Origin of the sequence: Micromonospora sp. WMMA1947, assembly GCF_027497355.1 — a bacterium.
Lineage (GTDB): Bacteria > Actinomycetota > Actinomycetes > Mycobacteriales > Micromonosporaceae > Micromonospora.
The window spans coordinates 5,354,770-5,577,740 of sequence record NZ_CP114909.1; the positions used below are offsets into that span (position 1 = coordinate 5,354,770).

At 74.0% G+C, this 222,971-nt stretch carries 221 protein-coding genes and 2 pseudogenes (2 of these 223 only partly in view); 109 read left to right on the plus strand and 114 right to left on the minus strand.

The features are described 5' to 3' along the window. Together O7604_RS25225 and O7604_RS25230 are read right to left on the minus strand one after the other, a co-directional pair. Window positions 1-737, minus strand: partial view of an undecaprenyl-diphosphate phosphatase gene (locus O7604_RS25225; RefSeq protein WP_281578009.1) — the 5' portion only. The gene continues 100 nt to the left of window position 1, outside the view; 737 of the gene's 837 nt are visible here — the first part of the coding sequence; the start codon lies at window positions 735-737; its stop codon lies off the left edge, out of view. Then, window positions 734-1,786, minus strand: coding sequence for an LLM class F420-dependent oxidoreductase (locus O7604_RS25230; RefSeq protein WP_269706473.1), 1,053 nt, complete (start codon window positions 1,784-1,786; stop codon window positions 734-736). The genes O7604_RS25225 and O7604_RS25230 overlap by 4 nt, the downstream gene beginning before the upstream one ends. A 164-nt stretch (window positions 1,787-1,950) precedes the next feature. Between O7604_RS25230 and O7604_RS25235 the strand changes: the two genes are divergently transcribed. Beyond that, window positions 1,951-2,919 carry an aldo/keto reductase gene (locus tag O7604_RS25235; RefSeq protein ID WP_013286071.1) on the plus strand — a complete coding sequence of 323 codons (969 nt, stop codon included), beginning with the start codon at window positions 1,951-1,953 and terminating at the stop codon, window positions 2,917-2,919. A 69-nt stretch (window positions 2,920-2,988) separates the two neighbouring features. After that, on the plus strand, window positions 2,989-3,180 hold the full coding sequence (locus tag O7604_RS25240; RefSeq protein WP_030274256.1) for a DUF5703 family protein: 192 nt from the start codon (window positions 2,989-2,991) through the stop codon (window positions 3,178-3,180). A 54-nt stretch (window positions 3,181-3,234) separates the two neighbouring features. Here O7604_RS25240 and O7604_RS25245 read toward each other — a convergent pair whose 3' ends face one another. Both O7604_RS25245 and O7604_RS25250 read right to left on the minus strand, forming a co-directional pair. Then, window positions 3,235-3,888, minus strand: coding sequence for a hypothetical protein (locus O7604_RS25245; protein WP_013286069.1), 654 nt, complete (start codon window positions 3,886-3,888; stop codon window positions 3,235-3,237). 61 nt (window positions 3,889-3,949) lie between these two features. After that, window positions 3,950-5,278, minus strand: coding sequence for a M20/M25/M40 family metallo-hydrolase (locus O7604_RS25250; RefSeq protein ID WP_281578010.1), 1,329 nt, complete (start codon window positions 5,276-5,278; stop codon window positions 3,950-3,952). A gap of 128 nt (window positions 5,279-5,406) precedes the next feature. Here O7604_RS25250 and O7604_RS25255 point away from each other — a divergent pair, with 128 nt between their 5' ends. From O7604_RS25255 to O7604_RS25265, 3 genes are read left to right on the plus strand one after another with little or no spacing between them, the layout of a single operon-like run. After that, window positions 5,407-6,024 carry a hemerythrin domain-containing protein gene (locus O7604_RS25255; RefSeq protein ID WP_281578011.1) on the plus strand — a complete coding sequence of 206 codons (618 nt, stop codon included), beginning with the start codon at window positions 5,407-5,409 and terminating at the stop codon, window positions 6,022-6,024. 47 nt (window positions 6,025-6,071) lie between these two features. After that, window positions 6,072-7,058: a LysR family transcriptional regulator gene (locus tag O7604_RS25260; RefSeq protein WP_281578012.1), complete on the plus strand. Its 987-nt coding sequence runs from the start codon at window positions 6,072-6,074 to the stop codon at window positions 7,056-7,058. Between the two features lie 20 nt (window positions 7,059-7,078). Beyond that, on the plus strand, window positions 7,079-7,315 hold the full coding sequence (locus tag O7604_RS25265; protein WP_269706478.1) for a hypothetical protein: 237 nt from the start codon (window positions 7,079-7,081) through the stop codon (window positions 7,313-7,315). Window positions 7,316-7,365: 50 nt separating this feature from the next. Here the strand turns inward: O7604_RS25265 and O7604_RS25270 are convergent, their stop codons facing one another. The 3 genes from O7604_RS25270 to O7604_RS25280 all read right to left on the minus strand — a co-directional run bounded on the left by O7604_RS25270 (window position 7,366) and on the right by O7604_RS25280 (window position 10,498). Then, the gene (locus tag O7604_RS25270) at window positions 7,366-7,716 is read right to left on the minus strand and encodes a DUF3140 domain-containing protein (RefSeq protein ID WP_269706479.1); all 351 of its coding nucleotides are present in this window, start codon (window positions 7,714-7,716) and stop codon (window positions 7,366-7,368) included. Then, on the minus strand, window positions 7,716-7,886 hold the full coding sequence (locus O7604_RS25275; RefSeq protein WP_269706480.1) for a hypothetical protein: 171 nt from the start codon (window positions 7,884-7,886) through the stop codon (window positions 7,716-7,718). The genes O7604_RS25270 and O7604_RS25275 overlap by 1 nt, the downstream gene beginning before the upstream one ends. Before the next feature lie 62 nt (window positions 7,887-7,948). Further along, on the minus strand, window positions 7,949-10,498 hold the full coding sequence (locus O7604_RS25280; RefSeq protein WP_269706481.1) for an ATP-dependent Clp protease ATP-binding subunit: 2,550 nt from the start codon (window positions 10,496-10,498) through the stop codon (window positions 7,949-7,951). 111 nt (window positions 10,499-10,609) lie between these two features. Here O7604_RS25280 and O7604_RS25285 point away from each other — a divergent pair, with 111 nt between their 5' ends. The 5 genes from O7604_RS25285 (at window position 10,610) to O7604_RS25305 (ending at window position 15,655) form a co-directional block, all read left to right on the plus strand. Next, window positions 10,610-10,987: a hypothetical protein gene (locus tag O7604_RS25285; RefSeq protein ID WP_281578013.1), complete on the plus strand. Its 378-nt coding sequence runs from the start codon at window positions 10,610-10,612 to the stop codon at window positions 10,985-10,987. A 186-nt stretch (window positions 10,988-11,173) separates the two neighbouring features. Further along, window positions 11,174-11,434 carry a hypothetical protein gene (locus O7604_RS25290; RefSeq protein WP_013286060.1) on the plus strand — a complete coding sequence of 87 codons (261 nt, stop codon included), beginning with the start codon at window positions 11,174-11,176 and terminating at the stop codon, window positions 11,432-11,434. Window positions 11,435-11,443: 9 nt separating this feature from the next. After that, window positions 11,444-12,322 carry a hypothetical protein gene (locus O7604_RS25295; protein WP_281578014.1) on the plus strand — a complete coding sequence of 293 codons (879 nt, stop codon included), beginning with the start codon at window positions 11,444-11,446 and terminating at the stop codon, window positions 12,320-12,322. Beyond that, window positions 12,315-14,987 carry an FtsK/SpoIIIE domain-containing protein gene (locus O7604_RS25300; RefSeq protein WP_281578015.1) on the plus strand — a complete coding sequence of 891 codons (2,673 nt, stop codon included), beginning with the start codon at window positions 12,315-12,317 and terminating at the stop codon, window positions 14,985-14,987. The genes O7604_RS25295 and O7604_RS25300 overlap by 8 nt, the downstream gene beginning before the upstream one ends. Then, window positions 14,984-15,655: a hypothetical protein gene (locus tag O7604_RS25305; RefSeq protein ID WP_269706485.1), complete on the plus strand. Its 672-nt coding sequence runs from the start codon at window positions 14,984-14,986 to the stop codon at window positions 15,653-15,655. Before O7604_RS25300 ends, O7604_RS25305 begins: the two co-directional genes overlap by 4 nt. Window positions 15,656-15,750: 95 nt before the next feature. Here O7604_RS25305 and O7604_RS25310 read toward each other — a convergent pair whose 3' ends face one another. Beyond that, a complete protein-coding gene (locus O7604_RS25310) occupies window positions 15,751-17,028 on the minus strand; it encodes a cupin domain-containing protein (protein WP_269706486.1) in 1,278 nt (425 codons plus the stop codon). 3 nt (window positions 17,029-17,031) lie between these two features. Then, window positions 17,032-17,334, minus strand: coding sequence for a hypothetical protein (locus O7604_RS25315; protein ID WP_026268594.1), 303 nt, complete (start codon window positions 17,332-17,334; stop codon window positions 17,032-17,034). A 185-nt stretch (window positions 17,335-17,519) separates the two neighbouring features. Between O7604_RS25315 and O7604_RS25320 the strand changes: the two genes are divergently transcribed. Together O7604_RS25320 and O7604_RS25325 are read left to right on the plus strand one after the other, a co-directional pair. Further along, window positions 17,520-18,263, plus strand: a complete 744-nt coding sequence (locus tag O7604_RS25320) for a PIG-L deacetylase family protein (RefSeq protein ID WP_281578016.1) — start codon at window positions 17,520-17,522, stop codon at window positions 18,261-18,263. Window positions 18,264-18,272: 9 nt separating this feature from the next. Further along, window positions 18,273-19,082: a DUF72 domain-containing protein gene (locus O7604_RS25325; RefSeq protein ID WP_281578017.1), complete on the plus strand. Its 810-nt coding sequence runs from the start codon at window positions 18,273-18,275 to the stop codon at window positions 19,080-19,082. On the opposite strand, the gene O7604_RS25330 is transcribed toward O7604_RS25325, so the two are convergent. The 9 genes from O7604_RS25330 to O7604_RS25370 all read right to left on the minus strand — a co-directional run bounded on the left by O7604_RS25330 (window position 19,067) and on the right by O7604_RS25370 (window position 25,001). Continuing rightward, entirely contained in the window at window positions 19,067-19,495 is a 429-nt protein-coding gene (locus O7604_RS25330) for a DUF2267 domain-containing protein (protein ID WP_269706489.1), read from the minus strand. The genes O7604_RS25325 and O7604_RS25330 overlap by 16 nt on opposite strands. 283 nt (window positions 19,496-19,778) lie before the next feature. Next, window positions 19,779-20,648, minus strand: a complete 870-nt coding sequence (locus O7604_RS25335) for a DUF72 domain-containing protein (RefSeq protein ID WP_281578018.1) — start codon at window positions 20,646-20,648, stop codon at window positions 19,779-19,781. 47 nt (window positions 20,649-20,695) lie between these two features. Next, window positions 20,696-21,094, minus strand: coding sequence for a TraR/DksA C4-type zinc finger protein (locus tag O7604_RS25340; RefSeq protein WP_269706492.1), 399 nt, complete (start codon window positions 21,092-21,094; stop codon window positions 20,696-20,698). A gap of 182 nt (window positions 21,095-21,276) precedes the next feature. After that, the gene (locus O7604_RS25345; RefSeq protein WP_281578019.1) at window positions 21,277-21,906 is read right to left on the minus strand and encodes a uridine kinase; all 630 of its coding nucleotides are present in this window, start codon (window positions 21,904-21,906) and stop codon (window positions 21,277-21,279) included. Between the two features lie 98 nt (window positions 21,907-22,004). Continuing rightward, complete coding sequence (locus tag O7604_RS25350) at window positions 22,005-22,613, minus strand: winged helix-turn-helix domain-containing protein (RefSeq protein WP_269706494.1); 609 nt, start codon at window positions 22,611-22,613, stop codon at window positions 22,005-22,007. A gap of 290 nt (window positions 22,614-22,903) precedes the next feature. Next, window positions 22,904-23,488, minus strand: coding sequence for a winged helix-turn-helix domain-containing protein (locus O7604_RS25355; RefSeq protein ID WP_281578020.1), 585 nt, complete (start codon window positions 23,486-23,488; stop codon window positions 22,904-22,906). Window positions 23,489-23,540: 52 nt separating this feature from the next. After that, window positions 23,541-24,035 (minus strand): rhodanese-like domain-containing protein, encoded by a 495-nt coding sequence (locus tag O7604_RS25360; RefSeq protein WP_281579999.1) that lies wholly within the window; start codon window positions 24,033-24,035, stop codon window positions 23,541-23,543. A 38-nt stretch (window positions 24,036-24,073) separates the two neighbouring features. Beyond that, complete coding sequence (locus O7604_RS25365; RefSeq protein ID WP_269706497.1) at window positions 24,074-24,526, minus strand: cysteine dioxygenase family protein; 453 nt, start codon at window positions 24,524-24,526, stop codon at window positions 24,074-24,076. Window positions 24,527-24,623: 97 nt separating this feature from the next. Beyond that, window positions 24,624-25,001 (minus strand): signal peptidase I, encoded by a 378-nt coding sequence (locus O7604_RS25370; protein WP_269706498.1) that lies wholly within the window; start codon window positions 24,999-25,001, stop codon window positions 24,624-24,626. A gap of 70 nt (window positions 25,002-25,071) precedes the next feature. Here O7604_RS25370 and O7604_RS25375 point away from each other — a divergent pair, with 70 nt between their 5' ends. Further along, complete coding sequence (locus O7604_RS25375; RefSeq protein WP_174536356.1) at window positions 25,072-25,464, plus strand: ankyrin repeat domain-containing protein; 393 nt, start codon at window positions 25,072-25,074, stop codon at window positions 25,462-25,464. A gap of 23 nt (window positions 25,465-25,487) precedes the next feature. Then, the gene (locus O7604_RS25380; protein WP_269706499.1) at window positions 25,488-26,468 is read left to right on the plus strand and encodes a DUF3500 domain-containing protein; all 981 of its coding nucleotides are present in this window, start codon (window positions 25,488-25,490) and stop codon (window positions 26,466-26,468) included. A gap of 30 nt (window positions 26,469-26,498) precedes the next feature. Here O7604_RS25380 and O7604_RS25385 read toward each other — a convergent pair whose 3' ends face one another. From O7604_RS25385 to O7604_RS25405, 5 genes are all read right to left on the minus strand, one after another. After that, entirely contained in the window at window positions 26,499-27,002 is a 504-nt protein-coding gene (locus O7604_RS25385) for a DUF2231 domain-containing protein (protein WP_269706500.1), read from the minus strand. A gap of 76 nt (window positions 27,003-27,078) precedes the next feature. Further along, entirely contained in the window at window positions 27,079-27,819 is a 741-nt protein-coding gene (locus O7604_RS25390) for a GAF and ANTAR domain-containing protein (protein ID WP_269706501.1), read from the minus strand. Between the two features lie 168 nt (window positions 27,820-27,987). Beyond that, window positions 27,988-30,282 (minus strand): accessory Sec system translocase SecA2, encoded by a 2,295-nt coding sequence (gene secA2, locus O7604_RS25395; RefSeq protein ID WP_281578021.1) that lies wholly within the window; start codon window positions 30,280-30,282, stop codon window positions 27,988-27,990. Window positions 30,283-30,441: 159 nt separating this feature from the next. After that, window positions 30,442-31,530: a zinc-binding dehydrogenase gene (locus tag O7604_RS25400; protein ID WP_281578022.1), complete on the minus strand. Its 1,089-nt coding sequence runs from the start codon at window positions 31,528-31,530 to the stop codon at window positions 30,442-30,444. Next, a complete protein-coding gene (locus O7604_RS25405) occupies window positions 31,523-32,545 on the minus strand; it encodes a Gfo/Idh/MocA family oxidoreductase (protein WP_269707099.1) in 1,023 nt (340 codons plus the stop codon). Before O7604_RS25405 ends, O7604_RS25400 begins: the two co-directional genes overlap by 8 nt. A gap of 244 nt (window positions 32,546-32,789) precedes the next feature. Here O7604_RS25405 and O7604_RS25410 point away from each other — a divergent pair, with 244 nt between their 5' ends. The 5 genes from O7604_RS25410 to ctaD all read left to right on the plus strand — a co-directional run bounded on the left by O7604_RS25410 (window position 32,790) and on the right by ctaD (window position 38,440). After that, entirely contained in the window at window positions 32,790-33,770 is a 981-nt protein-coding gene (locus tag O7604_RS25410) for a glucosyl-3-phosphoglycerate synthase (protein WP_269707100.1), read from the plus strand. Window positions 33,771-33,798: 28 nt separating this feature from the next. After that, entirely contained in the window at window positions 33,799-34,953 is a 1,155-nt protein-coding gene (locus tag O7604_RS25415) for a glycosyltransferase (protein ID WP_269706505.1), read from the plus strand. 118 nt (window positions 34,954-35,071) lie between these two features. Then, window positions 35,072-35,524, plus strand: coding sequence for a DUF4383 domain-containing protein (locus O7604_RS25420; protein WP_281580000.1), 453 nt, complete (start codon window positions 35,072-35,074; stop codon window positions 35,522-35,524). A gap of 93 nt (window positions 35,525-35,617) precedes the next feature. Beyond that, window positions 35,618-36,349, plus strand: a complete 732-nt coding sequence (locus O7604_RS25425; protein ID WP_269706507.1) for an ATP-binding protein — start codon at window positions 35,618-35,620, stop codon at window positions 36,347-36,349. 87 nt (window positions 36,350-36,436) lie between these two features. After that, window positions 36,437-38,440 carry a cytochrome c oxidase subunit I gene (gene ctaD / locus O7604_RS25430; RefSeq protein ID WP_281578023.1) on the plus strand — a complete coding sequence of 668 codons (2,004 nt, stop codon included), beginning with the start codon at window positions 36,437-36,439 and terminating at the stop codon, window positions 38,438-38,440. A gap of 99 nt (window positions 38,441-38,539) precedes the next feature. On the opposite strand, the gene O7604_RS25435 is transcribed toward ctaD, so the two are convergent. Further along, a complete protein-coding gene (locus O7604_RS25435; protein WP_194801648.1) occupies window positions 38,540-39,673 on the minus strand; it encodes a SigB/SigF/SigG family RNA polymerase sigma factor in 1,134 nt (377 codons plus the stop codon). A gap of 243 nt (window positions 39,674-39,916) precedes the next feature. Further along, entirely contained in the window at window positions 39,917-41,332 is a 1,416-nt protein-coding gene (locus O7604_RS25440; RefSeq protein WP_269706510.1) for a hypothetical protein, read from the minus strand. 188 nt (window positions 41,333-41,520) lie between these two features. Here O7604_RS25440 and O7604_RS25445 point away from each other — a divergent pair, with 188 nt between their 5' ends. Further along, window positions 41,521-41,745 carry a CDGSH iron-sulfur domain-containing protein gene (locus tag O7604_RS25445; protein ID WP_269706511.1) on the plus strand — a complete coding sequence of 75 codons (225 nt, stop codon included), beginning with the start codon at window positions 41,521-41,523 and terminating at the stop codon, window positions 41,743-41,745. Between the two features lie 107 nt (window positions 41,746-41,852). Here O7604_RS25445 and O7604_RS25450 read toward each other — a convergent pair whose 3' ends face one another. The 3 genes from O7604_RS25450 to O7604_RS25460 are packed head-to-tail and all read right to left on the minus strand — an operon-like array spanning window position 41,853 to window position 45,816. Further along, window positions 41,853-42,899 carry an iron-containing redox enzyme family protein gene (locus tag O7604_RS25450; protein WP_269706512.1) on the minus strand — a complete coding sequence of 349 codons (1,047 nt, stop codon included), beginning with the start codon at window positions 42,897-42,899 and terminating at the stop codon, window positions 41,853-41,855. A 51-nt stretch (window positions 42,900-42,950) separates the two neighbouring features. Further along, window positions 42,951-44,699, minus strand: coding sequence for a thiamine pyrophosphate-binding protein (locus O7604_RS25455; RefSeq protein WP_281578024.1), 1,749 nt, complete (start codon window positions 44,697-44,699; stop codon window positions 42,951-42,953). Next, window positions 44,692-45,816 (minus strand): Vms1/Ankzf1 family peptidyl-tRNA hydrolase, encoded by a 1,125-nt coding sequence (locus O7604_RS25460; protein WP_269706514.1) that lies wholly within the window; start codon window positions 45,814-45,816, stop codon window positions 44,692-44,694. The genes O7604_RS25455 and O7604_RS25460 overlap by 8 nt, the downstream gene beginning before the upstream one ends. A gap of 143 nt (window positions 45,817-45,959) precedes the next feature. On the opposite strand from O7604_RS25460, the gene O7604_RS25465 reads away from it, so the two are divergent. Next, window positions 45,960-46,508, plus strand: a complete 549-nt coding sequence (locus O7604_RS25465) for a hypothetical protein (RefSeq protein WP_269706515.1) — start codon at window positions 45,960-45,962, stop codon at window positions 46,506-46,508. A gap of 36 nt (window positions 46,509-46,544) precedes the next feature. Next, window positions 46,545-47,435 (plus strand): alpha/beta hydrolase, encoded by an 891-nt coding sequence (locus O7604_RS25470; RefSeq protein ID WP_281580001.1) that lies wholly within the window; start codon window positions 46,545-46,547, stop codon window positions 47,433-47,435. Here O7604_RS25470 and O7604_RS25475 read toward each other — a convergent pair. Beyond that, a complete protein-coding gene (locus O7604_RS25475) occupies window positions 47,416-47,760 on the minus strand; it encodes a DUF3817 domain-containing protein (protein ID WP_269706516.1) in 345 nt (114 codons plus the stop codon). The two genes, O7604_RS25470 and O7604_RS25475, sit on opposite strands and share 20 nt — an antisense overlap. A gap of 185 nt (window positions 47,761-47,945) precedes the next feature. On the opposite strand from O7604_RS25475, the gene O7604_RS25480 reads away from it, so the two are divergent. Beyond that, a complete protein-coding gene (locus O7604_RS25480; protein WP_281578025.1) occupies window positions 47,946-49,424 on the plus strand; it encodes a glutamate--cysteine ligase in 1,479 nt (492 codons plus the stop codon). Between the two features lie 13 nt (window positions 49,425-49,437). Here the strand turns inward: O7604_RS25480 and bla are convergent, their stop codons facing one another. The 3 genes from bla to O7604_RS25495 form a co-directional block, all read right to left on the minus strand. Beyond that, a complete protein-coding gene (bla, locus tag O7604_RS25485) occupies window positions 49,438-50,364 on the minus strand; it encodes a class A beta-lactamase (protein ID WP_269706518.1) in 927 nt (308 codons plus the stop codon). A 183-nt stretch (window positions 50,365-50,547) separates the two neighbouring features. After that, window positions 50,548-51,156, minus strand: a complete 609-nt coding sequence (locus O7604_RS25490) for a DUF6518 family protein (RefSeq protein ID WP_281578026.1) — start codon at window positions 51,154-51,156, stop codon at window positions 50,548-50,550. Window positions 51,157-51,204: 48 nt separating this feature from the next. Then, a complete protein-coding gene (locus O7604_RS25495) occupies window positions 51,205-51,495 on the minus strand; it encodes a helix-turn-helix transcriptional regulator (protein ID WP_269706520.1) in 291 nt (96 codons plus the stop codon). A gap of 69 nt (window positions 51,496-51,564) precedes the next feature. Between O7604_RS25495 and map the strand changes: the two genes are divergently transcribed. Beyond that, entirely contained in the window at window positions 51,565-52,338 is a 774-nt protein-coding gene (map, locus tag O7604_RS25500; protein WP_281578027.1) for a type I methionyl aminopeptidase, read from the plus strand. A 31-nt stretch (window positions 52,339-52,369) separates the two neighbouring features. Here the strand turns inward: map and O7604_RS25505 are convergent, their stop codons facing one another. Continuing rightward, window positions 52,370-53,017, minus strand: a complete 648-nt coding sequence (locus O7604_RS25505; protein WP_281578028.1) for a maleylpyruvate isomerase family mycothiol-dependent enzyme — start codon at window positions 53,015-53,017, stop codon at window positions 52,370-52,372. A gap of 235 nt (window positions 53,018-53,252) precedes the next feature. On the opposite strand from O7604_RS25505, the gene O7604_RS25510 reads away from it, so the two are divergent. Then, window positions 53,253-53,873: a hemolysin gene (locus O7604_RS25510; RefSeq protein WP_281578029.1), complete on the plus strand. Its 621-nt coding sequence runs from the start codon at window positions 53,253-53,255 to the stop codon at window positions 53,871-53,873. A 121-nt stretch (window positions 53,874-53,994) separates the two neighbouring features. Next, window positions 53,995-56,823, plus strand: coding sequence for a BTAD domain-containing putative transcriptional regulator (locus O7604_RS25515; RefSeq protein WP_281578030.1), 2,829 nt, complete (start codon window positions 53,995-53,997; stop codon window positions 56,821-56,823). 4 nt (window positions 56,824-56,827) lie between these two features. Here the strand turns inward: O7604_RS25515 and treZ are convergent, their stop codons facing one another. Genes treZ through glgX form a run of 3 tightly spaced genes read right to left on the minus strand, consistent with a single transcriptional unit; the run spans window position 56,828 to window position 62,982 of the window. After that, window positions 56,828-58,561, minus strand: coding sequence for a malto-oligosyltrehalose trehalohydrolase (gene treZ / locus O7604_RS25520; protein WP_281578031.1), 1,734 nt, complete (start codon window positions 58,559-58,561; stop codon window positions 56,828-56,830). Continuing rightward, on the minus strand, window positions 58,558-60,858 hold the full coding sequence (treY, locus tag O7604_RS25525) for a malto-oligosyltrehalose synthase (protein WP_281578032.1): 2,301 nt from the start codon (window positions 60,856-60,858) through the stop codon (window positions 58,558-58,560). Before treY ends, treZ begins: the two co-directional genes overlap by 4 nt. A 3-nt stretch (window positions 60,859-60,861) precedes the next feature. After that, window positions 60,862-62,982 (minus strand): glycogen debranching protein GlgX, encoded by a 2,121-nt coding sequence (glgX, locus tag O7604_RS25530; protein ID WP_281578033.1) that lies wholly within the window; start codon window positions 62,980-62,982, stop codon window positions 60,862-60,864. Between the two features lie 544 nt (window positions 62,983-63,526). Here glgX and O7604_RS25535 point away from each other — a divergent pair. From O7604_RS25535 to O7604_RS25580, 10 genes are all read left to right on the plus strand, one after another. Then, entirely contained in the window at window positions 63,527-63,745 is a 219-nt protein-coding gene (locus tag O7604_RS25535; protein ID WP_281578034.1) for a hypothetical protein, read from the plus strand. A 94-nt stretch (window positions 63,746-63,839) separates the two neighbouring features. After that, window positions 63,840-65,192 carry a glycosyltransferase gene (locus O7604_RS25540; protein ID WP_281578035.1) on the plus strand — a complete coding sequence of 451 codons (1,353 nt, stop codon included), beginning with the start codon at window positions 63,840-63,842 and terminating at the stop codon, window positions 65,190-65,192. A gap of 18 nt (window positions 65,193-65,210) precedes the next feature. Then, entirely contained in the window at window positions 65,211-66,218 is a 1,008-nt protein-coding gene (locus O7604_RS25545) for an ATP-binding cassette domain-containing protein (protein WP_269706532.1), read from the plus strand. Continuing rightward, the gene (locus O7604_RS25550) at window positions 66,215-67,009 is read left to right on the plus strand and encodes an ABC-2 family transporter protein (protein ID WP_269706534.1); all 795 of its coding nucleotides are present in this window, start codon (window positions 66,215-66,217) and stop codon (window positions 67,007-67,009) included. The genes O7604_RS25545 and O7604_RS25550 overlap by 4 nt, the downstream gene beginning before the upstream one ends. A gap of 7 nt (window positions 67,010-67,016) precedes the next feature. Further along, window positions 67,017-67,805, plus strand: a complete 789-nt coding sequence (locus tag O7604_RS25555) for an ABC-2 family transporter protein (RefSeq protein WP_269706536.1) — start codon at window positions 67,017-67,019, stop codon at window positions 67,803-67,805. Between the two features lies 1 nt (window position 67,806). Then, on the plus strand, window positions 67,807-69,348 hold the full coding sequence (locus tag O7604_RS25560; RefSeq protein ID WP_281578036.1) for a hypothetical protein: 1,542 nt from the start codon (window positions 67,807-67,809) through the stop codon (window positions 69,346-69,348). Beyond that, complete coding sequence (locus O7604_RS25565; RefSeq protein ID WP_269706539.1) at window positions 69,341-70,222, plus strand: TauD/TfdA family dioxygenase; 882 nt, start codon at window positions 69,341-69,343, stop codon at window positions 70,220-70,222. Before O7604_RS25560 ends, O7604_RS25565 begins: the two co-directional genes overlap by 8 nt. Further along, entirely contained in the window at window positions 70,219-72,129 is a 1,911-nt protein-coding gene (locus tag O7604_RS25570) for a hypothetical protein (RefSeq protein ID WP_269706540.1), read from the plus strand. The genes O7604_RS25565 and O7604_RS25570 overlap by 4 nt, the downstream gene beginning before the upstream one ends. Beyond that, window positions 72,126-74,075 carry a TOMM precursor leader peptide-binding protein gene (locus tag O7604_RS25575; protein WP_281578037.1) on the plus strand — a complete coding sequence of 650 codons (1,950 nt, stop codon included), beginning with the start codon at window positions 72,126-72,128 and terminating at the stop codon, window positions 74,073-74,075. Before O7604_RS25570 ends, O7604_RS25575 begins: the two co-directional genes overlap by 4 nt. A 269-nt stretch (window positions 74,076-74,344) precedes the next feature. Next, window positions 74,345-75,742, plus strand: a complete 1,398-nt coding sequence (locus tag O7604_RS25580; protein ID WP_281578038.1) for a glycosyltransferase family 4 protein — start codon at window positions 74,345-74,347, stop codon at window positions 75,740-75,742. Window positions 75,743-75,927: 185 nt separating this feature from the next. On the opposite strand, the gene O7604_RS25585 is transcribed toward O7604_RS25580, so the two are convergent. The 4 genes from O7604_RS25585 to O7604_RS25600 all read right to left on the minus strand — a co-directional run bounded on the left by O7604_RS25585 (window position 75,928) and on the right by O7604_RS25600 (window position 80,996). Beyond that, the gene (locus O7604_RS25585; RefSeq protein ID WP_269706544.1) at window positions 75,928-77,211 is read right to left on the minus strand and encodes a citrate synthase; all 1,284 of its coding nucleotides are present in this window, start codon (window positions 77,209-77,211) and stop codon (window positions 75,928-75,930) included. A 176-nt stretch (window positions 77,212-77,387) separates the two neighbouring features. Next, on the minus strand, window positions 77,388-79,433 hold the full coding sequence (locus O7604_RS25590; RefSeq protein WP_269706545.1) for a sulfatase-like hydrolase/transferase: 2,046 nt from the start codon (window positions 79,431-79,433) through the stop codon (window positions 77,388-77,390). After that, on the minus strand, window positions 79,426-80,841 hold the full coding sequence (locus O7604_RS25595; protein ID WP_281578039.1) for a methyltransferase domain-containing protein: 1,416 nt from the start codon (window positions 80,839-80,841) through the stop codon (window positions 79,426-79,428). The genes O7604_RS25590 and O7604_RS25595 overlap by 8 nt, the downstream gene beginning before the upstream one ends. After that, window positions 80,838-80,996, minus strand: coding sequence for a hypothetical protein (locus O7604_RS25600; RefSeq protein ID WP_018787270.1), 159 nt, complete (start codon window positions 80,994-80,996; stop codon window positions 80,838-80,840). The genes O7604_RS25595 and O7604_RS25600 overlap by 4 nt, the downstream gene beginning before the upstream one ends. A gap of 177 nt (window positions 80,997-81,173) precedes the next feature. Between O7604_RS25600 and O7604_RS25605 the strand changes: the two genes are divergently transcribed. After that, window positions 81,174-81,575, plus strand: coding sequence for a VOC family protein (locus O7604_RS25605; protein WP_281578040.1), 402 nt, complete (start codon window positions 81,174-81,176; stop codon window positions 81,573-81,575). Between the two features lie 42 nt (window positions 81,576-81,617). Here O7604_RS25605 and O7604_RS25610 read toward each other — a convergent pair whose 3' ends face one another. The 5 genes from O7604_RS25610 to O7604_RS25630 all read right to left on the minus strand — a co-directional run bounded on the left by O7604_RS25610 (window position 81,618) and on the right by O7604_RS25630 (window position 88,355). Next, complete coding sequence (locus O7604_RS25610; RefSeq protein ID WP_281578041.1) at window positions 81,618-82,343, minus strand: helix-turn-helix domain-containing protein; 726 nt, start codon at window positions 82,341-82,343, stop codon at window positions 81,618-81,620. A gap of 104 nt (window positions 82,344-82,447) precedes the next feature. Beyond that, window positions 82,448-83,671: a dolichyl-phosphate beta-glucosyltransferase gene (locus O7604_RS25615; protein WP_281578042.1), complete on the minus strand. Its 1,224-nt coding sequence runs from the start codon at window positions 83,669-83,671 to the stop codon at window positions 82,448-82,450. Between the two features lie 3 nt (window positions 83,672-83,674). Beyond that, entirely contained in the window at window positions 83,675-86,059 is a 2,385-nt protein-coding gene (locus O7604_RS25620) for a glycosyltransferase family 39 protein (protein ID WP_281578043.1), read from the minus strand. Window positions 86,060-86,104: 45 nt separating this feature from the next. After that, window positions 86,105-87,637, minus strand: a complete 1,533-nt coding sequence (locus O7604_RS25625; RefSeq protein ID WP_281578044.1) for a HAMP domain-containing sensor histidine kinase — start codon at window positions 87,635-87,637, stop codon at window positions 86,105-86,107. Further along, entirely contained in the window at window positions 87,615-88,355 is a 741-nt protein-coding gene (locus O7604_RS25630) for a response regulator transcription factor (protein ID WP_281580002.1), read from the minus strand. The genes O7604_RS25625 and O7604_RS25630 overlap by 23 nt, the downstream gene beginning before the upstream one ends. A 142-nt stretch (window positions 88,356-88,497) precedes the next feature. On the opposite strand from O7604_RS25630, the gene O7604_RS25635 reads away from it, so the two are divergent. After that, window positions 88,498-89,391, plus strand: coding sequence for an SDR family oxidoreductase (locus O7604_RS25635; protein ID WP_269706551.1), 894 nt, complete (start codon window positions 88,498-88,500; stop codon window positions 89,389-89,391). Then, a complete protein-coding gene (locus tag O7604_RS25640) occupies window positions 89,388-90,179 on the plus strand; it encodes an alpha/beta fold hydrolase (RefSeq protein ID WP_269706552.1) in 792 nt (263 codons plus the stop codon). Before O7604_RS25635 ends, O7604_RS25640 begins: the two co-directional genes overlap by 4 nt. 3 nt (window positions 90,180-90,182) lie before the next feature. Here the strand turns inward: O7604_RS25640 and O7604_RS25645 are convergent, their stop codons facing one another. Beyond that, window positions 90,183-90,407, minus strand: a complete 225-nt coding sequence (locus tag O7604_RS25645; protein WP_269706553.1) for a hypothetical protein — start codon at window positions 90,405-90,407, stop codon at window positions 90,183-90,185. A gap of 129 nt (window positions 90,408-90,536) precedes the next feature. Between O7604_RS25645 and O7604_RS25650 the strand changes: the two genes are divergently transcribed. Then, on the plus strand, window positions 90,537-91,487 hold the full coding sequence (locus O7604_RS25650) for a serine/threonine-protein kinase (RefSeq protein ID WP_281578045.1): 951 nt from the start codon (window positions 90,537-90,539) through the stop codon (window positions 91,485-91,487). An 80-nt stretch (window positions 91,488-91,567) separates the two neighbouring features. Then, window positions 91,568-91,996, plus strand: coding sequence for an OsmC family protein (locus O7604_RS25655; protein ID WP_013285994.1), 429 nt, complete (start codon window positions 91,568-91,570; stop codon window positions 91,994-91,996). A gap of 3 nt (window positions 91,997-91,999) precedes the next feature. Here the strand turns inward: O7604_RS25655 and O7604_RS25660 are convergent, their stop codons facing one another. Continuing rightward, on the minus strand, window positions 92,000-92,926 hold the full coding sequence (locus tag O7604_RS25660) for an endonuclease/exonuclease/phosphatase family protein (protein WP_281578046.1): 927 nt from the start codon (window positions 92,924-92,926) through the stop codon (window positions 92,000-92,002). Between the two features lie 450 nt (window positions 92,927-93,376). Between O7604_RS25660 and O7604_RS25665 the strand changes: the two genes are divergently transcribed. Further along, window positions 93,377-94,123 carry a hypothetical protein gene (locus O7604_RS25665; RefSeq protein ID WP_269706556.1) on the plus strand — a complete coding sequence of 249 codons (747 nt, stop codon included), beginning with the start codon at window positions 93,377-93,379 and terminating at the stop codon, window positions 94,121-94,123. A 10-nt stretch (window positions 94,124-94,133) separates the two neighbouring features. On the opposite strand, the gene O7604_RS25670 is transcribed toward O7604_RS25665, so the two are convergent. The 5 genes from O7604_RS25670 to O7604_RS25690 form a co-directional block, all read right to left on the minus strand. After that, entirely contained in the window at window positions 94,134-94,610 is a 477-nt protein-coding gene (locus tag O7604_RS25670; protein ID WP_269706557.1) for an ATPase, read from the minus strand. Window positions 94,611-94,728: 118 nt separating this feature from the next. Continuing rightward, complete coding sequence (locus tag O7604_RS25675) at window positions 94,729-95,175, minus strand: response regulator (RefSeq protein ID WP_269706558.1); 447 nt, start codon at window positions 95,173-95,175, stop codon at window positions 94,729-94,731. A 71-nt stretch (window positions 95,176-95,246) separates the two neighbouring features. Then, complete coding sequence (locus O7604_RS25680; protein WP_269706559.1) at window positions 95,247-95,594, minus strand: STAS domain-containing protein; 348 nt, start codon at window positions 95,592-95,594, stop codon at window positions 95,247-95,249. 76 nt (window positions 95,595-95,670) lie between these two features. Further along, the gene (locus O7604_RS25685) at window positions 95,671-96,717 is read right to left on the minus strand and encodes a cobalamin-dependent protein (protein WP_281578047.1); all 1,047 of its coding nucleotides are present in this window, start codon (window positions 96,715-96,717) and stop codon (window positions 95,671-95,673) included. Further along, window positions 96,714-98,468, minus strand: a complete 1,755-nt coding sequence (locus O7604_RS25690) for a PP2C family protein-serine/threonine phosphatase (protein ID WP_269706561.1) — start codon at window positions 98,466-98,468, stop codon at window positions 96,714-96,716. Before O7604_RS25690 ends, O7604_RS25685 begins: the two co-directional genes overlap by 4 nt. 253 nt (window positions 98,469-98,721) lie before the next feature. On the opposite strand from O7604_RS25690, the gene O7604_RS25695 reads away from it, so the two are divergent. After that, window positions 98,722-99,066: an STAS domain-containing protein gene (locus O7604_RS25695; RefSeq protein ID WP_269706563.1), complete on the plus strand. Its 345-nt coding sequence runs from the start codon at window positions 98,722-98,724 to the stop codon at window positions 99,064-99,066. 43 nt (window positions 99,067-99,109) lie between these two features. Then, on the plus strand, window positions 99,110-99,457 hold the full coding sequence (locus tag O7604_RS25700) for an STAS domain-containing protein (protein WP_281578048.1): 348 nt from the start codon (window positions 99,110-99,112) through the stop codon (window positions 99,455-99,457). A gap of 92 nt (window positions 99,458-99,549) precedes the next feature. On the opposite strand, the gene O7604_RS25705 is transcribed toward O7604_RS25700, so the two are convergent. Continuing rightward, window positions 99,550-99,864: a hypothetical protein gene (locus O7604_RS25705; protein WP_269706566.1), complete on the minus strand. Its 315-nt coding sequence runs from the start codon at window positions 99,862-99,864 to the stop codon at window positions 99,550-99,552. 183 nt (window positions 99,865-100,047) lie between these two features. On the opposite strand from O7604_RS25705, the gene O7604_RS25710 reads away from it, so the two are divergent. The 3 genes from O7604_RS25710 (at window position 100,048) to O7604_RS25720 (ending at window position 103,033) form a co-directional block, all read left to right on the plus strand. Further along, window positions 100,048-101,019 (plus strand): DUF2267 domain-containing protein, encoded by a 972-nt coding sequence (locus tag O7604_RS25710; RefSeq protein ID WP_269706567.1) that lies wholly within the window; start codon window positions 100,048-100,050, stop codon window positions 101,017-101,019. A gap of 71 nt (window positions 101,020-101,090) precedes the next feature. Then, the gene (locus O7604_RS25715; RefSeq protein WP_281578049.1) at window positions 101,091-101,879 is read left to right on the plus strand and encodes a fused MFS/spermidine synthase; all 789 of its coding nucleotides are present in this window, start codon (window positions 101,091-101,093) and stop codon (window positions 101,877-101,879) included. 38 nt (window positions 101,880-101,917) lie between these two features. Next, complete coding sequence (locus O7604_RS25720; protein ID WP_269706569.1) at window positions 101,918-103,033, plus strand: AI-2E family transporter; 1,116 nt, start codon at window positions 101,918-101,920, stop codon at window positions 103,031-103,033. A 27-nt stretch (window positions 103,034-103,060) separates the two neighbouring features. Here O7604_RS25720 and O7604_RS25725 read toward each other — a convergent pair whose 3' ends face one another. Next, window positions 103,061-104,359: an NAD(P)/FAD-dependent oxidoreductase gene (locus O7604_RS25725; RefSeq protein ID WP_269706570.1), complete on the minus strand. Its 1,299-nt coding sequence runs from the start codon at window positions 104,357-104,359 to the stop codon at window positions 103,061-103,063. Between the two features lie 100 nt (window positions 104,360-104,459). On the opposite strand from O7604_RS25725, the gene O7604_RS25730 reads away from it, so the two are divergent. Beyond that, a complete protein-coding gene (locus O7604_RS25730) occupies window positions 104,460-105,905 on the plus strand; it encodes a M20/M25/M40 family metallo-hydrolase (RefSeq protein ID WP_269706571.1) in 1,446 nt (481 codons plus the stop codon). Between the two features lie 10 nt (window positions 105,906-105,915). Here O7604_RS25730 and O7604_RS25735 read toward each other — a convergent pair whose 3' ends face one another. Next, window positions 105,916-106,461 (minus strand): GNAT family protein, encoded by a 546-nt coding sequence (locus O7604_RS25735; RefSeq protein WP_281578050.1) that lies wholly within the window; start codon window positions 106,459-106,461, stop codon window positions 105,916-105,918. 607 nt (window positions 106,462-107,068) lie between these two features. On the opposite strand from O7604_RS25735, the gene O7604_RS25740 reads away from it, so the two are divergent. From O7604_RS25740 to O7604_RS25750, 3 genes and pseudogenes are all read left to right on the plus strand, one after another. Beyond that, entirely contained in the window at window positions 107,069-108,193 is a 1,125-nt protein-coding gene (locus O7604_RS25740; protein ID WP_281578051.1) for an IS110 family transposase, read from the plus strand. A gap of 632 nt (window positions 108,194-108,825) precedes the next feature. Next, window positions 108,826-109,485 (plus strand): C39 family peptidase, encoded by a 660-nt coding sequence (locus tag O7604_RS25745; RefSeq protein WP_281578052.1) that lies wholly within the window; start codon window positions 108,826-108,828, stop codon window positions 109,483-109,485. Between the two features lie 213 nt (window positions 109,486-109,698). Then, window positions 109,699-111,231: pseudogene (locus tag O7604_RS25750) on the plus strand (glycosyltransferase family 2 protein); the annotation flags it as partial. A gap of 90 nt (window positions 111,232-111,321) precedes the next feature. On the opposite strand, the gene O7604_RS25755 reads toward O7604_RS25750, so the two are convergent. From O7604_RS25755 to O7604_RS25770, 4 genes are read right to left on the minus strand one after another with little or no spacing between them, the layout of a single operon-like run. Continuing rightward, window positions 111,322-111,615 carry a DUF6510 family protein gene (locus O7604_RS25755; protein ID WP_332367337.1) on the minus strand — a complete coding sequence of 98 codons (294 nt, stop codon included), beginning with the start codon at window positions 111,613-111,615 and terminating at the stop codon, window positions 111,322-111,324. Window positions 111,616-111,632: 17 nt separating this feature from the next. After that, on the minus strand, window positions 111,633-112,352 hold the full coding sequence (locus tag O7604_RS25760) for a ferredoxin reductase (protein ID WP_176739820.1): 720 nt from the start codon (window positions 112,350-112,352) through the stop codon (window positions 111,633-111,635). 40 nt (window positions 112,353-112,392) lie between these two features. After that, window positions 112,393-112,992, minus strand: a complete 600-nt coding sequence (locus O7604_RS25765; RefSeq protein ID WP_269706574.1) for a sulfite oxidase-like oxidoreductase — start codon at window positions 112,990-112,992, stop codon at window positions 112,393-112,395. Window positions 112,993-113,042: 50 nt separating this feature from the next. Continuing rightward, window positions 113,043-114,077, minus strand: coding sequence for a TerC/Alx family metal homeostasis membrane protein (locus tag O7604_RS25770; RefSeq protein ID WP_269706575.1), 1,035 nt, complete (start codon window positions 114,075-114,077; stop codon window positions 113,043-113,045). Between the two features lie 245 nt (window positions 114,078-114,322). Between O7604_RS25770 and O7604_RS25775 the strand changes: the two genes are divergently transcribed. Beyond that, the gene (locus O7604_RS25775; protein WP_269706577.1) at window positions 114,323-115,483 is read left to right on the plus strand and encodes a CaiB/BaiF CoA-transferase family protein; all 1,161 of its coding nucleotides are present in this window, start codon (window positions 114,323-114,325) and stop codon (window positions 115,481-115,483) included. A gap of 12 nt (window positions 115,484-115,495) precedes the next feature. Here the strand turns inward: O7604_RS25775 and O7604_RS25780 are convergent, their stop codons facing one another. Further along, window positions 115,496-115,903, minus strand: coding sequence for a DUF2267 domain-containing protein (locus tag O7604_RS25780; protein ID WP_269706579.1), 408 nt, complete (start codon window positions 115,901-115,903; stop codon window positions 115,496-115,498). 167 nt (window positions 115,904-116,070) lie between these two features. Here O7604_RS25780 and O7604_RS25785 point away from each other — a divergent pair, with 167 nt between their 5' ends. Next, window positions 116,071-116,340: a DUF2795 domain-containing protein gene (locus tag O7604_RS25785; RefSeq protein WP_269706580.1), complete on the plus strand. Its 270-nt coding sequence runs from the start codon at window positions 116,071-116,073 to the stop codon at window positions 116,338-116,340. Window positions 116,341-116,665: 325 nt separating this feature from the next. Here O7604_RS25785 and O7604_RS25790 read toward each other — a convergent pair whose 3' ends face one another. From O7604_RS25790 to O7604_RS25805, 4 genes are read right to left on the minus strand one after another with little or no spacing between them, the layout of a single operon-like run. Continuing rightward, complete coding sequence (locus O7604_RS25790) at window positions 116,666-117,334, minus strand: hypothetical protein (protein WP_281578053.1); 669 nt, start codon at window positions 117,332-117,334, stop codon at window positions 116,666-116,668. A gap of 55 nt (window positions 117,335-117,389) precedes the next feature. Further along, window positions 117,390-118,361 carry a pirin family protein gene (locus tag O7604_RS25795; protein WP_269706582.1) on the minus strand — a complete coding sequence of 324 codons (972 nt, stop codon included), beginning with the start codon at window positions 118,359-118,361 and terminating at the stop codon, window positions 117,390-117,392. Window positions 118,362-118,377: 16 nt separating this feature from the next. Continuing rightward, on the minus strand, window positions 118,378-119,208 hold the full coding sequence (locus tag O7604_RS25800) for a hypothetical protein (protein WP_281578054.1): 831 nt from the start codon (window positions 119,206-119,208) through the stop codon (window positions 118,378-118,380). 30 nt (window positions 119,209-119,238) lie between these two features. Then, window positions 119,239-119,580, minus strand: a complete 342-nt coding sequence (locus O7604_RS25805; protein WP_269706584.1) for a MazG-like family protein — start codon at window positions 119,578-119,580, stop codon at window positions 119,239-119,241. A gap of 92 nt (window positions 119,581-119,672) precedes the next feature. Here O7604_RS25805 and gdhA point away from each other — a divergent pair, with 92 nt between their 5' ends. Together gdhA and O7604_RS25815 are read left to right on the plus strand one after the other, a co-directional pair. Next, on the plus strand, window positions 119,673-121,004 hold the full coding sequence (gdhA, locus tag O7604_RS25810; RefSeq protein WP_269706585.1) for an NADP-specific glutamate dehydrogenase: 1,332 nt from the start codon (window positions 119,673-119,675) through the stop codon (window positions 121,002-121,004). Between the two features lie 152 nt (window positions 121,005-121,156). Beyond that, window positions 121,157-122,515: a hypothetical protein gene (locus O7604_RS25815; RefSeq protein ID WP_281578055.1), complete on the plus strand. Its 1,359-nt coding sequence runs from the start codon at window positions 121,157-121,159 to the stop codon at window positions 122,513-122,515. 6 nt (window positions 122,516-122,521) lie between these two features. On the opposite strand, the gene O7604_RS25820 is transcribed toward O7604_RS25815, so the two are convergent. Next, window positions 122,522-123,304, minus strand: coding sequence for a DedA family protein (locus O7604_RS25820; RefSeq protein WP_281578056.1), 783 nt, complete (start codon window positions 123,302-123,304; stop codon window positions 122,522-122,524). 66 nt (window positions 123,305-123,370) lie between these two features. Between O7604_RS25820 and O7604_RS25825 the strand changes: the two genes are divergently transcribed. Both O7604_RS25825 and O7604_RS25830 read left to right on the plus strand, forming a co-directional pair. Next, a complete protein-coding gene (locus O7604_RS25825) occupies window positions 123,371-124,063 on the plus strand; it encodes a carbon-nitrogen hydrolase family protein (RefSeq protein ID WP_281578057.1) in 693 nt (230 codons plus the stop codon). A 22-nt stretch (window positions 124,064-124,085) separates the two neighbouring features. Beyond that, on the plus strand, window positions 124,086-124,808 hold the full coding sequence (locus O7604_RS25830) for a phosphotransferase (protein WP_281578058.1): 723 nt from the start codon (window positions 124,086-124,088) through the stop codon (window positions 124,806-124,808). On the opposite strand, the gene O7604_RS25835 is transcribed toward O7604_RS25830, so the two are convergent. From O7604_RS25835 to O7604_RS25850, 4 genes are all read right to left on the minus strand, one after another. Further along, window positions 124,772-126,208, minus strand: coding sequence for a serine/threonine-protein kinase (locus tag O7604_RS25835; RefSeq protein WP_281578059.1), 1,437 nt, complete (start codon window positions 126,206-126,208; stop codon window positions 124,772-124,774). The genes O7604_RS25830 and O7604_RS25835 overlap by 37 nt on opposite strands. Before the next feature lie 62 nt (window positions 126,209-126,270). Further along, window positions 126,271-127,119: an SAM-dependent methyltransferase gene (locus O7604_RS25840; protein ID WP_269706590.1), complete on the minus strand. Its 849-nt coding sequence runs from the start codon at window positions 127,117-127,119 to the stop codon at window positions 126,271-126,273. A 76-nt stretch (window positions 127,120-127,195) separates the two neighbouring features. Continuing rightward, window positions 127,196-128,083 (minus strand): helix-turn-helix transcriptional regulator, encoded by an 888-nt coding sequence (locus tag O7604_RS25845; RefSeq protein ID WP_269706591.1) that lies wholly within the window; start codon window positions 128,081-128,083, stop codon window positions 127,196-127,198. A gap of 105 nt (window positions 128,084-128,188) precedes the next feature. Further along, window positions 128,189-128,446, minus strand: coding sequence for a DUF397 domain-containing protein (locus tag O7604_RS25850; RefSeq protein ID WP_269706592.1), 258 nt, complete (start codon window positions 128,444-128,446; stop codon window positions 128,189-128,191). A gap of 225 nt (window positions 128,447-128,671) precedes the next feature. Between O7604_RS25850 and O7604_RS25855 the strand changes: the two genes are divergently transcribed. Next, on the plus strand, window positions 128,672-129,307 hold the full coding sequence (locus tag O7604_RS25855) for a GGDEF domain-containing protein (RefSeq protein ID WP_269706593.1): 636 nt from the start codon (window positions 128,672-128,674) through the stop codon (window positions 129,305-129,307). Between the two features lie 22 nt (window positions 129,308-129,329). Here O7604_RS25855 and O7604_RS25860 read toward each other — a convergent pair whose 3' ends face one another. Then, on the minus strand, window positions 129,330-129,824 hold the full coding sequence (locus O7604_RS25860; RefSeq protein ID WP_281578060.1) for a type II toxin-antitoxin system PemK/MazF family toxin: 495 nt from the start codon (window positions 129,822-129,824) through the stop codon (window positions 129,330-129,332). Between the two features lie 79 nt (window positions 129,825-129,903). Here O7604_RS25860 and O7604_RS25865 point away from each other — a divergent pair, with 79 nt between their 5' ends. From O7604_RS25865 to O7604_RS25875, 3 genes are all read left to right on the plus strand, one after another. Then, complete coding sequence (locus tag O7604_RS25865) at window positions 129,904-130,500, plus strand: DUF4291 domain-containing protein (protein WP_281578061.1); 597 nt, start codon at window positions 129,904-129,906, stop codon at window positions 130,498-130,500. A gap of 125 nt (window positions 130,501-130,625) precedes the next feature. Continuing rightward, on the plus strand, window positions 130,626-131,138 hold the full coding sequence (locus O7604_RS25870) for an NUDIX domain-containing protein (protein ID WP_281578062.1): 513 nt from the start codon (window positions 130,626-130,628) through the stop codon (window positions 131,136-131,138). Between the two features lie 43 nt (window positions 131,139-131,181). Beyond that, window positions 131,182-132,390 (plus strand): hypothetical protein, encoded by a 1,209-nt coding sequence (locus O7604_RS25875; RefSeq protein ID WP_281578063.1) that lies wholly within the window; start codon window positions 131,182-131,184, stop codon window positions 132,388-132,390. On the opposite strand, the gene O7604_RS25880 is transcribed toward O7604_RS25875, so the two are convergent. The 11 genes from O7604_RS25880 to O7604_RS25930 form a co-directional block, all read right to left on the minus strand. After that, complete coding sequence (locus O7604_RS25880; protein WP_281578064.1) at window positions 132,336-133,982, minus strand: DUF885 domain-containing protein; 1,647 nt, start codon at window positions 133,980-133,982, stop codon at window positions 132,336-132,338. The two genes, O7604_RS25875 and O7604_RS25880, sit on opposite strands and share 55 nt — an antisense overlap. Before the next feature lie 95 nt (window positions 133,983-134,077). Continuing rightward, window positions 134,078-139,564: a non-ribosomal peptide synthetase/MFS transporter gene (locus O7604_RS25885; RefSeq protein WP_281578065.1), complete on the minus strand. Its 5,487-nt coding sequence runs from the start codon at window positions 139,562-139,564 to the stop codon at window positions 134,078-134,080. Continuing rightward, window positions 139,564-142,689 carry an amino acid adenylation domain-containing protein gene (locus tag O7604_RS25890; RefSeq protein WP_269706599.1) on the minus strand — a complete coding sequence of 1,042 codons (3,126 nt, stop codon included), beginning with the start codon at window positions 142,687-142,689 and terminating at the stop codon, window positions 139,564-139,566. Before O7604_RS25890 ends, O7604_RS25885 begins: the two co-directional genes overlap by 1 nt. After that, on the minus strand, window positions 142,686-142,874 hold the full coding sequence (locus O7604_RS25895; protein WP_269706600.1) for an MbtH family protein: 189 nt from the start codon (window positions 142,872-142,874) through the stop codon (window positions 142,686-142,688). The genes O7604_RS25890 and O7604_RS25895 overlap by 4 nt, the downstream gene beginning before the upstream one ends. Window position 142,875: 1 nt before the next feature. Continuing rightward, window positions 142,876-143,829 (minus strand): TauD/TfdA family dioxygenase, encoded by a 954-nt coding sequence (locus O7604_RS25900; RefSeq protein WP_269706601.1) that lies wholly within the window; start codon window positions 143,827-143,829, stop codon window positions 142,876-142,878. A 34-nt stretch (window positions 143,830-143,863) separates the two neighbouring features. Continuing rightward, on the minus strand, window positions 143,864-149,311 hold the full coding sequence (locus O7604_RS25905; RefSeq protein ID WP_281578066.1) for a type I polyketide synthase: 5,448 nt from the start codon (window positions 149,309-149,311) through the stop codon (window positions 143,864-143,866). Between the two features lie 30 nt (window positions 149,312-149,341). After that, window positions 149,342-152,845, minus strand: coding sequence for an amino acid adenylation domain-containing protein (locus O7604_RS25910; RefSeq protein ID WP_281578067.1), 3,504 nt, complete (start codon window positions 152,843-152,845; stop codon window positions 149,342-149,344). Beyond that, window positions 152,842-155,145, minus strand: a complete 2,304-nt coding sequence (locus O7604_RS25915) for a lantibiotic dehydratase (RefSeq protein ID WP_281578068.1) — start codon at window positions 155,143-155,145, stop codon at window positions 152,842-152,844. The genes O7604_RS25910 and O7604_RS25915 overlap by 4 nt, the downstream gene beginning before the upstream one ends. Continuing rightward, a complete protein-coding gene (locus O7604_RS25920; RefSeq protein ID WP_281578069.1) occupies window positions 155,142-158,252 on the minus strand; it encodes a thioesterase domain-containing protein in 3,111 nt (1,036 codons plus the stop codon). Before O7604_RS25920 ends, O7604_RS25915 begins: the two co-directional genes overlap by 4 nt. Continuing rightward, complete coding sequence (locus tag O7604_RS25925) at window positions 158,249-161,698, minus strand: AMP-binding protein (RefSeq protein WP_281578070.1); 3,450 nt, start codon at window positions 161,696-161,698, stop codon at window positions 158,249-158,251. Before O7604_RS25925 ends, O7604_RS25920 begins: the two co-directional genes overlap by 4 nt. 341 nt (window positions 161,699-162,039) lie before the next feature. Continuing rightward, window positions 162,040-162,432: a DUF2267 domain-containing protein gene (locus tag O7604_RS25930; protein ID WP_269706607.1), complete on the minus strand. Its 393-nt coding sequence runs from the start codon at window positions 162,430-162,432 to the stop codon at window positions 162,040-162,042. A gap of 137 nt (window positions 162,433-162,569) precedes the next feature. Between O7604_RS25930 and O7604_RS25935 the strand changes: the two genes are divergently transcribed. Continuing rightward, window positions 162,570-164,681: a molybdopterin-dependent oxidoreductase gene (locus O7604_RS25935; protein WP_281578071.1), complete on the plus strand. Its 2,112-nt coding sequence runs from the start codon at window positions 162,570-162,572 to the stop codon at window positions 164,679-164,681. A 95-nt stretch (window positions 164,682-164,776) separates the two neighbouring features. Then, the gene (locus O7604_RS25940; protein WP_269706609.1) at window positions 164,777-165,478 is read left to right on the plus strand and encodes a CBS domain-containing protein; all 702 of its coding nucleotides are present in this window, start codon (window positions 164,777-164,779) and stop codon (window positions 165,476-165,478) included. 45 nt (window positions 165,479-165,523) lie between these two features. Here O7604_RS25940 and O7604_RS25945 read toward each other — a convergent pair whose 3' ends face one another. Genes O7604_RS25945 through O7604_RS25955 form a run of 3 tightly spaced genes read right to left on the minus strand, consistent with a single transcriptional unit; the run spans window position 165,524 to window position 168,713 of the window. Then, complete coding sequence (locus O7604_RS25945; protein ID WP_269706610.1) at window positions 165,524-166,861, minus strand: hypothetical protein; 1,338 nt, start codon at window positions 166,859-166,861, stop codon at window positions 165,524-165,526. Beyond that, window positions 166,858-167,676 (minus strand): sugar phosphate isomerase/epimerase family protein, encoded by an 819-nt coding sequence (locus O7604_RS25950; protein ID WP_281578072.1) that lies wholly within the window; start codon window positions 167,674-167,676, stop codon window positions 166,858-166,860. The genes O7604_RS25945 and O7604_RS25950 overlap by 4 nt, the downstream gene beginning before the upstream one ends. Next, on the minus strand, window positions 167,676-168,713 hold the full coding sequence (locus O7604_RS25955; RefSeq protein WP_281578073.1) for a zinc-binding dehydrogenase: 1,038 nt from the start codon (window positions 168,711-168,713) through the stop codon (window positions 167,676-167,678). The genes O7604_RS25950 and O7604_RS25955 overlap by 1 nt, the downstream gene beginning before the upstream one ends. Before the next feature lie 253 nt (window positions 168,714-168,966). Between O7604_RS25955 and O7604_RS25960 the strand changes: the two genes are divergently transcribed. The 5 genes from O7604_RS25960 to O7604_RS25980 are packed head-to-tail and all read left to right on the plus strand — an operon-like array spanning window position 168,967 to window position 173,310. Continuing rightward, a complete protein-coding gene (locus O7604_RS25960; protein ID WP_269706614.1) occupies window positions 168,967-170,226 on the plus strand; it encodes an extracellular solute-binding protein in 1,260 nt (419 codons plus the stop codon). After that, window positions 170,223-171,182 carry a sugar ABC transporter permease gene (locus O7604_RS25965; protein WP_281578074.1) on the plus strand — a complete coding sequence of 320 codons (960 nt, stop codon included), beginning with the start codon at window positions 170,223-170,225 and terminating at the stop codon, window positions 171,180-171,182. The genes O7604_RS25960 and O7604_RS25965 overlap by 4 nt, the downstream gene beginning before the upstream one ends. Next, on the plus strand, window positions 171,182-172,048 hold the full coding sequence (locus tag O7604_RS25970) for a carbohydrate ABC transporter permease (protein WP_269706616.1): 867 nt from the start codon (window positions 171,182-171,184) through the stop codon (window positions 172,046-172,048). The genes O7604_RS25965 and O7604_RS25970 overlap by 1 nt, the downstream gene beginning before the upstream one ends. Window positions 172,049-172,070: 22 nt before the next feature. Then, window positions 172,071-172,673, plus strand: coding sequence for a phosphatase PAP2 family protein (locus tag O7604_RS25975; RefSeq protein ID WP_269706617.1), 603 nt, complete (start codon window positions 172,071-172,073; stop codon window positions 172,671-172,673). 31 nt (window positions 172,674-172,704) lie between these two features. Beyond that, a complete protein-coding gene (locus O7604_RS25980) occupies window positions 172,705-173,310 on the plus strand; it encodes a class I SAM-dependent methyltransferase (RefSeq protein ID WP_269706618.1) in 606 nt (201 codons plus the stop codon). Between the two features lie 100 nt (window positions 173,311-173,410). Here the strand turns inward: O7604_RS25980 and eccB are convergent, their stop codons facing one another. Next, window positions 173,411-174,799 (minus strand): type VII secretion protein EccB, encoded by a 1,389-nt coding sequence (eccB, locus tag O7604_RS25985; RefSeq protein WP_269706619.1) that lies wholly within the window; start codon window positions 174,797-174,799, stop codon window positions 173,411-173,413. Window positions 174,800-175,035: 236 nt separating this feature from the next. Here eccB and O7604_RS25990 point away from each other — a divergent pair, with 236 nt between their 5' ends. From O7604_RS25990 to O7604_RS26035, 10 genes are all read left to right on the plus strand, one after another. Next, window positions 175,036-175,305, plus strand: a complete 270-nt coding sequence (locus O7604_RS25990; RefSeq protein WP_013285930.1) for a metal-sensitive transcriptional regulator — start codon at window positions 175,036-175,038, stop codon at window positions 175,303-175,305. 171 nt (window positions 175,306-175,476) lie between these two features. Next, window positions 175,477-176,874, plus strand: a complete 1,398-nt coding sequence (locus O7604_RS25995; RefSeq protein ID WP_281578075.1) for an MBL fold metallo-hydrolase — start codon at window positions 175,477-175,479, stop codon at window positions 176,872-176,874. A gap of 86 nt (window positions 176,875-176,960) precedes the next feature. Beyond that, window positions 176,961-177,542 carry a rhodanese-like domain-containing protein gene (locus tag O7604_RS26000; protein ID WP_269706621.1) on the plus strand — a complete coding sequence of 194 codons (582 nt, stop codon included), beginning with the start codon at window positions 176,961-176,963 and terminating at the stop codon, window positions 177,540-177,542. Continuing rightward, window positions 177,539-178,435 carry a sulfite exporter TauE/SafE family protein gene (locus O7604_RS26005; RefSeq protein WP_281578076.1) on the plus strand — a complete coding sequence of 299 codons (897 nt, stop codon included), beginning with the start codon at window positions 177,539-177,541 and terminating at the stop codon, window positions 178,433-178,435. The genes O7604_RS26000 and O7604_RS26005 overlap by 4 nt, the downstream gene beginning before the upstream one ends. Continuing rightward, the gene (locus O7604_RS26010; protein WP_269706623.1) at window positions 178,374-178,982 is read left to right on the plus strand and encodes a class I SAM-dependent methyltransferase; all 609 of its coding nucleotides are present in this window, start codon (window positions 178,374-178,376) and stop codon (window positions 178,980-178,982) included. Before O7604_RS26005 ends, O7604_RS26010 begins: the two co-directional genes overlap by 62 nt. Before the next feature lie 86 nt (window positions 178,983-179,068). After that, entirely contained in the window at window positions 179,069-179,779 is a 711-nt protein-coding gene (locus O7604_RS26015; protein ID WP_194801741.1) for a spermidine synthase, read from the plus strand. Window positions 179,780-179,851: 72 nt separating this feature from the next. Beyond that, on the plus strand, window positions 179,852-180,031 hold the full coding sequence (locus O7604_RS26020) for a hypothetical protein (protein WP_018787202.1): 180 nt from the start codon (window positions 179,852-179,854) through the stop codon (window positions 180,029-180,031). Between the two features lie 102 nt (window positions 180,032-180,133). Further along, entirely contained in the window at window positions 180,134-181,813 is a 1,680-nt protein-coding gene (locus O7604_RS26025; protein WP_281578077.1) for a long-chain-fatty-acid--CoA ligase, read from the plus strand. A 48-nt stretch (window positions 181,814-181,861) separates the two neighbouring features. Further along, complete coding sequence (locus O7604_RS26030) at window positions 181,862-182,080, plus strand: hypothetical protein (protein WP_269706625.1); 219 nt, start codon at window positions 181,862-181,864, stop codon at window positions 182,078-182,080. A gap of 64 nt (window positions 182,081-182,144) precedes the next feature. After that, window positions 182,145-183,236: a winged helix DNA-binding domain-containing protein gene (locus O7604_RS26035; RefSeq protein ID WP_281578078.1), complete on the plus strand. Its 1,092-nt coding sequence runs from the start codon at window positions 182,145-182,147 to the stop codon at window positions 183,234-183,236. Between the two features lie 4 nt (window positions 183,237-183,240). Here O7604_RS26035 and O7604_RS26040 read toward each other — a convergent pair whose 3' ends face one another. Further along, on the minus strand, window positions 183,241-184,005 hold the full coding sequence (locus O7604_RS26040; protein WP_281578079.1) for a methyltransferase domain-containing protein: 765 nt from the start codon (window positions 184,003-184,005) through the stop codon (window positions 183,241-183,243). A gap of 37 nt (window positions 184,006-184,042) precedes the next feature. Here O7604_RS26040 and O7604_RS26045 point away from each other — a divergent pair, with 37 nt between their 5' ends. Together O7604_RS26045 and O7604_RS26050 are read left to right on the plus strand one after the other, a co-directional pair. Beyond that, a complete protein-coding gene (locus O7604_RS26045; RefSeq protein WP_281578080.1) occupies window positions 184,043-184,597 on the plus strand; it encodes an AAA family ATPase in 555 nt (184 codons plus the stop codon). Beyond that, the gene (locus O7604_RS26050) at window positions 184,594-185,364 is read left to right on the plus strand and encodes a maleylpyruvate isomerase N-terminal domain-containing protein (protein ID WP_281578081.1); all 771 of its coding nucleotides are present in this window, start codon (window positions 184,594-184,596) and stop codon (window positions 185,362-185,364) included. Before O7604_RS26045 ends, O7604_RS26050 begins: the two co-directional genes overlap by 4 nt. Window positions 185,365-185,370: 6 nt before the next feature. Here O7604_RS26050 and O7604_RS26055 read toward each other — a convergent pair whose 3' ends face one another. After that, window positions 185,371-186,009 (minus strand): class I SAM-dependent methyltransferase, encoded by a 639-nt coding sequence (locus tag O7604_RS26055; protein WP_281578082.1) that lies wholly within the window; start codon window positions 186,007-186,009, stop codon window positions 185,371-185,373. Between the two features lie 51 nt (window positions 186,010-186,060). On the opposite strand from O7604_RS26055, the gene O7604_RS26060 reads away from it, so the two are divergent. Continuing rightward, window positions 186,061-186,864, plus strand: coding sequence for a class I SAM-dependent methyltransferase (locus O7604_RS26060; protein ID WP_281578083.1), 804 nt, complete (start codon window positions 186,061-186,063; stop codon window positions 186,862-186,864). Here the strand turns inward: O7604_RS26060 and O7604_RS26065 are convergent. From O7604_RS26065 to O7604_RS26075, 3 genes are all read right to left on the minus strand, one after another. Then, on the minus strand, window positions 186,791-187,456 hold the full coding sequence (locus tag O7604_RS26065) for an alpha/beta hydrolase (RefSeq protein WP_281578084.1): 666 nt from the start codon (window positions 187,454-187,456) through the stop codon (window positions 186,791-186,793). The two genes, O7604_RS26060 and O7604_RS26065, sit on opposite strands and share 74 nt — an antisense overlap. Window positions 187,457-187,496: 40 nt before the next feature. Further along, complete coding sequence (locus O7604_RS26070; RefSeq protein WP_281578085.1) at window positions 187,497-188,471, minus strand: DUF1152 domain-containing protein; 975 nt, start codon at window positions 188,469-188,471, stop codon at window positions 187,497-187,499. A gap of 84 nt (window positions 188,472-188,555) precedes the next feature. Further along, entirely contained in the window at window positions 188,556-189,137 is a 582-nt protein-coding gene (locus O7604_RS26075) for a hypothetical protein (RefSeq protein WP_281578086.1), read from the minus strand. Between the two features lie 63 nt (window positions 189,138-189,200). On the opposite strand from O7604_RS26075, the gene O7604_RS26080 reads away from it, so the two are divergent. Continuing rightward, window positions 189,201-189,857 (plus strand): HAD family hydrolase, encoded by a 657-nt coding sequence (locus O7604_RS26080; protein WP_281578087.1) that lies wholly within the window; start codon window positions 189,201-189,203, stop codon window positions 189,855-189,857. Here O7604_RS26080 and O7604_RS26085 read toward each other — a convergent pair. After that, complete coding sequence (locus tag O7604_RS26085) at window positions 189,854-190,519, minus strand: NAD(P)H-binding protein (protein WP_281578088.1); 666 nt, start codon at window positions 190,517-190,519, stop codon at window positions 189,854-189,856. The genes O7604_RS26080 and O7604_RS26085 overlap by 4 nt on opposite strands. 118 nt (window positions 190,520-190,637) lie before the next feature. Between O7604_RS26085 and O7604_RS26090 the strand changes: the two are divergent. Beyond that, window positions 190,638-190,895 (plus strand): annotated as a pseudogene (locus O7604_RS26090) (helix-turn-helix domain-containing protein); the annotation flags it as partial. A gap of 84 nt (window positions 190,896-190,979) precedes the next feature. After that, the gene (locus O7604_RS26095) at window positions 190,980-191,585 is read left to right on the plus strand and encodes a YdeI/OmpD-associated family protein (protein WP_269706639.1); all 606 of its coding nucleotides are present in this window, start codon (window positions 190,980-190,982) and stop codon (window positions 191,583-191,585) included. Window positions 191,586-191,587: 2 nt separating this feature from the next. Here O7604_RS26095 and O7604_RS26100 read toward each other — a convergent pair whose 3' ends face one another. Together O7604_RS26100 and O7604_RS26105 are read right to left on the minus strand one after the other, a co-directional pair. Continuing rightward, entirely contained in the window at window positions 191,588-192,892 is a 1,305-nt protein-coding gene (locus tag O7604_RS26100; protein ID WP_281578089.1) for a low temperature requirement protein A, read from the minus strand. Continuing rightward, window positions 192,889-193,764 (minus strand): alpha/beta hydrolase, encoded by an 876-nt coding sequence (locus O7604_RS26105; RefSeq protein WP_281578090.1) that lies wholly within the window; start codon window positions 193,762-193,764, stop codon window positions 192,889-192,891. The genes O7604_RS26100 and O7604_RS26105 overlap by 4 nt, the downstream gene beginning before the upstream one ends. 115 nt (window positions 193,765-193,879) lie before the next feature. Between O7604_RS26105 and O7604_RS26110 the strand changes: the two genes are divergently transcribed. Beyond that, on the plus strand, window positions 193,880-194,104 hold the full coding sequence (locus O7604_RS26110; RefSeq protein WP_281578091.1) for a hypothetical protein: 225 nt from the start codon (window positions 193,880-193,882) through the stop codon (window positions 194,102-194,104). Window positions 194,105-194,144: 40 nt separating this feature from the next. Here O7604_RS26110 and O7604_RS26115 read toward each other — a convergent pair whose 3' ends face one another. Next, window positions 194,145-194,582, minus strand: a complete 438-nt coding sequence (locus O7604_RS26115; protein WP_281578092.1) for a MarR family transcriptional regulator — start codon at window positions 194,580-194,582, stop codon at window positions 194,145-194,147. A 112-nt stretch (window positions 194,583-194,694) separates the two neighbouring features. Between O7604_RS26115 and O7604_RS26120 the strand changes: the two genes are divergently transcribed. Genes O7604_RS26120 through O7604_RS26145 form a run of 6 tightly spaced genes read left to right on the plus strand, consistent with a single transcriptional unit; the run spans window position 194,695 to window position 198,262 of the window. Then, window positions 194,695-195,471 carry a hypothetical protein gene (locus O7604_RS26120; protein ID WP_269706645.1) on the plus strand — a complete coding sequence of 259 codons (777 nt, stop codon included), beginning with the start codon at window positions 194,695-194,697 and terminating at the stop codon, window positions 195,469-195,471. 41 nt (window positions 195,472-195,512) lie between these two features. Further along, the gene (locus tag O7604_RS26125) at window positions 195,513-196,256 is read left to right on the plus strand and encodes a class I SAM-dependent methyltransferase (protein ID WP_269706646.1); all 744 of its coding nucleotides are present in this window, start codon (window positions 195,513-195,515) and stop codon (window positions 196,254-196,256) included. Between the two features lie 53 nt (window positions 196,257-196,309). After that, window positions 196,310-196,807: a YcxB family protein gene (locus O7604_RS26130; protein WP_269706647.1), complete on the plus strand. Its 498-nt coding sequence runs from the start codon at window positions 196,310-196,312 to the stop codon at window positions 196,805-196,807. 41 nt (window positions 196,808-196,848) lie between these two features. Next, window positions 196,849-197,169, plus strand: a complete 321-nt coding sequence (locus tag O7604_RS26135) for a PadR family transcriptional regulator (RefSeq protein ID WP_269707106.1) — start codon at window positions 196,849-196,851, stop codon at window positions 197,167-197,169. 32 nt (window positions 197,170-197,201) lie between these two features. After that, entirely contained in the window at window positions 197,202-198,071 is an 870-nt protein-coding gene (locus O7604_RS26140) for a hypothetical protein (RefSeq protein ID WP_281578093.1), read from the plus strand. Beyond that, window positions 198,029-198,262 carry a hypothetical protein gene (locus O7604_RS26145; RefSeq protein WP_281578094.1) on the plus strand — a complete coding sequence of 78 codons (234 nt, stop codon included), beginning with the start codon at window positions 198,029-198,031 and terminating at the stop codon, window positions 198,260-198,262. The genes O7604_RS26140 and O7604_RS26145 overlap by 43 nt, the downstream gene beginning before the upstream one ends. A gap of 12 nt (window positions 198,263-198,274) precedes the next feature. Here the strand turns inward: O7604_RS26145 and O7604_RS26150 are convergent, their stop codons facing one another. Further along, window positions 198,275-199,678 carry an alpha/beta hydrolase gene (locus tag O7604_RS26150; RefSeq protein ID WP_269706649.1) on the minus strand — a complete coding sequence of 468 codons (1,404 nt, stop codon included), beginning with the start codon at window positions 199,676-199,678 and terminating at the stop codon, window positions 198,275-198,277. 201 nt (window positions 199,679-199,879) lie between these two features. On the opposite strand from O7604_RS26150, the gene O7604_RS26155 reads away from it, so the two are divergent. The 3 genes from O7604_RS26155 to O7604_RS26165 are packed head-to-tail and all read left to right on the plus strand — an operon-like array spanning window position 199,880 to window position 200,857. Further along, a complete protein-coding gene (locus O7604_RS26155) occupies window positions 199,880-200,074 on the plus strand; it encodes a DNA-binding protein (protein ID WP_269706650.1) in 195 nt (64 codons plus the stop codon). 13 nt (window positions 200,075-200,087) lie between these two features. Next, window positions 200,088-200,465 (plus strand): VOC family protein, encoded by a 378-nt coding sequence (locus O7604_RS26160; protein WP_269706651.1) that lies wholly within the window; start codon window positions 200,088-200,090, stop codon window positions 200,463-200,465. Further along, window positions 200,462-200,857 carry a hypothetical protein gene (locus O7604_RS26165; protein WP_269706652.1) on the plus strand — a complete coding sequence of 132 codons (396 nt, stop codon included), beginning with the start codon at window positions 200,462-200,464 and terminating at the stop codon, window positions 200,855-200,857. Before O7604_RS26160 ends, O7604_RS26165 begins: the two co-directional genes overlap by 4 nt. A 9-nt stretch (window positions 200,858-200,866) precedes the next feature. Here the strand turns inward: O7604_RS26165 and O7604_RS26170 are convergent, their stop codons facing one another. The 3 genes from O7604_RS26170 to O7604_RS26180 all read right to left on the minus strand — a co-directional run bounded on the left by O7604_RS26170 (window position 200,867) and on the right by O7604_RS26180 (window position 202,783). Next, window positions 200,867-201,265, minus strand: a complete 399-nt coding sequence (locus tag O7604_RS26170; protein ID WP_269706653.1) for a VOC family protein — start codon at window positions 201,263-201,265, stop codon at window positions 200,867-200,869. 9 nt (window positions 201,266-201,274) lie between these two features. Further along, on the minus strand, window positions 201,275-202,054 hold the full coding sequence (locus O7604_RS26175) for an alpha/beta hydrolase (RefSeq protein ID WP_269706654.1): 780 nt from the start codon (window positions 202,052-202,054) through the stop codon (window positions 201,275-201,277). Between the two features lie 195 nt (window positions 202,055-202,249). Continuing rightward, complete coding sequence (locus O7604_RS26180) at window positions 202,250-202,783, minus strand: TetR/AcrR family transcriptional regulator (RefSeq protein WP_281578095.1); 534 nt, start codon at window positions 202,781-202,783, stop codon at window positions 202,250-202,252. Window positions 202,784-202,853: 70 nt separating this feature from the next. Here O7604_RS26180 and O7604_RS26185 point away from each other — a divergent pair, with 70 nt between their 5' ends. Continuing rightward, on the plus strand, window positions 202,854-203,258 hold the full coding sequence (locus tag O7604_RS26185; protein WP_269706656.1) for a nuclear transport factor 2 family protein: 405 nt from the start codon (window positions 202,854-202,856) through the stop codon (window positions 203,256-203,258). A 20-nt stretch (window positions 203,259-203,278) separates the two neighbouring features. Here O7604_RS26185 and O7604_RS26190 read toward each other — a convergent pair whose 3' ends face one another. The 4 genes from O7604_RS26190 to O7604_RS26205 all read right to left on the minus strand — a co-directional run bounded on the left by O7604_RS26190 (window position 203,279) and on the right by O7604_RS26205 (window position 205,822). Further along, the gene (locus O7604_RS26190) at window positions 203,279-203,725 is read right to left on the minus strand and encodes a hypothetical protein (protein WP_281578096.1); all 447 of its coding nucleotides are present in this window, start codon (window positions 203,723-203,725) and stop codon (window positions 203,279-203,281) included. An 80-nt stretch (window positions 203,726-203,805) separates the two neighbouring features. Next, on the minus strand, window positions 203,806-204,174 hold the full coding sequence (locus O7604_RS26195; RefSeq protein ID WP_091427285.1) for a YciI family protein: 369 nt from the start codon (window positions 204,172-204,174) through the stop codon (window positions 203,806-203,808). Window positions 204,175-204,269: 95 nt separating this feature from the next. Next, window positions 204,270-204,968 (minus strand): methyltransferase domain-containing protein, encoded by a 699-nt coding sequence (locus O7604_RS26200; RefSeq protein ID WP_281578097.1) that lies wholly within the window; start codon window positions 204,966-204,968, stop codon window positions 204,270-204,272. Further along, window positions 204,965-205,822 carry a PhzF family phenazine biosynthesis isomerase gene (locus O7604_RS26205; protein WP_269706659.1) on the minus strand — a complete coding sequence of 286 codons (858 nt, stop codon included), beginning with the start codon at window positions 205,820-205,822 and terminating at the stop codon, window positions 204,965-204,967. The genes O7604_RS26200 and O7604_RS26205 overlap by 4 nt, the downstream gene beginning before the upstream one ends. A 100-nt stretch (window positions 205,823-205,922) precedes the next feature. On the opposite strand from O7604_RS26205, the gene O7604_RS26210 reads away from it, so the two are divergent. Beyond that, window positions 205,923-206,390: an SAM-dependent methyltransferase gene (locus O7604_RS26210; RefSeq protein WP_281578098.1), complete on the plus strand. Its 468-nt coding sequence runs from the start codon at window positions 205,923-205,925 to the stop codon at window positions 206,388-206,390. Window positions 206,391-206,405: 15 nt separating this feature from the next. On the opposite strand, the gene O7604_RS26215 is transcribed toward O7604_RS26210, so the two are convergent. Continuing rightward, entirely contained in the window at window positions 206,406-207,203 is a 798-nt protein-coding gene (locus tag O7604_RS26215) for an SDR family NAD(P)-dependent oxidoreductase (protein WP_281578099.1), read from the minus strand. Between the two features lie 99 nt (window positions 207,204-207,302). On the opposite strand from O7604_RS26215, the gene O7604_RS26220 reads away from it, so the two are divergent. Next, window positions 207,303-207,707 carry a helix-turn-helix domain-containing protein gene (locus O7604_RS26220; RefSeq protein WP_281578100.1) on the plus strand — a complete coding sequence of 135 codons (405 nt, stop codon included), beginning with the start codon at window positions 207,303-207,305 and terminating at the stop codon, window positions 207,705-207,707. A gap of 58 nt (window positions 207,708-207,765) precedes the next feature. After that, window positions 207,766-208,284: a DinB family protein gene (locus O7604_RS26225; protein WP_281578101.1), complete on the plus strand. Its 519-nt coding sequence runs from the start codon at window positions 207,766-207,768 to the stop codon at window positions 208,282-208,284. Between the two features lie 9 nt (window positions 208,285-208,293). Here the strand turns inward: O7604_RS26225 and O7604_RS26230 are convergent, their stop codons facing one another. Beyond that, entirely contained in the window at window positions 208,294-208,671 is a 378-nt protein-coding gene (locus O7604_RS26230) for a hypothetical protein (RefSeq protein ID WP_281580003.1), read from the minus strand. Window positions 208,672-208,782: 111 nt separating this feature from the next. Between O7604_RS26230 and O7604_RS26235 the strand changes: the two genes are divergently transcribed. Beyond that, window positions 208,783-209,484, plus strand: a complete 702-nt coding sequence (locus O7604_RS26235; RefSeq protein WP_281578102.1) for a hypothetical protein — start codon at window positions 208,783-208,785, stop codon at window positions 209,482-209,484. Here O7604_RS26235 and O7604_RS26240 read toward each other — a convergent pair whose 3' ends face one another. Both O7604_RS26240 and O7604_RS26245 read right to left on the minus strand, forming a co-directional pair. Continuing rightward, the gene (locus O7604_RS26240; protein ID WP_281578103.1) at window positions 209,485-210,000 is read right to left on the minus strand and encodes a hypothetical protein; all 516 of its coding nucleotides are present in this window, start codon (window positions 209,998-210,000) and stop codon (window positions 209,485-209,487) included. Window positions 210,001-210,117: 117 nt separating this feature from the next. Beyond that, window positions 210,118-210,432 carry a GNAT family N-acetyltransferase gene (locus O7604_RS26245; protein ID WP_281578104.1) on the minus strand — a complete coding sequence of 105 codons (315 nt, stop codon included), beginning with the start codon at window positions 210,430-210,432 and terminating at the stop codon, window positions 210,118-210,120. Window positions 210,433-211,147: 715 nt separating this feature from the next. Between O7604_RS26245 and O7604_RS26250 the strand changes: the two genes are divergently transcribed. After that, window positions 211,148-212,110: a hypothetical protein gene (locus O7604_RS26250; protein WP_281578105.1), complete on the plus strand. Its 963-nt coding sequence runs from the start codon at window positions 211,148-211,150 to the stop codon at window positions 212,108-212,110. Between the two features lie 44 nt (window positions 212,111-212,154). Continuing rightward, complete coding sequence (locus O7604_RS26255; RefSeq protein WP_281578106.1) at window positions 212,155-212,646, plus strand: DinB family protein; 492 nt, start codon at window positions 212,155-212,157, stop codon at window positions 212,644-212,646. Window positions 212,647-212,669: 23 nt separating this feature from the next. On the opposite strand, the gene O7604_RS26260 is transcribed toward O7604_RS26255, so the two are convergent. Then, complete coding sequence (locus O7604_RS26260) at window positions 212,670-213,251, minus strand: dihydrofolate reductase family protein (RefSeq protein WP_269706670.1); 582 nt, start codon at window positions 213,249-213,251, stop codon at window positions 212,670-212,672. Window positions 213,252-213,317: 66 nt separating this feature from the next. After that, window positions 213,318-214,157, minus strand: coding sequence for a helix-turn-helix domain-containing protein (locus O7604_RS26265; RefSeq protein WP_281578107.1), 840 nt, complete (start codon window positions 214,155-214,157; stop codon window positions 213,318-213,320). A gap of 125 nt (window positions 214,158-214,282) precedes the next feature. Between O7604_RS26265 and O7604_RS26270 the strand changes: the two genes are divergently transcribed. Continuing rightward, complete coding sequence (locus O7604_RS26270) at window positions 214,283-214,645, plus strand: nuclear transport factor 2 family protein (protein ID WP_281578108.1); 363 nt, start codon at window positions 214,283-214,285, stop codon at window positions 214,643-214,645. Window positions 214,646-214,724: 79 nt separating this feature from the next. Beyond that, window positions 214,725-215,384, plus strand: coding sequence for a Type 1 glutamine amidotransferase-like domain-containing protein (locus O7604_RS26275; RefSeq protein ID WP_281578109.1), 660 nt, complete (start codon window positions 214,725-214,727; stop codon window positions 215,382-215,384). Here O7604_RS26275 and O7604_RS26280 read toward each other — a convergent pair whose 3' ends face one another. Beyond that, window positions 215,385-216,308, minus strand: a complete 924-nt coding sequence (locus O7604_RS26280) for an AEC family transporter (RefSeq protein WP_281578110.1) — start codon at window positions 216,306-216,308, stop codon at window positions 215,385-215,387. An 81-nt stretch (window positions 216,309-216,389) separates the two neighbouring features. Here O7604_RS26280 and O7604_RS26285 point away from each other — a divergent pair, with 81 nt between their 5' ends. Beyond that, window positions 216,390-217,430 carry a hypothetical protein gene (locus tag O7604_RS26285; RefSeq protein WP_281578111.1) on the plus strand — a complete coding sequence of 347 codons (1,041 nt, stop codon included), beginning with the start codon at window positions 216,390-216,392 and terminating at the stop codon, window positions 217,428-217,430. Between the two features lie 102 nt (window positions 217,431-217,532). On the opposite strand, the gene O7604_RS26290 is transcribed toward O7604_RS26285, so the two are convergent. Both O7604_RS26290 and O7604_RS26295 read right to left on the minus strand, forming a co-directional pair. Beyond that, complete coding sequence (locus O7604_RS26290) at window positions 217,533-217,895, minus strand: antibiotic biosynthesis monooxygenase (RefSeq protein ID WP_281578112.1); 363 nt, start codon at window positions 217,893-217,895, stop codon at window positions 217,533-217,535. 63 nt (window positions 217,896-217,958) lie between these two features. Next, a complete protein-coding gene (locus tag O7604_RS26295) occupies window positions 217,959-218,402 on the minus strand; it encodes a hypothetical protein (protein WP_281578113.1) in 444 nt (147 codons plus the stop codon). 105 nt (window positions 218,403-218,507) lie between these two features. Here O7604_RS26295 and O7604_RS26300 point away from each other — a divergent pair, with 105 nt between their 5' ends. The 3 genes from O7604_RS26300 to O7604_RS26310 all read left to right on the plus strand — a co-directional run bounded on the left by O7604_RS26300 (window position 218,508) and on the right by O7604_RS26310 (window position 219,961). Continuing rightward, window positions 218,508-219,323, plus strand: a complete 816-nt coding sequence (locus tag O7604_RS26300) for a hypothetical protein (protein WP_281578114.1) — start codon at window positions 218,508-218,510, stop codon at window positions 219,321-219,323. Window positions 219,324-219,572: 249 nt separating this feature from the next. Next, window positions 219,573-219,836 (plus strand): pyridoxamine 5'-phosphate oxidase family protein, encoded by a 264-nt coding sequence (locus O7604_RS26305; protein ID WP_281580004.1) that lies wholly within the window; start codon window positions 219,573-219,575, stop codon window positions 219,834-219,836. Continuing rightward, window positions 219,770-219,961 carry a hypothetical protein gene (locus O7604_RS26310; protein ID WP_281580038.1) on the plus strand — a complete coding sequence of 64 codons (192 nt, stop codon included), beginning with the start codon at window positions 219,770-219,772 and terminating at the stop codon, window positions 219,959-219,961. The genes O7604_RS26305 and O7604_RS26310 overlap by 67 nt, the downstream gene beginning before the upstream one ends. Window positions 219,962-220,032: 71 nt before the next feature. On the opposite strand, the gene O7604_RS26315 is transcribed toward O7604_RS26310, so the two are convergent. Then, window positions 220,033-220,755: a DUF5984 family protein gene (locus O7604_RS26315; protein ID WP_281580005.1), complete on the minus strand. Its 723-nt coding sequence runs from the start codon at window positions 220,753-220,755 to the stop codon at window positions 220,033-220,035. Between the two features lie 64 nt (window positions 220,756-220,819). Between O7604_RS26315 and O7604_RS26320 the strand changes: the two genes are divergently transcribed. Continuing rightward, window positions 220,820-221,230: a VOC family protein gene (locus tag O7604_RS26320; RefSeq protein ID WP_281578115.1), complete on the plus strand. Its 411-nt coding sequence runs from the start codon at window positions 220,820-220,822 to the stop codon at window positions 221,228-221,230. An 87-nt stretch (window positions 221,231-221,317) separates the two neighbouring features. On the opposite strand, the gene O7604_RS26325 is transcribed toward O7604_RS26320, so the two are convergent. Continuing rightward, window positions 221,318-221,950 carry a hypothetical protein gene (locus O7604_RS26325; RefSeq protein WP_281578116.1) on the minus strand — a complete coding sequence of 211 codons (633 nt, stop codon included), beginning with the start codon at window positions 221,948-221,950 and terminating at the stop codon, window positions 221,318-221,320. Window positions 221,951-222,107: 157 nt separating this feature from the next. Between O7604_RS26325 and O7604_RS26330 the strand changes: the two genes are divergently transcribed. Then, window positions 222,108-222,257, plus strand: coding sequence for a hypothetical protein (locus tag O7604_RS26330; protein WP_281578117.1), 150 nt, complete (start codon window positions 222,108-222,110; stop codon window positions 222,255-222,257). Window positions 222,258-222,389: 132 nt separating this feature from the next. On the opposite strand, the gene O7604_RS26335 is transcribed toward O7604_RS26330, so the two are convergent. Further along, on the minus strand, window positions 222,390-222,971 hold the 3' portion of the coding sequence (locus tag O7604_RS26335) for a maleylpyruvate isomerase family mycothiol-dependent enzyme (protein ID WP_281578118.1). Its footprint extends 168 nt past the window's final position; only the last 582 of its 750 coding nucleotides appear in the window; its start codon lies off the right edge, out of view; its stop codon occupies window positions 222,390-222,392.

The following is a 222,971-nucleotide window of genomic DNA, read 5'->3' on the forward strand; positions in this document are numbered from 1 at the left end:
TAGCGCAGCAGCCACGCGATGGCCGCGTACCCGACGGCGAACGCGATGAGCGTCGCGATCACCATCTGCGCCACGCTCGGCGCGGCGGTGCCCGGCGCGGACGGCTCGAACACGTCCGGCAGGCTGAACAAGCCGGAGATCACCACGGCCGGGATGGCCAGCAGGAACGAGTAGCGGGCCGCGGTCTCCCGGGTGAGGTTGAGCAGCAGGCCCGCGGTCAGGGTGCCGCCGGACCGGGAGACGCCGGGCACCAGCGCCGCGGCCTGGGCGAAGCCCATCACCACGCCGTCGCGCATCCGGAAGTTCTCCAGCGTACGGGTCTGCCGGCCCCAGTACTCGGCGAAGGCCAGCAGCATCGCGCCGAGAATCAGCGTGCAGGAGATCAGCCAGAGGTTGCGGCCGGCGGTGCGGATCTGGTCCTTGAAGATCAGCCCGAAGATGCCGATCGGGATGGTGCCGACGATGACGTACCAGCCCATCCGGTAGTCGAGGCTGGACCGCACCGAGCGGTCGACCAGGCCCACGAACCAGGTGCGGACGATCCGCCCGATGTCCCTGGCGAAGTAGATCAGCACGGCGGCCTCGGTGCCGAGCTGGGTCACCGCGGTGAACGACGCGCCCGCGTCCCGGTCGAAGAACAGGGCCGAGGTGATCCGCAGGTGCCCCGACGAGGACACCGGAAGGAACTCGGTCAGCCCCTGGACCAGGCCCAGGACGATGGCCTCGATCCAGGTCACTCCCCGACTCCGGACAGCTCCAGGGCCTCGGCGACGGTACGCAGGGTCTGCACCCCGCTCTCCCGGTCGGCCACGAACAGCGACACCGACAGTGTGGTCACGCCCGCGGCGGCGTACTCCCGCATCCGCTCGGCGATGCGCTCCTTCGGGCCGAGCAGCGAGGTGCGGTCGATGAACTCCATCGGTACGGCGGCGGCCGCGTCGCGCTGCCGCTTGGCCAGGTAGAGGTCCTGGACCTCGCGGGCCGCGTCGCCGTAGCCCATCCGGGTGGCGAGCTGGTTGTAGAAGTTCTGCTTGCGGCTGCCCATGCCGCCCACGTACAGCGCGGCGTACCAGCGCACCAGCTCGGCGCAGGTGGCGACGTCGTCGCCGACCACGACCGGCACGGACGGCACCACGTCGAAGCCGGCCAGCTCCTTGCCCGCCGCCGCGCGCCCGGCGCGCACCGAGGCGAGGTGCTCCTCGGCGAACTCCGGGGAGTAGAAGACGGCCAGCCAGCCGTCGGCGATCTCGCCAGCCAGTTCCAGGTTCTTCGGGCCGACGGCGGCCAGGTAGATCGGGATGTGGTCGCGCGGCGGGTGGAAGCCCAGCCGCAGCGCCTTGCCCGGGCCGTCCGGCAGCGGCAGCGTGTAGTGCTCGCCGTCGTACGCGACCTCCTTGCGGGCCACCGCCAGCTTGACGATGTCGACGTACTCCCGGGTGCGGGCCAGCGGCTTGGCGAACCGCACGCCGTGCCAGCCCTCGGAGACCTGCGGGCCGGACACGCCCAGGCCGAGCCGGAACCGGCCGCCGGAGAGCGTGTCGATGGTCGCCGCGGTCATCGCGGTCATGGCGGGCGTCCGGGCCGGGATCTGCATGACCGCCGAGCCCACGTCGATGCGCTCCGTCTGACCGGCGATCCAGGCCAGCATGCTCGGCGAGTCCGAGCCGTACGCCTCCGCGGCCCACACGACCGAGTAGCCGAGCCGGTCCGCCTCCTGGGCCAACGCCAGGTGGTCGAACGGCGTGCTCCACGCCGTCTGGTATCCGAGGTTGAGCCCGAGTCGCACTGATCCTCCCACCGTCCGCACCACAGGTCGCATCAGGTTACGCAATGAGCGTGGCACCCTCGACGTCCGGCTCACCCCGAACATGTCACACCGGGCGGAGGTCGCGCGGGAACTTGACTGCGGCGAGGATATCCGTGACGCCAGGTTCGAAATAAGGTTCACGCATGCAACAGCGACCGCTCGGCCGAAGCGGGCTGGCGGTATCGCGGCTCGCGCTCGGCACCATGACCTGGGGACGGGACACCGACGCCGACGACGCGGCCGCCCAGCTGAAGAGTTACCTCGACGCGGGCGGCAACCTCGTCGACACCGCCGACGTGTACGCCGACGGCGACGCCGAGTCGGTGATCGGTTCGCTGCTGGGCAGCCTGGTGGACCGCGACGAGCTGCTGATCGCCACCAAGGCGGGCCTGCGGCCGGGCAGCCGCCGCCGGGACGGCTCGCGCGGGCACCTGCTGCGCACGCTCGACGCCTCGCTGCGCCGGCTCGGCACCGACCACGTCGACCTGTGGCAGGTCCACGGGTACGACCCGGACACCCCGCTGGAGGAGACGCTCTCGGCCCTGGACCACGCCGTGTCCAGCGGCAAGGCCCGCTACGTGGGTGTGTCGAACTTCTCCGGCTGGCAGACCGCCCGGGCCGCCGCCTGGCAGGCCGCCTGGCCCGGGCGCGCCCCGGTGGTCGCCGCCCAGGTGGAGTACTCGCTGCTGGAGCGCGGCGTGGAGCGGGAGGTGCTGCCCGCCTGCGCGGGGATGGGGCTGGGCGTGCTGCCCTGGTCGCCGCTGGGCCGGGGCGTGCTGACCGGCAAGTACCGCAACGGCCGCCCGGCCGACTCGCGGGCGGTGTCGCCGCACTTCGAGCGGTTCGTCGCGACGTACCTGGAGCCGCGCTGCTCCAGCATCGTGGAGGCGGTCGCCATCGCGGCCGGCGGGCTCGGCGTGTCGCCGCTGGAGGTGGCGCTGGCCTGGGTGCGGGACCGGCCGGGCGTGACCGCGCCGATCCTCGGCGCGCGCACCGTCGGGCAGCTGCTCGGCGCGTTGCAGGTGGAGCGGATGACGCTGCCGGAGGAGATCGTCACCGCGCTGGACGACGTGTCCGCGGTGCCGGTGGGCTACCCGGAGCGCGACGGCTGAGCCGCGCGGGGCGATCCGGGTCACCCGCAGGGGGTGGCGGAGGGCCCCCGACCTGGGCAGCATAGGGGCATGGACTACGAATACGCGCCGCTGCGGTTGCCCTCGAACGTCGATCGGCTGACCGCCGCGGCGCAGCTGGCGATCCAGGCCGAGTTCTCCGGCTGGGAGCTGGCCCGGGTGCGGCTCTACCGGGACGGCACGCGGCAGGTGGTGCTGCGGCGCCGCCTGGTCAACCAGTCGCAGCCGGGCCTGTCGTACTGACGGGCCCGTCCCCGGGGCCGCGCGACGCGGCGCCGCCCCGGGGACGCGCACGGCCTAGTGCGCGTGGTCGTGCTCCTCGTCGAGCTCCATGAACGGGTGCTCGTCGAGCCGGCCGACCAGCCGGTCGTCGGCGGCCGGCTGGAACGGGCCGACCGGGTCGTCGTCGTCGAACGACTCCAGGTCGACAGGGGTGCCGACCTCGCTGACCATCACCACACCGTCCAGCGGCTCCAGCTCCGGCACGTCGAGCGCGGACAGCGAACCGTCGCCGCTCTGCAGCAGCTCCAGCACCGCCTCGCCGACCCCCTCGACCGGCGCCGGCTCGTCCTCCTCCGGGGTGCCCTCCCGGCGGGCCGCCTCGGCCGCGCGCAGCAGCGCGGCGACGCTCGGCACCCGGTAGTCGCGCCGCTGCCGCACCGAGATCACCCGCGGGTGCGGGTCGGTGGGCTCGCCGCCCTCCACGGCGCCGAAGCGCTCGTCGGCCTCGTCCGGGTCGATCGACTCCACGTCCCAGGGCGTCACCTCGCCGAACGCGTCGAGCAGCTGCTCGTCGTAGGCGAACGAGGCGTTGTTCAACGCGACGTACGCCTGCCAGACGGCGTCGTCGTCGATCCGGCCCTGGGCGGCCCGGACGGCGGCCAGGTGGGCGCGGGCCGCGTCGATCACCCGCTCGAGGGCGGCGTCCAGCTCACCGTGCTGGTCGGTCATGTGTGGCAGTCCCTTCGCGATGGGGGGAGGTTCCGCGCCGGCGGCGCCGCGGCGGGCGCGGTCAGCAGGTACGGAGGAAGCGGTCCAGAACCCGCACGCCGAACTGTAGTCCGTCCAGCGGGACCCGCTCGTCGATGCCGTGGAACAGGCCGGAGAAATTGAGGTCGGCGGGCAGCCGCAGCGGCGCGAAACCGAAGCAGCGGATGCCGAGCTGGGAGAACGCCTTGGCGTCGGTGCCGCCGGAGAGCATGTACGGCACCGGATGCGCGCCCGGATCCTCGGCGCGCAGCGCCTCCGACATCCGCGCCACCAGGTCACCGTCGAACGTGGTCTCCAGGGCCGGCTGGCGCTGGACGTACTCGATGGCGATGTCCGGCCCGACCAGCTCGCGCAGCTGCCGCTCCAGTTCCTCGCTCTGCCCGGGCAGGCTGCGGCAGTCGATGGTGGCGGTGGCCCGGCCGGGGATGACGTTGTCCTTGTAGCCAGCGGCCAGCCGGGTCGGGTTGGCGGTGTTGCGGATGGTCGCGCCGATGATGTTCGCGATCGGGCCGAGCTTGGCGATCGCGGTCTCCGGGTCGTCCGGGTCGATCTCGATGCCGAGCACGTCGGACACCTCGGCCAGGAACGCCCGCACGGTGTCGGTCATCACCACCGGGAAACGGTGCCGGCCGATCCGGGCGACCGCCTCGGCGAGCGCGGTGACCGCGTTGTCGTCGTGCACCATCGAGCCGTGGCCGGGGCGGCCCTTGGCGTGCAGGCGCAGCCAGTCGATGCCCTTCTCGGCGGTCTCGATCAGGTAGAGGCGACGCTGCTCGTCGACCGAGTAGGAGAAGCCGCCGACCTCGCCGATCGCCTCGGTGCAGCCGTCGAACAGGTCGCGGTGCTGCCGGGTGAGGAAGTGCGCGCCGTAGTCGCTGCCGGCCTCCTCGTCGGCGGTGAACGCGAGGACGACGTCGCGCCGGGGGCGGACGCCGGTGCGCTGCCAGTCGCGGACCACGGCGAGCACCATCGCGTCGAAGTCCTTCATGTCGATCGCGCCGCGGCCCCACAGGTAGCCGTCGCGGATCTCGCCGGAGAACGGGTGCACCGACCACTCGTCCGGGTCGGCGGGCACCACGTCGAGGTGGCCGTGCACGAGCAGCGCGTCGCGGCCGGGTTCGGTGCCGGGGATCCGGGCCACCAGGTTGGCCCGGCCGGGCGCGGACTCGTGGATCTCGGCGTCGACGCCGACCTCGGCGAGCTTCTCCGCGACGTACTCGGCGGCGCGCCGCTCCCCCACGCTGGTGTCGTTGTCGCCGGTGTTCGTGGTGTCGATGCGCAGCAGGTCGCGGCAGAGGTCGACGACCTCGTCGGTGGCGTCGGATCGGGTAGGGGCGGCGTCGCTCGTCATCGCTTCCTTATACCAGCAGGTGAGGTGGGCGCGGGCCGCCAGTGCTCCGGCGGCGGTTTCGCGGATCGCCCGGCCGGGTACCGCCGGACCGCCCGGACATCGACTCCGGCCGTCACGAGGAGGGCACCATGACCGTCCCCCTGCCGCCGCTGCCGCCGGCCGCCGACGACGCCTACCGGCCGGGCGGGCGAAGCGTCGCCGACCTCGTGGACACCGAGCACCGGGCGCTGCTGGGGCTGGCCGACCGGGTCACCGACCCGGCGCTGGATGCCGCCGCCCGGCGCGAGGTGCTCGACGTCCTGACCGCCGCGGTGTCCCGGCACCTGTCCGCCGAGGAGCAGTACCTGTTCCCGGCGGCCCGCGCCGCGATGCCGGACGCCGCCGAGCTGGTGGAGCGGGAGATCGAGGCCGACGCCGGGCTGCTGACCGCGCTCAAGGAACTGTCCGGCGCCGACGATCCGGCGGTCGCCGACGTGGCCGAGCGGGTACGCCGGCACGTCAGCCGCGTCGCGGCGCTGGTCACGCCGCTGCGGGAGGTGGCCAGCGACGCCGAGCTGATCCGGCTGGGCAACCGGTGGGAGATCGCGGAGGAGGCGGCGCCGACCCGGCCGCACCCCGGTACGCCTGCCACCCCGCCCTGGAACAAGATCGTCGAACCGGCGGTCGGGGTGCTGGACAAGGTGCGCGACGCGGTCACCGGACGGCGTACCCGACTGAGTGACCTGGAACACCGCCGGCAGGGCTGAGCCGATCGACCCTTTCGCGTATCGATTAGTGGTCCTACCGTCACGGTATGGATCTGGAGCTGCGACACCTGCGTGTGGTCTGCGCGATCGCGGAGACGGGGAGCGTCACGAAGGCCGCCTCGGCGCTCGGCCTGGCCCAGCCGGCGTTGACAGCCCAGCTTCAGCGGATCGAACGGGCGCTGGGCGGTCCACTGTTCGAACGGGACCGCCGCGGCGCCCGTCCCACCGCGCTGGGCGAGCTGGTGCTGGACCGGGCCCGGGTCCTGCTGCCGGCGATGAAGGGCCTGCGGGACGAGGCGGCCCGGATGGCCGGCGCGGGCGATCCGCTGCGCCGGTACCGATTCGGCGGGGTGAACAGCCCCATCCTGGGCCGGCTGGTGCACCGGCTCGCCGCCGAGCGGCCGGACGCGCAGATCACCACGTACGGCTCCTGGTCGGTGGACGAGCTGGCGCAGATGGTCGCCGGTGGCCGCCTCGACTTCGCGCTGACCGGTGTGTGCGGCGACTCGACACCGTCGGCCGGGTTCGGGCTGAGCTGGCGGGAGGTGGCGGTCGAGCCGATCTGCGTGCTGCTGCCGCAGACCCACCCGCTCGCCGCCCAGGACGAGGTCGACCTGGTCGACCTGCGGCGCGAGCAGTGGGTGGCCGCGCCGGGCGACGGCTGCTTCGGCGACTGCTTCGCCGCCGCCTGCGCCCGCTCCGGCTTCACCCCGAAGAAGGTGTACGAGGCGGACGTGCGGGCCGCGCTGGACCTGGTGGACGCGGGTGAGGCGGTGGCGTTGTGCCAGGCCACGTTCCGTCCGGTGGCCGGGCTGGTGACCCGCCGGCTGGCCGGTACGCCGCTGCGCTGGCGGCTGCTGCTGGGCTGGCATCCGGACGTGCCGGCCGCGGCGGTGGCCGAGCCGGTGCTGGCGGCGGCGGTCGCGGCGTACACCGACGCGCTGGCGAACCACCCCGAGTACCTGGGCTGGCTGCTGGCGCACCCGGAGTTCGGTGTGCAGCCCAGCGGCTCGGGCGGGGTGCGAATCGCCTGAACCCGGGTAACACCGGCGACATGACTGATCTGTATCCGGCCGCCGACCAGCGGGAACTGCTGCGCCAGGCGGCCACCGCGCACACCACCGCCGCGGCCGAGGTGGAGGCGTTCCTGCGCCGGTTGCCGGAGGTGCCGGGCCCGGCCGACGTGACCGAGTACGCCAACCTGCTCAGCCGCGAGGAACGCGCCCGCGCCGACCGGCAGGCCGCGGCGGACGCGGCCGGGCTGCAACTGCCCAGCCTGGAGTCGGAGTAGCCGGCGGCGCCCGGGCGGGGTGATCCGCCCGGGCGCCGCCGGCTTTCGGCTCAGCGTTCGACGAGGACGTCGTGCCCGAGGTCGAGCAGGGCGTGGCGCCACTCGTCGTCGGCGTTGCCCCGGCGTGGCCGCTGCGCGGTCAGCTCCCGGATGCGGCTGATCGCCTCCCGCATCACCTCGATGTCCTCCGGCGTGAGGTCCACCTTGCGCTTGCGCAGCACGGCGAGGATCTGCCGGCCCGGCTCGGGCAGGTCGAGGTCCGGGTCCGGACCGAACGCCTCCTCCCCCGAGCCACGGGTGAGCAGCCACTGCCGCAGCGTCTCGGAGGACACGTTCACCTCGGCGTGGAAGTCGTCCCAGATCACCTCGACCTCGGGGTCGAGTCGCGCCTCGCGTACCATCACGCCTCCTCTCCCGGCGGCGGCCCGGATGCCGGCTCGCCCTCGTTCGGTGTGTGCTGATTCAGACCCTCCGCCGGCACCCGCACCCGGGACGGGTTCGCCGTCGGGGTCGCCTCGATCGGCTCGCCGGCAGCGATGTCGTCGTCCGGGGTCTCCTCGGGTTCGGTCATGTCCGCCCTCCGGTCCTTCGGTGGCGGCCCGTCCCGGCGCGGCCGGGACGGGCGCCGGCCGGTCATCGGGGATGGGACGTGGTGGCCGGTGTGTAGCCCCGCTCACCGGCGGTGACGTCGAAGACGAGCTGGTCGTCGCGGGTGTCGACGGTGACCTTCTGCCCCGGGGAGATCTCGTTCTCCAGCAGCATCCGGGACAGCCGGTTGTCGACCTCGCGCTGGATCACCCGGCGCAGCGGGCGGGCGCCGAACTCCGGCTGGTAGCCGTGCTCGGCGAGCCAGTCGACGCCGGCGGTGCTGAAGTCGACCTGGATGTCCTGGGCGTGCATGCGGCGGCGGGTCTCCTCCAGCAGCAGCCCGGTGATCTGGCGCAGCTGCTCGGCCTCCAGCCGCTGGAAGATGATCACCTCGTCGATGCGGTTGAGGAACTCCGGGCGGAAGTTCTCCTGGAGCCGGCGCATCAGCCGCTCCCGCAGCTCGTCGCTCTCCTGCGCGCCGGGCGCGCCGCTGGCGAAGCCGACGGTGCGCTGGGTGCCGGTGATCAGCTCCGAGCCGAGATTGCTGGTCATGATCAGGACGGTGTTCTTGAAGTTCACGGTGCGGCCCTGGCTGTCGGTGAGCCGCCCGTCGTCGAGCACCTGGAGCAGGATGTTGAACACGTCCGGGTGCGCCTTTTCGATCTCGTCCAGCAGCACCACCGCGTACGGGCGGCGCCGGACCGCCTCGGTGAGCTGACCGGCCTCCTCGTAGCCGACGTACCCGGGCGGGGCGCCGACCAGCCGGCTGACCGTGTGCCGCTCCTGGAACTCGCTCATGTCGACCCGGACCATCCGGTCCGCCTCGCCGAACAGCGCCTCGGCCAGCGCGCGGGCCAGCTCGGTCTTGCCGACGCCGGTCGGGCCGAGGAACAGGAAGCTGCCCATCGGGCGGTCCGGGTCGGCCAGCCCGGTACGGGACCGCCGTACCGCCTCGGCGACGGCGCTGACCGCGTCGTCCTGGCCGATGATCTTCTCGTGCAGGTGCCCCTCCAGGCGCAGCAGCCGGTCGCGTTCCTCCTCGGTGAGCTGGGTGACCGGGATGCCGGTGGCCCGGGAGACCACCTCGGCGATCTCGGTCGGCCCCACCTCGGGCACGTGGTTGGGTCCCTCGTCGCCGCGGGCGCGGCGGACCTGGTCCTCCAGTTCGGCGAGCCGGTCGCGCAGCGCGGAGGCCCGCTCGTACTGCTCGTCGGAGACCGCCTGCTCCTTGTCCCGGCGCGTCTCGTCGAGCTGCTGCTCCAGCTCGCGCACGTCCTCGGCGGGGGTACGGGTCCGCAGCCGCACCCGGGCGCCGGCCTGGTCGATCAGGTCGATCGCCTTGTCCGGCAGGAACCGGTCGGTGACGTACCGGTCGGACAGCTCACCGGCGGCGATCAGTGCCTCGTCGGTGAACCGGACCTGGTGGTGCGCCTCGTACCTGTCGCGCAGGCCGCGCAGGATGGCGATGGTGTCGTCGACGCTCGGCTCGGGCACGAGCACCGGCTGGAACCGGCGGGCCAGCGCGGCGTCCTTCTCGATGCTGCGCCGGTACTCGTCGAGCGTGGTCGCGCCGATCACCCGCAGCTCGCCGCGCGCCAGGGCCGGCTTGAGCATGTTCGACGCGTCCATCCCGCCCTCGCTGCCGGCACCGCCCGCGCCGACCAGCGTGTGGATCTCGTCCAGGAAGATGATCAGCTCCTCGCGGTGGGCGCGGATCTCGTCGATCACCTTCTTCAGCCGCTCCTCGAAGTCACCCCGGTAGCGGGTGCCGGCGACCAGGCCGGACAGGTCCAGCTGGATCACCCGCTTGCCGATCAGCGTCTGCGGCACGTCGCCGTCGCAGATCCGCTCGGCCAGGCCCTCGACGATCGCGGTCTTGCCGACACCGGCCTCACCGATGAGCACCGGGTTGTTCTTGGTCCGCCGGGACAGGATCTCCACCGCCTGCTCGATCTCGTCGGCCCGGCCGATCACCGGGTCGATCTGGTCCATCCGGGCCAGCTCGGTGAGGTCCTGGCCGTACTGGTCGAGCGTCGGGGTGCCCCGGTCCGGGCGCGGGGCGTTCGCCGCGCCGCGCTCGGCGCTGGCCGCCTGCAGCGACTCGGGCTGGATCCGGCCGGCGGCGAGCATCCGGCCGGCCGGGGACTCGGGGTTCAGCGGCAACGCCATCAGGATGTGCTCGGGACCGATGTAGTTGGCGCCCATCGCGCGGGAGAGCTGGTGGGCGTCGAGCAACGCCCGCTTCGCCGCCGGGGTCAGCGACAGGTTCGGGGGCACCTCGCCCCGCGGCGCACCCTCGCCGGGCCCGCCCAGCGCGCCCAGCAGCGACTCCGGGTCGGCGCCGGCCCGGCGTACCAGGTCGCGCAGCGGCTCGCGCTGCAACGCCGCCCAGAGCAGGTGGTCGGTGTCCAGGTCGTTGCTGTGCTTCTGGGCGGCGCGGCGGGCCGCGTCGGCGAGCATCTCCCGGGCGTCGGCGGTCATCAGCCGCGTGATGTCGACCCGGTGCGCCGGCCGGCGTCCCCCCTCGCCCCGGCCGAAGTATCGGGCCAGGAACTCGTCCCAGGGGTCGTTGCCGAAGTCACCCGGTCCCATCATCTCGTCCTCCGCAGTCAGTCGGCACGACCGGCACCCGGCACGCGCGGCACGGTCGGCGGTGGCTACCCGGCGGTCGGCGCGACAAACGCGACCGGATGGCAGGCTGGGGGCATGGAGAGCAGACCGCTACTGGTCGTCGACGGCGCGAACGTGGTGGGCTCGCGCCCGGACGGCTGGTGGCGGGACCGGGCCGGCGCGGCGGCCCGGCTGCGCGACGCGCTGGCGCCCCTCGGCGAGGCGGGCGTGCCGCCGGAGCTGCCGCCACCGGTGCAGGTGGTGCTGGTGGTGGAGGGCGCGGCCCGGCACGTGCCACCCGCACCCGGTGTGGAGGTGGTCTCCGCGCCCGGCTCCGGCGACGACACGGTGGTCGAGCTGGTCGCCGCCGCACCGGACCGGCGCCGGGTGGTGGTCACCGCCGACCGGGAGCTGCGCGAGCGGGTGACCGCGCTCGGCGCGGAGGTGCGCGGCCCGCGCTGGCTGGGCCGTTAGCGCGGCCGGTCCCGCGAACGGGACCACCGCGTCCGCCGGCGGGACCACCGGGGACCGGGTACCGGGGTCTTCGCGCACGTCAGGGCCGGAACCGGACACGCGGGCGGCAACCACGCCAGGGTGGATGTTCGTCCACTCGTTCCGATGGGTTGTAATGGAGATCTCTTTTGCCCCCAGGAGGTCCCCGTGGCGAGCGTCGCCGAGCTGAAGGCCGCCATCGATGTCGCTCTCCAGCAGATCGGTGACGGCCAGACAGCGGTGCAGGCCGCCGGCGAGAAACTGGCCGAGGCGCAGCAGACACTGGCCGGCGCGCTGGAGGGCAGCGGCCACGAGACGGTCGAGGCGGCCCAGGCCTCGCTGACACAGGCGGGCCAGGAGCTGGAGGAGTGTCTGGCCGCGACACTGGTCGCGGTGGAACAGGCACAGCTCTACGTCGCGACGCTCTGAGGCCCGGCCGTGTCCATCGTCGAGGACATCGGCGCGCAGGTGCGCGCCGCCGCCGAGGAACTGCCCCTCGCCCAGCTCGCCGCCGCGCTGGAGAAGCTCGGCCAGGCGCAGGAACGGCTGCGCTGGGTACGCCAGGAGTCGTCCGACCCGATGGGGGTGCCGGAGCTGTCCTCGGCCACCGAGCACGCGGAGACCGCCGGCTACGCGCTGCGCGTCGCGCAGGAGCAGCTCACCGCGTACCTGGCCGCGATCGGGCTGGCCCCCGACGGCGCGCGGCCGGCGGCACCCGGCGAGCGCCCGCCCCGGCACGACACACCCCGCGGCGAGGGCCCGCCCGCACCCGGCCCGGCCGCCGAGCCGGGCGAGCAGCCGGCGGTACGGCGCTGGTGGGCGGTGCGGGTGGCGGAGCTGACCGGCGGCCGGGAGGGCGCGCCGGACGATCCGGACGAACGCGTCGGGGACTCCCACGAGCTGCTGCGCCGGGTGGCCGCCGGGGTCCGCTCCGGCGACCGGGACCGGCTGCACCGCGAGCTGCGCCGGGCGCACGCCGACGTGGGGCTGGGGCTGGCCGCGATCACCCCGCCGCTGCTGCGCGAGCTGGCCGGTGAGCTGCTCGGCCATCCGCCCCGCGCGGACGACCTGCCCCGGCTGCGCGGCGCGCTGGACTCCCGGGTCCGTGACCTGCTGCCCGGACTGCCGCCGCCGGTGCTGGACACGCTGCTGACCCGGGTGTGCCGGATGCCCCCGCCGCGCCGCGACGACGACGCGGAGCAGCCGCACGCGGCCGACCCGGCGGTCACCGCGGGAGTGCTCACCGGCGTACTGCTCGACCGGCTCGGCCGGGACCTGCCCGAGGACACCGACGAACGGGAGCCGTCCCGTGGCTGACGTCCGCGCACAACTGGTGACGCGGGTCCGGGGGATGCTCTCCGAGGCCCTGGGCGCCACCCGTACCCGGCTCGCCGCCGCCGAGGCCGACCTGGTCGCGAGCCGGGAGCGGCTGGCGCGTACCCGCCGGGCCGCCGCGGCCGTGCCCGGCCGGGTGGGTGCCGCCCGCGACCGCCGCCTGGCCGAGATCGACGCCCGGCACACCGCCCGCCTCGCCGAGCTGGCCCGGCGGGCCGCCGCCGCGGCGCAGCGGGAGGCGCCCGGCGCGGCGTCCGCGCCCTGGGACCACTGGCAGGCCACGCCCGCCGGCCGGTCCGAGCCGCCGGGTGCCCTGCGGGTCGGCACGGTACGCCTCGACGGCGCCGAGCCGGTGCCGGCGCTGGTCCCGCTGCTCGACGCCGGGCACGCGCACCTGGCCGGCGGTGACCGTGCCGGGCTGGCCGCCGTGGTGCCCGCGCTGCTGCTGCGCTCGGTCGGCCGGGCCGACCCGGGCGCGGTGCGGCTGTACGGGTACGACCCGGAGCACCTGGGCGGCGGGCTGGCCGGGTTCGCGCCGCTGGGCACGGCCGGGCTGCTCACGTTCGTCGGGCCGGGCGGCCTGGGCCGGCTGCTGGACGACCTGGTGGAGCAGATCCGCCGGATCAACGCCACGGTGCTGGCCGGCGAGTACGGCTCGCTGCGCGAGCTGGCCGCCGCCACCGGACGCCGCCCCGAGCCGTGGCGGGTCGCGGTGCTGCTCGGCGGCGACGAGCTGTCCCGGCACGAACGCGGCCAGCTCGACCGGGTGGTGCGCACCGGGGCGGCCTGCGGCGTGCACCTGGTGGTCCGCGGCATCGAGCTACCAGACGACCCGACAGTCACGCGGATCACCGTGGAACCGGACGACGCCCGGGTGGCCGGGCTGCCGGTGGTGCTCGACGCGCCGCCGCCGCCCGCCCTGGTCACCGAGACCTGCCGCACCGTCGCGTCCCGGGTGGCCGCCGGCCCGCCGCCGACGCCGTTCACCGACCTGCTCCCGCCGCCGGAGGAGTACTGGCGGGAGGACTCGGCGCACGGGCTCAGCGCGCCCGTCGGCGAGGGCCCGCACGGGCGGCAGGTGCTGCTGACGCTCGGCGACTACCCGCCGCACGCGCTGATCGGCGGCCCGTCCGGCACCGGCAAGACCAACCTGATCTTCGCCTGGATCGGTGCGCTCGCGGCCCGCTACTCCCCCGCCGAGCTGGAGTTCTATCTGCTCGACTTCAAGGAGGGCGTGTCCTTCGCCCGGTTCGCGCAGGGCCGGCGCGACCCGAGCTGGCTGCCGCACATGCGGCTGGTCGGCATCAACGTCAACACCGACCGGGAGTTCGGCCTGGGCCTGCTGCGGTTCCTCGCCGAGGAGCTGCGCCGGCGCGCCGACGCGGCGAAGAAGCACGAGGTCACCAAGCTGGCCGAGCTGCGCGCGGTGGACCCGGACGGGCACTGGCCGCGCATCGTGGCGGTGGTCGACGAGTTCCAGGCGCTGCTGGCCGGCCGGGACGTGGTCGCCCGGGAGGCCGCCGACCTGCTGGAGGACCTCGCCCGGCGCGGCCGGTCGCAGGGCATCCACCTGGTGCTCGCCTCGCAGGACGTGCGCGGCATCGAGGCGCTGTGGGGGCGGCCCGCGCTCGTCGCCCAGTTCACGCTGCGGATCGCCCTGCCGAAGGCGCTGCGCATCCTGGCCGAGCGCAACGACGCGGCGCAGTCGCTGCCCCGCCACCACGCGGTCATCAACGCCGAGTCGGGCCTGGCCGAGGGGAACGAGGTGGCCCGCATCCCGTCGGCCAGCGACTGGGAGACGTGGAGCGAGCTTCAGCACCGGCTGTGGCGGATGCGCCCGCAGGACGCCGCGCCGGCCCGGCTGTTCGACGGCGACGCGATCCCGAAGCTGGCCGACGCGCCCGACTTCCGCGCGCTGACCGCACCGGAGCAGGGCGTGCCGCGCAGCCCGGTGGCGCTGCTCGGCGAGATCATCGACGTGCAGGCCCGCTCGGCGGCGCTGCGGCTGCCCCGCGCGCCGGGCCGCAACCTGGCGGTGCTGGGGACCCGGGTGGACGAGGCGTGCGCGGTGCTCGACGCCGCCGCCCGGTCACTGGCGCGGCAGTACCGGCCCGGCACCGCCCGGTTCTCCATCGCCTGCCTGGACCCGGACGCCGACCCGGCCGCCCGCGCCCTCTACGACGACCTGGAAGGCGACGCCTCCTGGTACGACGAGGAGACGGTGCCGGAGCTGATGGCCGAGGTGGGCGACGGACTCGGCGCGCCGGGTACGCCGCGTACCCCGCACTTCCTGCTGCTGTACGCGGTGGACGCGGCGGCAGCGGCGCTCGCCGGCAAGGCCGGTACGCGCACCGGGCTGGAGCAGCTGCGCCGGATCCTGCACGACGGGCCGGAACGGCGTACGCACGTGCTGGCGTGGTGGCGTGGCGTGGCCCGGATGCGCGTGGACCTGGGCGGCGCGGGTGCCCGCACCGATCAGATCGGCGCCTGGGTGGCGCTGGACGTGCAGGGCGGTGAGCTGGGTTCCTCGCTGTATCCGGGCAGCGGCGGGCCGGACTGGTATCCCCGGCCGTGGCGCGGTCTCTACTTCGACCGGGCGGTGCACCGCACCGGACAGGTGATCATCCCTTATGGTCCCTCCCGATGAACGAACCGGTTGCCAGTGAGACGTACAGCGCACAGATCCGCCGGCTCGCCGAGCTGACCGCCCGGGTGTCCGCCCAGCGGGCCGAGGCGCACACCTGGTACGACCAGCAGGTGACTGCCGCCGACCGGGCGGTGGCGGAGGCGGCCGAGGCGGTGCGGCAGGCCGAGGCGGAGGTGGCCGAGGCGTCCCGGCTGGTGGAGCGCGTCGACGGCGAGGTCACTCACCTGTGGACGCAGTTGCGGGCCCGGCTCGGCGTGAGCGCCCGGCGGCTGGGCGACCCGCCCGGCCCGGTTCGCGGCGCCGCCGGTGACCCGGTGCCGCTGCTGCGGGCGGTCCGGGAGCTGCTGGAGCGGACCGGGGCGCCGGGCGAGCTGCCCGGTTCGGTGAACCCGCTGCTCGTCGCGTGCGGGATCGGCGGGGCGCTGGTGGCGTACGCGCTGGGGGTGGCGGCGCGGGCGCTGGGCGCCGGTTCCAGCGGTGATCTGGCGGTGGGCCTGCCGGTGCTGGCGCTGGTGGTGACGCTGCTCGGCCCGGTGATCGGGCTGGCGCCGGCCCGGCTGCTGGCCGACCGCCGCCACGCGGTGCTGACCCCCCGCCCGATGATCCTGGTGGCCGCTTCCGGCCTGGTCACGACGCTGCTCCTGCTGACGGTGACCTACACCCGATGACCGCCGCCCTCCGCCGCCGGCTCCCCAGCCCGTCGATCATGAGGTTGGCGGCGCGACACGCCGTCACGCCGCCGGTCAACCTCATGATCGTGCCGTCAGGCGGGGGTCAGGACGGCCTCCTTCAGCAGGCGGCGGGTCAGGGTCAGGCGGTCGGCGTCGTCGTCCAGGCCGGGCAGGTCGCCGACCCTCGTCACTTCGCCGGTGAGCAGCGCGCGCAGCGCGGCCTCGCAGGTGCCGGGCAGCGTGAGCGTCCGGTCCGGCACGCGCAGCGTGACCCGTCCGTCGGCGGCCGGGGTGAGCTGCCAGCGCAGGCCGCCGCGCACCGCGACCTCGCTGTCCGCGCTCAGCCGGGCCAGCGCCTGCGCCTGGGCCAGTGGCCGGATCGGTGCCGGGCGGGCGGCCGGCCACACCCGGGCACGCAGCCGGCCGGCCACCGCCGCCGGGTCGGCGCGCAGCAGCCAGTCGCGCAGCGCCTCGACGGTCTCGGTCAGCTCCGGTTCGATCGCGTCCGGGTCGGCCAGGTCGAGCCCGAACGGCAGGCTCGCGCGCAGCCGCGCGTCCTCGGCGGCGAGCGCGAGCAGCTCCTCGACCACGGCGTACCGGGTCAGCGCCCGGATGCCCACTGTCAGGTGCAGCGAGCTGGACTCCTGCGCCTGGGCGCTGTGCAGCCAGCCGCGCGGCAGGTAGAGCGCGTCGCCCGGTTCCAGCACCACGTCCAGTTCGGGGCGGCCCTCGGCGGTCGCGGAGACCTCGTCGGCCCGGCCGCCCCAGGGCTGGCGCTCCAGCGGGTCGGTCAGCACCGGTGGGTGGATCCGCCAGTGCTTGCGTCCGTCCACCTGGAGCACGAACACGTCGTGGGTGTCGTAGTGGGTGGCGAACCCCTGGCTGCCGGCCGGGGTCAGGTAGGCGTTCACCTGAAGCGGCTGGGCCAGCGCGGTGCCCAGGTCGCGGGCGAAGTCGACGACCGCCGGCCAGGTGCGGTGCAGACCCTGCAACACCAGCGTCGCACCGTCGGCGTAGAGCGCCAGCACCTTCTCGTCGAGAACCTGGTCGCCGATCTCGGCGCCCGCGCCACCACCGCCGGTGTAGCGCGCCGCCGGCACCAGCTGGCCGTCCTTCGCGACCCGCAGGAACGGGGTACGCAGGCCGCGGCGGCTGAGCAGGTCGTCGGCGTCGGCCGGGCTGAGCAGGTCGGTGAAGCCGTCCGGGTTGGGTAGTTCGGCGGCGCGGGACAGCAGCGGGCTGCGCCCCCAGTGGTCGGCGGCGAACTTGGCCGGCTCCACTGCCACGCACCGGGCCAGCGCCTCGGTGGCGGAGAGCGGAACCGCCGGGCGGCCGTGGCCACCCGGCGGGTCGACGTGCGTGGTGCTCATGTGTCAGGCGCTGCCGTCGGCGCCGCCGTCGTGCTGGCCGGGGGTCGCGCCACCGTCGGCCGGACCCTCGGCGCTGCCGTCCGCGCCACCGTCGTGCTGACCCGGGGTCGCACCGCCGTCGGCGGGACCCTCGGCGCCGCCGTCCGCGCCACCGTCGTGCTGACCCGGGGTCGCACCGCCGTCGGCGGGACCCTCGGCGCCGCCGTCCGCGCCACCGTCGTGCTGACCCGGGGTCGCACCGCCGTCGGCCGGGCCCTCGAGGCCGCTGCCGCCGCTGCTCTGGATGTCGTCGTCGTTCAATGCCATGGGTGCTCCCTCGGTGTGCCGCCCCGCGTGGTGCCGGGGTCCGTGTGCAGCGGGTGGTACCCCACGCCTGATCTTCTCTAACCACACCGTAGACGCCCGGACGCCGTCGTACGGACGGTTCGCCGGGCAAGCGGCCGGACCGGGCGGATGCCAGGATGGCGGGAGGACGACGCGAGGAGACGCACGTGACGCAGCCGGAGCCGCTCACCCCGCTGACCGAGGACTGGCAGCGGACGCTCGCCGTGGTGGCCCACCCCGACGACCTGGAGTTCGGCGCCGCCGCCGCGGTGGCCCGGTGGACCGGGCAGGGCAAGGAGGTCGTGTACTGCCTGCTCACCAGCGGCGAGGCGGGCATCGACGGGATGACGCCGGAGCGCGCCCGCGTGGTGCGCGAAGAGGAGCAACGCGCCTCCGCCGCCGTGGTCGGGGTGTCGCGGGTCGAGTTCCTCGGCCTGCCCGACGGGCTGCTGGAGTACGGCGTGCCGCTGCGCCGCGCGATCGCCGCTGTGGTGCGCCGGCACCGGCCGGACGTGGTGCTGACGAACAACTTCCGGGAGACCTGGGACGGGGCGTACGCGCTGAACCAGGCCGACCACATCGCCTGCGGCCGGGCCACGCTGGACGCGGTCCGCGACGCCGGCAACCGGTGGATCTTCCCGGAGCAGCTCACCGACGGCACGCAGCCGTGGTCGCGGGTCCGCGAGGTGTGGGCGGCCGGGTCGCCGGTGGCCCGGCACGGGGTGGACGTGACGGACACGTTCGACAGGGGCGTCGCGTCGCTGCGGGCGCACGGGGCGTACCTGAGCGGCCTGGGCGACGGCAGCTTCGACGCCGAGGAGTTCCTGGAGGGCATGGCCCGGCCGGCGGGCAGCCGGCTCGGCGCGCGGTTCGGCGCCACGTTCGAGGTCTTCCCGATCAACCTTCAGTAGGGCACGGCGATGTTCCTGGTCGGCACGTCGGGCTGGCAGTACCGGGACTGGCGGGAACGGTTCTACCCGGCCGGGCTGCCGCAGCGGCGCTGGCTGGAGCACTTCGCCGCGCGGTTCGCCACGGTCGAGGTGAACAACGCGTTCTACCGGCTGCCGGAGCGGGACACGTTCGTCGCGTGGCGGGAGCGTACGCCCGGCGACTTCTGCGTGGCGGTGAAGATGAGCCGCTACCTGACGCACATCAAGCGGCTGCGCGACCCGGCCGAGCCGGTGGCTCGGTTCCTGGACCGCGCGTCCGGGCTCGGCGACCGGCTCGGGCCGGTACTGGTGCAGCTCCCGCCGACGCTGCGGGCCGACCCGGACGCGCTGGCCGGCGTGCTGCGCCGGTTCCCCGCCGACGTGCGGGTGGCCGTCGAGCCGCGACATCAGTCGTGGTGGACCGACGACACGAGGCGGGTGCTGGAGCGGCACCGGGCGGCGCTGGTCTGGGCGGACCGCCTCAGCCGGCCGATCACCCCGCTGTGGCGCACCACCGACTTCGGGTACCTGCGGCTGCACGAGGGGCGGGCCCGGCCGTGGCCGCGCTACGGGCGGGCCGCGCTGGCCGGCTGGGTGCGCCGGCTGGCCGGGGAGTTCGGTGACGGCGACCCGGCGTACGTCTACTTCAACAACGACCCGGGCGGCGCGGCGATCGTCGACGCGGTCGCGTTCGCCGGGCTGGCCCGGCGGGCCGGGCTGCCGGTGTCCCGGACGCCGGCGGCCCGCCCCGCCGAGGGGGCGGGACGGGCCGGTCCGGTGCCGGATCAGGGAATCATCTGACGCAGGTCACCCGGCATGGTGGCCTTCACGTCCTCCCACTCGCCCTGGGTGACGTGCCGGCGCAGCGTGTCCAGCACGACCTGCACCACCCGCTGCGCGCCTCCCTCCACGTCGTACGGGAAGCCCTGGCGCACCTCGTACAGGAAGTCGTCGCGGTTGAGCTTGATCGGCACGTTCTCCGGCTGCCAGCCGTCGAAGTAGATCCCGCGCACCAGCACCGGCAACTGCTGGGCGAACTCGGCGCTCTCCTGCACCGGCAGCCGGTCCCGCAGCAGGTGCAGGACGGTACGCAACGCGGCGTAGGACTGGTTGCGCCGTTCCTTCGGCCAGCCGTACGCGGACTCGATCTCCTTCAGGATCACGTTCGTCTTGTCCAGCGAGGACTCGAACGCGGACAACAGCTGTTCGGCCATCGGGCTCACCCCCGTGCTTCGGTCTCCCAGCGTCGGTCGTCGGCGCGGCGCGGCGGACCGCTGGGGCCCCGCCACAACCGGGTCGGGCTGAACCGGCCGGGCCGTTCACCCCGCCGTGCCGCCTCGGAGCTGCCGACCACGTGCAGTACGCCCCCGCGGCGTCGGTCCGCCACCACCCGTACCGTCATGACCCACCTCCTCGTCGCGGCGCCCGAGCCGGCGCCCACTGTCCATGCTGCGGCCCGGGCGGGTGAGCGGGCCTCACCCGGAGCGGGTGAGACGCTCAGGCGTCCAGCAGGCCGGCGAGTGTGGTGGCGTTGCGCTGCGCGTAGTCCTGGTAGCAGTTGTTCATCAGCACGTGTGTCTGCCCGGCCTCGCCGGCCAGCTCGCGCAGCTTCGGCGCCCAGTCGCGCAGCTCCCGCTCGGAGTAGTCGTAGCCGAACTTCTCGTGGATGTCCTTGCTGGTCCACTTGTCGCTGTGGCCGTGGAACCGGACCACCGCGAGGTCCGCGGTGGCGGCCAGCACCGGCGGTACGGACGACTTGTGTCCCTGCGGCATGTCCACGCAGACGAACGGCAGGTCGTGTTCGCGCAGGAAGCCCAGCGTCTCGTCGGCGTTGTCGCCGTCGAACCAGGAGGTGTGCCGGAACTCGAAGGCCGGGCGCAGCGGCGCGCACCGCCGCGCCACCTCCAGCAGGTACTGCTTGTTCGCGCGCTTGATGGTGAACCAGGGCGGGAACTGGAACAGCAGCGCGCCCAGCTTGCCGGCCTCGACGAGCGGGTCGAGGGCGGACAGGAACCGCGTCCAGACCTCCTCGTACGCCTGCGCGGGCAGGTCGTCGGGGTAGACGTTGCGCTTGTCCGTGTCCGGGCGCAGGTCCTTGTAGAGCGCGGAGACGCGGGTGGGGTGGCCGGTCAGCAGGCTGAACGCCTTGACGTTGAAGGTGAACCCGGCCGGCGTGCGTTCGGCCCACAGCCGGGCGGTCCGCTCGGCCGGCGGCGAGTAGTAGGTGGCGTCCACCTCGACCAGCGGGAACTGCCGGGCGTAGTAGGACAGCCGCTTCTCCGGCGTGTCGGCGCTCGCCGGGTACCAGCCGGAGTCGAGCAGGGTCCGGTCGGTCCACGAGGCGGTGCCCACCTTGATCTCACCCATGGTGGGAGTTCACCGCGTCGGGAACCGACCGGCAACCCGGACGGCGTTCAGGCCGCCCGCCGCTCCCGGGTCTGCTTGCAGGCCACACAGGAGGTCGCGGACGGGAAGATCTCCAGCCGCTCCACCGGGATGGGCGCCGTGCAGCCCTCGCAGAACCCGTAGGTGCCCTCGTCCAGGCGGGTCAGCGCGTGCTCGAACTGCGCCCGCCGGTCCAGGATGGTGCGCAGCAGCGACTGCGCGGTGTCGCGCTCGGCGGTCTTCGTGCCGCTGTCGGCCTGGTCGTCGCCGGCGGTGTCGCCGACCTCCACCAGCCGCAGCACCTGGCTCTGCGCCATGGTGTGCTCGTACTCGGCGGTCAGCTCGTCGTACCGCGACCGCAGGGACTGCCGGATCTGGTCGACCTCCGCCTGGGAGCGGCCGGTGGCTGTCGTGTCGTGGACGAGCATCGCTGCCTGCCTTTCCTACGTCCTCATACCGGTCCGGGGCGGCCAGCGCCCCGGACCTGGTCCGACTGTGAAAGCGCGGGCGACGAGATCACCCGTGCTCTGTGAGCCGGGCGATTACCCCCGGCTCCGGCGGGGCAAACCGCCTTTTTCCTGAGTGTTTCCGGTGAGTCCGCAGCCGCTGGTCAGGCGGCCTCGACGAGCGCCGGGTGGCGCGGGTCGTCGGCACGGACCACCACGTCGGCGAAGGACGCGGGGACGACCTCGTCGGCGTAGCGGGCGAAGGCGGGCAGCGTCCAGCGCAGCGCCGGGTCGGTGCGCCGGTGCAGCGCCGCCGGGGAGAGCACGAGATGGACCGTGACGTCGAACGGCAGCGCGCCGCCGAGCAGCAGCGCGCCGCTGACCAGGACCACGCCGCCGGGCGGCAGATCCACGTACGCGGCCCGGCTGGCCCGGTCGGCGGCGGCGTCCCACAGCGACGGCAGCAGCCGGCCCGAGCCGTCCGGACCGGCCGGGTCGAGCACCTCGCGGCGCAGCCCCGGTTCGTCGAGCCAGCCCTCGTAGTAGGCGTCCGGGTTGGTGCGGCCGTGCTCCAGGCGCACCGAGGCGGGGCGGAGGAAGTCGTCGGCGCGCACGTGCAGCACCGGCCGGCCGGCGGCGCGCAGCGGGTCGACGAGCGCGTCGGCGAGCGCGGCCGGACCGGCGGCGGGCGGGCCGTCCACGGCGACCCGCAGCCGGCCGGGCGTCCCGGTGCGGGCGAGACGCTCGGCCAGCTCGGTGACGAGCAGGTCGGGGCTGATCGGGCGCACGCGCATCGGACCATCCTGCCGCGCGGACGGGCGGGTCACCACATGATCGCTCCGGGCGGTCGGGGCTCCGTCCGGCGGCGGTCGTCGGGTGGTGGTCCCGGTGGTCAGCCGGTGCGGTCGATGGTGACCCGGGCGTCGTCGGCGAGCCGGTAACCGACGCCGTAGACGGTGGTGACGAGCGGGACGTCCACGCCGACCTTGCCGCGCAGGCGGCGTACGTGCACGTCGACGGTGCGGACGCCGGCGTGCTCGTACCCCCAGACGGCGTTGAGCAGTTGCAGGCGGGTGAACACCCGGCGGGGGTGGGCGACCAGGTGCAGCAGCAGGTCGAACTCCAGGCGGGTCAGCGGCAGCGGCTCGCCGTCGCGCAGCACCGACCGGGACGACGCGAGGATGTGCAGCGTGGGGATGGTCGGGGCGAGCGGGCGCGCCGGAGCGCGGCCGGCCGGGACGTCGGGCCGGCGCTCGGCCGGGACCGTGCCCGCGCTGACCACCGCGTCGCCGCGTTCGAGCATCTCGCGGGCGGCGTCGAGCAGCCGGCGGGCGGCCGGGGTGAGCGACTCCTCGCAGGCCAGCGGAATGGTGAGGGTGACGGTGAGCATGGGCCCGGCGGCGGTGTTGGCGGGGCGACGCTGGCCGCCGGGAGGTCGACCGGGGACCGCGGGTTGGGACGTATGCCATCCGGCGCGCGACGAGGCGGGGCTGACCGACATGGTCCTCCTTGGGCTGGTCCGGGTATCTCCCCACGGCCCGGGACGCCGCTTCATCGATGCTTCCCGGCGGCTCTGCGAGGGTCAAGGGGCGGCCGCGTTGCATGAATGTGACATTTGACGAACACATCGCAGCCGTGCGCTCGCTCTGCGTGCGAGGCCCGTTGATTACAGCAGAGCACCGATTCGGGACGGTACGGGGGGTCTCCCCGGGGGTTCACAGTGGCGGCTCAGCGACGAACGTGAACGCGGCGCACCCCGGGCCGGGGTGCGCCGCGTGCCGTTCGGCCGGGTCAGGCGTCGCGGTCCACGACGATCGCGGCGTCGTCGGCGAGGCGGTAGCCCACGCCGTACACGGTGGTCACCAGCGGTGTGTCCGGCCCGAACTTGGCCCGCAGCCGGCGGACGTGCACGTCGACGGTGCGCGCCACCGCGTGCTCGTAGCCCCAGACGTTCGCGAGAAGTTGCAGGCGGGTGAACACGCGGCGGGGATGTTCGGCGAGGAACAGCAGCAGCTCGTACTCGATGCGGGTGAGCGGGACCTCGGCGCCGCCGTGGCGGACCCGCCGGGTGCCGGTGAGGATGCGCACCCCGCCGGGGGCGGGCGCCGCCGGGGCGGGGGCCTCGCCGCGGCGCAGGTCGAGCACGGTACGGGCGGCCGGGCGGTCGTCCGGTCCCTCGCCGAGGGCGGCACGCCCTTCCCCGGAGGCGGCGAGTTCGTCGAGCAGGGCGACGAGGCGCGCGAGGCCCGGCGTCAGCGGCCCGGCGCCAAGGTCGATCGTGACGGTGAGGGTCGGTGCGGTACGCGGCCGGGGCGGCCCGGCCCGGTCGGGACGGCCCGGCCGGGCCGGACGGGTGGGGAGGGCGACGACGGACATGGGAGCCTCCTGTGCGGGCGGTCGCCCCGCCCCGCCGGATGCGGCGGGACGGTCAGCGGAGCGCCCCTCCGGCGGTGACCGGGGGCGCGGCGGACGAGGGTCGGGTCGGCGGGGTGGGACCGAGGGTGGGCAGGCCGGCGATCTGCCAGGCGGCGAAGCCGCCGACGACGTCGGTGGCCCGGTGCAGGCCGATGTCCTGGAGCGCGGCGGCGGCCAGCGACGAGGTGTAGCCCTCCTGGCAGAGCACGATCACCGGTACGTCGTAACCGGTCGCCTGCGGCAGCCGTGCCGCGCAGCGCGGGTCGAAGCGCCACTCCAGGACGTTGCGCTCGACGACGAGCGCGCCCGGCACGGTGCCCTGCGCGGCGCGCTGGGCGGCCGGGCGGATGTCCACCAGCAGCGCGCCGCCCCGGCACGCCAGGTGGGCCTGCTCCGGGTCGAGGCGGCGCAGGCGGGCCCGGGCGGCGGCGAGGATCTCGTCGATGCCCCGCGAGCCGGGCGGCGGGACCGGACAGCACTGTGTTCCGGTGGTGGAGGTCTGCGCCATCGCGGCGTCCTTCCGGTCGTCGGGGTTGCGGGGGCGGCTCACCAGGCCACACCGGCTCGGGCCACCTCGGCGACCCGGAGCCGGCCGGCGACGAGGTGGTAGCGGGTCATCCGGGTCAGCGCCGGCCGGTACACGTGCACGCTGACGGCGGGCACGTCGCCGCGGTTGGCGACCCGGTGCACGTGCCGTGCGCCGAAGCGCCGGCCGGCTCCGGCGGCGAGCCGGTGCGGGCGCAGCCGCCCGCCGCCGACCGTCTCCTCGGTGAGCACGCCGGCCACGACCAGGAAGGCACCGGCGGAGCCGCCGTGGTCGTGCAGGTCGGTGCCCTGTCCGGGCAGCCAGCTCAGCGCCCACACCTCGTGCTCGTCGCCGGCGTCCAGCCGGGCGTACCAGCGGTCGGGCGCCTCGAACCGCAGCGGCACCGGCCAGGCGTCCGGGTCGGCCCAGCGGGCGGCGACGGCGAGCAGGTCGGCGGGAACGGTGCTGGTCATCGGCGGTGCGTCCTCACGGTGCGGAGCGGATGTACCCCCACAGCTTAGACGGTAAAGCCTATCGGTTTAGTAGGTAATACCAGATGCTGGGACGCCCTCAGCGGAGGACCGGCGGATCCACCCGGTACCCCGGCACCGAGGGCCAGCGGACGGTGAGCACCGTGGACTCCCGCTCGGCGTACCAGGAGTGGTCCACGCCCCGGCCCCACACCACGTAGTCACCGGGCGCGCGCAGCACCACCGTCCGATCCGGCAGCTCGATCCGGAACGCGCCGCTGATCAGCACCAGCAGGGCGGTACGCCGCTCGCCGGTGGCCCACCGGGAGCGCGTCTCCCCCGCCGGGTGCACACCCCACTTCACCTCCACGTCGGTGCTGTGCCGCACGTCCCCGGCCGGTTTGAAGTGGCCCAGCAGCCAGCCCGCGTCGGTCGCGCCGTCCACCGCCGCGTTGCCCACGTACACCCGATCGTCCATGCCCGCGCCTCCCGTGCCCGGCTGCGCAAGCTACCAGGCGCGTCCGGCCGCGACGCCATAGCCTGGGCGGATGCCCGACGAACTCGACGACGAGACCATCGCCTTCGCCCACCGGATGTTCGACCTGGCGCGGGCCGGCGCCACCGAGGAACTGGCGGCCAACGTGGACGCCGGGCTGCCGGTCAACCTCACCAACGCCAAGGGCGACACGCTGCTGATCCTCGCCGCGTACCACGCCCACCCGGACACGGTGGCCGCGCTGCTGGCCCGCGGCGCCGACCCGGCGCGGGTGAACGACAGGGGGCAGACCGCGCTCGCCGCGGCGGTGTTCCGGCGCCAGGAGGCAGCGGTCCGCGCCCTGCTCGACGCCGGCGCCGACCCGGACCACGGCGGCCCGTCCGCGGTCGAGACCGCCCGGTTCTTCGAGCTGCCGGACATGCTGGCGCTGCTCGGCCGCGAGTGAGCCCCAGGCGGTATACAGAGACGGTGGAGGATCCCGTACCCGAGCAGATGCGCGCGGCCGCGGCGGCGTTCCTGGCCGCGCTGGACGAGCCGGCCCGCGACGCCGCCCGGCACGCCTTCGACGACGAGCCGGCCCGGCGGTGGCTGGAGTACCGGCCGCGACCGCGGCCCGGCGTCGCGCTCGCCGGCCTGGACGTCGACGCCCGCAAGGCCGCCCACCGGCTGCTCGCCACCGCGCTCAGCCCGGCGGCGTACGCGCAGGCAATGACCGTGATGGCCCTGGAGGAGGTGCTGGACCGGGCCGAGGACTGGCGGCGCGGCCGGCACAGCGGCGACTACTGGGTGGCCGTCTTCGGCGACCCGGCCCGGGACGACACCTGGGCCTGGCGGTTCGAGGGGCACCACCTGTCGGTGAGCATGACCGTCGCCGACGACCGGGTCTCCCCCGCGCCGGTCTTCCTCGGCGCCAACCCGGCCACCGTGCGGCACGCCGGGCGCCCGGTGACCCGGCCGCTCGGCCCGGAGGAGGATCTGGCCCGGGAACTGCTCGACGCGCTCGGCCCGGACGGCCGGTCCGCCGCGATCATCGCCGAGGAGGCGCCCGCCGACATCATCAGCGCCACCCGGGCCACCGCCCCCGGCCGCCTCGACCCGCCCGGCGTACCCCGGGGGCGGCTGCGGCCGACCGGCCGGGCCCTGCTCGACCGGCTCGTCGCGCTCTACCTGGACCGGCTGCCGCCGGAGCTGGCGGCCCGCGAGGCCGCCCGCCTCGACGGCGGCGAACTGCACTTCGCCTGGGCCGGCCCGGTCGAGCCGGGCCGGCGGCACTACTACCGGGTGCAGGGCGAGGACCTGCTGATCGAGTACGACAACACCACCGACGACGGCAACCACGCGCACACCGTGCTGCGCCGCCCCGCCGGTGACTTCGGCGCCGACGTGCTGGCCGCCCACCACGCCACCGCGCACCGTCCCGCGCCGGCCACCGACGACGTGCCTCGGTAGAAGCAGCGGCTTCCGGCCGGCGGCGCCCGGTCAGAACGGGCGCGGGCGGGGGATCTCCACCGTGGCGCCCGGGGGCACGTCGGCGAACCTCTCGACGCCGGTCGGCTCGCCGGCCCGGTCGAACTGCTGCATCAGCCGCGCGCCCAGCGCCACCCCGACCGCGCCGACGGCGAGCCCGACCAGCTCGGCCGCGAGCAGGGCACCGTTCGCGCCCCGCTGCGGCGCGCTCGCCCGGATCAGGCAGGACAGCAGGAACAGGCCCGCCATGACGGCGTTGACGAGGTTGAACGTCAGCACGGTCCGGCTGGTCCGCCCGGCGCGGACGTCCCACAGGTCGACCAGCCCGGCGACGGTGGCGAGCCCGGCGGCGACGAGCGCGGCCACGGCGGTCCAGTAGCCCACCTCACCGAGGAACGCCGGGCCGCCCGCCACGTCGGCCAGGTCGAAGACCGCCGCGCAGACGAACAGGCCGAACGGGAACGTGACAAGCATCGGTTGGATGGGGTGCCCCTGCACCCGCAGCCGGCTCTGCATCGCTTCCTCCCCAGGTCCGCGCAGCTCACCAGTCCAGAGTGCTACCCGGGGCGCCGCGAGGCGAAACGACTGTCGCTCAGTTGTCCCTGGGCCGGGAGACGGTCAGCACGAGCCGCTCGGCCACCTCGCGCAGCGGGATGTCCAACGAGGAGGCGGCGCTGCGCAGCACCCGCAGGGCCTCCGGGGCGGGACAGCCGCGCTGCGTCATGATCACGCCGACGGCCTGCCCGACCACGCCCTCGGCCAGCAGCGAGTCGTCGATCTCACCGGCCCGGGAGGCGGCCCGCTCGCGGTCGCGGACGGCAGCCAGCAGCAACCCGGCGTGCTCGGCGAGCAGCATCGCGGTGAGCTGGTGCCGGGGCGTGAGCGCCTCCGGCGACTCGGCGTACAGGTTGATCGCGCCGATGACCTGCTCGTCCACGTCGACCGGGGCGGAGATCACCCCGTGCACGCCCAGCGCGCGGGCCCGCTCGCTCCAGGCCGGCCAGCGCGTCTCGCCGGGCAGCCCGCCCGCGATGACCATCTCCCGGCGGCGGATCGCCGTCAGCGCCGGCGTGTCCGGGCCGTGCCGCAGGTCGTCCAGCTCGGCCCGGCCCGGGTCGGAGGCGGCCACCCCGGCGGGCTCACCGGCGCGCAACGCGGTGAAGCCGCAGCAGTCCACGCCCGGCACGGCGTCGCGGGCGATGCGGACCAGGCGGCCCAGCGCCTCGTCGAACCCGGCCGCGCCGATCAGTCCGGCGGTCAGCTCACGCAGCAGCGCGGCGGTCTCCAGCACACCAAGGTTGTCGATCATGGGTTGGCGCGTGTCGAGGTTCACCGGGCCGTGGCCTCCACCGTCCACCCGACGTACCCGCTCGGCGCCGTTGCCTGTCCCATGTCCGTCCCTCCTGTGGCCGGGCCTCGGCCTACTACCCTCCCAGACCGCGGGCGAAACCGCGCAAAAAGGCCCCTCCCGGTGCGACCGGTAGGGGCCTTTCCGCCTGGATCAGCGCGACCCGGAGATGAGCCGCCGCCCCACCGAGGCGATCAGCCGGTCCAGCTCCGAGCCGAACGGGTTGTCGTGCACCAGGTACGTCCAGGTGGCGCTCGGCCGCACCAGCTTCGACGAGTCCGGCTCCCAGCCCTCGTCGAACTCGGTCTCCTCGAACGTGGCCACGGTACGCGTCTCGATCTCGGGGACGAGCGCGTTGAACGCCGGCACCGCGCTGCGGTGGAACTCGTCAAGCGGGTCGAGCCGGCCCAGCGCCCGCAGGTGCACGCCCTCGCGGACCTCGGACAGCTCGGCCAGGTGGTCGGCCCAGAGCCGGTCCAGGTGGTAGAGGGCGATCTTGCGGGCCACGTCGGCCAGCAGGTCCTCGTCCATCTCGCCGGCCTTCTCCGGCACCCGCTCCAGCAGCATCAGCGCCGCGATGTCGCTGGTCAGCAGCCGCTCCCGGCGCTCGGCGAGCGCCTTGCGCTGCTGCTCGATCACCTGGCTGTAGCGCCACGTGTTGCGGTGGATCTCGTGGTTGACGCCCTCGGCGACGCGCTGGGCGTGCTCCACGGCGTAGTCGACCTGCGGGTCGGTGACCAGGCCGTCGGCGTTCATCCGGGGCGAGGCCGGCACGGTGTCGCCGGCGTGCCGGACCACCAGGTCGTCCTCCAGGCTGACGAAGAACACCGACCCGCCCGGGTCGCCCTGCCGGCCGGCCCGGCCGCGGAGCTGGTCGTCGACCCGGCGGCTGTCGTGCCGGCCGCTGCCGATCACGTACAGGCCGCCCAGCTCGGCCACCCGGTCCCGGTCGGCCTGGTCGCTGCCGCCCAGCCGGATGTCCACGCCCCGGCCGGCCATCTGGGTCGAGACCGTCACCGCGCCGTACGCGCCGGCCTCGGCGATGATCCCGGCCTCCTCGTCGTCGTTCTTGGCGTTCAGCACCACGCACGACACGCCCGCGGCGTTGAGCGCGGCGGCCAGCCCCTCGGACTCCTTGACGTCGAGCGTGCCGACCAGCACCGGCCGCCCCGCCTGGTGGCAGCGCGTGATCTCGTCGACCAGCGCCTCCTCCTTCTCGGCGCGGGTGGCGTAGATGCGGTCCGGCTCGTCCTCGCGGACGCAGGGGGTGTTCGGCGGGATCACCGCGACCTCGAGGCCGAAGAACTCACGGAGCTGGTCGCCGACGAGCACCGCGGTCGCGGTCATGCCGCAGACCGTCGGGTAGAGCGCGATGTACGCCTGCACGGTGACGGTGCCCAGCACCTCGCCCTCGGCGGTGGCGTCCAGGCCCTCCTTCGCCTCGACCGCGGCCTGGAGCCCGTCCGGCCAGCGGCGGCGCTGCGCGACCCGGCCGCGCATCTCGTCGATCAGCTCGACCGAGTCGTCCCGGACGATGTAGTCCACGTCCCGGTGCAGCAGGGCGTGCGCGTGCAGCGCCACGTTCACCGCGGAGAGCTGCCCGACGTGCTCCTCGTCGTACAGGTCGATGCCGCCGAGCTTGGCCTCGACGGTGGCCAGGCCGACCGAGGTGAAGGCGACGCTGCGGCCGTCCTCGGCGACCGTGTAGTGCTTGCCCTTGCGCAGCCCGCGCACGAGCGCGGCGGCCGCGTGCACCGGGTCCTGCTCGCCGCCGACCGCGCCGGCCAGCACCATCGGCACCCGGGCCTCGTCGATCAGGATCGAGTCGGCCTCGTCCACGATCGCGGTCTTCAGCGGCGGCTGCACCCGGTCGGCCAGGTCGGTGACGAGCTGGTCGCGCAGGAAGTCGAAACCGGCCTCGCTGACCGACACGTAGGTGACGTCGCAGGCGTACGCGGCGCGCCGCTCGTCGGGCGTGGACGCCTCGTTGACCCAGCCGACGGTCAGTCCGAGCAGGTCGTAGACCGGGGTCATCCACTCGGCGTCGCGGCGGGCCAGGTAGTCGTTGACGGTGAGCACGTGCACCGGCCCGTTGCCCAGCCGCACGTGCCCGTACGCGGCGACGGTCGCGGTGAGCGTCTTGCCCTCACCGGTGGCCATCTCCGCGACCTTGCCGGACAGCAGCGCCATCGCGCCGAGCAGCTGCACGCCGTAGGGGCGCTGGTCGAGCCCGCGCCGGGCCGCCTCGCGGCCGATCGCGCAGATCTCCTCGTATCCCGACGCCTGACCGGCGGCCTCGGTCAGCTCGGCGTCGGAGAGCTGCTCCAGGTCCGCCTCGCGCGCCTCGATCGCCGGCAGCAGCTTCTCCAGCGGCGCCAGGTCGACTGTCGTCCCCGGGCGCTGGAGGAACCGGCGGAACCTGGTCTTCAACCGTTGCGACACACCCATGAGCGGCAACGGTACGCGAACCGGAGCCGATTGTGACCCCCGCCCGCCGCGCGCCGGGTTCCGCCCTTCCCGTCCGCTTCCGTCGATCATGAGGTTGGCGGCGTTCGGCGTCCGTTTTGTCGCCGCCAACCTCATGATCGACGCCTGAGAAAAGGGGGCTCAGGGGGTCAGGACCACCTGGAGTTCTGTGCGGCGGCGTTCGGCCAGGTCGGTCAGCAGGGTGGGAGCCTCGTCCAGGGGGACTACGGCCGAGATCAGGTGCTTGCGGATCACGTCGCCGTACTGGCGCAGCAGCTCCACCGTCTCCGCGGACAGCCGCTCCCGGTCCCAGGTGGGGGCCAGCCCGCGCGGCACCCGGCCGATCTGCGCGCAGCGCAGCGACAGCCCGTTGTGGTGGAACTCCTCGCCGAGCCGCACCGCGTCCGCGCCCGCCTGGTAGAACGCCAGGTCGATCACCGTGCCCTGCGGGCGCAGCAGGCGCAGCGCGAGCTGCAACGCCCAGTCCTGGCCGCGGCACTGGAAGACCACGTCGGCGCCCCGGTCCCCGGCCGCGTGGTTCCACCGCGTCTTGAGCACCGCGGCCGGGTCGTCCGCGTCCGGGTCGAGCGTGTCCAGGCCGAGCGCCTCGGCCACCTGCCGCCGGGCCGGCGTCGGGTCGACCACGACGACCGAGGCGGCGCCGTGGCGGCGGGCGAACAGCGCGGTGAGCAGCGCGACCACGCCGCCGCCGACGACCGCCACGCGCCGGCCGCGTACGCCGTCGCCGAGCGTGCGCACGTCGGCGCCGCACAGGTCGGCGGCGGCGTGCAGCAGCCCGTTGGCGCAGATCGGGCCCATGTGCGCGACGTAGACGCCGAGCATCGGGTCCAGGTCGTCGGGCAGCGGCACGAACCGTTCGGTGAGCGGGTCGGCCACCCAGCCGCTGCGGTGCCCGTACGTCATGGCGCCCACCTCGCCCACCGCGACGGCCGGGGTGCGGCTCTCCACCACCCGCCCGACCTGCATGTAGCCGAGCCGGGTCACCGGGTACGGCGTGCTCGCCTCCCCCGGCCGGAACAGCCCCAGCCCGGCGTCCCAGGTGACGTGCAGATAGGGGTTGGTGCCCTTGACGAAGCTCAGTTCGGTGCCGGCCGAGACGCCGCTGTAGAGCGTCTCCACCCGGAACGTGCCCTCGCGCAGCTCCGGCGCGTCCAGTTCGGCCAGCTCGACCCGGCCGGGGCCGCCGACCACCACCACCCGGTCACGCATCGACGCTCACCCCCGCGTCCGCGACCGCCGCGGTGAGCCGGGCCGCCGGGCCGGTCGGCAGCGCCACCGGCCGTCCGGTACGCGCCGACTCGGCCACCGCGAGCGCGAGCCGGTGGGTGCGCAGCGCCTCGGCGTACGGCACCCGGACGTCGTCGCCGAGGCCGCACACGGCGTCGACGAACGCCCTGTCGACGGCGACCCGCGCGCCGTCCGGGTCGGCGGGCAGGTGCCGCTCGCCGTCGGCGTCGCGGACGGTCAGGCCGTCCTCGGCCAGCCACAGCGCCAGCCCGTCGGCGAGGATCTCCACGCCGGCCCGGTGCTTCCAGCCCAGCACGCAGGACGCGGCGAGCGTGCCGACCGCGCCGGAGCCGAAGCGCAGCGTGGCGGCGGTCACCGAGTCGATGTCGGCGCTGTCGACCGGCGGCGGGGTGCCGTCGCCGTACGCGGTCACCTCGACCGCCTCACCGGCCAGCAGCCGGACCAGGTCCAGCACGTGCGCGGCCTGCTCGACCACCGGGCCGCCGGAGCGGTCCCGCCGCGCCCACCACGCCACCGGCGGCACCTTGTCCAGCCAGGCGCCGTTGACCATCCGCACCGGACGGCCGGCGAGCAGCCGCCGGGCCTCCTCCACCACGTGCAGGTAGCGCCAGTGGTGGCCGACGCCGGTGAGCAGCCCGCGCTGCTGGACGAGCGCCGCGACCCGCTCGGCGGTCTCCAGGTCGATCGCCACCGGCTTCTCCACGAACATGGGCACGCCGGCGGCGACCACCGCCTCCTCGACCGGGCCGTGCGCGAACGGCGGCACGCACACGTACACCGCGTCCGGGCCGGCGGCGAGCAGCTCGTCCACGTCGCGGAACACCCGGCCGCCGTACGTGCCGGCGAGCGCCCGCGCCGCGTCCGGCGCCACGTCGGTCACGCCGAGCAGCTCCACGTCCTCGAAGCCGGTGAGCACCCGGGCGTGGCGCTGCGCCACCCCGCCGGCTCCGACAAGTCCCACCCGGCAGGCACGCATCGGCCACAACCTCTCCACGACGGCAAAGACTGCGAACACCACTCCCCCCGCCGGCGTCGCGCCAAACGCCGCCGGGTGCGCAACGTAACGTTCATCCGCCCGGAACCTCCCGGTACGCGCCAGGTGATCAGGATGTTGGGCAAGATCCGGTTAGCGCGGATGCGGGATTGGGAAAACCAGATCCGCGATTCCACCATCGATGGGGGTGCCCGTGCGGGAAACAGATTCGACCGTCTCACCAGTGGTGGAGGCGTGGGCCACGTACCGCACCAGCACCGCCGACGACTGGCCGGCGCGACGACTGGTCCGGGCGAAGGGCGCGAGCCGGGTCAGCGTGGTGCTGCCGGCCCGCAACGAGGAGGCGACAGTCGGCGCGATCGTGTCGACCGTCCGCGAGCACCTGATGGACCGCGTACCGCTCGTCGACGAGCTGATCGTGGTCGACTCGCGGTCCACCGACCGGACCGCCCAGGTGGCGCGCGCGGCCGGCGCCGAGGTGGTCGGCCAGGACGCGATGACCCGCGGGCTGCCCCGGCTGACCGGCAAGGGCGACGCGCTCTGGGCCGGGCTGGCCGCGGCCGAGGGGGACGTGGTCGCGTTCATCGACGCCGACCTGCGCGAGTTCCGGCCGCACTTCGTGACCGGGCTGCTCGGACCGCTGCTCACCGATCCGAGCGTGGACTTCGTGAAGGGGTTCTACCACCGGCCGCTGGTCGGTGCGACGAGCGTGGAGCCCGACGGCGGCGGGCGGGTGACGGAGCTGATGGCCCGGCCGCTGCTCAACCTGTTCTGGCCGGAGCTGGCCGGTTTCGTGCAGCCGCTCGCGGGCGAGTACGCCGGCCGCCGTGAGGTGCTGGAGCGGGTGCCGTTCGTCACCGGGTACGGCGTCGAGACGGCCATGCTGATCGACCTGCTGGACCTGGTCGGGCTGGACGCGCTCGCCCAGGTCGACCTGGGCGAGCGCAAGCACCGGCACCAGGACACCGCCGCGCTGGGCCGGATGTCCGCGCAGATCATGCTGACCGCCTGGTCGCGGCTGCAACGGCGCGGCTGGGCGGCGCCCGGGACGGCGCCGACCGCGCTGCTGACCCAGTTCCGCCGGGGCGGCTCGGAGACGCTGCCCAATCTGGACCGCGAGATCGTGGTCAACGACGTGTCGGTGCAGGAACGCCCGCCGCTGGCGCAGTTGCGGCACCGCCTCCCCCGCCGCCGGGTCGCCGCGTGAGCGGGGCAACCCGGAGAGAGGACAGCGCATGACGCTCACCGTGCTGATGAACGCCGGGCCGTGGCTGTCCGTGCCGCCGCCCGGGTACGGCGGCATCGAGAACGTGATCGCCACGCTGGTGCCGGAGCTGCGCCGCCTGGGCGTGCGGGTGGTGCTCGCCTCGGTGGAGAGCAGCACGCTGCCTGTCGACGAGCGGATCGCGGTCTTCCCGGACGGCCAGTTCCACGCGTTGCAGCGGCCGTACAACCAGGTCTGCGGCGTCTCCCAGGCGCACCTGTCCGGGGTGGTGCGGGCGCTGCACGCCCGCGACGACATCGACCTGGTGCACGACCACGTGGAGGCGGTCGGGCTGGCCACGCTCGCCGCGATGGGCCCGGACGCCCCGCCGGTGCTGCACACGCTGCACTGGGACCTCGCCAAGCACCCGGAGCTGTACGGCAACCTCGACGGCGGCGACCGGGTACGGGTCAACGGCGTGTCCGCCTCGCAGCTGGCGCGCGCGCCGGAGGCACTGCGGGCGCACTCGGTGGGACACGTGCACCTGTCCACCCCGCTCGCCGTGGACGCGGACCGGCACGCGCCGGTGGCGAAGGGCGACCATGTGGTGATCCTCGGCCGGATCAACCCGGGCAAGGGGCAGGACCTGGGCGCCCGGCTGGCGCAGGAAACCGGCTTCCGGCTGGTGCTGGCCGGGCCGGTCGGCCCGTACCACCGGCCGGAGGATCTGGCCGCGGCCGGCGACGAGGCCCGGCAGAACCCGGACGTGCGTTTCTTCTACGACCACGTCGCGCCGCACGTGGACGGCGACCGGGTGCGCTGGGTCGGCACGGTGGCCGGCCGGGAGCGCGACGACCTGGTCGCCTCGGCGCGGGCGTCGCTGTTCCCGCTGCGCTGGGAGGAGCCGGGCGGCACGGCGGTGGTCGAGTCGCTGTCACTCGGTACGCCGGTGGTGGCCACCGCCCGGGGCTGCCTGCCGGAGCTGATCGAGCACGGCCGCACCGGCCTGCTCACCGGCGACGAGCAGGAACTGGGTGACCTGGTGCTCGCCGCCGACGGGCTGGAACCGGCCGAGTGCCGGCGCGTCGCGGCCGCGCGGTTCACCCCGGCCCGGATGGCGCAGCGGTACGTGGAACTGTACGACCGGGTCCGGGCGGGCGCGGCGAAGCCGTTGCAGCCCGCCTGATCCCCCACGAGCACGCCTGCCGGCCCGGCCGCCCCACGGCCGGGCCGGCGTTTGCCCCCGCCGGCCGCGGGAAACCGGCGCTTCCCGCGGTGGCGAGGAGGCCGGCGTGACGAACTCGATGGCGCACTCCCGGGCGCGGCGCAACCCGGCCGACGGGCGGGCGCCGGTACGCCGGATCGCCTCGGGGTTCGCCGTGCTCCTGCTGCTGCTCGGCGCGCTGGGGTTCGTGCCGGGCATCACCAGCGACTACGCGGATCTGCGCCTCGCCGGGCCGGGCTCCGGCGCCCGGCTGTTCGGGGTGTTCCAGGTCTCGGTGGTGCACAACCTGGTGCACCTGGTGCTGGGGCTGGCCGGGCTGCTGCTGGCCCGTACCGTCGCCGGCGCCCGCGCGTTCCTGGTCGGCGCCGGGGCGGTCTATCTGGTGCTCTGGCTCGCCGGCCTGGCGATCGACGGACGCGATGCGGCCAACGTGCTGGCGGTCAACCGCGCCGACTCGTGGCTGCATCTGCTGCTGGGCGCCGCCATGCTGGCGTCGGGGCTGGTCGCGGCGCGGCGCGGCGACCGCCGCTGACCTGCGCCCCGGCGGCCCGGATGCCCGGTTTCACCGGTCCGGGGCCCGGGTACGTCCGTAGTCCTCCCCGACGAGAAGGAAACGAGGACGGCGATGGTGACCCGGATCAGGTGCGAGGTCCGTGACGAGTCGCCGGTCACTGTCGTACGGCTGGCCGGAGCGCTCGACCTGGGCACGATGCGCGCGGTGCACGAGGTGCTCGACAGCTGCCTCGCCGCGCAGCCGGACGCGCTGGTGGTCGACCTGGAGGAGATCGAGGTCGGCGAGCCGCTGGCGCTGTCCGTCTTCGCCGCCGCCGCGCGGCGCGCCGCCGACTGGCCGGCGGTGCCGATGGTGCTCGCCGCTCCCTGCGCCGACACGGCAGCCTGGCTCAACGAGACCACCGCCTGCCGGGTGGTGCCGGTCCGCCGGGACTGCGCCGAGGCCACGGCGCTGGCCGGCGCGGACGCGGCACCCCGGCTGCGGGCCCGGCTGGAGCCGGTCGCCGGCGCCTGCCGGCGGGCCCGGGAGCTGGTCACCGAGGCGTGCGGCAGGTGGAACGTGCCGGAGCTGGCCGGGCCGGCGTCGCTGGTGCTCACCGAGCTGGTCGGCAACGTGGTGCGGCACGCCGGCACCCCGATGCAGGTGACGTTGACGCTGCGCCGGCCGTACCTGCGGGTGGCGGTGATGGACGGCAGCCCGGCCGACGCGCGCGCCGCGAGCAGCCGCGACCCGCGTGCCGAGGGCGGCCGGGGGCTGATGCTGGTGCGCGAGCTGACCCAGCGCTGGGGCAGCACTCCGGTCGGCGCCGGCAAGGTCGTCTGGGCCATGCTCCCGGCGAACTGACCGAATTCTCCGCTCTCGCCTGGTTACATGGGCAGAGGGCCGGGTACGCCCGCCCGTCCTGTCTGTCGTCACACGGGGTGAGAAGCCATGCCCAAGCGGGTAGTCACGGAACCGGCACGAGACCGGGGGCCCGCGATCCTCGCGCCGGCCCGGTTCGGGGGCTACCCCGGGCCCGTACGGGAAGCGGTGAAGGGCAACGCGCTGTGGCGGTTGCTGCGGACCACCGACGCCAAGCAGATCGGCCTGCTCTACCTGATCACGTCGTTCGGGTACTTCGTCGTCGGCGGGATCCTGGCGTTGATCATCCGGGCGGAGCTGGCCCGGCCCGGGATGCAGATCGTCTCCCCCGAGCAGTACAACCAGATGTTCACCATGCACGGCACGGTGATGCTGCTGCTGTTCGCCACCCCGCTGTTCTTCGGGTTCGCCAACTACCTGGTGCCGCTGCAGATCGGCGCCGCTGACGTGGCGTTCCCCCGGCTGAACGCGTTCGCGTACTGGCTCTACTTCCTGGGCGCGCTGATGGTCGTCGGCGGGTTCGCCACCCCGGCCGGCGCGGCGGACTTCGGCTGGACCGCGTACACGCCGCTGAGCACCGCGCAGCACTCCCCCGGCGTCGGCGGGAACCTGTGGGTGGTCGGCCTGGCCGTGTCCGGCCTGGGCACGATCCTCGGCGCGGTCAACCTGATCACCACGATCGTGACGCTGCGCGCACCGGGCATGACCATGTTCCGGATGCCGATCTTCACCTGGAACGCGCTGCTCACCAGCGTGCTGGTGATCTTCGTGTTCCCGCTGCTGGCCGCCGCGCTGATGGCGCTGGCCTCGGACCGGCTCCTGCACTCGCACGTGTACGACCCGACGACCGGCGGGCCGATGCTCTGGCAGCACCTGTTCTGGTTCTTCGGCCATCCCGAGGTCTACATCATCGCGCTGCCGTTCTTCGGCATCATCACCGAGATCATCCCGGTGTTCTCCCGCAAGCCGATCTTCGGCTACACCGGCCTGGTGCTGGCCACCGTCGCCATCACGGTGCTGTCGATGACGGTCTGGGCGCACCACATGTTCGCCACCGGCCAGGTGCTGCTGCCGTTCTTCAGCATCCTGAGCTTCCTGATCGCGGTCCCGACCGGCGTGAAGTTCTTCAACTGGATCGGCACCATGTGGAAGGGCCAGATCACGTTCGAGACGCCGATGCTGTTCGCCATCGGCTTCCTGGTGACATTCCTGCTCGGCGGCCTGACCGGGGTGCTGCTGGCCAGCCCGCCGGTGGACTTCCACGTGCACGACACGTACTTCGTGGTGGCGCACTTCCACTACGTGATGTTCGGGACCATCGTGTTCGCCGCGTTCGGCGGCCTCTACTTCTGGTTCCCGAAGATGACCGGGCGGATGCTCGACGAGCGGCTCGGCAAGATGCACTTCTGGACCATGTTCATCGGCTTCCACGCCACGTTCCTGGTGCAGCACTGGCTGGGCAACGAGGGCATGCCGCGCCGCTACGCCGACTACCTGCCCGGCGACGGCTTCACCACGCTGAACACGATCTCCAGCATCGGCTCGTTCGTCCTCGGCGCGTCCACCCTGTTCGTGATCTGGAACATCTGGAAGTCGTGGCGGTACGGCGCGATGGTCACCGTGGACGATCCCTGGGGCTTCGGCAACTCGCTGGAGTGGGCCACCACCTGCCCGCCGCCGCTGCGCAACTTCGACCGGATGCCGCGGATCCGCTCCGAGCGGCCGGCGTTCGACGCCAAGTACGGCCCGCTCGTCGCCGACCTGGGCCGGGACCTGCCGCAGCGCACCACCAAGCCGCCGCAGAGCTTCAGCGAGGAGTTGCACCACGAACGGCACGTGCCGGAGTCGCCGTCGGCCGGCGGCGCGTACGGCGCGCCCGAGGCGGTGGACTACCAGCCGGCGCCGCAGTCCGGCGCCCGCCCGGTGGAGGTGCCGGTGCCGGAGGAGGTGCGCCGGCCCAGCTTCGAGGAGACCGACGAGCCCGAGGGCAGCGTGCTCAACGCCGAGCGCGACGAGCAGCCGAACGACAGGTGGCGGCACCCGCGCGGGCACGGGGACACCCCGGAGAACTGAGACATCGCAGGAGGGCCGGCGCCGTCGGGCGCCGGCCCTCCTGTCGTACGCCGCGCGCCGGCTCCCCGTGGTGGGAGCCGGCGCGGTACGTGCGGTGGGTCAGTCGGCGGCCGGCAGTCCGGCCGCGGCCAGCGAGCGGCGCACCGCCGGCTGCACCCGGGTCAGCCGCAGCGGCACCCCGGTCCGCGCGGCGGCCTCCCGGCCGGCCATCAGCGCGGCGATCCCGCCGGCGTCGAAGCCACCGGCACCCACCAGGTCGACCACCACCTCGCGGGGCTGCCCGGTGACCGCCTGGAGCACGGCCCGGCGCAACTGGTCCGCGCCGGCCCGGTCCACCTCGCCGCCGACCTCGACGACCACCCGGTCGCCGTTCTGCTTCACCGAGATCCGCGCCTTGCCCGGTTCGGCCTCGGCCGCGCCGTTCTGCCAGGGCGGCGGCGCCTCGGCCAGCATCGCCTGACGCAGCCAGGTCAGCGCCCGCGACAACAGCCGGGACACGTGCATCTGCGAGATGCCGAACCGGGCGGCGATCTCCGCCTGGGTCTGGTTGCCGTAGAAGCGCATCGCCAGGATGCGGCGCTCCCGCCAGGGCAGCCGGTGCAGCAGGCCGCTCACAGTGACCCGGTCGTCCACCGACTCCAGCGCGTGGTCGGACTCGCCGACCAGGTCGCCGAACTCGGCCGAGCTCTCCCCGCCCACCGGCGCGTTCAGCGACGCCGGGCTGTAGCCGGCGGCCGACTCCAGCGCGGCCAGGATCTCCTCCTCCGGCGTCTCCAGCCGGGCGGACAGCTCCGCCACCGTCGGAGCGCGGGACAGCTCGCTGGTCAGCGTCGCCGTGGCCTGTCCCACCTCGAGGATCAGGTCCCGCAGCCGGCGCGGCACGTGCACGCCCCAGGTGCGGTCGCGGAAGTGCCGTTTGATCTCACCGACGATGGTGATGGCCGCGTACGCGGTGAACGAACCGCGTTCCGGGTCGTACCTGTCGACGGCGTTGACCAGGCCGAGGCGGGCCACCTGTTCCAGGTCCTCCAGCGGCTCACCGCGCCCGCGGTAGCGGCGGGCGAGCCGGCCGGCGAACGGTAACGCGAACCGGACCAGGTCGTCCCGCGCCTCCTGCCGCCGCTCCGGTGGCAGGCCCTCGATCCGGGCCGCGTACGCGAGCGCCGCCGCGTCCAGGTCCTCCAGACCCCGGTCGGTGGTCGGTGGTGTGGGTGTGGTGGTCTGTCCGAACATCCGCGCCCCCTCGCCGAAGAGCCCCCGCCCGGTCGGAACCGGTCGTGCGCGTGGTCGGACCACGCACCGGGTGAGGAAGTTGGGTTACGTGACGGATACGTCGAAAGCGGTGGCTGCCCGCCGCACGGCGTCGTGGGCCGTTTCGCGGCGAGCGGTCTTCCCGCTCCGTAGGTACTCAATCACGGACCGCAGGATCGCGAGGAAGTTTCGCCAGGTTGGCCGGCAGCCGGTCCCGGCGGCGGGTCAGGAGACCAGCAGGCCCTGGTGCGCGCCCGCGTCCCGCAGCGCGGAGAGGGCCTCGGCCATCCGCAGCGGCGGCGGCGCGGGCAGGTCGCAGGGCTGGTTGCGCAACACCTCCGTGGCACGTCGGGTGGGTACCGAGGCGACCGGGTAACCGCGCGCGGCGCCCCGGTCCAGGGCCCGCCGGCGGCGTCCGAAGCCGGCCACGGCCAGCCACTGCGGCAGCCCCGCGTACGCGGGCGAGCGCAGACCCGGCGGCTCCGGCAGCACGTCCACCGAACTGAACGGCTCGCTGCCGGCCAGCCACCACTCGACGCCGGCGACCCGGCGCGCGGTGGCGTTCTCGCACCAGTAGGGCACCAGGCCGGCCCGCAGCACCTGCGCCGGGTCCAGCAGCCGGCCGCACTCCACCACCAGCCGGTTCCCGGTCTTGCCGGCCCGCCGCAGCCAGCGCCGGTACAGGTCGGCGGTCACCGCGCTCAGCGCGTCCGGCTGCGGCACGACCACCCGGTGCAGCGGATGCCCGTGCCGGTCGCCCCAGGAGCGGGCGTCGTGTTCGAAACCGGACTCCACGCCGTGCTCGGCGAAGGCGCCCGCCACCGTGACCTCCGGCGCCGTCCAGCGCGTCTCGTCCCCACCGGACGCGCGGAGCACCTGGCCCAGCGCGCGGGCGTCCGGGTGGAAGTCGACCGGGTCCAGGCCACCGGCCGGGCAGCCGGCCTGGAAGCTGTGCCCGTCGCCGCAGTCGCGTACCGGCCAGGTCCGGGCGTCGTGCAGCAGCAGCACCGGCGCGGCCGGTTCCAGCCGCTCGGCCAGGAAGCCCGCGTACGCCCGGGGCAGCGTGCGCCAGCGCACCGCGAACGTCACCGCCGCGCCTGCCGCCGCACCCCGGCTCGCCGGGCAGTGCACCTGACGGACGTGCACACGCGGGTTGCCGGCGAGCAGCCGGGCGGCCAGCGTCGCCCCGTGCGCGTACGCGTCGTCGGGGCGGTCCACCGCGCCCCGGGCCCACTGCCCGGCCAGTTCGAACCCGGCCGGGAGCCAGGGCACGCCGAGCGCCGTCGCGAGGTGGGCGGCGGCGCCGTGCGGTGAGCCGAGCACCACGCCGGGCCAGCGCCGCTGCGGGTACTGTCCGGCGAACCACCCGGCGACCCGCTCGGCGTCCACGGCGGCGATCTGGTCGGCGGTGAGCGCCGCCCGCGCGGCGGCCCGGACGGCGGCGGCGCGGCGCACCGGCTCGGGCGCGCCGGTGAGGCGGGACAGCGCGCCCGGGTGACCGAGGTCGCCGCAGTCGTCGCCGCGCAGCGCCCGGGCGGTCGCGGCGACCAGGATCCGGGCGGCGCTGCTCGGCGCCACCACCCGCTCCACGGGCAGCCCCGCGCCGCTGACCGGCGTCCGTTCGACTCGTTCGCTCACCACGCGGCCCGGCTTCCCGTCCCTCTGGGGTCTAAACGGGGCATCTCCCCACGGGCCAGGACCAAGGCCCGCCCGGTAACGGCACCGCCCGCGACACCCAGGTACGTCGTCGCGCCGCGTGCCCGCCGTCGCGGGCGCAACGGCGCTCGGGTGCGGGTTTGGGCCGGACCGGGACGGGCACTGCACCGCGCATGCCCGACGACGAGAGCACCCCGGCGGCGATCATCACCCCGTACCGGGACGGACCACTGCTGGTACGCGGCGACTTCGCGCTTGTCACACCCGAGGGGACGCCGATCGAGACGCGCCGGGGCACGGTGGCGCTGTGCCGGTGCGGCAAGAGCGCGATCAAGCCGTTCTGCGACGGCACGCACAAGGTGGCGGGTTTCCAGGCCCCCAGCAACCGCGAGAGCTGACCCCCCACCCCCCTCCGCCCGCGATCTTGCACTTTGGTGCCCGGCAAACCGCCCGAACCGGGCACTCGGAGGGCCCCATCTGCAAGATCGCGAGGGATGGGGTGGGGTCAGGCGGCGGCCAGGGCCTGGTGGGGTGGGCGCAACGAGGACTGGCCGGCCTGCCAGGCCTCCAGCAGGTGCGCGGCGAACAGGGCGTCCAGCGCCAGCGCGGCGGCGGCCCCGAACAGGACGTCGGACGCGAGCGCCGGTTCGGCCCGCACCAGCCCGCCGCACATGTCGTACGCGGCGATCTGCTCGTGCACAGCGTCGGCCTCGACGTGCTCGTCGTAGAAGCGCGTGGCCACCGCGTCGAAGCCGAGCCGGCGCAGGCCGTTGCCGTAGCGGCGGTTCGGCAGCGACGAGGTCATCTCGTACGCGGCCAGGTGCCCCAGCAGCGCGCCGCGCAGCCGCCGGTGCAGACCGAACAGCGACATCAGGTTGTTCGTCGCCAGCGTCACCGCCGGTACCCGGTCCAGGTGGGCGGCGTAGCCGGTGTCCAGACCGAGCCGGTCCATCGTGGTGCGGAACAGCTCGGCGTGCATCCGGTCCAGCCGGCCGTTGCCGTACTCGTCGGTCTGGATCTCCACGAGCGCCGCCTTCGCCGGGCCGCCGAGCCGGGGCAGCGCCCAGCTGTGCGGGTCGGCCTCGCGCAGGTGGTAGATCGAGCGGTGGGTGACGAACTCGCGGAACCGGTCGAGGTCGGCGCGGCGTTGCAGGGTGGCGGCCAGCGGCGGGCCGTCGTCGGCGGCCACCAGGTCGGCCAGCGCGCCGGGCACGGCGCCCGGCAGCACCGCGGGCGGCGGGCCGGCCAGCTCGCGCAGTGCCGCCTCGAACGGCCGCTCGGCACGGGCGCGCAGCGCCAGCAGGGACGGCTCCCACTCCCACGCCTCGTCGACACCGGACCAGCCCCGGTAGTGCAGCTCGTAGCAGAGGAACAGGGTGAGCTGGAGGTCCTCGTCGGTCAGCGGCGCGGCCACCGCGTTCAGGTGCTCGCCCAGCCCGGCCGGCAGCGCGTGTGGCGCCTCGCGCAGCGCGGCCAGCAACGCGGCGGAGACCGGCCCGCGCGCCGCGGGCAGCGGGGCGGGGCCGTAACGACTGTCGGCGGTGACGGACATGGGACCTCCCGGGACGGTTGCGCCCGGTCGCAGTGCCCCGCCCGGATGCCGCTAAACGATTTCGTCCGCCGCGATGGCCTCGGTCTGGATCACCCGTTCCCGCACCCGGCGGGCGGCGTCCCCGTCGGCCACCAGGCCGCGCAGGTCGGCCAGCGCCGGTTCGGGCGCGTCCAGCGGCACGGCCGGGTCCACCACCGCCTCCAGGACGGCGGGCCGGTCGGCCGCGAGCACCTCGTCCCAGGCGGGTCCGACCAGGTCCGGCCGGTCCACCCGTACGCCGTGCAGCCCGAGCAGGCGGGCCCACCCGGCGTACGGCACCTCGGGCCGCCGCTGAGCGGGTGACCGGCCCCCGCCGACGCCGGACTGGTCCCTGTTGTTCAGCACCAGCACGACCAGCCGCGGATCGCGCCACTGCGTCCAGTGGTGCGCCACCGTGATCAGCTCGGCCAGGCCGTTGAGCTGCATCGCGCCGTCGCCGAGCAGCGCGAGCACCGGCTCGTCCGGGCGGGCCAGCTTGGCCGCGACCGCGTACGGCAGGGCGCAGCCCATCGACCCGAGCGTGCCGCAGATCTGGGCCCGCACCCCCGGCGGCAGCTCCAGGTGCCGGGCGTACCAGTACATCACCGACCCGACGTCCACGGCGACGGCGGCGTGCCGGGGCAGCCGGGCGGACAGCTCGCGGAGCACCAGCCGCGGGTCGACCGGTTCGGCGGGCGTGGCGGCGCGCTCGGCGGCGGTGCCGCGCCACCGCTGCACCATCTTCTCCACCATGCCGCGCCACTCCCGGCCGGGGTGCTCCGGCACCCGGGTCAGCAGCGCCCGCAGCGTCTCGGCGGCGTCGCCGACCAGCGGCACGTCCACCGGGTATCGGGTGCCGATGCGGCGGCCGTCGATGTCGATCTGGATGGTACGTACCTGGCCGGGCAGCGGGAACCAGTCGGTCCACGGATCGTTCGTGCCGATCATCAGCAGCGTGTCGCAGGAGCCCATGAGCTGCGCGGCGGCGGTGGTGCCCACCTCGCCGAGCACACCGGTGTGGAACGGCAGCCGCTCGTCGAGGACCGGCTTGCCCAGCAGCGACGTGGCGAGGCCCGCCCCGAGCCGGTCGGCGAGCGCGACGATCTCGTCGGCCGCGCCGTGCGCGCCCTGGCCGACCAGCATCGCCACCCGCCGCCCGTTGCCGAGCAGCGAGGCGGCGGCGTCCAGGTCGGCGTCGTGCGGCAGCACCCGGGCCAGCGGTTCGCCGGGCGTCGCGGTGACCACCCCGGCGGTCTGCGGCAGCAGGTCCGGTACGGCGGTGACCTGCAACGCGCGCGGCAGCACCACGCAGGTCGGGCTGCGGGTCGCCGCGGCGGTACGGAACGCCTGGTCCAGCAGCGCCGGCACCTGCTCGGGCCGGCGGCCGTAGCGGACGAACTGGTTGCACACGTCGCCGAACAGCCGGCTCAACCCGATCTCCTCGTGCGCGCCGCCGAGCGGGCCGGTGACGTCCTCGCCGACGATCGCGACCACCGGCTTGCTGTCGAGCTTGGCGTCGTAGAGCCCGTTGAGCAGGTGCACCGCGCTCGGCCCCTGGGTGGCCAGGCACACCCCGACGCCGCCGGTGAACTTCGCGTGCCCGGTGGCCATGTACGAGGCGGTCTCCTCGTGCCGGGCGGGGACGAACGCCGGGTCCCCGCCCGCGTCGTCGAGCGCGCCCACCAGCGGGGCGATCGCCGCGCCGGGGCAGCCGAAGACCCGCGGCACCCGCCAGGCCCGCAGGCGTTCGACCACCACGTCGGCGACGATCCGCTCAGCCATTACCCCGCCCCGGCGTGCTCGCGTCGACGTAGCGCAGCACCGCACCGACCCCGTCGGTCAGTTCCGGCGCCTCCTCGGGCGCGAGCACCGTGAGGTCCGCGTCGGTGCCGATCAGCGCGCGCAGCAGCGCCGCGTCGGCGCGTACCCGCTGGGGGTCGGCCACCGACATGCCGCTCAGCTGCGCCGGGTCGGTGGCGATCTCGGTCGGCTCGGGGCCCACCCACAGCTCGCCGTCGGCCGACGGATCGTCCACGATGAGCATGGTGTCGACCTGATTGCGTTGCAGCGCGGAGACCACGGCGTCGAGTCCGGCGCCGACGTCCTCCTGGACGCCGAAGCGGTCCAGCGCGGCGGCGATCCGCCGGTCGGCGACCTCGGCGACGGTCTGCACCGTGATGTCGTCCATCAGCGTGTCGTCGGCGCCCACGTCCCGGGCACCCGCGTCGGTACGGACCAACACGTCCTGCCAGCGCGCGGGCAGCTGGGCGGCGATCATGCCGGTGGCCCGCACGTCCCCGGCCACCACGACGACGTCCGCGCCGACCCGCTCGGCCAGGTCGGCCGTGGCCGCCGCGGCGTCACCGGCGTTCTGGTGCCACGCCTCCATGGCGGCGCGCTGGTAGCGGGACTGCGACCAGCCGCCCGGCTGCACCCGACGCAGCTGGCGGCTCTGCCCGCCCTGCACCTGGGCCCGCCGGGGCACCCCGCCGGCGCTGACCGCCATCGCGTCCGCGCCGGTACGGTCGGCCAGCACCCGCACCCAGGCCACCTGCTCGCCGCGCTGGGCCACGAGCGGCATGGTGTGCGGCAGCGCCGACCAGCTCGCCAGGTCGCGCAGCGGCGGCGCGGACAGGTACTCGGTGAGCACCACGCGGCCCCGGCTGGCGAACACGGCGATGCCGTAGTCACCGGGCATCGGCTGGTGCCGGCGGACGACCTCCTCCACCGCCTCGACGGTGACCGGGTCGGCGCCCTGCCCCAGCAGGTCGCCCTTGAGGGCCCGCCAGCGCAGGTCGACCTGCGCTCGCGCGTCCTGGGTGTCGCGGGAGGCGTCCATGTACACCGAGCACCACGGCCCGGGACGGTCGTAGAGCGGGCGCAGGAAGGACAGCTGCATGCTCGACCCCTTTCCGGCTCGGCCGCACGCATACCCGCGCCCCGGCGGAGTTCACCTGCCGGCTCCCCTGGGCGTGACCACCGTTCATTCACGTCGTTCAACCCGAAGGGCCGATACCATCTGTGCACGGAACGGGACTCTCGGTGGTGAACATGGACACGGAGCTGTACAGCCGACGCGTCGTCCACCCGACGGAACGCGTCGTCACCGGGCGTCTGGCCCGGTTGATGGAGGGCTACGCCCGGGAGGTCCGGGTCGGGCAGCCGGCGCTGGTCGCGGTGCTGACCGCCGCCGGGGTGGTGGGGCTGCTGCTGAAGGTGGTGCGCGCGTTGCTCAGCAGTGGCGGCGGCGGGGCCCGGCGCAGCTTCAAGGAGCTGAAGAAGGGGCCGGAGTTCCTGGTCACCCCGGTCCGGGTGCGGGACGCCACCGGCCGGCTGGTCGAGGTCGAGCTGCACGGCCACCTGCCGCAGAGCGCGCTGCACCCCGGCGACCACGTCCAGCTCACGTTGCGGCCGCAGCGCGACGAGGACCTGCCACCGCGCATCGAGCGGATCGTCAACCTGACCACCGGGCAGCTGCTGACCCCGCGTACCGCCACCCTCTGGTCGCACCTGGGGCCGGCGCTGCTGCTGCAGGCGATGCTCGGCGCCGTGCTGCTGTTCGGCGTGGCCGCCTGCTCGGCGCTCACCTAGGTTTCCCGGCCGCCGGTGGCGGGCACCGCTGCGGCCATGTTCCCCGGCTTCACGCTCACCGAGATCGACGTCGGCGCGGTGCGCCTGCGCGTACGCCACGGCGGCTCCGGGCCACCGGTGGTGCTGTTGCACGGGCACCCCCGTACCCATGCGACCTGGCACCGGGTGGCGCCCCGGCTGGCCGCGCGGCACACGGTGATCTGCCCGGACCTGCGCGGCTACGGCGGCTCGTCGAAGCCCCCGAGCGACCCGGAACACACCGTCTACTCCAAGCGGGCGATGGCCGCCGACGTGGTCGGGCTGCTCGACGCGCTCGGCCACCGCCGGGCCGCGGTGATCGGGCACGACCGCGGGGCGTACGTGGCCATGCGCACCGCCCTGGACCACCCGGACCGGGTGAGCCGCCTCGGCGTGCTGGACGGGGTGCCGATCGGTGAGGCGCTGGCCCGCTGCGACGCCCGGTTCGCCGCCCGCTGGTGGCACTGGTTCTTCCTCGGCCAGCTCGCCAAGCCGGCCGAGCGGGTCATAAACGCCGATCCGGACGCCTGGTACGGCGGATCACCGGAGGAGATGGGCGAGCAGGCGTACGCCGACTACCGGCGCGCCATCCACGATCCGGCCACCGTGCACGCCATGTGCGAGGACTACCGGGCCGGACTCGGCCCGGACCGGGCGGCGGACGACGCGGACCGGGCCGCCGGCCGCCGGATCGGCTGCCCGGTGCTGTTCGCCTGGTCCGAGCGCGACGACATGGTCGACCTGTACGGCGACCCGGCCGCGATCTGGCGGGACTGGGCCGACGACGTACGGACGGCCTCGATTCCGTCCGGGCACCACATGGCCGAGGAGGCGCCGCGGGAGCTGACCGACGTGCTGGCCGGCTTCCTCGCCGACGAACTCGCCGGGGTCAGCGACCGGCGGGGGTGAGCGGCTGCCGCTGGACCGGGGCCGGCGCGTCGAGCAGGCCCCGGCGGCGCGCCCAGCGCTCGAACAGCACAGTGGCGAACGGAGGCACCGCGCTGGCCAGGGCCAGGCCGGTCTGCATCAGCGTCCAGCGACGCCGCAGGGCGACGACGAGCGTCAACAGGCCGTAGACCACGAACAGCGCGCCGTGGATCGGGCCGAAGATCTTCACGCCGATCTCGTTGCCGGGTGGGCCGTACTTGACCGCCATGCCGGCCAGCAGCGCCGCCCACGAGCATCCCTCGGCGAACGCCGCCACCACGAACGCCCGGATCCACCCGTCGCGCATCAGCCACTCCCCTTCGCCGTCGGCGGCCATGCTAGCCGCCCGCGCCGGGCGCCCCGGACGGAACCCGCCGGCCCGCGACGGGGATCACCGGGGCCGCCACGGGGTACAGAAAAGGCCTCCGGGCCTTTCCTGACCCGCCACTCCGTGCGAGGTTGGGGAGAACCAACGGTGACAGGGTGGTGACCATGGGCGAGGACGTCGGCGTGCGTACCTTCAGCCGGGAGGACCGGGCCCGCTATCGCGAGAAGGTCCGGCGATGCCTGGACGTGTTCGCCGAGATGCTGCGCGAGTCCCGCTTCGACGTGGAGCGGCCGATGACCGGCCTGGAGATCGAGCTGAACCTGGTCGACGACGCCTTCGACCCGGCCATGCGCAACGCCGACGTGCTGGAGGCGATCGCCGACCCGGCGTTCCAGACCGAGCTGGGCCAGTTCAACGTGGAGATCAACGTCGAGCCGCGGCGGCTCGCCGGCACCGGCACCGCCGCGTTCGAGGAACACGTGCGGGCCAGCCTGAACGCCGCCGAGGAAAAGGCCCGCACGGTGGGCGCGCACATGGTGATGGTCGGGATCCTGCCGACGCTGCGCCCGGAGCACCTGACCGCAGAGACGCTGTCGGCCAACCCCCGGTACGCGCTGCTCAACGAGCAGATCTTCGCCGCCCGCGGCGAGGACCTGCCGATCGCGATCAGCGGGGTGGAGCGGCTGGCCACCACCGCCGACACGATCACGCCGGAGGCGGCGTGCACCAGCACCCAGTTCCACCTCCAGGTCAGCCCCGCCCAGTTCGCCGACTACTGGAACGCCGCGCAGGCGATCGCCGGCATCCAGGTGGCGCTCGGCGCGAACTCCCCGCTGTTCTTCGGCCGGGAGTTGTGGCGCGAGACCCGGGTGCCACTGTTCCAGCAGGCCACCGACACCCGGGCGGAGGAGATCAAGGCCCAGGGCGTACGCCCGCGGGTGTGGTTCGGCGAACGCTGGATCACCTCGGTGTTCGACCTGTTCGAGGAGAACGTGCGGTACTTCCCGGCGCTGCTGCCGGTCTGCGACGCGGAGGACCCGGCGACCACGCTGCACAGCGGCGGGGTGCCGAAGCTGGCCGAGCTGCGGCTGCACAACGGCACCATCTACCGGTGGAACCGGCCGGTCTACGACGTGCTCAAGGGCCGGCCGCACCTGCGGGTGGAGAACCGGGTGCTGCCGGCCGGGCCGACGGTGCTGGACACGGTCGCCAACGGCGCGTTCTACTTCGGCCTGGTGCGGGCGCTCGCCGAGTCCGACCGCCCGCTGTGGTCGCAGATGTCGTTCAGCGCGGCCGAGGAGAACTTCAACGCCTGCGCCCGGCACGGCATCGACGCCCAGGTGTACTGGCCCGGGCTGGGCTATCTGCCGGTGACCGAGCTGGTGCTGCGCCGGCTGCTGCCGATGGCCCACCACGGGCTGGACCGGTGGGGCGTGGACCCGGCGGAACGGGACCGGCTGCTCGGCATCGCCGAGCAGCGCTGCCTGACCAGCCGCAACGGCGCGACGTGGCAGGTGGAGACGCTGCACCGGCTGGAGTCGGCCGACCACCTGGACCGGCCGGCCGCGCTGCGCGAGGTGGTCCGCCACTACGTCGACTTGATGCACAGCAACCGGCCCGTGCACGAGTGGCCCATCCCCTGACCCGGGCCTCCGGTCAGCGCAACGCGGTCACCGCCGCCCGCGCGGCCTGGGCGACCAGCGCGTCGTCGGGCTCCGCGTCGCGGCTGTCGCGGCTGGTCATGACCGCCAGCACGATCGGCGCCCCGTCGGGCGGCCACACCACGGCGATGTCGTTGCGGGTGCCGTACCCGCCGGTGCCGGACTTGTCCGCCACCTGCCAGCCGGCCGGCACGCCGGCCCGGACCAGCCCGCTGCCGGTGGTGCTGGCCCGCATCCAGCCCAGCAGCAGGTCGCGGTCCGCGGGCGGCAGGGTCTCCCCCAGCGTGTACGCCCGCAGCGAGCCGGCCAGCGCCCGGGGCGTGCTGGTGTCGCGCTCGTCGCCGGGCGTGGCCGCGTTGAGTTCCGGCTCGGTGCGGGCGGGCCGGGTGACGCGGTCGCCCACGTCCCGGAGTGCCCGCGCGAAGCCGGCCGGGCCGCCGAGCGCGTCGAACAGCAGGTTGCCGGCGGTGTTGTCGCTGTACCGCACCGCTGCCTCGGCGGCGTCCCGCAGTGTCATGCCGGTCTCCACGTGCCGTTCGGTCACCGGGGAGTGCGCTACCAGGTCGGCGCGCCGGTAGCGGACCACCCGGTCCCGGTCGGCGTCGGACGTGGCGGCCAGCATCGCGCCGGCCGCGAGGGCCTTGCACGTCGAGGCGTACGCGAACCGCTCGTCGGCCCGGTGCGCGAGGGTGCGGCCGGTGCCGGTGTCGACGGCGTAGACGCCGATCCGGGCACCCGAGCGCCGCTCCAGCGCCGCCAGCTCGGCCGGTGCGGGCACCGGCTCGGCGCTCGGTGTGGCGCTCGGCGTGGATGTGGCCGGGGCGCTGGTGGGCGGCGCGGCTGCGGGCCGGTCCTTCGTGCAGCCGGCCACCAGAACCGTTGCCGTGAGCATCGCCGCCGCGAGCACCTGCCGTCGGATCACCCGTTTCCTCCCCCGTCGTCCGGACCACGCCGTTCTCGGATCATTGTCGCTGATCCCGGTCGGGCCGGTGCTCGCCGCCTGGGCCGGCCCTGTGGCTCGCGCCTCGGCCGGCACCGTGGCTCGCCGCCTCGGCGGGCCCTGTGGCTCGCCGCCTCGGCCGGCAGGGCGGTCCGACGGGGCAGGTCAGCCCGCGATGACGGTGAACGTGACCGCGCCCGCCGCGGCCAGCGGCAGCGCCACCGCAGCGGCGAGCAGCCGCACCCGGGCGGACCGGCCGATCAGCACCACCAGCAGCGCGGCGAGCCCGAGGTCGATGGCGACGTTCCACCACGCTCCGGGATAACCGGAACGCGACTTCAGCGCGAACCGCAGCGCCTCCTCGACGAACACGGCCACCGGCAGCGCGACCCCGACGACGCGCCGCCATCCCTGCGTCCGCGCCCAGATTCCGGCGACGCCGAACACCACGCCCGCCACCACGCCGAACGCCATCCAGACGAACGAGGTGAGCGCCCAGATCACGGCGATGTCGTCGCCCTGGAGCAGCGTCGCCGCCAGGTAGTAGCTGGGCACCGCGACGATCAGCAGGACGGTGGCGGCCACCGCGGCGCGCACCGCGCCCGAGCGGATCCACCAGCCCAGCGCGAACGCGGCCACCGCCCAGGTGGCGGTGGAGTTGCCGAGTTCGGCGAAGGGGAACGGCACCCACTTGATCCAGACGAAGTCCAGGAAACCGAGCAGGAAACCGGCGACGGGTACGACAAGCGCGACGGCGCGACGCGAGGGTGACATGCGCCGGAGCTTACATACTCGGTATGCTCCCTTCGCCGACAGGGCGACCTACGAGGCCAGACGCCGCTCCGACGGTGCGAGACGGACCGCGGTGTCGGACCGGTTGATCTCGGACCACACCTCGTCGAGGGAGAGGCCGAGGACGTCGGCGATGGCGGCGATGGTGGGGAACGCCGGCGTGGCGACACGGCCGGACTCGATCTTCCGGAGGGTCTCCGGGGAGACTCCGGCGTCGAGCGCGGTGAGCAGCATCGAACGCTCACCCCGGGCGCGGCGCAGGAGCGCGCCGAGGCGCTGCCCGCGCTCGACCTCGGCAGGAGTGAGGGGCAACCGGACCATGCCAGGATTCTAATACCGGGATAACATGGCCGGGATACTTATTGGTCGCGCGAGTGGAAGGCGCCCTGCATGATCGAGATCCTGAGCCCCACCGACGTACGGCGGGCGCGGGACACCGGCGCCCTGGTCGCCCACATCCTGCGGACGCTTCGGAGCAGCACCACCGTCGGCACGAACCTGCTCGACATCGACAGGCAGGCGCAACGCATGATCGTCGAGGCCGGGGCGCAGTCCTGCTACGTCGACTACGAGCCGTCGTTCGGGCGCGGGCCGTTCGGCCACTACATCTGCACCTCGGTCAACGACGCGGTCCTGCACGGGCTGCCGCACGACTACGCGCTCGCCGACGGCGACCTGCTCAGCCTCGACCTGGCCGTCTCGCTGGGCGGGGTGGTGGCCGACTCCGCGATCAGCTTCATCGTCGGGGACGCCCGGCCCGCGGAGAGCGTCGCGCTCATCGACGCGACCGAGCGGGCGTTGCGCGCCGGGATCGCCGCGGCCCGTCCCGGCGCCCGCGTCGGCGACCTGTCGTACGCCATCGGCTCGGTCCTCACCGAAGCCGGATACTCGGTGAACACCGAGTTCGGCGGCCACGGCGTCGGGTCGACGATGCACCAGGACCCGCACGTGTCGAACACCGGGCGACCCGGGCGCGGCTACACGCTGCGTCCCGGGCTGCTCCTGGCGCTGGAGCCGTGGGTGATGGCGGACACCGCCACGCTCGTCACCGACGCCGACGGGTGGACGCTGCGCAGCGCGACCGGCTGCCGCACCGCGCACAGCGAGCACACCATCGCCATCACCGACGACGGCGCGGAGATCCTGACGCTGCCGAGGTCCTGACCCGGGCCCGACCCCGGGTCAGCGGCCTCGGTCACGCGGGCGCGCACCGCTCCCGCAGGGTCGGGACTCCGGGCCCGGTGAGGTCGTCGCAGTACGCGGCCCGCCCGGCCATCGCCATCATCAGCGCGACAGTGGTGCCGCTGACCAGCGGGCCGGCGCCGGCGGTGAACGGCCCGTCGGTCGCCTCCACCCGCAGGCCCTCGATCGCGCTGCGCCCGGCCACCGTGAAGTCCCGCCCGGCGTAGAACCGGGCAACGGGCGTGACGGCCTCGACCGAGGGCGTCCGGGTCAGGCCGAGCGGCCGCCGGATGTCCTGGGCGTGCACGACCACCTCACCGAGCCACGCCTCGGTCGGCCCGAACGTGGACGTGGTGCTGCCGATGATCCGGCGGAACCGGTCGAGCGTCTCCCCCGGGTCGGCGCCCCGGCGCTCGGCCAGCCGGCGGTCGTTGTGCAGGTCGAAGTCGAACCGGGCGCCGAGCACACTGGCGACCCAGCGGGCCCGGCCGACGCTCGCCGCCGCCGTCAGGTGCGCGAGCGTCTCCTCCACCGTCCACCTGCCGCACAGCGAGGGCCGGGCCCACCGCGCCGGGTCGAGATCGGCGAGGTCGTCGGCCAGGGCGGCGCGCTCGGCGTGCGCGAGCGCCCACAGCTCACGGCGGGTCAGCGTGTCGGACATGAAACCTCCAGGGTCGGGCCGTCGGAGGTAGGACCGCGCTGCCTGGACGAACTCACCGCTCCCCGCTCCGCCGATCTTGGAGTTGTGGTGGTTCGCGAACCGGACATGTGCGACCTTCGAGGCGCCACAAGTCCAAGATCGACGCCGACGCCGCCGGGCTGCACGTTTGCTGCACGTCCGCTGAACGCTCGCCGGTGACGCTTCTCGTACACATCAACCGCAAGGGAGAAGCGTCATGTCACACCGGTACCTCTCCACCGCCCGTACCGCCGCCTCGGTGATCGGGGCGCTCGTCCTGGCCGCCGCGGGCCTGGCCGGCGGCACCACCCCGGCGTCGGCGGCCTACATCGTCCCCCCCGACTGCGGCCCCTACTCCGGGGCACCGGTGCCGTTCGGATACGACCCGCAGTACGTGCCCGTCGGCGGGCTCTACACCAGCACCAACAGCAACGGCCCGGAGTTCATCATCGGCACAACCGGTTCCGACGTCATCGTCGGAAGCGTCTACGACGACGTCATCTGCGGGCTCGCCGGCAGCGACAGCATCCAGGCCAACAGCGGCGACGACATCGTCTACGGCGGCTTTCACGGCGACGACATCTGGGGCGACCTGGGCAACGACAACCTCCACGGCGACGGTGGCGTCGACACCATCCACGGCGACCGCTTCATCGGGCCCAGCGCCCTGGACGGCGACGACCGCGTGGACGGCGGCAGCAACGACGACCACCTCTTCGGCGACCAGGGCGTGGACACCCTGGTCGGCGGCCCCGGCTGGGACGACGGCAACTGCGGCCCGGACGCGGTGATCGACGATTTCCGGCCCACGCTGGATCTCCCGATCAACTGCCCGTGATCCCGCCGGCACGGCGGTCCGCGCACCGGGAGACCGGGAACGCGGACCGTCGCGCTGCCGCCTGTCGGATCGTCGTCACGCCCGGTCCGACCACCACCGTCCGCGGCTACCGTGACAGTCCGTGGCGGTGGAGTTCCGGGTGCTCGGCGACCTGGACGTCCGGGTCGACGGCCGGGCGGTCCGGATCGGTCACGCCCGTCAACAGTGTGTCCTCGCCGCTCTGCTGGTCGAGCCCAACCGGGTCGTCGCGACCGGGCAGCTGATCAGCCGGGTCTGGGGCGACGAGGTGCCGGACGGGGCCGCCGCCACGCTGCGTGGCTACCTGTCGCGGCTGCGGCACGCGCTGGCCGGCACGGACGACGTCCGCATCGTCCGGCGTCATCCCGGCTACCTGCTCGCCGTCGACCCGGACCGCGTCGACCTGCACCGCTTCCGCTCGCTGACCGAGCAGGCCCGGCGCGCCGAGGACGACGCGACAGCGATCAGCGCTCTGGAGCGGGCGCTCGGACTCTGGCGCGGCGAGGCGTTCGACGGGCTGACCACGCCGTGGCTGGCGGCCTACCGGCAGACCCTCGACCGGCAGCGACTCGCGGCCGCACTGGACCGCAACGACATCGCGCTGCGCCGGGGCACGCACGCCCGTCTCCTCCCCGACGTCCTGGATCTGAGCGGCCGGTACCCGTGGGACGAGCGCCTGGCGGCGCAGGCGATGCTCGCGTTGTACCGGTGCGGGCGGCAGGCCGACGCGTTGGAGCACTTCCACCGGCTGCGCCGGAGGCTGGCCGCCGAGATCGGCGCCGACCCCAGCCCGCCGCTGGCACAGCTCTACCAGCAGATCCTCACCGCCGACGCGGCGATCGCGCCGCCGGACCTCCCGGCAGACGGGGAACCGGGCACGCCGGCCACCGACCGGTCGCCCGGCGCGGCCCGGGATGCGAGTACCGTGCCCCGGCAGTTACCCGCGTCACCAGGGGTCTTCGCCGGCCGTACCGCCCAGCTCGCGCGCCTCGACGAGCAACTCGCCGACGCGGGCCACCCGGACGGCGCCGGGTCACCGGTGGTGATCTCGTCCATCGGCGGCGGCGGTGGCGTCGGCAAGACCTGGCTGGCGCTGCGCTGGGCGCACGCCAACGCCGGCCGCTTCCCCGACGGGCAGCTCTACGTCAACCTGCGCGGCTTCGACCCGACCGGGGACCCGGTCGGTTGGCCGGTGGCCGTGCGCGGCTTCCTCGAGGCGCTCGGCGTCGAACCGGCACGCGTCCCGGCCGATCCGGAGGTCCAGGCGTCGCTGTACCGCACGCTCGTCGCCGGCCGGCGGATGCTGATCGTCCTCGACGACGCCCGCGACGCCGCCACGGTGGTCCCGCTGCTGCCCGGCACCCCCACGAGCGCGGTCCTGGTGACCAGCCGACGGCAACTGGCCGGCCTCGTCACCACCCACGGCGCGCGGCCGCTGCCGCTGGACGTGCTGCCCGACGACGAGGCCCGCGAGCTGATCGTCCGGCAGGTGGGCGCCGCGCGGGTGAGCGGGCAGCCGGACGCGGTCGCGGACATCCTGCGGTTCTGCGGGGGTCTGCCGCTGGCTCTCGGGATCGTGGCGGCCCGTGCCGCGCTCAACCCGGAACTCGCCCTGTCGTCCGTCGCGGCCGAGCTGACCACCGCGGTCAGCCCGCTGGACGCGCTGACCGGCGACGAGGTGACGACGAACCTGCGGGTGGTGCTGTCCCGCTCGCTGGCGGCGCTCACGCCGGAGGCCGCGGAGGTGTTCACGCTGCTCGGCCTCGCCCCGGGCCCGGACATCGGCCGGGCCGCGGCGGCCGGCCTGACCGCCCGTACGCCGGACGGGTTGCGCCCGCTGCTACGCGAGCTCGTCGACGCGCACCTCGTGCAGGAGCACGTCGCGGGCCGGTACCGCATGCACGACCTGGTCCGGACGTACGCGGTCGAGCGGGCGGGCGGGGACGAGGCCGGTTCCCGGTCCGCGCTGTGCCGGCTGGTCGACCACCATCTGCACACTGCGCACGCGGCCGCGCTCCTGCTGTCACCGCAGCGCGACCCGCTGACCCTCACCCCCGCCGCGCCGGGGGTGACCGTCGAACGGCTCGACGACCTGGCGGCGGCGCTGGCCTGGTTCACCCGCGAGCACCAGGTGCTCCTCGCGACCATCGAGTACGCCGCCGGCAACGGCCTCGACGCCGCGGCCGGGCAGCTCTCGTGGACCCTGGCCACGTACTTCGACAGGCAGGGCCACTGGCACGACTGGGCCGCGGTGGCCCGCCGGGCGGTCGAGGCGACCGGGCGCTCGGGTGACCGCCCGGCGCAGGCGCAGGCGCACCGGCTCCTGGCCGGGGCCTGCTCCAACCTCGGCCGGTACGCCGAGGCGCAGCGCAACCTGCTCGCGGCGCTGGACCTGTTCGCCGCCCTGGGCGACGACGAGGGACGGGCGCACACCCACTTCGACCTCAGCATGCTCCACGACCGGCAGCGGCAGCCCCGCGAGGCCCTGCCGCACGCCCGGCGGAGCCTCGCCCTCTACGAACGGGTCGGGAGCCCGCTCAAGCAGGCGGTCGCGCTCAACGCGATCGGCTGGTACCACTCGCAGCTCGGCGAGCACCACGACGCGATCACGTTCTGCCGCCGCGCACTCGCACTGTCCGAGCAGGCCGGGAGCGCGTACGGGCAGGCGAACACGTGGGACAGCATCGGCTTCGCCCACCACCACCTCGGCGAGTACGACCAGGCGGTCGACTGTTTCCACCAGGCCCTCGCCCTGTTCGCCGAGATCGGCGACCGGCATGCCGAGGGCATCGTGCTGGACCACCTCGGCGACACGTGGGCCGCGGCCGGGCGGCGGGACGCGGCCCGGGACGCCTGGCTGCGGTCACTCGCGTTGTACGAGGAACTCGGTCACGCCGCCGCCGAGGCGGTACGGCGCAAACTTCACCCGTGAGCGGTCAGAGCGCCACGATCGCCGCGCTCTCCGGCGGCAGCTCGATGCCGTCACGCATCACGGTGACGCCCTCGGAGGTGGCGAGCAGCACGCGGCGTACCACGCCGGGCAGGTTGATCCGCTGCGCCCGGCCGGCCAGGTTCGCCACCACGAGCGTCTCGCCGCGCCGCATCACCAGGAACCGGTCGCCGTGGCGGACGTCGACCCGGTCCAGCCGTGGGTCGGACAGGTCGGCCCGGGAACGGCGCAGCGCGATCAGCCGCCGGTAGAGGTCGTACGTCTCGCGGTGTTCCGGCTTGTCCAACTCGGCCCAGTCCAGCCGGGACCGCAGGAACGTCTGCGGGTCCTGCGGGTCCGGCACGTCCTCGGTGGCCCAGCCGTGGTCGGCGAACTCGCGTCTGCGGCCGGTGGCGACCGCCACGGCGAGTTCCGGCTCGGGGTGGCTGGTGAAGAACTGCCACGGCGTGGAGGCCGCCCACTCCTCCCCCATGAACAGCATCGGCGTGAACGGCGCGGTCATCAGCAGCGTCGCGCCGACGCGCAGCAGCCCGGGCGACAGGGTGGCGGAGATCCGGTCGCCGGTGGCCCGGTTGCCGATCTGGTCGTGGTTCTGCAGGTACGCCACGAAGCGGTGGCCGGGGGTGCGCTGCCTGTCGACCGGGCGGCCGTGGCTGCGGCCCCGGAAGCTGGACCAGGTGCCGGCGTGGAAGAACCCGCCGGTCAGCACGTCGGTGAGGCATTCGAGGGAGCCGAAGTCGCCGTAGTAGCCCTGCCGTTCGCCGGTGAGCAGCGTGTGCAGCGCGTGGTGGGCGTCGTCGTTCCACTGTGCGTGCAGGCCGTAGCCGCCCGCCTCGCGGGGCGTGATCAGGCGCGGGTCGTTGAGGTCGCTCTCGGCGATCAGCGACAGCGGCCGGCCGAGGTGCGTGGACAGCGCCTCCACCTCCGCGGCGACCTCCTCCAGCCAGTGCACGGCCCGGCCGTCCGGCATGGCGTGCACGGCGTCCAGCCGCAGCCCGTCGACGTGGTAGTCACGCAGCCAGCCCAGCACGCTGTCGGCGATGTAGCGGCGTACCCCGTCGGAGTGCGGGCCGTCCAGGTTGACGGTGCGGCCCCACGTGTTGCTCTGCTCGGTGAGGTACGGCGCGAACCGCGGCGCGTAGGCCCCGGAGGGCCCGAAATGGTTGTAGACGACGTCGAGGATCACCCCCAGGCCCTTGGCGTGGGCGGCGTCGACGAACCGTTTCAGGCCGTCCGGGCCGCCGTACGGCTCGTGCGGGGCGTACCAGCAGACACCGTCGTAGCCCCAGTTGTACTCGCCGTTGAACGCGTTGACGGGCAGCAGCTCGACCATGTCCACGCCGAGGTCGACGAGGTGGTCGAGCCTGGCGATCGCACCGTCGAACGTGCCCTCCGGTGTGAACGTGCCGATGTGCAGCTCGTACAGCACGCTGCCGGGCAGCTGCCGGCCGGTCCAGGCGGCGTCGGTCCAGCCGAACGCGGCGTGGTCGTAGAGCCGACTGGGCCCGTGCACCCCCGCCGGCTGCCAGGCCGAGCGGGGGTCGGGCAGGGCCTGCTCGTCGTCGTCGAGCAGGAACGCGTAGTCGGTGCCGGGCCCGGCGTCGGGCACCTCGACCCGCCACCAGCCGTCCGGCCCCTGACGCATCGCGTGGTCGGCGGCACCGGAAAGGCGCAGCCGCACCCGGGCGGCCTCGGGCGCCCACACCGTGAACTCGGTCATGCGGCGGCCTCCACTGAGTCGGTGGGTGCGAGGAGGGCGACGGGGTAGGTGCTCAGCAGATCATGAAGGAGCAGCTCAGAACCACTGTAGACCCGCCCGGTGAACAAGTCGGTGCACTCGTGAACGGGAAGTGACAGCGCCGTGTCCCGCCAGCCGCCGGAACGGGCCAGCCGCAACGGCAGCCGAGTCGCCACCGCGAAGGCGCCACCACGGTCGAAGGCCACCGCGTGCGCGGCGGCCGGGCCGCGCGCCGGCACCGGCCGGTAGCCGCCGAACAGGTCCGGGCGGTCGCGACGCAGCCGCAGCGTCCGGGACACCACGAGCAGCTTGGCCGCGCCGTCGCCGGCCACCGCGGGCCGCCAGCCGGCGTCGAGCCGGGCCAGCAGGTCCCGGCGTACGGCGAAGTCGACGGGCCGCCTGTTGTCCGGGTCGACGAGCGAGTTCTCCCACAGCTCGGTGCCCTGGTAGACGTCGGGCACGCCGGGCATGGCGAGCTGCACCAGCTTCTGCCCGAGCGCGTTCGACCAGCCGGGCGGGGTGATCTCGGCGGCGAACGCGGTGATCTGGGCGTGCAGTTCCGGGTCGTCGTACATCCGGTCGACCAGGGCGTGCATCTCGTGCTCGAAGGCCGGGTCCGGGTCGGCCCAGCTGGTGGTGACCGACGCCTCCCGGGCGGCCTTCTCGGCGTACCCGTGCAGTCTCTCCCGTTCGATCGGCCACGCCCCGACGGCGGTCTGCCAGAGCAGGTGGGCCAGCGCCGGGTCGGCCAGGGGCGCGCGCGACATCCAGTCGGCGACCCGCTCGGCCCAGCGGCCGGGCAGCTCGGACAGCACCGCGAGGCGGGCGCGGACGTCCTCGCCGCGCTTGGTGTCGTGGGTGGACAGCGCGGTCATGCTCGCCGGCCAGCGCACGTGCCGGCTGGCGGCGAACCGGTGCAGCTCGGCCGGGGGCACCCCGAAGTGGGCCGGGCTGCCGCCGACCTCGTTGAGGGCGACGAACCGGCTCCACCGGTAGTACGCGGTGTCCTCCACGCCCTTGGCCATCACCGCGCCGGTCAGCTGCGGGAACCGGGCGGCCAGCTCGTGGCCGGGGTCGCGCAGCCGGGCGGTGACCTGGTCGAGCACGCCGGTCAGGTCGGGGCGGCGGCGGCCCGCCTCGCTGCGGGCGGCGGCCAGGTGCCGGGCACCTTCGGGCGGGTATCCGCGGTAGACCGGGAAGCACGCGGCCAGCTCGGCCAGGGCGGCGCGGACCTGCTCGCCCGGCAGCTCCGGCACGAGCGCGGCCAGGCGGGTCAGCTCGGCGGCGAGCAGCCGGGTGGCGGCCTCCAGCTTGGTGGCGTGCGTCAGGTCCTCCCAGGACGTGTGCCGCCCGGTGAGCCGGCCGTCGAGCGTGGTGAACTCCGGTTCGGCGTCCGGGTCGACGAACAACCCGGACACGGCGGCCAGCGCGTCGTAGCCGGTGGTGCCGTCGACCGGCCAGTCCGGCAGGTCCTCGCCGTACTCCAGGATCTTCTCCACCACCAGCCAGCGTTCCGGCGCGGCGGCGCGCAACCGGGCCAGGTAGCCGGCCGGGTCGCGCAGCCCGTCCGGATGGTCGACGCGGATGCCGTCGACCTCCCCGGCGTCGACCCAGCGCAGGATCTCCGCGTGGGTGGCGTCGAACACCTCCGGTTCCTCCACCCGCAGGCCGGCCAGGTCGGAGACGGCGAAGAACCGGCGGTACGTCAGCTCGGCGTCGCCGCGCCGCCAGTTCACCAGCTCGTAGTGCTGCCGGTCGTGCACCTGGCGGGGCGTGCCGTCGCCGGTGCCGTCGGCGACCGGGAAGCGGTGCTCGTGGTAGCGCAGTTCCCCGTCGACGAGCTTCAGGTCGTCGAGCGCGTCGGCGGTGTCGGCGAGCACCGGCAGCAGCAGCCGCCCGCGGTCCCAGTCGATGTCGAACCAGCGCGCGTACGCCGATTCGCGTCCCCGCCGCAGCACGTCCCACCAGGCCGGGTTGGCGTCGGGGCGGGCCACCCCGGCGTGGTTGGGCACGATGTCCACGACCAGGCCCAGCCCGGCCGCGCGCAGCGCCCGGACCAGCCGCGCCCGGGCGGCCTCGCCGCCGAGCTGCGGGTTGACCTCGCGATGGTCGACGACGTCGTAGCCGTGCGTGGAGCCGGGGGTGGCGGTGAGCAGGGGCGCGGTGTAGAGGTGGGTGACGCCGAGCGCGGCGAGGTAACCCGCCAGCTCGGCCGAGGCGTCCAGGTCGAAGCCGGGACGCACCTGGACCCGGTAGGTCGAGCGGGGGGTGTCGGGCATCGGTCAGGCCGTCCTCTCCAGGACCAGCAGCGAGCGGTCCGGCACGCAGACCGTGCCGCCCGCCTCGACGAGCATCGTCTTCTCCGGATCGGGTTCCGCGGTGCTGATCACCAGCTCCCACCGGGTGCCGAACTCCTCGCCGGGCAGCGTGAAGTCCAGCGGCGCGTCGTGCGCGTTGAACAGCAGCAGGAACGAGCTGTCCCGGTGGCGCTGGCCGTACTGGCCGCGCTCGCCGATGCCGTCGCCGTTGACGAACAGGGCCACCGAGCGGCCGAAGTCGTTGCCCCAGTCCTCGCCGGTCATCTCCCGGCCGTCCGGGGTGTACCAGGCCAGGTCGGGCAGCCCGGAGCCGGCAGCCCGGCCGCCCACGGGCAGGCCGGTGAAGAACCGGCGGCGGCGGAACACCTGGTGCCGGTTGCGGAACTCGGTGAGCCGGCGGACGAAGTCGAGCAGCCCGGTGTCGGCGCGGTCCCAGTCGACCCAGGCGATCTCGCTGTCCTGGCAGTAGGCGTTGTTGTTGCCGCGCTGGGTGCGGCCCAGCTCGTCGCCGTGGCCGAGCATCGGCACGCCCTGGGACAGGATCAGCGTGGCCAGGAAGTTGCGCCGCTGCCGGGCCCGCAGCGCCAGCACGCCCGGGTCGTCGGTGTCGCCCTCGACGCCGCAGTTCCAGGACCGGTTGTGGCTCTCGCCGTCCCGGTTGTCCTCGCCGTTCGCGTCGTTGTGCTTGTCGTTGTAGGAGACCAGATCGGCGAGCGTGAACCCGTCGTGGCAGGTGACGAAGTTGATGCTGTGGAACGGGCGGCGGCCGTCGTCCTGGTAGAGGTCGGCGGAGCCGGAGATGCGGGAGGCGAACTCGGCGAGCGTGGCCGGCTCGCCGCGCCAGAAGTCGCGGACGGTGTCGCGGTACTTGCCGTTCCACTCGGTCCACTGCGGCGGGAAGTTGCCGACCTGGTAGCCGCCGGGGCCGACGTCCCACGGTTCGGCGATGAGCTTGACCCGGCCGACCACCGGGTCCTGCTGCACCACCTCGAAGAACGTGGACAGGCGGTCCACCTCGTAGAACTCGCGGGCGAGCGTGGCGGCCAGGTCGAACCGGAAGCCGTCGACGTGCATCTCGGTCACCCAGTAGCGCAGCGAATCCATGATCAGTTGCAGTGAGTGCGGGCTGCGCACGTTCAGGCTGTTGCCGGTGCCGGTGTAGTCGACGAAGTAGCGCCGGTCGTCCTCGGAGAGCCGGTAGTAGCTCGGGGTGTCGATGCCCTTGAAGCTCAGCGACGGGCCGAGGTGGTTGCCCTCGGCGGTGTGGTTGTAGACCACGTCGAGGATGACCTCGATGCCGGCGGCGTGCAGCGCCTTGACCATGCCACGGAACTCCTGCACCTGCTGGCCGAGGCGGCCCAGCGCGGAGTAGCCGTGGTGCGGGGCGAAGAAGCCGATCGTGTTGTAGCCCCAGTAGTTGCGCAGCCCCAGATCGGCCAGGCGGTGGTCGTGCACGAACTCGTGCACCGGCATCAGCTCCACCGCCGTCACGCCGAGGCGCTTGAAGTGCTCGATCATCACCGGTGAGGCGATCGCCGCGTACGTGCCGCGCAGCTCCTCCGGGATGCCCGGGTGGCGCATGGTCAGGCCCCGCACGTGCGCCTCGTAGATCACCGAATGGTGGTACGGGGTGCGCGGCGGCCGGTCGTTGCCCCAGTCGAAGTACGGGTTCACCACCACCGACTTCGGCATGTACGGCGCCGAGTCCTCGGTGTTCATCCGGTCCGGGTCGCCGCCGACCTCGTAGTCGTAGACCGACGGGTGCCAGGTGATCTCCCCGTCGACCGCCTTCGCGTACGGGTCCAGCAGCAGCTTGTGCGGGTTGCAGCGCAGCCCCTCGGCCGGGTTCCACGGCCCGTGCACCCGGTAGCCGTAGCGCTGGCCGGGCTCGACGCCGGGGATGTACGCGTGCCAGACGTACGCGTCGACCTCCCGCAGCTCCACCCGGCGCTCGGTGCCGATGTCCCACTCGTCGAACAGGCACAGCTCGATCTGCTCCGCCACCTCGGAGAAGATCGCGAAGTTGGTGCCCATCCCGTCGTACGTGGCGCCGAGGGGGTAGCTCTCGCCCGGCCAGACCTGCATGTCGCTCCTTCGGCCCATGATCGTGAGCGCATCGGGCGGGGGCACCGCCGTTACGCACGCCGGTGATGCCCCGTCGTACCGCCCGTCAATCCACCCGTTCGGACGGTAACCGAAATCCGCCCTCGTGGGGCCGGGTGTCACGTTCGGGTGTCGCTGTCCCGATCCGCTCGCCCGTCCCGGCACTTTCCGTACCCGGACCGCAGAATAGGCAGGTCACTTCACAGTAGAGGGTCAGCCGCACCCATTGACGCCCCTCCCCTACTTTATCTCCTCGTTACATCGGCTTCCCGCGATCAGAAAGGGGGGCAATTGATGCGGCAATTCATCGCCGGACCCCATCTGACCTGCGCATCTCGAATGGTGGAACCGGAACTACGCCGCGTCACCGCCCGGAATCTTTCTGTTCTCGACCGGCCTTCACCTGCGCGAATTGACGATTCCATCGTGCTTTATCTCCCCGTTACATCAGGGCGGCGTCAATCCCGTCAGGACCGGCCTACGCTTCATTCCACTGTCCACATCGATCCGAAAAGAGGATGAATCGATGGGTGAAAGCAGGAACGTGTCGATCGACCTGTCCGACCTGGACACCACGGCGGTCTCCTGGTCGGGTGTCGGTGACGAGGCGTCGGCGGGGCTGTACGCCATGCCGACGGCCGGCGGGATCACCCTGACCGACCCGTCCGCCATGGGCAAGGGCTCCTGCGGCGGCGCCGCGTGCCAGGGCCGGCCGATCCAGTGGTGCTGCGTCAACTGCCACTGATCATCGCGGAGCCGCCGGCGATCGCCGGCGGCTCCGTCCCACCGTCAGCACGGCCGGTGGTCCGGCTCGTGGGACAAGCGGAGAGGTACGTCAGATGAGCGTTGAACCCGGTCGAGCCGTCGAGCTGAGCGTGGTGATCCCCACCCACGCGGACGCCCCCTGCCTGGAGCTCACGCTGCGGTCGCTGCGGCGCCAGACGCTGGACCCGGACCGCTTCGAGGTCATCGTGGTCCGCGACGGTGGGGACGGCAGCCAGTACTCCGGCATCGCCGACGCCGGCAAGGGACTGCGCCTGCACTTCGTCGAACGGCCCGAGCGCGGCGGCCGGGCGGCGGCCCGCAACGAGGCCGCGCGCCGGGCGACCGCGCCGCTGCTGCTGTTCCTCGACGCCGACTCGTACGCCACGCCGGACCTGCTGCGCCGCCACCTCGACCACCACCGCGACCCGTCCGCGCCCGCGGTGCTGATGGGCCGGCGCGACGAGACCGGCATCGAGCACGTGCACGCGGCGCTGGCCGACCAGCCGACCATGCCCGTACCGCGGCTACGCGGACGCGGCGGCGGCGACATGCGGTTCGGGACCGAGGAGGGCCCGTCCGGCGACGACTGGCTGATGTCCGGCTGGCTGTTCTGCTTCACCCACAACGCGTCGGTACGCCGGGACGTGTTCGAGGCGGTCGGCGGCTTCGACGAGGGCTTCGGCCTGCGCTGGGGCCTGGAGGACATGGAGCTGTTCTACCGGGTGCACGCACACCTCGGCGTGCTCAACCGCAACTTCGCCTACGACGACCTGGCCGCCGTCTACCACCTGCCGCACCACCGCAACGTCATCCAGAACTGGAACGACTTCATGGACAACCTGGATCGGGTCGCGTTGAAGTACCCGGTCGTGGAGTGGGAGTTCGCCGGGCCGGTGGACGTGGCCCGCGCGGCCGAGCGGGTGGTGCACTACCGCCGGGCCATGGACGACTGCGCACGCCGGTCCTGGTGCCGGATCGGTCCGGCGGTGCAGCGGCTCGCCGATCGCCTGCCCGGCGACCGGGTGCTGTGGGTCGGCACCGGCAGCGCCGAGGCCGGGCTGCCCGACGGCGCGTTGACCTACGACTACGGGGCGCCGGCGGGTCCGGCCAACTTCCACCTGGTCGGGATCAGGCCACCGGTCGCCCCGAACAGCCTGGACGCCGTGGTCAGCGTCGACTTCTGGCGGTACCTCTACTGGGAGGACCTGTGCCAGTTCGTCAACGTCGCGGGTGCCCTCGCCGACGAGGTGCACCTGGTCTCCACCGGCGCGGAACTCTCCGCGCGGTTCGACCCGGATCCGGCGAGCCTGGGTTACCTCGGCCGGGTCATGGGCGCCGCCTTCGAGACCACCCTGACCGAGGTCGACGGCCTCGGTTCGGTGCTGCGGCTGCGCCCGCACCACCGTGCCGCCGTCGCGGCCGGCTGACCGGGATCGGCAGCACCGATGCCCGTGATCGAGGCCAGTGGCCTGACCAAGCGGTTCCGGATCGCCGACAAGCAGCCGGGCCTGCGCGGCTCGCTGCGCCATCTCGTACGGCCACGGCACGTCGAGCACGTGGCGGTCGACGGCATCGACCTGTCGATCACCTCCGGTGAGGCGGTCGCGTACGTCGGGCCCAACGGCGCCGGGAAGTCGACGACGGTCAAGCTGCTCACCGGCATCCTGCACCCCACCGCCGGGCGGGTACGCGTCTGCGGCCTCGACCCGCACCGCGACCGGCACGCCAACGCCCGCAACATCGGCGTGCTGTTCGGCCAGCGCAGCCAGCTCTGGTGGGACCTGCAGGTCCGCGACTCGCTGGCCCTGCTGCGCGACATCCACCGCATCCCCCGGGCCCGGTACGCGGCACGCCTGGAGGAGTTCGACGCGCTGCTCGGGCTCGGCCGGCTGCTGCCGGTGGTCGCCCGGCAGCTCTCGCTCGGCCAGCGGATGCGGGCCGACCTGGCCGCCGCGCTGCTGCACTCACCACCCGTGGTGTTCCTCGACGAGCCGACCATCGGGCTGGACATCGTCGCCCGGCAGGCGGTCCGGGACTTCCTGCGGGCCCAGCGCGCGAGCGGGACCACGGTGCTGATGACCACGCACGACATCGGCGACATCGAGCAGGTCTGCCGCCGGCTCGTGATCATCGACGAGGGCCGGATCATCTTCGACGGCTCGATCGACGCCGTCCGCCGGCTGGTCGCGGACCAGCGGACCGTGCACCTGACGCTCGGCGCCGACTGGCACGGCGACCTCGACGCCGACCTTCCGGGCGTCCGGCTGGCCGACGACGGGTCGGCGCGGCAGATCGCTGTCACGTTCGACCACGGCGCGTACGGCGCCGGCGAGATCGTCTCGGTGGTCGCCCGTCAGGCGCCGGTGGTGGACATCCGGATCGACGAGCCGTCCATCGAGGACGTGGTCCGCCGGGCGTACGCCGGCGAGCTGAGCCCGTCGGTGCCGGCATGAGGGCGTACCTGACGCTGGCCCGGATGTCCTGGTCGACGCTGCTGATCTACCGGGGCGAGTTCCTCCTCCAGCTCACCGGGGTCGTGGTGCAGACCGTGGCGCTGTTCGCGGTCTGGCAGGCCGTCTTCGCCGGCGCGGCCGGCGGCGAGGTGGGCGGGTTGTCCTGGGAGCAGATGAAGGGCTACCTGGTCGTGGCGTTTCTGACCGGGGCGCTGCTGTCGAGCTTCACCGACGCGCAGATCGCCGGTCCGGTGCTGCACGGCACGGTGGCGCTCGACCTGGTCCGGCCGATCGACTACCAGCTCTCGCGTTTCGCGCTGTCGCTCGGATACGTCGTCGGCGAGGTGCTGACGGTGGCGGTGATGGCGGCGACGCTGGTGTCGGCGTTCGGCGGCGCCGCGCTGCCCGCCGCCGGTCAGGCCGGACTGTTCCTGCTCAGCCTGCTGGCGGTGGTGCCGCTGAAGTTCGGCCTGGTCTACCTCGTCGGGCTGCTGTGCTTCTGGACCGGCAACTTCCACGGGCTGAGCCTGTCCCGGGTCGCGATCACCAACATCCTCTCCGGGGCGCTGGTGCCGATCGCGTTGTTCCCGGGCTGGCTTCAGGTCGTCTGCCAGCTGTCCCCGTTCCCCGGCATCGTCTCCACCCCGGCGCTGATCTACCTGGGGCAGGTACGCGGCGCCGAGGCGGTGACGCTGATCGGCGTACAGCTGCTCTGGGTCGTGGTGTTGTGGGGTGCGGCCCGGCTGCTGTGGTCCGCGGGCGTGCGGCGGCTCACCGCGCACGGCGGGTGACCGGCCGATGATGCACGAGGCACGGATCTACCGCCGGCTGCTCGGCGCGCATCTGCGGGCGGTGCTCGAGTACCGGGCCGACGCGCTCCTGACGATCGGGGCGACAGTGCTCGGCCAGTTCGCCGGGCTGATCTTCGTGGTGATGGTGTTCCGGCAGGTGACGGCGCTCGGCGGGTGGACCCGCTGGGAGGTGCTGTACGTCTGCGCGATGGTGATGCTCGCCGAGGGCGTCGGCTCCCTGCTGTTCGAGGGGACCTGGCATCTCGGCGGCCTGGTCAACCTCGGCCTGCTGGACTACCTGCTGGTCCGGCCCTACCCGGTGGTGCTCCAGGTCACCGGCAACGCGGTCGGGTTCAACGGTCTCGGCAACGTCGGGTTCGGCGCGGCGCTGCTCGGCGCCGCGGCCGTCCACCTCGACCTGGCCTGGACGCCGCTGACGGTGCTCTGGGCGGTGGTGCTGCTCGCCAGCGGCGTGCTGGTCAAGCTGGCGGTCAACCTGGCCACCAACGCGGTCGTCTTCTGGCTGCTGAGCCCGTCCAGCTCACTCGCGGCGAGCGTGCACACCCTGGGCGACCTGGCCCGCTACCCGCTGACCCTGTACGGCACCGGCCTGCGCTCGCTGCTGACCCTCGTACCCGTCGCGTTCGTCGGCTACTTCCCGACGGCCGCGCTGCTGGACAAGGGTGCCTCGACCACGGCGGGCGCGCTCACCCCGGTCGTCGCGGCGGCCTGCGCGGCCGGGGCGTGGGCGGTCTTCCGGGCCGGGTTGCGCCGGTACGAGAGCGCGGGCAGCTGAGATGGCGACCTCGGAGGCCGGCGTCACCGGCCGGTACCTGGCGGCGGTGCGGGCCGGCACCGAGCAGCCGGCGGCGTACCTGCCGCCCCGCGGCAAGCGGTACCCCGGTGCGGCCCGCCGGCCGCTGCGGTGGCCCGGCCCGGGGTCCGTGCCGCTCGGCGACGGCCGCCTCGACCGGCTCAGCGCGATGCTTCTCGGGTACGCGCCACGCCGGGCGGAGACGATCACGCTGGCCGGGCTGTCCGCGCTGACCGGCGCCCCGCTGGACACGCCCACGCCGTCGCGGCTGCTGCCCGGCTGGCACACGCTGCGCCGGTCGGTGCCCTCCGGCGGGGCGTTCCACCCCAACGAGATCTACCTCGCCTGGGCCGGCTCCCCCGACCTCGCGGCCGGCGTCTACCACTACGACCCGCCACACCACTGCCTGGAACTGCTGCGCCCGGGCAGCCCGGCCGCCCGGCTCGACCGGCTTCTCGGGGTCGCGGCGGCACCCCGGCACGCGCTGCTGCTGACCCACCGGCCGTGGAAGAACACCAGCAAGTACGGAGCGTTCGGCTACCGGCTGGGCATCGTCGACTCCGGTGTCCTGCTGGCCCAGTTGCTCACGTCGCCGGTGGACGCGACACCGCGCCTGGACCTCGATCCGGCGCTCGCCGGTGAGCTGCTCGGACTCGACGCCGAGTTGGAGGCCACCTACGCGGCGATCGAGTTCCCCGCGGACGCGGACGTCCCCTCCACACCGCTCGCATCCGGCGGGCCGCCCCCGGCGACCGGGCTGGACCACGACCGGCTCGGCCGCGACGCCGCCCACCCGAGCGCGGTGGCGCTGCACCGGGCGACGTACGGCCGGGGCGCCGACCGCGAGCCTCCTGCGCTCGACCGCGTCCCGGCCCAGCGCCTCCCGGCGGGCCGGCCGCTCGATCTGCCGCCGGCCCGGCCGCTCGACCTGGTCGCGGCCGCCGCCCGCCGCGCGTCCGCGGCGAACCTCGGCCCCGGGCTGACCGCCGGGCAGGTCGCCGACATCCTGGCCTGCGCCGCCGGGCGGGCCGGGTCGCCGGCGCTGGCGGCGCTGGCCCGGCAGCGGCTGTACCCGGAGATCTGGTGCCTCGCCCGGACCGTCGACGGCATCCCGGCCGACGCGTACCGCTACCAGCCGCACCGGCACCGGCTGGTGCCGACCGGGCCGCCGGGAGCGGACGACGACGCGGCGGCGTACCCGCACCGGGTCGACCGCCGGATGGTCACCCGCGGCGCGACCCTCTACCTGGTCCACGCCGGAAGCCGGCCCGTCGACCAGCTCACCCCGGCCTCGTTCCACCGGCTGCACCTGCTCGCCGGCGTGGCCCTTCACCTGGCCGGGCTCGCCGCCACCGCGACCGGCGCGGCGAGCCGGGCGCTGGGCGGCCTCGCCGCCGACGCGGTCGCCGCCCGGCTCGGCCTGCCGGACGGGGCGACGCCGCTGACGCAACTGCTGGTCGGCACGCCCGCGCCGCGTCCCGGGGTGCTGGCGGCCCATCTCACCGAAGGGAACCCTCATGGCTGAACAGGACGTTCCGGCGCTCGTCGGCACCCCCACGCCGGACACGGTGCTCGCGGCGGTCGCCGAGCACGGCGCGGTGCTGCTGCGCGGCGGGTGGCGGCACGAGGACTACGTCGCGCTCGGCGACGCGCTGATGACCGCGTCGCCGTACCAGGGCGGGTTCCACGACGAGCGGGACGTGATCGGCGGTGACCCGACGACGACCACGGTCACGCGGGGAACGCAGGGCATGCCGCTGCACCGGGAGGCGTCGTACGCGCCGGGCGCGCCGGACCTGCTGATGTTCCGGTGCGAGCGGCCCGCCGCCGACGGCGGGGCCACCACGCTGTGCGACGGTCTCGCGCTGCTGGCCGGCCTGCCCGCCGCGGTCCGCGCCGCCTGCGAGGAGCTGACGCTGCGCTGGGAGAGCGCGCTGCCCACAACGGTGTGGCAGCAGATGTGCGGCACGACCGACCCGGCCGCGGCGGAGCGGATGCTGCGGCAGTGGGAGCCGTACCTGCGGCCGTGGGAGTCGATCCACATCGACGTGGACGAGGACGCGATGACTGTCGGCTTCGGCACCCGGTGCACGCCGCCGACCCTCTTCGAAGGCGTGCCGGCGTTCTGCAACTCGCTGTTCATCAGCCGCCCGCAGCCCGGCGAGTACCACGACCGGCGGCTGCGGGTGCGCTCCGGTACCGGCGCACCGGTGCCCGAGGACCTCGTGGCCACCGCTGCGGACGTCGCCGCGCGGCTGACGGTGGCGGTGCCGTGGCGGTCCGGTGACGTGCTGGTCGTGGACAACTCCCGGTACCTGCACGGCCGGCAGGCGTTCACCGACGCCGGACGCGCGGTCGCGGTACGGATGGGCCACCTGCGGAAGGAGGCGGCCGCGTGAGGGTCAAGCTCCGCGACGACCTGATGTACGTACCGGTCGACGACGGCGTGTACCTGGAGACGGGACTCGCCGGCACGCACGTGGCGGGCGCGTCGGCGTACAGCCTCGTGCAGCGGCTCGCCCCGCACCTGGACGGCACCCGCACGGTGGAGGCGCTGACCGCGGGTCTCCCCCCGGCGCAGCGGCAGCTCGTCACCGACCTGGTCCGGATGCTGGTGCGGCGCGGCATCGCCCGCGACCTCGACAGCGAGCCGCCACACACGTTGCGGGACTGGGAACTCGACACCTACCGGGACTCGATCGCGTTCGCCGAGCACGTCACCGACGCGCCGCTGAGCCGCTTCGAGGCGTTCCGCGACGGACGGGTGCTGCTCGTCGGCGCCGGCGCCGGCATGCTCGCGCTCGTCCGGACGCTGTTCGAACTCGGGCTGCGTACGGCTTCGCTGGTCGAGACCGCCGAGACCGGCAACGAACGTGACGGCTTCCGGCGGATCGTCGAGCGGCGTCGTGCCCAGGACCCGACGACCGGGCTGACGCTGCTGGACGCGGCCGCCGCCCTCGACACCGACGAAGGGCTCACCGGCCTGCTGGCGGGGTACGACGCGGTGCTGCACTGCGCCGCGCGGCCGATGGCCGGGCGGGCGACGCGGCTGAACCGGGCGGCCCGGGCGATCGGGGTGCCCGTCCTGCACGCGGTGCCCGGCGGCGCGGAGGCGTGGATCGGCCCCACCGGCGGCGGCGTCACCGGCGGCTGCTGGGAGTGCGGCCTGCTCAGCCGGCAGGGCGCCGGGCTCCCCGCGGGTGACGGCGACGAGCCGGACACGACGTCCGAGTGGCTGTCGGCACCGGTCTGCGGCCTGATCGGCGCGGCGCTCGGGTTCGCGTACCTGCGCCACCGCCTGGGAGCGGAGACCACCGCCACGAACCGGCTGACCCGCGTGGACCTGGAAAGCGCTGTCACCAGCGAACATCTGCTCGACGTGCACCCCCGCTGCCGCTCCTGCCGGCCCTCGGCCCCGTACGCCGATCTCGCCGCGCACGTCGACGCGATGGCCGCCCGCACGCCGGTGGACGTCGAGGAGTTCGTCGCCCGGATGCCGTTCCTGGTCGACGCGCGGCTGGGCCCGCTGCTGGCCATCGACACCGGCGCCCACTCGCAGATCTCGGTCAGCTGCGTCGAGGCGACGGTCGTGGACCTGGCCGGCGGCGCCCCGCGGCTGCTCACCGCCGTCGGCGGCAGCCGGGAGCAGGCGTTGCTGCGCGCGGCCACGGCGGCACTGGAGACGCTCGCGGCGCGGGCCTGCGCCGACGACGCCGCCACGGCGTGGTGGGACACCGCGCGTGGCGCTCTCGTCGACGCGCAGCCGGACGGCGAGGTGATCGCCGGCGGTCACACCTGGGCGGAGGCGCAGGGCCGGGCGATCCTGAAACTGCGACGCGCGGCCGCGACCCCGCCGGAGGCCACCACCGCCGACGGTGGGCCGCCCGGCGGCTGGCTCGACCCGGCGCGGTGGCCGGAGCCGACCCGCGTCATGGCCCACGAGCTGGCCCTCCTGGGCCACGAGCCGCGGGCGTGGCACGACGGATCGAGCACCCCGACCGTGTTCGTCGCCGCCGGCGACAGATGGGTCGCCCACAGCTGTGCCACCGACACGGACACCGCCCTGGCGAACGCGATGCAGGCGGCGGTCGCCGTCCTGACCGGACGCCGCCCGGACGGCGCCGAGATCGGACCGGACGTGGGCGGCTACGACTGGGACACGGCGCTGCCGCCGCTGCTGCGCGAGCTGGCACGCGACGGGCGGTCGCTGCTGGTACGGCCGGCCGACTCGCTGCCCGGGGCGCAGCGGGTGATGCCGTTCATGATCAGGGCGGCGTGGTCGCCACGAGCGGGGAGCAGCGCATGACCGACGTCACGACCACACCGGCCGTCCCCGCCTCGTCCGACGTGGCACCTCGTCCCGGCCTGCGGATCCTCGGCGCCGGCGCGCTGCGCCGGGAGGTGGAACAGGCACTGCGCGCCGCCCCGGTCGCCGACGTCGACGTCTTCGTCGTCGACGGGCCGCCGGAGGACGTCGCCGTGGCCGCCCGGGCGGCTGCCGACGCCGGCCGTGCCTTCCTGCCGGTGTACACCACACCGCGCGGCGTACGGATCGGCCCGTACGTCACACCCGGGCGGCCGGGCTGCCACCACTGCGTCCAGGTGCGCGAACGCCGGGCGCGGACCACCGGGACACCGCACCGGTCCGCGCTGTGGCAGGCGCTCTACGACGGCAACGTGCCGCCCGCCCGGCCCGTCCTCGGCCCGCCGGTACGCGCCACGGTCGCCGCGCTCGTGGCCGACGAGCTGCGCCGGGTCGCCCAGGGCGGCGACGGCCGGTGCACGGAAGCGGTGCTGGAGGTCGCCACGGCCTCGCTGACCGTCAAGCGGCACCGGTTCGTCCCCGAACCCGGCTGCCCGGTGTGCGACCCGTTGCCGGACGACAGCCCGGCCGCCGGCACCTTCACGCTGACGTCCCGGCCGAAGCGGGCACCCGGCGACTACCGGGCCCGCAGCCTCCCCGACGAGCACCTCGCCCTGCTGGCGGCGCTGCACGACGAGGAGACCGGGCTGCTGTCGTCGATCACCGTCCACCACAACCATCCGATGGTCCTCGCCGGCGCGATCGGCGGCCCGTTGTGCTGTGGTGAACTGGCCGGCTACGGCCGGACCTTCACCTACCCGGCGAGCGTGGCCGTCGCCGTTGCCGAGGCGCTGGAACGGCTCGGCGGCAACGTCCCGCGCGCCCGCCGTACCGTCACCCGCGCCTCGTTCCGCGAACTCGGGCCGCGGCGGGCCGTCGAGCCGACGGCGCTCGGGCTGCCGCCCGCGCCGCCCGACGACCACGCGGTCGCGTACGACCCGGACCGGCCCGTGGAATGGGTGTACGCCTACTCGTTCCGGCGCGACGGCCCGGTGCTGGTGCCGGAGACCTTCGCCTACTACGGCTCGCACGGCACGGGTTTCGGTCCGGAGTGCTCCAACGGCTGCGCGCTGGGCGCGAACCTCGAAGAGGCGATCCTGCACGGCATCTTCGAGGTCGCCGAACGGGACGCCTTCCTGTCCACCTGGTACGCCCGGCTACCCGTGCCGCGCGTGGACCCGATGACCTCCGCCGACCCGATGACCCGCGTGCTCGTCGACTGGATCCAGCGGACCACCGGCAGCCGCCTGGACGTCTTCGACATCACCATGCCCGAAGGCATCCCGGCGGTGTGGCTGATGCTCGTCGACGACGAGGTGCGGCCCGGACGTCCCCGGGCGTTCTGCGGTGCGGGGGCGCACCTGGACCCGGAGCGCGCCCTGTGGTCCGCGCTGGTGGAACTCGCCAGCGTCGCCGAGGCCACCCGGGAGATGGTCGCCGAGGACACCACGGCCGCCGGTCTCGTCGCCGACTCCGGCCTGGTCCGGACCATGGAGGACCACCTGCTGGCGGCGGCCAGTCCGGACGCCTGGCCACGCTTCGCGTTCCTGTACGAGCGCGACGAGATCCGGTCCATGGCGGAGGCCTTTCCGCCGGCGGCGCGCTACCGCCCGGCCACGGACCTGCTCGACGACCTGCGGCACGTGGCCGGACGCTACCTCGACGAGGGCCTGGACGTGGTGGTCGTCGACCAGACCGCCCGCGAGCAGGCGGCCGTCGGCCTCACCAGCGTGAAGGTGCTGATCCCGGGGCTGCTGCCGATGACGTTCGGTCACCGCAACCGGCGCGTCGACCTGCCCCGGCTGCGCGAGCTGCCGGTCCGGCTCGGACACCGGGCCGAACCGCTCGCTCCGGAGGAGATCAACCCGTATCCGCACCCGTTCCCGTGACCGTCCCATGTGCGCGGAGGCGTCGGAGAGTGATGAGGATCGCTCACCGCGCGCGAGAGGATCCGGCACAGTAGGTTGGCAGGGTGACTGGACGGTTCCGGTTGCCGATCGACGTCAGCACCTTCCCGGTGGCCCTCGATCGGTGTCCGGCCCAGGCCGTCGTCGGCGACCTGGTGCCGACGCCCGGCCGGCCATCCGGTCGCTCCTGACCACCGCTCGTCGCCGCCACCGATGCCGGCGTGCCTCACCATGCATGGACGGAGATCCACGTGACCACTCTGCGGGTCGGCGCTCAGCCCGCCACCGCGACGGACCGGCTCCACCGGCCCACCCTCACCTCCCGGCCGGCGCCCCCGTCGCCGGCCGGGGCCGGGCCCCGGACCCGGCGCATCCTGATGCTGTCGTGGGAGTACCCGCCGGTGCTCGTCGGCGGCCTCGGCCGCCACGTCCACGCACTCTCCGTGGCGCTGGCCGCCGCCGGGCACGAGGTCACCGTCGTCACCCGCCACGCCGAGGGCCCTCCCCTCGAGGAGTACGCCGACGGCGTCCGCATCGTCCGCGCCGCCGAGGACCCGGTCACCTTCCCCCTCGCCACCGGCTCGCTGCTCGCCTGGACGATGGCGTTCAACCACACCCTCACCCGGGCCGCGCTGCGCGCCGCCTCCGCCGGCACGTACGACGTGATCCACGCCCACGACTGGCTCGTCGCACACACCGCGATGACGCTGCGCGAGCACCTGGACGTGCCGCTGGTCAGCACCATCCACGCCACCGAGGCGGGCCGGCACCAGGGCTGGCTGCCGGAGGAGATGAACCGCACCATCCACGGCGTCGAGCACTGGCTCGCCGGCGAGTCCGGCCGGGTGATCGTCTGCTCCGGCTACATGCGCGACGAGGTGGGCGCACTGTTCGGCGTCGACGCCGCCCGCGTCGACGTGGTGCCCAACGGCGTCGAGCCGCACCGCTGGCGGGTGCCCGCGTCGGCGGTCGCCGCCGCCCGCGCCCGGTTCGCCGCCGACGGCCCGCTGGTCACGTTCGCCGGCCGCCTCGTGTACGAGAAGGGCGTGCAGCACCTGCTGGCCGGGCTGCCCCGGCTGCGCGAGCGGCACCCCGGGCTGCGCGCGGTGATCGTCGGCGACGGGCCGTACAAGGCGGACCTGGAGGCCGAGGTGCACCGCCTCGGGCTGGGCGGCACCGTCAGCATGCCCGGGTTCCTCGGCGGCACCGACCTGCCCGCCGTGATGGCCGCCTCGGACTGCTTCGCGGTGCCGAGCATCTACGAGCCGTTCGGCATGGTGGCGCTGGAGGGTGCCGCCGCGGGCGCGCCGCTCGCTGTCGCCCGTACCGGTGGGCTGGCCGAGATCGTCGAGCCGGGCGTCACCGGGATGACGTTCGCCCCGCACGACCCGGACGGCCTCGCCGAGGCGGTGCACACGCTGCTGTCGGACCGGGACCGGGCCCGTGCGCTCGCCCGGCGGGCCCGCGCCATGGTGCACGAGCAGTACGGCTGGGCGGCCATCGCGTCCCGTACGGCTGCCGCGTACGCCGCCGCCATCGCCGGCGACCCGGCGTTCACCGCCGCCCGCGCCCAGCACCGCATGGCACACGGCCAGCCCACGCCGCGCGTCCCCGAGGGCAACCTCCTCACCGCCGCCGGCCTCCGCTAGCGCGCCCTTCTCCCCCTCTCCCCCGCGATCTTGCACTTGGTGCCCCCAGGAGGGCCGCAATGCCCGGAAATGCCCGGGCACGGAGTGCAAGATCGGCGGGAGTGGGGCGGGGTGGGGTGGGGGCGCGTACGGGAAAGGCCGCCGGCCCCCGGGTGGGGGGGCGGCGGCCTTTCGCCGGGGTTGCGTCAGCGCTGGGAGGCGGGGACGTACGCCCGCTCGGTGGCACCGGTGTAGATCTGCCGCGGCCGACCGATCTTGGTCTCCGGGTCGTTGATCATCTCGCGCCACTGCGCGATCCAGCCGGGCAGCCGGCCGAGCGCGAACAGCACCGTGAACATCTTCGTCGGGAAGCCCATGGCCTTGTAGATCAGGCCGGTGTAGAAGTCCACGTTCGGGTAGAGCCGCCGGGACACGAAGAAGTCGTCGGCGAGCGCGATCTCCTCGAGCTGCACCGCGAGGTCCAGCAGCGGGTCCGGCTTGGCCATCCGGCCGAGCACGTCCTGGGCGGCCTTCTTCACGATGGCGGCGCGCGGGTCGTAGTTCTTGTAGACCCGGTGCCCGAAGCCCATCAGCTTCACACCGTCCTGCTTGTCCTTCACCTTCTGCACGAAGGAGCGGACGTCGCCGCCGTCGGCCTGGATCTTCTGGAGCATCTCCAGCACGGCCTGGTTGGCGCCGCCGTGCAGCGGGCCGAACAGCGCGTTCACGCCGGCCGAGACCGAGGCGAACAGGTTGGCGTTGCTGGAGCCGACCAGCCGCACGGTCGAGGTGGAGCAGTTCTGCTCGTGGTCGGCGTGCAGGATGAACAGCATGTCCAGCACCCGGGCCACGACCGGGTCGACCTCGTACGGCTCGGCCGGTACGCCGAACGTCATCCGCAGGAAGTTCTCGACGTAGCCCAGCGAGTTGTCCGGGTACAGCAGCGGCTGCCCGATCGACTTCTTGTACGCGTACGAGGCGATGGTGGGGACCTTCGCCATCAGCCGCACCGTGGACATCTCCACGTGCTCGGAGTCGAACGGGTCCAGGCTGTCCTGGTAGAAGGTCGAGATGGCGCTGACGGCCGAGGAGAGCACGGCCATCGGGTGCGCGTCGCGGGGGAACCCGTCGAAGAAGCGGCGCATCTCCTCGTGCAGCAGCGAGTGCCGCCGGATCCGCTCGCTGAACTCGGTGAGCTGCGCCTGGGTCGGCAGCTCGCCGTAGATCAGCAGGTAGGAGACCTCCAGGAAGGAGGACTTCTCGGCCAGCTGGTCGATCGGGTAACCGCGGTACCGCAGGATGCCGGCATCACCGTCGATGTAGGTGATGGCGGACGAGCAGGACGCGGTGTTCACGAAACCGGGGTCGTACGTGGTCATCCCGGTTTCCTTGAGCAGCTTGCTCACCCCGATCCCGGCGGGGCCCTCAACCGCGGACTGCACCGGCATCGACAGCTGCCCACCGGGGTGGTCGAGCTTGACTTCCGTCATCTGTTCCTCGCTTCGCCGGCAAGATCTTCGTTGAATTGCCTTCGCTTCTACCGTAATCACGGCGCGGAGAACACCGCTCGTCATGGTTTGAGGGTGAGGTGTGCGTCACCTGTTTCCCGGCCAGCCGGTCCGGAAACCGGATGGGAGCGCGGCCATGGGCATGTTCGGGAGGTCCGTCACGACAGCGTGAGCCGCCGCAGCGCCCCGTCGTCGCCGACCCGGTAGAGGTCGAGCCGGTTGACTCCGGCGGCGAACAGCCGGTCGTCGGCGAGCAGCGCGGCGAAGCGCCGTCCACCGGGATCCGGCGGCACCACGGGCACCACCGCGCCGACCGTTCCGTTGACCGCCACGGCGAGCCGGGTGCCGTCGGGCACGTCGTCCGGCACGGTGCCCCAGACCATCGCGGGCAGCCCGCCGCCGGCCGGGTCGACGGCGTCGAACGCGTCCCGGTTCGCCACCGTCGCGGACCCGCCCACCGGCACGTCACCGACCCGGGCGCCGACGAGCGGGTCGACGGGAACCGGCGGGAGCGGGGCGGGCACGCCGCCGGTGACGGTGACCGGCTGGCCGGGGCGGTCGTAGAAGCGCTTGTCGGCCCGCTCGCGCGGCGCCGCCTTCGCCGACCGGCCGTCCATCCGCCAGGGCACCCGCATGTGTGTCTCGTCGGCGATCGTGGGCAGCAGGTCGACGTGCTCCCAGTTGCGGTCGTCGACCCGTCCGGTGCGCTGGCCGGGTTCCTTGACGAACATCGGCACCCAGGCCACCTCGTTCGCGGCGTGGTCGATGGCGTCCATCCCCCGGCCCTGCCAGTCCCGGCGGAAGCTGACGCCGTGGTCGGCGGTGACCACCACCAGCGCCTTGTCGTAGAGGCCGGTGGCGCGCAGCGTCCGCAGCGTCTCGCCGATCAGCCGGTCGGTGTAGCCGAGCTGGGCGAGGTGCCGGGCGCGGGCCAGGTCGACCCACCCGGCGCCGTCGTTCGGCAGGTCGTCCGGCGCGGCGTAGTGCGCCCCGGACGGCAGGTACGCCCACGGCGAGTGCGGCATCAGCAGGTGCAGGAAGTGCAGCGTGGGCCGGGTGTCGGGGCGCAGCCCGGCGAGGAACGAGGTGAACCGGGCGGGCTGGTTGTCGTCGAGGGTGTCCCAGCGGAACTTCGGGTCGTCCGGCACCGGCTCGGCGGCGTCCAGGCCGGCCTCGGCGGCGGTCCGCTCACGGTAGGAGTCCTCCGGGTCGATCCGGCTGTCCACCGGCGCGGCGATCCGGCCCATCAGCTTGCCGCTCTCCCGGACCAGCACCCCGAGCCCCTGTTCCGGGGTGGTGGCCTGCTCGCAGCGGCTCGGCGGGCAGAGCCGGGTGATGCTCTCCTCGGCCTTGATCCGGTAGAGGCCGCCGAGCGCGGTGAACAGGTTGTCCGGGTACTGCGAGTAGTGCGGCGCCGATCCCCGCTCCGGGTAGCGGCCGGTGAGCATCGCGGGCAGCGCGTAGGGCGTCCAGCCGCTGACACCGGTGGCGTTGCGGTACCACGTCGACCCGCCGGCCAGCGCCGCGAAGTTCGGGTAGCGGGCGGCGTCGATCCGGCCGTCCGGCCCGAGCAGCGAGACGAGCGGCAGCTCGTCCAGCACGATCATGACCACCGGCGGGTGCGCGCCCGCGCCGGCCACACCGGCCGCGCCACCCTCGCCGCGCGGCAGCACCACCGCCGAGGCCGGCGAGGCGAACAGGAACAGCCCGACGAACACCAGCGGCCCGGCGGCGGCGACCCGCAGCACCCGCCGGGGCGCCCGCCACCGCCGGTGCGCGGCCGCTCCGGCGGCCCCGCCCACACCGGCGACAACGAGCAGGGGTACGCCCCGAAGCGGCGTCAGGTGCCGGCCGACCTGGACCGCCAGCGCGGCGAGCAGCAGGCCCACGAACGCGGTGTGCACGACGGTCCGGGTGAGGCGTCCGGCGGGCAGCGCGAGCGCGCCCAGCAGCGCGAACACCACCGTCGGTGCGAGCGCGATCAGGGCGACCAGGAGCAGCACGTCGGCCCGGGAGGCGCGGTGGAACAGGAAGAAGTCGGGGCTGCGGCCGAGCACGTCGAGCAGCGGCTGGGTGACCACCAGCCCGACCAGAGCCGTCACCTCTGCCAGCCGTGCCGCCTCGGACCGCCACCAGGGCGGGCGTTCCCGCCGGTCCGGGCCGGCCGTGTGGTCCCGGGGTGGCGCGAGGGTGCGCTCAGCCACCCACCACCACCTGGTAGAGCGTGCGGGTGCCGGACGGCAGCTCGGTGCGGGCGACCACTCGGCCCCGGCGGGCGAGCAGCGCCTCGAAGACGTCCCGCCGGTAGTCCGGGAACAGGCCGTCCGGCTTGTTCGCCAGCAGGCGGCGGGCCATCGGGTCGTCCGGGTGGACGAACTCCACCACCAGGCTGCCGCCGGTGGCGGTGAGCGCGGTGAGCTGGTCGAGCACCTCGGGCAGCGGGACGTTGCGCCCGATCGCGAGGTGGTGCACCACGGCCAGGGCCAGGACGGTGTCCGCGCGGGCCCGGTCGGTGAACGCGGCCCGCTCGACGCCACGCCAGCCGCCGCCCGGCGACGGGTCGGCCAGGTCCATCACCAGCGGCAGGATGCGTGTCTCACCCTCGTCGCGCAGCGCGCGGTAGAGCGTGTCGACCACCGCCGGGTCCTGCTCGACGGCGACGACGTGCGCGGCGTGCCGGGCGGCGATGCGGGCGTACCGGCCGTCGTTGGCGCCCAGGTCCAGCGCCGCGCCGCCTCCGACGGCGGCCACCGCCCGGTCGACGAACTCCTCCTTGGCCTGCCGGTCCGGCACCGAGTACGCGCAGGTGCGCTGGTAGTCCGACCAGTGGCTGTCGCCGGGCCGGTGGTCGAGGCGGCGGACCAGCTTCGTCAGCCCGCGTACCGTGGCCAGCGCCAGCTCCCGGGAGAACCCGGCGGCGCGCAGCTGGGCGCGGACGTCAGTGGTGCTGGCGGCGGAGTTGCGCGCCTGCATGGCGCCGTGCAGGTGCACGTGGGTGGGCACGCCGGCCCGCCAGCGCCGGGTGCCGCCGAACAGCCGGCGCATCTGGTCCGGTTCGACGCCGTCGACGCGGGCGCGCAGGAACGGCTGGAAGTCCAGCCCCAGGTGGGCCTGGATCAGCAGCGGGTAGAGCAGCGTCTGGCAGAACTGCCGGTAGCCGGCCCACGGTTCGCCGTCGCGCAGCGCCTCGAACGAGCCGACGTCGATGAAGACCGGCCGGGCCCCACGCCACTGCACGTTGTACGCCGAGCCGTCCTTGGTGGTGAAGCCGGCCTCGAGGGCGGCCCGCAGCACGTCCAGGTGCAGCAGCGCGGCGTCGCGCAGCATCGCGGACGACCACTCGTAGGGGTGCGAGACGAACGGGATCCGCTCGTGCCGCAGCACCGCGGTCCAGGGCGCGTCGACGGGGGTCGGGGTCAGTTCCTCGGTGCCGACGATCTGCCCGGTGGTGACGGCCTGCCGGAAGAAGTCGGTGACGGACAGCGCCCGCCAGTCCCGGGCGGAGCGCTCGTCGAGCCCGCGCAGCACCTCCTCGCCCCGGTGGAACACCCGGTTGCCGGGGTCGCGGAAGGAGCCGGGTTCGACGCGGACGCCGGTGTCGGGGACCGTCACGCCGCCGGGCCCTGGTCGGTGGGCTGACGCCGGAACCGGGACACCAGGCGGCGCCAGTAGAGCTTGGCGGCAACGGCCACCCCGGCCACCCCGCCGACCACCGCCTGCACGATGAGACTGCCGGATCCCGCGTCCAGGTAGGCCAGATGCGTCACGGCTGTTTTCCTTCCGTCGGTCATCGGAGCACGCCCGGTATGCGAGCTTTATTGCTCAGAGCCGGACTTGTCCCTCACCGTAACGTCTCGACGACCGGCCGCGCGGCCACACCGGCCACTCGTCCCCCGTCCGATCCGTTCAAGACGGGCCGGGCCGGTCGCGCCTACGGTGGCCGCATGACACCGCAGTTCGATCTGGTCGGGACCGTGGTCACCGACATGGCCCGCACGCTCGACTTCTACCGGCGGCTGGGGCTGCCGATCCCGGCCGGCGCCGAGACCGAGGGGCACGTCGAGGTCACCCTGCCGAACGGCGTACGGCTGGCCTGGGACACGGTCGAGGTGATCCGCAGTTTCCATCCCGAGTTCGACCCGTCCGGCGGCAACAACCGGATGAGCCTGGCCTTCCGGTGCGCCGACCCGGCCGAGGTGGACCGGTGGTACGCCGAGCTGACCGGCGCCGGACACCACGGTGAGATGCCGCCGTGGGACGCGTTCTGGGGCCAGCGGTACGCGGTCCTGCACGACCCGGACGGCAACGGCGTGGACCTGTTCGCCCCGCTGCCCGCGGCCGACTAGACAGCCCCGGCGGCCGGCTCGGGTGCGGCCGGCCCCGACTGGTCAGCTCGCCTGCGGGCGGCCCGGGGCCGGGGCGAGCAGCCGGGTCGGCGGCACCCCGGCCAGGTCCCGCACCTCGCGGGTCGGGTGGGCCTGGTCGGCGTACCCGCTGCGCACCGCCACCTCGGCGAGCGCCGCGCCGGTGCGGGCCAGGTCCAGCGCCCGACGCATCCGCAGGATGCGGGCGAGCGTCTTCGGGCCGTACCCGAACAGGGCCCGGCTGCGGCGGTGCAGGGCGCGCGGGCCGAGGCCGACCTCGACGGCGGTCGCGGCGACTGTTGCCCCGGCAGCCAGACGGGCGGCGACGTGCGCGCCGAGCGGGTCGGGGCCACCGGCGGCGCGCAGCCGGTCGCGGGCGACCCGGGTGAGCACCGCGGCGGCCCCGTCGCCCGGCGTGGCCATCGCCACCTCGACCCGCTCGGTCACCTCGGCGGCGGCGCGGCCCCACAGGTCCGCCAGCGGTACGCGGCGGTCCCGCAGTTCCTCTGCCGGCACCCCGAACACGGCCGGGCCGGTACCCGGCGGCAGGCGCAGCCCGATCCACCGATCCCCCGGCGCGGACCGCGACAGATAAGCGGTGCGGTCCGGACCCGCGACCAGCAGCCCGGACCGGCTGGACCAGAGCAGATCCAGGCACCCGTCCGGCAGCACGCGCGTCTCACTCCCGCCGGACACGCTGCTCCACAGCACCCCGCCGGGGATCCCCGCCGCCTCCCACTCCCGGTACACACCCCAACCCTGCCACCCTCCCCGTCGATCGTGAAGTTGACGGCACCGGCGCTCGGCGTGTCGCGCCGCCAACCTCATGATCGACGGGGTGTTCGGGGGCCGGGTCAGGGGCGGTGGTGCATGGCCAGGCGGAGCAGGAGGAAGCGCAGCGCCGTCGCGGCCAGGTTGGCGGCCACCAGGACGGTCAGCTCCCATCCCCGGCTCGGGGGTGTGGCGGCGTGCAGCGCGGCCAGGGAACCGCTGGTCAGGGCCAGGCCGAGCGCGAACGCCAGCAGGCCCTGGAGGTGGTGCCGACCGGCGTGCCGGCGTCCGCTGACCCCGAACGTGAGCCGCCGGTTGGCCGCCGTGTTGGCGACCGCGGTGAGCAGCAGCGCCAGCAGGTTCGCCGGTTGCGCCCCGAGCGGGCCGCGGGCCAGCAGGAACAACAGCAGGTACGCGAGCGTGCTCGCCACCCCCACCGCGGCGAACCGCACGAGCTGGCGGGGCAGGCCGATCGGCACCTGCGCCGGCGGTGCCGGCAACGGCCCACGGCCGAGCTGGGCGCGCAGCTGCGCCAGTGGCAGCGCCCCGGTGACCAGCGCCCGGCCCAGCCGCCCGATACCCCGCAGGTCGGCCAGCGCGGTCGCGACGATGTCGACCCGGCTGTCCGGGTCGTCCACCCAGTCCACCGGCACCTCGTGGATACGCAGCCCGGCCCGCTGCGCCAGGACCAGCAGCTCGGTGTCGAAGAACCAACCCGTGTCGCGGACCAGCGGCAGCAGTTCGGCGGCGACGTCGGCGCGGATCGCCTTGAATCCGCACTGGGCGTCGGAGAAACGCGCCGCCAGCGCACCGCGCAGCAGCAGGTTGTAGCCGCGCGAGATGACCTCCCGCTTGGCACCCCGGACCACCCGGCTGGTGCGGGCCAGCCGGGTGCCGATGGCCAGGTCCGAGTGCCCGGAGATCAGCGGCGCGACCAGCGGCAGCAGCGCGGCCAGGTCGGTGGACAGGTCCACGTCCATGTACGCGAGCACCGGCGCCGGCGACGCCGACCACGCGGCCCGCAGCGCCCGCCCGCGGCCCTTCTCGTCCAGGCGCAGCACCCCCACCTCGGGCAGCTCGTCGGCGAGCGCCCGCGCCACCGCCGGCGTGCCGTCCACGCTGGCGTTGTCGGCCACCGTGATCCGGAACGGGTACGGGAAGTGCGCGGTCAGGTGCGCGTGCAGCCGCCGGACACAGGGGCCCAGGTCGGCCTCCTCGTTGTACACCGGGACCACCACGTCGAGCACCACGCTGCCGGCGGCGGGCCGGGCCTGCACGGCGGCCCGGGGCACGTACGTCTCCGTCACGGCTCAGCCCTGCTTCCCGCTGCTCAGGTCGTACACGGTCACGCCGTCGACGGTGGTGGCGGTGAAGGTGTCGGCGACCCACGCGGCGATCTCGGACGAGGCGTTGCTGCCCCCGTTGGCGCGGAACCCGCCGCCGCCGAGGAAGTAGTGGATCCGCCCGTCGGCGACGTACCGCTGGAACTGGGCGAGCGTCGGCGACGGGTCGCTGCCGTTGAAGCCGCCGATCGGCATGACCGGCCGGCGCGTGGCCAGCTGGTAGCCGGAGGCGTTGTTCGAGCCGACAGTGGCGGCGACCCAGGTGTAGTCGTCGGCGTCGGCGGTGAGCAGCGCGGTCATCTCGGCGCTGGGCTCACGGGCGTCGAGCAGCCCGCCCATGCCACCGCCGCGCTGCCCCCGCCCCTCCGGCCCGGTCCCGCCGTCCTGACCGGGGAAGCCGCCCCGACCCGGGATGCCACCCGGCGCGGTGCCGCCGTCCTGACCGGTGCCGCCGTCCTGACCGGTGCCACCGGGCGCGCCCGGTGCCGCACCACCGCCCGGGAATCCGGGGAATCCACCGCCGTTCGGGCCGGCGCCGTTCGGGCCGCCCGGGAAGCCCGGGAACTGCCCGCCGCCCGGACCACCGGGGAACTGCCCGTTCGCGCCGCCCGGCATCCGGCCGCCCGGTCCACCGGGGCCGCCGAAGCCACCCGCTCCGGCCGGCCCGGCGCTCGGGATCGAGCCGGAGTGCGGGGTGGCGGCGGTCTGCATCGCGTACGCGGCCGGCCCGGCCAGCGCCACCGCGATCCCGGCGACAGCCACCACCGGCACGGCCCACCGCACAACCCGCCCGGCGAACCCGGCCCGGTGCCCCACCGTCGCCCCCGCCCCCGCCTCGGAGTTGACCAAGGAGTTCGCGTCTCCCTGAACGCCACTTCCGGACACAAACTCCTTGATCACCGGGGCGGGCGGGGAGGCGAGGGAGGGCGGGGAGGGCGGGGAGGGCGAGACGGTCCGGTGGGTGAGGAACGCCGAGGTGACCAGGAGGGCGGCCGCGGTCAGGCCGAGGGCCAGCACCGTGGGGCGCAGCCAGGGGTGCCAGTCGGGGGTACGGCCGAGCAGGTGCCAGGACCACCAGGCGGTGACCGCCAGCGCGCCGGCCAGCACCAGTGTGGCGGCGAGCCGGCGCCACCGGGCCGGTGCCGAGCCTGCCGGGGCCGGTGCCGCACCGGCCCGCCACAGCACGGTGACGCCGATGCCGGCCAGCGCGCCGACCGCCGGGGCCAGGGCGACCGTGTAGTACGCGTGGAAGATCCCGGACATGAAGCTGAAGATCAGTCCGGTGACCAGCAGCCAGCCGCCCCACAGCAGCAGACCGGCCCGGGTCCGGTCGGTACGCGGTGCCCGCCCGGCCAGCCACAGCCCGGCGACCAGCAGGATCAGCGCGGCCGGCAGCAGCCAGGAGATCTGCCCGCCGACCTCGGTGTCGAACATCCGCAGCAGCCCGGTCCGGCCGGAGAACGGGCCGCCGCCTCCCCCACCGGGCCGGCCGCCGCCGACGCTGCCCACCTCGTCGCCGGTGAGGCGGCCGAGGCCGTTGTAGCCGAGCGTCAGCTCCAGGATGCTGTTGTTCTGCGAGCCGCCGATGTAGGGGCGGGCGCTCGCCGGCACCAGCTCGACGACCGCCACCCACCAGCCGGCGGAGACGACGACGGCGAGCCCGGCGAGCAGGAGCTGGCGGATCCGCCGTCCGAGGCCGGTCGGCGCGGCCAGCAGGTAGACCATGGCGAAGACCGGGATCACCAGGAACGCCTGGAGCATCTTGGTGAGGAAGCCGAAGCCGACGAGCACGCCGGTCAGGGCGATCCACCGGGTGCTCGCCGTCTCGACCGCGCGCACCGTCGTGTACGCGGCGGCGACGAGCAGGAACACCAGCAGCGCGTCCGGGTTGTTGAACCGGAACATCAGCGTCGCCACCGGGGTGAGCGCGAGCACCGCACCGGCGAGCAGGCCGGCGGCCGGGCCGTACCAGCGGCGGACGGTCGCGTACAGCACGCCGACCGAGGCGACGCCGAGCAGCGCCTGCGGCACCAGGATCGACCAGCCGCTGAGGCCGAAGACGCGCACGGACAGCGCCATCAGCCACAGCGAGGCGGGCGTCTTGTCCACGGTGATGGAGTTGGCCGCGTCGGACGAGCCGTAGAAGAACGCCGTCCAGCTCTGCGAGCCCGCCTGCACGGCGGCCGAGTAGAACGCGTTGGCCCAGCCGGAGGCGCCCAGGCCCCACAAGTAGAGCAGCGCGGTCACGGCCAGCAGGCCGAGCAGGGCCGGTCGGGCCCAGCGCGGGTCGCGGTCGGTGCGGGTCTTCCGGGGTACGGGCGCAGCGCCCGGCAGGCTCTCGGTTCGGTCCATGCCGGCAAGCCTCGGAGGGCCCGCTGGCCCGCTCCCGTGTGTGGCCTATGCGTCTGCTGTGGATCCGGGCAGCCACACCGTGAACGCGGTGTGGCCGGGCCGGCTGACCACGTCGACCCGGCCGTGGTGCGCCTCCACCACGGCGGCGACGATGGCCAGGCCGAGCCCGGTGCTGCCCTGGGCCCGGGAGCGGGAGCTGTCGCCGCGGGCGAAGCGCTCGAAGACCTCCGGCTGCAACTGCTCCGGAATGCCGGGGCCGTCGTCGGTGACGCGCAGCTCGACGCCTCCGGCGGCGGGCGCGAGCCGGACGGTGACGGTAGTGCCGGCCGGGGTGTGCACCCGCGCGTTGGCGAGCAGGTTCGCCAGCACCTGGTGCAGCCGGTGGGCGTCGCCGGTGACGGTGAGCGGCTCGTCGGGCAGGTCGAGTTGCCAGCGGTGGTCGGGGCCGGCGACGTGCGCGTCGCTGACCGCGTTCACCGCCGTGGCGGTCAGGTCGACCGGCTCGGCGGCCAGCGGGCGGCCGGAGTCCAGCCGGGCCAGCAGCAGCAGGTCGTCGACGAGGCTGGTCATCCGGGTGCTCTCCGACTCGACCCGGCGCAGCGCGTGCGCCACGTCGGGCGGCACCTCCTGATGGCCCCGGCGGGCCACCTCGGCGTACCCGCGGATGGCGGCCAGGGGTGTGCGCAGCTCGTGGCTGGCGTCGGCGACGAACTGGCGTACCCGCGTCTCGCTGGCCTGCCGGGCGGAGAGCGCGGCGGCGACGTGGCCGAGCATCCGGTTGAGCGCGCCGCCGACCTGACCGACCTCGGTGCGGGGATCGGTGTCGACGGCCGGGACCCGCACGGACAGGGCGACCTCACCGCGGTCCAGCGGCAGTTCGGTGACCCGGGCGGCGGTGGCGGCGACCCGGTTGAGCGGGCGCAGCGTGGCCCGGACGATGAGCGTGCCGAGGGCGCCGGCGATGACCAGGCCGGCGCCGATGACCCCGGCCTGCGCGACGATCATCCACATGACCGTGTCGTCCACCTGGGCCAGCGGGATCGCGAGGACCAGCACGTCGCCGTCGCCGCGCGGCGAACGCAGCGCGACCGTCCGGTAGTCGCCCCGGTCGCCGACGGCGACGGTGCGCGGGCGTTCGCCGACCGGTACGCCGGCCAGCGTCGTCAGGTCGCCGGCGGGCACCTCCTCGCTGCCACCGCTCTCGGACCGGATCCGGCCCACGGGTGCGGCGGCGGCGGGCACCCGGACCGCGATCGAGCCCGGTGGGAAGCCGCCGGGCGGGTCCGGCGCCACCTCGTCGTCGTCCGGTGGGAGGGGCCGCTGGTCCGGGCGCGGCGGGTCGATGCCACGGCGGGCCCAGCGTTCGAAGTCGGCGGGCCGCCGGTCGCCGAAGCTGAGCTGGTTGTCGATCTGGTCGATCAGGAAGTGCCGCAGCGCCACTGTGGTCAGGCCGCCGATGCCGACGCTGACCAGTGCCAGCAGCGCCACCACGGAGAGCACGAGCCGGCGGCGCAGCGACCAGCCGGCCAGGCGGCGGCGCAGCCGTCCGCGCCCGTCACTCGGCGGGTTTGAGGACATAACCCGCCCCGCGCAGGGTGTGGATCATGGGCGCCCGGCCCGCGTCGATCTTCTTGCGCAGGTACGAGATGTACAGCTCGACCACGTTGGCCTGACCGCCGAAGTCGTAGTTCCACACCCGGTCGAGGATCTGCGCCTTGCTGAGCACGCGGCGCGGGTTGCGCATGAGGTAGCGCAGCAGCTCGAACTCGGTGGCGGTGAGGGTGATCAGGTCGTCGCCGCGGCGTACCTCGTGGCTGTCCTCGTCGAGGGTGAGGTCGCCGACGGTGAGCACCGCCTCCTGGCGGGCGGCGACCGCGAAGCCGGAGCGGCGCAGCAGCGCGCGCAGCCGGGCGATGACCTCCTCCAGGCTGAACGGCTTGGTCACGTAGTCGTCGCCGCCGACGGTGAGCCCGGCGACGCGCTCCTCCACCGCGTCGCGGGCGGTGAGGAACAGCACCGGCACGCTCGGGGACTCCTCGCGCAGGCGCCGCAGCACCTGGAAGCCGTCCAGGTCGGGCAGCATCACGTCGAGCACCACGGCGTCCGGGCGGAACTGGCGGGCGGTGCTGATCGCCGCCATCCCGCTGCCGGCGGTCGCGACCTGCCAGCCCTCGTACCGCAGGGCCATCGAGAGCAGGTCGGTGAGCGTCGGCTCGTCGTCCACGACGAGCACCCGCACCGGTTCGCCGTCCGGTCGGTGCAGCTCGATGCGGCCCTGCGCGGACTGCGCGTTCATGACCATGCCCCCATCGTGGGCGGACCCGCTGTCGCCGGGCTGTCCCGATCCTGTGTACCAGCTGTGCGCGCCCTGCGGTGACGATCCGGGCAGGTCGGGCCGGGTCTTCCGTACCCGGGCTACCCGGTGGTAACTTCCCGGCATGTCCATCGACGGTCGTTTTTCCGGCCGGCTGGCCGGCAAGGTGGTGCTGGTGACCGGCGCGGCCCGGGGCATCGGCGAGCACACCGCCCGCCTCGCCGCCGCCCGCGGCGCCCGGTTGTCCCTCGTCGGGCTGGAACCCGACCGGCTGGCCGCGCTCGCCGCCGAGCTGGGCCCGGGGCACGTCTGGTTCGCCGCCGACGTCACCGACCAGCAGGCGCTGGCCGAGGCGGCCGACGGCACCGTGGCGGCGCTGGGCGGGATCGACGCGGTGGTCGCCAACGCCGGAGTCGCCAACCGCGGCACGATCGCCGTCGGCGACGTCGAGGCGCTGGTGCGAACCGTCGAGGTCAACCTGATCGGGGTCGTGCGCACCGCCGCGGCGACGGTCCCGGCGCTGGTCGACCGGGGCGGCTACCTGCTGATCGTCTCCTCGGCCGCGGCGTTCGCCGCGCTGCCCGGCATGGCCGCCTACTGCGCCTCCAAGGCGGGCGTCGAGCAGTTCGGCAACGCGATCCGCCTCGAACTGGCGCACCGGGGCGTGGCGGTCGGCACCGCCCACCCGTCGTGGGTGGACACCGACCTGGTCCGCGAGGCGCGCGCCGACCTGCCGGCCTTCTCCACGGCGCTGGCCAGGCTGCCGTGGCCGCTGCGGCGTACCACCACTGTGGCCGAGTGCGCCGAGGCGTTCGTCAGGGCCGTCGAGCGCCGCAGCCGCCGGGTGTACGTGCCGCGCGCCGTGGCCGGCGTGCAGGCCGTACGGTCGGTGCTGGTCAGCCCGCTGGCCGACCGCCTGGTGGGCCGCACCGCCCGGGCCACCGTGCCGCTGATCGAGGAGCAGTCCCGGGCACTGGGCCGGGGCTTCGGCGCCAGCACACCGCAGGGGCGGCCGTGACCGCGCCGGTGGAGGTCGTCTACGAGCGCCGGGGCGCCGGGCCCGCGCTGGTGCTGCTGCACGGCATCGGTCACCACGGCGGCGCCTGGCGCCCGGTGCTGGACCGGCTCGCCGAGGCGCACGACGTGATCGCCGTCGACCTGCCGGGCTTCGGCCGCTCCCCGATGCCCACCGCCGGGCTGCCCGCCGACATGCCCGGCCTCGTCGCCGCCGTGGCCGAACTGTTCGCCGCGTTCGGGCTGGAGCGCCCGCACGTCGCCGGGAACAGCCTCGGCGGGGCGATCGCGCTGGAGCTGGCCGCGCTCGGGGTGGTCTCGTCGGCCACCGCGCTGTCGCCGGCCGGCTTCTGCACCGCGCGTGAGCTGCGCTGGGCGCTGACCGTGCTCTCCCTGCACCGCAACGCGGCCCGGCTGCCCGAACCGGTGCTGCGCCGCCTGTTCGCCGCGCCCGCGCTGCGGATGCTGGCGATGGGCATGATCCTGGCCCGGCCCAACCGGATGGCACTGGACGACGCGCTCGCCGACGCCCGCGCGCTGCGCCAGGCGCGGGCGTTCCGCGCCGTCGCTCGCGCCGGGCGGGGGTACGCCTACGCGGGCGCGCCGACAGTGCCGGTGACGGTGGCCTGGGGTACGCGGGACCGGATCCTGCCCTACCGGCAGGCCGCGCTGGCGCGTACCCGGCTGCCCGCCGCGCGGCACCTGGACCTGCCCGGCTGCGGGCACGTGCCGATGCACGACGACCCGGAGCTGGTCGCCTCGGTCATCCTGGGCACCACCCGGCCGGACTGAGCCTCACTCGGTCGCGCCGAACGGGAAGGTGTGCACGTACCGCATCGTCCAGCCGCCCGGCGACGCGTGGTAGTCGCGTTCGTAGAGGTGGTCGGCCACCCCTTCGGCCGGCTCCTCCGGATGGCGCAGCACCCATCGCGGCGGCGGTGCGCCGTCCGGTCCGGCGGGAAGGTCCCGGGTCAGCTCGTCGGCCGGTCCGCCGACGAACCGTACGCGCACCGCGGCCACCGCTGCCCTCCGTCCGTCGACGCCCTCGCCGCGAAGCTACCCCGCCGCGGTGCGAACCCTCGGCGGTTTGCACAGCTCCGGGGCCGGGTAGCGGGACCGGAGGGCACCGGACGAGGCGAGGAGTGGGCGATGCGGACGCTGGGCGGGCGGTACGAGCTCGAACAGCGAGCCGGCCTGGGTGGCATGTCGGAGGTGTGGCGCGCGCACGACCGCGTGCTGGACCGGACCGTGGCGGTGAAGCTCATCTCGCCCGCGCTGGACGGCGACGCCGTTTCGGTGGAGCGCATCCGGGCCGAGGCGCGGTCGGCGGCGCGGCTGGTGCACCCGAACGTCGCCAGCGTGCACGACTTCGGCACCGCGACGCTGCCGGACGGGCGGCCGGTGCCGTACATCGTGATGGAGCTGGCCGAGGGCGAGACGCTCGCCGCGCACCTGCGGGGCGGTCCGCTGGACTGGCGCATCGCGGTGCGGGTCTGCGCCGAGGTGTGCGCCGCGCTGGCCGCCGCGCACGCGCACGGCATCGTGCACCGGGACGTGAAGCCGGCGAACGTGATTCTCACCCCGTCCGGGGTGAAGGTGCTCGACTTCGGCATCGCCACCCCGGCCGGGGCGCCGGACCACACACCGGACGGCATCGTGGTGGGCACCCCGGCGTACCTGGCGCCGGAGCAGCTCGACCGGCAGCCGGCCACCCCGGCCGCCGACATGTACGCCCTCGGTGTGCTGCTCTACTACTGCCTGACCGCTGAGCTGCCGTACGAGGCGGGCAGCACCACCCAGCTGCTCGGGTCGCGCCGCCGCCGCCGGCCGCCCCGCCCGCTGCCCGAGGTTCCCGGCCTGCCCGCCGAGGTGGCCGAGCTGTGCGGGCGCTGCCTCGACGACGACCCGTGCGCCCGGCCGACCAGCCCGATGGCCGCGCTGCTGCTGGCCGAGGCCGTGGACGCCCGGGTCTACGTGCCGATGACCGCGATGCTGCCCCGGCAGCGCGTGCCGCAGGTGTCGCCGTGGACCAGCCGGGCCGCCGCCGAGGCCACCGAGGCGATGGCCGTCGACGCCGCGACCAGCGGCCGGATCCGCTGAGCACACGTACTGGCTGCTCGGGTGCGGTTTCGCCGCTCGGGGTCCGGGAACGCGGTCCGGTGAGTGACGGGAGGAACGCGATGCCGGATCCGAGTTCCTGGCTGGCCGAGACGGCCACGGCGACCGCGGCGGGCGGTCACGTACGCACCGACGACGGCGGGCTCTCCTCCGCCCTGGCGTCCCCGCTGGCGCCGCACTGCACCGGTCTGACGCCGGAGCAGCTCCTGGCCGCGGCGTTCGCCTCCTGCCTGCACCACGCGGCGGTGGAGGCGGCCGGAGAGATCACCGACGAGGCGCACACCGTGCAGGTGACCGCCGAGGCGAAACTGGGCCGCGACGACGACGGCCGCTACCGGGCCGACGTGCACGCCGAGATCTCCTCGGCGGGACTGACCCGCGACCAGCTGGCCGATCTGGTCGCGTACGCCGACCGGCTCTGGCCGTTCTCCAGCGGCGACCCGAGCCGGCACCGGCTCACCGTGACCCCGGCGGAGAACGGCCGGCACTGAGATCTACCAGCGGAAGCCGGCGGTCACCGCCCGATGGTCGCTGGCCGGGGTGCGCAGCACCCCGGCGGCGGTCGGCGTGAGTCCCCGGTAGAGGACGTGGTCCGGGCGGGTGACCGGTAGTTCCGCCGGCCAGGTGAAGCCGAATCCCTGCCCGGCCTCGGCCTGCGCGTCGCCGAGCAGCCGGGTCAGCGGGTCGAAGACCCGGTCGGTGGTGGCGGTGTTCAGGTCGCCGAGCACCACGAGCCGGTCGGCCGGGTCGGCGCGTACGGCGTCGGCCAGCGCGGCGACGGTCTGGTCCCTGGTGGCGGTGTGCCCGGCCCGCGCGGAGCCGAGGTGGACCACGTACACGGCCAGGTCGCCCCGGGGCGCGGCCACGACGGCCCGCAGCGCGCGGTCCCAGCCCAGTCCGGTGTCCACGCCGTGCGCCTCGCGGATCGGCCACCGGCTCCACAGCGCGACTGTCGACACGACCGCCCGGTGCGGGTAGCGCTCGGCCAGCACCGGCGCCACCCGGTCGCCGTCGGCGACCTCCTGCAGCCCGATGAGGTCGGGGGCGTCGCCGGTGAGCGCACCGACGGTGGCGGCCGGGTCGGGGTTGCCCACGCGCAGGTTCTGGCTGACCACCCGCACCGCGGCGCCGTCCGCGGCGGCGGCCGGGGGCAGCCAGGCGCGGCCGTAGAGCCCGGCCCAGACCAGGGCCGGCAGCAGCACCGCCAGCAGCGCCGGCCGGGAGCGGCGCAGCAGGGCGGCGAGCGCGAGCAGCGGTACGGCGATCCCGAGCAGCGGGGTGACGCTGTCCACCAGGCTGCCCAGGCCGTGGACGTTCGGCACCAGCCGGTGCCCGGCCAGCAGCAGCGTGAGCAGCACGGCGCAGACGACGACGATCGTGCCGCGCCGGCTGCGGGGGCCGGGCGGGCGCTCGTCGATCATCGCTCCGTCACCGTCGGAATCGTATCGAGCGCCCGGGGCGCCGCGCGGTGGCCTCACCATGATCGGCGGCGGCCGGCCGGATCGCGGCGAGTCGATTCGGCGGGTCGGTGGACCGCCGCCGGAGGCAGGCCGCCCGACCAGGGCACCCTCGGCCGAACAGTGGAGCCGGGTGCACGCCGTCACCGGCTCGGCCCGACGTCCGCTTCGCACCGCCGAAACCGACATAGGCATTCTTTCGGGTACGCGAGGTTGGCGGTTTTCCTGATCCGCCACCCCTAATGCCACCCGCGAATCCGGCAGATTGTGGCGCATGCCACCAATCACCCCGATGGCAAAGGGCCGGAAGCTTTCTAGCCTCGGCGGGTGCACCCCGACCACCCCGATCATCAGCCGCTGCCCGCCAACCGCCCGGTTCGCCGAACGATTGACCCGGCATCAGCCGAACGGAGGGTGGGACGTCACCGCGCCCCGGAACCGCCACGGCGCGGCCCGGCCCGGTCCGTATCCGGCCGGATCGCGGTGGCCACCGGCGTCACCTGTTGCCTCGGCCTGATCGGCGTGGCCGCCGTCGGCGAGACCGGCCCGGCGCACCTGGAGGTACGCGAGGCGGTCGCCGACCGGGCCGCCGCCGACCAGCGCGCCTCCCGCGACTTCACCCGGGTCGCGCCGCCGGCCGCCGCGGCCCTGCCACCACCGGCACCGACGCCCAGCGCGACACCGACGACGAAGAAGCCGCCGCGCAAGCCCGTACGTGCCCAGCGCCCCCGGCCGGTCGCCGGCCTCGACCAGCGGCAGATGGACAACGCCAAGGTCATCGTCGACGTGGGGCGGGACATGAAGATGCCCCGCCGGGCCCTGGTGGTCGCGCTGGCCACCGCCATGCAGGAGAGCAACCTCTACAACCTGGCCAGCGACGTGCTGCCGGAGTCCTTCGACCACCCGCACCAGGGCAGCGGCTCCGACCACGACTCGGTCGGGCTGTTCCAGCAGCGCCCCAGCAGCGGCTGGGGCACCGTCGCCCAGCTCATGCGGCCGGCGTACGCGGCCCGCGCCTTCTACGCCGCGCTGCGCGAGGTGCCCGGCTGGGCGGACATGAGCGTCACCGCCGCCGCCCAGGCGGTGCAGGTGTCCGCCTACCCCGACGCGTACGCCCGGCACGAGGACCGCGCCACGACGGTGGTGGCGGCTCTGATCTGACCCGCGCGGGTCAGGCGGCGCTGCGACCGGGGCGCACACCCGCCGCGGCGGTGGGGGTGTCCACCGGCACCCGCTCGCCCCGCGCCCCGGCCAGGATCTCGTCGACCCGGGACTCCCGCCGGCGGCGCGCCAGCAGGGCCGCCTCGAACTCGCGACGCGCCCGCACGGCCTCGGCGTACGCCTCCTCCCGCAACCGACGGGCCTCCTCGCGCGCGGCCTCCAGCTCGGCGCGGGCCTGCGCGAGCAGCTCGGCGGCCTCCCGTTCGGCTGCCGACGGGCGGGACGCGCCCGTCTCGACCGGGGCGGTACGGCGATGCAGGAAGTCGCACAGGTGCAGGGCGTCCGACCGGATCTGGTCCCACTCCCGGCCGGCCCCGGCGGCACCCTCCGCACGCGCCGCCAGCCGCCTCAGGCGCAGGCTCAGCTCGTCCAGGCAGGCGTCCACCTGACGCCTGTCGTAGCCGGTCTCCACCACCGAGAACCTCATGCGTCGCCCCCCAGGCAGCCGGTCCGCGTCCCCACCAGCCGATCCTGCGGTCCGGGCACGGCCGGGCGCGGCCGTTCCCGCAAAATGTTCAGGATGCGGTGGCCCGGACTTCCGGCCCCTACGGGTGCTTCGGGAGCACGACCACCCGTCCGAAGAACTCGTCGATGCGGCGTACCACGTCGTTGAAGTCGTCCAGGTCGATCGGCTTGGTCACGTACGCGTTGGCCTGCAGGGTGTAGCTGCTGACCACGTCGGTGTCGGCGTTGGAGGTGGTGAGCACGACGATCGGGATGGTCCGCAGGCTCTCGTCACCCTTGACCTCGCCGAGCACCTGCCGCCCGTCCATCCGGGGCATGTTCAGGTCGAGCAGGATCACGTCCGGGCGCTGCGCCTCGGTGTGCCGGCCCTCGCGGCGGAGGAACTCCATCGCCTCCTGGCCGTCGGCGACCACGTCGATGACCTTGTCGACGTCCGAGTCGGCGAGCGCCTCCTCGATCATCAGGACGTCGCCCGGGTCGTCGTCCACCACCAGGATGCGAACGGGGCTGGGACTGTTCTGGCCCATCGGGTTACCTGCTTCGTGGTGAGGAGGGCGTCCGGCCGCACGGCCGGCTGCTGGCGGGGAAATGTACCGGATCAGGAGGCGGCCGACGCCGTCGGGTCGACCGTGTCGCGGTCGTGGTGGAGCACGTCCGCGAGCCCGGTCACCTGGAGCACCCGGGCGACCCGCCCGGTCGCCCCGGTGAGCCGCAGCCAGCCGCCGTCGGCGGCGGCGAGGTTGTCCCCCCGGACGAACGCCGCGATGCCGGTGGAGTCGCAGAACGTCAGCTCGGTGAGGTCGAGCAGCAGCTCGCGGTGCCCCTCGGCGATCACCCGGTCGATCGTCGAGTTCAGCTCGCCGGCTGTGCCGAGGTCGAGCTCGCCCGCCAGCCGGAGGCGGACGCCGCCCCCGTCCCGCTGGGCGTACGTGACGGTGAACGTCACCGTGGCCCCTCTCGCTCCCACCGCAGGCGAACCCTTGCAGTGGTGCAAGTATATGCGACGGCCCGTCGGGCGCCCGTCAGCGGCCCGCCGCCGCCAACCCGCCCACCAGGGCACGACCCCGCTCGATGAAGGCGGCCGCGCGCGGGAAGTCGCGCAGCTGCTGTCCATAGTGCTCCAGCGTCAGCCCGACCGCGCCGGCCGGCACCCCGCGGCTGACCAGGATCTCCACCAGCCACTCGACGAACCCGGTGAACAGCGTCGCGTCGTCCACGTAGAGCGCGGCGGCCAGGAAGTCCACGATGTAGCCGAGGTCGCTGATCGTGGAGTCGAGCTGCGCCGGCGTGTAGTCCGCCGTCGACGGCACCCGCTCCCGCAGGTCGGCCAGGGCGCTGTCGATCAGCTCGCCGCGCCGCTTGACCAGGCTGGCGTACTCGTCGTCGGCCAGGTGGTCCAGCCGCGCGGGCGGCGTCTCGCGCAGCGCCCGCTCGTCGGCCACCAGGTCCGCCGCGGACGGCGCGTCGGGCGCCCACGGCACACCGAGCACACGCGCCCACCGGCCGTCGTCGCCGAAGCCCCGGCCACCGACCACCACCGGCACGTCGGAACGGCGGCACGCCTCCACCATCCGGTGCGCGTGCGGCAGCCGCATCGGCAGGGCGCAGGCGAGCGCCACCGCCTCCGCGTCGTAGCGGTGCAGGTAGGACACCAGGTGCGCGGCCGGCACACTGGCCCCGAGGAAGATGACCTGCCAGCCGCGCAGCCGCAGCACCTCGGCCACCAGCCGGGCCGGCAGCGCGTGCCACTCACCGTCCATGCACGCCATCACGATCCGCCCCCGGGTCGGCCGGGGGTCGGCGTACGCGGCCACCGCGGCCACCACCCGCTCGCTGATGTGGGTGGCGGCGTGCTCCTGGGCCACGCTCCACTCGTTGCGGGCCCAGCGTTCGCCCACCTCGGCCTGGGCCGGGGCGACCAGGTCCAGCAGCACCCGCTCGGCCGGCACCCCCGCCTCCAGCAGCCCGCGGGCCACCGCCACCGCGGCGGACTCGTCGGCGTCGGCCAGGCACTCCAGATAGCTGGTGAAGGCGTGGCCCGGGTCGGCCCCGACGGTCGGCACGGTCACGCGGACAACTCCCTCGTTCGTTCGGTCACGTCCGGCACCGCGTGCAGATGCCGTGGCGTCCGCCCGGCCGGGCCGGTGGCTCGCAGCGCCAGCACCGCGATGTCGTCGTGGTCGCCGTGCGCCAGCCAGTCGCAGGTCACCTGCTCGATCCGCTCGGCGAGCGCCGGCGCGGGCATCCGGTGGCAGCCGCTCACCGCGTTGAGCAGCCGCTCGGCACCGAACTGCTCGTCACCGCGCCGGCCGCCACGCGCCTCGGTCACCCCGTCGCTGTAGAACAGGCACGTCTCCCCCGGCGCCAGGTGCACAGTCACCTCACCGATGCGGGGATCCGGCACCACGCCGATCAGCATGCCGCGCAGCGGCACCACCTCGACCTCGCCGGACTCCCGCAGCAGCAGCGGCGGGAGGTGCCCGCCGCCGGCCAGGGTCAGGGTCAGGCCGCCGTCGCGGTTCGGCCGGGCCACGCCGAGCACCATGGTGGCGAACCGGCCCTGCCCGTGCGCCTGCGTGGTCTCCAGCAACGCGTCGTTGAGCAGCTTCAGCAGCCGCCCCGGCTGGGTCTCGACCCGGTGCAACGCCTGCAGGCACTGACGCAGCTGGCCGGTGAACACGGCTGCCTCCACGCCCTTGCCCGACACGTCGCCGAGGAAGAACACCGAACCGCCGTCGGCGAGCCGGTGCGAGCCGTAGAAGTCGCCGCCGATGCGCAGACCGGCCTGCGCCGGCCGGTACGCGGTGCCCCACTGCACGCCGGTCGCGGCAACCGGCTCGACCGGCAGCAGGCTGGCCTGCAACGTGTCGGCGACCTCGGCCTGGTCGCGGTAGAGCATGGCGGTGGTCAGCGCCGCGCCGGCCCGGGCCGCGAACGCGCGGACCAGGTCCACGTCGGCCTCGTCGTACCAGCGGTCGGCGCGCCGGACCACCAGCAGCGCCCCGGCCGGTGCCTCCCGGCCGGGCAGCGGCACCACCCGCGCGGTGGCGCCGGAGGCGTCCAGGCCGGGCAGCCAGCCCGCCTCGGCCGCCTGCTCGACCAGCCAGTCCAGCTCGTGCGGCTCGGTGCCGGACAGGCCGGCCTCGATCGCGGCGGGCAGCGCCGGGGCGGGCAGCATCCCGCTGTCCACGACCGGCGCGCGGTCGTCCGCGCGTACCGCCCGCCACCAGCGGGCCCGGCCGGAGCGCGGGGCGAGCACCAGGACCGCCACGTCGGCCGCCGTGGGTACGGCCAGGCGCACCACCGCGGCGGCGGCCCGATCCGGGTGCAGCGGGTTGCCGAGCTTCTCGCCCACCACGGCGAGGAACGCCGATCGGGCACGTTCGGCCAGCAGCGCGTCGGCCCGGCTGACGCTCTCGGTGACGTCGTCGACGTACCAGCAGCGCCGGCGGTGGGACAGCGCGACCGGCCGGACGCGCAGCCGGCGCCCGTGGTGGGTGAACTCGGCCGGACCGTCGCCGCGCAGCGGGGCCGGGCCGGCGGCGGCCAGCAGCTCGCCGGGCGTCGCCTCGGGGATCAGCCGCTCCGCGACCGGGCTCACGTGCTGGACGACACCGTCGGCGTCGCAGACGACGAGGCCCTCGCGGAAGTGCTCGACCACCTCGGACCAGGTGGGGACGGTGCGGTCGCGGTCGGCTGCCAGCGGCGGCAGGGCGGACGGCACCGGCGCGGCGGCGGACCACGCCGGAGGCCGTGCGGCACTCGGCGTGGAGATCCGTCCGTCGCCCGGGTCGGCACCCCTGACGTCGGCAGCAGTCACCAGCTGAGCCCCACTCTCCTCGTCGGCACCCCGGGGCGCCGGACACGGCGCCTGTGGTCACGTCTCCTCGCCCACCCTACGCCGGTGTGCCGGGACCGCCACCCCACGGCGCTGCCGGCCCGCTCGCGCGTCCTGCGAGGTGACGGCGCTGTTGTTACGATTCTGTCATCCCGGCCCGACCGGCACCCCCGCGGAAAGGCGTGACGTGGTTTCTCAACGGAGAAGGCCCGAGGCGAGCCCGCTGAGCATCTCCGTGGATCGATCCGACCCGGCCGTCCCGGTGGTGGTGGTCGGCGGCGACCTGGCGTACGCCACGGCCGCCCCGCTGCGCGCCGAGATCGACAGGCTGCTCGCCGGGCGCCCGACGGCCCTGGTGTTCGACTTCGGCGACCTGCAGTTCATGGACAGCACCGGCCTGTCCGTGATCGTGCACGCCTGGCGGGAGGGCCAGCAGGCCGGCACCGCGATCGAGCTGCGCGCGGTGCCGCGGTTCCTGGAGACCATCCTCGACCTGACCGGCGTCACCGGTCTGCTCGACCGCTCGCCGGTCGACGACGCACCCGGCCACCTCGCGCCGGGTTCGGCCGCGTCCGCGTGACCCCGGGGGTTTCCCGCCGGTGCCCGGCTGGGAACATGGAAGCGTGCCCTCCCAGATGTTGACCATCGAGGTGGACCGGCTCGCCGCCGGCTCCGCCCGGGTGCGGCTGGCCGGGGAGCTGGACTTCGACACCGCGCCGGAACTCGTCGACGCCGTCGCCCACCTGCGCCGCGACGGTCACCAGGAGCTGGAACTCGACTTCGCCGGGGTGGACCTCTGCGACTCCTCCGGGCTCAGCGCGCTCGTGGTCATCCACCGCGCGGGCACCGGGGCGATCCGCCTGCTGAACCTGAACCCGCAGATCGAGCACCTGCTGGAGCGCACCGGCCTGGCCGAGCTGCTGGCCGCCCCGCCGCAGGACCTGACCGACGGGGCCCGCGAGGCGGGCTGACCGCACCGGCCCGCCAGGCGGACCGGCAGCCGGTCCCCGGACAGGGGTGGCCCCCGACCCTGGGACCAGGGGCCGGGGGCCGGGAGGATGGCTCAGGCGGCGGGCGCGGCCTGCCGGTGCGGCGCGTCGTCGCGCGGACGCCCCGCGAGCGGAGGCTCGACGTCCTCCGGCGCTCCGGAATCGGGAGTCTGGAACAGATAACGGACGAAGTCCCCGCTCATGTCGTCGTCGTCCGCGCCGGGCCACTGCCCGACACAGTCGACGCCGACCACCTCACGTCCGCTGCCGTCGTGGTGCTCCAGCAGCGCCCAGAGGGTCACCGGGTAGGAGCGGGTGGCGTCCGGGCCGATCCGCCAGCGGGCGTACCAGCCGGGACGGGCGGGGACGATCTCCACGATCCGTTTCATGTCGACCTGCCCTTCCGCGTGCGTCGGAAGTTGTCCGGTCCGTCCGAGCCTGCCGCCCGCCGGGGTGAGCGCTCCTCACCCGCAGCGAATGAAGCCTCCGCCGGGCCGTCCGCCGTTACCTTCCCCGCAGCGCCGGGAACGCGGTCGGCGCAAGCGCAACCGACCCAGGAACGAGGTGCGACGATGCGCAAGCAGATGGAGGGCGACAACCAGCGCCGCCGGGCCCTGGCCCGCGAGGCCCGTGAGCGAGGGCTGCGGCCGAGCCAGACCGGCGCCAGCCTGAGCGCGTCCAAGCAGGTCACCTCGCTGGACCAGCACGACCGGTCCGGCCCGCCGCCGGCCGGACGGCACAAGCCGGACAGCACCCGGGGTGGCCCCGCGCCGCCGCCGGTCGCCGTCGCGGAGCAGCAGCGCCCGCTGCCGGACCCGGCACCGTCACCCGGTGTCTCGATGGGCTACCGGGAACTCGTCGACGACGTGAGCCGGCGCGCCGGGGTGGACTTCACCACGGCCAAGGTCGCCGCGGAGGGCACCGTGCTGGCCCTGGCACAGGCGCTGGACGAGGCGGAACGGGAGCGGCTGCTGGAGGCGGTGCCGCTGACCCTGCACGACGTGGTGCCGGTGTACGGCATGGAACCCCGCCGCGACCTGCCCGGCTTCCTGGCCGAGGTCGGCCGGTACAGCCGCCTCACCCCGGAGCAGGCGCGCTACCAGGCCGAGGCGACGCTCGCCGCGCTCGCCGAGGCCGACGCGGATCTGGTCGAGTCGCTGCGCGTACCCGACGAGTTGCGTGACCTGCTCGGGCCGACCGACTTCGGCGGCGGCCTGGTGGGCGCGTCCTCGGCCACCGCGCCGCTGACCGAGGCGGAGCTGCGCGACGCGCTCGCGACGCTCCCCTACTGGTCCAGCGACAGGCGCTCGCTGGTGCGCACGATCGAGCTGCCCGGCGGCAACCTGGACCGGGTGCTCGACCGGCTGGACCGGCTCAAGTCCGACGTCGGGCGGTCGCCGCAGATCGGGCGACCGGACCCGGACAACGCCGTGCTGACGGTCCGGACCCAGCAGGTCGACGGCGTGACGGCGGCGGACGTGGACCTCGCGCACCGGGTGGACGCGGCGATCGACGAGGCCGGCGCCGGAATGGCGGCCGGCTGACCCGGCGGCGGAACGGCCCCGGCCCCACGCGGGCCGGGGCCGCCCGTGGCCGCGCGGTACCGTGTCCCGCCGTGGATCACGACGACACCGAGACCCTGGAGATCGTGGTGGACCCGGCCCGCCCGTCCGGGCGCACGCTGCTGGCCGACGGGGTCGAGCAGTCGTACGTGGACGTGGCCGACCCCCGGTACCTGCACTTCGAGTACGTGCGACGGATCGCCGCCGCGATCGACCTGGCCGCCCCGCGGGGTACGGCGCTGACCGCGCTGCACCTCGGCGGGGGCGCGCTGACGCTGCCGCGCTGGCTCGCGCGTACCCGGCCCGGCTCTACGCAGCGGGTGATCGAGCGTCATCCGGGCGTGGTCGAGCTGGTCCGGCGGAAGCTGCCGCCGTTGCCGCCGGAAGTCGTGGTGGCGCTCGGCGACGCCCGGGAAGCGGTGGCCGAGGAGCCGCCCGGGGCGTACGACGTGGTGGTGGCCGACGTGTACCGGGCGGCCCGGATGCCGCCACAGGTGGCCGCCGTCGAGTTCGCGGCGCGGGTGGCCCGGGTGCTGCGCCCGGACGGCCTCTATCTGGTCAACCTCACCGACCTGCCGCCGCTGGCGCACACCCGGGCGCAGGTCGCCACGCTGCGGGCGGTCTTCGCCGACGTCTGCCTGGTCGCGGACCGGCGGATGCTGCGCGGCCGCCGCTACGGCAACGTGGTGCTGGCCGCCTCGCCCGCCGCCGACCGTCTTCCGGTACGCCGGCTCGCCGCCCGCGTCGCCGCCGACCCGGTGCCCGGCACGGTTCTGCACGCCGCGACGCTCGACGCGTTCGCCGCCGGTGCTCTCCCGGTCACCGACGCCGACCTGGGCTGAGCCGGTTTCCGCCACGGCGCGGCGGGTAGCCGCGCCGGGTGAGCACCGCCGAGGACCGGTCCACCGCGCGCCGGACGCTGATCGTGATCGGTCTGGTCCTCGCCACCGCGGCCGGGCTGGCCCTGGTCTGGGCCACCCGGCGGGTGCTGGTGTGGGGACTGGTGGCGGTGTTCTTCGCGGTCGCCCTCAAGCCGCTCGTGGACCGTCTGGAACGTCGGGTACGCCGCCGCGCGCTCGCCACGCTGCTGGTGTTCCTCGCCGCGTTCGCGCTGTTCGCCGCCGTGGGTGCGCTGATCGTGGTGCCGCTGGTGGACGAGGTGGGCCGCTTCGCCGACCGGGCGCCGGAACTGGTGCGCGAGGCGCAGGCCGGGCGGGGACCGCTCGGGCGGCTGCTGGAGCGCTTCCACCTGCTCCGGTACGCGGAGCCCGGCCAGCTGCGCCGCTACGGCGCCCGGCTCGGCGACCCGACGGTCGGGGTGGTCCGGAGCGTGGCCCAGGCGGTCGCCGCCCTGGTCACCGTGGTGGTGCTGGCGTACCTGATGGTCCTGGAGGCGCCGAAGATCGTGGCCGCCACGCTGCGGCTCACCGGCGACGGCCCGGCCGCGCGGCTGCGGCGCATCGGGCGGGACTCGTCCCGGATCGTCACCGGCTACCTGAGCGGCAACCTGCTGATCAGCGTCATCTGTGGCGGTCTGACCTTCGTCGTGCTGTTCCTGCTCGGTGTGCCGTTCGCCGCGGTGATCGCGCTGGCGGTCGCCGTGTTCGACCTGATCCCGCTCGTCGGGGCCACACTCGGGGCGATCGCCGCGGCCGGCGCGGCGTTCCTGCACTCCCCCACCGCCGGGATCGTGGTGCTCGTCTTCTTCGTGGTCTACCAGCAGGTGGAGAACCATCTGCTGCAACCGGTCATCATGGCCCGCGCGGTCCGGTTGAATCCGCTGACGGTGCTGGTCAGCGTGCTGCTCTCGGTCGAGCTGGCCGGCCTGGTGGGGGCGCTGCTGGCGATCCCGGCGGCCGGTGTCGCGCAGGTGCTGCTGCGCGAGTTCGTGCCCGCCGGGCGGGCGGCCCTGCCGCGGCCCGCCGACGGCGACCAGGCGGACACCGGCCCGGCCGGCGGGTCGACCACGGCGGAACGGCCGCCGGCCGGCGGGTGAGGGCCGGCCGGCGGGTGCGCGTGCGGCTCAGCGACGGCGGGCCAGCTCCGGCGACTCGCTCTCCAGCGGCACCGCGTTCCCCGGGACCAGCCCGAGTTGCACGGCGGGCCGGGGCAGCGTCGCGTCCAGCGCCCAGTCCGCGGCGACCCGGGGCCGGTTGCCCGGCATGGCGAGCAGGTGGTAGCCGCGGGTGACGGCCTTGGCGGGCAGACCGGCCAGCGGCACCTTCAGCGGGTTCGCCGCCGCGTCCTTGCCGCCCAGGTCCACCACCCAGCCCAGGTCGTGGTGCTTGTACGACTTGCGCACGCCCTGCCCGTAGGAGGCGGCGATGTTGTGCGCGGCCAGCTTGCCCTGCCGCTGGGCGTGCTGCGCGGTCATCGCGCACACCTGCCCGGGGCGGGTCGGGTCGGGCACGGCGGCGGCGTCGCCGCAGGCGAACACCTCCGGGTAGCCGGGGACGTTGAGGAACTCGTCGACCACCAGCCGGCCCTTCTCGGTGCGCAGCCCCAGGTCGGCCACGAACGGGTCGGGGCGTACGCCGACGCACCAGATGAGGCTACACGTCGGGACGTACTCGCCGTCGGTGAGCATCACCCCGTCCGGCGTGGCCTCGGCGACCGAGGTGCCCATCCGCACGTCCACACCGCGTTTGCGCAGCACCCGGTCGGCGGTGACCGACATCCGCCGGTCCAGTTCGGGCAGCACCCGGGGCGCCACGTCCAGCAGCATCCAGCGCGGCCGGACCTTCAGGTGCGGACGCTGGGCCATCAGCCGGTCGGTGAACAGCTGCCCGTGCGCGGCCACCTCGGTGCCGGTGTAGCCGGCGCCGACCACCACGAACGTGGAGCGGGCCCGCTGCTCGGCCGGGTCGTCGGTCAGCTCGGCCAGCTCCACCTGCCGGACCACGTGGTCGTGCAGGAACAGCGCCTCGGGCAGGCCGCGGAAGCCGTGGGCGTACTCGGTCACGCCGGGGATCGGCAGCAGCTTGTTGACGCTGCCGACGCTGAGCACGAGCCGGTCGTACGCGAGCTGACCGTGGTCGCCCTCGATCGAGCGGTAGCCGACCCACCGGTTCTGCAGGTCGACCCGGTCCGCCTCGCCGACCACCACGCGGACGCCGTCGAGCGTGCCGGCGAGCGGCACGGCGATCCGGGTCGGCTCCACCACTCCGGCCGCCACCTCGGGCAGCAGCGGCAGGTAGAGGAAGTAGTCGGTCGTGTTCAGCAGGACGATCTCGGCCCGGTCGCGGGCCAGCCGGCGCAACGTCTTGGCCGCGTGGTACCCGGCGAACCCGGCCCCCACGATCACCACACGTGGTTTCGTCATGCCTTCTGCCGTTCCCGGGCAGACCTGCGACAAACGTACCCATGATCCATCCATCGGCAGCTATATGGACATTCCTCGTGATCGGCGCGAGGATGCCGGGATGGGAAACCACGAGAACGCCGAGGGTCGACCCACGAGGTCCAGCCGGCGTACCTTCCTCACCGCCTCCGCCGCGGCCACCGCCGCCGCCGTCGCCACCCCGCTCACCGCCGCCCCGGCCGCCGCCGCGACCGGCGCTCCCCCGGGCCCCGGCCGTCCGGCCCGCCCACAGCGGCCCGACCGCGAGCTGACCGCGCTGCTGCGCGAGATCGACAGCCGCCGGATCGAGGCCGTCGTGCGCCGGCTCGCCGCGTTCGGCACCCGCCACACCCTGTCCAGCCAGACCGATCCGGTACGCGGCATCGGCGCCGCCCGCGACTGGATCCACGCCCAGCTCTCCGGGTACGCGGCCGCGTCCGGCGGCCGGATGACCGTCGAACTGCAGTCGTACGTGCAGCAGCCCGCCTCCCGCATCCCCGTCCCGACCACCATCACCAACGTGGTGGCGACAGTGCGCGGTGACGTCACGCCCGAGCGGGTGTACGTCATCACCGGCCACTACGACTCCCGGGCCACCGACGTGATGGACGCGGTCAGCGACGCGCCCGGCGCCGACGACGACGCCTCCGGCGTGGCGGTGGTGATGGAACTGGCCCGGGTGCTGTCCACCCGCCGCACCGAGGCCACCATCGTGCTCGCCGCCGTCGCGGCCGAGGAGCAGGGACTGTACGGCTCGGCCTACCTCGCGTCGCAGCTGAAGGCCGCCGGCGCCGACGTCCAGGCAATGTTCAGCAACGACATCGTCGGCAGCAGCACCGCCGACGACGGCACCCGCGACCCGCGTACCGTGCGGTTGTTCGCCGAGGGCGTGCCGACCGCCGAGACCCCGGCCGAGGCGAGCGTGCGGCAGTCCGTCGGCGGCGAGAACGACTCGCCGTCGCGGCAGCTCGCCCGGTTCGTCACCGACGTCGCCGAGAACTCCGCCACCGGCATGGACGTGCGCGTCATCTACCGGCGGGACCGCTACCTGCGCGGCAGCGACCACATCTCGTTCCTGCGCGAGGGCTGGCCGGCCGGCCGGTTCACCGAACCGAACGAGGACTTCGCCCACCAGCACCAGGACGTGCGGGTCGTCGACGGGGTGCAGTACGGCGACCTGCCCGAGTTCTGCGACTTCGGCTACATCACCCGGGTGGCCCGGGTGAACGCCGCGACGCTGTGGTCGCTGGCCCAGGCGCCCGGCACGCCCAAGGGCGTCACAGTGGTGACCACGAACCTGACGAACGACACCACGCTGCGGTGGCAGCGCGGGCCCGAGCCGGACCTGGCCGGCTACGAGGTGGTGTGGCGGGAGACCACCGCCGACCAGTGGCAGAAGGTGCTGCCGGTCGGCGACGTCACCGAGGTGACCGTCGACCTGTCCAAGGACAACGTGTTCTTCGGCGTACGGGCGGTGGACCGGGACGGGCACCGCAGCCCGGTCGCCTTCCCGAAGCCCGGCAGCTGAGGCCGGACGGTCACCGCCCCGGCGCCGGGTCCACCACGTCCGGGGCGGTGATCGCCCACCGTTCGTGGTCGCGCCACGCGCCGTCGATGAACAGGTAGTCCGGGGAGAACCCCTCCAGCCGGAAGCCGAGCCGGCGCGCCAGCCGCTTCGACGGCTCGTTGCCGGGCTGGATGTTCGCCTCCAGCCGGTGCAGACCGAGCGGCCCGAACGCGTACTCGATCACCAGTCGCACCCCGGCCGAGGCGTGCCCGGTGCCCGCGTACGGGCGGAACGCCGCGTACCCGAGGTATCCGCCGCGCAGCGCGCCCAGAACGATGCCGCTGATGTTCGCGTACCCGGCGATCTGCCCGGTGGCCCGGTCGCAGAACAGGAACCCGGAGCTGTCCCGCCCCCGGATCTTGCGCAGGTACGCCGCGTACCGCTCGGCGTCATCGGGCGCGGACAGCCACGGATGGTGCAGGTCCCGGCTGCGCCGGACGGCGGCCACGAACTCGGTCTCGTCGGCCGGACGGGGGCGGCGGATGGCGACGCGGCCGTCGCTGCGCAGGTATCGCACAGCGCCACTCTCCGCCACCGCGTCCACCCCACCCCACCCGGGGTGCACGCACTCCCCGCCCGCCACCCGCCGCCGGAGCTCGTGTTCGCACCAGCGCCCACTTCCGGCACGACCTCCCCGCGCGACGCCGCTTCCGCCTCACCCCAAGGCGGCCCGGAGATCTTGGTAGGAAACGGCCCCCAGAGGGGCCCTTCCGCACCAAGATCTCCTCCGCTCCCATCATGTGGCCCACCGGTCTCATTTCGCGGAACGATGCCTGGTAGCCCAGCAGCCGGCATCCGTCGACTCCTGCGCCGCCAGCCGTGCCGGACCGATACCTGCGCGACGCTTCTATAGGTGGGCCGGTTCCGGGAGGGGTTGGTATCGGTAGGGTTCGACGTCGGTGATCGACGAGTGACTCATGCAAGATCTGGCCACCGCAGAAGGGTGTGCCGTGAAGCGCGACCTGTCCTCGTGGGTTGCCGGCGTCGGCCCGGCCCACCTTGCTGGCCTGATCAGAAGCCTGTCCGCGATTGGTGTCGCGTGACTCATCACAGATGTGCCGCCGGGTGATCGTCTCCCGGGCCGACGCCGTCCGAACGTCGTCCCGTGCAAGGGAGAACCGTCCGTGCCTTCCATCCTGGCAGATCGTCTGGCCGGCCGCGTTGACGCGGTCATCGGTGTGGATACCCATACCGATACGCACACCGCCGCGGTGACCACCCCGGTCGGGACAGTGCTGGCCGAGATCACCGTGCCGGCCACCGCCGACGGCGCCGCTGTTCTGCTGGCCTGGGCCGGGCGGCAGACGACCGGGCTGGGAACGGGCCGGCGGGCCTGGGCCCTGGACGGCGCCCGGTGTCACGGGGTCGGCCTGCTGCGTGTCCTGCGCGCCGCGGGTGAGGACGTCCTGGAAGCACCCAAACCCGCTGCCGGACGCCGTCGGCGAGGCGGCAAGTCCGACGCGTTGGACGCCGTGCACGCCGCTCGCGCGGTGCTGGCCGCCGACCACGTCGCCACGCCCCGCGCCGACGGCGACCGGGAAGCCCTGCGCCTGCTGCACGTCTGCCGCCGCCACTACAGCGACACCCGCACCGCCACCATCAACCTGTTCAAATCGCTGATCCTCACCGCCGACGACGATCTACGCACACAGATGCGCGGACTGAACACCCTGCGGCAGGTCCAACACGCCACCACCCTCACCACCGGCACCGGCAGCGGCACCGGCAGCGGCACCGGCAGCGGCAGCGGCAGCGGCAGCGGCAGCGGCAGCGGCAGCGGACTTGACCGACTGCGCCGCACTCAACTGGCAGCCCTGGCCGAGCAGATCCTGACCCTCGAGAAGCTCCTGAAAGCCAACCTCGCCGAGATCCGCACCCTGGTCGACAAGCTCTGCCCCACCCTGCTCGACCAACCCGGGATCGGCCCCGTCACCGCCGCGATCGCACTGACCGCCTGGTCACACCCCGGCCGGTTCCGCAACGAAGCCGCCTTCGCCTCACTCGCCGGCGCCAGCCCCGTCCCCGCCAACTCCGGACGCACCATCCGCCACCGCCTCAACCGAGGCGGCGACCGCACCCTCAACGCCGCCCTACACACCATCGCGAAAACCCGCCAACGATGCCACCAACCCACCAAGGACTACGTCGAACGCCGCACCACCGAAGGCCGCACCCCAGCCGAAATCACCCGCAGCCTCAAACGCTACATAGCCCGCCAAATCTGGCGCACCCTCGAAACCAACGCTTGACAAACACCTTCACAGATCTTGCACTTGCCGCCCCCCGGGTGCCCGCTTCGCGAGGTTCGCCGGGGCTCAAACTGCAAGATCGCGTGGGCGGGCGGGTCCATCCGCGCCTCGGGCGGGAACGTCCGCGCCCGGTCGGGTGGTTCGGTGCGCGATGTCGGGTTCGCTGTGTCGGCCTGGCGAGGCTGTGGTCGGTGCCATCGTGAGGGTGGAATCGGTGGCGGGCGCGGGGCGTTGTACATGGCTGACCGCCCAGGCACCAGGTCGAGCGCCGGACACCGGCCCGCCGAGGCGCCCGGATTGGTCAGGGAATCGGCCCGGCCCGGTCGTCGTTACATCCCCGAGCGACGGGCACCGCCGTCCCGGAATGACCCCGGCCCGCCGGCCGTTACATCCCCCCGGATCGAGCCGCGAGGCCACGCCACCGGACAGGCCCCGTCGGGTCGCACCGCCCCGACCGGGAGCCACGGTCGGCGGGAATGACCCCGGCCCGGTGGTCGTTACATCCCCGAGCCGCGCAGAGCAGGCCCCTCCGGGTCGCCCGCGTGCCGCCCGTCCGACGGGCACCCCTCAAGACTTTTCCCCTTCGCGGCATCCCCCTGCCGCGTATCCCCCACTTCAGGGAGGCAACCATCATGGCTACCACTCTGCTGCGCAAGACCGTTCTGACCGCTGCCGGTGTCGTCGCCACCGCTGGTGGCATCGCCGGCCCCGCCATCGCCGCCCACGCCGCCCCCACCACCGGCACCACGAGCGTGGTCGCCGACCGCAAGAGCGGTCATGGCGAGCGGGAGCTGGACGTGCGCTACGAAGCCCAGCCCAACTTCTACTTCTGCGGCCCCGCCGCCGCCCGCAACGCGCTGAGCGTGCAGGGCAAGAACATCGACGTGCACGCCATGGCCAAGGAGATGGGCACCACCGAGGCCGGCACCAACTCCATCAACGACATCACCCCCGTGCTGAACAAGGAGACCGGCGCGAAGGACGCCTACAAGTCGGTCGAGATCAGCACCCCCAAGGCCGACGACAAGCAGACCGACAAGCTTCGCGCCGACGTGGTCAAGACCGTCGACGCCGGCCGGGCCGTGGTCGCCAACATCGCCGGCACCGCCACCGACACCGACGGCACCACCCACTCCTTCGAAGGCGGCCACTACATCAGCGTCATCGGCTACCGCGACGACGGCCGCACCGTCACCATCGCCGACAGCGCCGACCCGAACACCGCCACCTACCGCATGAGCATCGACAACCTCGCCGACTGGATCGCCACCCGCGGCTACAGCACCAGCTGACCAACCGCACCACCCCGCCGCGCCCACGGCTGCAGAGCAAGAACAAGACGCACGCGGAAGGGCCCGACCCCCACCACGAGGGGCCGGGCCCTTCGGCGTGTCCAACGGCTGCCTGCCGGTCACCTCGCCGTCACGCCGGTGTCGTCACCCGGACGGCTCGCTCCACCACGCTGGGTCGCACCGGATCGTACGGGCGACCGCGAAGGAGCAGCAGTGGCAGCAGCCGAGGAGGCGGCGAGCCGCCCCGACGTGAGCGTGGTCGTGCCTGTCTACAACACGCTGCGGTACCTGCGGTCGTGCCTCGACTCGGTGCTGCGGCAGACGATCGGCCCGGACCGGATGGAGATCGTGGCGGTGGACGACGGGTCCACCGACGGCAGCGGCCGCCTGCTGGACCGGTACGCCGCGAAGCACCCCGGCACGGTGCGGGTGGTTCACCAGCCCAACTCGGGTGGCCCCGCCTCGCCCTGCAACCGGGGACTGGACCTGGCCACCGGCCGGTACGTCTTCTTCCTCGGCTCGGACGACCGGCTCGGCCCGGAGGCCCTCGAACGTCTGGTCGCCGCCGCCGACCGGTACGGCTCGGACGTGGTGCTCGGCAGGGTGGTGGGGGTCAACGGCCGGCACGTCTTCTCCGACGTGTTCGCCGAGGGCAACGCGGTCGACGTGAGCCTGTTCGACTCGGCGCTGCCGTGGTCGCTGGCGAACACGAAGCTGTTCCGGCGCGACCTCGTGGACCGGCTCGGGCTGCGGTTCCCGGAGGACATGCCGGTGCTCAGCGACCAGCCGTTCACGCTCGCCGCCTGCTACCACGCGCGGCGGGTCTCGGTGCTCGCCGACTACGACTACTACCACGCGGTACGTCGGCTGGACGCCCGCAACATCACCTACCACAGCCGGGTGGAGCAGCGCCTGGTCAGCGTGGAGCGGCTGTTCGCGTACGTGGCCGGCCTGATCCCCGCCGAGGAGCGCCGGGACGCGGTGCTGCACCGCCACGTGGGCCTGGAGCTGGCGAACCTGGTCGGCGACGACTTCCGGCACCTGGACCGGGCCACGCAGGAGCGGGTGCACGCGACGGTGGCGCGGCTGGTGCGGCGGCACGTCACCGGTTGCCTGCGGGACCGGCTCGGCATCGAGGCCCGGCTGCGCCTGGGCGCGGTGACGGCGGGAGGCGTCGACGACCTGCTGGCGGTCATCGAGCAGGACAGCGACCGGGGCGTACCGGCGACGGTGTTCGCCGGCGACCGGTGGCACGCGGGCTACCCGGGCGCTCCGGCGCCGTGGACCGACGTGACCGACGTGCGCGCCGACTGGCTGGCGCGACTGGACACGGTCGACGTGAGCTGGGCCGACGGGCACACGCTGACGGTGACCACGCGCAGCCCGTACCCCCGGTTCGCGACCGAGGCCGGGCCGGTGCGGATGCTGGCCGGCCCGGTCGTGGGCGCCACCCGGATGGACGCCGGGGACCCGACCGGCCGCACGCTGCGCACGGACTTCGCGCTCGACCGGCTCCTGGCCACCGGCGGGCAGCGCCATCCGGTCCGCGCGGAGGTGGACGGCGGGCACGGGCGCGGTGGGGCCGCGGTGCGCGCCCCACGGCTCGCCGCCGGACGGCCCCGGCTGCTGCGGCACGGCGCCCGGCTGTACGGCGTCGCGGCGACCGTCGACCCGCGCAACGGTCAGCTCGTGCTGTCGGTGGTGCCGGTGACGGTGGGGCAGCTCGTCGGGCGGCTACGCCGGCGCGGGCGGCGCGGACCGGAAGCGGCGCGGACGCCGGCGCGCGGCGTGACCGGGGCGCGGGTGTCGGGGCGCCGCCCGGCCGCGGCGCAGACGTCAGGGCGCGGCGCGGAAGCCCGGCTCGGCCGGCATGGGCACCTGGAGGTACGTGGTGCCGCGCAGGTCCAGCCAGGCCCGCTGCGGCGCGCGGACCAGCCGCACCATCACCCCGGAGCAGGCGGGGCAGCGCCCGACCAGGCCCGGGGCGTGCGAGTAGACGTGCAGCCCGGCCATCGGGCCGGTCGTCCCGCAGGTGTCGCACCGCCCGGTGGTGGCGCTCAGGTCGACGGCGAACAGCTCACGCAACGGCCCGTCGAGCATGTTGCCGTCCAGGTACGACAGGTCGGTCATACGCCCTCCTCGGGTTCTCAGCCGGTCGGGCCGAACCGTTCGGTCCGCACGCGCCGGGTCGGGTGACCCAGCCCCACCAGCAGGTCGGCCACGGTTTCCACGAATCCGGTGGGACCGCACACGTAGCACAGCGGCTCCAGGTCGGGCGGCCAGCCGTGACTGTTCACGTCGGCGAGGCCGATCCGGTGCGGCTCGCCGCGCCAGCCCTCGGGCGCGGACCGGGTGTAGACGTACGCCACGTCCAGGCCCTGGTCGTCGCGGGCGCGGCGGCGCAGCTCGTCGGCGTAGATGACGTCGTCCGGGGTGCGCACCGAGTAGACGAGCCGGAACGGTGTGCGGCTGCCCGCGGCGCGGCGCGCGCGGATCATCGCCATCAGCGGCACCACGCCCGACCCGCCGCCGACCAGCAGCACCGGCGCGGTGTCGTCGGTACGCCAGACGAACCAGCCGCCGACCGGGCCGCGGACCTCCAGCGGGTCGCCCTCGGCGTAGGTGTCGGTCAGGTACGGCGACACCTCGCCGTCGGGCACCCGCTGCACGGTGACCTCGATCCGCTCGCCGTCGGCGGGGCCGGCCAGCGAGTACGACCGGGCGGCCTGGTAGCCGTCCTCGGCGGTCAGGCGCAGGTCGACGTGCTGCCCGGGCAGGTGTCCGGGCCAGCCGGGCACGTCCAGCACCAACGTCTGCGCGGTGGGCGTCTCGATCCGCCGCTCGACCAGGCGGGCCACCCGCCACATCAGCGGGGCGACGCGGCGCCCTTCGGCCGGTGCCGCCACCTCAGTCGCCCTGGTAGCGCTGCTCGCGCCACGGGTCGCCGTAGTCGTGGTAGCCGGCGGTCTCCCAGAAGCCGGGCCGGTCGTCGACGAGCAGCCGGATGCCGTGCACCCACTTCGCCGACTTCCACAGGTACAGGTGCGGTACGAGCAGCCGCGCCGGGCCGCCGTGCTCGGCCGGCAGCGGCCCTCCGTCGTACGTGTGCACCACCCACGCCCGCCCGCCGCGCAGGTCGTCCAGCGGCAGGTTCGTGGTGTAGCCGCCGTAGGAGTGCGCCAGGGCGTACCGGGCGCCGGTGTCGACGCCGTCGAGCAGCGTGTCCAGGGAGACGCCCTGCCAGGTGGTGCCGAGCTTGGACCAGCGGGTGACACAGTGCAGGTCCACCGTCGGGGTGTCCTGCGGCAGGCCCATCAGCTCGTCCCAGGACCAGCGGTACTCCGCGCCGGTCTCGCTGGTGAGCACGAACTCCCAGGTGTCGAGGGAGACGCGCGGCGTCGGGCCGGCGGAGAGCACGGGGAAGTCCTCAGTGAGGTACTGCCCCGGCGGCAGGTCGGTCGCGGACGAACGGGGCCGGCCCTGGAAGCCCGGCGAGACGATTCCCACCCGTCAGTCGTACCACCGCCGGCCGTGCCGGGGCAGGAGTTCCCACCGAGTCAGGCCCCGCCTCCGCCCGACACCTCGTGCACGACCGTGCGCTTGCCGTCGCCGCTGTCACGGGTGGCCCGCAGGCTGGTGATGGTGACGATCACCAGGACGCCGATGATCACGCCGAGCGAGGCCACCGTCGGGATCTCCGGCACGCCCTCCCAGATGCCGTGCGCCCAGTGCAGGCCCAGCTTGAGACCGATGAACGCGAGGATGACGGCCAGGCCGTAGCTGAGGTGCACCAGCCGGCTCAGCGCGGCGTGCAGCACGAAGTAGAGCGCCCGCAGGCCCAGCAGCGCGAACGCGTTCGTGGCGAAGACCAGGTACGGGTCCTCGGTGATGCCATAGACGGCGGGCACCGAGTCGACAGCGAACACGATGTCGGTGGCCAGCACGGCGACGACGACGAGCGCGAAGGGGGTGAGCGCCCGGCGGCCGTTCTGCCGGATGGTCATCCGGGTGCCGTGGTACTCGTCGACCACCGGCATGACCTTGCGCAGCAGCCGCACCGACCGCATCTTGTTGATGTCGACCTCCTGCTCGTGCCCGCTGAGGGCGTCGCGCAGCAGCTTCACCGCGGTGGCGATGAGGATGAGCGCGAAGAGCAGGAAGGCGAAGTCGAGCGTCTTGAGCGCGGCGGCGCCGAGCGCGATGAACACGCCGCGCAGCACCAGTGCGCCCGCGATGCCGTAGAGCAGCACCCGCTGGGCCAGTACCGACGGCACCGCGAACGCGGCGAGCAGCAGCATGAAGACGAACAGGTTGTCGACCGACAGCGACTTCTCGACCAGGTAACCGGTGAGGTACTCGATGCCCTGCTGGCCGCCCCAGCGGGACCAGACCCAGGCGCCGAAGGCCAGGGGCAGGGCGATGTAGAAGGCCGACCAGCCCAGGGCCTCGCGGATGGAGACCTCGTGCGGCTTCCTGGTGACCAGGAAGTCGAGCACCAGCAGGACGAGCACGCCGACGATCGTCACCGCCCACAGCGTGGGCGTCCCGATCGACGACAGCTCGGACGCAGCCAGGGGGGACAATTCGGGCATGGAACCTCCTCGAACACCGTGTCATGTTCGAGGTCTCCTTCACCCACGTTTTCGTGGGCAACCACCCGGGGCTCGCCTCTGGGGCTCGCCGTACTGACCGGAATGATTCGTGGGAAGTACTCCCCTCGCCTGCACAAGGCTAGGTCACCGCCGGACCGGACGCCAAGTCGGGACACGCATGCTTGCCCTGGTCAACCGCTGAGCCGCGGTGGAGGGCATGGCGCCAGGTCATCGCGGCCCCTAGGGTGACGCGGGTGACCAATCAGGGACCGTTGACCGGCATCCGAGTGATCGAGCTGGCCGGGATCGGCCCCGCGCCGTTCGCGGCGATGATGCTGGGCGATCTCGGCGCGGACGTGGTGCGGGTCGACCGGCTCGGTGGCGGCGGCTTCGGCGCCTTCCCGGGCGACCTGCTCAACCGCAACCGCCGCTCGGTCGCGGTGGACCTGAAGCGGCCCGAGGGCCGAGACCTGGTCCTGGCGCTCGTCTGCGAGGCGGACGCGCTGGTGGAGGGCTTCCGACCGGGAGTGGCCGAGCGACTCGGCATCGGCCCGACCGACTGTTTCGCCGTCAACCCCAAGCTGGTGTACGGGCGGATGACCGGCTGGGGGCAGGGCGGCCCGCTCGCCCACAGCGCCGGGCACGACATCGACTACCTGGCGCTGACCGGCGCGCTGCACGGTGTCGGGCGGGCCGGTGAGCGTCCGGTGCCGCCGATGAACCTGCTCGGCGACTTCGGCGGCGGCGGCATGATGCTGGCCCTCGGCGTGGTCGCGGCGCTGCACGCGGTGTGCAACGACGGGCCCGGCCAGGTGGTCGACGCGGCGATCGTGGACGGCGTGTCGGTGCTGGCCACCCAGATCCACGCGCTGCGCGGCATCGGGCTGTGGCAGGACCCGCGCGGGGTGAACCTGCTCGACGGCGGCGCGCCCTTCTACGACACGTACGAGTGCGCCGACGGGCGGTACGTGGCGGTGGGCGCGCTGGAGCCGCAGTTCTACGCCGAACTGGTCCGGCTCAGCGGGTTCCCGCTGGACGGCGACGACGCGCCGGACCGGGACGACCCGGCGAACTGGCCGGCGTTGCGGGCGGCCTGGGCGCGACTGTTCCGCACCCGTACCCGGGACGAGTGGACGGAGCTGCTGGCCGGCACGGACGCCTGCGTGGCGCCGGTGCTCGACTGGGCCGAGGCGCCGGAGCACCCGCACCTGCGCGACCGGGAGGTCTTCGTGGCGCCGGACGGCGTCACCCAGCCGGCCCCCGCGCCGCGCTTCTCGGCCACCCCCACCGCCGTGCGGCGCCCGCCGCCGTCGCCCGGCGAGCACACCGACGAGGTGCTCGCCGAGGCCGCCGGGATGGATCCCGCCCGGATCGCCGCGCTGCGCGCCGCCGGTGTGATCGGCTGACCTGCCGCCGGTTCAGCGGCGGTTCGCGGAGGCCGGGGCGAGGGCCGGTTCCACCATGTCCCGGTAGTCGCGGGGGAACTGCACCACGACGTCCTGGAACTCGCCGCCCCGGATCGCCTCGCGCATCGTGACGAACACCGCGCGTACGGCGTCCCGGGCGGTGTTCTCGTCGCAGTCGGCCCGGCGGGCGACGCGGGCGGCGAACTCCGCCGCGCCGAACCGTTCGGCCGCCTCGTCGCGTGGATACGGGCTGAGCAGCCCCTGCAGCGGCTTGGGCAGCTGCGCGGCGAGGTCCAGCACCTCGCCGCCGGTCAGCCGCTCGGCGAGTGTCTCCAGCGTGGCCCCGGTGAGCGTGGCCGCCCGGTCCTCGCTGGTGCCGGTGAGCCGGGCGACCCGGCTCACGAAGGTGAGGTAGTGCATCCGTGGTACCCCCTTCGGTGCGCCCACCGCGCCTACCCGCGACGACACGCCGGAAACGGCGCCGGGCACGCGCGCCGAGAACTTCGCGCTCCCGGGCGTGAGCGGCGGCGCGACGGGTAACCGCCGCCCGGTCATGACCCCGACTACTGCCACGAGGAGCCCGACCCATGGCGAGTTACACGGATGTCCTGGAGTACCTGTCCGCGCTGGACTACCCGGCCGGCAAGGACGACGTCATCCGCGAGGCGGAACGGGAGGGCGCGCCGCCGGACGTGTTGCAGGCGCTGCGCGCACTGCCCCCGGTGGACTACGCCAACGGCACCGAGGTGGCCCGGTCGGCCGGCATCGACGCGGCTCCGGAGGTGAGCCGGTCGCAGCGCGCGGCGCAGGCCCGGGACAACCACCCGCGCGTCTCGCAGCACCTGCGCGGCATCTGAACACGGCGACGGGCCGGCGGGCGACACGGCCGCCGGCCTCGGCGCGTGCCCGGGCGCAGGCACGCGCGCGACGGGGGACGGTCGAGGGCGGGCGCTCTCCTGTGGATCGTGCGCCCCTGGACAGGCGAGCGCCCCGGGTCACGAACCGCGACCTGGGGCGCCACGCAGCACCTGTCCTGCGCGGTTCACGCCCGAACCGGGTCGCGACCGCGTAGCGGTGAGATGTTCGCCCGAACCGGGCGGGCATCGCTGCCACGATCATCATACGACGCGACATCAGCCGAACGGGTGAGAATCGCGGAAATGTGGCCGGGCGCACGTGCGCTCAGGCGGTCACCTCGGCGTACCGCCGCTCCAGGTCCACTCTCGCCAGCGCTCCGACCAGCCACGACAGTTGCTCCGACTCGCCGCTGCCGGTCAGTCCGGCGAGGTCGCGCGCGGTGCGGCCCAGCCCGAGCCGCCGGGCCGCCGCGAGCGCCCGCCGGTCGGCCACCGGCGCCGCCTCGCGCCACAGCGCCTGCGCCTCGCGCAGGAACAGGTCGCACACCTCGTCGTCCACTCCGGGCAGCGCGGTCAGCAGCCGGCGCTCCTCGCGCAGGTCCCGGTGCGCGGCCGTCCGCAACCGGCGCAGGTCACTCCGGTACGTCTCGACGAGCGTGCGGGCCAGGTCGCCGAGGGTATCGGCGATCCCGGCCAGGTCACCGCGCAGCCCGGCGGCGCGCAGCACGCGTACCCGGTCCTCGTGCCGGGAGCGGGCCATCCGGGCCGCGGTGTCCCAGCCGGCGTCGCGCAGCGCGCCGGCCGCGTCGACCGCCCGGTGGAAGTCACCCCGGCGGGCCAGCAGGACGGCCAGGTACAGCACCTGGAACAACTGGGCCGGGTTGTTCGTCACCCGGAACCCGAAGCACTCGGCGAACCCGCGGCCGTCTCCGGCGAGCCGGCGGGCGAGCCGCTTCCGGTCCGCGACGTCGCGCGGTGCGGTGGTTGTCGGCATCCCGCCGACTACCCCGGCGACGGCGCGGCATGCGGCGGCGGGGCACGGGCCGGGGTCAGCCGGGTACGCCGCCGCTGCGGTCGCGGGCCTTGAGCCGGGTGGTGGGCAGCGCGGGCGCGGGCAGCGGCGGCGCCGCGTCGTCGGCGACCACGCCGAAGCGTCGGCCGGCCATCCAGTCCTCCCGGGCGGCCACCACCTCCTCGTGCGAGCGGCCGACGAAGTTCCACCACATCACCAGCGGATCCTCGAACGGGATGCCGCCGAGCAGCAGCAGCCGGGTGCCCGGTTCGGCGCGCAGCGTCAGCGCGCTCCGGCCGAGGCCCAGGTAGAGCAGCGCGCCGGGGGCCAGCGCCACGCCCTCGCACTCGGCGGTGCCGGACATGGCCAGCAGCCCGTACTCGAAGTCCCGGCGCAGCGGCAGCGTGGCCGGCGCCGGGCCGCGGACCTCGATCTGCGCGCCGACCAGCGGGGTGTGCACGAGCGCGGGCGAGCGTTCCCCGCCGAGGTCGCCGACGAGCAGCGTGACGTCCAGGTCGCCGTCGCGGAAGCGCGGCAGGTCGGCGTGGTGCGCGAAGGCCGGGTCACCGGCGCGGGCCGGGTCGGGCAGCGCCACCCACAGCTGCACGCCGTGCATCACCGGCGGGTGCACCAGCGGCGAGCGCTCCGAGTGCGCGATGCCGCGCCCGGAGGTCATCACGTTGAGCTGCCCCGGGCGGATGGGCTGGACGTTGCCGAGGCTGTCGCGGTGCAGGATCTCCCCGTCGAGCAGCCAGGTGACCGTCTGCAGCCCGGTGTGCGGGTGCGGCGGCACCTCCATGCCGGGCCGGTCGGCCACGTCGTCGGGCCCGAAGTGGTCGACGAAGCACCAGGCGCCGACCATCCGGCGCTGCCGCTGCGGCAGCAGCCGGCGCACCGTGGTGTAGCGGCCGAGCGGGACGTCGTGGCCGGGCAGCAGCACACTGCCCGGATCGGTCGGGCCGACGCCGGGCGGGAGTGTCTGCGCGGGCAGGGATTCGGTGCGGTCCACCGCCCCGACTGTACGCTCACTCCGCGGTGACGCTCACCGCGTTGACGCCCCCCACCAGGTCGAGGTAGAGCCGGTCGGCAGCCCGGTCCCAGCCCGGCGAGCTGACCAGGTCACCGGCGGCGATCCCACCACGGCGCTCGTCGTACAGGGTCAGGGAGCCGGCACCGGCGGCCACCCGCACCCGGGCCGGCGGCGCGCCCGGCACGGTGACGGTGAGTTCGCTGGCCCCGCCGGTCATCCGGACGGTGAGCGAGCCGTCGAGCCGGGGCAGCAGCAGCCGGGTACGCGACGCGCCGCCGACCAGGTCGATCCCGGCGAGCCGGGCCTCGCCCAGGTCGAGCCGCTGCTCGCTGACCCCGCCGATGAGTCGCAGCCGCCAGGTGACCCGCGAGTTGAGCACCACCTCGACGGCGGCCGGGCCGGGACGGCCGTTCTCCTCGATCCGCAGCCGGACCCGGTCGCCCACCATCTGCGGGCGCGGTGTCACACCGGAGCCGTCCGGCGCGCCGATCCGATACAGGTCGTCGCCGAGGTCGGCGGCCCGCAGGGTGAACCGGGTCAGCCCGTCGGCCAGCTCGAACTGGGCGAGCCGCCGGTCACCCCGGGGCGCGGTGAGGGTCTGCGCGCCGGCCACCTCGGCGGGGCCCGCCCCGCCGGAGCCGCCGCGCCCGGGCGACGGCGGCGCGCCGCCGGAGAAGACCACGCCGAGGCGGGCCGGGTTGGACAGGGTCACCGCCACCGCCACCGCGCCGAGCACCACCACCAGCACGGCCGCCGCCGCCAGCAGCCGGGCTCCGCCGGACCAGCGGGATCGGGTCCGGCCGGGGTCGTCCTCGGATGCGGTCATGGTCGTCCCCTCTCGCCGGTCCCCATGGGGTCATACGTCCGCGTCGGCGTCCCGGTTCATTCCCACTCCGGTACGTTCCCGCACCTTGCCGGCGCAGGCGGCCAGCACGGCGTGCGCGTCCAGGCCGAGACTCTCGATCGCGACGAGCGCGGTGAACGCCACGTCGGCGAGTTCGGCGGCGACCTCCTCGCGGGTGTGCGTCACCCCCTTGCGCGGGTTCTGCCCGAGCAGCCCGATCCAGGCCGCGGCGACCTCACCGGCCTCCTCGCCGATCTTGAGGATGCGACAGGTCAGTTCGGTGTCGCCGCGGCCGTTCGCGGCGTCGAGCCAGGCGCGCGCGTCGCGCGCCGTCGTCCAGATGGTGGCGTCCACGCGGACCAGTGAACCTCACCCCGCGCACCGTTCGTATCCTGGGGCGACGCAGGCCAGAGGGTCTGCGTTCCAGGCGAGAGGAGGTGCCCGTGATGCCGGAGACGGTCGAGTCGGTGTTCGCCGGCGTGGTCGCCCGGAACCCGGGAGAGCCCGAGTTCCACCAGGCGGTCCGCGAGGTGCTGGAGAGCATCGGTCCGGCTCTGGCCCGGCATCCGGAGTACGCCGAGGTGGTCGAGCGCGTCTGCGAGCCGGAGCGGCAGGTCATCTTCCGCGTGCCGTGGGAGGACGACCAGGGCCGGGTACGGGTCAACCGCGGCTTCCGGGTGGAGTTCAACAGCGCGCTCGGCCCGTTCAAGGGCGGGCTGCGCTTCCACCCGTCGGTCTACCTGGGCATCGTGAAGTTCCTCGGCTTCGAGCAGATCTTCAAGAACGCGCTGACCGGGCTGTCCATCGGTGGCGGCAAGGGCGGCGCGGACTTCGACCCGAAGGGCCGCTCGGACCGCGAGGTGATGCGGTTCTGTCAGAGCTTCATGACCGAGCTGTACCGGCACATCGGCCCGCAGACCGACGTGCCGGCCGGTGACATCGGGGTGGGCGGCCGGGAGATCGGCTACCTGTTCGGGCAGTACAAGCGGATCACCAACCGGTACGACGCGGGCGTGCTCACCGGCAAGGGCCTGGCGTACGGGGGTGCGCAGGTGCGCCGGGAGGCGACCGGGTACGGAGCGGTGTTCTTCGCCGACGAGATGCTCCGCCAGGCCGGGGACAGCCTGGAGGGCAAGCGGGTCGTGGTGTCCGGCTCCGGCAACGTGGCGATCTACGCGATCGAGAAGGTGCACCAGCTCGGCGGCACCGTGGTGGCGTGCTCGGACTCCGGCGGCTACGTGGTCGACGAGAAGGGCATCGACCTGGCGTTGCTGCGGGAGCTGAAGGAGCAGCGCCGGGGGCGGCTGGCCGAGTACGCGGAGCACGCGCGCAACGCGGTGGCGGTCCCGGACCGCAACGTCTGGGAGGTGCCCTGCGACCTGGCGCTGCCCTGCGCCACGCAGAACGAGATCGGCGGCGCGGAGGCGGCCGCGCTGGTCGCCGGCGGCTGCGTCGCGGTGGTGGAGGGGGCGAACATGCCCACCACGCCGGAGGCGGTGCGGATCCTCGGCCGGGCCGGGGTGCGGTTCGCCCCGGGCAAGGCCGCCAACGCCGGCGGTGTGGCGGTGAGCGGGCTGGAGATGCAGCAGAACGCCAGCCGCGACACGTGGACGTTCGGCGAGTCGGAGCAGCGGCTGCGCGAGATCATGCGGGACGTGCACGACAGGTGCTGGGCGACGGCCGAGGAGTTCGGCCTGCCCGGTGACTACGTGGCCGGCGCGAACATCCAGGGGTTCCGGCGGGTGGCCGAGGCGATGCTGGCGCACGGCCTGGTGTGAGCGGACGGCGGGACGGAGACTGTCGGTTCGGTCAGTCAGTGATTGACAGCTCTCGACGCCCGGCCTAGGTTCAGGGCGCTACCGGCCGGTAGGCATCCGTCCCGCGTCGTCACCCCCGTTCCCGGGGTGGCACCGTCCCCCGGGGAGCAGCGATGCAGCCCTCACCCGTCCGCCGCCGGCTGCTCGCCGTCGGCGCTGCCCTCGCGTTGACGCTCGGCCTCGCCGGCGCGGCCCCCGCCGCCGCCACCGGCCGCGACGACGGCAGCGGCCCGCTGCCCGGCTACACCATCGTCAACCCGCCGCTGCCGCCACTGGTCGTCGGCGGTGCCGCCACCACCGTGCGGCAGGGCGTGCACGCGAACGCCGGGTACGTCATCGAGATCCCCGAGCGCTGGAACGGCGAGCTGGTGATGTGGGCGCACGGCTACCGCGGCCAGGGCACCGAGCTGTCGCCCGAGCCGCCCGCCTACGACCTGCGGCAGCGCCTGGTGGCGCAGGGGTACGCGTGGGCGTCGTCGTCGTACGACCGCAACGGCTACGACGTGCGCTCCGGCGTGCGCAGCACCAAGGCGCTGGCCGACCTGTTCAGCCGTACCGTCCGGCGCCCGCACCGGGTGCTGATCGCCGGGGTGTCGATGGGCGGCCACGTCATCGGCCGGTCGCTGGAGCAGTACCCGGGCTTCTACGCCGGTGCGCTGCCGATGTGCGGGGTGCTCGGCGACCAGGAACTGTTCGACTTCTTCCTGGACTACAACCTGGTGGCGCAGGCGCTGGCCGGGGTGCGCGCGTACCCGACGCCGCCCGACTACCTGACCTCGGCGGTGCCCCGGATCCAGGTCACGCTCGGCCTGGCCGGGCTGACCCCGGGCGGCCCGGACACCACGAACGCGCTCGGCAAGCAGCTGCGCGCGGTCACCGTGGAGCGCTCCGGCGGGCCGCGCCCGGGCGCCGACGCCGCGTTCGCGGTGTGGAAGGACTTCCTGTTCGGCATCGCGGTCAGCGAGGCGGACGGCTCCCCCGCCCGGCGGCCCGGTCAGCTCGCCACGAACCTGTTCACCAGGTACGCGCCGAACCAGCCGGTGAACCTCAACGCGACGGTGCAGCGGGTCGCGCCGGAGAACCTGCGCCAGCGGCTCTCGCCAAGCCTGACCGAGGTGCCCCGGATCGCCGGGCGGCCCACCGCGCCGGTGCTCAGCCTGCACGGGCTCGGTGACCTTTTCGTGCCGTTCGGCATGGAGCAGGCCTACGCCCGGGACGTGGCCCGGCACGGACGCTCCCGGCTGCTGGTGCAGCGTGCGGTGCGTACCGCGCAGCACTGCGAGTTCAGCCCGGCCGAGGCCGGCGCCGCCTGGGACGACCTGACCCGCTGGGTGCGTACCGGGAAGCGCCCGGCCGGTGACGCGGTCACCGACCGGCGCGCGGTGGCGGCGCCGGACTTCGGCTGCCGGTTCAGCGACCGGGCCGCGCGGGCGGCCGGCGCCGGCACCCGCCCGCTCTACCCGTCGTGCTGAGGTGTCTCAGTCCTCCGCCCGGCCGTACCAGCCGCCCCGGTAGACGGTGCCCGGGGTCGCCTGCGGCTCCGGCTCCGGCTCGAGCTGCGGCTCCGGCTGCGGCGGCAGGTCACCGGCGGTGCGGCGGGAACGGCGGACCCGGCTGACCACGAACCAGCAGGCACCGGCCACCACGGCCACGATGACGACCTTCTGGAACGTGCCCGCGTACGCCTCGACCACGTGCCACTGCTCGCCGAGGAAATACCCGGCGAGCACGAAGGTGGTGTTCCAGATCAGGCTGCCCAGCGCGGTGTAGAGCAGGAACACCGGCACCGGCATCCGTTCCACACCGGCCGGGATGGAGATGAGACTGCGGAAGATCGGAATCATCCGGCCGAAGAACACCGCCTTGACGCCGTGACGCAGGAACCACGCCTCGGTGCGGTCCACGTCCTCCAGCTTGATCAGCGGCAGCCGCGCGGCCAGGGCGCGCATCCGGTCCCGCCCGAGGGCCGCGCCGATGTAGTAGAGCGCCAGCGCCCCCACGATCGACCCGAGCGTGGTCCAGAAGATGGCACCGGCCAGGCTCATCTTGCCCTGGCTCGCGGTGAAGCCGGCCAGCGGCAGGATCACCTCGCTGGGGATGGGCGGGAACAGGTTCTCCAGGGCCACCGCGAGGCCGGCGCCCGGGCCACCGAGCCGTTCCATCAGGCCGGTGACCCAGCCCGCCACTCCGTCGCCGGTCGGTTCCGCGGCCCGCGCGGTGCCCGCCCGGGGGACGGCGAGCAGCTGTGCGTTTCCGATCATCCGACCAACGTTACGGGGCGAAGCCGCGGACGACCACGCGTCATGGAAACCATTATCGTGTACGTCATGCGTACGCCGTTGCGGATCGCCGTCGCCCAGCCGCTGACCCGCTCCCACGACGTCGCGGGCAACGCCGGCCGGCACGCCGACGCGGTACGCGCCGCCGCGGCCCGCGTGGTGGTCTTCCCGGAGATGTCGCTGACCGGGTACGAACTGGACGCCGCGCCGCTGGACCCGGACGATCCCCGGCTCGCGCCGCTGCGCGCGGCGTGCGCCGAGACCGGGACGCTGGCGCTGGCCGGCGCACCGGTGCCCGGACCGCACATCGGGGTGCTCGCGGTCGACGCCGAGGGCGTGCGGGTGGCGTACCGGAAGATGTGCCTGGGTGGCGCGGAGCCGCGGCACATGCGGCCGGGCCGGGAGCCGGCGGTGCTCGATGTGGACGGCTGGCGGCTGGGCCTGGCGGTCTGCAAGGACACCGGCACGCCGGAGCACGCGGCGGCGACTGTGGCGCTCGGCGCGGACGCCTACCTGGCCGGGGTGCTGGAGTCGGCCGACGACGCGGCGGTGCCGGAGGAACGCGCCCGCCGGGTCGCCGCCGCGCACGGCGTGTGGGTGGTGACGGCGAGTTTCGCCGGCTCTACCGGAGGCGGGTACGCCCGCGCCGCGGGCGGTTCGGGGATCTGGTCACCTGCGGGTGAGCCGGTGGTCCGCGCCGGCGCGGACGTCGGCGCGGTGGTCACCGCGACCCTGCACTGACGGATCACCTACGCTGGGCGGAATGGCACCGTCGGAAGGCGCCGGCCCGGAATCGGCAACCCCGCTCGCGAGCGGTCGCACCGCCGACGTGTGGCTGCTGCCCGGCGGGCGGGTGCTGCGCCGCTACCGCGACGGCGGCGACGTGCGGGCCGAGGCCGAGGTGATGCGGTACCTGCACCGCGCCGGATTCCCGGTGCCCCGGGTGCACCAGGCCGAAGGTGCCGACCTGGTGCTCGACCGGGTCACAGGCCCGACGCTTGTGGAGGCACTCCAGGCGGGCACGGTCAGCGCGCCCGCGGCCGCCCACACGCTGGCCGACCTGCACGCCCGCCTGCACTCGCTCCCAGCCCTGCGGTCGGCCGATCCGGCGGTCCGCCTGCTGCACCTCGACCTGCACCCGTACAACGTGCTGCTGACCGCCGCCGGTCCGGTGGTGATCGACTGGACCGACAGCGCCGAGGGCCCGCCGGCACTGGACCGGACGACGACCGCGCTGATCCTCGCGGAGGTCGCAGTGGCTCCGGATCACCCGCTGGCGGCGGCGGCCGGTGAGTTGCTGTCCGCGTACGTCGCCGCGTCCGGGCCGCTCGACCAGTTGGCGGAGGCGGTCCGGCACCGCGCTGCCGGTCGCGCACCCGACCCGGAACGGCTGCCCGAGGCGGCCGCCCTGGTGACAGAGACGATCCGCGCTGTCGCGCCGACTGCGGCTCAGCCCTCGTCGGCGCCGCCGCGCAGCCGCTCGTAGCCGTCGATCAGCTTGCGCAGCGCGGCGGCGGTGACCGGGTCGATCTTGTCGTCCTCGGCGGCGTCCTCGATCTTCTCGCGCAGGTCCTCGACCCGCTTGTCCCGGTCCTTCGGCTTGCCCCGGTCCAGCTCGCCGGCCTTCTTGCGCAGGTCGTCGGCGGTCTTGCGGTCGATCAGCCCGATCGACTCGGCCCGGTCGAGCAGCTCACCGAACCGGTCGCCGAGCTGACGCAGCGTCACCGGTTCGGGTGCCGCCGACGTCGGCGCGGCGCTGCTGGGCTTCGGGGCGGGCGGCTCGGCTGCGCCGGTCGACGGACCGGCAGTCGGCGCGGCGGCCGGTGGCGTGCCGGAGCCGTCGCTCCACAGCAGCGAACCGACGACCGCGAGCAGCAACACCACCGCACCGGCCACCAGCAGGCCGAACAGCCGGTTCGACGAGACCGCCGGGCGCGACGGCGCGACGGGACGCCCCACCGGGCGGGACGCGGCAGCCGGAGACCGCTCGACCAGGGTGGGCGGGTGCGCCACCGGCGCCACGGTCGGCAGGATCGCGGTCGGCGGGTCCACCGGACGGCCCGCGCCGAGCCGGTCGGCGAGCCGGGCCGCCGCGGGCCGCCGCGCCGGGTCCACGTCCAGGCAGGCCAGGACCAGATCGGCGACCTCCGGCGGCAGGCCGGGCACCCGCGGCGGCGGCACCGGCGGGCGGTTGCGCCGCACGTCGAGCACGTCGTCCCAGCTGTGCACCGGCAGAGGCGCCCGGCCGGTGAGGCTGCGGTACAGCAGGACGCCGAGCGCGTACACGTCGCCGGCCGGGTTCGCCGGGCCGGGGTCGAGGCGTTCCGGGGCGAAGTAGGCGGGGGTGCCCATCAGCAGCGCGCCGGTCTGCCCGGTGACCGGGTGCGGGCCGGCGGGCGCGGCGATGCCGAAGTCGAGCACCTTCGCGCCGGTCTCGGTGAGCATCACGTTGGCGGGCTTGATGTCGCGGTGCACCACGCCGATCCGGTGTGCCGCGGCCAGCGCACCGGCGACCTGCCCGGCCGTGCGGACCGCGTCCGGCCAGGCCAGCGGCCCGCCGGCCAGCCGATCGGCCAGCGTCTGACCCTCCACCAGCTCCATCACCAGGTACGGGACGACGACGCCGCTGTCCAGCGTCGCCTCGCCGTAGTCGTACACCTGGGTGACGTGCGGGTGGGTGAGCCGCGCCGCCGCGCGGGCCTCGCGCTGGATCACCGCCCGCAGTTGCGGGTCGGCGGCGAGCTGCCCGGCGAGGGCCTTGACCGCGACGGGCCGGTGCAGCACCTCGTCGTCGGCGCGCCACACCTCGGACATCCCGCCGAGACCGATGCGTTCCCGCAGGACGTACCGGTCGTGCAGGCGCAGGGCGGGCGTGAACGGCGACATGATGCCTCCAGTCTGCCCGTCCGGTCCCCGTGCCCGTCAACCGCCCGGCGCACACCCGCCGATCAGGGCTTGCGGGCGACCCCGCCGTACATGCTGACGTCGACCACCGACGGGCGTGGCTCGGGCTCGCCGTCGGCACGCCACTCGGCGACCGAGCAGACGCCCGGTTCGACCAGCTCCAGGTCGTCGAAGAAGCGCACGATCTCCTCCCGGCTGCGCAGGTTGATCACGCCGTGCGGGCCGCCGCCGCGAGCCGCCGCCTTCGCCTCGGCGGCCACCTCGGCCGGCAGGTAGTCGTGGGTGGCGTGCGAGGCGGCCAGGTAGCTGCCGGCGGGCAGCGCGTCCAGCAGGCGGCCGACGAGCGCGTACGGGTCCTCGCCGTCGGGCACGAAGTGCAGCACCGCCAGCAGCATCAACGCCACCGGCTGGGACAGGTCGAGCGTGCGGTGCAGCTCCGGGTGGGCGAGAATGCGCTCCGGGTCACGCAGGTCCGCGTCGAGGTACGCGGTGGCGCCCTCGGCGGAACTGGTGAGCAGCGCGCGGGCGTGGGCCAGCACGATCGGGTCGTTGTCGACGTAGACGACCCGGGCGCGCGGGTCGGTCGCCTGCGCCACCTCGTGCGTGTTGTCGGCGGTGGGGATGCCGGTGCCGATGTCCAGGAACTGCCGGATGCCCGCCTCGCCGGCCAGGTGACGCACCGCACGGCGCAGGAACCGCCGGTTCTCCAGCGCGCTGATCCGGATGGTCGGGAACCGCTCGGCCATCGCGTCGCCGGAGTCCCGGTCGGCCTGGAAGTTGTCCTTGCCGCCGAGCCAGTAGTTGTACCGGCGGGCGGGGTGCGCCACTGTGGTGTCGATCCGGCCGGCGAGCGGCCCGGAATCGGGTGCCGTACCTGGTGCGTCGCTGCTCAAGGCCGCCTCCACGACTCGCGTGCCGCCGTCCACTGTCTCCGGTCGGCGGCCATGCTACTGCCCGCCTCCGCGCCGTTCAGGCCGGGTACAACTCGTCGCGCAGCCGGGCCAGCATCTCCGGGGTGCGCTCCGGTGGCGCGGCCTCCACGCACAACCGTTCCATCGCCTCGGCGTAGAAGTCGAGGTCGTCGCGCTTGTCCAGGTAGATCGCGCTGGTGAGCTGCTCGATGTAGACGATGTCGGGCAGGTCGGCGTCGCCGAAGCGCAGGATGCTGAACGCGCCGCTGGCCGCGGCGTGCCCGCCGGCCGCGAACGGCACGATCTGCAACCGCACGTGCGGGCCCGAGGTCGCCTCGATCAGCGCGTCCATCTGCTCGCGCATCACGGCGGCGCCGCCGATCGGGCGGCGCAGCACCGCCTCGTCGAGCACCGCCCAGAGCTGCGGCGGGTTCGCGCGCCGCAGCAGCTCCTTGCGCTGCATCCGCAGCTCCACCCGCCGGTCCAGCTCCGCCGCCGACGCGCCGCGGTGGCCGAGCAGGATGACCTCGCGGGCGTACGCGGCGGTCTGCAACAGGCCGGGTACGAACTGCACCTCGTACGTGCGGATCAGCGCGGCCGCCGCCTCCAGGCCCAGGTACGACTGGAACCAGGCGGGGAGCACGTCGCCGTAGCGGTGCCACCAGCCCGGGCTGTTCGCGTCGCGGGCCAGCTTGAGCAGCGCGTCGCGGTCCTGCGGTGCGGTGACGCCGTAGAGCGTGAGCAGGTCTGCCACGTCGCGCTCCTTGAAGCCGACCCGGCCCAGCTCCATCCGGCTGATCTTCGACTCCGACGAGCGGATCTCCCAGCCGGCGGTCTCACGGCTGACGCCGGCGCTCTCCCGCAGCCGGCGCAACTGCCCGCCGAGCAGCATGCGCAGCACTGTCGGACCGCTTGTCGGACCACCCTCGACGGGCACCGTCGCCACCTGACCGCCCTCGCATCCCGACCGCCACGGCCGGGCACCCTCCCGGACCGACGAGTAAGCATGCCATGAACCGACAGTGAGGTGAACTCCTCCGGGCGGACGGTTTCAGTCCCGTGTACGGGACGGCGGAATCAGGTGGTCGAAGTCGCCGTCCCGGGCGCCGAGCACGAAGGCAGCGATCTCGTCCACTGTGTAGATGAGCGCCGGGCCCTCCGGGTGCCGGGAGTTGCGGACCGCGATGCCGCCACCGCCGGGCAGCTCGGCCAGTTCGACGCAGTTGCCGCTGGGGTTGCTGCGGCTGCTCTTGAGCCAGCGCATCGGTGGCAACTCGGTCGCGGGCACGCCGTTCGGAGGTTGCTGCATGGGCGTCCTTCGGGATGAGCCAGCCGAGGCCGCGGGGAGGAGCGGTGGGTGGCGACGTCTGTCGACTGAGGAGTGAGATGCACGTGCATCTGCTATTGCATCTGCAATGGACAGAGAGCATGATAGCCGAAATACGGTGTGCCGGTTCGTTCACGTACGGTGACCCGAGCCCGGCCCCGGGGACGCCGCTCCGCGCGGCTTCGGGACTGCGGTGAGGAGGACGCGTTGGCGGATCCGATGACCATCGCCTCCGGCATCTCCGCGGCGGGCGCGATCGTCTCGGCCTGGCAGTTACGCCGCCGCGCGCTGCGCGCCGAAGCCGAGATCGACCTGCTCCAGGCCGAACTGGCCGCCGAGCGGCACGCCGCCAGCCACGACCCGCTCACCGGGCTGCCGAACCGCCGCGCGTTCTTCCGGCTCGCCGCCGCCCTGCTCACCGACCCCGCCGGCCAGCCGCTCGTCGCCGTCGTGCTCGACCTGGACAACTTCAAGCAGGTCAACGACCGCTACGGGCACGCCGCCGGAGACCAGGTGCTGGTCTGCGTGGCGCAGCGCCTGGCCGCGTTCGCCGGGCCCAACCTGGTCGCCCGGCTCGGCGGCGACGAGTTCGCCGGCCTGCTCGCCAGCCCGACGCCGGACCGCCGGTGGATCGAGCACGCCACCCGGCGGCTCTGCGAGGCGCTCGCCGCGCCGATCCCCCTCGGGGCGCGCAGCATCCAGGTCACCGCCTCGGTCGGGCTCGCGCCGGTGCACTGCCCCACCCAGCTCACCGACGCGCTCTGCCGCGCCGACGCGGCCATGTACGAGGCGAAGACGCTCGGCGCCGCCCGCCCGGCGCGCCAGCTCGTCGCGGAGTGCTGACCGCGCTCCGCCCTTCGGTGGGTCAGCGCCAGCCGTAGCCGGCGCGCAACGCCTGCCCGACCCGGTCGAACCGGGGCCGGTCCAGCACCGCGCCCTCGCGGCGAATGCTGTCCTCGCGCATGGTGAGCACCCGGTCCAGGCGTACCCAGCTCGGCCGATTGTCCCGGTCCCACTCCCCCGGGCCGAGCGCCAGCCAGTGCCGCTGGCCGTCCCGGTCACTCTGACTGGACAGCATCAGCCCGAACAACGTGCGGCTGTTCCGGCCCACCACCAGCACCGGGCGGTCCTTGCCCTGGCGCGGGTCGTCCTCGTACGGCACCCACGTCCAGACGATCTCGCCCGGGTCGGCCTGGCCGTCCGGCTCCGGCGCGTACGACAGCTCGCGGCGCTGCAACGCGCTGACCTGGCGGCGGCGCGCGACCTGGGCCGGGATCGGCCCGCCGGGGCGGGCGGGGGCGGGCACGCCCCGGGTGATCCGGCCGAGCCGCGACGCCACGTTCTTCAACAGACCTGCCACGGCGGGCAGCCTATCGGCCGGGGTACGCGGCCGATGGAATCGGGTCGCCGGTGCGGGTACGCGGTGCCATCATGCCCCGGTGACAGTGCCCCGCCACCAGATCCGCGCCACGTTCACCGACACGTCGGTCACCGTCTACCAGGCGTACCCGCCGGAGATCGCCGACGCGGCACTGCGCGCAGGCCGGTTCGTGCCGCCGTTCAAGCGGGAGCGGATGACTTGGATCAAGCCGTCGTTCCGCTGGATGATGTACCGCTGCGGCTGGGCCCTCAAGCCGGGCCAGGAACGGGTGCTGGCGGTCGACATCAGCCGGGCCGGCTTCGAGTGTGCCCTGCGGCACGCCTGCCTCAGCAGCTACGACCCGCGCCTGCACCCGGACCGGGAGGCGTGGCGGCAGCGCCTGCGGGTCAGCCCGGTGCGGGTGCAGTGGGATCCGGAACGCTCGCTGCGGCTGGCGCCCCTGTCGTACCGCTCGCTGCAGGTCGGGCTGACCGGCGACGCGGTACGCCGATACGTCGACGAGTGGACGGTGGGGCTCACCGACGTCACCGGGCTGGCCCGGTCGGTGCACGGCCGGCTCACCGACGGCGACGAGGCCGGGGCGACGGCGCTGCTGCCGGTGGAGCGGCCGTACCCGCTGCTGGCCGAGGTGGCCCGGATCGTCGACGCCGCCTGAGCAACCCCGGCACCGCACGATGCGGGGCGGGCGCCGCGGGGCGGGGCGCCGCGAGGCGCGCTGTTAATAAGGGGCCCTTCTACTACCGGAGGCGTTAACAGGGGGCCCTTCCTTACGCTGGGGGCGTGCAGCTACCCGACGATCTGCCGCTGTTCGAGCGCAGCGCGGTGCGGCTGGTGGTGCTCGACACCACCGACCGCCTGCTGCTGTTCCACACCCGCGACCCGGATCACCCGGACCTCGGCGTGTGGTGGGAGCTACCCGGCGGCGGGCTGGACCCGGGCGAGACGTACCGGGAGGCGGCCGTCCGCGAACTGCGCGAGGAAACCGGCATTGCCATCGGCCCGGGCGAGGTGGGCGCGCCGACGTGGCGACGGCGGGCCAGCTTCCGGCACCGGCAACGCCGCCACCTCCAGGACGAGGTGATCGTGGCGGTACGGCTGCCCGGCCCCGGGCTGGACGTGGACGAGGCGCTGCGGCTGGACTACGAGGTGGAGGACTACTTCGGGTTCCGCTGGTGGCCGCTGGCCGAGGTGCTCACCGAGCGGCCGCGCTGCTACCCCGGGCGGCTGCCCGAACTGCTGCCCGCTTTCCTGGCCGGTGAGGAGATCGACGAGCCGTTCGAGCTGTGGTCCTGAGCGCGGGCGTGCCACGCGGCGCGCGAGCGGGCAGAGTGGAGCGGTGACTCCCCTGCGCGCACCACTGGCCCGTTACGCCGAGCGGCTGCACCGCGCCGCCGGCGACACCCACCACGTCGCCTCCCCGCTGGGCGCCTGGCTGCTGCTGGCGCTGACCGGCCCGGCCGCCACCGGCGACGCCCGCGCGGCGCTGGCCGAGGCACTGGGTGCCGATCCGGACGACGCCGCCGCCGAGGCCCGGGCGTTGCTCGCCGCGCCGCACCCGATGGTCGCCGCCGCCACCGCGCTGTGGGAACGCACCCCGGCTCCGGAGCTGGCCGCGTGGCGGGCCACCCTGCCGGACGCCACCGAAAAAGGCCCGCTGCCCGACCAGGCGGCACTCGACGCCTGGGCCCGGGAGCGTACCGGCGGGCTGATCGACCGCTTCCCGGTCGACCTCGCCCCGGACACGCTGCTGGTCCTGGCCAACGCGCTCGCGACCCGGGTGTCGTGGGCCGACCCGTTCGACACCGCCCCGGCCACCGAACTGGGCGCGGGCAGCGCCTGGTCGGGCCGGCTGAGCCGGGTGCTGCGGACGCCGCCGTCCGGGCACCGCTGCTGGGTGGCGGCCACCGACCGGGCCGGGGACGTGGCGGTGCACGCGGTGCCGGCCGGCGACGACGGCGCCGGCATGCTCGTGGTGTCGGTGGCCGCCGCGCCCGAGGTACCGGCCGCCGACGTGCTGGCCGCCGCGCAGGAGCTGGCGAGCGCCGCCGCGCTCCTGCCGGACTCCATGCCGGGCCGCCGGTCGCTGTACGACCTTCCGCTGGGCGAGACACCGCTGTGGACGGTGCGGGAGGAGCCGATCCTGACGTTCGAGGCGAACCCCCGGGTGGAACGCGCCACCGCGGTGCTGCCCTGCTGGTCGGCGCGCAGCCGGCACGACCTGACCGCGCCCGGGTTCGGCTTCGACGCGGCGGCGCGGGCACTCGGCGAGCTGCTGGGCATGACCGGGCCGGGGTTCGACGCCGCGCAGTCCGCGGTGGCCCGGTTCGGCCGCCACGGCTTCGAGGCGGCCGCGGTGACCGGGTTCTTCACGGTGACCAGCGCGCCGCCGGAGCGGGTCGCCCGCGTCGCGGAGCTGCGCTTCGGTCACCCGTACGCGGTGGTCGCGGTGACCACCGACCCGGCCGGTGGGCCGTGGCACGCGCTGCCTGTCTACTCCGCCTGGGTGGCCGATCCGGAGGAGTTGCCCGCCGACGAGGCCGGGTAGGCGGCGAGCGCGCTGGTGAGCTGGTCCAGTCCCAGCGAGCCGAGTTCCAGCGCCCGGTTGTGGAACGCGCGCCGGTCGCCGGGGAACGCCGCGCGGCCGTCGCGCCACACCCGCTCCCCTACCTTGTAGGTGAGCGCCTGCCCGGGCCGGCCCAGGTACCGGGCGACTTCCAGTGGCGCGTACGGGCCCTGGTGGCAGCGGTCGCGCAGCAGGTCCAGCGCGGCCTGCGGCGTCCACGGCGTGCTGCCGCCGGGCATCGGCAGCCGTAGGTGCAGGCCGATGTCGAGCACCACCCGGGCCGCCCGCAGCAACTGCATGAACAGGTGGCCCAGCCGGGCGCCCGGCTGCTCGTAGAGTCCGAGTTCGTCCATCAGCCCCTCGGCGTACAGGGCCCAGCCCTCCTGGGCGCCGGAGAGCCCGCCGAGCAGGTTCAGCCGCTGCCCGGGGCCACCCCGGCACGCCTCCGCGCCGAGATGCAGATGGTGGCCGGGAACGCCCTCGTGGTACGCGGTGCTGTACGCCCACCAGGTCGGGAAGCGCTCCTGTCCCTCGGGCAGCAGCCAGGAGACCCGGCCCGGCCGGGTCAGGTCCCGCGACGGCGCGATGTAGGCGGTGCCGCCCGACGTGGTGACCCGTGACTCGATGCGCCGCAGCGGCGCGGGGATGTCGAAGTGCGTACCGTGCATCCGCTCGGTGGTGGCCTCCAGCAGCTCCTGGAGCCAGGCGGCGAATTCGTCCCGGCTGCCCAGCACACCTGGCGCGTCGGGGCGGTCGAGCCGTTGAAGCACCTCGGGCACCGTGCCGCCCAGGGCCTTCGCCTCGGCGACGAGTTCCGCCTCGATCGTGGTGAACTCGTCCCAGCCCCACTCGTACAGCTCGCGCAGGTCTGGTTCCGTGCCGAGGAAGGTCCGCACCCAGAGCGCGTACCGTGCCGGGCCGAACGCCTCGTCGTCGCGCGCGAGCGGCGCGAGGTCCGCGGTGAGCGTCGTGGCGAACCTCCGGTACGCCTCCCGCGCGTCCCGCGCCACCGCCTGCAACGACGCGCGCTGCGGGCCGTCGCCGTAGCGCTGCACGAGCGCCGTGTCCTCGTCGATCCAGGTGCGGCAGCGCTGCGTCACCAGGTCCACCTGGCGTCGCGTGGGCAGGTGACCGCGTTCGGCGGCGAGCAGCAGGCTCCGGGCGTACCCGTCGAGTGCGGCCGGGATCGCGGCCTGGCGGGCGCCGACGCGGGCCCAGCCGTCCTCGGAGGCCGCGCCCCCGGCGTCGCGGCCCGGCACTGCGGACTCGACGCACTGGCGGATGAGCTGGAGCGGGCCGGTGGCCGCGACGTGCAGTTCCCGCAGGTCCTCCCCGGCGTCGTGGAAGGCGATCCGGGCGCGCAGCCGTTCGGTGAGGTGAGCGTGCAGCGGGGTGATGGGGAGCGCCTCGATCCGGCGCAGGGCGCGGGCGGCAAGATCGGCGCGGGCCTGGTGACCGTCCGGGCTGTAGTCGGTGAGCCCGTCGACGTCCTGCTCACCGGCCTCGACCACCGCCGCGCACGGATCGAGGCGGGCCGCCTCCCGCAGCAACCCGTCGGTGACGTCCTCGCTCATCGCACCGATGCTAGCCCCGGTGATCAAGGAGTTCGTGCCTGCCGGAGGGCCCGGAAAGGACACGAACTCCTTGATCAGCCGGATGGGCGACGGGGTCAGACCGAGACCAGCTCCTTCTTCTCGGCCTTGGCGGCCAGGCGCTTCTCGCGCTCCTGGGCGCCGATCAGATCGTCCGGCAGGGAGTCCTCGACCTCGATGTCGAAGCGGCGCAACAGCCGGATCGAGAAACCGCCGAGCGTGATGAGGATCAGCGCCACGCCGAAGCAGATGTACGCGAAGCCGATGCCCCGGCCCGGGCCGGTGCCGATCACCGCGCCCACCGAACCGGCCAGTGCCCCGCCCGGGGCGAGCATCGGCTCGAACAGCGCGGTGGCGCCCGGCGCGAGCAGCGCGAACCCGATCGGCAGCGTCGACCAGGAGATGGTCTGGTTGAGGCTGAACACCCGGCCGTGGAAGCGCTGCGGCACCTTCACCTGGACGATCGTCGCGTAGATCGACTGCGCGGTGGTCATCGACATGGCCAGCCAGCAGAAGCCGACGCAGATCATCGCCACCGACGCGTCCAGCCCGATCAGCACGCAGCCGATGGCGGTGCCCATGTTGCCGATCAGCACGCCGATCATCCGGCGCTTACGCGGACCGCCCCACAGCGACATGAGGACGCCGCCGAGCACCGCGCCGACCGCCTCGGCCAGCGCGACCTGCGCCACCTGGGTCGGGCTGCCGAACGACAGCACCAGCGGCGTGATGAGCACCAGCGCGGGCGCCAGGAAGATGTTGCCCAGCGCGAAGTAGCCGAGCATCAGCCGGAACCCGCGGTGCCGCCACGAGTAGCGCATCCCGTTGGCGATGGCCACCAGCAGCCGTTCCCGGGGCCGCCAGCCCAGCGCGTCCGGGAATCGGACCACGGCGAGGGTGAGCACCGCGAACACGTAGCTGGCCACGTCGACCAGCAGGATGCCCTTCAGCTCGATGGTGGCGAGCAGACCGGCCGCGAACGCCGGCATGAGCAGAGTGGCCACACCGGTGGACAGCTGGGTGATGCCCATGGCGTGCCCGAGGTAGCGCTTGGGCACCAGCTGCGGCACCGCCGACTGGAACGCGATCCGCTGGAACGAACCGGCCACCGAACTGAGCGCCACCAGCATGTAGATGTGCCAGAGCACCAGGTTGTCGGTCCACAACAGCGTGGCCAGCACCAGCTGGACGGAACCCGCGAAGCAGCTCGCCGTCATCATGATGCGACGCCGGCTGACCCGGTCGACCAGGGCACCGGCCACCGGCAGCATGAGCACGCCGCAGATCAGCGCGAGCGCCCAGAGCAGGCCGAGGTTCGCCACCGAGCCGGTGCGGTTGAACAGCCAGATCGGCAGCGCGAACGCGGTCAGCGCGGAACCGGTGCTGGAGATGAGCTGACCGGTCGTGATGGCCATGAACCGGCCCATGCTCGGCTTGACCGTCTTGGTGGGCTTGCGGTCCTCCCCCACGCGCAGCGTGTCTGCCACCACCCAGGCGGCATCCTCACCGCGGGTCTCCGGCGTCAGCGCGCTGACGTCACCGGCGACCACCGCCGGGTGCACCCGGGTGACGATCTCGGCCAGTTCCTCGGCCCGGTACTTGAGGAAGAAGTGCCCGGCCTGGTCGAGCACCACGAGGCCGAGCGTGTCGCTGAGGAACTGCCACTCGGCGTACCGCTCGCGGTAGTAGTCGGTCACCGGGTCCTCGGAGCCGACCACCGAGATGATCGGCGCGCGCAGCTTCGCCGCCTGCTGGTCCAGCAGCCGGGTGAAGTACTCCTCCGAGGCGCGGGAGTCGGCCCGCATGTTGCTGATGATCCGGTCGGCCTGCTCCGGTTCCAGCTCGTCGGTGTCCACACCCATCGACTTGAGCCAGCTCGCGGAGTGCCTGTTGCTGCTGAGCCGCTCGAGGCGGTCGCGCAGCGCCGCGATCACGCCCTTCGGGCGGGCGAACGGGAACATGGCGCCGATGTAGACGGCCTCCAGGTCCCGGCCGGCCGCCTCGACCTTGCGGGCCACGTCGGCGAGGATGGCGCTGCCGACGCCGCAGTGGCCGTACAGGGCGATCGGCCCCTCGACCCGTTCCAGGATCTCGTCGGCGACGCGGCTGGTCAGCTCGTCGAACGGCAGCGCGTCCTCACTGAGTCCCACGTCGTGGCCGGGGATCGCCAGCGACCACAGCCCGTACCCGGCCGGCAGCGCGTCGGCCAGCGGCTGGTAGACGATGGCGCTGCCGCCGCCGTACGGAACGCAGACGTACGTCAGCACCCGCTTGCCCGCCGGGATCGGCTTGGTCAGCTCGTAGAGCAGCCGGCGCGGCCCCTCCTGCGCGGCGTCGCCGGAGATGAACGCGGCGAGGTCGCGGATGGTGCGCTGCTGGAACAGGTCCATCACGCCGACCGCCCGGCCGCCCAGCTCCGCCTTGCGGATCCTGGCGACGACCTGGGTGGCGAGCATGGAGTGCCCGCCCAGGTCGAAGAAGTCGTCGTCGATGCCGAGCGTGTCCACGCCGAGCACCTCGGACCAGATCGCGGCGAGCGCCCGCTCGGTGTCGTCGCGCGGCTCGACCAGTTCCACCGACGCCTCGCGGGTGACCACCGGCGCTGGTAGTGCCTTGCGGTCCAGCTTGCCGTTCGGGGTCAGCGGCAGCGCGTCGAGCGTGACGAACGCGGCCGGCACCATGTACTCCGGCAGCGTGTCCTTCAGCGCCGTCTTCAGCGCGGCGTGCTCGGCCTCCCCCACCAGGTACGCGGTGAGCCGCTTGTCGCCCGGGCTGTCCTCGCGGACGATCACCGTCGCCTCGGTGACGCCCGGCTGGTCGCGCAGCGCGCTCTCGATCTCGCCCAGCTCGATGCGCAGGCCGCGCAGCTTGACCTGGTGGTCGATGCGGCCCAGGAACTCGATCACCCCGGCGCCGTCCGGGCCGACGACCCAGCGGGCCAGGTCGCCGGTGCGGTAGAGGCGGGCGCCCGGCTCGGCGGAGAACGGGTCGGGGACGAACTTCTCCGCGGTCAGCGCCGGCCGGCGGTGGTAGCCGCGGGCCAGCCCGACACCGCCGATGTGCAGCTCGCCGGCCACCCCGACCGGGCACTGCGCGCCGGACGGGTCGAGCACGTGCAGCCGCAGGTTGGCGATCGGCGCGCCGATCGGCACGCTGGTCACCTGCGCGAGCCGGTCCGGCTCGCACGCCCAGGCGGTCACGTCGATGGCCGCCTCGGTCGGGCCGTACAGGTTGTGCAGGCCGCACCACGGCAGCCGGGAGGTGAAGTCGGCCGCCGAGGCCGGCGGCAGCTCCTCGCCGGAGCAGATCACCCGGCGCAGCGCGGTGGCCGCCTCCACGCCGTCCTCGGCGAGGAAGACGGTGAGCATCGACGGTACGAAGTGGGCGGTGGTGATCCGCTCGGACACCAGCAGGTCGCGCAGGTAGCCGGCGTCCTTGTGGCCGCCGGGCTCGGCCAGCACGAGGCGGGCGCCGGTGCGCAGCGGCCAGAAGAACTCCCACACCGACACGTCGAAGCTCGCCGGGGTCTTCTGGAGCACCGCGTCGTCGGCGCCGAGGCCGTACGTCTTCTGCATCCAGTCGAGCCGGTTGACGATGCCCCGGTGCGTGTTCGGTACGCCCTTCGGGCGGCCGGTGGACCCGGAGGTGTAGATGACGTACGCCAGGTTCTCCGGCCCGGAGGCCGGCGTGGGGTCGGTCTCGGGCTGACCGCTCCACACGGTGGCGTCGTCCAGTTCGAGCACCGTGGCGCCGGTGTCGGGCAGCACGTCACGCAGGTGCGACTGGACCAGCACCACCGGCGCGTCCGCGTCGCCGACCATGAACGCGAGCCGGTCGGCCGGGTACTCCGGGTCCAGCGGCAGGTACGCGCCGCCGGCCTTGAGCACGCCGAGCAGGCCGGCGACCAGTTCCACCGACCGTTCCGCGCACACCCCGACCAGGGTCTCCGGGCCGACGCCCGCCGCGCGCAGCCGGTGCGCGATGCGGTTGGCCTGCGCGTTCAGCTCGGCGTACGTGCGGCTGTGCCCGTCGATGGTGACCGCCACCGCGTCCGGGGTGACGGCGGCGCGCTCCTCGATCGGGCCGTGCAGCGTCTGCTCGCGCGGGAAGTCCGCTGTGGTGTCGTTCCAGGCGGCCAGCAGATCCCGCTCGGCGGCGGGCAGCAGCGGCAGCCGGGACACCGGGGTGTCCGGCGCGGCGACGACGGCGTCCAGCAGCGTGGTCCACCGCTGCGCCATCCGCTGCACCGTGGCCCGGTCGAACAGGTCGGTGTTGAAGACCAGCTTGCCCCAGAGCCCGTCGACGGTCTCCACCGCGTGCAGCTCGAAGTCGAACCGGGTGGCCTGCAACTCCATCGGGGTCCAGGAGAACGTGACCTCGTCGGTGCGGGACACGCCGCGGAAGCGGCCCATCTCGTAGTTCTGCAGCACGAACATGGTCTGGAACACCGGGGAGCGGCTGACGTCGCGCGGCAGGCCCAGCTCGTGGACCACCTTGGCGAACGGCACCTCGCCGTGCTCGAAACCGTCGAGCACCGTACGGCGGGTGCGCTCCAGCAGCTCGGCGAACGTCGGGTCGCCGGCCAGGTCGGCGCGCAGCGGCAGCATGTTGATGAACATGCCGACGACGTTCTCCAGCTCCGGCGCGGACCGGCCGGCCACCGACGCGCCGATGGCGAAGTCGTCCTGGCCGGCGTGCCGGGCCAGCAGCACCTGGTACGCGGCGAGCAGCGTCATGAACAGCGTGCCGCCGCTGTCGCGGGTGAGCGTGTTGAGCGCCTCGGTGGCGGCCGGGTCGAGCTGGAACTCGACGAAGTCACCGCGGTAGGTCTGGGTGGCCGGGCGGGGCCGGTCCAGCGGCAGTTCCAGCGGCGTGATGCCGGCCAGCCGCTGCTTCCAGTAGTCGACGTGCGCGCGGGCCTGCGGCGCGTCCAGCTCCTGGGCCTCCCAGACGGCGAAGTCGCCGTACTGGATCGGCAGCGCGGGCGGCTCGCCGCCCCGGTAGAGCGTGATCAGGTCGCGCAGCAGCACGTCCACCGACCAGCCGTCGCCGACGATGTGGTGCTGGGCGAGGAACAGCACGTGGTCGTCGGCGGCGAGCCGGATCAGCAGCGCCCGCAGCAGCGGCCCGTTCGCCAGGTCGAACGGCTCGGCCGCCGCCGCGTCGACGAGCGCCTGCGCGGCGGCCTCGTCGGGCGCGTCCACCACCGTCAGCGGCACGTCCACGGCGTCGGCGATGACCACTGTGGGGCGGCCGTCGGCGTCGGCCGGGAAGCGGGTGCGCTGCGACTCGTGCCGGTCCGCGAGGGCGGTCAGCGCGGCGCGCAGCGCGTCCACGTCGAGTGGTCCGCGTACCCGCAGCGGCACCGCGATGTGGTAGGCCGCCTCGCCCGGGGCGAGCTGGTCCATGAACCAGACCCGCTCCTGGGCGTAGGACAGCGGCACCTCGGCGCCGGACGGGCGGGGGGTGATCCGGGCCGCGGGGGCGGTCTGGCGGGCGCGTAGCCGTTTGGCGATCAGCGCCTGCCGGGCCGCCTCGCGGGCCGGATCCTTCAGGTCCGTCATCAGTTGGTTCCCTCTTCCGCCGCGAGCAGCGCGGCGACCTCGGTGTCGGAGAGCCCGTCGAGTTCGGCGGCGATCCGCTGTTCGATCTGGGCGGCCAGGTCCGCCACCACGGGGCTGCTGAACAGCGCCCGCATGGGCAGGTCGACGTCGACCTCGGAGCGGATCCGGGCCATCGCCCGCATGCCGCGCAGCGAGTTGCCGCCGAGGGCGAAGAAGTCGTCGTGGGCGCCGACCTTCTCCACCTGGAGGATCTCGGCGTACACCTCGGCGACCAGACCCTCGGCGTCGGTGCGGGGGGCGACGTAGCTGTCCTGCGCCGCCTCGGTCGTCGCCGGGGCGGGCAGCGCGGTGCGGTCCAGCTTGCCGTTCGGCGTCAGCGGCAGCGCGTCCAGCCGCACCAGGGCGGCCGGCAGCAGGTGCGCGGGCAGCTCACGGGCCAGTTCGGCGCGGACCGAGTCCTCGTGGGCCGGGCCCACCAGGTAGCCGACGAGCATCGGCTCGCCGCCGTCGGTGCGGACCGCCGCGGCGGCGGCGCGCACGTCCGGGTGGGCCAGCAGCGCGGCCTCGACCTCGCCCAGCTCGATGCGCATGCCGCGCACCTTGACCTGGTCGTCGCGGCGGCCCAGGTAGTCCAGCGTGCCGTCGGCACGCCAGCGGGCCAGGTCGCCGGTGGCGTACATCCGGGCGCCGGGCGGGCCGTACGGGCAGGGCAGGAACCGCTCGGCGGTCAGGCCGGGCCGGTCGTGGTAGCCGCGCGCCAGCTGGGTGCCGGTGACGTACAGCTCCCCCACCACGCCCGGGGGCACCGGCCGCAGGGCGGCGTCGAGCAGCAGCGCCCGGGTGTTCCAGGTGGGCGTGCCGATCGGCACCGGGCCGGCCGGGACCGGCTCACCGGGGGCGATCCGAGCCGCGACGCAGCCCACCGTGGCCTCCGTCGGGCCGTACTCGTTGACGACGGCCACGTCGGGGTGCGCGGCCCGCCAGGCGGCGAGCTGCTCCCCGGTCAGCGCCTCGCCGCCGATCACCAGGTCGGCCGTCGGCGACAGCTCGCCGTCGAGCAGCGGCAGGTGGCTCGGCGTGACCTTGAGGAAGGCCGGCCGGCCACCGGCGCGGGCGGCCGGCTCGTCGATCGCGGCGAGCCGGACCGTGCCGCCGGCGGTGAGCGTGCCGAGCAGGCCGGTGACGGTGAGGTCGAACGACACCGGCGAGTGCAGCAGCGCCACCCCGGAAAGCCCCGGGTAGGTGGCCCGGGCCCAGGCCAGGTACGCGGTCACCGCCCGGTGCTCGACCACCACGCCCTTCGGTCGGCCGGTGGAGCCGGAGGTGTAGAGCACGTACGCCGGGTGCTCGGGGCGCAGCGGCGCGACCCGGTCTGCGTCGGTGAGGTCGTCGCCGGACTGGTCCGAGCCGACCTCGCCGTCGAGCACCAGCGCGTCACCGGGCACCAGGGCGGCGGTCTCCGGGCTGGTCACCACCAGCGCGGGCGCGGCGTCGGCCAGCAGGTACGCGATCCGGCCCGCCGGGTACGCGGTGTCCACCGGCACGTACGCGGCGCCGGCCTTGAGCACCGCCAGCATCGCCACGACGAGGTCGCAGGAGCGGGGCAGGGCCAGCGCGACCCGGGTCTCCGGGCCGGCGCCACGGGCCACCAGCAGCCGGGCGAGCCGGTTCGCGGCGGTGTTCAGCTCGCCGTAGCCCAGCGTCACGCCGTCGCACACCAGCGCCGCCGCGTCCGGGGTGGCGGCGGCCTGCCGCTGCACCTCGTCGACCACTGTGGTCACCGGCACGTCGCGGGCGGTGTCGTTCCAGGTGCCGAGCACCTGCTCCCGTTCGGTGTCGGTGAGCAGCGGCAGCGCGCCGACCGTCCGCTCCGGCTCGGCGACCGCGGCGGCGAGCAGCCGCACGTAGCGGCGGACCACCGTCTCGGCCGTGGCCCTGTCGAACAGATCGGTGCGGTAGGCCAGGCGGCAGTCGCCGGTGGTGATGTCGAAGGCCAGGTCGTCCTTCGTGGTGCCCAGCTCCACCGGGTCGAGCCCGGAGTCCGGGATCCAGTTCAGGGCGGTCTGGAAGATCGGCTGCACCGACGGGTCACGCTGCGGGTCGACCGCCTCGACGATTTTCTGGAACGGCGTCTGCCCGTGCTCCATCGCGTCGATCAGGCCGTTGCGGACCCGGCCGAGCAGCGCCGCGAACGTCGGGTCGCCGGAGACGTCGCAACGCAGCGCCACCGGGTTGACGAACATGCCGATCAGCGGCGTCAGCTCCGGGTTGTCCCGGCCCGCGGTGGAGACGCCGACCACCACGTCGGCCTCGCCGGAGATCCGCGACAGCAGCGCCGCGAAACCGGCGAGCAGCACCATGTACGGGGTGGCCTGCGCGCCGGTGGCCAGCGCGCCGACGCGGTCCAGCAGCCCGTCGGGCAGCGTGAAGTGCACCTCGTCACCGGCGAAGCCGAGCTGGGCCGGGCGGGGCCGGTCCAGCGGCAGGCCGGTGACCGGCGGCGCGCCGGCCAGGTGACCGGTCCAGAACGCGAGCTGCCGGTCCAGTTCCTCGCCGGTGAGCTGCTGGCGCTGCCAGACCGCGAAGTCGGCGTACTGGATGGGCAGCTCGGGCAGGGCGGGCTCGGCGCCGGTGCGCGCGGCCTCGCGGAACGCGACCAGCTCGGCGTGGAACAGCACGGCCGAGTGGCTGTCGAAGACGGCGTGGTGCACCACGAACGCCAGCGCCAGCCCTTCGTCCATGCGGACCAGCCGGGCCCGCCACAGCGGCGCCGCGTCCAGCGGGATCGGCAGGCGCGCCATCTCGCCGCGGATGCGCTCGAACTCCGCCCGCTGCTCCCCGGCCGGCAGGTGGGTGATGTCGGTGACGGGCAGCGGCACCGGCTCGTGGGCGCGCACGACCTGCACCAGTGCGCCGTCGTCGGTCCGCAGGTGGGTACGCAGCGCCTCGTGCCGGGCGATCACCCGGTTGACCACGTCACTGGCCGTGTCGGCGTCCACGCCGGCCGGGAACAGCCACGGGAGGGACACGTTGAACACCGGCGACCCGGCGTCGAGCTGGTTGGCCATCCACACCCGCTCCTGGGCGTAGGAGGCCGGGAAGGTCCACTCCTGACCCGTGCTCATGAGAGGGCCTCGCGCACCGAGCGGGGACGCATGTCGGTCCAGACCTCGTCGACGTGGGCCAGGCACTCCTCGCGGGTGCCGGCGAAGCCGGTGTCGTGCCAGCCGGCGGGCAGGTCCCGGTCGGCCGACCAGATCGAGTACTGCTCCTCGTCGTTGCGCACGACCAGGAATCGGGATTCGGCCATGTCAGTTCGCTCCTGCGGTCTCGGGGGTGTACGGCTCGGCCATGGCGACGGCGATCTTGCGGGGACCGGTGAACGGTTCCCGGCCGTGCGCGGCGGTCATGTTGTCCACCACCAGCACGTCGTCGCGCTGGTAGTCGAAGCGGACGGTGGCCGCCCGGTAGGCGGCGCGCAGGTGGTCCATGACGTCGGCGGGGATCTCCCCGCCGTCGCCGTAGTAGGTGTTCGACGGCAGCCCGTCGGCACCGAACATGGCGAGCAGCCCCTCCTGGTAGTCCTTGGGCAGGGTGCTGAGGTGGAAGAACGTGGCGTGGTTGAACCAGCGCGGGGTGTCCGACCCGGGCCGGTGGTGCACCACGTCGCGGACCGCGCGGGTCCGCAGGCCGTCCTTGCCGACCCACTCCACGGTGATCCCGTTGTCCGCCGCGTACGCCTCGACCTCGGCGCGGCTCTCGGTGTTGAACACCTCCTGCCAGCGGGTGCCGAAGTCGCCGTGGAAGTTGCGCACCAGCATCCACCGGCGGCGCACGAACTCCTCGCGGACCGCCGGGTCGATCAGCTCGTACACCCGGCGCACGTCGGCCAGCGGCGTGGCGCCCCGGGTGTCCGGCGGCGTGACGCAGTAGAAGAACAGCGTCAGCGGCCAGCGCGCCTGGTACGAGTTCTCGTTGTGCAGGAAGATCTCCTCGTCCGGCGGGTAGTCGGTCGAGGTGTAGACCCGGCCCTTGATGGAGTGCCGGGGCGAGGAACGCTCGGTGTAGGTCAGCGGCTCACCGGCCAGGGCGCGTACGGCCTGGTCGAAGCCGTCCACGCCGCCCACGTCGAAGCCGCGGAACAGCAGCCCCCCGTTGGCGACGAGGGTGTCCCGCAGCTCGGCACGCCGGGCCGTGATCAGGTCGGTCAGCGCCCGGCCGTCGCTCTCGACGACCACCGGCAGCGTCGCGGTTGTCTCGCTCATGGTGCGGTGTCTCCTGGTTCTGGGTCGGGGGATGTCAGCCGCGGGGCAACCGCGGGATGGCCGGGATCGCCGCCGGGGCGGCCGGTGCGCCGGTGGGCGCCTCGGCGCGCAGCTCCTCGATCCGGGCGGCCAGGCCGGCCACGGTGGGGGTCTCGAAGAGGCTGCGCATCGGCAGCCGTACGCCGGTGGCCTTGCGCATGGCCGCGATGAGCTGCACGGCCACGAGCGAGTTGCCGCCGAGGGCGAAGAAGTCGTCGTCCACGCCGACGTCGGTGACGCCGAGGCCGTCGCGCCACACCTGGGCGATGGTCTTCTCCAGCTCGGTGCCGGGGGCCGCCGAGCCGCCACCGGTGGCCGCCGCCGTGCCGGCCGGCGCGTCGGTGTCCTCGGCGATGCTGTCGGTGGTGACCCGGGCGGCCCGGCGCCGGATGTCGGCGACCGTACGGGTGGTGATCACCACCTGCGCGCCGAGACCGGCGGCGAGGCTGCGGCGGAACGCCTCCGCGCCGTCGACCGGGCGGATGTCCTCGGTCACCGGCGCCGGGGTGTCGGCGTCCGCCGGGGGTTCGGCCAGGTTGCCGGTGACCGCGTCCTGGTCGACCCGGCGCAGCACGAAGTCGCTGATCGCGACCAGTTCCCGCCCGTCCGGGTCGCGCAGCGACAGGTCGGCGGCGACCACCTCGTCGGTGGCCGCGGGCCGGTGCCGCAGGTGACTGTTGAACGTCGCCGGCAGCGCGCCGCGCACCACGATCCGGCCGTACGACAGCGGCAGGTAGGTGCCGGTGCCCTGGCCCCGGCCGAACGCGGTGGCCACGTCCAGCAGCGCCGGGTGCAGCCCCCAGGAGGGCAGGTCGCCGAGCGCGGCGGCGGGTGCCTGCACCCGGGCCAGTTCCTCGCCGTCGGCGAGGTGGTGCTCGGCCAGCGCCGCCCAGCGCGGCCCGAACGTCAGCATGCTGGTGCGTCCCCGGCCGAACGACGCGTCGTCGTCGACCCGCCGCCCGGCCACCGCGGGCACGACGGCCGGCGGGGCCGCGTCGGTGGTCCACCCGGCGGTGCCGCGGACGTGGGTACGCGCCTGGCCGGCGGCGAGGCTGGCGACGGTGAAGTCCGTGCCGTCCTCGGCCGGGGTCAGCTCGACCCGGTACTGGGCCACCGTGCCGTCCGGCACCGAGAACGGCTCCAGGAACACCACGTCCCGCAGCTCCACCGCAGCGTCCGGTCCCGGCGCGGGCAGCGCGGCGGCCACCGCGGCGCGCACCGACTCCAGGTGGGCGGTGCCCGGCACCACCGGCACCCCGCCGATCCGGTGCTCGTCGAGCAGCCAGTGGGTGTCCGCCGAGACCAGGCCGTGCAGCACCGTGCCGTCCGGGCCGGCGACCATCGTGGTGAGCACCGGGTGGGCGACCGCCGTGGTCACGGTGTCCCGCCCGGCGGCCCGGAACGCGGCCGGCGCGGCGGTCTCCACCGCCATGCCGACCTCGGCCCAGCCGCCCCAGTTCTGCGACACCACCGGCGCGCGGAACCCGGTGCCGGAGCGCGCGAACGCGTCCAGGAAGTTGTTCGCGGCGCAGTAGTCGACCTGACCGAACCCGCCGATCACCGCGGTGATCGAGGAGCAGAGCACCACGAAGTCCAGCGGCAGGTCGCCGAAGACCCGGGCCAGCGCCAGGGTGCCGGCCAGCTTCGGGGCCAGCACGCCCCGCGCCTCGTCGCGCTCCTTCACCTCGGCCATGCCGCCGCCGGGCAGACCGGCCGCGTGCACGATCCCGTCCAGCCCGCCGAACCGGCGCTCCGCCTCCTCGCGGACCCGGCGCAGGTCGTCGGGGTCGGTGACGTCGGCGGCGAGCACCAGCACCTCGGCGCCGGCCGCCTCCATGCGGCGGATCGCCGCGATGGCCCGCCCGGCCCGGTCGGCGCCGCCGTGCACCGCCAGGTGCGCGTCCCACCCGTCCCGCTCGGGCAGCCCGGAACGGGCCAGCAGCACCAGCTTGGCGCGGGCCCGGCGAGCGAAGTCCTCGGCGAGGGTGACACCGATGCCGCCGAGACCACCGGTGATCAGGTAGCGGCCCTCCTCGCGCAGCACACCCGGCTCGTCCTCGGCGGCCACGCTCACCTGCTCGTAGCCGCCGAGCCAGCGGCGGTCGCCGCGCAGCGCCACCTCCGGGTGCTCCGCGTCGACCGGGCTGCGCAGCTCGGCCACCAGGGCGGCGACGCCGCGCGCGGCCGGGTCGCTGTCGAGCAGCCGCACGGTCAGGCCGGGCAGCTCCGCCGGGAGCACCCGGGCCAGGCCGGCCAGCGTGGCGTGCTCGGGACGGGTCAGGTCGTCGCCGCGTACGTCGCCGATGCCGGCGGTGACCAGGTCCAGGCGTACGCCCGCCTCGTCGGCCGTGACACCGGCCCCGGCGAGGGCCTGCACCAGGTGCAGCGCGCCGAAGAAGCCGCGCTCCTGCGCCGCCCACGCGGCCGCCGCGTCGGTGCCGGCCGGCTCGCCGTCGAGCGCGAACGCGTACACGATCCGCCGGGGCAGGTCGGCGCCGAGCGCGGCGACCAGTTCCTCCGCGTCGGCGCGTACGCCTGGGCGCAGCCGGAAGCCGCTCGCGGTGGCGGTGAACGCCGCGCCGGCGCGTACCTCGACCGGGTCGTCGCCGGCGGCGCGCAACGCGGCCACGAGCGCCTCGCCGCGCGGGCCGTCGGCCAGCACCAGGCAGCGGCCCAGCGGCTCGGCGGCGCGGGCCGGGGCGGCCTGCCGCCACACCGGCACCGCGAACCACTCCGGCAGCGGGCGGGGGCCGGTCTCGACGGGCGCCGCGGCCAGCTCCTGCTCCGGGTCGGGGTCGATCCAGTAGCGGCGCCGCTCGAACGGGTACGTGGGCAGCGGCACCCGCCGCGCGTGCGGGTCGGCCGGGAGGTTCACCGGCACCCCGGCGCACCAGAGCGCGCCGGCCGTGCCGAGCAGCGCGGCCAGGTCACCGGTCTGCTCGCCGGGGCCGGGCAGGCTGCCCAGCGGGGTCAGCGCGCGCTGCGCCTCGCCGGCCTTGGCGACCTGCATCCGGGCCAGGTTGGCCAGCTGCCGGCCGGGGCCGCACTCGACGAGCGCCCAGGTGCCCTCGGCGAGCAGCGTGGCCACGCACGCGCCGAAGCGGACCGGGCGGCGCAGGTGCGCGGCCCAGTACGCCGGGTCGGTGGCCTGCGCCTCGGTGATCCAGGTGCCCGTCACGTTGGACACGAACGGCACCGCCGGGGCGCGCAGCGGCACCGTGGCCATCAGCGCGGTGAACTCGTCCAGGATCGGGTCCATCATCGGCGAGTGGAACGCGTGCGAGGTGCGCAGCAGCTTCGACTTGTTCTTGCCGCCGAGGCTCGCCGCGAACTCCTCCACCAGCGCCGTCTCACCGGCGACCACGCAGGTGCCGGGGCCGTTGACCGTCGCCACCGACAGGCCCTCGGGCAGCTTGCCGGCCACCGCCGACTCGTCGAGCGTGACGGCCAGCATCGAACCGGCGGGCAGGGAGTGCATGAGCCGGCCCCGGGCGGCCACCACGCGCAGCGCGTCGGCGAGGTCGAGCACCCCGGCGAGCGTGGCGGCGACGTACTCGCCGACGGAGTGGCCGATCATCGCGGCCGGGGTGACCCCGGCGGCCCGCCAGGCGACGGCGAGCGCGTACTCGACGGTGAACAGGGCGGGCTGGGTCCAGCGGGTCTCGGTGAGTTTGTCCGCCGCCTCCGGGTCGCGGCCCAGGATCAGGTCGCGGATGTCCAGGCCCAGTTCGGGGCGGAGCAGTTCGGCGCACTCGTCCACGGCGGCGGCGTACGCGCTGTCCTGCGCGTACAGCTCGGCGCCCATTCCGGCGTACTGCGAGCCCTGGCCGCTGAACAGGAACGCCACCCGGGGCGCCGGCCCGTCGGCGACACCCCGGTGGCCCTTACGCCGTTCCCGCAGCGCGGCGACTGCCGACGCCGGGTCACCGGCGACCACCGCGGCGCGGTGGGCGTACACCTGGCGGCCGGTCCGCAGCGTGTGTGCCACGTCGGCGAGCGCCACGTCGCTGCCGCTGCCCAGGTGGTCGGCGAGCCGCCGCACGGCGGTGTCCAGCGCGGTCGGGGTCTTCGCGGACACCTGGAGCAGGTGCGCCGGGCGGACGGGGGGCGCCGGCCTCTCGGCGGCCGGCGCCTCCTCGAGCACCACGTGCGCGTTGGTGCCGCCGATGCCGAAGGAGCTGACGCCGGCGCGGCGCGGGCCGCCGTCGGTGTCCCACTTGGTCAGCGTGTTCGCCACGTAGAACGGGGTGTCGGCGAAGTCGATGGCCGGGTTCGGCGTCTCGTAGTTGATGGTCGGCGGGATCAGCCCGTGTTCCATCGCCAGCACCGTCTTGATCACGCTGACGATGCCGGAGGGCTGGCTGAGGTGGCCGATGTTCGACTTCACCGAGCCGATGCCGCACCAGCCGCGCTCGTCGGTGTCCTTGGTGTAGACGGCGGACAGCGCGGCGATCTCGATCGGGTCGCCGAGCGCGGTGCCGGTGCCGTGCGCCTCGACGTAGCTGATGCTGCGCGGGTCGACGCCGGCCAGCTCGACGGCCTGGGCGACGGCCTCCATCTGCCCGTCGATGCTGGGTGCGGTGAAGCCGACCTTCCCGGCGCCGTCGTTGTTGATGGCGTTGCCGAGCACGACCGCGCGGATGGTGTCGCCGTCGGCGATCGCGTCGGAGAGCCGCTTGAGCAGCGTCACGCCGACGCCGCTGCCCCACACCGTGCCGTTCGCTCCGGCGTCGAACGGGCGGCACCGCCCGTCCGGCGAGGTGAAGCCGTCCATGCCGAGGTAGCCGACGTGCGGCAGTTCGATGTTGACGCCGCCGGCCAGGGCCATGTCGCACTCGCCGTTGCGCAGCGCCTCGCAGGCCAGGTGGAACGCGACCAGCGACGTCGAGCAGGCGGTGTGCACGGTCATGCTGGGGCCGCGCAGGTCCAGCCGGTACGACACGTTCGTGGCCACGTAGTTCGGCGAGTTCCCGGTGGCCAGCGAGACCGCGCCGTGCGGGTTGCCGCCGACCCGCTTGTTGCGCATCACGTTGCGGTACAGGTACGTGTTGCCGCCGGTGCCGGCGTACACGCCCACCGCGCCGTCGTAGCGGCCCGGGTCGTAGCCGGCGTCCTGCAACGCGGTGTAGCAGCTCTCCAGGAACAGCCGGTGCTGCGGGTCGGTGATCTCGACCTCGCGGGCGGTCATCCCGAACAGGCCGGCGTCGAACTCGTCGTAGCCGTCCACCAGCGGGGCGCGGTTGACCCAGCCCGGGTCGTCGACCTCCTGCGGCTGGGCGCCGCGGGCGATCTGCTCCTCGCGGGTCAGCTCGGTCGTCGACTCCACGCCGTCGACCAGGTTGCGCCAGAACTCGTCGACGTCGGCCGCGCCGGGCAGGCGGGCGGCGAGCCCGACGATGGCGATGGGCTCGACGCCGTCATCGGCGGGAATGTCGTTCTGCATGGGGTTTCCTTCATTCACAAGGGGATCGCGTCACGGGTGAGGTCGGCGAGGTGGCGGGGTACGGCGGGCGCGGCCGCGCCGGGCGGCGGCGCGCATCGCGGCGCGGGCCAGTTCCGGCCGGTCGGCGGCCCCGTCGAGGCTGGCGGCGAGCGCCCGCACGGTCGGGTGGCGGAACAGGTCGAGCATGGTGATCGAGCGGCCGGTGGCCTCGGTGAGCCGGGCGTGCACGGCGGCCAGGGCCATCGAGTGGCCGCCGATGTCGAAGAAGTTGTCGCTGACGCCCACCGCGTCGCGGCCGAGCACGTCCCGCCAGATCCCGGCGATCAGCTCCTCGGTCGCGGTGAGCGCGTCCGACCCGGCGAGCAGCGGCGCGCGGGCCGGGTCGGCCGTGGCGACGCTCATCGCGCCGAGCGCCGCGACGCGTACCGCCGGGCGGGGCAGCTCCGGCGCGACCTCGGCGGCCGGCGCGTCCGGGTCGGCGGCGAGCGCGCCGACCAGGGCGGCCAGGTCGGCCAGGAGCGCTTCGATCCGCTCGGCCTCGAAGAGGTCCGGGTTGTGCACCACCTCGACGCCGGCCCGACCGTCGCGTTCCACCACGTAGACGGTCAGGTCGAACGGCGACCCGGGCTTGGGCACCGGCACCGGCTCGACGGCCAGGCCGGTCAGCGTCAGCCGGGGCGTGACGAAGTTGAGCACGTTGAACAGCACCTGCACCAGCGGGGCGCGGGAGGTGCCCCGGCCCACGCCGAGCGCCTCGACGACGCGTTCCAGCGGCGCGCCCGGGTGGGCGGTGACCTCGTGCAGTTCGGCGGCGGCCCGGTCGACCTGCTCGGCGAAGCTCGCGCCGCCGGAGCGGACCCGCACCGGCACGGTGTCGATGAAGAACCCGATCACCTCGTCGAACGCGGCCAGCCGCCGGTCGGCGACGATCGCGCCGAGCACGTGCTCGTCGCTGCCGGTGAGCCGGCGCAGCAGCTCGCCGAACGCGGCCAGCAGCACCGCCGCGACTGTGGTGCCGCGCCGGGTGGCCAGGTCGCGTACGGCCCGGTCGGCGGTCTCGTCCAGCCGTACCGCGGCCTCCGCGCCGGCGTACGTCTGCACGGCCGGGCGGGGACGGTCGCGGGGCAGGTCCAGCACGGTGGGCGCGCCGGCCAGGTGCGCGGTCCACCACGCCAGGTCGGTCTCGCCCCGGCGCCGGTCCCGGTCGGCGCGCCACACCGCGTAGTCGGCGTACGTGGCGGGCAGCGGCGGGCGGCCGGGCACGGACCGGCCGAGCGCGCGGGCGTACGCGAGCGCCAGCTCGTCGTAGAGCAGCGCCTCCGACCAGCCGTCGAACACCGCGTGGTGCACTGTCACCGCGAGCACGTGCTCCTGCGCGGCGAGCCGGTACACGGTCACCTGCCAGGGCGGCCCGGTGGCCAGGTCGAACGCGTGCCCGGCCCCGGCCGCGAGCATCCCGGCCAGGTCACCGTCCGGGTCGGCGGTACCGGTCAGGTCGACCACCGGAACCGCCACGTCGGTGGGTTCCTCGCGGACCGCGTACGGCACGCCGCCGTTCTGCGGGATGCGCCAGCGCAGCACGTCGTGCCGTTCGGCGACGGCCCGCAGCGCGGCGCCGAGCGCGGTGACGTCCAGCGGCCCGCGCAGCCGGTGCGCGACGGCGATGTTGTACGGCGCGCTGGACGGGGCGAGCTGGTCCATGAACCACAGCCGTCGCTGCGGCGGGGACAGCGTCGGCGGGTTGCCGGTGGTCAGCTCGTCGGCGTCGGCGGGGTCGGCGGCGCGGACCCGGTCCACGAACGCGGCGAACGTGCGGTCGGCGAACAGCACCCGCGCGTCCACCTGCCGGCCCAGCTCCGCGCGCAGCGCCGCGACCAGCCGCATCGCGGCGATGGAGTTGCCTCCGGCGGCGAGGAAGTCGCTGTCCGCGGCGGGCGCCGCGCCGAGCAGCCGGGTCCAGATCCGCCGGACCGCCGCCGTCACCGGGTCGTCGTCGGCGGACGCGTCGGCCACGGCGGCCGGGGCGGTCGCGGCCAGCTCGCGCAGCGCCGGCCGGTCGAGCTTGCCGGTGGTCGCGCTGACCGGCAGCGCGTCCAGCCGCACCGTCCGGGCCGGCAGCATCGCGGTGGTCAGCCGCGTCGCCGCGTACGCCCGCAGCTCGTCGTCGCCGGGCGCGCCGGCCGGGGTGAGGAACGCGACCAGCTCGGCGCCGGCCGGGCCGAGTATCGCCTCCACCGCGACCCGCTCGACGCCCGGGCAGGCGGCGAGCACGGCCTCGACCTCGCCCAGCTCGATGCGCTGGCCGCGCACCTTGACCTGCCGGTCGGCGCGGCCGAGGTAGACGATCCGGCCGTCCGGGCCCTGCCGGACCAGGTCGCCGGTGCGGTAGAGCCGTTCGCCGGGCACGTCGCCGAACGGGTCGGGCACGAACCGCTCGGCGGTCAGGCCGGGCCGGTTGAGGTAGCCGTCGGCCAGGCCCGGCCCGCCGATGAGCAGCTCGCCGGTCTGGCCCGCCGGCACCGGCCGCAGGTCGGCGTCGACCACGTACGCCCGGTGGTTGGGCAGCGGCCGGCCGATCGGCATCGGGTCGGTGTCGGCGTCGGTGAGGTCGCAGGCGACCGCCAGGACGCTGGTCTCGGTCGGGCCGTAGCCGTTGACGAAGCGCCGGCCGGGCGACCAGCGGGCGACCAGCTCGGCCGGGACCGCCTCGCCGCCGCAGATCAGCACCCGCCACGACGGAAACCCGGCCGGGTCCAGCAGCGACAGCACGGTGGGGGTGATGAAGCCCCAGGTCACCTCGTGCGCGGCGGCGAACCGGGCGATCCGCGCCGGGTCGGCCCGGTCCTCGGCGCCGAGCAGCTGCACCGACCCGCCGAGCGTCAGCGGCACGAACAGGTCCATGACGACCACGTCGAAGCCGAGCGAGGCGATGCCGAGGCTGCGCACCGAGGCGTCGGCGCCGGTCAGCGCGGTCACGCCGGTGACGAACTCGACCAGATTGCGGTGGGTGTTCAGCACGCCCTTCGGGCGGCCGGTGGAGCCGGAGGTGAACAGCACGTACGCCGGGTCGCCGGGGCGGGCCGGGCAAGGCGCGAGCGGGGCCGGGCCGGGCGGTCCGAGCGTCGTCACGCCGGGTTCGTCGCCGAACTCGGCCGCTGCCGCGTCGCCGACCACCACCCGTACGCCCGCGTCGCGGGCGATGCCGCGCAGCCGCGCCCGGGGGCCGCCCGGCTCCAGCGGCACGTACGCGGCGCCGGACAGCAGCACGCCGACCACTGTGGCCACCAGGTCGGGGGTACGCGCGCCGCACACGCCGACCCGGTCGCCCCGGCCGACGCCGTGCCCGCGCAGCGCGGCGGCCACCCCGGCGGCCCGGTCGACGAGCTGCCGGTAGGTGAGGCGGGTGTCCCACTGGCGCACCGCCACCGCGTCCGGCGTGCGGGCGGCCTGCTCGGTGATCAGGTCCGCGAGGGTGGCGTCCGGCCAGGGCAGATCCGGGCCGTGGACGGCGCTGACGGTCAGGGTGTCGGTCACCGGAGTGCTCCAAGGGGTTCGGCCGGGTCGGTGATCTGGAGGCGGAGTTCGCTGACGTAGCCGCGGCCCCGGGCGTCGGGCACCCAGGCCTCGGTGGGCGCGGGCAGCAGTTCGGAGACCACCACCGGCACGTCCGGCCCGGTACGCAGCGCGGCGTCGACCATGGCGCACAGCGACTGCGCGTACAGCGGCCCGGTCAGGTCCACGTAGCAGGGTTTGATCTCGGTGCCGACCTTGACGAAGACCCGCTCGGGCAGGCCGGTCTCGGCGCGCCAGCGGCGTACCGCCAGGTAGCGGGCGGACTCGTCGGAGTGGCCGCCCAGCCCGCACGCCCCGGCCGTGGTGCGCCAGGTGCGCCGCGCCACGACCAGCCGGTCGATGGTGATGCGGGGCGTGTACGCGGCGGCGCCGAGCAGCTTGAACGCGTCGAGCAGCAGCGAGCCGAGCAGCGTGGCGAAGACCTCCATCAGCGGCCAGCGGGCGCCGTCGGGGAAGACTGCGGTGAGCTGGTCGCCGGTGCGCTCGACCACCACTGCGGTGGCCGGGACCAGGCGGTCCACGTCGGCGCCGTGCGCGGTGTCGATGCCGAGCTGACGGTCCGCCGGGCCGGTCAGCGCGTACGTGGTGCGGGTGGTGCGGCGGGGGAAGCTGTCCGGCCACAGCACCCGCAGCCGGACCGGGCCCAGGTCGGTGTCGAGGTCGGCGCGCAACGCGGCCGGGTCCGGGTGGAACGGGCTGAGCACCGCGCTGTCGAAGGCGACCGAGGCGGGGTGCAGCTCGCCGAGCACCAGCAGGAAGTCGCCGCGCTCGACTGCCTCCGGCGAGTCGGCGCACAGTTGCACGTCCGGGTTGTGCAGCCGGGCCGACGGCCAGCCGGGCCGGGTCGCCGGGAACAGCTCCCGGGCCCGCTCGGTCAGGTCCGCCGCGCGCAGCCGCAGCTCGGCCTGGCCCTCGGGCAGGTCGGCCAGGCCGAACAGCTCGGCCCAGCGTGCGGTGAGCGTGGCGCCGGCCCGGCCGATCGGGCCGTCCGGGGCGATGAGCGTGCCCTGGGCCAGCAGCCACAGGTCGGCCAGCCGCACCGGGCCGTCGGCGGCCAGTTCCTCGTGCAGCTCGGTGAAGAGGTCGCCGCAGCGGGCGGCCACCTCGCCGGTGAACCACCGGGCGGTACGCAGCACCACGGCGAGGGGCTCGGCAAGCGCGTCGAGCACCGCCGAACCGATCCGGAACTCCAGGTCGCGGGCGGTCTCCTCGTAGCAGACGGTGCGGGCGGCGTACATCTGGCCGCTGTGCCGGGTGGCCGGGCGCCCGGTGACGGCGGTGAACTCGGCGTTGAGCGCGGCGAGCGCGGCGCCGAGCCGGTCCGGGTCACCGGCCGCGGCGGCCACCGCGTTTCGGGCGGCGCACAGCCGGCCGAACTCGGCCGCCGTCGCGGCGCGGACCGGCTCGTCGCCGATCGCGGCGATCCGCGCGGCGAGCACCCGCTCGGCGTCGGGCGCGATCGGCAGGTTGGCGCCCCAGCTGAGCCGGCCGCGCTCGACCCAGCGGTCCAGCAGCAGGTAGACGTCGTCGGGTCGGTGCACCTCACCGGCGTCGCGGAGCCGGTGCGCCAGCTCCAGCGCCGGGGTCCGCCCGTCGCAGGCGCCGAGCAGCACCGCCTCGACCGGGGTCAGCGCGACCGGCGGGTGCAGCGGCACCCGCAGCTCCCGCCCGGCGACGGTCAGGTGCGGTTGCAGGGCGGGCGCCCACCAGCGGCGCACCGCGAGGTCGTCGGCGAGCCGGTCGGCGTACGCGATGAGCGCCCACGCCTCGAAGTACACCCGCCGCCGGTGCACCAGCGCGTCACCGGGCGCGGCGTGCAGGCCGGGGCGGGTGGCGTCGAACGTGCCCCAGCAGACCGGGCCGAAGAAGCCGATGGTCTCGGCCTTGCCGCAGTAGCGCTGCCAGTAGCGCAGCAGGCTCAGCTCGCGCTTGCGGCGGCGGACGTTGCGGACCTGCGGGTCGGTGCGCAGCAGCCCGTCCAGCGCGATCAGCATGTCCGGGTTCTGCCAGGTCACCGCCTCGCGCAGCAGCGGGTCGGCGGCCAGTTCACCGGCCACGCCGGAGGACGCGGCGAACGCCTCGGCCAGCGCCTCGCCGAACACCTCGGGGCCGATGTCGCCGGCGAGCAGCGCGTCCGCGGCGGCGGCGCAGGCCGGCGCCGCGAACCGGTTCAGCCCGGCGGCCGGGAAACCGGCTGTACGCAGGACCACGTCCCGCCACACCGACCAGCCGGTGTCGCCCAGGGGCAGCAGGTGGCTCACCGGTTGTCCTCCCGCCGGGCGTCGGTGATGTGCAGGCGCAGCTCGCTGAAGTAGCGGCGGCCCTGCCCGTCGGGCACCCACGCCTGCTCCGGCGCGGGCAGCATCTCGCTGACCGTGAACGACACGTCGTCGCCGCCGTCGACCCGGGCGGCGCGCACCATCGCGCAGAGCGTGGTGGCGAACGCCGGCGCGGACAGGTCCACGAAGCAGGGTTTGGTCTCGGTGCCGAACTTGACGTACACCTGCTCGGGCAGGCCGAGGCGGCGGCGCCACTCCCGGACGGAGAGGAACCGGTCCCGTTCGCCGTTCGGCAGGGCCAGGCCGCTCTCGCCCACTGTGGTACGCCACGTCTGCCGGGCCAGCACCAGCCGGTCCACGGTGATCCGGGGCGTGTACGGCGCGGCGGCGACCAGCTTGAACCCGTCCACGGCGTGCGCGCTGAGCGGCTCGGCGAAGATCTCGACGAGCGGCCAGCGCTGCCCGTCCGAGGCGGTGGCGACCAGGTCGCCGTCCACCTCGTCGACGACCAGGTCGACGGTGGGCAGCACGCGGGCCGGGTCGGCGCCCGGCGCGTCGAGGAACGCCAGGTGCCTGTCGGTCGGTCCGGTCAGCGACTCGGCGGTACGGCTGGTCCGCCGCGGCCAGTCCGCCGGGAACAGCAGCCGGACCCGCCGCTGACCGAGGTCCGCGGCGAGCGCGTCGCGCAGCCGCTCCACGTCCGGGTGCGACGGCGTGAACACCGCGCAGTCGAACGACGACCAGGCGGCGTGCAGCTCGCCGAGCACCACCGTGTAGTCGCCGCGCCGCAGCGCGTCCGCGTCGGTCGCGCAGATCTGCAGGTCGGGGCTGTGCATGGCGGCGTTGGACCACTCCGGGCCGGTGCCGGGGAACACCGCGTCGATCCGGTCGGTGAGGTCGGCGGCGCGCAGCCGTACGTCGGTGGTGCCGGCGGGCAGCGTGTCCAGGCCGAACAGCCCGGCCCAGCGGGCCGCGAAGTCCGCCGCGACCGCGTCGACCGGTCGTTCCCCGTCGCCCCAGAACATGCCCTGGGCCAGGAACCACAGGTCGGCCAGCGGCACCGGGGCACCGGACTCGGCGCGCAGTTCCTCGTAGAGGCCGCGCAGCACGTCGAGGTAGGCGCGGGCGAGCGCGTTGGCGAGCCACCGGGCGGCGCGCAGCAGCACGTCCAGCGGGGCGGCCAGCTCGGTGAGCAGCGGCGCGCCGAACACCACGTCCAGGTCCCGCGCGCTGTCCTCGTAGCAGAGCGTGCGGCCCGCGTACATCTGCCCGGCCCGGCGTACCGCGGGCACGCCGGTCAGCTCGGTGAACGTGGCGTCGAGGGCGTCCAGGGCGGTCCGCAGCCGGTCCGCGTCGCCGGCCGACGCGGCAACCGCGTCGCGGGCGGTCCGCAGCCGGTCGAACCCGGCGCGCGCGGCGGCGCGGGCCGGCTCGTCGCCGATCGCGTCGATCCGTTCGGCCAGCACCCGCTCGGCGTCCGGGCTCACCGGCAGGGCCGCGTCCCAGGTGACCAGTTCCCGCTCGACCAGCCGGTCGAGCAGCGCGTAGCCGTCCTCCGGGCGGCGCAGCCCGATCGCCGGGTCGGCGACGAGGTCGGCGGCGGCCCGCCGGCCGTCGGCCGCGCGCAGCAGGGCGGCCTCCACCGGGGTCAGCGTCAGCGGCGGGCGGCCGGGCCGCAGCACGTCGCGGCCCCGGACGGCCAGGTGGGCCCGCAGCATCGGCGGCCACCACCGGCGTACGGCCAGGTCCGCGCCGATCCGTTCGGCGTACGCGGTCAGCGCCCACGACTCGAACCACACCCAGCGCCGCCGGGTCAGACTCTCGCCAGGGTTGACCTGGGCAACCTCCGGTTGCGCGGGATCCACTGTGAGCCAGCAGCTGGGGCCGAAGAAGCCGACGGTCTCGTTCTTGCCGCAGTAGCGCTGCCAGTACTTCAGCAGCGCCCGCTCCCGGTCCCGGCGGCGGACGTTGCGGGCCGCGTCGGCGCCCCCACGGACCAGACCGTCGAACGCGACCAGCGCGCCCCGGTTCTGCCAGGTGACCGCCTCGCGCAGCAGCGGGTCGGCGGCCAGCTCGCTGAACCGCTGCGCGCCGGTGCGCAGCGCCTCGTCGAACTCCTTGGCGAACCGGTCCTCGCCGGCACCGGTGGCCAGCAGCTCGTCGGCCGCCGCGGCGGCCCGGGGCGCGGTGAACAGCTCCAGCCCGTCGGCGGGGAACCCGGTGGTCCGCAGCACCGCGTCGCGCCACACCGACCAGCCTGTGTCGCCGAGGGGGACCCGGTGCGCGGCGCCGGCGGTCCCGCGACCGGCGGCGCGCACCGGGTCCGGACCCGCGTCCGGCGTGCCGGCGCGGGTGTCGGTGGACGCGGAGGTCAGGTCGGCCCGGATCAGCCCGGCCAGCTCGGTCAGCCGGTCGTGCAGGAAGAAGTGCCCGCCGTCCAGCTCGTGCAGGGTGAACCCGGCCGCGGTGTGCTCGGCCCAGGCGGTGCTCTGGTCCCGGGTGACCGCGCGGTCGGCGCGGCCGGCGAACACGACGATCGGCACCGGCAGCGGCTCGCCCGGCACGTAGCGGTAGGCGTCGACCCGGCCGAAGTCGGCGTGCAGCAGCGGGAGCAGCAGCTCCACCAGCTCGGGGTGGTCGAGCAGCTCGGCGGGGAGGCCGCCGCCGTCGCCGAGGCGGCGCAGTAGCTCCTCGTCGGTGGCCCGGGACAGCCCGTCGAACGGGCCGGGCGTGGTGACGTGCGGGGCGCGGGCGCCGCCGACGTAGAGCCGCAGCGGCAGCGGACGGCCGGTGCGGCGCAGCTCGCGGACCACGTCGAAGCCGAGCCGTCCGCCCATCGAGTGGCCGTAGATCGCGTACGGGCGGTCGGCGCGGGAGGCGATGGCCTCGGCCACGTCGGCGACGCCGAAGTGCGGGTCCTCGGTGATCCGGTTCTCCCGGCCGGGCAGTTGTACCGGCACCACGTCGACGCTCGCGCCGAACTCGGCCGCCCAGCGCCGGAACGCGCTGGCGCCCGCGCCGGCGTAGGGAAGGCAGAACAACCGCACCGGCGCCTCGGGTCGGCTTCCGGCGGAGACGAACCAGTTCACCGCGAACCTTTCTGCACGGGGTCGATCCAGTGCCGGCGGCGCTGGAACGGGTAGGTGGGCAGTCCGGTGCGCCGCACCGTGCCCTCGGGGTGCAGCGCGTGCCAGTCGACGTCGTGCCCGGCGACCCACTCGGCAGCCGTCTCGCGCAGCGGGCCGCCGTCACCGGCGATCCGGGCGTCGGTGTCCAGCAGCACGTCCAGCGCGGACAGCGCGGCCGGCAGGTCGGCGGCGACGACAGCCGCCCGGTGGGCGAACGCGCGCCGGCCCAGCGCCAGCGTGGCGGCCACGTCGGACAGTGCCGGGGCGGCGCCGGCGAGGTGGCCGCGCAGGCGGGCGAGCGCGGCCCGCAGCGCCGCCGGGGTACGCGCGGAGACCGGCAGCAGCCACGGTCCCTCGCCCGGCGGGTCGGCCGGCTCGGCGGGCGGCGGCTGTTCCACCACGACGTGCGCGTTGGTGCCGCCCAGGCCGAACGCGCTCACCCCGGCGACCCGGCGCCCGTCGTCCGGCCAGTCCCGCGCCTTGGTGGGCACGTAGAACGGCCCGGCGGTCAGGTCGATCTCCGGATGCGGGCGGGTGAAGTGCAGGTTCGGCGGGATCACCCCGTGCCGGACGGCGAGCACCGTCTTGATCAGCCCGGCGATACCGGCGGCGGCGTCGAGGTGACCGATGTTCGTCTTCACCGAGCCGAGCGCCGTGGACTCGGCGGGCGCGGCGCCCGCGTACACCTCGTGCAGCGCGGCGACCTCGATGGCGTCGCCCAGCGGCGTACCGCTGCCGTGGCCCTCGACGAAGCGGACCTCGCCGGGCGCGACCTCGGCGGTGGCGAGCGCGCCCGCGACGGCGGCGGCCTGTCCGCCCGGACCGGGAACGGCGAAGCCGGCCCGGTCCGGGCCGTCGTTGGTGACCGCCCAGCCGGGCAGGATCGCGTAGATGCGGTCGCCGTCGGCCTGCGCGTCGGCGAGCCGGCGCAACGCCACCACGCCCGCGCCGGAGCCGAAGCCGGAGCCGGCGGCGGCCTCGTCGAAGGCGCGGCACCGGCCGTCGGGCGACGCGAGCCCGCCCGCCCGGTGCCGCGGCCACATCACCGTGGACCCGCCGGCCAGGGCCAGGTCGCACTGGTAGTCGGCGAGGCTCTGCGCGGCCACGCACACCGCGACCAGCGAGCTGGAGCAGGCGCTCTGCACGGCCATCGCCGGGCCGGTCAGGCCGAGCCGGTAGGCCACCTGCCCGGGCAGGTGGTCGGTGAACTGGCGGCCGACGAGCCGGGCCTCCCAGTCGTCCGGGTTGACGTCGCCGACCACTGCCGGGTTGTCCATGAGGTGGAACAGGAAGTAGCGGTTGGCCGAGGTGGCGGCGTAGACGCCGACCAGCCCGGGGAAGCGCGCCGGGTCGTGCCCGGCGTCCTCCAGCGCCTCCCAGGCGGTCTCCAGGAACAGCCGGTGCTGCGGGTCGGTCCGGGCGGCCTCGTCGGCGCCGAAGCCGAAGAACTCGGCGTCGAAGTCGGCCACCCCGTCGAGCCGGCCGGTGGCGCGGACGTGCCGGGGGTCGGCGCGCAGGCCGGGGCCGACGCCGAGCGCGGCCAGCTCCTCGTCGGTGTGGTCGTGCACGGAGTCGACGCCGGTGCACAGGTTCCACCAGAACGTGGCCACGTCGGGTGCGCCGGGGAACCGCCCGGCGACGCCGACCACGGCGATCTCGTCGCCGGTGTACTCGCGGGCGGCGCGGACCGGCGCGGCGGGTGCGGGCAGCACCGGGGCGCGGACCGCCTCGGGCGGGGCGTCCAGCAGCGCCGCCTGGGTGGCGATGGTCGGGTGGTCGAACAGGCGCAGCATCGGCAGGCGGACGCCGAACCGCTCGGCGAGACGCTGCTGCACCTGGCCCAGCAGCAGCGACTGCCCGCCCACGTCGAAGAAGCTGGCGGTGCGGGCGACGGCGGCGCGGCCCAGCACCGCGCACCAGATGTCGTGCACCGCGCGCTCGGTGTCGGTGGCCGGTGCCTCCCCGGCGGGCACCTCGATCACCGGGCCGGGCAGCGCCCGCTCGTCGACCTTGCCGGTGACGGTGAGCGGGAACTCGTCGACCACCACCACCGCGCGGGGCACGGCGTAGCCGGGCAGCGCGGCGGTCAGCGCCGCGCGCAGCGCCGCCGGGTCCGGGCGGGTGCCGGCCGGGCGGGCGTACGCGAGCAGTTCGCCGTCGCGGACGACGGCGCGGACGCCGGCCACGCCGGGCTGGGCCGACAGCACCGCCTCGATCTCGGTCAGTTCGACCCGGTGCCCGCGCACCTTGACCTGCCGGTCGAGCCGGCCGAGGCAGACCAGTTCCCCGCCGGGCAGCAGCCGGCCCAGGTCACCGGTGCGGTACGACCGCAGCCCGTCGGCGTCGACGCCGAACCGGTCGCTGTCCTGGTTGAGGTAGCCGGGGGCGAGGTGGCGGCTGCGGACCACGATCTCGCCGGTGTCCGGGGCGAGGTCCAGCCGGTAGCCGGGGAACGCGGTGCCCACCGGCAGCGGGCCGCGGGCCTCCGGGTCCACCTCGGACAGCCGCAGCACGTGCCGGGCGGCGAACGTCATCTCGGTGGCGCCGTAGCCGTTGACGAGCACGCACTCGGGACCGAACCGATCCCGGCCGCGCGCCGCGTCGGCCCAGGTGGCCTGCTCGCCGCCGAGCAGGACCGCCCGCACTGTGGGCAGCCGGCGCGCGCCGAGCGTGTCGAGCAGGAAGCGGTAGACGGTGGGCGTGCAGTGCAGCACCGTGGCGCGGTGCCGGTCGAGCTGCTCGACGGCGTACGCCAGTCCCTGGCGGCGCAGGTCGACCGGGACGACGGCGGCGCCGGTGAGCAGCGCCGGGTAGAGGTCGGGGATGGCTGCGTCGAAGCTGAACGACGCGAGCAGGCTGAGCCGGTCGTCCGGGCCGATCGCGAGCGCGGCGATCTGGTTGTCGACGACGTGGGCCAGGTTGCGGTGGGTCTGCGCGACCGCCTTGGGCACGCCGGTGGAGCCGGAGGTGAACAGCACGTACGCCGGCGCGTCCGGGTCGGCCGTGACCGGGCGCAGCGGGGCCGGCGGCACCTCGTCCAGCGGCACGACCGGGCGGTCACCGGCCAGGGTGGACGCCAGGTCGCGGTGCTCGGCGGCGCAGGCCACGGCGGTGACGCCGGCGGCGTCGACCATGTGGCGCAGCCGCGCGACCGGGAAGCCCGGGTCCAGCGGCACGTACGCGCAGCCGGCCGCGAGGGCGCCGAGCAGCGCCGCCACGGTGGGTGCACCGTGCGCGGTGAGCAGCGCGATCCGGTCTCCGGCACGCAGGCCCGCGGCGGCGAACACGGCAGCGTGCCCGCCGGCCGCCCCGGCCAGCTCGGTGTAGGTGACCTCGTGGGTCTCACCGAGAAGTGCCGGACGTCCGCCGTGTACCGCCGAGATCGCGCCGAAACGATTGATGATCATCGTCTCTGCCATGTCAGGAAGCGGTTCGCGCTCCACTGAGGACACGCAGGCAGCAATCGACGAATGTGATCATTGATCCCCCCCAGGACTTCACATTGGAAGCAGGATATGGCTCGATCCGTGCGCCGGAAGAGCGGCGATGAGGCTTGAGCCGAAGAGGGGACGAGACCCTGGAACCTCGGACGGAGGAATTCGTCCGATCATCCCTCTAGCGCGTAGACGATTTACAGCGTACGCGTCAGGCAACAACTTATTTTACGGTGAAAATACTTCCGGGCCGTGGAATCTTCGCCGCAGACGGCCTCGGTGCCGCAGCTCGACCCGGGTCGCGGGGAGCCTGCTCAGACATCGTACGGCGGCCGTGGAATGGGGTCCACCATGGCGTCGAAGCCCTTCGGCAGCTGCGCCACGAGGTCGTGGAACTCCCCCACGGTCACCGTGTCGCGCAGGGTGGCGAGCACCGCCACGGCACCCACCTCGGCGACCGCCGGGTCCACCGCCGCGCGTTCGGCCACCCGGTACAGGAAGTCCACCGCACCGCCGGTGGTGGCCGTGCCACCCGGCTCCAGATAGCCGCCGACGTCGTCCGGCAACTGCGCCGCCAGGTCGGCCGCCTCGTCCGCGGTGATCCGGTCGGCGAGGGTCTGCAACACCGCGCGGGAGACGGTGGCGGCCTCGTCCGTGGGCAACTCGGCCCGTCGCGCCACCGCCTCGACGAACAGGGGGAACCGCATCCCACCCCTCCCCTCGCCGCCGGCGGGCACCACGCCCACCCGGTCGGCCCCGGCGGGTACCCGCCTCCACCCGGGCCAAACTCCCCCCGCCACGGCGAGCAGCTGCCCCGTCGCGAACCGGGGGTAACATCCGCGCCATGGCACCCGTCACCCACCCCGGCGCCTGCCCGCTGGACTGCCCGGACACCTGCGTCTGGCAGCTGACAGTCGACGACGGCCGGGCGGTCGCGTTGCGCGGCGACCGCGACCACCCGTTCACCAGGGGCGCGCTCTGCGGCAAGGTGAACCGCTACCTGGACGCGGTGAACGGGCCGGACCGGCTCACCACCCCCTGGATCCGCACCGGCCCGAAGGGCGCCGGCCGGGTCGCGTACCGGCCGGCGACCTGGGACGAGGCAGTGCAGCGGGTCGCCGCCGGGCTGCGCGCGAGCATCGAACGCGACGGCCCGGAGTCGGTGCTGCCCTACTACTTCGCCGGCACGATGGGCCTGGTCCAGGGCTGGACCATGGGTCCTCGGCTCTTCGCCCACCTGGGCGCGTCCCGGCTGGACACCACCATCTGCACGGCTGCGGCGCGGGCCGCGCTGCGCTCGCTCTACGGCGCCTCGGTCGGCTTCGAGCCGGAGTCGATCGTGGAGGCGAACCTGATCGTGCTCTGGGGCGCCAACCCGCTCGTCACCAACCTGCACCTGTGGCCGTTCGTGCAGCAGGCCCGCGAGCGCGGCGCGTACGTGGTGACCATCGACCCCCTGCGTACCGACACGGCGGCCCGCAGCGACGAGCACGTCGCGCCGCTGCCCGGCACCGACGCGGCGCTCGCCCTCGGGCTGATGCGGCACATCCGCGACGCCGGGGCGGCCGACGAGGCGTGGCTGGCCGCGCACACCACCGGCTGGCCGGAACTGGCCGCCCGGCTCGACGACTGGCCGGTGGAGCGGGCCGCCGCCGAGTGCGGCCTGCCCGCCGGGACGGTCCGCCGGCTCGGCGAGCGGATCGCCACCACCCGGCCGACGGCGGTACGGGTCGGGCTGGGCCTGCAACGCCACCACGGCGCCGGGCAGGCGATCCGGGCCATCTGCGCGCTGCCGCTGGTCACCGGCGACTTCCGGTACCCCGGCGGCGGGGCCCTGGTGACCACCAGCGGCCACCACCCGGTCGACAACGGCCCGGTGATCCGGCCGGCCGGCATGCCCGCCCCGCCGGCCCGGTCGCTGAACATGAGCCGGCTGGCAGCCGTGCTCACCGGGGAGGCCGACCCGCCGGTCACCTCGCTCGTGGTGTTCAACGCCAACCCGGCGGCGACCGCGCCGGACCAGGCCCGGCTGCTGACCGGGCTGGGCCGCGCCGACCTGTTCACCGTGGTGCTGGAGCAGCGCTGGACCGACACCTGCGACTACGCCGACGTGGTGCTCCCGGCGACGATGCAGCCCGAGCACCTCGACCTGCAGACGTCCTACGGGCACCACTACACGACGCTGAACCTGCCGGTGACCCGCGCGCCCGGCGAGGCGCTGCCGAACACCGAGATCTTCCGGCGGATCGCCGCGGCGCTCGGCGTGGACCACCCCGCGTTCTCCGACAGCGACGAGGACCTGGCCCGGCAGTTGCTGGCCGGCGCCCCGATCACGTACGAGGAGTTGCGCGAGCGCACGTACGCCCGGCTCACCGGCGTGCCGGTGGGTTCCGCGCCGTACGCCGAGGGCGGTTTCCCCACCGCGGACGGGCGGGCCCGGCTGCACGACCCGGCGCTGGCCGCGCTCGGGGTGGACCCGTTGCCCGGGTACACGCCACCGGCCGAGGCGGCCGACCCGGATCTGGCCCGCCGGTTCCCGCTGACGCTGCTCACCCCGGCCAACCGCTACCTGATGAACTCCACGTTCGCCTCGCTCCCGTGGCACACCCGCCGCGCCGGACCGCCCCGGGTGCACCTGCACCCGGCCGACGCGGCGGCGCGCGGGCTAGCCGACGGCGACGCGGTACGCGTCCACAACGACAGGGGCGCGTTCCTCGCCGCGGTGGCGGTGGACGACGCGGCCCGGCCGGGCCTTGCGTTCACCTACAAGGCGTACTGGGCGCGGCGCAGCCCGGGACGGTCCACCGTCAACGCCGTGACCGGCGTCCGGGACACCGACCTGGGCGAGGCGCCGACGTTCCACGACTGCCGGGTGCAGGTCGAGCCGGTGCCGGCCGGCCTGCTGACCGCCGAGCCGCCCCTGGACGAGACCGCCGAGCCCGTCGCGGCTGGGTGATTCGGGACCTCCGGCCCCCTGACCTGGTCTTTGCGCCCCTGCTGCCGGCCCGTCGCCGCCGCCTAGCGTCGGTGGCGGACACAGGGAGGTTCGCCATGCGTACGTGGCAGGTGCAGGACGTGATGACCAGGAACGTGGCGTCGGTGCGGGAGGGCACGGCGTATCGGGAGATCGTCGACGTGCTGGCCGACCGGCACGTCACGGCGGCGCCGGTGGTGGACGAGACCCGCCGGGTGCTGGGCGTGGTGTCCGAGGCGGACCTGATGTACAAGGTGGAGTTCCTGGGCCGGCCCCGGGAGCGGGGGATCCTGCCGGACCGGCACCGCCGCGAGGCGCGGGCGAAGGCGGGCGCGACGCTCGCCGCCGACCTGATGACCGCTCCCCCGGTCACGATCACCCCGGACGCGACGATCGTCGAGGCGGCCCGGCTGATGGACGCGCGCGGCGTGAAGCGGCTGCCGGTGGTCGACGACCTCGGCCGCCTGGTCGGCATCGTCACCCGCGGTGACCTGCTCAAGGTGCACCTGCGCCCGGACGCCGGCATCCGGCGGGACGTGGTCGAGGAGGTGCTGTGGCGCAGCCTCGGCGTCCGCGACGGCGTGGTGGACGTGACTGTCGACAGGGGCGTGGTGACGCTGACCGGACAGGTGGAGCGCCGGTCCACCGTACAGCTCGCGGTACGGCTGACCCGGCAGGTCAGCGGCGTGGTCGAGGTGGTCGACGCGCTCGGCTACGCGATCGACGACGCGCCGATGGCGGGCCTGCGCATCGGCGGTGCCCCGGCCGGCCTCGCCTGACCCGGCACGAGACGGTGGCGCCGGCCCGGGCCGGCGCCACCGGCGTCACTCCGAACCGAGCGCGTCCAGCACCAGCGCGGCGGTCCAGCTGAACGCCGGTGAGCCGAGACCGGCGCCGGTGTCCGGGTGGAAGTACTCGTGGCAGCCGGACCGGTCGACCAGGTCGAGCAGCGACTCGCGCAGCCCGGCGGCCAGGTCGGCCCGCCGATGCGTGCGCAGCCCCTGCCAGAGCAGCCAGCCGGTGTTGATCCAGCTGGGGCCGCGCCAGTAGCGCAGCGGCTCGAAGTCCGGCGCGGTGCGGTCGTACGTGGGCAGCGGCCGGTCCATCCGGGCGGCCAGCCCGAAGCGCGGCGAGCACGCCTCGGCCAGCAGTGCGGACACCTGCGCGGCGGGCAGCTCGGGAAGCGCCAGCGGCATCAGCCCGAGCACGGTCCGGGCCGGCACGAGCCGGTCCGCGCGCACGTCGCGGGGACGGAAGGTGCCGGTGACCGGGTCCCAGAGGCGGGTGACGAGCGCCTCGGTGATGCGGGCGCCCCGGTCGCGGTGCGGCCCCGGGTCGGCGCCGATCACCGTGGCGATGCGCGCGAGGGCGTACTCGGACACGCCGAGCGCGGCGTTCACCAGGGGGCACTCCACCAGGAACGGGTGCCGTCCGAGCAGCCCCTCGTCCCGGTAGCGGCCGGCCCGGTAGCTCTCCACCAGCGCGACGTAACGCGCGTAGTCCAGGTCGGTGGGGCGCTGCGCGGCGTCGGCGTGCGCGGTGTCGTGCCGGCGGTACGCGCGCATCACCGCCTCGTCGGCGGACACCCCCGCCAGTGGCGCGTCCCAGGCGGGGCTGTTGTCCAGCCCGGACTCCCACGGGTGCACGATCGACGCCAGCCCGCCGCCACCGGCGTCGCGCCGCCCGGTCAGGTAGCGCTGCTGCGCGACCAGCCTCGGGTAGAGCCGCCGCAGCGCGGCCACCGACGCCTCGCCGGGTGCGCGGCGGTGCACCAGCCAGGCGGCCGGGGCGTGCACCGGCGGCTGGACGATCCCGGAGGTGGCCCGGGCCGGCGAGCCGTCGGCGCGGGCGGAGTCCCAGAACTGCGGCCCGGGGAAGTACGGCCCGGCGCGCGAGGCCGGGTTGAACACGATGTGCGGCACCCGCCCGTCGACCCACTGCGCGGCGAACAGTGTGCGCAGCTCCCGCCAGGCCCGGTCCGGGCGGACGTGGGCCAGGCCGATCGCGATGAAAGCCGAGTCCCAGCTCCACTGGTGCGGGTAGAGCGTGCGGGAGGGGACGGTGTGGTCGTGTTCCCAGTTGGCGTCCAGGGTGGCCAGCGCGAGCCGGCGCAGCCGGGCGTGCCGGTCGGCGTCGGCGCGTACCCCGGTGGTCAGCGTCATGCGGCGGCCCGCCGGGGACGGGCCTGGGCCAGCGCGGTGGCGGCCTGGCGCAGCGCGGCGACCGGCTCGCCGCGCAGCCGGCACTCCAGCGCCAGCCAGCCGGTGTAGCCGATCGCGTCGAGCGTGGCCAGCAGCGCCGCCCAGTCGAGGTGCCCGGCGCCGGGCTGGTGCCGGTTGGAGTCGCTGACCTGGACGTGCCCGAGGTACGGCGCGGCGGCGCGCAGCGCGGCGTGCGGGTCGTCCTCCTCGATGTTCATGTGGTACGTGTCGGCGGCCACCCGCAGCGCCGGTGATCCGACCGCGCGGCACAGCTCGACGGCCTGGTCGAGCCGGTTGACCATGTGGTCCTCGTACCTGTTGAGCGGTTCCAGGAACACGGTGACCCCCTCGGCGCGGGCGTGCCCGGCCAGCTCGCCCAGGGCGTCGACGAGCACCCGCCGGTCGCCCTCGGCCGAGCGGCGTGGTTCGAACGGCGGCAGCCGGCGGGAGAACATGCCCCAGGCCGCCGGGGTCATCGCGCCGACGCCGCCGAGTTCGGCGATCACCGAGAGCTGGGAGCGCAGGTTGTCCACCGCGTCGCGGGAGCGGTTCGGGTCGAAGTCGCCGACGAAGTGGTCCATCTCGACGCAGACGGTCGGCATCACCACGCCGGCGGCGCGGGCGCGGCGCAGCTCCGGCAGCCGCCGGGCCAGCGCGTGGTCGCCCCGTCCGCGCAGCTCGATGCCCTGGTAGCCGAGGGAGACGGCGAGGGCGTACTTCTGGGTCAGGTCGCTGCCGGGAAGCAGCTGCTCCTGGCAGGCAAGCGGAATGTCCATCAGAACCTCAGCACCACTTGGAGGACGTCACCGTCACCGCGGTCGAGCAACGCCAGGGCGTCGGCCACCGCGCCCGCGTCGACGACGTGGCTCACCAGCGGCAGCGGGTCGACGCTGCCCTCGGCCACCAGGTCCATGAAGGTGTGTGCGATCCGCGTCCCGGACCACCGGCCGGCCGTGCCGGGTGCCGGATCGGGCCCGGAGACCTGGGCGGCCACGAGCTGGATCCGGTTGTGGTGGAACTCCTCGCCGAGTTCCAGCCCGTGGGCGTACCCCTGGTAGAAGCCGGCCGCGACGACGCGCCCGGCGTGCGCGGTGGCGCGGATCGCCTCGTGCAGCGCCGGGTACGACCCGGACAGTTCCAGGCAGACGTCGGCGCCCCGGCCGTCCGTGGCGGCCCGCAGCGCGGCGGCGGGCGAGTCGGTGCCGGCGTCGACGACCCGGCGGGCGCCGAGCCGGGTGGCGTGCGCGAGCCGGGCGGGCATCCGGTCGACCGCCACCACGCGGGCGCCGGAGAGCGCGGCCAGGCGCGTGCCGAGCAGCCCGATCACGCCCTGCCCGAACACGCCCACCCAGTCGCCCAGGTGCAGGTCACCGGCGAGTACGGCGGTCAGCGCGATGGCGCCGGGCCGGGCGAACACGGCGGCGAGCGGGTCGAGGCCGGGTGGCAGCGGGTGCGCCGCCGTCGCGGGGAGCACCGCCTCGGCGCGGTGCCCCCAGATGCCCCAGACGAGCTGGCCGGGCCACCGCCCGGCCACGTCGGGAGCGACCTCGACGATCTCGCCGACCTCCTCGTATCCGAAGCCCACCACCGGGTACGCGGGCGTGGCCTGGCGGGGGACGAACATGCGGCTGCCGGCGTCCCAGTCCTTGCGCAGGCGCGGGTTGCTGCCCCGGTAGAGCGTCAGCTCGGTGCCGGCGGAGATGCCCGAATAGTGGGTGCGGACGCGGACCTGGCCCGGACCGAGGTGGTCCGCGGGGCAGGGCTCCAGGCGTACGTGCCGGGGCCCGGCCAGAGAGACAACCCAGTTGCTCATGGCGTCGCTCCGAAGAAAGTGCCGACCTCGATTCTAACCCAAAAAATGGGCATATGTGATTACATTGATGAATCGATGGGTATTGGCGGAAAGCCGTACTCTTTCGAGAGGAGTGCCACCGATGTCATCACCCTCCACACGGCGGCTCGCACTAGGCCTGATCCTGGCACTGGCCGGGACCGGCGTGGCCGCATGCAGCGACGACGGGCCGAAATCCGACAGTTCGCAGATCACTGTCTGGAGCCTGGAAGACGTGGCGGACCGCGTCGCCGCCACCAAGGCGATCATCGCCGACTACACCGCCAAGACCGGCGTCAAGGTCAACCTGGTCACCGTCAACGAGGACCAGTTCCCGTCCCTCATCGCCTCCAGCGCCGCCGCCGGCGACCTGCCCGACGTGGTCGGCTCGGTCTCCCTGGCCGGGGTGCGGACGCTGTCCGCCAACGAACTCCTCGACGTCGACGCCAACGGCACCGTCGTCGACCGGCTCGGCAAGGACACGTTCACGCCCCGCGCGCTGGAACTCACCAGCGACGGCGGCAAGCAGCTCGCCGTACCCAGCGACGGGTGGGGTCAGCTGCTGGTCTACCGCAAGGACCTGTTCGCCGCCGCCGGCCTGCCGGCGCCCGACACGTACGAGAAGATCGCCGCCGCGGCGGCGAAGCTGAACACCGGCGGCGTCGCCGGCATCACCGCGGCCACCTCCCCCGGCGACGTGTTCACCCAGCAGACCTTCGAGCACCTGGCGCTGGCGAACAACTGCCGGCTCACCGACGACTCCGGAAAGGTCACGCTCGACTCCCCCGAGTGCGTCGAGGCGTTCCGCTTCTACGGAGACCTGATGCGGAACAACTCGGTCAAGGGCGCCCAGGACGTCGACACCACCCGGGCCACCTACTTCGCCGGCAAGGCGGCCATGCTGATCTGGTCGCCGTTCATCCTCGACGAGCTGGCCGGGCTGCGCGCCGACGCCCGCCCGACGTGCCCGCAGTGCCAGTCCGACCCGGCCTGGCTGGCGCGCAACAGCGGCTTCGTCACCGCGATCAAGGGCCCCAACGGCACCGAGCCGGCTCAGTACGGCGAGGTCAGCTCCTGGGCCGTGCTCGACGGTGCCGTCGACCCGGCGAAGTCGTTCGTGGAGTACATGCTCTCCGACGGCTACCCGCGCTGGTTCGGCATGTCCCCCGAGGGGCGCTTCCCGGTGCGCACCGGCACGCCGGAGGACAAGCAGAAGTTCCGCACCGCCTGGAACACCAGCCCGGCCGGCGTGGACACCAAGAAGCCGCTGTCCGAGGTCTACGGCGAGGACGTGCTCGCCACGCTGCGCCGCAGCCCCGACACGTTCCAGCGGTGGGGCCTGACCGAGAACCAGGGCAAGCTCGTCGGCGCCATCCTCGGTGAACTGCCGGTACCCAAGGCGCTCGCCGACGTCGTCGGCGGCAAGTCCGACGCCCGCGCCGCCGCCGAACGCGCCCGCAAGGACGTCGAGGCGATAGCCAAGGGCGTGAATTGACCACCACCGCGCCGGAGGCCGGCCGCTCCCCCGCACCGGAGCGACCCCGCCGACCCGGCCGACGTCCGCTGACACTGCGCCGCCGCGAGTCCCGCGCCGGGCTCGCGCTGGTCAGCCCGACCCTGCTCGTCGTGGTCGCGGTGATCGGCATACCCATCGTCTGGACGGTGCTGCTGGCCTTCCAGCGGGTACGCCTGGCGACGCTGCGCAAGACCGGCCTGTTCGGCGAGCTGACGCTGGACAACATCGACCGGGTTCTGCACACGCCCGGGTTCGCCGACACGCTCTGGACCACAGTGCTCTACAGCGTCGGCGGCACCGCCGGCTCGATAGTGGTGGGCCTGGCGGCGGCGCTCGCCGTACGCGGGCCGTTCCGGGGCCGCACGCTGGTCCGCGCGTCGATGCTGCTGCCGTACGTGGCGCCGGTGGTCGCCATGACGTTCGTCTGGCAGGTGATGCTCGACCCGCAGCTCGGCATCGTCAACGACTGGGGCAAGCGCTTCCTCGGCTGGGATCAGCCGGTGCCGTTCCTGTCCCAGGAGTCGACCGCGCTGTGGACGGTGATCGCGTTCGAGGCGTGGCGCTACTTCCCGTTCGCGTTCCTGTTCCTGCTGGCCCGGCTGCAGGCGGTGCCGGGCGAGCTGGAGGAGGCCGCCCGGGTCGACGGTGCCACACCCACGCAGCGGTTCCGGCACATCCTGCTGCCGCAGCTCATGCCGGTGATCGCGTTGATCGGCGTGCTCCGCTTCATCATGACGTTCAACAAGTTCGACGACGTCTACCTGCTCACCGGCGGCGCCGCCGGCACCGAGGTGGTCAGCGTCCGGGTCTACCAGTTCCTCACCGCCCGCACCGACATCGGCGCGGCCGCCGCCCAGGCGGTCGTGCTCGCCGTGGTGCTGCTCGTGTTCGTGGCCATCTACCTGCGCTTCTTCGGCGCGCGACGGGAGGCGTGATGGACCGGGACCGGATCGAGACGGTGAGCCTGCGCTGGCTGCGCCGGCTGGTGATCGCCGGGTTCCTGGTGGTCACACTGCTGCCGTTCTGGTACATGCTGGTGCTGTCGGTACGCCCGATCGAACGTCTGCTGCTGGAGCCCGGTTCGCTCTGGGTGCCGTTCGGCGAGCTGACCGTCGCCACGTACGCCGAGGTGCTGAAGTCCGTCTCCGACGGCGGCCAGGGCTTCCTCACGTTCATCCGCAACAGCGGCCTGGTGGCGCTCGCCGCCACCGCGCTCACCCTGGTGATCGCCATTCCCGGCGCGTACGCGGTCTCCCGCCTGCGGTTCTTCGGCCGCCGGCAGGTCAGCGCGCTGTTCCTGGCGGTCTACCTGTTCCCGTCGATCGTCATCGCGATCCCGCTGTTCGTGGTCTTCACCCGGGCCGGGCTGCGCGGGTCGCTGACCGGCCTGGTGCTCGTCTACATCTCGCAGACGCTGCCGGTGTCGGTCTACATGCTGAAGAACTACTTCGAGACGATTCCGGTGAGCCTGGAGGAGTCGGCGGCGATCGACGGCGCGGGCCGGCTCGGCATCATCCGCCGGGTCAGCCTGCCGCTGGCGGCGCCCTCGGTGATGGCCGTCGCGCTGTACGACTTCATGATCGCCTGGAACGAATATCTGTTCGCGCTGCTGTTCATGGTCGACCGGCCGGACCGGTGGACCGTGTCGCTGGGGCTGTCGCTGCTCGCCGACGGCGTCGAGGTGCCCAAGACGGTGCTGATGGCCGGATCGGTCATCCTCACGCTGCCGATCGTGGTGCTGTTCTTCGCCGGGGAGCGAATGCTCACCGAGGGACTCACCAGCGGAGCAGAGAAGGGCTGAGCGTCCGTGCCAGGATGATCGGGTGCGAGCATCACGGGAGCGCCGGGCCGGCGCGCGGGCGGCCCGGATGCTCACCGAGGTGCTCGCCCCGACCGTCCTGGTGACGGCGCTGCCGCTGATCGCGGCCGCCCGGGTCAGCCGCTCGGCCGGCCAGTTCCTGCTCTGGGGCGGCATCGCGCTGACGTTCTGCGCCGTCATCCCGATCGGCGTGCTCGTGCACGGCGTACGCCGGGGGCGCCTCACCGACCGGCACGTCGGCGACCGCACGCAGCGGGCCCGGCCGCTGTCGATCGGGCTGGCCTCGGTCGCGGCCGGGTTGCTCCTGCTGGCGGCGGTACGCGCACCGACCGAGCTGTTCGCCGTGATCGTGGTGGTCTTCGTGGTCGGCGCGGCCTGCGCGCTGGTGAACCACTGGTGGAAGCTGAGCATCCACGCGGCGGTGGCCGCCGCCACGGTCGCCGTGCTGGTGCCGCTGACCGGCCCGGCCGCGAACCTCGGCTGGGTGCTCGTCGCGGCCGTCGGCTGGTCCCGGGTACGGCTGGGCGACCACACCTGGCCGCAGGTGCTGGCCGGTGTGGCGCTGGGCGGGCCGCTCGCCGCCGGCACGTTCCTGGCGCTCGCCTGACTGCCGCCACAAGATCAGCTACGGTGGCGTCATGGGCAAGCCGACCCGCTGGGTGACCGACACGAACCCCGGCCATTCGCAGTGGTACGTGGACCGGTTCCGTCAGCTCGCCGCCGAGGGCGCCGACCTGGCCGGTGAGGCGCGGCTGCTGGACGCGCTCGTACCGCCCGGCGCCCGTGTCCTGGACGCCGGCTGCGGCACCGGCCGCGTCGCCGCCGCGCTCGCCGCGCGCGGGCACACCGCCGTGGGCGTGGACGCCGACCCGACGCTGGTCGAGGCGGCCCGCGCCGACCACCCCGGTCCCCGCTTCCTGGTCGCCGACCTGGCCGAGCTGGACCTGGCCGCGCAGGGCGAGGCGGAGCCGTTCGACGCCGCGGTGCTGGCCGGCAACGTGATGGTCTTCGTCGCCCCCGGCACCGAGCGCGACGTGCTGGCCCGCGTCGCCGCGCACGTCCGGCCGGACGGCCTGGTCGTGGTCGGCTTCGCCACCGACCGCGGCTACCCGGTGGCCGAACTGGACGCCGACGCGGTGGCCGCCGGGCTGCGCCCCGAGCACCGCTTCGCCACCTGGGACCTGCGACCGTGGCGCGACGACGCCGACTTCGCGGTCACCGTGCTGCGCCGCCCGGCCGGCTGACCCACTGCTCATTTCGGCCTGCTCAGCTCCGGACCAGCCCGGCCCTCGCCCGGCTCGGCCCCGGCCCTCGCCTGACGCGTTCGAGCCGGCCGCCCGGCGCTCAGGCGGGCGCGGCCACCGTCCGGGCGGCCTCCGGGTCGAGCGGGCTGCCGGCCGGCAGCAGGTCCACCAGGCCCGCCGGCAGCCGCGCCGGGCGTACGCCCGCGTACCCGAGCATGCCCGGGACGTCGGCGCCGGTCAGCGCGTACCGTCGGCCCAGGTCGGTGACCACGCAGATCGCGCCGCCGGTCGCGCCCGGCGCGGGCACCGCCTCCACCAGCGCGCCGCGGCCCGGCTCGACCACTACCGCGTCGGCGAGCCCGGCCCGGCCGCCCGAGGCCCGCGCGGCGGCGGCCGGCGCGGCGGCACCGAGGCGCAGTTCGCGTACGCCGGTGTCGTCGCCGGCCCGCGCGCAGAGCGCACCCTCGGCGGCGGCCAGCCGGGGCGGTACGGCGGGCGGCGCGGTCGGCCCGCCCGGCACCAGACCGGGCAGCTTCGGCAGCGCGGCGAACCGGCCGAGCGTGATCGGTTCCGGCTCCCGCTGGCCGGTGCGGGTCAGCAGCAAGGCGGCCTGCAACTCGGTGATCGCTGCCAGCCCGCCGCGCTGGGCGACCGCGTACTGCCGGCTGCCACCGGAGTTGCGCACCAGGTAGACGTCGCCCACCGCCGCGCCGGTGACCCGCTCGGACGGCTCACCGAGGTCGTCCACCGGCGGCGGGGCCAGGTCGGCGCCGGCCGGGAGCGTGTTCAGCAGCGCCGCCGCCACCGGCACCGCCCGTTCCCGGGTGGCGGCCAGCGCGGCGAGCACCCGGTCGGTGTCGCGCAGCAGGTAGCGCCGGTCGTGCCAGAGCAGGTGCAGGCCGCCGTCCGGGTGGCGGGCGAGCAGGCCCTGGTCGCCGAGCGCCCGGCCACCGGTGGCCTCCCGTCCGATCAGCAGCACCGAGCGGGCCTCGCCGCGCCCGGCCTCCCCGCGCCCCGTGTCGTCGCCCGGTACCGAGCAGAGCGTCCAGGCGTCGCGGACGAGCCGGTTCGACGCGGGCAGCGAGTCCGGCGCGTCGGCGATGCCCAGCGGCAGACCGCGCGGCACTCCCTCGATGGCGCGGCGGCCGACCAGCACCGTCTTCGGCTGCTCCGCCCCGATGATCAGCAGCGCTGAGGCGTAGTTGAGCACCGGGTGCAGCTTGTCGTCGCGGTAGACGAAACGCGCGCCCGACTCCTTCTCCACGATCACCGCGCCGGTCTCGCGCCACGAGTCACCGCCGCCGGTGAACAGGCCGTAGAGCGCGACGCCGCCGAGCGCGATCGCCGCGACCAGGACGCTGGCCAGACCGGCGCCGGCGAGCCGGCGGAACGGGGACTGCGGCGGATCCGTCTCCCGCATGACGAGCGCGGCGACCGCCCGCTGGACGGTGAACTGGTACGAGTGCAGCTGGTCCTGCCGCGACGCCATCGGGTCCCTTCCGGCTGGGATGGTCGGCGCACAGGATAAGCGCTCCGTCGATGCCCCGGCGACCCTGCGTGTCCCCGCCCCCACCCCCCGCCCCGCCGATCTTGCAGTTGCCGCCCCGACAAACCGGCCACAACAGGCATGCTTCGGGCACCAAGTGCAAGATCGGCGAGGGCGGGAGCGGCGATGGTGGCGGATCGGGTACCCCCTGGGGTATGTTTGCGAGCAGGAGGTGGGACGTGAATCTTCGACCGGAGATGACAGGTGAGGCACTGACCCGGCTCAAGCGGGCCCGGGGGCAGCTCAACGCCGTCATCGAGATGATGGAGAACGGCGAGGACTGCCGCGCCGCGCTGACCCAGCTCGCCGCGGTCTCCAAGGCCATCGACCGGGCCGGCTTCAAGATCATCGCCTCCGGCATGCGCTACTGCGACGCCGCCCGCCAGGCCGGCGAGGAGCCGGAGATGACCGAGGAGGAGCTGGAGAAGCTCTTCCTGTCCCTGGCCTGACGACTCCCTCGCCCGACGACTCCCTGGCCCGACGGCGCCCGCCTGACCGGCTGAAACCCGCCCGCGCCGTGTGACAGCGACCCGGGCGGGTAAACACCTGCCTGGAATTCACAGGCCGCAGACTGTTCTTCGCATACCCCCCGGGGTATATAGACAATGAGAGGAAATGACATGACCCTCGACGTGTCCGTCATCGCGACCTCCTCGCTCGGCGACCGCAGCTACCTCGCCTCCGACGGCCGGGTGGCGGTGGTGGTCGACCCGCAGCGCGACATCGACCGCATCCTGTGCCTGGCCGGCGCCAAGGGCGTACGGATCACCCACGTGGTCGAGACGCACATCCACAACGACTACGTTTCCGGCGGCCTGGAACTGGCCCGGATCACCGGCGCGCAGTACCTGGTGGCCGCCGCCGACACCGTCGAGTTCGACCGCACGCCGGTGTCCGACGGCGACACCGTGCCGGTGTCGGACACGATGCGGCTGCGGGTGATCGGCACCCCGGGCCACACGTTCCACCACCTGTCGTACGTGCTCGACGAGCGCGACGGCGACTGGACGCCGGCCGGCGTGTTCACCGGCGGCTCGCTGCTGTTCGGCACCACCGGCCGCACCGACCTGCTCGGCCAGCAGCACGCGCACGAGCTGGCGCACCACCAGTACGCCTCGGCCCGCAAGCTGGCCGACCTGCTGCCCGACGGCGCGCAGGTGTGGCCCACGCACGGCTTCGGCAGCTTCTGCTCGGCCAGTCAGGCCGACGCCCCCGAGTCGACGATCGGCCGGGAGAAGGAGGCCAACCCGGTGCTGCGGCTGGCCGCCGACCAGTTCGTCACCGAGACGCTGGCCGGGCTGGACGCCTACCCGGCGTACTACGCGCACATGGGTGTCGCCAACGCCGCCGGTCCCGCCCCGGTCGACCTCACGCCGGTGGCCCGTGCCGACGCCGACGAGCTGCGCCGTCGCATCGCCGCCGGCGAGTGGGTGGTCGACCTGCGCCACCGCAAGGCGTACGCGGCCTCGCACCTGGCCGGCACCGTCAGCCTCGGCCTGGACGGGCCGATGTCGACGTGGCTCGGCTGGCTGATCGACTGGGGTGTGCCGATCACGTTCCTGGCGCAGACCCCGGAGCAGGTCGCCGACGCCCAGCGGGAACTGGTCCGCATCGGCATCGACCGCCCGGCCGCCCAGGCCACCGGCGAGCCCGAGCAGTGGACCGCCGACCCGTCGCAGCTGCGTGAGATGGCGGTGGCCGACTTCGGCGCGCTCGCCGCCGCGCAGGCCGGCAAGACCCCGGCCGGGCTGCCCGAGCCGCAGGTCGTCCTCGACGTGCGGATGACGAACGAGTGGAAGGCCGGGCACATCGACGGCGCGGTGCACGTGCCGCTGCCGGACGTGCCGAAGCGCCTCGCCGACATCCCCGCCGGGACGATCTGGGTGCACTGCGGCTCCGGCTACCGGGCCACCGCCGCCGCGTCCCTGCTCGCCAACGCCGGCCGGGACGTGGTGCTGATCGACGACGCGTACGCCCGGGCCGAGGCGGCCGGCGTTCGCATGGCGACCACCGCCTGACCTCTCCCCCAGCGCCCGGCCGGTGTGTCCGTACACCGGCCGACGCCGGACCCTGCCCGAAAACATCCCGTTCAAGGAGACAGAGCATGACCACGACCACCCCGACCATCGACGCGGCCGGCCTGCGCGAGCTGATCGCCGCCGGACGTACGCCCCGGATGCTCGACGTGCGGACGCCCGGCGAGTTCGAGGCGGCCCACATCCCCGGCGCGTACAACGTTCCGCTGGACCTGCTCCGGGAACACCGCGCCGAGCTGCGCAGCCACCTGGACGAGGACGTGGTGCTGATCTGCCGCTCCGGCGCCCGGGCGAGCCAGGCCGGGCAGGCGCTGGCCGGTGTCGGCCTGCCCAACCTCAAGGTGCTCGACGGCGGCATGCTGGCCTGGCAGGCCACCGGCGCGCAGGTCAACCAGGGCCGGTCGCGCTGGGACCTGGAGCGCCAGGTACGCCTCGTCGCCGGTTCGATCGTGCTCGCCGCCGTGCTCGGCTCGGTGTTCGTGCCGGGCCTGAAGTGGGTCGCCGCCTTCATCGGCGCGGGCCTCACGTTCGCCGCGCTCACCAACACGTGCGCGATGGGCATGCTGCTGAGCAAGCTGCCGTACAACCGGGGCGCGAGCTGCGACCTGGACACCATCGTGGGGCAGTTGCGCGACGGGGACCGCAGGTGACCACCCTCGCCCTGACGCTGGCCGGCGCGGTGCTGATCGGCGTGACGCTGGGCCTGCTCGGTGGCGGCGGGTCGATCCTCGCCGTGCCGCTGCTGGTCTACGTCGCCGACCTGCCCGCCAAGGAGGCGATCGCCACCTCGCTGCTGGTCGTCGGCGTGACCAGTGCGGTGGGCGTGCTGCCGCACGCCGGCGCGAACCGGGTCCGCTGGCGCACCGGGCTCGTCTTCGGGGTGGCCGGCATGACCGGCGCGTACGCGGGCGGCCGACTGGCCGAGTTCGTCCCGGCGGGCGTCCTGCTCACCGGGTTCGCCCTGATGATGCTCGCCACCGCGGTCGCGATGCTCCGGGGCCGGCGATCCGCCGAGGGCCGACCGGCCCCGTCCGAGCTGCCGGCGCTGCGGGTGATCGTCGACGGAGTGGTGGTCGGCCTGGTCACCGGTCTGGTCGGCGCGGGCGGGGGCTTCCTGGTCGTACCGGCCCTGGCCCTGCTGGGCGGGTTGCCGATGCCGGTCGCGGTCGGCACCTCGCTGGTGGTCATCGCGATGAAGTCGTTCGCCGGCCTGGCCGGCTACCTGTCCAGCGTGCAGATCCACTGGGGTCTGGCCGCCGGGGTCACCGCCGCCGCTGTCGTCGGCAGCCTGCTCGGCGGCCGGCTCGCCGGCCGGATCCCGGCCGACCTGCTGCGTCGCGGCTTCGGCTGGTTCGTCGTGGTGATGGGCGTGTTCGTGCTCGCGCAGCAGTTGCCGCCGGTCTGGGGACTCGCCGTGGGAGCGCTTGCCGTGGCCGGTACGGTCACCATGGCGGTGTGGGGCCGCCGGAGGAGGGGACACAGTGGACAGCAGCGCCTGGGACAGCCGGTACGCCGACACGCCCGGACTGGTGTGGAGCGCTGAGCCCAACCGTTTCGTGGTCGAGTCGGTCACCGGCCTGACCCCCGGCTCGGCGCTCGACATCGCCGCCGGCGAGGGCCGCAACGCGGTCTGGCTGGCCGGTCAGGGCTGGCGGGTGAACGCGGTCGACTTCTCCTCGGTCGCCGTGGACCGGGGGCGGGAACTGGCCGCCGCGCGGGGCGTGACAGTCGACTGGCGGGTCGCGGACGTGACCGCGTACCGGCCGGTGCCGAACAGCTACGACCTGGTGCTGATCAGCTACCTGCACCTGGCGGCGCCCGAGTTCGCCCGGGTGCTCGCCGCGGCGAAGTCGGCGCTGCGCCCCGGTGGCACGCTCGTGGTGGTCGGCCACGACCTGGCCAACCTCTCCGGCGGCATCGGCGGCCCGCAGGACCCGGACGTGCTGCTCACGCCGGAGTCGGTGGTCGACGGGCTGGCCGGGCTGCGCGTACAGCGGGCCGAGACGACCCGCCGGCCGGTCCCGGCCACCGACGGCGGTACCGTCGACGCGCTGGACACCGTGGTGGTCGCCACCCGCCCCGCCGACTGACCGCCGTCCGCCGTCGTTTCGCCGGGCCGGGCCGGGCCGGGACCGGCCGGTAGCATCCGGGGACGGATCGGCGGAGAGGACACCGGGTGGGCGCGCGTTTCGAGGAACTGGCCTGGCGGGAGACGCCGATCGGCGAGATCAGCCTGCGGCGTCGCCGTGACCCGGCGCTGGACTCCGAGGTGTACGAGGTGAAGCTCGACGACGAGTACCTCATGTCCAGCGCCTTCCCGGTCGCGGAGATCGAACTGGCCCGGCTCGGGCTGGCCCCGCTCACCGGTGACGCGCTGGACGTGGTGGTCGGCGGGCTCGGCCTCGGCTACACCGCGCGGACCGCGCTGGAGGATCCCCGGGTGCGCTCGCTGGTGGTGGTCGAGGCGATCGAGGACGTGATCGACTGGCACCGGCGGGATCTGCTGCCGTTCGCCGCCGGGCTGGCCACCGATCCGCGTACCCGGTTCGTCCGGGCGGACTTCTTCGCCGCGGTCGCCGGCGACGGTCTCGACCCGGATGAGCCCGGGCGCCGCTTCCACGCGGTGCTGCTGGACGTGGACCACTCCCCCCGCCAGGTGCTGCACCCCAGCCACGCCCCGTTCTACACGGTCGACGGGCTGCGCCGGCTGGCCGCGCTGCTGCACCCGGAGGGCGTCTTCGCGCTGTGGTCGAACGACCCGCCGGACCCGGCGTTCCAGCGCACGCTGACCGAGGTGTTCCCGACCTCGGTGGCGCACGTCGTCCGGTTCCCGAACCCGTTGCAGGGCCGGGAGGCGGCGAACACCGTGTACGTGGCCCGGCACTGATCCATCCGGCGGCGCATGGCCGCACGAGCAGCGGGAAAGCGCACGGCCCACCGTACGACGGGAGGCTGGGACATGCGCGCGTTGCTCTGGGTGGTCGGCGTGGTCGCCGGTGTGCTCATCCTGCTCGGGCTGCTGCTGGAGGCGGTCCGCTGGCTCGTCATCATCGGCGTGATCGCGCTCGCCGCGGTGATCATCTTCGGGATCGTGAAGGGCCGGCGGGTGGTGCACCAACATTCGACCCGCCGCCGCTGACCTGCGGAGAAGTGTGACTCACCCGGCAACCTACGTAAGCGTAGGTTACCGGGCGGTTAAGTTAGGCTGGGGGCGTCATCCACGCGACGAGGAGTAACGGCGATGGACGCGACCGCCCAGCGACCCTGGACCCGCAGCTACGCACCCGGCGTGCCGGCGGAGATCGCCGAGCCGACCGGCTCGCTCGTCGACCTGCTCACCGAGGCGGCCGGGCGGTTCGGTCCCCGGGTCGCGCTCGACTTCTACGGCGCCACCACCACGTTCACCGAGCTGGCCGACCAGGTGGCCCGCGCCGCCGAGGCGCTGCGCCGGCTCGGCGTCGGCCCGGGTGACCGGGTGGCGCTGGTGCTGCCGAACTGCCCGCAGCACGTGGTCGCCTTCTACGCCGTGCTGCGCCTCGGCGCGGTGGTGGTCGAGCACAACCCGCTCTACACCGCCGACGAGCTGGACCGGCAGCTCACCGACCACGGCGCGACGGTCGCGATCGCGTGGGACAAGGTCGCGCCGCTGGTGGCGGGACGCGGCGCCGTGCGTACCGTGGTGGCGGTCGACCTGACCGCGGCGCTGCCGCGGCTCAAGCGGTGGGCGCTGCGGGTGCCGCTGCCGAAGGTCCGCGCCGCCCGCGCCGCGATGACCGCCCCCGCGCCCGGCGCGCTGGCCTGGTCGGACCTCGTCTCCGCCGCCGGGCCGCTGCCCGCGAGCCATCCCGCGCCGGAGGCCGGCGACGTGGCGCTGCTCCAGTACACCGGCGGCACCACCGGCGAGCCCAAGGGCGCCGTGCTGACCCACCGCAACCTGCGCGCCAACGCCGCGCAGGGCCGCGCCTGGGTGCCGGGCCTGCGCGACGGCGAGGAGACGGTGTACGCGGTGCTGCCGCTGTTCCACGCCTACGGGCTGACGCTCTGCCTCACCTTCGCCGTCAGCATCGGCGCGACGCTGGTGCTGTTCCCCCGCTTCGACGCCGACCAGGTGCTCGACGCCGTCCGCCGCCGCCCGCCGACGTTCCTGCCCGCGGTGCCGCCGGTCTACGCGAAGCTGGCCACCGTCGCCCGCGAACGCGGCGTCGACCTCACCTCCATCCGGTACGCGATCTCCGGCGCGATGTCGCTGCCACCGGCCATCGTGGAGCTGTGGGAGCAGGTGACCGGCGGCCTGCTGGTCGAGGGGTACGGGATGACCGAGACGTCCCCGATCACCGTGGGCAACCCGGTCGCGCCGACCCGTCGCCCCGGCACCGTCGGGGTGCCGTTCCCCTCCACCGACGTGCGCATCGTCGACCCGGAGGATCCGAGCCGCGACCGTGCGCCCGGCGAGGCCGGCGAGCTGCTGGTCCGCGGCCCGCAGGTGTTCTCCGGCTACTGGCACCGGCCCGAGGAGACCGCCAAGGTGCTGCTGCCGGGCGGCTGGATGCGTACCGGCGACATCGTCACCATGGACGCCGACGGCTTCGTCACGGTGGTCGACCGGATCAAGGAGCTGATCATCACCGGCGGCTTCAACGTCTATCCGTCCGAGGTGGAGGAGGCGCTGCGCCGCGTCCCCGGCGTCCGCGAGGCCGCCGCCGTGGGAATGCCCACCGACGACGGCGAGGTGGTCGTCGCCGCGGTGGTGGTCGACCCGGCGGTGGCCTGTACGCCGGAGACGATCCGCACTTCGTGCCGCACCCACCTGGCCGGGTACAAGGTGCCGCGCCGGGTCGTGGTCGTCGACGAGCTGCCGTACTCCCAGATCGGCAAGATCCTGCGCCGCGAGGTCCGCGAACGGCTGCTCGCCGGCCGCTGACCCGACCCGCCCGTTTGCCGGCAGGACGGCGGGGGTAAACGGGCGTCCATGGTGGATTCACGGGGCAAGTCAGTCGGTCGTTACCTCATGCGCCTGGTCGGCGGCGTCGCCGTCATCTTCGGCCTGCTCGGCATCTTCGCCACGCTCGCCGACGGAAACCTGGTCGGGATCGTGCTCAGCCTCGTGTTCATCGGCGGCGGGATCTTCCTGCTCAAGCGCTCCGGCCCCGACCGGCGGACCGACCCGGTGCCGCCCGCCGTGCGCTGAGCGCACCCGCCGCGCCGGGCCGCGCTGTCCCGGAAGTGTCGGTGCCGCCGCCTACGCTGTGACGATGGTCGACAGGCGTCAGGTGATGGCCTTCCGCGTGCGCGCCCAGCAGCTCGACCGGGCGCACGGCTCGCTCGCCGACACCGCCGTGCTCGACATCGGCGTGCAGGACACCGGCCCCGACGGCGGCCGCTGGGCGCTCGCCACGCGCGGGGTCGACGTGACCCCGCTGAACGGCGACGACCTGGTCCTGCTCTGGACCGTACGCGGCGCCCCGCACCTCTACCGCCGCCCCGACGTGGGCGCGGTGGCCGCTGCGGTCGAGCCGTTCTCCGACGCCGACGCGGGCAAGCGCATCTACGACGCGGCGAAGCCGTTGAAGGCCGCCGGCATCGGCATCCTCGACGCGCTCGACGAGGTGGCCGCGCGAATGCGGGAGATCGTCCGCAAGCCGACCGTCAAGGGCGAGGTCTCCGGCCGCCTCGCGGAGATGATGCCCGAGCCCTACCTGCGGCACTGCCGGCCGTGCGACGCGACCCACCTCTACGAGATGCCGTTCCGGCTCGCCGCCGTACGCGCCGGGCTGGAGCTGCGGCTCGACACGTCACCGCCGGTCCTGGAACGCATCCGCGCCTTCCGTCCGGCCGCCGCGGCCGGCGACCGGTTCGAGCTCATCCGCGCCTACCTTCGGCTGCTCGGCCCGGCCACGCCCAAGCACGTCGCCGACTACCTCGACGCCCCGGTCAAGGAGGTCAAGGGCCGCTGGCCGCACGACGCGGTCGAGGTGAGCGTCGACGGTGAGACGCGCTGGCTGCTCGCCGACGACGAGGCGGCGCTGGCGTCGGCGGACGCCACGACGACCCGCCTGCTCGGCCCGTTCGACCTGTTCCTCCAGGCGAAGGACCGGTCGACGCTGGTGCCCGACGCGGCCCGCGCCAAGGAGCTGTGGCCGGTGCTGGGCCGTCCCGGAGCGGTGCTCGCCGACGGGGAGCTGGCCGGTGCCTGGCGGCCCCGCAAGTCCGGCCGGTCGTTCACCGTCGCGGTCCAGCCGTGGCGCAGGCTCACCGGCAGCACCCGGGAGGCGGTGGTCGCGGAGGCCGAGCGCCTCGCCGCGTACCGGGGTGTGCCGCTCGCGGGTGTCGACTTCGCCGACTGACCGCCTAGCGCGTCCGCCCGATCGCCGTCCAGGCCGACGCCGGGACCTCCACCGGCCACCGTTCGCCGAGAAGTGACGCGCACCTGTCGCGCAACGCCACGCGGCCCGCCGCGTCGAGCCGCTGGACGTGGTCCCCGGCCGGGCCCACACCGAGCGTGTACGGCTCCCACCACTGGTCGAAGCTCGCGAAACGTGTCCGGACGGTGAGCACGGAGGACCGCACGTCCCGCAGCCCGGCGGCGGTGAACAGCTCGGCGAGGTGCTCTTCCCGCGCCCCGGCGAGCCCTGACTCGTCGTGCGCATCCGAGTCGAGCGACCGGACCGCCTGCCAGAACACGGTCAGCGGCCCACGCCCACCGGCGTGGTCCCACACGCAGGCCGCCACCACACCCCCGGGTCGGGTCACCCGGCCCATCTCCCGCAGCCCGGCTACCGGGTCCGTCATGAAGTGCACGACGAGCTGAGCGAGGGTGACATCGAAGCCGCCGTCGGGGAACGGCAGCAGCTCGGCCGACGCCCGCCGGACATCGGCCCCCGGCAAACGCACCCGGGCCGCCTCGACGAACGGCGCCGACGGGTCGACGGCCGACACCGCCTCGGGCCCCAGCCGTGCCACCAGCTCCGCGGTCAACGCTCCGGTGCCGCAGCCGACATCAAGCGCCCGCTGCCCCGGCGTGACACCCGCGGCGTCGGCGAAGCGCACCGCCAGCGCCTCGGCGAATCGGCCCATGGACCGGCCGTACGCGTCCGCGCCGACGTCGAATCCCACCGCGCCAGGCTAGCCGCCCACTGGCACGATCACCGTCATGATTGTCTGGCTCAACGGCGCGTTCGGCGTCGGCAAGACGACCACGGCACGGCTGCTCACGGACGCGCTGCCGGGCGCGCGGCTGTTCGACCCGGAGTTCCTCGGCTCGATGCTCACCGCGTTCGTCACCCCGCCGACCGGCGACTTCCAGGACCTGCCACTGTGGCGTCACCTCGTCGTGCAGACGGTCACCGGGCTGGACCGGCACCACCCGGGCATCTGGATCGTGCCGATGAGCCTGCTCGACCCGGCGTACCGCGCGGAGATCCTCGGCGGCATCCGCACCGCCGGCGCCGACGTCCGCGAGGTGGTGCTCACGCTCCCCGAGGACCGGTTGCGTGCGCGCATCGACGCCGACCAGCTCGAGACCGGCGCACGCGGCTGGCGGCACGACCACGTCGACCGGGCCCTGGCCACGTTCGCGTCGGTGACCGACGCCCGTCTGATCGACGCCTCCGCCCCGCCCGAGCAGGTGGCCGACGCCGTCGCCGCGCACGTGCGTGCCGAAACTCGCTGTCGGGCTTCCGGACACGGTGGTACACATTCGGCGTGATCGAACCCCTGACGTTTTCCGATCGGCTGCGGCTGATCGACGACCGGTCGGCCGCCTTCCGGGAAGCGGTCGCCGCCGCGCCGGACCTCGACGCGCCGGTGCCGACCTGCCCCGAGTGGACGCTGTTCGACCTGGCCCGGCACATCGGCCAGGGGCGCCGCTCGTGGGCGGCCACCGTCGCCGCCGGTCCCGAGGCGTCCGGGCGGGCCGCACCCGGAGGCCCGGGCGCGCCCCGGGAGCGTACGGCGCTGCGGGACTGGCTCGCCGAGTCCACCGAGCAGCTGCTGGCCGCGCTGCGCGACGCCGGACCCGATCGTGGCTGCTGGACGTGGTGGGACACGTCGCAGTCGCCGCAGAACTGCGGCGCCGTCGCCCGACACCAGCTCCAGGAGATCGCGGTGCACACCTACGACGCCCAGCTCACCGTGGGCGCGCCGCAGCCGCTGCCGGTCGAGGTGGCCCTCGACGGCGTGGCGGACTTCCTGTTCACCTGCTGCGCGACCACGGTGCCGTGGCCGTACGAGCCGGCCGTCCTCGACTACAACCTCACCGAGGGCGGATGGTGGCGCGTGCGGCTCTCCCCCGACGGCGTACGGGTCACCAACCTGCCCGCCGGAGCCGATGCGGACCCGGCCGACACCGCCGCCCGGTCCACCGCCGGTGACCTGGTCCTGGCCTTCTACGGCCGGATACCGCTGGACGCGCTCACCATCGAGGGCGACCGGCAGGTGCTCGACCGGATCGCGGCGTGGGACCCGGACGCGTAGCCGCCGTCACCGGTGGGCGAAGACGAATCCGCCCTCGACGTCCGGCGCGGGACGATGCGTCATCTCGGCCTCGACGGTGAAACCGGCGTCGATCAGCCAGGCCGCGACCCGCCCCGGTGGACGGCGGTGCACGTAGACGCGCATCGGGTGCCCGCCATACCCCTGTGTCTTGAGCCGGCTGCCGTCACCGGCGTGGAATCCGAGCAGCACGGCGCCGCCGGGCCGCAGCACCCGGTGGAATCCGGCGAGGACGGCGGGCACCTCGTCGTCCGGGACGTGGATCAGGGAGAACCAGGCGAGCAACCCGGTCAGGCACTCGTCGGTGAGGTCCAGACGGGTCATCGAGCCCACCTCGAAGCGGACGCCCGGGTGGTCGCGCCGCGCCAGGTCGATCATCGCCGGTGACAGGTCGATGCCGAACGCGCTCAAGCCCAGATCGTGCAGGTGCCGGGTGATCCGGCCCGGTCCGCAGCCGACGTCTGCGACCGGGCCGCTCCCCCGCGCCCGGACCAGCTCGGCGAAGAGCGCGAGGATGCCGCGCTGGAACGGCTCGTTCGCCAGGGCATCACGCAGCAGGTCGGCGTAACTGGACGCCACCGTGTCGTAGGAGGTGCGGGTGTCGTCCAGCCAGCTGGGATCGCTCACGCCGCGCACGATAGCCGCGAACGAACGGGCGACAGTGGGAGGATGGTCGGCATGCCAGGTCGTGCGTTGAGCTTCGGAGCGGCCGCGCAGGCGTACGAGCGTTTCCGGCCCGGCTATCCCGAGGAACTGGCCGACCTGGTGCTGGCGTACGCGGGCCGCCCGATCCGGACCGCCCTGGAGATCGGCGCCGGGACCGGCAAGGCGACCCGGCTGTTCGCCCGGCGCGGCATCGCGGTCACCGCCACCGACCCGGACCCCGCGATGCTCGCCGAACTGCGCCGGCACGTCCCGGCCGAGGTACGGGTCCGACAGGCCGCGTTCGAGGAGTTGCCCGCCGACGAGCGCCACGACCTGGTGTACGCGGCGGCGGCGCTGCACTGGACCGACCCGGACCGACGGTGGGAGCGGATGGCCGCGCTGCTGACGCCCGGTGGCGTGTTCGCCTCGTTCGGCGGGCCGCTGCGACTGGCCGACCCGGCGCTGCGCGACGCGGTCGCCGCCGCCCGGGCCGAGTTCCTCACCGACGACGAGATCCCGTCGCCGGACGGAACGTCACCGGAGGCCGGCATGCAGTGGCCCGGCACCGAGCTGCGCGCCTCCGAGTGGTTCACCGACGTGCGGCAGGAGGTCATCGAACGGCGGATCACGACGAGTGCCGACGACTACGTCGGTCTGCTGTCGACCGTCTCGGCCTATCTCGAACTGCCGCCGCACGTACGCGAGCAGGTGTTCCGCCGCGTCGGGGACGTCCTGCCCGGCACGGTCGAGGTCACCGCCGACGTCACGGTCCACCTGGCCCGGCGGACGTCACCAGGTAGGCGGTCAGCCGGTCGGCGAGCGGGCCCGGACGACTGAGCGCCATCGCGTGGCCGCCGTCGATCTCGTCCGGCACCACGCCGAGCCGGTCGGCGGCCACCCGGCGTTGGAAGTCGGCGGGGAAGAACCGGTCGTCGCGGCCGATCAGCACCGCCGTCGGCACGGCCGGCCAACTGGCCAAGGGCCACGGCTCGTCCCACTCAGCGCTGACCTGCTGCCGGCCGTGCGCGGGCGCCTCGGCGACGATCTCGGGCGGCACGCCGTTGTAGAACTGCTGCTCCTCGCTGAGCCCTTCCGGCTCGCGGTAGCCGGTGTTGCCCCACCAGTCCCCCGGCTTCTCACCGGGCCGCGGAATCATCGGGGTGAGCAGGACCAGCTGCCGCACCGGCAGCCGGTCGGCGACCAGCGGTGCGGTGAACGCGCCGTACGAGTGCCCGACCACCACGAGGTCGTCGCGATCGCCGACGGCGTCGACCACCGCCTGGCGGAAGTCGGCGAACCCCGCCGACCGGTCGCCGATCGGCAGCTCCGGCACCACCGCGTCGTGACCCCGGGCGGCCAGCTCGGGAACCAGCAGATGCCAGTCCCACGCGCTGCCCCCGCCACCGTGGATGAGCACGAACGTCGTCATGCCCGGGACCCTCCCACACGGGTACGACATGCGGTGGCCGTCAGTGCGGAAATGCCCGCGGGATCCGGGTGGCCCGCAGCTCGTCGCGGAACGCCTCGATGCGGGTGATGACCTGACGCCGCCCGATCGTGTTCTCGATCCGGTCGAGGTAGAGGCAGCGGGCGGCGAGCCGGGGCAGGTCGACGGAGAAGTAGATCGCCATGAGGGGGTTGACGAACAGGTCGCCGTGGCCGGTACGCCGGCTGAACCGTACGTCTCCGCACGCGCCGCCGGTGGCGGCGGCGATCTGCCCCTGGACGATGCTCGGCCGGTGCGGGGTGGCGGCCTGGGCCTGCGCGACCGCCTCGCGGTAGAGCACCGCCTCACGGCTGGAGCCCGGAATGGACAGCGCGCCGAGGTAGCCGCCCTCCCGGTCGAGCGCGGCCAGGTTCTCCAGCACCTCGACGTGGTTGACGCCGTCGTGCGCGTCGATGCCGAACCCGAGGCTGCTCACCAGCCGGATCGGCACGTCCAGCCCGGCCACGGCGGCCAGGCTGGTGATGTCCTCCACCGGGGTGCCCAGGCCGCTCTCGTCACCGCGCAACAGGATGTCGGTGCCGCCGTCGACGAGCACGATCGCGTCGAGGTCGAGCCGGTCGACCAAGTGCCGGTACGCCTCACGAAGCGGCTGCACGCCCAGCGGCGGGAAGGCGTACACGGTCGACGGCAGGTCCCGGCCCGCCAGCCAGCGGGCCAGGTGCGCCTCCGGGAAGTACCAGTCCGGGCTGAGGGTGTCCGGCCGGATCGCCGCCACGTGCTCGTCCACCCACACCTGCCGGTCGAGCAGTTCCAGCTCCGAGAAGGAGAGGCTGGCCAGGTGCACCCGCTTGCCGGCCTGCCACAGCGCCAGCGCCAGCGGCAGGCCGGCGTACACGTCGAAGCCGCCACCGGCACCCGCGATCAGGACGTCACGTGCCGGGGCCAGGGCGGCGAACAACGGCGGAACGGCCAAGGTGTACGCGGCGGTGTCGGTCACCAGATGATGATCTCCGCTCGCGTGCCGGACCGCTGCCCCGTGGGCGCCAGGTCGAGGCGCGGCCTGTGTCCGGGACCCGCTCGCTCAGACCGGGCGGCCGAACGTCACCGCCTCCCGGACCAGCTTCGGGGCCTTCTCCGCCAGTTGCGCGTCCGGCCGCGCGCCGAGCGCGTCGTTCACCGTGGAGAAGGCCAGCCGGAACGCGATCAGCGTGGTCGCCTCGAAGATCTCCCGGTCGCTCAGGCCGGCGTCGCGCAGGCGTTGCGCGTCCGCCTCGGTGGTGGCGTTCGGGTCCGTCACGACCCGGCGGGCCCAGTCGGCCAGCGCCGTCTCCCGCTCGGACAGGTCCGCCTCGTCGCCGCGCAGGACCCCGGCGGCGGTCGCCTCGTCGCTCATCCCGGCCAGCCGGGCGCCCCAGGCCAGCGAGCAGTACGAGTCGCCGCGCGCGGCGGCGGTGGCGGCGACCAGGACGGCCACCTCCCGCGAGGACAACGTGGACTCGGACAGCAGTTCGGTGCGCGTGTTCTGGAAGGACATCAGCACGTCGGGTCGCCAGCACCAGACGCGGGTGAGGTTGTTCACGTAGCCGTCGGCGGCGAGGTCGTCCTCGTACGCGGCTTTCGCCGCCGGGCTCTGCGGCGGTTCGGGGAGGAAGGCGGGATTCATGCGGGCAGTCTGCGCCACCCGGGCGCCCCCCCACTGGCTGATCAACGACAGTACGATCCGCTGATGATCCGTGCGGTCTTCTTCGACGTGGGCGGGACGATCCTCGACGAGACGCGCGAGTTCGCGACCTGGGCGGACTGGCTGGGCGTTCCCCGGCACACGTTCTCCGCCGTCTTCGGCGCGGTGATCGCCCGGGGCCTGGACTACCAGGAGGTGTTCCGGGCGTTCCGGCCGGACTTCGACCTCACCGCCGAACTGACGCGCCGGGTCGCCGCCGGTGACCCGGAGTCGTTCGGCGCCGACGACCTCTACCCGGACGCGCGGGCCTGCCTGGCCGCCCTGCGGGAGCAGGGCCTGCGCGTCGGTCTGGCCGGCAACCAGCCGGAGCACGCCGAGGCGACGCTGCGGGCGCTGGACCTGCCGGTGGACGTCATCGGCACGTCGGCGGCCTGGGGCGTGGCGAAACCGGCGCCGGAGTTCTTCGACCGGGTCGTCCGCGAGGGCGGCGGCGACGCGTCCGCGATCCTGTACGTCGGTGACCGGCCGGACAACGACGCCGCGCCCGCGATGGCCGCCGGCATGTCGGCGTGCCTGATCCGGCGCGGCCCGTGGGGGCACATCCTCGACATGCCGGACGTGGCCGACCGGTGCCTGTTCCGTATCGACTCGCTGGACGAGCTGCCGGCCCTGGTCGCACGGCACAACGCGGCGGCCGGCTAGGCCGGGGCCTCGGCGAAGACCGAGACCCGGGTGCGGTGGTGGTGCGGTGACTCGATCTCGTCGACCACCGCCACCGCCAGATCGGCGTACGACAGGTACGCCGACGCCGGGGCCTGCTCGCCGCCGAGGCGGTACCGGCCGGTGCGGGGGCCGCCCACGTCCAGCGCGGCGGGCGGGGTGAGCACGAGCCAGTCGACAGGGGTGTCCGCCGCGCGGAGCCGGTCCAGGCCGGCGGCGTGGCTGAGCGCGAACGGCCGCAACTCGGCGGGCAGAACGGCCGGGTCGTCGTAGAGGGGCCGGCCACGCGCGTCGGTGAGCGTGGCGAACAGGCCGATCGCCACGAGCCGGGGCACGGCTGCGCGGGCCAGGCCGTGCAGCAGCGCGTCGGCCGCCCGGACGAAGAACTCCGGATCGAGGCCGGCGGCGGCGAGTGCCTCCGGACCGGACGCCGGGCTGACCGCGTGGACGACGGCGTCGTGCCCGTACCCGATGGAGGTGACCGTCTCCGGGTCGGTGACGTCGCCGCGTACCGCGGAGGTGAGGTCGGGATGGCGGGCGGGGTCGCGGACGACGGCGGTGACGCGGTGGCCGCGGCGGTGGGCCTCGGCGGTGATCGCGCGGCCGGCCCGCCCGCCCGCGCCGAAGACGACGATGCTGGTCATGGCGCGACGCTAGAGCGCCGGATGCCGGTTACCGCAACGGTACCGGCGTTACGCTCGGGCGGTGACGCCGCTCGATCCGGACATGTTCGATCCCGCGTGCCCGTCGCGGGTGATGCCGATGCGGATCGGCGACAAGTGGACCGCGATGGTGGTGCTGTGCCTGGAGCACGGGCCGCGCCGGTTCACCGAGTTGCGGGTGCCGCTGCGCACGGTCACGCCGAAGGTGCTGGCCGAGACGCTGCGGGCGATGGAACGCGACGGGCTGGTCACGCGGACCGCCTACGACGAGAACCCGCCGCGCGTGGAGTACGCGCTGACGCCGCTGGGCCGCAGCCTGCTGACGCTGGTCGCGGCCGTCCGGTCGTGGAGCGAGGCGCACCTGGACGAGCTGCTGACGGCCCGGAAGTTGCACGAGCGGCGGGCAGCGCCGATGTCGTACCCCCGGCATAGCCTGCGGTTCATGGGAACCGCCGAGCTGGACGAGCTGATCGTGCCCGACGCGGAAGGGCTGCGCTCGTGGTTGTCCGCCCACCACGACACGTCGCCCGGCGTCTGGCTCGCCCTGACCCGCAAGGGCGGCACGCTCACCACGCTGACCTGGCAGCAGGCGGTCGACGAGGCGTTGTGCTTCGGCTGGATCGACGGGCAGGCCCGCAAGCGCGACCACGAGAGCTCCTGGATCCGGTTCACCCCGCGCCGGGCCCGCAGCGCCTGGTCGCAACGCAACGTCGCCAACGTGGCCCGGCTGGAGGAACAGGGGCGGATGACGCCGGCGGGCCGGGCCGCGGTGGAGGCCGCGAAGGCGGACGGCCGATGGGCGGCGGCCTACGCGCCGCCGTCGGAGGCCGAGGTGCCGGCCGACCTGCTCGCCGCCATCGCGGCCGAGCCCGCCGCCCAGGCCATGTTCGACGTGCTCACCAGCGCCAACAGGTTCGCGCTCATCCACCGGCTCAATGCCGTCAAGCGCGCGGAGACCCGCACGCGCAAGATCGGCGAGTTCGTCGCCATGCTGGCCCGCCACGAGACGTTCCACCCGCAGAAGGCGAAGCCGCCGCGCACGTCGTGACGTCAGCCCCGGTCGAGCGCCCGCATCGTGTGCCGGTAGCCGACCGTCTCGTGCCCGGCCACCTCGACGATCCCCGACAAGGCGACCAGCGCGATGGCGGCGACGAGCGCGGTCAGGCTGGCCCGGTCGTCCGGATGGACCGGCCCGGTGGCGCCGAGCACGGACGGGACGGCGACGGCGGCCGCGAGCGGCACGAGCGACGCCACCAGCAGCGGCACGTGCGTCAGGTCGTAGGAGTGCAGGAGCACGCTCCACGTCACGAAGATCATGACGAGCAGCGCGGCCATCGGCACCGCGAGCGAGAGCGCCACCTGGAGCGCGGAGAGTTTCTCCTCCTCGACGGCGCTGGTCGCGACGCGCAGTCCGGCGCCCACCGCAGCGATGGCGCCGAAGATCGGCAGGTGCGCGTAGCGCCACGCGAACGCGCGAGCAGGCCACCGTTCCAGGACGGGCCGGGAGGGCACGAGGAAGTACGCCCACCAGAGCGTGGCGGCGAGCACGAGCCCGGACGCGATGATCACGACGGCGGCGACGCTCCACCCCTGTTCCCGGATCAGCGCCCCGACGGCGGCGGTCGTGGCGGCGACCACCTCCCCGAGCGTGATCAGCGTCAGGAGGCTGAACCGTTCGGCCAGGTGACCGGCGTTCCACGGTGGGCTGCCGAGCCGCCGCTCCGTCACCACCGGCGCGGCCATCTCGGCCAGGGCCAGCAGCACGAGCGCGGCGACGACCACGCCGACCGGCAGCGGGAGGATCGCGGACAGCAGCCACCCGACCTGCGCGACGGCGATCGTGACCGCGTACGCGACGGTGGTCCGGCGGTGCGCGGGGTCCTGGCGGGCGGCGCGCAGCCACAGCCCGATGATGGGTACGCGCATGACGATGTAGCCGACGACCAGCAGCAGGTTGTTCGGGCTGCCGCCCTCGGCGGTGGCGTCGAAGCTCACCGGCAGCCCGAAGATGAGGATGACGACGCCGAGCATCTGCACGAGCGTCGCGCCACGGAACAACGCGTCGTCGTTGTCGTACGCCGAGGAGAACCAGGTGAAGTTGATCCATGCCCACGTCACCGCGAAGATCGCGAACGCGTAGGCGCCGAGCGCCGCTCCCACGTGCCCGTCGCCGATGCCGTGGGCGAGCTGGTCGGCGGCGGCCCCGAACGCGACGACGTACGTCAGGTCGTACAGCAGCTCCAGCGGTGTGGTGGCGCGGCCCTTCTCGCCGGGGTCGCGGCCGGTCATCGGCCGCAGCCGGTGGTACAGCTCGTGTTTCAGCCGCGGGCCCAGGTCAGCGGCTTCCCGGCTCACGAGTGGTCCCGGACGAACGCACGCATCAGGGCGGAGCACTCGGCCGCGTGCGTCTCCAGCAGCAGATGGCCGCCGTCGAGGAGGTGCGCGTCCATCCGGTCCAGCACACGGTGGTACGCGAGCACCTCGTCCACGTCGAAGTACGCGTCGTGCCGGCCCCACAGCACGAGCGCCGGCGGCTGGCAGGCGCGGTGGTAGGCGGCGATCTCGCCGAACCGGGCGACGTGGGTGGCGTAATCGGTGAACAGCGCGAACTGCGCCTCGACGTTGCCGGGCCGGGTCATCCGCTCCCAGTCCAGGTGCCACGCCTCAGGTGCCTGCAGCGGGCGTACGTGCGCGGGCAGCCCGGCGAGGTACTGGTCCCGGGTGCCGTCGAAGGTCAGCCAGTCCGGCAGCGCAGCGCGGGTGGCGTCGCCCGGGTCGGCCCAGTACGCCCGCGCGGTGTCCCACTGCGCGCCGAGCCCGTCGGCGTGTGCGTTGCCGTTCTGCACGATCAGGCCGCGGATCCGTTCCGGGGCACGCAGGGCCAGGTGGTAGCCGACGGGCGCGCCGAAGTCGTGCAGGTAGACGAAGAAGCGGTCCACGCCGAGCAGGGTGAGCAGGCGCTCGACGGTCCACGACAGGTTCTCGAATGTGTAGTCGTACTCGGCGACGGTGGGCGACGACGACATGCCGAAGCCCGGCAGGTCGGGCGCGAGCACGTACGCGACCTCGGCGAGTGTGGGCATGACCTCGCGGAACGTGTGCGACGAGCTGGGGAAGCCGTGCAGCAGCAGCACCGCCGGGTCGCCGGGGCGTCCGGCCTCGCGGAAGAACACCTCCAGGCCGTCGACGTCGGCGTGCCGGTGGCGGATCTTCTGACTGGCGCGCATCACCTCATCCTGGCGGCCCGGCCGCGCCCGTACGGCCGTTTCCGGCAGCAGCGACGACCGGCGGGGCTGACCCGGGCGTACGCTCGAACGAACCGACGGTGGGAGGTCGCCCGCGATGATCCCGGTGCTGATCCTGTTCGGGCTTGTCCTGGGGCGCTGGTGGCGGTCGTCGCTCGTCGCCGCGGCGCTGGGCTGGCCGGTCCTGCTGGTCGCGACCGGCGTGATGGACGTCGGCGCCGGGCTGCTCGGCGCGGCCGTGCTCGCCGTCGCGAACACCGGTGCCGGCGTGCTGCTCCATCAGGGAGCCCTCCTGGCGATCCGGCAGCTTCGGGCGTCCTGAGGCGGGTCCCTGCGCTACACGGTGCCGCCGGTGTTCCGGATCATCCGCCGGAGCACTTTGAGGGTGGTGACGTAGTCGGCGTCGTCGACGCCGTCGTGGATGCGGGCCCGGATCCCGGCGCGTGCTGCTTGAGGCGGAGCCGGGCGGCCTCCCCCGCCTCGGTGATCCGCAGCCGGCCGTCCGCGCCGCGGGTCAGCCAGCCGCGTTCCCGCAGCACCTCCGCCTCGGCGTCCAGGTCGTCCTCGGCCCGCAGGTACGAGCGCATCGCGTGCCGCAGCTCGGGAACGGACAGTCCGCCGCCGCCGGGCAGGAGGTCGTTCGGGGACAGGTTGCGCAGGAGCCAGAACTGGGGCTGGGTGAAGCCGTGCGCGGCGTGCTGGGACCGGGTGAAGGCGATGAGCGATTCGTATGCGACGCCCGTCCAGTAGGCGGCCGGCTGGCCCGCGAGTTCGGCGTCGGACAGGTGCGGCATCGTCATGGTGATCTACCTCCGGCGGTGGTCGGGTGAGCACGACGCTAGAACCTCAACCACGCTTCAGATCAAGCCGCGAGGGACATCGCGTTCCGGCCGGCCCGGGCATGATGAGCCGATGCGGGTAGCGATGGCGACCGACGCGGGGCATCCCGGCCGGGCCAATGAGGACTTCGCCGGCGCCGTACCGTGCGGGCTGGTCCTGGTCGACGGCGCGGGTGGCATCGCCGGCGCGGACGAGGTCTGTCACCACGGCATCGCCTGGTACGCGACCCGGCTCGGCGGTGCGTTGCTGGGCGCGCTGGCCGAGGAGCGGAGCCTGCGCGACGTGCTGGCCGAGGGCATCGAGCGGGTCACCGACCAGCACCGCGACACCTGCGATGTCGCGCATCCGATCAGCCCGTTCGCGGCGGTCGCGATGCTCCGGTTCTCCGGCGGCACCGTCGAGCACCTGGTCCTCGGCGACGCGGTGGCTGTCGTCGGCCGGGCGGGCGGTGAACCGCTCGTCGCCCACGATCCGCGTGAGGTGGTGATCGCGCGATCCTTCGAGGAGCGGCTGAAGGACGTGCCGAAGGGCGGCGACGAGTACCGGCGGCTGATGATGGAACTGCGATCCCGCCGCAACAGCCCTGGTGGCTTCTGGGTCGCGAAGGACGACCCGACGGTCGTGGACGAGGCGGTCACCGGCAGCGGCCCGGCGGACGACGTGACAGCGGCGGCGCTGCTCAGCAACGGCGCGAGCCGGCTCGTGGACACGTTCGGCCTGACCGACTGGCCGGGGCTGCTGCGCCTGCTGGACAGCGACGGTCCGGCCGAGGTCATCCACCGGGTCCGGCAGGCGGAGGCGCGCGAGGGTGTCGCCACCGACGACGCGACGATCGTCTGCCGCACCTGACCCGGCACGACAATCCGGCCGTGCTCGTGTTGACTGCGGCGATGGACCGTCAACGCCTGAGCAGCATCGCGCACTCGCACCACCCGATCGCGGCCCCGGTCTCCGGCGTGAACGTCAACCGGCTGCTGCGCCGGGCCGGTCGCCGGCCGGCGGCCCGCATCCTCGACCTGGGCTGCGGTGAGGCCGCCTGGGCGTTGCAGGCCCTCGCGCACCACCCGGACGGGCACGCCGACGGTGTGGACCTCAGCCCGTACGCGCTGGAGCGCGCTGCTGACGCCGCCGCCGTGCGGGGCCTCGCCGACCGGCTCACGCTGCACGAGCGCGACGCCCGGTCGTACGTGCCGGACGGCGACTACGACCTCGTGCTCTGCGTCGGGTCGACGCACGCGTTCGACGGGTTCGGCGGGACGCTGGAACTAGCCGGCCGGCACGTGAACGCCGACGGCATCCTGATGGTGGGCGAGGGATTCTGGCAGGTGCCGCCGACGCCGGAGGCACTGGCGGCGCTTGGCGCGAAGCCCGAGGACCACAGCGACCTCGCCGGTCTGGTCGCGTCCGCGGAGCAGGCCGGCTGGACCCCGGTGTACGCGCACGTCAGCGACGCCGCCGAGTGGGACGACTACGAGTGGTCGTGGACCGGTTCGCTGACCGAGTGGGCGCTGGACAACCCGGGTCACCCGGATGCCGCCGGGGCGCTCACCGCCGCCCGGGAGCACCGGGACCAGTGGCTACGCGGATACCGCGGCGTGCTGGGGTTCGTGACGCTGGTGCTGCGCCGCACCTGACCGGCCGCGCGGGTCCAGTCCGGTACAGGCGGGCGGGGCACTATCGTTCGGGCGTGCAGATCCGTTTCGCCGTACCGGCCGACCCCGCCTATCCGGCCCGCGTGGCCGCCGCGCTCGCCGCCGCCCGGCTGCGCCGGTTCGGCTACATCGGCGCGGTCCTCGCCGCGATCGGGGTGATCGGCTGGATCGTCTCACAGGCGTCGGAGCGGGGTGACCGCTTCGCGTCGCTGTGGACCGCGTTCATCGTGGCCGGCGTGCTGTCGATGCTGTACGCGCCGTGGGTGCGGTGGCGGGCACGGCGCCGGTCCGGCGGCTACGCGGTCGAGGGTGGCTACGACATCGACGACCGCAACATCATGATGCGCAGCGGTTCGGAGTCCGGCGGCATCGCCTGGGACGGCGTCGAGCGGGTCACCGAGACCCCGGATTTCTGGATCGTGTACGTGGGACGGATGCCCGCCACGGTGATCCCCCGGTGGCTGATGTCCGCCGAGGACGCCGGGCGGCTGCGCGCCTTCATGGTGGAGCGGCAACTGCTCGGCGACCGTTGACCATGTATTGATCGGCTGTATATGTTGCCCCGGTGACTGAGATGCGCGAGGCGACCTTCCTGATCCTGACCGCGCTGGCCGACGAGCCGCGCCACGGCTACGGGATCATCCAGGAGGTCGCCGGCCTGTCCGGCGGTCGCGTCAACCTGCTGCCGGGCACGCTCTACGCCGCCCTGGACCGGCTGGTCGCGCAGGGCCTCGTCGAACTCAGCCACGAAGAGGTGGTCGACGGCAGGCTGCGCCGGTACTACCGGCTGCGCGCCGACGGCCGGACCGAGCTGGCACGCCAGACCGAACGGCTGCGGCAGCTCGCCGCCGCCGGCGAGGCCCGGCTGCGCGCCCTGCGGCCCCGCACCGCCTGACCCCCGCCGTCGCGGCCCGTAGGGAGACACCGATGCACCGCTGGCTGCTGCTGGCCTACCCCCGTGACTACCGCCGCGCGCGCGGGGCCGAAATCCTGGAGACGGTACGGGACGTCGGCGCGGCCCACCGGCGTACCCGGGTCGCGGCGAATCTCGTACGCCATGGTCTGCGTGCCCGGCTGGGACGGCCGGCGAGCCGCGGCGTGGTGGCCTGGGCGTCGGTGTTCGCGGTGGTCTGCGGCTTGTTCGCCGCGTCGTTCGGCACCTGGCTCGCGTGGCTCGGCTCCCGCCCGCTCGACCACCGGGACCTCGCCGCCGTGGTCGGCCAGCTCTACCCGGACCGGCAGGTCAGCCACCTCGACCAGGACGACCCGCCCGCCGTGTTCCTCATCTACGGCCACCCGCTGAACGAGGACCTCCTGTCCGAGCTGCTGCTCGGCGACGGCGGCGAGTACGCGCTGGCCGAGCTGACCGCGTCGTTCGACCAGACGCCGGCGGGCGGCCTCACCGACCTGCGGCAGCGCCTGGACGCCGCCGGCTGGGAGCAGAGCGAGCCCGTCCGGTCCGACGCGTACGGCTGCGCCCCCGGCAGTCCGCGCTGCGACCCGGCGTCCATCCCCTCCGACGTCACCGTGTACGCCGAGCGCGGCGACCACATCCTCGCCGTGGAGCTCACCGCGGACGGCTCGATGAGCCTCGCCCTCAGCCGCGCCACCCCCGGCGCCGCCTACCCGCCGGTCTGCTCGCCTTCGCACTGGGCGCGGTCGGCGGCTGGACGCTGTTCGGCTGGGCCAGCCGCCGCACCGAGGGACGGCGGTCGCTGGTGCAGGGGCCGGCGAAGGTCCTGTACGGCGTCGCGATGGTGTTCTGGGCCGCGCCGATCCTGCTCGGCGCGCCGCTGATGCTGACGCACCACCTGGGCGAGCCGCACCCGCGCTGGCACGTGCCGTGGGAGTGGCTCGGCCAGCCCGCCATGTCACTGCCGTTCCTGGTCGGCACGGTCCTGCTGCTGCTCGCGCTGGGCCTGGCGGCGCTGCCGCGCCGGCGGCCGGCGGGCCGTGCGCTCGCCGGGGCGTCGGGACCGGCTGTCTAGCAGCCCGCCGGGTCATGCCGGGCATCGCGCGCCAGGGGCCGGCAACGTCAGGTCGACGAGGTATCTGTCCACCACCGCCTCCGCGCAGTCGTTGCGCTGGTAAGTGCCGTGGCCCCAGCCCTCGTACGTGACCAGACGCCCGTGCCGGCCGAGCTGCCGGGCGACGTTCACCGCCCAGGCGTAGCCGGTGCGGGGATCGTGCCGGGCGTTGAGCAGCAGCAGCCGCGTGCGGGTGTGCACATTCAGCGCGTGCGGCGGGTTGCGGACCGGGGACGGCCAGCCCAGGCAGGTCTGCACGGCCAGCAGACCGGCGCCGTACCGGACGTCCGGTGCGACGGCCACGGCGTCGCGGACCAAGCCGGCGTAGTCGGCGTAGTCGCGCACCCGCGCCGGCCAGTCCGCGCAGAACGCCGCGACCGAGAGCGGGAAGTTCACAGCCGGTGGCGGCGTGCCGGCGTCCATGTCCCGCACGATCGCGGCCAGTTGCGGCCAGCGCGGGCCGGCGAGCAGGCCGAGTGCCACGGCGGTGACGTCGAAGGGGGTACGGGGGGCGTACTCGCCACGGTCCGCGCGGGCCAGCACCCGCGCCCACACCGACCGTACGTCCCGTTCGTGGAGCACACAGTCCGCGGACCTGTCGCACCAGGAGACGAACTCGTCGAACGAGTCCTGCAACGTGGCGGCCTGCGTCCGCACGAAGGACCGCACGTCGAGGCTGTGGTCGAACACGCCCTCCAGCACGACCGCCCGCACGTGGCCGGGATACCGCTCGGCGTACTGCTGGCCCAGGAGCGTGCCGTACGAGCTTCCGTGGAAGGACAGCCGCCGCTCCCCCAGCGCCCGCCGCAGGGCGTCGAGGTCGCGGACGGTGCTGAGCGTGTCGGCGTGGTCGTACACCGGGCTGGTCGGGCGGCACCTGCTCCACAGGGCCTGGTTGTAGGCCACCGCGGCGTCGAAGTCCGCCGGACCGGTCAACGGGACGGGCGGCTTGCGCAGCACCGGATCCGGCGTGCAGGCGGGCGCGGCGGTGCGGGCGACCGTACGCGGATCGAAACTGACCAGGTCGAACCGGTCCAGCAGTTCGTCACTGAACCGGTCGCCCTTGCGGATGCGTTCCACCCCCGAGTCGCCGGGGCCGCCCGGCCCGAACACCAGCGTGCCCACCCGGTGCTCCGGCACGCGCGCGGATCGGCGCGCCACGGCGAGTTCGAACGTCGGGCCGTCCGGCCGGGCCCAGTCCACCGGCAGGCGCAGCCGGGCGCACCGCACCCGCTCATCCGGTGGGACGTCCGGCAGATCGTCGGCGCACTCGCCCCAGACGAGGCGCGGTGGCGGGAGCCCGGCGTGCGCCGCGCCGGGTAGTCCCGCCAGGACGGTGATCACGGCCAGAGCGACGGCCACGGTACGTCGGTACACGGCACCTCCCCGTTGTGGATGCCAGTCGATTCTTCAGCGGCGGCCCACCCGAGTCCCATACGGAAACGCCCCGAGATGCCCCTCGGGTCTTCTCCCCGAGTCCGCCCTGAAGGCCACATGAGCAGAGACCAGTTCCCGTCCAGGGCGGCCGGGCGCTCGCCGGGGCATCGGACCGGGCTGCCGGCGGTCTAGCATCGGGCGATGACGTCGTCCCTGGACAGTCTGCCGAAGATCAGCGCGCCGGCCATGCGGGCGCTGACCGCCGCCGGCTACACCACGCTGCGCCGCCTCGCCGGTGTGCCGCGCGCGGAACTGGCCCGCCTGCACGGCATGGGACCCAAGGCGCTGGGCATCATCGAGGCCGCCCTCGCCGAACACGACCTGCGGCTGAGCTGACGAGGTGATCGCGATGCCACTCGGCCGGCTCCACCACCTGATCGTCGACTGCCCGGATCCGATAGCCGAGGCACGGTTCTGGAGCGCCGTCCTCGGCGACCCGATCACGTACGCGGACGACGACTTCGCCGTCGTATCGGCCAGCACGGCGGCGTCCGGGCTGGCGTTCCAGCGCGCCCCCGATCTGGCGCCGTCGACATGGCCGGATCCGGCGGTGCCGCAGCAGATGCATCTGGACGTCATGGTCGACAACCAGGACGCGGCGGGCGCGGCGGTGCTCGCGCTCGGGGCACGGCGGCTGCCGGGCGACCACGTGTACGCCGACCCGGCGGGCCACCCGTTCTGCCTGATCCGGCGGCCCACCTGGGCGTCGCCGGTGGGGTCCGCGTGACCGGGGACCAGCACGTGCGCCGGGTCCGCCCCTACCACTGGGGTGCCGTCTATTTCCGGGACGCGGACTGCGAGGAGGAGTTCGACATCGACTTCCACGACGGCGACGGCCCGGTGTTCGCCACTACGCACCACGTCGCCGTGTCGGTGGTCCACGCCGCCATGGCGGACGTGGGAGAGGCCGACGTCACGCTCGACATCCGGGTGAGGCCGGGGCGGGTGGCGACGCATCCGTACGAGGCGACGCTGGACGTCCCCTCCGGGCGGCTCTACGTCGGCGACGCCGACGGCGACGACGAGATCGAGTTGGCGCCGGGCCGCTGGCTGTTGCAGTTCGCCGTGGACGACGCGACGGAGGCCCGCAACGTCGAGCTGGTCATGTCACCGCTGTGACCTGACCCGTTACGGCGTCTCCTGGTAGGAGATGAACTCCAGCAGGCTCCCGTCCGGGTCGCGGAAGTAGACGCTGGTCCCGGCGCCACCGGCACCGACCCGCCGGACCGGTCCCGTCTCCACCTCGACGTCGTGCCGCCGCAGGTGCGCCACCGCCTCCTCGATCGGCCCCGCCCAGACGAAGCAGATGTCGCTGTTGCCCGGACGGACGGGGATCCGGGCCAGGTTGCCGCCGAGGTCGAGACCCGGCCCGTGCACGCTCAACTGGTTCGTACCGATCCGGAAGGCGACGCGGTCGCCGCCGACGCCGATCACCTCGGCGCCGACGACGTCGCGATAGAAGTCGGTGGCGGCCCGCCAGTCGGACACGGCGATGACGACGTGGTCCAGTCCGGTTACGGGCGCCATGCGATCACCCTATTGGCCGGGCGGCGTCCCCTCCCCCGGATCCGCCGAGGTCGTCGCCGCCTTCAGGTGCCGGACGAAGAACCGGTTCGCGGCGTCCCCCTCGAACCACGGGACGCCGGTGTGCCCACCCATGTTGGCGTGCAGCGTCTTCTCCGTGGAGGCGAAGGCGTCGAACAGGTCCAGCGCCATCTGTCGGTCGTTGCCCTCGTCGTCCCACTGCAGCAGGACGTGCAGCGGAATGGTGACCCGCCGGGCGTCCTCGACGATGGCGCGCGGCACGAAGCTCCCGGCGAACAGGAGCGCGGCCACGATGCGCGGTTCGACCACCGCCAGCCGTACGCCGATCGAGATCACCCCGCCGGCGTACCCGATCGGGCCGCCGACCTCGGGCAGCGCGAGGAGCGCGTCCAGCGCGGCCCGGCACTCCGGGACCGCCTTCTCCACCAGCGGCAGGACGAGCCGGTCGACCACCTCGTCGGCAACCGGCTCACCGGCTGCCAGGGCCCGGCGCAGGTCGGCGCGGGCCTGCTCGGCGGCGGCGGACGCGGGCCGGTCGCCGCCGCCGGGCAGTTCGACGGTGGCGGCGGCGAAGCCCTGCTCGACGCAGCCCCGCGCCCGGGCCGCCAGGCGGGGATACATCCGGCGCAGTCCGCCGGGGTGGCCGAGCAGGATCAGCGGGTCCGGCTCGGGCGCGGGTGCGGGCGTCCACAGGATGCCGGGGATCTCGCCGAGGGTGAACTCGCGTTCGCGGACGCCGTCGGCGAGGTGTTGGTCGGAGGTGAAGCGCATGGTCGTGCCTTTCGGGAGTGCGACGGCGCTCCCGGACGACCTATCGCCCGGCCGTGACCCCCGAGGGGAGCACCCATGTCGAAACTGCGGTCACGGGTACCACCTCCCTCGTCCTCCGGCACGGCCACCGGCAAGCTAACAGCGCTCGCCAGGGCGGGCCAACCGTTTTATCGCGGCGTGATCCGCGCCGGGCCGTCAGCCGCGCTCGAAGCCGGCGAAGACGACAGCCAGCGTCCGGGCTTGCAGGTGCTCGTCCCATCCGCCGTGCAGCGCGCCCTGGCACATGCCGGTGAGCAGCGCCATCACCTCGGGGAGCCGTACCGAGTCGGCGACGGTTCCGGCGGCCTGGGCCTGTTCCAGCAGCCGGCCCACCGCCTCCTCCAGGTGACCTACCGCGTCCGGAAGCCGGATGTCCACCCCGGATGCGGCGAGCAGTTCGACTGCCGTCTTCTTCGCGGCGGCCTGCGCCACCGTGTGTCTGAAGAACCCGAGGAGGTCGTGTCTTCCCGCCTCCTCGGTGAGCTGCGCGAGCAGTCGCTTCATGAGCGCGGCGAGCAGGTCCTCCTTGGTGGGGAAATGACGGAAGACCGTGCCGATGGCAACACCGGCACGGCGGGCCACCTCCTCGGTGGAGGCGCGGGCGCCGAACTCGGCGAAGACCGCCTCGGCGGCGTCCAGGATGCGTGCGCGGTTGCGTTGCGCGTCGGCGCGCAGGGGCGGACCCTCCACCAAAGTGAGTCTCCACTCATTATTCTCGGGGACACAAGTCGAGTCATGACTCATTATTGCGGAGGCCGGCGTGACACCACAGCAGATCTTCGAGAGCATGCGTGCCAGGTGGTTGGCGAACCTGCCCACCTTCGAGGCGGATTCGCTGGCCGACGACGTGGTGGTCGAGACGCCCTTCGCCGCGCCCGGCCACCCGACGCGCACCGAGGGAAAGCAGCCCGTTCTCGAGTACACGCGTGCGGGCCGGGCGTCCTTCCCGGTGCGGTTCGACGACTGCCGTGGCGTGGTCGTACACGAGACCGCTGATCCCGAGGTGATCGTGGTCGAGTACGAACTCGTCGGCACACACACGGTGACCGGGGTGACCGCCTCCGCGCCGTTCATCGGGGTGTTGCGGACCCGGGACGGCAAGCTGGCCCACTGGCGCGAGTATCAGCACACACTCGCCATCGCCGGGGCCGCCGGCCCGGCATGAGCCGGCATCAGCGCCGCGGCTCAGGTGGTCGGTGTCGACGACGGGGCGAACGGCCACGGCTGCGGCCCGAACAGCGCCGTGCACGCGGACAGGAGCCCGCGCTGCGCCTCGGCCATACGCGCGTCGACCGGGCCGGTGTCCTCGTTCGGGTCGTTGCGGACGAACATGTCCCCGGATTCCTTCGCCGCCACCGCGAGTCGCTGGCCGGCCTCCCGTACGCCCGGGTCGGTCGCCTTCGCCGCACGCAGGGCGATCGACGTGTTCGAGGTGAACTTGACGTCCTGCTGCTCGATCACCCGGGCCACCATGTTGCACGCCCCGGCGGCGAACTTGTCCGTGGGCGCCGTCGAACCGGCCTGCGGAGCGGCGGACGACGACGGTGCTGTGGAGGACGACGGCGCGGGGTCCGCGGGTGCGCACGCGGAGACGACGAACAACAGGGACAGCGCGGCGAGTTCACGTTTCACCGCACGAGGCTAGCGATCATGGTGGGCGCGACCTCCGTCCGGGTGCCGCGCCCACCGTTGTCGCGTCGACATCGGACCTGTCAGCGGCCCGCCGCGCGGAGCATCGCCTCCGTCTCGGGGTCGGGCATGATCTCCCGGACCTCCTGGGCGCAGCGGCACGAGACGGCGATCTTGGCGGCCCACTTCAGCGCCTCGTCGCGTGAGGACACGTCGAGGACCACGAACCCGCCGATGACCTCCTTGGTCTCCGGGAACGGCCCGTCGGTGACCACCCCGTCCGTACCCACGATGCTGGCCTGCTGGCGTTCGAGCCCGGTGCCGTACACGAACACGCCCGCATTCACCGCCTCCTGGATGACCGCGTGCGCGTCCTTGCCCACCTGGGGGATCTCCTCCGCGGGGATGTGGTCCATCGCGCCGTCGTTGAACGAGATCAGGTACCGCGGCATGCCATGACTCCCTTTGTCCGGGCGGCCGGTCCGGCCGCCTCTCACCCGTCCTACGAACGAGCCGACCCGGATCCGACGTTATGCGCCGCTCGGATTCAGTGCGCTTCGAGAACGAAGAAGATGAAGCAGAGGAACGCCGTACGGCCGTCGAGTTCCGGGGGCAGCAGCTCGCGCGGCGTGTCGGGCGAGAACGGCGGTTCGCTGATCACCGAGAGCCGGAAACCCGCGCCGGTGAACGCCGCCGTCATCGCGTGCAGCGGCCGGCGCCAGTAGGTGAGCGTGGCGCGCTGCCCGTCGAAGTCGTACTCCTCGGACCAGCTCGCGACAGCGAAGTAGTCGGCGTCCGGGAACGCCACCTCGTACCCGATCGGATGGTTCACCGACACCAGGAGCCGGCCGCCGGGACGCAGCACACGGCGCAGCTCGGCCAGCGGCGCCGTCCAGTCCGCGAAGTAGTGCAGCACCAGCGAGACGATCACGTCGTCGAACGCGCCGTCGGCGAGCGGCAGCGGCGCGGCGAGGTCGGCCACCAGCAGCGTCGCGTCACCGCCCAGCCGCTTGCGGGCCAGCCCGACCATCGCCGCGCTGGCGTCGAACCCGGTCACGACGGCCCCGCGCGCGGCGAGCGCCTCGGACAGCGGACCGACGCCACAGCCCGCGTCGAGGATCCGCCGGCCCCGCACCTCACCGGCGAGTCCCAGCATCGCGGGCCGCTCGTAGTAGGCGTTGAACAGGCTGGACTCGTTCTCCGCCGCGTACCGCTCGGCGAAGCCATCGTAGTGGTCCGGCCTCACCGGACCGCCTCAGCGGGTGGAATGGGCACGGCGGTGCCGGTCACCGCGATCCCCGCGCCGTCCCCGGCGGGAATGCCGACGGTGAGCAGGCTCGGGCGGCCCATGTCCTCACCCTGCCGCACGGTCACAGTCGCGGGCGGCTGTACCAGGCCCAACTCCCGCAGGTAGCCACCGAACGCGGCGGCCGCCGCCCCGGTGGCGGCGTCCTCGACCACGCCGCCGGGCGGGAACGGGTTGCGCGCGTGGAACACCAGCGGAGACTCGCGGTGCACCAGGTCGATCGTCGTCCAGTCCCGCTCGGCCATCAGCGCGCTCAGCGCCGCCATGTCGTAGTCCAGGTCCGCCAGGCGCTGCCGGGTCGCGACGGCCACGATCGGATGCCAGGCCCCGGCGTACGCGACACGCGGCGGCAGCGTCGCGTCGAGATCGTCCGGCGACCAGCGCAACGCGGCGAGCAGCGCCGCCAGGTCGTCCGCGCCCAGCGGTACGGTGCGCGGCGCGACGCTGGTCAGCGTGGCGGTGGTGGTGCCGTCAGCCCGCACACTCGTGGCGACCTCGACCAGTCCGGGGCGGGTTTCCAGGTGCAGCACACCGGCGCCGTGCCGTTGCGCGTAGGCGACCGCGGACGCGATCGTCGCGTGGCCGCAGAACGGCACCTCCGCCTTCGGGCTGAAGTAGCGCACCGCGAACCGCCCGTCCCCGCCGGGCACGAGGAACGCCGTCTCGGAGTAACCGACCTGCGCCGCCACCTGCTGCATCTCCGCGTCGCCCGCCCCGGTGGCGTCCAGGACGACACCGGCCGGGTTGCCACCGGCGGGGTCGGCGGTGAACGCGGCGTATCGGAGAATGTCCATGATCATGAGCCTAGCGGCGGCGGTCCGGCCCGTGTGCCCCGTGACCGGCTCACGGCGAAGCGGGGCCCCGAGCCGAGGGACGCGGAACTAGTCTCCGGTCATGAGCGGCTTCGAGATCACTCCGATCGGCACGGTCCGCAACGACCGGACGGACATCCAGCACAGCGACAACTGGGGTGCGGTCCGCAGCACGATCGTCGTCGACGAACGCTTCGGCGAGGCGTGTCTGCAGGGCCTGGAGGAGTTCTCCCACGTGGAGGTCCTGTTCGTCTTCGACCGGTTCCCGGACGGGGGCGACTTCCGGGAGTCCCGCCCCTACCGTGGCCGGGCCGACCTGCCGCCGATGGGCGTGTTCGCCGGCCGCGGCCCTCGCCGGCCGAACCGCATCGGCGTCACGTGCTGCCGCATCGAGTCGGTCGACGGCCGCGAACTGACGGTGGTGGGCCTCGACGCCGTGGCCGGCACGCCCGTCATCGACCTGAAGCCGGTGCTGACGGAGTTCGTCCCCGCCGACGTCCGGCAGCCGGAGTGGGTGAGCAGCATGATGTCCGAGTACTTCCGGCCGTAGCGTCGGCGCGGCGCCTCACCGCAGGAGCCGCTCCGTGAGGTCCATCAACCGCTCGGCGTCACGGGGGTCGAGGGTCGGGAAACCGGGCGGAAGTCGCTTCCCCCGGTCGACGGCGGTCACCGGCGCGGTCGGCGGCGCGTCCAGGAACCGGTGGATCGGCGCCACCGCGTCCGCGACGGACCGGGCGGCGACCGCCGCCGCCACCGCGAGCAGCCCCCGTACCACGACCGGAAGCGCGCTACGGTCACCGCTCCTGGTGAACCCGGGATGGTAGAGCACGTATCGGGCTCGGCTACCGGACCGCTGGGCGAAGCCCACGCCGAGCAGGTCGTTGGCCCGACCGGCCTGCAACTGCGCGGCGACGGCCGAGTAGCCCGCCGTCATCTGGGGATCGGTCCAGCGCACCTCGCCTCTCGTGACCCCGACACCGGCGACGTTCACGATCACCGGCGCGGTCGCCCGGTCCAGGGCCGGACGCAGACCGAAACTGAGCAGGTAGCGACTGACGTAGTAGAGCGCGAACGTACGCTCCAGTCCCTCCACCGTCTCGACGCGACGCGGCGCCACCGCATTGGCGAACAGCGCCAACGCGTCGACGACCTGATGCTCGCCGAGGATGTGCGCGATGACCTGCCGCGTCTCGGCCATGCTGGACAGATCGACGGGAACGAAGGTGATCAGGCCGCCGGCCATCGCCTCGCCCCGTGCACGGCTGCGGCCGAGCACCAGGACGCGGTCGCCACGTTCGGCCCGTCCCAGGGCGAACGCACGTCCCATCCCGTTCGTGCCGCCACTGACCACCACGACACCCACGTCGCCCCCTTATCGTCTTGCACATCGGCCTGCCTCATCCTGGGCAGCAGGTCGGCGGAGGCGAAAGAAGGCACTTTCATGTCCACAGGTCACACCGATGTGAGTGCCTCGCTGCGCGATCATCGGCTGCCGATGCCGGTTCCGGCCGGCGAGTACGATCGCTGCCCGGTCACCGGCGTGCTGCGGCGGGTGAGCGACAAGTGGACGCTGTTGCTGATCACCCTGCTCGGCCGGCATCCGCACCGGTTCAACGAGTTGCACCGGGCCGTCGAGGGCATCAGCCCGCGCATGCTCACCCGGACACTGCGCGCGCTGGAAGGCGACGGCCTGGTCGAACGTGAGGTGTTTCCGACGGTGCCGCCGAGCGTCGAGTACCGGCTGACGCCGCTCGGTGTCAGCCTGCTGGGGCCGCTTTCCGCGCTGGCCGACTGGGCGGTCGCTCACCATGCCGAGATCGTCGCGGCACGTCAGCCCGTGGACCCGGTGAGCGTGCCCGAGCGGTGAGGCACCGGTCCGGCGTTTGTCCGCCGGGCGGTGGGCGCCGATCTGGAATGCTTCGTCCATGCCGTCCTTTCCGCCCACCTTCTCCGCCGGGATCGTCGCGCAGCCGATCCAGGCCCAGCTCGAGGCGTTTCTCGAAGAACACCGCGACGCGCTCGACCGCTGCCTGGACGGACTGACCGAGGAACAGGCGCGCCGGTCGTTGGTGGCCTCCCGCACCACGCTGCTGGGTCTGGTGAAACACGCGACCTTCGTCGAGAAGGTCTGGTTCGACGAGGCCGTCACCGGCCGGTCGCGCACCGAGATCGGCATCCCCGAGCGGTCGGAGGACTCGTTCCTCCTCGACGACGGCGACACGATCGCCGGCGTCCGGCAGGCGTACCGCGACGCCTCACGCCGGGCGACCGCCACGCGGGGTCTGGACGACATGCTCACCGGGCACCGGCGGGGCCCGCTTCCGCTGCGCTGGGTGTATCTCCACGTCCTGCGCGAACTCGCCCAGCACTGCGGGCACGCGGACATCCTCCGGGAGCAGATCCTCGACGGACAGCGGGTGGCCGACGACGGCTCGTCGTCGTAACGGCCGGCGTCACGCGCCGGCGCCCTCGCCGGGTTCACCGGTGAGCGAGCCGGGGGCACGCATCCGCCACGCGTCGGTGACCAGTTCCGTCAGGCGCTCGACGCCGACGTGCGCCAGCCGCAGCATGACCAGGGGCAACCCGTCGTACGCGGGGGTGGTGAAGAAGAGGTCGGGCTCGCCGAGGAGCAGCGCCTGCTTCTCCGCCTCGTCGCCCACGTACAGCACGGCGATGTCGGTGCGGATGCGCCGCGGCTTCCCGGGCATGCGCTCGGGATAGGACCAGACGAACCCCTTGCCGGCGACCCGGAAGTCGAAGCCGTCACTGTCGATCTCGACCACGTCGGGCAGCGACAACGCCACCCGGCGGACGTCGTCCGCGTCAACCACGACGGTCACCCCGGAACACCGCCCTGCGCACCGGCACAGCGTAGCCGCCGCGCTGCCCCGCGGCGGGTAGGCCGTCAACCCCCGGCGGAACGCGGATGGCAAGCTGCCCTGATGCGTGCGGAGCCGGCCGGTGACTACTCCTGGCTTTTCGACCTGGTGGCGGCCGACCCGGGCGCGCGCCACCGGGCGCTTGCCCGTCACCAGGCAACTCTCGTCGCGGCGAGCGACGCGCTGGACGAATGGAACGGCCTGTGGTCGGCGCACTACCGGTCGAGGTCCAGTCAGGCTCGGCTCCGAGCGGCGATGGACAGGGCGCACGCCCGCCTCTACCGGCTTCGGGGGCAGACGATCTACGGTCCTCTCGACGCCTTCCGGGACTCCCCGGACGACGACCTCGACAGACGCGCCCGGTGGGCACCGTACGCCGCCCTGTACCTCCGATGGGAGACGGACCATCCCGGCGAGTGGGGCGCGCGGGAGTCGTCGATGTGGTCCCGCTGGTCGACGAAGGAGACGCTCCTGCACCGATTCCGTCGGGCCGGTGTCCCGGAAGGCGTCGAGCCGCAGCTCGCCGAGCTGACTCTCGCGGCACTGCGGCGCCCGTACCGGTGCAAGGACTGGATGTACGCGAGCCTGGTCCGTCATTTCCACGGTCCGCTGTTCTTCCACGAGGTGGAGGCACTGACGTCCGCCGACGATGCCCTGGTTCGGCTCCGGGCGCAGTTCGTCCTCCACGTAGCCGAGCACCCGGAGCGGAACGTCACCCGGGTTTCCTGGCGCCGCTGGCTGGACGCGAACCGGCTGACCGTTTGATCACCTGGCACGCCGCGCGACCGCACCGCCGTACAGCTGGACACGGTGGTCGGCGTCGTGGTCCGGCTCGCCGTACGCGAAAGGCGCCGCCGTGCCGTGACTGACGTGCACCAGCCATTCCTCGTAGTACCAGCTCGGGCTGCACGCGCACCCGGTGAACCGGAAGTTGGCCCGGTAACGGCCGACCTGCCCCGGCTCGAGCGTGAACAGTCGCGCCGACGCCGACGGGCGCGGGTACGCCGCCGACCCGGGTAACCGGTCCACGACGATCGACGCCCGGTCGTGCCCGAGCCACAGTCCGACCTCGCGGGCCAGGGCGACGCCTCCGGCGCGTACCCCCTCTCGGTGCCGGTAGCCGACCTCCTGGTCGGCGAGCACGTCGTGGACGACCACCTCGGCGGCCGGCAGCGGCCCGGGCAGCGGCATCGCCCGGACGAGCCCGCGGCGGGCGTTCGCCGCGGGCGCACCGCGGGCGGCGGCGGTCCACCGGACGCGGACCCGTTGAATGAGGATCACCGCCCAGGTGTACCCGGAGCGCACGGCGGCCGCCAGCCGACAAGGGCTCCCGAGCCGGCGTGCCGCCGCGGTTCGGGCCTCGGTCGTCGAACGTCAGCCCGGGCGCCTCGCCGACGCTCAGTCCATCGCGATGTAGAGCCGTTGGCCGCCGGGCCGGTAGCCGACGCGCTGGTAGACCCGCCACGAGTCCTCGCCGCCGGCCTCCAGCCAGGCGACCTCCGTACCGGCGTGGAACAGCCGCCGGGTGACGTCGGCGGTGATCGCGGACGCCAGTCCCCGGCGGCGGTGGGGCGCGCGAACGGCGATGCCGGCCACCTCGCTGACCGCGCCGACGGGCGCTGCCGCACCGCCTCCGCCCGCGCAGCCACCGTCCTCGGTGACGGCCGTGACGACCACGCCGCCGGCGTCCTGCTGACGCCGCAGGCGAGCCACGTCGCCGCGGAGGCGACCGGATCAACGCCGAACGCCTCGTTCTGCACGCTGATCAGCGCGGCGCGCTGGGAATCGGTACCCGGTTCGCACAGGCGCAGATGGTCCGGCACTGGTGGGGACGCCAGCGTGTCCGGCGCGCAGACCAGGTAGGTGTGCCGGGCTTCCACGGTGAAGCCGGCGGCGGTCAGCAGCCCCTCCAGATCGGGGACGCAACTGGTGACGTACTCCAGGCGGGGTTTGCGGTCGGCGGCGTGGAACGCCGCGACCAGGGCGGCGACGTCGGCCGCGGTGACGGCGGCGCCGGGGCGCGGCGTCGCGTAGTTGATGTACGGGCTGGTCGTCGTCGGGTCCAGCCCGATCACGAACGGCCCCACCTCGACCGGCGCGGGCCGGCGGGACAGGTTGACGACGACTGATTGTTGGATGCGGGCATCCATGCTCAACGTGAGACCTCGATGCATGAGAGGAACTGCGACGGGCGGAGGAGACGTCGGACCGCTCCAACGTGCCGCGGCCGCATGACGGTCATCCGTCGTGCGGTCGACACTCAGGCGGCCGCTCGGCCTACCCGGATCACAGGCGTCATTCCCTCATGCAGAGTCGCCACGCGGTGCGCGTGGCCGACCACAACCTTGCCCTTCCGGCCCGGACGTGTCAATCGCGTACGGAACGATCTCGCTTGTGGAAGGACATCGCGGCGGGGCATCCTCGTGCGGTGGAATGGACGGACGACCTGACGGTGCGCGTCGCTCGGGGAACATCGGTACCCGCCCTTGTCCGCTATCTCCGTGCGGCTGAGAAGGAGGGGACGCGCCGTCGAGATGTCCTTGCCGTCCTGACCGAACGGTTCGCGCTGCCGTTCGACGATGCGCGGCTCGCGATGGACCGCGTCGGGGGTGGAGTGGTTCGTGCCGCGTCCGGCAACCCCGCGAACGAGCCGGACCCGGTCAGGGACCCGCTGGCGTGGACCTCGTACCGGCTCGAGCTCGGACTGGCAGTCGACGACGGGGACCCCGGTCCGTCGCCCGAGGAACGGGCGGCGGCGCAGGCTCTCCTGGAAGGGGCCAGGCGTGGTGAGCCCACGCGTGGCACCGAAGACGTCGCCGTGGCGCTCGAGGTCGCGCGGCTGGCCGTCGGATCGCGGGAGAGGGATCGGATTCGCTTCCATCTCCTCCTCGAAGCAGCGACGGCACTGTCGGTCGCCGCGGAAGCATGCATCGCTCGACTCGGGCAGCAGCCCTGTGCCGCGGAGGGTTCCCAGGAGTGGGTCGACGGTGTCGCGCTCGCCGCGGCCGCCCGTGCGGTCACCGCGCAGTTCGCTGCCCAGCCCGACCCGGAGTTCGAGGAGCGTGGCCTCGACCTGGTGGGGCGCATCGTCACCGGCCTGCTGGGCCAATGTCACGCCTTCGTCGGCCGAGCGATGATCGAGTCGGCGCGCTGCTCCCTGCGTAACGGCGACCCGGACCGGGCCGCCGACCGCGCCGAGGCGGTGGTAGCCGACTTCGCGGTTCTCCTCGATCGATTCGAGGTCGACGTTCCCGTCGACGAGGACATCGTGGCCTTGGAGCACCTACGGGCGGCCATCGACCTCCTCACCGAGGTGCACGGCCGTTCCGCCGAACTCGACGCCCTTCGCGACCGGACCGAGCGACTACTGGCCGGCTCGTCGATCGACTGAATGATCGCGGCGAAACTGTCGGTGCCGGCGGCTAGGCTGCGCGCGTGACGGAAGTCGATATGGAGAAGGCCGCGCTGTGTGAGTTCCTCGAGTACCAGCGCGTCAGCATCCGGGCCATCCTGGCGGATCTGGACCTGGCCTCGCTGCGAACGCCGGTCCTGCCCTCGGGATGGTCGCCGCTCGGGCTGGTGGATCACCTCGGGCACGCGGAGCGCCACTGGTTCCAGGAGGTCTTCCGTGGTTCGGTGGAGCCGTTGCCCTGGCCGGACGAGAACACGCCCCTGCGGACGACCCGATCGCCGTCCGAGGTCTTCGGTTTCTATCGCGACCAGTGCGACATCTCCGACGCGATCATCGCCGCGGCCCCGTTGTCGGCGGCTCCCGCCGGCCGGCATCCGGACGAGACACTGGCGTCGCAGACCACCGACCTTCGACGGATCATTCTGCACGTCATCGAGGAGACCGCCCGGCACGCCGGTCACCTGGACGCCGTACGCGAGCTGATCGACGGGCGCACCGGGCTGGGCCCACGCTGAACCGGGCGGTACCGCTGGACCGGTCAGCGGCGCACCCGGTAGCGCAGGTGCAGCACCCGATCGCCCTGGAGCACCACGTCCGGATCCTCCAGCAGGTGCTGCGCGTCCACCGACCCGAAGTAGCGCTTGCCGGAGCCGAACACCACGGGTACGACGTCCATGCGTACCTCGTCGACCAGGCCCGCGGCGAGCGCCTGGCCTCCGACGTCACCGGCCGCGACCTCGACGATGCGGTCCCCCGCGAGTTCCTGCGCCCTGGCCACTGCCGCCTCGACGCCGTCGACGAAGTGGAACGGCGCGTCGGGGTTCCAGCCCTCGGGCGCCGGCCGGTGCGTCACGACGACCACGTGGTCGATCCCGCTCGGCGGCGTCCCGTCCCAGCCGTCGGTCAGGTCGAAGACGTGCCGTCCGACGACGGTCACCCCGATCTGGTCCCAGTACGGCCGGACGTAGTCGTGGGACGTCTGCGACACCCGCAACGCGCCGCTGTCGTCCAGCGGGACGTCCCCGCTGGTCAACCAGTCGAACAGCGGCCCGGGCTGGTCGTTGTCGTCCGCGACGAAGCCGTCCACCGACACCGAGCTGTACAGGACCACAGTGCCCACGCCGCTTCTCCTCTGCCTTGGGTGCTCCCAAGCTAGCGGGCCGTGAGCCGCTGTTCTTGTAGGAAATCAATCGGCCGGCAGCGACCAGCCGTCGATCACGTGACCGGGGTGTTCGTGCAGGAACCGCCGCCGGACCTCGATGTACCGGGTCGGCGTGAGCCCGGTGAACGCCCGGAACTCGTGGCCGAAGTGGGCCTGGTCGAAGTAGCCGGCGTCACCGGCGAGTTCGCCCCAGTCGACAGGTCCGGCGGGGTCGATCGCGAACACGGTCGCGGCGAAGCGGTAGGTGCGCGCGAGTCGCTTCGGCGTGACGCCGACGAGCGCCTTGAACCGCTGCGCCAGATGGGTGCTGCTGACACCGGCCGCCGTCCTCAGGTCGCCGATCGGCACCGCACCGCTGGTCGCCGCGATGACGCCGCTCGCATGCCGGACCAGCCCCAGGCCGGTGGTCTCGGCGCACCGCCGCATCAGCTCGTCCTCGAGCAGCGTCAGCATCGCGTGCGGTCCGTCCGCCGTGGCCAGCCGGTCGCGCAGCTCGGCCACCGCGGGCCGGCCCCACACCTGCTCCAGCGTCACCGGCCGGTCGCACAGCTCGACCGCCGGCACCGGCAGGAACGGCGCCAGACCCCACGGCTTGACGTGTACGCCGACCGAGCGCGTCGGGCACGGATAGCCGAACTCGAACGCACGGGTGGGAGTGGTGATCACGCAGCCGTCGGCGTACTCCGTGGTCTCGATGTCGGTACCGCCGCGGACGCGGAACGGCGCCCCGAGGTTGACGACGAGCAGCGCCGCCGGCATCGGCGGCAGCACGAGCCGGGCGTACGGGGGTGTGCCCTCCAGGTAGTAGAGGTCGTCGATCAGCCCGTCCAGCGGCGGTCGCGGCACTCTGGACACGTACTCCACGTCCACAGCATCGCGGATGCGCCGCCGTCGTCACCGACGCCCCGCCGGGGCCGGTTCACGCCCGCGCGTTCTGCTGACCGCGAAGAGGGCTTCATGGGACCTCGTCCACCGGCCATGCTGGCTCGATGGACGTGCCGAAACGCCTGGCGTCCCAGGCCCTGCTCACGAACCTCTACGCGGCCTTCAACAGGCGTGACATCCCCACGCTGCTGGCCGCCATGACGCCGGATGTGTCCTGGCCCAACGGCTGGGAGGGCGGCGTCCTTCGCGGCCGGGAGCAGGTGGGTGCCTACTGGCGCCGGCAGTGGGACCAGCTCGAACCTGTTGTCACGCCGACCGCGTTCCGCACGGAGGCCGACGGCCGGATCGCCGTCACCGTTCATCAAGTGGTGCGCGACAAGGCCGGAGCGAAGCTTGCCGACCACACCGTCACGCACGTCTACCGCCTCGACAACGGAGTGGTGGCAGCGATGGAGATCCGCGAGTGACGCGACGCGCGGCGATGAGTTTCGATACGGTGCCCGGTCTGCATTCCCGTACACCCGACCGCTGCCACCGGAGGTAGGCGTGAAGCTTCTTCTCACATCCGCGGGGGTTCAGAACCCGAGCATCCAGGACGCGCTGGTCGACCTGCTGGGCAAGCCGATCGCCGAGTCCAGTGCCCTCTGCATCCCCACGGCCGCCTACCCGATGGGCGGGCCCGCCTCGGCCTGGCGCTTCATCACCGGTGAGACACCGCTACCGATGACCGGCCTGGGCTGGAAGTCGCTGGGCGTTCTGGAACTCACAGCGCTACCGAGCATCGGCGAGGAGCGGTGGGTCCCCTGGGTCCGCGAGGCCGACGTCATCCTGGTGCACGGCGGCGACGCGACGTACCTGTGCCACTGGATGCGGCAGTCCGGGCTGGCGGATCTGCTGCCGTCGCTGCGGGACACCGTCTGGGTGGGGCTGAGCGCGGGGAGCATGGTGCTGACCCCGCGCGTCGGCAAGGACTTCGTCGAGTGGCAGTCCGCGCCCGACGACCGCACGCTGGGGCTCGTCGACTTCTCGATCTTCCCGCACCTGGGCCTCGAACCGGACAACACCATGGCGAACGCCGAGAAGTGGGCGGCCGAGATCGCCGGTCCGGCGTACGCCATCGACGACCAGACGGCCATCACTGTGGTCGACGGCACCGTCGAGGTCGTCTCCGAGGGGCAGTGGAGACGGTTCCCCTCCGAGCGGTAGCTACCCGAGCAGCGCCGCCGCAGCGGCCACCGTGACCAGAGACAGTGTCGTCGTCACCACCACCGCCCGGTTGGCGACCGCCTCGCCGACGCCGTACTCCTGGGCGAAGATGAACGTGTTCTGCGCCGTCGGCAGGCCCGCGCACACCACCACGGCGAGCAACTGCGGCGCGGGCAGGTGCAGGGCCAGCCCGGCCGCGTACGCGACGACCGGCTGCGCGACGAGCTTGAGCGCGGTGATCACGGCGAGTTCGGCCGCCCCGGTCGGTTCCGCTCGCGACGGCGCCGCGGGGTGCAGCGACGCGCCGAGCGCGATCAGGGCGGCGGGCGCCGCGGCGCCCGCCAGCAGGGCGAGCGGCGCGGTGGCCGCCGACGGCAGACGCAGACCGGCCGCGGAGCACGCGACACCGAGCAGCGACGCCAGGATCACCGGATTGCGTACGGGCAACGAGGCGACCCGGCGCACCCGGACCCGCCCGGCCGGGTCGCTGCGGCGGTCCAGGACGACCACGATCACGGGTGCCACCACCAGCACCTGCAGCAGCACCACCACCGCCAGGAACGACACGTCGCCGAGAACCTGCGTCGCGATCGGGATACCGAGGTTCGCCGAGTTGACATATCCGGCGGCCATGCCCCAGATCGGCCGTTCGCCGGGCTCGCGACCGAACAGCCGGCTCACACCGGCCCACCCGAACCCGACCACCGCGACGGTGCTCACCCCGAAGGCGAGCAGCGAGCGCCCGGCGAACCCGGACAGCGGCATCCGGGCCAGGGCCAGGAACAGGGCGGCCGGCATCGCGAGCTGGAACACGAACCGGCCGAGCACCGACGCCGCCGACTCGCCCAGCAGGCCCCAGCGGCAGGCCGCGTAACCGACAGCGGTGAGGATCCAGATCGGTACGAACGCCGACACCAGGCTCATCGCGCTCAGCCTCGCATCTCGTCCGTGCCGGGCGCACACGACCGCCCCACCGTCCGGTCAGGACGGCACTACGATACGGCGATGGTCGACACGCGACGCGGAGAGCAGCCCGACTGGACGCGGGTTTTCGTCGGCTACTGCCAGTACGACGTGTCCACGGTGCCGTGGGAGAACGGCATGCCCATCTACACGGTCGGTGACAGACTCCTGCACCCCGGCGGGCCCTCCCAGTTCACCGGGTTCTGCGGTATCCACACCGGCTGGATCGAGATGCGTGCGCGTGTCCTGCCCGGCCCGCCGGCAGACGTCGAGGACGGGTGGGACTCCGTCAGCGAGGCGACCCTCAGGAGTCCCACCGGCCTGTTGTCGGTCGTCGGCCTGATGGGCGGCCCTCCGGATGCGCTCACCGACGTCGCCGTCCCCCGCGGGCTGATCCGGGTACGGGTGCACGCCCGCGACCGGTTGCACGAGTCGGTGCGCACCGACGACGACCCGGCTGAGCGGCATGAGCTGCACATCTGGGCCGTCACCGAGGAGACACGATGGCGCACCGTGCTGGCCGGCCCGGGTGATCGCGGTTGGGAGCAGCGGGAGCAGAACCCGGCCAGGGCCGCCGAGTGGGCTCTGCTGTCCCTGGTCCCGCGTCCGTCCACCCGCCCGGCGATGCTGCCGCCGCCGGCCGACCCGTACGAGGACGACGCCGACCTGGACCGGGTGACGGTGGTGCGTCACCGGCCCGCGCCGGTCGCGGTCCCGGCGACGGTGCTGCCGGCCGGCGACCTGGCGATCCGGCTGGAGCGAGTCGACGACGAGACTCTGCGGTGGGCGTGGACGACCGCCGACGAGCCGATGTTCCCTGACCCGCTCGTCACCCTGCCGGACGAGCAGCCGAGTACGGTCCGGCTGATCTCCGGCCCGGACGGCCTCACCCTGCGGCACGAGGGAGTCCGAGGCCGACACGCCTTCGCTCTCGGCGCGATCTGGGACCATCTGCTCGACAACCCGGGCTCGTACCCGTGGGTCGAGACACTACGTCGGCAGGCCGCCGAGGCGACCTCGGCGGCCGAGAAGCACGGCCGCGTCCAGGCCCAGCGAGACACCGAACGGCGGGGGTGGCGCTGAGCAGTCGCGTCCTGTCCGCGGGCTCCTGGACCGGACGCAATCCCTGGCCCGGCGCGTCCTCTCGGGCGGCGGACAAGGCCCTGACCTGATCGTCCGTCAGAGTCAGACGTCGAGACGCTGTGGCCCGGGGCCGACCTCGCGGGCGACGGTGTACGTAGGAATGCCGGTCATGCGCGCTTCGGCCTTGCCGGACAGGCCCGCCAGGGCCCGTGAGATGGCGGCCATCCGGCCTTCGGTGTCTGAGGTCTCCACGAAATTGCGGTAGTCCGCCTCGCTGGCCCAACGCACGATCGTGTACACCCGGGTGCCGTCGGTGCTCAGGTAGAAGCGGGCCGACTGGTAGCCAGGATAGAAGCGCACCCAACGCTCCTGGATCTCCGCGAAGGCCGCTACGAACTCCCGTTGGGTGTCGGGGCCGTCAACCGTATAGTCGATGATCGAGTGGAAGCTGACATCGGCGCTCACGTACGCACTCCTCGTCATGCAGGGCAGGCTGCCGCCATCCTGCAACCTCAACCGACATTGACATCAAGAGTGGGATCCGTTCGCTGACCTGCCGCCGCAGAGGGCGACGAAGACGCGGTCCCGCAGGATCTCGTACTGTCGGCGGCACCGGACGGGTGGGCCCGGCGGGCGTTGCTGAACCTGACCGCCGACGACGACCTCCGATGGCCGGAACTGGTCAGCCGTCAGGTCCACCTCGCGACCGTCTGCGAGCCGGTTCCAGTAGTGGTGGCCGACCTTGGCGTCTCCGGCGAAGACCTCGCCGAGGATCAGCTCTCCCCCGAGCAGGTCTTGAATGATCAATGCGGTCACCCCGCACTGACCGCGTGCCGCGTTGCCGGCGTGCCAATCCTCCACATCGTGCGGGTCGCAAGTGTCCGCTCCCCAGCCGGCGCGTAGCACCGGCCGCAGGATCTCCAGGTCGATCGCGAGAGGGACTGGTCGTTTGTCGTGCTCCTCAAACGTCACCCGGGAAGGGTCGGCCCTCGACCGGGTCGAGAGTCAAGAGATCCCCGTCAAGCTCGCCTGCCGGAGGGGACGACTCCGATGAAGGCCGATCCTCACATTGAGGCCATGAGCTTCATCGTCAAGCCCGCGTGCTCAAGCGCGCAGCGCGCACCGGGTGACGGCGCCGATCCGGCTCGCAAATGGACGTTGTGCGCCCTGCACGACACCCAGGATCTTCAATGCGATCATCTTCTTCAGAGAATCAGCGCGAGTAGGACGCGTGCCGCACACGACAAGGGCGAGCGGTCGGACCCGCGGCAGGGCGGAGCGCTGATGATCACGGGATACGACACGGTTTTCATCACCGGCGCGCCGGTCGACGCCGGCATTCGAGTGATGCTGGACGACCTGCATGCCAGATGGCCGAACGTGTTGGTCGCCCTGGGCGGGGAACATGTCGGGCAGTTTCGTCCATGGCGGACGACACGTGCGCAGATGCCGGCCGGCGCAGGTGAGGTGTACGTCGCGCGCGATGCGGAGATGGAGCGGCGCTGGGACGATCTCGGGTACTCGCTCTCGGAGCACGCCGAGGGACCGTCTGCGGTGCTCTACGAGTTCGCCAGCCAGCCGGCGGTCGAGATCCAGCTCAATGAAGACCCCTCACGAGAGAAGGGGAGTCGACATCGATCCATGCCCGGCGACGTTGGTCACCGCCGGCTTGTCGCTGGTCACCATCGTTACGCCGGACGCGGACAGCCTCTTCAGCCGAGGGTTGCTCCACGCGCTCAGACAGGCGCTGATCGGTCAGGCACAGAGCTGATCTTTCCGCTGCGACCCACCGCTGGACATCCTCATCTGTCCCAGAGTGTGCGCGTCGCCAGCCGGGAGCCGTTCACGTCGCGCCGGCTGCCGTGCGGTCCGCTGGCGTCCGCAGCCAGTTGAAGAAATATGACGCAAGGTGTCAGGTTTTGGGTGGAGCATGGGTTCATCGGCCGACGCCGGTGAGAGGCGCCGACCACGGCACAGATAGATCCGGAGACAAGGACCTCCATGCGCGAAACCCCACAACATCTCGAAGAGCTCCAAGCCCTCCTTGACGCCTCCCTCGCCGGCTCCACCTCCCACCTCCGCTCCATCATCAACACGGCGCGCACACTGAACGCGGAGCAGCTCACCCAGGTCCTCACCGGTATGTGCACCCTCGCTCTGTCCAGCGTGACGGCGAAGGGTGAGCCGCGGATCAGCGGCGTCGACGGACACTTCCTGCGAGGCAAGTGGTACTTCGGCACGGCGCCCGACGCCGCCAAGGCTCGCCACCTCGCGGCGCGGCCCGCCGTCAGCGCCGCACATATGCGCGGTGAGGACCTCGGCGTCTTACGCACGGCAAGGTGGAAATTCTCAACCCCCGCACCGGCGACCAGGCCGCGGACTGGCCGGACGTGCTCGCGTACTTGAAGGACTTCTACGGCGACGACTCCTTCGACTGGGACAGCGACGTGGTCTACTACCGGCTGCATCCGCACTGGATGGCTGTCTATGCCCCAGACATCGCAAAGCTCACCGTGGCGTCCCAGCCCTGATCCACAGCGTTCGTCGGCGTCCGGATGTGCCGATGAGCGATGGTGTCCCGGTCAGGCGCTCGAAGGAATGCCTAGCCCGCCGGGGCGTCGGCCCGGTGAACGTCACCGAACAGCAGGCGGGCACCTTGGCGGACAACGTTCCAGTCGGTCTTCGGGAAGCGGTCGCGGTTCTTGGAAAGCCACTGCCGCCGGTCTTCGTGTTCCCGCCGCAGATGGACGAGGTCAAGGTCCACGCCAGGTAGCCCGCCACGGCGTTCCAGCTCCTCGACCCGCTGCCCCATGGTGTCCATCAACTCTCGGTTGAGGAGGTGTACGGCCTCAAGGTATGCGGTGGTCGGGACGCTGATCCGGACTGCCGGGTCGGCGGTGAAACCGATCTCGCCGTCGTCCTCGTGCCGCCAATCCATGGTGATCTCGTCGCGATCGCCGCTGACGGTACGCCAGAACCGTAGCTCGGGAGGATTGCGCAGGTAACCGAAGTCCAGGCGGTGATCGCCGTGCCAGATCGCGGCCGTGACGACCGGATGGTCGGGCACGTCCGCGTTCCCGTCGTCGGTCCGTTCCTCATCCGGTTCGGCCACGAACTCGAGCGGGTCACACGTCCACTGCCCGGGGTGGGAGGCGATGAACGACTGCAGATCGTCGGGCACCGGCTCCAGCACCTCGGGGGTAAGGGCAATGACGTCTTCCCAGAGCCGGGCCAGGTAGTAGTCGACGTAGGGATGCGGATGGACCTCCCGGGTGCGCCGCTGACCGTGTCTCGGCCGCTCGGCCGGGCTTCCGCAACTGCCGATGAGCGTGCTGTTGCCGCCAAGTGGATCTCACGCGCCGTCGGACGCATTCATATGATCGACTCTCATGGAACTGATACGAACCGTGGTCGTGCTCGACGCCGCTGACCTGCACGCTGAAAGCGCGTTCTGGGCCGGGATGCTAGGTGGGCACGTCTTTGAGGACGAGGCGTTCCACAGCGTCATCGACGCTGCCGGCGAGTGGCGGATCGGCGTCCAGCTCGCGCCGAACCATGTTCCTCCCGACTGGCCGAACGGCGAGCCTCAGCAGGTACACATGGACCTCCACGTTGAGGACCCCAAGCCGGCGCACGAACAGGCGGTGCGGCTCGGTGGCCGCTTGCTGCAAGCCGGTGACCTGGAAAGCGATGAGGGGCACCAGGTGTACGCCGATCCGGCCGGCCACCCGTTCTGCATCGGCTGGGGACAACCCTCCCGAGAGGCGCTGGCAACGTTCGTCCGCGAAAGGTTGGGATAGGCGGACCTACTGCCGACTCCTGCGCTCACGACGCACGCTCATGCCGCGAGTTGCGTGCCGTGGCCGGCCACTGCCGGACCCCCGGCATCACCGTGCGTATACGGCATGCAGTTCGGCGTACGGCCGGCGTCGGTCCGGGTGGCGGCGGGCTCTGCCCATGCCGATCTCGGCGCAACAGTGCGTGCCTGGGATGCGAGCGCGATGGGCGGGGCACTCCTCGGCCAAGGCGCGGACCTGGTCGGCTTCCAACTCGAACGCTTCACGGCTGCCGGTGAGCACCAACGTGTCGGCGGCGATGTCCCACCGCAGATGATCGCGGAACTCTCGATACCGGACTCGCCGGTGATCGGCGGTCGACCGCGCCTGCCACGCCTGAGCGGGTAGCACGACGGTGTGTGGCCGGCCGGTCCCCAGCAGGGAACGGACCTGCTTCCACCGCGACGGCGGGAACGCGAGGCGGTGATGCAGCAACACCAGGTCGAGCGGGCGCCCCCAACTGTGATGGTGGGGACGTGTCGCGCGACGAAGGGGAAGATAGACGATCGTGTGCGGCGACCGGGCAGCCAGTCCCCACGCCAGAGCGAACAGCGTCGCTGTTTCCTTGTCGAGGCAGAACTGGGCTCCAAGAGGGCCCTCGTACAGACCGGCGAACCCCGGCGGTCGTGCCGGCCGCATGACGCGGTACCGATGGCGCCCGAGGTGAACGGTGCTGACCATCACCGGCCATTCGTGTCCGCCCAACCGTCGACCCACTCCAGCAACACCCTTCGACCCTCGTCGTATCGCTGTCCGGTGAGCATTGTCGCCAGACCCGGCACGACACGGCGACAGAGTTACCTGACGGCGGGGAGCCCGGCTCAAGACCGAGGGTGCACTCATGCCGCCGACGCGCCGCACCAACCGTCCGAATACTTTCGCGCCGACGCTGGACATGGCGTGTTCACCGGTGCACATCGTGGCGGCACGATTCGGACCCGAGGCCTTCGAGGACATGCTGCTGAACCTCCGTATCGTGCCTGCGGAATGACGTGAGCCGGTGATGTGGGGGCTGCACCGCGCCGCCTGCCGCTTCCCCGCCTGTCTCACCCGTCCGGGTCTGTCGACGAGCGGATGGGACCACGGTGGGCGGCACCAGGCTGACCTCGCCGGGATGACGGCGTCACTTCCAGGTGATCGTGGCCTTTGCCCGCCAGAGATCCAAGACGGCCGCGTCCCCGCGTAGTTCGAGGCGCTCAGTCCCACTCCGGTTCCACAGCAGGAGGTAGAGCTCGGACGCGGGTCCCACGACGGTCAACTGGGCCGGCATCTCACCGGCGACCAGGCGGCGCCCGGCCGGCTCGATGTGGAAGGTCCATCCGGCGTCGATGTCAGTGGGCACCAGGGCCATGCTGAGGGGTGGGTCTGCCACCAGACGCCCACCGGGCCGGCCGAAGAAGCCGTTGAGCAGTTCGTCGATGCCGTCGGCGGCGAAGGAGGGGTCCCAGGAGGGAACCGTGGAGACAGCCGACTCGGCATCGGCCCGGTGTACCGCGGTTTCGTGAGCCTGGCGACGTGCCCAGAACGCCAACGGCGAGGGCGCGGGCAGAAACGTCCAGCATTCAACGCTCTCGTCAGCCGCTGCCAGCGCGTCCACGAGTGCGCGGTGGCCCTCCCGAAACCAGTCCAGCAGCTCGTCGTCCTCGACTGCGGCGAAGAACTCCGCCTCCTCGCGAGTGGAGTAAGGCTGACGGCGTCCCGTGAT

What these genes read in the sequence shown, in the direction of transcription:
- O7604_RS25455 (WP_281578024.1), bottom strand. Translation starts at nt 44,699, where the DNA reads ATGGCTGAGCGGATCGTCGCCGACGTGGTGGTCGAACGCCTGCGGGCC.
- O7604_RS25935 (WP_281578071.1), top strand. Translation starts at nt 162,570, where the DNA reads ATGGCACCCGTCACCCACCCCGGCGCCTGCCCGCTGGACTGCCCGGAC.
- O7604_RS25425 (WP_269706507.1), top strand. Translation starts at nt 35,618, where the DNA reads ATGGTGACCCGGATCAGGTGCGAGGTCCGTGACGAGTCGCCGGTCACT.
- O7604_RS25995 (WP_281578075.1), top strand. Translation starts at nt 175,477, where the DNA reads ATGACCCTCGACGTGTCCGTCATCGCGACCTCCTCGCTCGGCGACCGC.
- O7604_RS25900 (WP_269706601.1), bottom strand. Translation starts at nt 143,829, where the DNA reads ATGAGCGAGACAACCGCGACGCTGCCGGTGGTCGTCGAGAGCGACGGC.
- O7604_RS26210 (WP_281578098.1), top strand. Translation starts at nt 205,923, where the DNA reads ATGAGCGGCTTCGAGATCACTCCGATCGGCACGGTCCGCAACGACCGG.
- O7604_RS25540 (WP_281578035.1), top strand. Translation starts at nt 63,840, where the DNA reads ATGAGCGTTGAACCCGGTCGAGCCGTCGAGCTGAGCGTGGTGATCCCC.
- O7604_RS25480 (WP_281578025.1), top strand. Translation starts at nt 47,946, where the DNA reads ATGGGCGAGGACGTCGGCGTGCGTACCTTCAGCCGGGAGGACCGGGCC.
- O7604_RS25550 (WP_269706534.1), top strand. Translation starts at nt 66,215, where the DNA reads ATGAGGGCGTACCTGACGCTGGCCCGGATGTCCTGGTCGACGCTGCTG.
- O7604_RS25235 (WP_013286071.1), top strand. Translation starts at nt 1,951, where the DNA reads ATGCAACAGCGACCGCTCGGCCGAAGCGGGCTGGCGGTATCGCGGCTC.
- O7604_RS26080 (WP_281578087.1), top strand. Translation starts at nt 189,201, where the DNA reads ATGATCCGTGCGGTCTTCTTCGACGTGGGCGGGACGATCCTCGACGAG.
- O7604_RS25725 (WP_269706570.1), bottom strand. Translation starts at nt 104,359, where the DNA reads ATGACGAAACCACGTGTGGTGATCGTGGGGGCCGGGTTCGCCGGGTAC.
- ctaD (WP_281578023.1), top strand. Translation starts at nt 36,437, where the DNA reads ATGCCCAAGCGGGTAGTCACGGAACCGGCACGAGACCGGGGGCCCGCG.
- O7604_RS26320 (WP_281578115.1), top strand. Translation starts at nt 220,820, where the DNA reads ATGGAACTGATACGAACCGTGGTCGTGCTCGACGCCGCTGACCTGCAC.
- O7604_RS25930 (WP_269706607.1), bottom strand. Translation starts at nt 162,432, where the DNA reads ATGCGGTTCCCCCTGTTCGTCGAGGCGGTGGCGCGACGGGCCGAGTTG.
- O7604_RS25280 (WP_269706481.1), bottom strand. Translation starts at nt 10,498, where the DNA reads ATGATGGGACCGGGTGACTTCGGCAACGACCCCTGGGACGAGTTCCTG.
- O7604_RS25880 (WP_281578064.1), bottom strand. Translation starts at nt 133,982, where the DNA reads ATGAGCGAGGACGTCACCGACGGGTTGCTGCGGGAGGCGGCCCGCCTC.
- O7604_RS25815 (WP_281578055.1), top strand. Translation starts at nt 121,157, where the DNA reads ATGCAGCCCTCACCCGTCCGCCGCCGGCTGCTCGCCGTCGGCGCTGCC.
- O7604_RS25670 (WP_269706557.1), bottom strand. Translation starts at nt 94,610, where the DNA reads ATGAGGTTCTCGGTGGTGGAGACCGGCTACGACAGGCGTCAGGTGGAC.
- O7604_RS26195 (WP_091427285.1), bottom strand. Translation starts at nt 204,174, where the DNA reads ATGCCGCGGTACCTGATCTCGTTCAACGACGGCGCGATGGACCACATC.
- O7604_RS25405 (WP_269707099.1), bottom strand. Translation starts at nt 32,545, where the DNA reads ATGCGTGCCTGCCGGGTGGGACTTGTCGGAGCCGGCGGGGTGGCGCAG.
- O7604_RS25955 (WP_281578073.1), bottom strand. Translation starts at nt 168,713, where the DNA reads ATGAGCAACTGGGTTGTCTCTCTGGCCGGGCCCCGGCACGTACGCCTG.
- O7604_RS25630 (WP_281580002.1), bottom strand. Translation starts at nt 88,355, where the DNA reads ATGAACGCGCAGTCCGCGCAGGGCCGCATCGAGCTGCACCGACCGGAC.
- O7604_RS26305 (WP_281580004.1), top strand. Translation starts at nt 219,573, where the DNA reads ATGTGCACCCTCGCTCTGTCCAGCGTGACGGCGAAGGGTGAGCCGCGG.
- O7604_RS25950 (WP_281578072.1), bottom strand. Translation starts at nt 167,676, where the DNA reads ATGGACATTCCGCTTGCCTGCCAGGAGCAGCTGCTTCCCGGCAGCGAC.
- gdhA (WP_269706585.1), top strand. Translation starts at nt 119,673, where the DNA reads ATGCCGGAGACGGTCGAGTCGGTGTTCGCCGGCGTGGTCGCCCGGAAC.
- O7604_RS26280 (WP_281578110.1), bottom strand. Translation starts at nt 216,308, where the DNA reads ATGAGCCTGGTGTCGGCGTTCGTACCGATCTGGATCCTCACCGCTGTC.
- eccB (WP_269706619.1), bottom strand. Translation starts at nt 174,799, where the DNA reads ATGGCGTCGCGGCAGGACCAGCTGCACTCGTACCAGTTCACCGTCCAG.
- O7604_RS25545 (WP_269706532.1), top strand. Translation starts at nt 65,211, where the DNA reads ATGCCCGTGATCGAGGCCAGTGGCCTGACCAAGCGGTTCCGGATCGCC.
- O7604_RS26125 (WP_269706646.1), top strand. Translation starts at nt 195,513, where the DNA reads ATGGACCGTCAACGCCTGAGCAGCATCGCGCACTCGCACCACCCGATC.
- O7604_RS26330 (WP_281578117.1), top strand. Translation starts at nt 222,108, where the DNA reads ATGCCGCCGACGCGCCGCACCAACCGTCCGAATACTTTCGCGCCGACG.
- O7604_RS25315 (WP_026268594.1), bottom strand. Translation starts at nt 17,334, where the DNA reads ATGGCATTGAACGACGACGACATCCAGAGCAGCGGCGGCAGCGGCCTC.
- O7604_RS25755 (WP_332367337.1), bottom strand. Translation starts at nt 111,615, where the DNA reads ATGACCGACCTGTCGTACCTGGACGGCAACATGCTCGACGGGCCGTTG.
- O7604_RS25535 (WP_281578034.1), top strand. Translation starts at nt 63,527, where the DNA reads ATGGGTGAAAGCAGGAACGTGTCGATCGACCTGTCCGACCTGGACACC.
- map (WP_281578027.1), top strand. Translation starts at nt 51,565, where the DNA reads ATGATCGAGATCCTGAGCCCCACCGACGTACGGCGGGCGCGGGACACC.
- O7604_RS26020 (WP_018787202.1), top strand. Translation starts at nt 179,852, where the DNA reads ATGCGCGCGTTGCTCTGGGTGGTCGGCGTGGTCGCCGGTGTGCTCATC.
- O7604_RS26085 (WP_281578088.1), bottom strand. Translation starts at nt 190,519, where the DNA reads ATGACCAGCATCGTCGTCTTCGGCGCGGGCGGGCGGGCCGGCCGCGCG.
- O7604_RS25885 (WP_281578065.1), bottom strand. Translation starts at nt 139,564, where the DNA reads ATGACGGACCTGAAGGATCCGGCCCGCGAGGCGGCCCGGCAGGCGCTG.
- O7604_RS25475 (WP_269706516.1), bottom strand. Translation starts at nt 47,760, where the DNA reads ATGCGCGACGGGTGGATCCGGGCGTTCGTGGTGGCGGCGTTCGCCGAG.
- O7604_RS25510 (WP_281578029.1), top strand. Translation starts at nt 53,253, where the DNA reads ATGTCACACCGGTACCTCTCCACCGCCCGTACCGCCGCCTCGGTGATC.
- O7604_RS25675 (WP_269706558.1), bottom strand. Translation starts at nt 95,175, where the DNA reads ATGGGCCAGAACAGTCCCAGCCCCGTTCGCATCCTGGTGGTGGACGAC.
- O7604_RS25705 (WP_269706566.1), bottom strand. Translation starts at nt 99,864, where the DNA reads ATGAAACGGATCGTGGAGATCGTCCCCGCCCGTCCCGGCTGGTACGCC.
- O7604_RS25360 (WP_281579999.1), bottom strand. Translation starts at nt 24,035, where the DNA reads ATGGCGCAGACCTCCACCACCGGAACACAGTGCTGTCCGGTCCCGCCG.
- O7604_RS26270 (WP_281578108.1), top strand. Translation starts at nt 214,283, where the DNA reads ATGGACGTGCCGAAACGCCTGGCGTCCCAGGCCCTGCTCACGAACCTC.
- O7604_RS25620 (WP_281578043.1), bottom strand. Translation starts at nt 86,059, where the DNA reads ATGGACCGAACCGAGAGCCTGCCGGGCGCTGCGCCCGTACCCCGGAAG.
- O7604_RS25635 (WP_269706551.1), top strand. Translation starts at nt 88,498, where the DNA reads ATGTCCATCGACGGTCGTTTTTCCGGCCGGCTGGCCGGCAAGGTGGTG.
- O7604_RS25415 (WP_269706505.1), top strand. Translation starts at nt 33,799, where the DNA reads ATGACGCTCACCGTGCTGATGAACGCCGGGCCGTGGCTGTCCGTGCCG.
- O7604_RS26105 (WP_281578090.1), bottom strand. Translation starts at nt 193,764, where the DNA reads ATGCGCGCCAGTCAGAAGATCCGCCACCGGCACGCCGACGTCGACGGC.
- O7604_RS25745 (WP_281578052.1), top strand. Translation starts at nt 108,826, where the DNA reads ATGGCTACCACTCTGCTGCGCAAGACCGTTCTGACCGCTGCCGGTGTC.
- O7604_RS25450 (WP_269706512.1), bottom strand. Translation starts at nt 42,899, where the DNA reads ATGTCCGTCACCGCCGACAGTCGTTACGGCCCCGCCCCGCTGCCCGCG.
- O7604_RS25350 (WP_269706494.1), bottom strand. Translation starts at nt 22,613, where the DNA reads ATGTCGGTCAGCCCCGCCTCGTCGCGCGCCGGATGGCATACGTCCCAA.
- O7604_RS25470 (WP_281580001.1), top strand. Translation starts at nt 46,545, where the DNA reads ATGTTCCCCGGCTTCACGCTCACCGAGATCGACGTCGGCGCGGTGCGC.
- O7604_RS25650 (WP_281578045.1), top strand. Translation starts at nt 90,537, where the DNA reads ATGCGGACGCTGGGCGGGCGGTACGAGCTCGAACAGCGAGCCGGCCTG.
- O7604_RS26025 (WP_281578077.1), top strand. Translation starts at nt 180,134, where the DNA reads ATGGACGCGACCGCCCAGCGACCCTGGACCCGCAGCTACGCACCCGGC.
- O7604_RS25330 (WP_269706489.1), bottom strand. Translation starts at nt 19,495, where the DNA reads ATGGCCGAACAGCTGTTGTCCGCGTTCGAGTCCTCGCTGGACAAGACG.
- O7604_RS25505 (WP_281578028.1), bottom strand. Translation starts at nt 53,017, where the DNA reads ATGTCCGACACGCTGACCCGCCGTGAGCTGTGGGCGCTCGCGCACGCC.
- O7604_RS25370 (WP_269706498.1), bottom strand. Translation starts at nt 25,001, where the DNA reads ATGGACGATCGGGTGTACGTGGGCAACGCGGCGGTGGACGGCGCGACC.
- O7604_RS26235 (WP_281578102.1), top strand. Translation starts at nt 208,783, where the DNA reads ATGCGTGCGGAGCCGGCCGGTGACTACTCCTGGCTTTTCGACCTGGTG.
- O7604_RS25785 (WP_269706580.1), top strand. Translation starts at nt 116,071, where the DNA reads ATGGCGAGTTACACGGATGTCCTGGAGTACCTGTCCGCGCTGGACTAC.
- O7604_RS25325 (WP_281578017.1), top strand. Translation starts at nt 18,273, where the DNA reads ATGTTCCTGGTCGGCACGTCGGGCTGGCAGTACCGGGACTGGCGGGAA.
- O7604_RS25660 (WP_281578046.1), bottom strand. Translation starts at nt 92,926, where the DNA reads ATGATCGACGAGCGCCCGCCCGGCCCCCGCAGCCGGCGCGGCACGATC.
- O7604_RS25565 (WP_269706539.1), top strand. Translation starts at nt 69,341, where the DNA reads ATGGCTGAACAGGACGTTCCGGCGCTCGTCGGCACCCCCACGCCGGAC.
- O7604_RS25240 (WP_030274256.1), top strand. Translation starts at nt 2,989, where the DNA reads ATGGACTACGAATACGCGCCGCTGCGGTTGCCCTCGAACGTCGATCGG.
- O7604_RS25655 (WP_013285994.1), top strand. Translation starts at nt 91,568, where the DNA reads ATGCCGGATCCGAGTTCCTGGCTGGCCGAGACGGCCACGGCGACCGCG.
- O7604_RS25980 (WP_269706618.1), top strand. Translation starts at nt 172,705, where the DNA reads ATGGGCAAGCCGACCCGCTGGGTGACCGACACGAACCCCGGCCATTCG.
- O7604_RS25945 (WP_269706610.1), bottom strand. Translation starts at nt 166,861, where the DNA reads ATGACGCTGACCACCGGGGTACGCGCCGACGCCGACCGGCACGCCCGG.
- O7604_RS25555 (WP_269706536.1), top strand. Translation starts at nt 67,017, where the DNA reads ATGATGCACGAGGCACGGATCTACCGCCGGCTGCTCGGCGCGCATCTG.
- O7604_RS26075 (WP_281578086.1), bottom strand. Translation starts at nt 189,137, where the DNA reads ATGAATCCCGCCTTCCTCCCCGAACCGCCGCAGAGCCCGGCGGCGAAA.
- O7604_RS25575 (WP_281578037.1), top strand. Translation starts at nt 72,126, where the DNA reads ATGACCGACGTCACGACCACACCGGCCGTCCCCGCCTCGTCCGACGTG.
- O7604_RS26160 (WP_269706651.1), top strand. Translation starts at nt 200,088, where the DNA reads ATGCCACTCGGCCGGCTCCACCACCTGATCGTCGACTGCCCGGATCCG.
- O7604_RS25245 (WP_013286069.1), bottom strand. Translation starts at nt 3,888, where the DNA reads ATGACCGACCAGCACGGTGAGCTGGACGCCGCCCTCGAGCGGGTGATC.
- O7604_RS25445 (WP_269706511.1), top strand. Translation starts at nt 41,521, where the DNA reads ATGCCCGACGACGAGAGCACCCCGGCGGCGATCATCACCCCGTACCGG.
- O7604_RS25825 (WP_281578057.1), top strand. Translation starts at nt 123,371, where the DNA reads ATGCGTACGCCGTTGCGGATCGCCGTCGCCCAGCCGCTGACCCGCTCC.
- secA2 (WP_281578021.1), bottom strand. Translation starts at nt 30,282, where the DNA reads ATGGGTGTGTCGCAACGGTTGAAGACCAGGTTCCGCCGGTTCCTCCAG.
- O7604_RS25625 (WP_281578044.1), bottom strand. Translation starts at nt 87,637, where the DNA reads ATGTCCTCAAACCCGCCGAGTGACGGGCGCGGACGGCTGCGCCGCCGC.
- O7604_RS25710 (WP_269706567.1), top strand. Translation starts at nt 100,048, where the DNA reads ATGCGCAAGCAGATGGAGGGCGACAACCAGCGCCGCCGGGCCCTGGCC.
- O7604_RS25730 (WP_269706571.1), top strand. Translation starts at nt 104,460, where the DNA reads ATGGGAAACCACGAGAACGCCGAGGGTCGACCCACGAGGTCCAGCCGG.
- O7604_RS25275 (WP_269706480.1), bottom strand. Translation starts at nt 7,886, where the DNA reads ATGACCGAACCCGAGGAGACCCCGGACGACGACATCGCTGCCGGCGAG.
- O7604_RS25345 (WP_281578019.1), bottom strand. Translation starts at nt 21,906, where the DNA reads ATGCGCGTGCGCCCGATCAGCCCCGACCTGCTCGTCACCGAGCTGGCC.
- O7604_RS25250 (WP_281578010.1), bottom strand. Translation starts at nt 5,278, where the DNA reads ATGACGAGCGACGCCGCCCCTACCCGATCCGACGCCACCGACGAGGTC.
- O7604_RS25850 (WP_269706592.1), bottom strand. Translation starts at nt 128,446, where the DNA reads ATGCAGCAACCTCCGAACGGCGTGCCCGCGACCGAGTTGCCACCGATG.
- O7604_RS26175 (WP_269706654.1), bottom strand. Translation starts at nt 202,054, where the DNA reads ATGCGCTTCACCTCCGACCAACACCTCGCCGACGGCGTCCGCGAACGC.
- O7604_RS25820 (WP_281578056.1), bottom strand. Translation starts at nt 123,304, where the DNA reads ATGATCGGAAACGCACAGCTGCTCGCCGTCCCCCGGGCGGGCACCGCG.
- O7604_RS26095 (WP_269706639.1), top strand. Translation starts at nt 190,980, where the DNA reads ATGGGAACCGCCGAGCTGGACGAGCTGATCGTGCCCGACGCGGAAGGG.
- O7604_RS25340 (WP_269706492.1), bottom strand. Translation starts at nt 21,094, where the DNA reads ATGCTCGTCCACGACACGACAGCCACCGGCCGCTCCCAGGCGGAGGTC.
- O7604_RS25420 (WP_281580000.1), top strand. Translation starts at nt 35,072, where the DNA reads ATGGCGCACTCCCGGGCGCGGCGCAACCCGGCCGACGGGCGGGCGCCG.
- O7604_RS26135 (WP_269707106.1), top strand. Translation starts at nt 196,849, where the DNA reads ATGCGCGAGGCGACCTTCCTGATCCTGACCGCGCTGGCCGACGAGCCG.
- O7604_RS25490 (WP_281578026.1), bottom strand. Translation starts at nt 51,156, where the DNA reads ATGTCACCCTCGCGTCGCGCCGTCGCGCTTGTCGTACCCGTCGCCGGT.
- O7604_RS25310 (WP_269706486.1), bottom strand. Translation starts at nt 17,028, where the DNA reads ATGAGCACCACGCACGTCGACCCGCCGGGTGGCCACGGCCGCCCGGCG.
- O7604_RS25375 (WP_174536356.1), top strand. Translation starts at nt 25,072, where the DNA reads ATGCCCGACGAACTCGACGACGAGACCATCGCCTTCGCCCACCGGATG.
- O7604_RS25890 (WP_269706599.1), bottom strand. Translation starts at nt 142,689, where the DNA reads ATGAGCACGGGTCAGGAGTGGACCTTCCCGGCCTCCTACGCCCAGGAG.
- O7604_RS26155 (WP_269706650.1), top strand. Translation starts at nt 199,880, where the DNA reads ATGACGTCGTCCCTGGACAGTCTGCCGAAGATCAGCGCGCCGGCCATG.
- O7604_RS25970 (WP_269706616.1), top strand. Translation starts at nt 171,182, where the DNA reads ATGGACCGGGACCGGATCGAGACGGTGAGCCTGCGCTGGCTGCGCCGG.
- glgX (WP_281578033.1), bottom strand. Translation starts at nt 62,982, where the DNA reads ATGCAGGTCTGGCCGGGCGAGAGCTACCCCCTCGGCGCCACGTACGAC.
- O7604_RS25435 (WP_194801648.1), bottom strand. Translation starts at nt 39,673, where the DNA reads ATGTTCGGACAGACCACCACACCCACACCACCGACCACCGACCGGGGT.
- O7604_RS25460 (WP_269706514.1), bottom strand. Translation starts at nt 45,816, where the DNA reads ATGCAGCTGTCCTTCCTGCGCCCGCTCTACGACCGTCCCGGGCCGTGG.
- O7604_RS25940 (WP_269706609.1), top strand. Translation starts at nt 164,777, where the DNA reads ATGCGTACGTGGCAGGTGCAGGACGTGATGACCAGGAACGTGGCGTCG.
- O7604_RS26225 (WP_281578101.1), top strand. Translation starts at nt 207,766, where the DNA reads ATGCCGTCCTTTCCGCCCACCTTCTCCGCCGGGATCGTCGCGCAGCCG.
- O7604_RS25270 (WP_269706479.1), bottom strand. Translation starts at nt 7,716, where the DNA reads ATGGTACGCGAGGCGCGACTCGACCCCGAGGTCGAGGTGATCTGGGAC.
- O7604_RS25790 (WP_281578053.1), bottom strand. Translation starts at nt 117,334, where the DNA reads ATGCCGACAACCACCGCACCGCGCGACGTCGCGGACCGGAAGCGGCTC.
- O7604_RS25605 (WP_281578040.1), top strand. Translation starts at nt 81,174, where the DNA reads ATGACACCGCAGTTCGATCTGGTCGGGACCGTGGTCACCGACATGGCC.
- O7604_RS26035 (WP_281578078.1), top strand. Translation starts at nt 182,145, where the DNA reads ATGGTCGACAGGCGTCAGGTGATGGCCTTCCGCGTGCGCGCCCAGCAG.
- O7604_RS26045 (WP_281578080.1), top strand. Translation starts at nt 184,043, where the DNA reads ATGATTGTCTGGCTCAACGGCGCGTTCGGCGTCGGCAAGACGACCACG.
- O7604_RS25835 (WP_281578059.1), bottom strand. Translation starts at nt 126,208, where the DNA reads ATGTCGCCGTTCACGCCCGCCCTGCGCCTGCACGACCGGTACGTCCTG.
- O7604_RS25355 (WP_281578020.1), bottom strand. Translation starts at nt 23,488, where the DNA reads ATGTCCGTCGTCGCCCTCCCCACCCGTCCGGCCCGGCCGGGCCGTCCC.
- O7604_RS26115 (WP_281578092.1), bottom strand. Translation starts at nt 194,582, where the DNA reads ATGACGATGCCGCACCTGTCCGACGCCGAACTCGCGGGCCAGCCGGCC.
- O7604_RS25830 (WP_281578058.1), top strand. Translation starts at nt 124,086, where the DNA reads ATGGCACCGTCGGAAGGCGCCGGCCCGGAATCGGCAACCCCGCTCGCG.
- O7604_RS25385 (WP_269706500.1), bottom strand. Translation starts at nt 27,002, where the DNA reads ATGCAGAGCCGGCTGCGGGTGCAGGGGCACCCCATCCAACCGATGCTT.
- O7604_RS26300 (WP_281578114.1), top strand. Translation starts at nt 218,508, where the DNA reads ATGAGCTTCATCGTCAAGCCCGCGTGCTCAAGCGCGCAGCGCGCACCG.
- O7604_RS26140 (WP_281578093.1), top strand. Translation starts at nt 197,202, where the DNA reads ATGCACCGCTGGCTGCTGCTGGCCTACCCCCGTGACTACCGCCGCGCG.
- O7604_RS25400 (WP_281578022.1), bottom strand. Translation starts at nt 31,530, where the DNA reads ATGCGTGACCGGGTGGTGGTGGTCGGCGGCCCCGGCCGGGTCGAGCTG.
- O7604_RS26060 (WP_281578083.1), top strand. Translation starts at nt 186,061, where the DNA reads ATGCCAGGTCGTGCGTTGAGCTTCGGAGCGGCCGCGCAGGCGTACGAG.
- O7604_RS25495 (WP_269706520.1), bottom strand. Translation starts at nt 51,495, where the DNA reads ATGGTCCGGTTGCCCCTCACTCCTGCCGAGGTCGAGCGCGGGCAGCGC.
- O7604_RS26170 (WP_269706653.1), bottom strand. Translation starts at nt 201,265, where the DNA reads ATGGCGCCCGTAACCGGACTGGACCACGTCGTCATCGCCGTGTCCGAC.
- O7604_RS26110 (WP_281578091.1), top strand. Translation starts at nt 193,880, where the DNA reads ATGATCCCGGTGCTGATCCTGTTCGGGCTTGTCCTGGGGCGCTGGTGG.
- O7604_RS25770 (WP_269706575.1), bottom strand. Translation starts at nt 114,077, where the DNA reads ATGCCCGAATTGTCCCCCCTGGCTGCGTCCGAGCTGTCGTCGATCGGG.
- O7604_RS25335 (WP_281578018.1), bottom strand. Translation starts at nt 20,648, where the DNA reads ATGGGTGAGATCAAGGTGGGCACCGCCTCGTGGACCGACCGGACCCTG.
- O7604_RS25905 (WP_281578066.1), bottom strand. Translation starts at nt 149,311, where the DNA reads ATGCAGAACGACATTCCCGCCGATGACGGCGTCGAGCCCATCGCCATC.
- O7604_RS26065 (WP_281578084.1), bottom strand. Translation starts at nt 187,456, where the DNA reads ATGACGACGTTCGTGCTCATCCACGGTGGCGGGGGCAGCGCGTGGGAC.
- O7604_RS26120 (WP_269706645.1), top strand. Translation starts at nt 194,695, where the DNA reads ATGCGGGTAGCGATGGCGACCGACGCGGGGCATCCCGGCCGGGCCAAT.
- O7604_RS25560 (WP_281578036.1), top strand. Translation starts at nt 67,807, where the DNA reads ATGGCGACCTCGGAGGCCGGCGTCACCGGCCGGTACCTGGCGGCGGTG.
- O7604_RS26030 (WP_269706625.1), top strand. Translation starts at nt 181,862, where the DNA reads ATGGTGGATTCACGGGGCAAGTCAGTCGGTCGTTACCTCATGCGCCTG.
- O7604_RS26145 (WP_281578094.1), top strand. Translation starts at nt 198,029, where the DNA reads ATGGTGTTCTGGGCCGCGCCGATCCTGCTCGGCGCGCCGCTGATGCTG.
- O7604_RS25265 (WP_269706478.1), top strand. Translation starts at nt 7,079, where the DNA reads ATGACTGATCTGTATCCGGCCGCCGACCAGCGGGAACTGCTGCGCCAG.
- O7604_RS25585 (WP_269706544.1), bottom strand. Translation starts at nt 77,211, where the DNA reads ATGACGGAAGTCAAGCTCGACCACCCCGGTGGGCAGCTGTCGATGCCG.
- O7604_RS26000 (WP_269706621.1), top strand. Translation starts at nt 176,961, where the DNA reads ATGACCACGACCACCCCGACCATCGACGCGGCCGGCCTGCGCGAGCTG.
- O7604_RS25285 (WP_281578013.1), top strand. Translation starts at nt 10,610, where the DNA reads ATGGAGAGCAGACCGCTACTGGTCGTCGACGGCGCGAACGTGGTGGGC.
- O7604_RS25800 (WP_281578054.1), bottom strand. Translation starts at nt 119,208, where the DNA reads ATGACCGCATCCGAGGACGACCCCGGCCGGACCCGATCCCGCTGGTCC.
- O7604_RS25255 (WP_281578011.1), top strand. Translation starts at nt 5,407, where the DNA reads ATGACCGTCCCCCTGCCGCCGCTGCCGCCGGCCGCCGACGACGCCTAC.
- O7604_RS25895 (WP_269706600.1), bottom strand. Translation starts at nt 142,874, where the DNA reads ATGGCCGAATCCCGATTCCTGGTCGTGCGCAACGACGAGGAGCAGTAC.
- treY (WP_281578032.1), bottom strand. Translation starts at nt 60,858, where the DNA reads ATGCCCGACACCCCCCGCTCGACCTACCGGGTCCAGGTGCGTCCCGGC.
- treZ (WP_281578031.1), bottom strand. Translation starts at nt 58,561, where the DNA reads ATGACCGAGTTCACGGTGTGGGCGCCCGAGGCCGCCCGGGTGCGGCTG.
- O7604_RS26205 (WP_269706659.1), bottom strand. Translation starts at nt 205,822, where the DNA reads ATGGACATTCTCCGATACGCCGCGTTCACCGCCGACCCCGCCGGTGGC.
- O7604_RS25925 (WP_281578070.1), bottom strand. Translation starts at nt 161,698, where the DNA reads ATGATCATCAATCGTTTCGGCGCGATCTCGGCGGTACACGGCGGACGT.
- O7604_RS25305 (WP_269706485.1), top strand. Translation starts at nt 14,984, where the DNA reads ATGAACGAACCGGTTGCCAGTGAGACGTACAGCGCACAGATCCGCCGG.
- O7604_RS25260 (WP_281578012.1), top strand. Translation starts at nt 6,072, where the DNA reads ATGGATCTGGAGCTGCGACACCTGCGTGTGGTCTGCGCGATCGCGGAG.
- O7604_RS25760 (WP_176739820.1), bottom strand. Translation starts at nt 112,352, where the DNA reads ATGTGGCGGGTGGCCCGCCTGGTCGAGCGGCGGATCGAGACGCCCACC.
- O7604_RS25780 (WP_269706579.1), bottom strand. Translation starts at nt 115,903, where the DNA reads ATGCACTACCTCACCTTCGTGAGCCGGGTCGCCCGGCTCACCGGCACC.
- O7604_RS25365 (WP_269706497.1), bottom strand. Translation starts at nt 24,526, where the DNA reads ATGACCAGCACCGTTCCCGCCGACCTGCTCGCCGTCGCCGCCCGCTGG.
- O7604_RS26285 (WP_281578111.1), top strand. Translation starts at nt 216,390, where the DNA reads ATGGTCGACACGCGACGCGGAGAGCAGCCCGACTGGACGCGGGTTTTC.